The sequence below is a fragment of the Rhizobium sp. ERR 1071 genome, from assembly GCF_007828675.1.
Lineage (GTDB): Bacteria > Pseudomonadota > Alphaproteobacteria > Rhizobiales > Rhizobiaceae > Rhizobium > Rhizobium dioscoreae.
On the sequence record NZ_VITM01000001.1, the window covers coordinates 512960 to 741635 of the forward strand.

At 59.2% G+C, this 228676-nt stretch carries 219 protein-coding genes and 10 tRNA genes (2 of these 229 cut by a window edge); 73 read left to right on the forward strand and 156 right to left on the reverse strand.

Annotated elements, in window-relative coordinates; all coding sequences use genetic code 11:
* The 3 genes from FBZ99_RS02585 to yajC all read right to left on the reverse strand — a co-directional run.
* Positions 1 to 150 carry the 5' portion of an Mth938-like domain-containing protein gene (locus FBZ99_RS02585; RefSeq protein WP_113352620.1) on the reverse strand. It extends 237 nt beyond the left edge of the window, so 150 of the gene's 387 nt are visible here — the first part of the coding sequence; the start codon lies at positions 148 to 150; its stop codon lies beyond the left edge, outside the window.
* Between the two features lie 4 nt (positions 151 to 154).
* Entirely contained in the window at positions 155 to 2698 is a 2544-nt protein-coding gene (gene secDF, locus FBZ99_RS02590) for a protein translocase subunit SecDF (protein ID WP_113352621.1), read from the reverse strand.
* 159 nt (positions 2699 to 2857) lie between these two features.
* The gene (yajC, locus tag FBZ99_RS02595) at positions 2858 to 3205 is read right to left on the reverse strand and encodes a preprotein translocase subunit YajC (RefSeq protein ID WP_047634659.1); all 348 of its coding nucleotides are present in this window, start codon (positions 3203 to 3205) and stop codon (positions 2858 to 2860) included.
* A 206-nt stretch (positions 3206 to 3411) separates the two neighbouring features.
* Here yajC and FBZ99_RS02600 point away from each other — a divergent pair, with 206 nt between their 5' ends.
* The gene (locus tag FBZ99_RS02600) at positions 3412 to 4284 is read left to right on the forward strand and encodes an ATP-binding protein (RefSeq protein ID WP_069612289.1); all 873 of its coding nucleotides are present in this window, start codon (positions 3412 to 3414) and stop codon (positions 4282 to 4284) included.
* Between the two features lie 78 nt (positions 4285 to 4362).
* On the opposite strand, the gene FBZ99_RS02605 is transcribed toward FBZ99_RS02600, so the two are convergent.
* The 14 genes from FBZ99_RS02605 to FBZ99_RS02670 form a co-directional block, all read right to left on the reverse strand.
* A complete protein-coding gene (locus FBZ99_RS02605) occupies positions 4363 to 6051 on the reverse strand; it encodes a peptidoglycan DD-metalloendopeptidase family protein (protein ID WP_113352622.1) in 1689 nt (562 codons plus the stop codon).
* Between the two features lie 170 nt (positions 6052 to 6221).
* Positions 6222 to 6875, reverse strand: a complete 654-nt coding sequence (locus tag FBZ99_RS02610; RefSeq protein WP_069611978.1) for a protein-L-isoaspartate(D-aspartate) O-methyltransferase — start codon at positions 6873 to 6875, stop codon at positions 6222 to 6224.
* Between the two features lie 4 nt (positions 6876 to 6879).
* The gene (surE, locus tag FBZ99_RS02615; protein ID WP_069611977.1) at positions 6880 to 7644 is read right to left on the reverse strand and encodes a 5'/3'-nucleotidase SurE; all 765 of its coding nucleotides are present in this window, start codon (positions 7642 to 7644) and stop codon (positions 6880 to 6882) included.
* 15 nt (positions 7645 to 7659) lie between these two features.
* Complete coding sequence (gene serS / locus FBZ99_RS02620; protein ID WP_113333674.1) at positions 7660 to 8943, reverse strand: serine--tRNA ligase; 1284 nt, start codon at positions 8941 to 8943, stop codon at positions 7660 to 7662.
* Between the two features lie 107 nt (positions 8944 to 9050).
* Positions 9051 to 9872 carry a twin-arginine translocase subunit TatC gene (gene tatC, locus FBZ99_RS02625; protein WP_113333673.1) on the reverse strand — a complete coding sequence of 274 codons (822 nt, stop codon included), beginning with the start codon at positions 9870 to 9872 and terminating at the stop codon, positions 9051 to 9053.
* On the reverse strand, positions 9869 to 10594 hold the full coding sequence (gene tatB, locus FBZ99_RS02630; RefSeq protein WP_113352623.1) for a Sec-independent protein translocase protein TatB: 726 nt from the start codon (positions 10592 to 10594) through the stop codon (positions 9869 to 9871). Before tatB ends, tatC begins: the two co-directional genes overlap by 4 nt.
* A gap of 54 nt (positions 10595 to 10648) precedes the next feature.
* Positions 10649 to 10855: a twin-arginine translocase TatA/TatE family subunit gene (locus tag FBZ99_RS02635; RefSeq protein ID WP_069611973.1), complete on the reverse strand. Its 207-nt coding sequence runs from the start codon at positions 10853 to 10855 to the stop codon at positions 10649 to 10651.
* A 244-nt stretch (positions 10856 to 11099) separates the two neighbouring features.
* Positions 11100 to 11792: an SMC-Scp complex subunit ScpB gene (gene scpB / locus FBZ99_RS02640; RefSeq protein ID WP_246661078.1), complete on the reverse strand. Its 693-nt coding sequence runs from the start codon at positions 11790 to 11792 to the stop codon at positions 11100 to 11102.
* 46 nt (positions 11793 to 11838) lie between these two features.
* The gene (locus FBZ99_RS02645; protein WP_069612288.1) at positions 11839 to 12636 is read right to left on the reverse strand and encodes a segregation and condensation protein A; all 798 of its coding nucleotides are present in this window, start codon (positions 12634 to 12636) and stop codon (positions 11839 to 11841) included.
* 74 nt (positions 12637 to 12710) lie between these two features.
* The gene (gene nagZ / locus FBZ99_RS02650; RefSeq protein WP_113352625.1) at positions 12711 to 13724 is read right to left on the reverse strand and encodes a beta-N-acetylhexosaminidase; all 1014 of its coding nucleotides are present in this window, start codon (positions 13722 to 13724) and stop codon (positions 12711 to 12713) included.
* Positions 13725 to 13802: 78 nt separating this feature from the next.
* On the reverse strand, positions 13803 to 14306 hold the full coding sequence (locus FBZ99_RS02655; RefSeq protein WP_113389585.1) for a GNAT family N-acetyltransferase: 504 nt from the start codon (positions 14304 to 14306) through the stop codon (positions 13803 to 13805).
* Positions 14307 to 14417: 111 nt separating this feature from the next.
* Positions 14418 to 17183: an SPOR domain-containing protein gene (locus tag FBZ99_RS02660; RefSeq protein ID WP_113352627.1), complete on the reverse strand. Its 2766-nt coding sequence runs from the start codon at positions 17181 to 17183 to the stop codon at positions 14418 to 14420.
* Between the two features lie 61 nt (positions 17184 to 17244).
* Positions 17245 to 19005: an arginine--tRNA ligase gene (gene argS / locus FBZ99_RS02665; RefSeq protein WP_113352686.1), complete on the reverse strand. Its 1761-nt coding sequence runs from the start codon at positions 19003 to 19005 to the stop codon at positions 17245 to 17247.
* Positions 19006 to 19060: 55 nt separating this feature from the next.
* Positions 19061 to 20278 carry a deoxyguanosinetriphosphate triphosphohydrolase gene (locus FBZ99_RS02670; protein ID WP_113333491.1) on the reverse strand — a complete coding sequence of 406 codons (1218 nt, stop codon included), beginning with the start codon at positions 20276 to 20278 and terminating at the stop codon, positions 19061 to 19063.
* A 310-nt stretch (positions 20279 to 20588) separates the two neighbouring features.
* Between FBZ99_RS02670 and erpA the strand changes: the two genes are divergently transcribed.
* Together erpA and xth are read left to right on the forward strand one after the other, a co-directional pair.
* Complete coding sequence (gene erpA / locus FBZ99_RS02675) at positions 20589 to 20921, forward strand: iron-sulfur cluster insertion protein ErpA (RefSeq protein WP_113333492.1); 333 nt, start codon at positions 20589 to 20591, stop codon at positions 20919 to 20921.
* Between the two features lie 129 nt (positions 20922 to 21050).
* Complete coding sequence (gene xth, locus FBZ99_RS02680) at positions 21051 to 21842, forward strand: exodeoxyribonuclease III (RefSeq protein ID WP_113352628.1); 792 nt, start codon at positions 21051 to 21053, stop codon at positions 21840 to 21842.
* Between the two features lie 63 nt (positions 21843 to 21905).
* Here the strand turns inward: xth and exoR are convergent, their stop codons facing one another.
* From exoR to FBZ99_RS02705, 5 genes are all read right to left on the reverse strand, one after another.
* Positions 21906 to 22709 (reverse strand): exopolysaccharide production regulator ExoR, encoded by an 804-nt coding sequence (gene exoR, locus FBZ99_RS02685; protein WP_069611965.1) that lies wholly within the window; start codon positions 22707 to 22709, stop codon positions 21906 to 21908.
* A 682-nt stretch (positions 22710 to 23391) separates the two neighbouring features.
* The gene (locus FBZ99_RS02690) at positions 23392 to 24651 is read right to left on the reverse strand and encodes an OmpP1/FadL family transporter (RefSeq protein WP_113333494.1); all 1260 of its coding nucleotides are present in this window, start codon (positions 24649 to 24651) and stop codon (positions 23392 to 23394) included.
* Positions 24652 to 25122: 471 nt separating this feature from the next.
* Entirely contained in the window at positions 25123 to 27966 is a 2844-nt protein-coding gene (locus FBZ99_RS02695) for a valine--tRNA ligase (protein ID WP_145631288.1), read from the reverse strand.
* 122 nt (positions 27967 to 28088) lie between these two features.
* Positions 28089 to 28961 carry a DUF2497 domain-containing protein gene (locus FBZ99_RS02700; RefSeq protein ID WP_113352687.1) on the reverse strand — a complete coding sequence of 291 codons (873 nt, stop codon included), beginning with the start codon at positions 28959 to 28961 and terminating at the stop codon, positions 28089 to 28091.
* A gap of 258 nt (positions 28962 to 29219) precedes the next feature.
* Positions 29220 to 29870 (reverse strand): protein-L-isoaspartate O-methyltransferase family protein, encoded by a 651-nt coding sequence (locus FBZ99_RS02705; protein WP_113352630.1) that lies wholly within the window; start codon positions 29868 to 29870, stop codon positions 29220 to 29222.
* A gap of 450 nt (positions 29871 to 30320) precedes the next feature.
* Between FBZ99_RS02705 and FBZ99_RS02710 the strand changes: the two genes are divergently transcribed.
* Positions 30321 to 30761: a Rap1a/Tai family immunity protein gene (locus FBZ99_RS02710; RefSeq protein ID WP_113333497.1), complete on the forward strand. Its 441-nt coding sequence runs from the start codon at positions 30321 to 30323 to the stop codon at positions 30759 to 30761.
* Between the two features lie 887 nt (positions 30762 to 31648).
* Here the strand turns inward: FBZ99_RS02710 and FBZ99_RS02715 are convergent.
* A tRNA-Cys gene (locus tag FBZ99_RS02715) sits at positions 31649 to 31722 on the reverse strand.
* A gap of 181 nt (positions 31723 to 31903) precedes the next feature.
* On the opposite strand from FBZ99_RS02715, the gene FBZ99_RS02720 reads away from it, so the two are divergent.
* From FBZ99_RS02720 to FBZ99_RS33755, 3 genes are all read left to right on the forward strand, one after another.
* Positions 31904 to 32098: a hypothetical protein gene (locus tag FBZ99_RS02720; RefSeq protein ID WP_197044209.1), complete on the forward strand. Its 195-nt coding sequence runs from the start codon at positions 31904 to 31906 to the stop codon at positions 32096 to 32098.
* Positions 32099 to 32933: 835 nt separating this feature from the next.
* Complete coding sequence (locus FBZ99_RS02725) at positions 32934 to 34040, forward strand: porin (RefSeq protein WP_069611958.1); 1107 nt, start codon at positions 32934 to 32936, stop codon at positions 34038 to 34040.
* 370 nt (positions 34041 to 34410) lie between these two features.
* Positions 34411 to 34545 (forward strand): hypothetical protein, encoded by a 135-nt coding sequence (locus FBZ99_RS33755; protein ID WP_267904003.1) that lies wholly within the window; start codon positions 34411 to 34413, stop codon positions 34543 to 34545.
* A 198-nt stretch (positions 34546 to 34743) separates the two neighbouring features.
* Here the strand turns inward: FBZ99_RS33755 and FBZ99_RS02735 are convergent, their stop codons facing one another.
* From FBZ99_RS02735 to FBZ99_RS02745, 3 genes are all read right to left on the reverse strand, one after another.
* A complete protein-coding gene (locus FBZ99_RS02735) occupies positions 34744 to 34929 on the reverse strand; it encodes a hypothetical protein (RefSeq protein ID WP_069611956.1) in 186 nt (61 codons plus the stop codon).
* Positions 34930 to 35240: 311 nt separating this feature from the next.
* Complete coding sequence (locus FBZ99_RS02740) at positions 35241 to 35645, reverse strand: DoxX family protein (protein WP_113352632.1); 405 nt, start codon at positions 35643 to 35645, stop codon at positions 35241 to 35243.
* A 299-nt stretch (positions 35646 to 35944) separates the two neighbouring features.
* Positions 35945 to 36019: transfer RNA gene (locus FBZ99_RS02745), tRNA-Asn, on the reverse strand.
* Positions 36020 to 36135: 116 nt separating this feature from the next.
* Here FBZ99_RS02745 and FBZ99_RS02750 point away from each other — a divergent pair.
* On the forward strand, positions 36136 to 36447 hold the full coding sequence (locus FBZ99_RS02750; protein WP_113352688.1) for a hypothetical protein: 312 nt from the start codon (positions 36136 to 36138) through the stop codon (positions 36445 to 36447).
* 10 nt (positions 36448 to 36457) lie between these two features.
* Here the strand turns inward: FBZ99_RS02750 and FBZ99_RS02755 are convergent, their stop codons facing one another.
* A complete protein-coding gene (locus tag FBZ99_RS02755; RefSeq protein ID WP_113352633.1) occupies positions 36458 to 37015 on the reverse strand; it encodes a sugar O-acetyltransferase in 558 nt (185 codons plus the stop codon).
* Between the two features lie 326 nt (positions 37016 to 37341).
* On the opposite strand from FBZ99_RS02755, the gene FBZ99_RS02760 reads away from it, so the two are divergent.
* From FBZ99_RS02760 to FBZ99_RS02770, 3 genes are all read left to right on the forward strand, one after another.
* Positions 37342 to 38694 carry an extracellular solute-binding protein gene (locus FBZ99_RS02760; RefSeq protein WP_113352634.1) on the forward strand — a complete coding sequence of 451 codons (1353 nt, stop codon included), beginning with the start codon at positions 37342 to 37344 and terminating at the stop codon, positions 38692 to 38694.
* Between the two features lie 98 nt (positions 38695 to 38792).
* Positions 38793 to 39677 (forward strand): ABC transporter permease subunit, encoded by an 885-nt coding sequence (locus tag FBZ99_RS02765; protein ID WP_113352635.1) that lies wholly within the window; start codon positions 38793 to 38795, stop codon positions 39675 to 39677.
* Positions 39678 to 39684: 7 nt separating this feature from the next.
* Complete coding sequence (locus FBZ99_RS02770; RefSeq protein WP_113352636.1) at positions 39685 to 40599, forward strand: ABC transporter permease subunit; 915 nt, start codon at positions 39685 to 39687, stop codon at positions 40597 to 40599.
* A gap of 333 nt (positions 40600 to 40932) precedes the next feature.
* Here the strand turns inward: FBZ99_RS02770 and FBZ99_RS02775 are convergent, their stop codons facing one another.
* Positions 40933 to 42045 (reverse strand): sn-glycerol-3-phosphate import ATP-binding protein UgpC, encoded by a 1113-nt coding sequence (locus FBZ99_RS02775; protein ID WP_113352637.1) that lies wholly within the window; start codon positions 42043 to 42045, stop codon positions 40933 to 40935.
* Between the two features lie 248 nt (positions 42046 to 42293).
* On the opposite strand from FBZ99_RS02775, the gene FBZ99_RS02780 reads away from it, so the two are divergent.
* Positions 42294 to 43751, forward strand: coding sequence for a cryptochrome/photolyase family protein (locus tag FBZ99_RS02780; protein ID WP_113352638.1), 1458 nt, complete (start codon positions 42294 to 42296; stop codon positions 43749 to 43751).
* Between the two features lie 3 nt (positions 43752 to 43754).
* Here FBZ99_RS02780 and FBZ99_RS02785 read toward each other — a convergent pair whose 3' ends face one another.
* A complete protein-coding gene (locus FBZ99_RS02785) occupies positions 43755 to 44585 on the reverse strand; it encodes an SDR family NAD(P)-dependent oxidoreductase (protein ID WP_113352639.1) in 831 nt (276 codons plus the stop codon).
* Positions 44586 to 44880: 295 nt separating this feature from the next.
* On the opposite strand from FBZ99_RS02785, the gene FBZ99_RS02790 reads away from it, so the two are divergent.
* The 5 genes from FBZ99_RS02790 to FBZ99_RS02810 all read left to right on the forward strand — a co-directional run bounded on the left by FBZ99_RS02790 (position 44881) and on the right by FBZ99_RS02810 (position 48741).
* On the forward strand, positions 44881 to 45921 hold the full coding sequence (locus FBZ99_RS02790) for a cysteine synthase A (RefSeq protein ID WP_113333507.1): 1041 nt from the start codon (positions 44881 to 44883) through the stop codon (positions 45919 to 45921).
* Between the two features lie 4 nt (positions 45922 to 45925).
* Positions 45926 to 46663, forward strand: a complete 738-nt coding sequence (locus FBZ99_RS02795; protein ID WP_113352640.1) for an alanyl-tRNA editing protein — start codon at positions 45926 to 45928, stop codon at positions 46661 to 46663.
* A 60-nt stretch (positions 46664 to 46723) separates the two neighbouring features.
* Positions 46724 to 47581: a 3-mercaptopyruvate sulfurtransferase gene (gene sseA / locus FBZ99_RS02800; RefSeq protein ID WP_145631290.1), complete on the forward strand. Its 858-nt coding sequence runs from the start codon at positions 46724 to 46726 to the stop codon at positions 47579 to 47581.
* Positions 47536 to 48150 (forward strand): GNAT family N-acetyltransferase, encoded by a 615-nt coding sequence (locus FBZ99_RS02805; RefSeq protein WP_145631801.1) that lies wholly within the window; start codon positions 47536 to 47538, stop codon positions 48148 to 48150. Before sseA ends, FBZ99_RS02805 begins: the two co-directional genes overlap by 46 nt.
* 81 nt (positions 48151 to 48231) lie before the next feature.
* Positions 48232 to 48741 (forward strand): DUF1203 domain-containing protein, encoded by a 510-nt coding sequence (locus tag FBZ99_RS02810; RefSeq protein ID WP_145631292.1) that lies wholly within the window; start codon positions 48232 to 48234, stop codon positions 48739 to 48741.
* Between the two features lie 17 nt (positions 48742 to 48758).
* Here FBZ99_RS02810 and ald read toward each other — a convergent pair whose 3' ends face one another.
* Positions 48759 to 49877, reverse strand: a complete 1119-nt coding sequence (ald, locus tag FBZ99_RS02815) for an alanine dehydrogenase (protein ID WP_145631293.1) — start codon at positions 49875 to 49877, stop codon at positions 48759 to 48761.
* A gap of 152 nt (positions 49878 to 50029) precedes the next feature.
* On the opposite strand from ald, the gene FBZ99_RS02820 reads away from it, so the two are divergent.
* Entirely contained in the window at positions 50030 to 50491 is a 462-nt protein-coding gene (locus FBZ99_RS02820) for an Lrp/AsnC family transcriptional regulator (protein ID WP_075852386.1), read from the forward strand.
* Positions 50492 to 50497: 6 nt separating this feature from the next.
* Here FBZ99_RS02820 and FBZ99_RS02825 read toward each other — a convergent pair whose 3' ends face one another.
* Entirely contained in the window at positions 50498 to 51301 is an 804-nt protein-coding gene (locus tag FBZ99_RS02825) for an endonuclease/exonuclease/phosphatase family protein (protein ID WP_145631295.1), read from the reverse strand.
* 160 nt (positions 51302 to 51461) lie between these two features.
* On the opposite strand from FBZ99_RS02825, the gene FBZ99_RS02830 reads away from it, so the two are divergent.
* Positions 51462 to 51821 carry a PilZ domain-containing protein gene (locus FBZ99_RS02830; RefSeq protein ID WP_145631297.1) on the forward strand — a complete coding sequence of 120 codons (360 nt, stop codon included), beginning with the start codon at positions 51462 to 51464 and terminating at the stop codon, positions 51819 to 51821.
* A gap of 137 nt (positions 51822 to 51958) precedes the next feature.
* Complete coding sequence (locus FBZ99_RS02835; protein ID WP_145631299.1) at positions 51959 to 53947, forward strand: bifunctional 2',3'-cyclic-nucleotide 2'-phosphodiesterase/3'-nucleotidase; 1989 nt, start codon at positions 51959 to 51961, stop codon at positions 53945 to 53947.
* Between the two features lie 46 nt (positions 53948 to 53993).
* Here the strand turns inward: FBZ99_RS02835 and FBZ99_RS02840 are convergent, their stop codons facing one another.
* Complete coding sequence (locus FBZ99_RS02840) at positions 53994 to 54962, reverse strand: LysR family transcriptional regulator (RefSeq protein ID WP_113333513.1); 969 nt, start codon at positions 54960 to 54962, stop codon at positions 53994 to 53996.
* A 136-nt stretch (positions 54963 to 55098) separates the two neighbouring features.
* Here FBZ99_RS02840 and FBZ99_RS02845 point away from each other — a divergent pair, with 136 nt between their 5' ends.
* A complete protein-coding gene (locus tag FBZ99_RS02845) occupies positions 55099 to 55713 on the forward strand; it encodes an FMN-dependent NADH-azoreductase (RefSeq protein ID WP_113333514.1) in 615 nt (204 codons plus the stop codon).
* Between the two features lie 53 nt (positions 55714 to 55766).
* Here the strand turns inward: FBZ99_RS02845 and FBZ99_RS02850 are convergent, their stop codons facing one another.
* On the reverse strand, positions 55767 to 56348 hold the full coding sequence (locus tag FBZ99_RS02850; protein ID WP_145631302.1) for a TetR/AcrR family transcriptional regulator: 582 nt from the start codon (positions 56346 to 56348) through the stop codon (positions 55767 to 55769).
* Between the two features lie 105 nt (positions 56349 to 56453).
* On the opposite strand from FBZ99_RS02850, the gene FBZ99_RS02855 reads away from it, so the two are divergent.
* Positions 56454 to 57230, forward strand: coding sequence for an SDR family NAD(P)-dependent oxidoreductase (locus FBZ99_RS02855; protein ID WP_145631304.1), 777 nt, complete (start codon positions 56454 to 56456; stop codon positions 57228 to 57230).
* Positions 57231 to 57335: 105 nt separating this feature from the next.
* Here the strand turns inward: FBZ99_RS02855 and FBZ99_RS02860 are convergent, their stop codons facing one another.
* Positions 57336 to 57674 carry an HlyU family transcriptional regulator gene (locus FBZ99_RS02860; protein ID WP_015339645.1) on the reverse strand — a complete coding sequence of 113 codons (339 nt, stop codon included), beginning with the start codon at positions 57672 to 57674 and terminating at the stop codon, positions 57336 to 57338.
* A 37-nt stretch (positions 57675 to 57711) separates the two neighbouring features.
* Positions 57712 to 58926: a threonine ammonia-lyase gene (gene ilvA / locus FBZ99_RS02865; protein ID WP_233788715.1), complete on the reverse strand. Its 1215-nt coding sequence runs from the start codon at positions 58924 to 58926 to the stop codon at positions 57712 to 57714.
* 391 nt (positions 58927 to 59317) lie between these two features.
* On the opposite strand from ilvA, the gene FBZ99_RS02870 reads away from it, so the two are divergent.
* Together FBZ99_RS02870 and FBZ99_RS02875 are read left to right on the forward strand one after the other, a co-directional pair.
* Positions 59318 to 59659 carry a hypothetical protein gene (locus tag FBZ99_RS02870; RefSeq protein WP_069611935.1) on the forward strand — a complete coding sequence of 114 codons (342 nt, stop codon included), beginning with the start codon at positions 59318 to 59320 and terminating at the stop codon, positions 59657 to 59659.
* An 88-nt stretch (positions 59660 to 59747) separates the two neighbouring features.
* A tRNA-Leu gene (locus FBZ99_RS02875) sits at positions 59748 to 59833 on the forward strand.
* Between the two features lie 80 nt (positions 59834 to 59913).
* Here the strand turns inward: FBZ99_RS02875 and wrbA are convergent.
* Positions 59914 to 60513: an NAD(P)H:quinone oxidoreductase type IV gene (wrbA, locus tag FBZ99_RS02880; RefSeq protein ID WP_113333517.1), complete on the reverse strand. Its 600-nt coding sequence runs from the start codon at positions 60511 to 60513 to the stop codon at positions 59914 to 59916.
* Positions 60514 to 60753: 240 nt separating this feature from the next.
* On the opposite strand from wrbA, the gene FBZ99_RS02885 reads away from it, so the two are divergent.
* The 6 genes from FBZ99_RS02885 (at position 60754) to FBZ99_RS02910 (ending at position 70251) form a co-directional block, all read left to right on the forward strand.
* Positions 60754 to 61527, forward strand: a complete 774-nt coding sequence (locus FBZ99_RS02885) for a competence/damage-inducible protein A (RefSeq protein ID WP_113352648.1) — start codon at positions 60754 to 60756, stop codon at positions 61525 to 61527.
* 115 nt (positions 61528 to 61642) lie between these two features.
* Positions 61643 to 62488 (forward strand): universal stress protein, encoded by an 846-nt coding sequence (locus FBZ99_RS33015; RefSeq protein ID WP_113352649.1) that lies wholly within the window; start codon positions 61643 to 61645, stop codon positions 62486 to 62488.
* A gap of 314 nt (positions 62489 to 62802) precedes the next feature.
* Positions 62803 to 63300 carry a xanthine phosphoribosyltransferase gene (gene gpt / locus FBZ99_RS02895; RefSeq protein ID WP_145631308.1) on the forward strand — a complete coding sequence of 166 codons (498 nt, stop codon included), beginning with the start codon at positions 62803 to 62805 and terminating at the stop codon, positions 63298 to 63300.
* A gap of 772 nt (positions 63301 to 64072) precedes the next feature.
* Positions 64073 to 67873: a vitamin B12-dependent ribonucleotide reductase gene (locus tag FBZ99_RS02900; protein WP_145631310.1), complete on the forward strand. Its 3801-nt coding sequence runs from the start codon at positions 64073 to 64075 to the stop codon at positions 67871 to 67873.
* A gap of 378 nt (positions 67874 to 68251) precedes the next feature.
* Entirely contained in the window at positions 68252 to 68986 is a 735-nt protein-coding gene (locus FBZ99_RS02905; RefSeq protein WP_113352651.1) for a phosphotransferase enzyme family protein, read from the forward strand.
* 266 nt (positions 68987 to 69252) lie between these two features.
* Complete coding sequence (locus tag FBZ99_RS02910; protein WP_246661061.1) at positions 69253 to 70251, forward strand: acyltransferase family protein; 999 nt, start codon at positions 69253 to 69255, stop codon at positions 70249 to 70251.
* A 52-nt stretch (positions 70252 to 70303) separates the two neighbouring features.
* Here FBZ99_RS02910 and FBZ99_RS02915 read toward each other — a convergent pair whose 3' ends face one another.
* The 3 genes from FBZ99_RS02915 to FBZ99_RS02925 all read right to left on the reverse strand — a co-directional run bounded on the left by FBZ99_RS02915 (position 70304) and on the right by FBZ99_RS02925 (position 74434).
* Positions 70304 to 71242, reverse strand: a complete 939-nt coding sequence (locus tag FBZ99_RS02915) for an alpha/beta fold hydrolase (protein ID WP_246661062.1) — start codon at positions 71240 to 71242, stop codon at positions 70304 to 70306.
* A 433-nt stretch (positions 71243 to 71675) separates the two neighbouring features.
* Positions 71676 to 73454 (reverse strand): hypothetical protein, encoded by a 1779-nt coding sequence (locus FBZ99_RS02920; protein WP_145631806.1) that lies wholly within the window; start codon positions 73452 to 73454, stop codon positions 71676 to 71678.
* Positions 73455 to 73669: 215 nt separating this feature from the next.
* Positions 73670 to 74434: a class I SAM-dependent methyltransferase gene (locus FBZ99_RS02925; protein ID WP_145631314.1), complete on the reverse strand. Its 765-nt coding sequence runs from the start codon at positions 74432 to 74434 to the stop codon at positions 73670 to 73672.
* Between the two features lie 537 nt (positions 74435 to 74971).
* Between FBZ99_RS02925 and FBZ99_RS02930 the strand changes: the two genes are divergently transcribed.
* Positions 74972 to 76594 (forward strand): ABC-F family ATP-binding cassette domain-containing protein, encoded by a 1623-nt coding sequence (locus tag FBZ99_RS02930; protein WP_145631317.1) that lies wholly within the window; start codon positions 74972 to 74974, stop codon positions 76592 to 76594.
* A gap of 17 nt (positions 76595 to 76611) precedes the next feature.
* Here the strand turns inward: FBZ99_RS02930 and FBZ99_RS02935 are convergent, their stop codons facing one another.
* The 5 genes from FBZ99_RS02935 to FBZ99_RS02955 form a co-directional block, all read right to left on the reverse strand.
* Positions 76612 to 77625 (reverse strand): OmpA family protein, encoded by a 1014-nt coding sequence (locus FBZ99_RS02935; RefSeq protein WP_145631319.1) that lies wholly within the window; start codon positions 77623 to 77625, stop codon positions 76612 to 76614.
* A complete protein-coding gene (locus tag FBZ99_RS02940) occupies positions 77619 to 78551 on the reverse strand; it encodes a hypothetical protein (protein WP_145631321.1) in 933 nt (310 codons plus the stop codon). The genes FBZ99_RS02935 and FBZ99_RS02940 overlap by 7 nt, the downstream gene beginning before the upstream one ends.
* Positions 78551 to 79369 (reverse strand): hypothetical protein, encoded by an 819-nt coding sequence (locus FBZ99_RS02945; RefSeq protein ID WP_113333525.1) that lies wholly within the window; start codon positions 79367 to 79369, stop codon positions 78551 to 78553. The genes FBZ99_RS02940 and FBZ99_RS02945 overlap by 1 nt, the downstream gene beginning before the upstream one ends.
* Positions 79347 to 80795: an MFS transporter gene (locus tag FBZ99_RS02950; RefSeq protein WP_145631323.1), complete on the reverse strand. Its 1449-nt coding sequence runs from the start codon at positions 80793 to 80795 to the stop codon at positions 79347 to 79349. The genes FBZ99_RS02945 and FBZ99_RS02950 overlap by 23 nt, the downstream gene beginning before the upstream one ends.
* A 191-nt stretch (positions 80796 to 80986) precedes the next feature.
* Positions 80987 to 82900 carry a hypothetical protein gene (locus FBZ99_RS02955; protein WP_113395823.1) on the reverse strand — a complete coding sequence of 638 codons (1914 nt, stop codon included), beginning with the start codon at positions 82898 to 82900 and terminating at the stop codon, positions 80987 to 80989.
* Between the two features lie 230 nt (positions 82901 to 83130).
* Between FBZ99_RS02955 and FBZ99_RS02960 the strand changes: the two genes are divergently transcribed.
* The 6 genes from FBZ99_RS02960 to FBZ99_RS02985 all read left to right on the forward strand — a co-directional run bounded on the left by FBZ99_RS02960 (position 83131) and on the right by FBZ99_RS02985 (position 86554).
* Positions 83131 to 84147: a ketopantoate reductase family protein gene (locus tag FBZ99_RS02960; protein WP_113352693.1), complete on the forward strand. Its 1017-nt coding sequence runs from the start codon at positions 83131 to 83133 to the stop codon at positions 84145 to 84147.
* 135 nt (positions 84148 to 84282) lie between these two features.
* Positions 84283 to 84555, forward strand: a complete 273-nt coding sequence (locus FBZ99_RS02965; RefSeq protein WP_145631326.1) for a hypothetical protein — start codon at positions 84283 to 84285, stop codon at positions 84553 to 84555.
* 12 nt (positions 84556 to 84567) lie between these two features.
* Positions 84568 to 85509: a 4-hydroxy-tetrahydrodipicolinate synthase gene (gene dapA, locus FBZ99_RS02970; protein WP_113352662.1), complete on the forward strand. Its 942-nt coding sequence runs from the start codon at positions 84568 to 84570 to the stop codon at positions 85507 to 85509.
* A gap of 141 nt (positions 85510 to 85650) precedes the next feature.
* Positions 85651 to 85848, forward strand: coding sequence for a hypothetical protein (locus FBZ99_RS02975; protein WP_113389575.1), 198 nt, complete (start codon positions 85651 to 85653; stop codon positions 85846 to 85848).
* A gap of 32 nt (positions 85849 to 85880) precedes the next feature.
* Positions 85881 to 86150, forward strand: a complete 270-nt coding sequence (locus FBZ99_RS02980; protein WP_113352664.1) for a hypothetical protein — start codon at positions 85881 to 85883, stop codon at positions 86148 to 86150.
* 95 nt (positions 86151 to 86245) lie between these two features.
* Entirely contained in the window at positions 86246 to 86554 is a 309-nt protein-coding gene (locus FBZ99_RS02985; protein ID WP_113333532.1) for a DUF1883 domain-containing protein, read from the forward strand.
* Positions 86555 to 86586: 32 nt separating this feature from the next.
* Here the strand turns inward: FBZ99_RS02985 and FBZ99_RS02990 are convergent, their stop codons facing one another.
* Positions 86587 to 87903, reverse strand: coding sequence for a replication-associated recombination protein A (locus tag FBZ99_RS02990; protein ID WP_112341028.1), 1317 nt, complete (start codon positions 87901 to 87903; stop codon positions 86587 to 86589).
* Positions 87900 to 89303: a DegQ family serine endoprotease gene (locus tag FBZ99_RS02995; protein ID WP_113333533.1), complete on the reverse strand. Its 1404-nt coding sequence runs from the start codon at positions 89301 to 89303 to the stop codon at positions 87900 to 87902. Before FBZ99_RS02995 ends, FBZ99_RS02990 begins: the two co-directional genes overlap by 4 nt.
* A 174-nt stretch (positions 89304 to 89477) precedes the next feature.
* On the opposite strand from FBZ99_RS02995, the gene FBZ99_RS03000 reads away from it, so the two are divergent.
* Positions 89478 to 89825, forward strand: a complete 348-nt coding sequence (locus tag FBZ99_RS03000; protein ID WP_113352666.1) for a lysozyme inhibitor LprI family protein — start codon at positions 89478 to 89480, stop codon at positions 89823 to 89825.
* 211 nt (positions 89826 to 90036) lie between these two features.
* Here the strand turns inward: FBZ99_RS03000 and ilvD are convergent, their stop codons facing one another.
* On the reverse strand, positions 90037 to 91875 hold the full coding sequence (gene ilvD, locus FBZ99_RS03005) for a dihydroxy-acid dehydratase (protein ID WP_113352667.1): 1839 nt from the start codon (positions 91873 to 91875) through the stop codon (positions 90037 to 90039).
* Positions 91876 to 92213: 338 nt separating this feature from the next.
* Here ilvD and msrP point away from each other — a divergent pair, with 338 nt between their 5' ends.
* Positions 92214 to 93164: a protein-methionine-sulfoxide reductase catalytic subunit MsrP gene (gene msrP / locus FBZ99_RS03010; protein ID WP_113352668.1), complete on the forward strand. Its 951-nt coding sequence runs from the start codon at positions 92214 to 92216 to the stop codon at positions 93162 to 93164.
* Positions 93161 to 93817 carry a protein-methionine-sulfoxide reductase heme-binding subunit MsrQ gene (gene msrQ / locus FBZ99_RS03015; RefSeq protein WP_113333536.1) on the forward strand — a complete coding sequence of 219 codons (657 nt, stop codon included), beginning with the start codon at positions 93161 to 93163 and terminating at the stop codon, positions 93815 to 93817. The genes msrP and msrQ overlap by 4 nt, the downstream gene beginning before the upstream one ends.
* 27 nt (positions 93818 to 93844) lie before the next feature.
* On the opposite strand, the gene FBZ99_RS03020 is transcribed toward msrQ, so the two are convergent.
* From FBZ99_RS03020 to rpsL, 36 genes are all read right to left on the reverse strand, one after another.
* Entirely contained in the window at positions 93845 to 94735 is an 891-nt protein-coding gene (locus FBZ99_RS03020; protein WP_113333537.1) for an efflux RND transporter periplasmic adaptor subunit, read from the reverse strand.
* The gene (locus FBZ99_RS03025; protein ID WP_092715835.1) at positions 94732 to 94941 is read right to left on the reverse strand and encodes a DUF1656 domain-containing protein; all 210 of its coding nucleotides are present in this window, start codon (positions 94939 to 94941) and stop codon (positions 94732 to 94734) included. Before FBZ99_RS03025 ends, FBZ99_RS03020 begins: the two co-directional genes overlap by 4 nt.
* A 4-nt stretch (positions 94942 to 94945) precedes the next feature.
* Positions 94946 to 97018 (reverse strand): FUSC family protein, encoded by a 2073-nt coding sequence (locus tag FBZ99_RS03030; RefSeq protein ID WP_113352669.1) that lies wholly within the window; start codon positions 97016 to 97018, stop codon positions 94946 to 94948.
* Positions 97015 to 97485, reverse strand: coding sequence for a MarR family winged helix-turn-helix transcriptional regulator (locus FBZ99_RS03035; RefSeq protein ID WP_113352670.1), 471 nt, complete (start codon positions 97483 to 97485; stop codon positions 97015 to 97017). The genes FBZ99_RS03030 and FBZ99_RS03035 overlap by 4 nt, the downstream gene beginning before the upstream one ends.
* Positions 97486 to 97673: 188 nt before the next feature.
* Positions 97674 to 98084 (reverse strand): ribosomal maturation YjgA family protein, encoded by a 411-nt coding sequence (locus FBZ99_RS03040; protein WP_173004649.1) that lies wholly within the window; start codon positions 98082 to 98084, stop codon positions 97674 to 97676.
* A 171-nt stretch (positions 98085 to 98255) separates the two neighbouring features.
* Positions 98256 to 98678, reverse strand: a complete 423-nt coding sequence (gene rplQ, locus FBZ99_RS03045) for a 50S ribosomal protein L17 (RefSeq protein WP_069611907.1) — start codon at positions 98676 to 98678, stop codon at positions 98256 to 98258.
* Positions 98679 to 98726: 48 nt separating this feature from the next.
* Positions 98727 to 99737 (reverse strand): DNA-directed RNA polymerase subunit alpha, encoded by a 1011-nt coding sequence (locus FBZ99_RS03050; protein WP_047634789.1) that lies wholly within the window; start codon positions 99735 to 99737, stop codon positions 98727 to 98729.
* Between the two features lie 103 nt (positions 99738 to 99840).
* A complete protein-coding gene (rpsK, locus tag FBZ99_RS03055) occupies positions 99841 to 100230 on the reverse strand; it encodes a 30S ribosomal protein S11 (protein ID WP_004118426.1) in 390 nt (129 codons plus the stop codon).
* 131 nt (positions 100231 to 100361) lie between these two features.
* On the reverse strand, positions 100362 to 100730 hold the full coding sequence (gene rpsM, locus FBZ99_RS03060; protein ID WP_004118424.1) for a 30S ribosomal protein S13: 369 nt from the start codon (positions 100728 to 100730) through the stop codon (positions 100362 to 100364).
* Positions 100731 to 100947: 217 nt separating this feature from the next.
* Entirely contained in the window at positions 100948 to 101598 is a 651-nt protein-coding gene (locus FBZ99_RS03065; protein ID WP_113333541.1) for an adenylate kinase, read from the reverse strand.
* Positions 101595 to 102935 (reverse strand): preprotein translocase subunit SecY, encoded by a 1341-nt coding sequence (gene secY, locus FBZ99_RS03070; protein ID WP_069611905.1) that lies wholly within the window; start codon positions 102933 to 102935, stop codon positions 101595 to 101597. The genes FBZ99_RS03065 and secY overlap by 4 nt, the downstream gene beginning before the upstream one ends.
* Positions 102936 to 103161: 226 nt before the next feature.
* Positions 103162 to 103632: a 50S ribosomal protein L15 gene (gene rplO / locus FBZ99_RS03075; RefSeq protein WP_069611904.1), complete on the reverse strand. Its 471-nt coding sequence runs from the start codon at positions 103630 to 103632 to the stop codon at positions 103162 to 103164.
* A gap of 17 nt (positions 103633 to 103649) precedes the next feature.
* Positions 103650 to 103862 (reverse strand): 50S ribosomal protein L30, encoded by a 213-nt coding sequence (rpmD, locus tag FBZ99_RS03080; RefSeq protein ID WP_007690786.1) that lies wholly within the window; start codon positions 103860 to 103862, stop codon positions 103650 to 103652.
* A 13-nt stretch (positions 103863 to 103875) separates the two neighbouring features.
* Positions 103876 to 104445 (reverse strand): 30S ribosomal protein S5, encoded by a 570-nt coding sequence (gene rpsE, locus FBZ99_RS03085; RefSeq protein ID WP_004118414.1) that lies wholly within the window; start codon positions 104443 to 104445, stop codon positions 103876 to 103878.
* A gap of 130 nt (positions 104446 to 104575) precedes the next feature.
* The gene (gene rplR / locus FBZ99_RS03090) at positions 104576 to 104938 is read right to left on the reverse strand and encodes a 50S ribosomal protein L18 (protein ID WP_113352672.1); all 363 of its coding nucleotides are present in this window, start codon (positions 104936 to 104938) and stop codon (positions 104576 to 104578) included.
* A gap of 12 nt (positions 104939 to 104950) precedes the next feature.
* Positions 104951 to 105484 (reverse strand): 50S ribosomal protein L6, encoded by a 534-nt coding sequence (gene rplF, locus FBZ99_RS03095; RefSeq protein ID WP_069611902.1) that lies wholly within the window; start codon positions 105482 to 105484, stop codon positions 104951 to 104953.
* A 43-nt stretch (positions 105485 to 105527) separates the two neighbouring features.
* On the reverse strand, positions 105528 to 105926 hold the full coding sequence (rpsH, locus tag FBZ99_RS03100; RefSeq protein WP_015339607.1) for a 30S ribosomal protein S8: 399 nt from the start codon (positions 105924 to 105926) through the stop codon (positions 105528 to 105530).
* A 12-nt stretch (positions 105927 to 105938) separates the two neighbouring features.
* Complete coding sequence (rpsN, locus tag FBZ99_RS03105) at positions 105939 to 106244, reverse strand: 30S ribosomal protein S14 (RefSeq protein ID WP_004118406.1); 306 nt, start codon at positions 106242 to 106244, stop codon at positions 105939 to 105941.
* Between the two features lie 33 nt (positions 106245 to 106277).
* On the reverse strand, positions 106278 to 106835 hold the full coding sequence (rplE, locus tag FBZ99_RS03110; RefSeq protein WP_069611901.1) for a 50S ribosomal protein L5: 558 nt from the start codon (positions 106833 to 106835) through the stop codon (positions 106278 to 106280).
* A complete protein-coding gene (gene rplX / locus FBZ99_RS03115) occupies positions 106828 to 107136 on the reverse strand; it encodes a 50S ribosomal protein L24 (RefSeq protein WP_069611900.1) in 309 nt (102 codons plus the stop codon). The genes rplE and rplX overlap by 8 nt, the downstream gene beginning before the upstream one ends.
* Before the next feature lie 11 nt (positions 107137 to 107147).
* Positions 107148 to 107516: a 50S ribosomal protein L14 gene (rplN, locus tag FBZ99_RS03120; RefSeq protein ID WP_003573790.1), complete on the reverse strand. Its 369-nt coding sequence runs from the start codon at positions 107514 to 107516 to the stop codon at positions 107148 to 107150.
* Positions 107517 to 107743: 227 nt separating this feature from the next.
* Positions 107744 to 107983, reverse strand: a complete 240-nt coding sequence (rpsQ, locus tag FBZ99_RS03125) for a 30S ribosomal protein S17 (protein WP_069611899.1) — start codon at positions 107981 to 107983, stop codon at positions 107744 to 107746.
* Positions 107984 to 107995: 12 nt separating this feature from the next.
* Positions 107996 to 108196, reverse strand: a complete 201-nt coding sequence (gene rpmC / locus FBZ99_RS03130; RefSeq protein WP_007690763.1) for a 50S ribosomal protein L29 — start codon at positions 108194 to 108196, stop codon at positions 107996 to 107998.
* An 11-nt stretch (positions 108197 to 108207) separates the two neighbouring features.
* Complete coding sequence (gene rplP / locus FBZ99_RS03135) at positions 108208 to 108621, reverse strand: 50S ribosomal protein L16 (protein ID WP_004118395.1); 414 nt, start codon at positions 108619 to 108621, stop codon at positions 108208 to 108210.
* Positions 108622 to 108657: 36 nt separating this feature from the next.
* The gene (gene rpsC, locus FBZ99_RS03140) at positions 108658 to 109383 is read right to left on the reverse strand and encodes a 30S ribosomal protein S3 (RefSeq protein ID WP_004118393.1); all 726 of its coding nucleotides are present in this window, start codon (positions 109381 to 109383) and stop codon (positions 108658 to 108660) included.
* Positions 109383 to 109772 carry a 50S ribosomal protein L22 gene (gene rplV / locus FBZ99_RS03145; RefSeq protein WP_004118391.1) on the reverse strand — a complete coding sequence of 130 codons (390 nt, stop codon included), beginning with the start codon at positions 109770 to 109772 and terminating at the stop codon, positions 109383 to 109385. The genes rpsC and rplV overlap by 1 nt, the downstream gene beginning before the upstream one ends.
* Positions 109773 to 109774: 2 nt before the next feature.
* A complete protein-coding gene (gene rpsS / locus FBZ99_RS03150; protein WP_037199970.1) occupies positions 109775 to 110053 on the reverse strand; it encodes a 30S ribosomal protein S19 in 279 nt (92 codons plus the stop codon).
* A 15-nt stretch (positions 110054 to 110068) separates the two neighbouring features.
* On the reverse strand, positions 110069 to 110905 hold the full coding sequence (rplB, locus tag FBZ99_RS03155; RefSeq protein WP_069611898.1) for a 50S ribosomal protein L2: 837 nt from the start codon (positions 110903 to 110905) through the stop codon (positions 110069 to 110071).
* 11 nt (positions 110906 to 110916) lie between these two features.
* Positions 110917 to 111210: a 50S ribosomal protein L23 gene (locus tag FBZ99_RS03160; protein ID WP_015339600.1), complete on the reverse strand. Its 294-nt coding sequence runs from the start codon at positions 111208 to 111210 to the stop codon at positions 110917 to 110919.
* Positions 111207 to 111827, reverse strand: a complete 621-nt coding sequence (gene rplD / locus FBZ99_RS03165; protein WP_015339599.1) for a 50S ribosomal protein L4 — start codon at positions 111825 to 111827, stop codon at positions 111207 to 111209. The genes FBZ99_RS03160 and rplD overlap by 4 nt, the downstream gene beginning before the upstream one ends.
* Before the next feature lie 13 nt (positions 111828 to 111840).
* Positions 111841 to 112482: a 50S ribosomal protein L3 gene (rplC, locus tag FBZ99_RS03170; RefSeq protein ID WP_075852342.1), complete on the reverse strand. Its 642-nt coding sequence runs from the start codon at positions 112480 to 112482 to the stop codon at positions 111841 to 111843.
* Between the two features lie 39 nt (positions 112483 to 112521).
* On the reverse strand, positions 112522 to 112830 hold the full coding sequence (gene rpsJ / locus FBZ99_RS03175) for a 30S ribosomal protein S10 (RefSeq protein ID WP_003547547.1): 309 nt from the start codon (positions 112828 to 112830) through the stop codon (positions 112522 to 112524).
* A 308-nt stretch (positions 112831 to 113138) separates the two neighbouring features.
* Positions 113139 to 114314, reverse strand: a complete 1176-nt coding sequence (tuf, locus tag FBZ99_RS03180) for an elongation factor Tu (RefSeq protein WP_095434658.1) — start codon at positions 114312 to 114314, stop codon at positions 113139 to 113141.
* Between the two features lie 66 nt (positions 114315 to 114380).
* Entirely contained in the window at positions 114381 to 116480 is a 2100-nt protein-coding gene (fusA, locus tag FBZ99_RS03185; RefSeq protein WP_106997622.1) for an elongation factor G, read from the reverse strand.
* Between the two features lie 30 nt (positions 116481 to 116510).
* Positions 116511 to 116981 (reverse strand): 30S ribosomal protein S7, encoded by a 471-nt coding sequence (gene rpsG / locus FBZ99_RS03190; protein ID WP_069614847.1) that lies wholly within the window; start codon positions 116979 to 116981, stop codon positions 116511 to 116513.
* Between the two features lie 81 nt (positions 116982 to 117062).
* On the reverse strand, positions 117063 to 117434 hold the full coding sequence (gene rpsL / locus FBZ99_RS03195) for a 30S ribosomal protein S12 (protein WP_003507760.1): 372 nt from the start codon (positions 117432 to 117434) through the stop codon (positions 117063 to 117065).
* 508 nt (positions 117435 to 117942) lie between these two features.
* On the opposite strand from rpsL, the gene FBZ99_RS03200 reads away from it, so the two are divergent.
* On the forward strand, positions 117943 to 118236 hold the full coding sequence (locus tag FBZ99_RS03200; protein WP_113353737.1) for a transcriptional regulator: 294 nt from the start codon (positions 117943 to 117945) through the stop codon (positions 118234 to 118236).
* A gap of 114 nt (positions 118237 to 118350) precedes the next feature.
* Here FBZ99_RS03200 and rpoC read toward each other — a convergent pair whose 3' ends face one another.
* The 12 genes from rpoC to FBZ99_RS03260 all read right to left on the reverse strand — a co-directional run bounded on the left by rpoC (position 118351) and on the right by FBZ99_RS03260 (position 133805).
* Positions 118351 to 122559, reverse strand: a complete 4209-nt coding sequence (rpoC, locus tag FBZ99_RS03205; protein ID WP_113353738.1) for a DNA-directed RNA polymerase subunit beta' — start codon at positions 122557 to 122559, stop codon at positions 118351 to 118353.
* Positions 122560 to 122735: 176 nt separating this feature from the next.
* Positions 122736 to 126878, reverse strand: coding sequence for a DNA-directed RNA polymerase subunit beta (gene rpoB, locus FBZ99_RS03210; RefSeq protein ID WP_112435150.1), 4143 nt, complete (start codon positions 126876 to 126878; stop codon positions 122736 to 122738).
* 262 nt (positions 126879 to 127140) lie between these two features.
* Positions 127141 to 127524: a 50S ribosomal protein L7/L12 gene (gene rplL, locus FBZ99_RS03215; protein ID WP_069614844.1), complete on the reverse strand. Its 384-nt coding sequence runs from the start codon at positions 127522 to 127524 to the stop codon at positions 127141 to 127143.
* A gap of 58 nt (positions 127525 to 127582) precedes the next feature.
* Positions 127583 to 128101 carry a 50S ribosomal protein L10 gene (gene rplJ / locus FBZ99_RS03220; RefSeq protein WP_047637052.1) on the reverse strand — a complete coding sequence of 173 codons (519 nt, stop codon included), beginning with the start codon at positions 128099 to 128101 and terminating at the stop codon, positions 127583 to 127585.
* Positions 128102 to 128431: 330 nt separating this feature from the next.
* The gene (gene rplA, locus FBZ99_RS03225; RefSeq protein WP_069614843.1) at positions 128432 to 129130 is read right to left on the reverse strand and encodes a 50S ribosomal protein L1; all 699 of its coding nucleotides are present in this window, start codon (positions 129128 to 129130) and stop codon (positions 128432 to 128434) included.
* A 4-nt stretch (positions 129131 to 129134) separates the two neighbouring features.
* Positions 129135 to 129566, reverse strand: a complete 432-nt coding sequence (gene rplK, locus FBZ99_RS03230) for a 50S ribosomal protein L11 (RefSeq protein ID WP_069614842.1) — start codon at positions 129564 to 129566, stop codon at positions 129135 to 129137.
* A gap of 213 nt (positions 129567 to 129779) precedes the next feature.
* Positions 129780 to 130310, reverse strand: a complete 531-nt coding sequence (gene nusG, locus FBZ99_RS03235) for a transcription termination/antitermination protein NusG (RefSeq protein WP_004123460.1) — start codon at positions 130308 to 130310, stop codon at positions 129780 to 129782.
* A gap of 18 nt (positions 130311 to 130328) precedes the next feature.
* The gene (secE, locus tag FBZ99_RS03240; protein WP_069614841.1) at positions 130329 to 130529 is read right to left on the reverse strand and encodes a preprotein translocase subunit SecE; all 201 of its coding nucleotides are present in this window, start codon (positions 130527 to 130529) and stop codon (positions 130329 to 130331) included.
* Positions 130530 to 130724: 195 nt separating this feature from the next.
* Positions 130725 to 130800 (reverse strand) — tRNA-Trp (locus FBZ99_RS03245).
* 214 nt (positions 130801 to 131014) lie between these two features.
* Positions 131015 to 131890 carry a 3-deoxy-manno-octulosonate cytidylyltransferase gene (locus tag FBZ99_RS03250; RefSeq protein WP_173004648.1) on the reverse strand — a complete coding sequence of 292 codons (876 nt, stop codon included), beginning with the start codon at positions 131888 to 131890 and terminating at the stop codon, positions 131015 to 131017.
* A 5-nt stretch (positions 131891 to 131895) separates the two neighbouring features.
* Positions 131896 to 132582 carry a glycosyltransferase gene (locus FBZ99_RS03255; RefSeq protein ID WP_069614840.1) on the reverse strand — a complete coding sequence of 229 codons (687 nt, stop codon included), beginning with the start codon at positions 132580 to 132582 and terminating at the stop codon, positions 131896 to 131898.
* A 329-nt stretch (positions 132583 to 132911) separates the two neighbouring features.
* On the reverse strand, positions 132912 to 133805 hold the full coding sequence (locus tag FBZ99_RS03260) for an NAD-dependent epimerase/dehydratase family protein (protein WP_113353739.1): 894 nt from the start codon (positions 133803 to 133805) through the stop codon (positions 132912 to 132914).
* A 155-nt stretch (positions 133806 to 133960) separates the two neighbouring features.
* Between FBZ99_RS03260 and FBZ99_RS03265 the strand changes: the two genes are divergently transcribed.
* On the forward strand, positions 133961 to 134509 hold the full coding sequence (locus tag FBZ99_RS03265; RefSeq protein ID WP_113333946.1) for a GrpB family protein: 549 nt from the start codon (positions 133961 to 133963) through the stop codon (positions 134507 to 134509).
* Here the strand turns inward: FBZ99_RS03265 and FBZ99_RS03270 are convergent.
* The 5 genes from FBZ99_RS03270 to FBZ99_RS03290 form a co-directional block, all read right to left on the reverse strand.
* The gene (locus FBZ99_RS03270; RefSeq protein WP_113353740.1) at positions 134506 to 135015 is read right to left on the reverse strand and encodes an AAA family ATPase; all 510 of its coding nucleotides are present in this window, start codon (positions 135013 to 135015) and stop codon (positions 134506 to 134508) included. The genes FBZ99_RS03265 and FBZ99_RS03270 overlap by 4 nt on opposite strands.
* Positions 135016 to 135087: 72 nt before the next feature.
* Positions 135088 to 136263 carry an elongation factor Tu gene (gene tuf / locus FBZ99_RS03275; protein ID WP_095434658.1) on the reverse strand — a complete coding sequence of 392 codons (1176 nt, stop codon included), beginning with the start codon at positions 136261 to 136263 and terminating at the stop codon, positions 135088 to 135090.
* A gap of 400 nt (positions 136264 to 136663) precedes the next feature.
* Positions 136664 to 137092 carry a DUF3597 domain-containing protein gene (locus FBZ99_RS03280; protein WP_145631329.1) on the reverse strand — a complete coding sequence of 143 codons (429 nt, stop codon included), beginning with the start codon at positions 137090 to 137092 and terminating at the stop codon, positions 136664 to 136666.
* A gap of 202 nt (positions 137093 to 137294) precedes the next feature.
* Positions 137295 to 137368, reverse strand: a tRNA-Gly gene (locus FBZ99_RS03285).
* Between the two features lie 25 nt (positions 137369 to 137393).
* A tRNA-Tyr gene (locus FBZ99_RS03290) sits at positions 137394 to 137478 on the reverse strand.
* A 198-nt stretch (positions 137479 to 137676) separates the two neighbouring features.
* On the opposite strand from FBZ99_RS03290, the gene rlmB reads away from it, so the two are divergent.
* Both rlmB and FBZ99_RS03300 read left to right on the forward strand, forming a co-directional pair.
* Entirely contained in the window at positions 137677 to 138585 is a 909-nt protein-coding gene (gene rlmB, locus FBZ99_RS03295) for a 23S rRNA (guanosine(2251)-2'-O)-methyltransferase RlmB (RefSeq protein ID WP_113351537.1), read from the forward strand.
* A gap of 39 nt (positions 138586 to 138624) precedes the next feature.
* Positions 138625 to 139314, forward strand: a complete 690-nt coding sequence (locus FBZ99_RS03300; RefSeq protein WP_113351538.1) for an AprI/Inh family metalloprotease inhibitor — start codon at positions 138625 to 138627, stop codon at positions 139312 to 139314.
* 58 nt (positions 139315 to 139372) lie between these two features.
* Here the strand turns inward: FBZ99_RS03300 and FBZ99_RS03305 are convergent, their stop codons facing one another.
* From FBZ99_RS03305 to FBZ99_RS03315, 3 genes are all read right to left on the reverse strand, one after another.
* Positions 139373 to 139666, reverse strand: coding sequence for a hypothetical protein (locus FBZ99_RS03305; protein ID WP_113351539.1), 294 nt, complete (start codon positions 139664 to 139666; stop codon positions 139373 to 139375).
* Between the two features lie 146 nt (positions 139667 to 139812).
* Positions 139813 to 140082: a hypothetical protein gene (locus tag FBZ99_RS03310; protein WP_069614918.1), complete on the reverse strand. Its 270-nt coding sequence runs from the start codon at positions 140080 to 140082 to the stop codon at positions 139813 to 139815.
* 133 nt (positions 140083 to 140215) lie between these two features.
* Positions 140216 to 140291, reverse strand: a tRNA-Thr gene (locus FBZ99_RS03315).
* Between the two features lie 158 nt (positions 140292 to 140449).
* Between FBZ99_RS03315 and FBZ99_RS03320 the strand changes: the two genes are divergently transcribed.
* Positions 140450 to 141223: an NAD kinase gene (locus FBZ99_RS03320; protein WP_113351540.1), complete on the forward strand. Its 774-nt coding sequence runs from the start codon at positions 140450 to 140452 to the stop codon at positions 141221 to 141223.
* 106 nt (positions 141224 to 141329) lie between these two features.
* Here FBZ99_RS03320 and prfB read toward each other — a convergent pair.
* The 3 genes from prfB to FBZ99_RS03335 all read right to left on the reverse strand — a co-directional run bounded on the left by prfB (position 141330) and on the right by FBZ99_RS03335 (position 146558).
* Positions 141330 to 142461 (reverse strand): peptide chain release factor 2 gene (gene prfB / locus FBZ99_RS03325; protein WP_112723143.1). Its coding sequence is split into 2 segments (ribosomal slippage): positions 141330 to 142391 and positions 142393 to 142461, totalling 1131 coding nucleotides; the frame shifts between segments, so codons are not numbered across the junction.
* Between the two features lie 126 nt (positions 142462 to 142587).
* On the reverse strand, positions 142588 to 145050 hold the full coding sequence (locus tag FBZ99_RS03330) for a penicillin-binding protein 1A (protein ID WP_113328935.1): 2463 nt from the start codon (positions 145048 to 145050) through the stop codon (positions 142588 to 142590).
* A gap of 257 nt (positions 145051 to 145307) precedes the next feature.
* Positions 145308 to 146558, reverse strand: coding sequence for an N-acetylmuramoyl-L-alanine amidase (locus tag FBZ99_RS03335; RefSeq protein WP_442966438.1), 1251 nt, complete (start codon positions 146556 to 146558; stop codon positions 145308 to 145310).
* Between the two features lie 640 nt (positions 146559 to 147198).
* Between FBZ99_RS03335 and FBZ99_RS03340 the strand changes: the two genes are divergently transcribed.
* Positions 147199 to 150108, forward strand: a complete 2910-nt coding sequence (locus tag FBZ99_RS03340; RefSeq protein WP_145631332.1) for an Rne/Rng family ribonuclease — start codon at positions 147199 to 147201, stop codon at positions 150106 to 150108.
* A 170-nt stretch (positions 150109 to 150278) separates the two neighbouring features.
* Here the strand turns inward: FBZ99_RS03340 and FBZ99_RS03345 are convergent, their stop codons facing one another.
* On the reverse strand, positions 150279 to 151436 hold the full coding sequence (locus FBZ99_RS03345) for a pyridoxal phosphate-dependent aminotransferase (protein WP_113351591.1): 1158 nt from the start codon (positions 151434 to 151436) through the stop codon (positions 150279 to 150281).
* A 212-nt stretch (positions 151437 to 151648) separates the two neighbouring features.
* Here FBZ99_RS03345 and FBZ99_RS03350 point away from each other — a divergent pair, with 212 nt between their 5' ends.
* The 7 genes from FBZ99_RS03350 (at position 151649) to FBZ99_RS03380 (ending at position 157553) form a co-directional block, all read left to right on the forward strand.
* The gene (locus FBZ99_RS03350) at positions 151649 to 152416 is read left to right on the forward strand and encodes a DsbA family protein (protein ID WP_113351543.1); all 768 of its coding nucleotides are present in this window, start codon (positions 151649 to 151651) and stop codon (positions 152414 to 152416) included.
* Between the two features lie 208 nt (positions 152417 to 152624).
* Positions 152625 to 153062, forward strand: a complete 438-nt coding sequence (gene aroQ / locus FBZ99_RS03355) for a type II 3-dehydroquinate dehydratase (protein WP_113328938.1) — start codon at positions 152625 to 152627, stop codon at positions 153060 to 153062.
* 24 nt (positions 153063 to 153086) lie between these two features.
* The gene (gene accB / locus FBZ99_RS03360; protein ID WP_069614925.1) at positions 153087 to 153560 is read left to right on the forward strand and encodes an acetyl-CoA carboxylase biotin carboxyl carrier protein; all 474 of its coding nucleotides are present in this window, start codon (positions 153087 to 153089) and stop codon (positions 153558 to 153560) included.
* Positions 153561 to 153570: 10 nt separating this feature from the next.
* Positions 153571 to 154923, forward strand: a complete 1353-nt coding sequence (gene accC / locus FBZ99_RS03365; RefSeq protein WP_173002541.1) for an acetyl-CoA carboxylase biotin carboxylase subunit — start codon at positions 153571 to 153573, stop codon at positions 154921 to 154923.
* Between the two features lie 3 nt (positions 154924 to 154926).
* Positions 154927 to 155571 (forward strand): leucyl/phenylalanyl-tRNA--protein transferase, encoded by a 645-nt coding sequence (gene aat / locus FBZ99_RS03370; RefSeq protein WP_113351544.1) that lies wholly within the window; start codon positions 154927 to 154929, stop codon positions 155569 to 155571.
* 49 nt (positions 155572 to 155620) lie between these two features.
* Positions 155621 to 156580 (forward strand): DUF2167 domain-containing protein, encoded by a 960-nt coding sequence (locus FBZ99_RS03375; RefSeq protein ID WP_113351545.1) that lies wholly within the window; start codon positions 155621 to 155623, stop codon positions 156578 to 156580.
* A gap of 337 nt (positions 156581 to 156917) precedes the next feature.
* A complete protein-coding gene (locus tag FBZ99_RS03380) occupies positions 156918 to 157553 on the forward strand; it encodes a DUF1062 domain-containing protein (protein WP_145631334.1) in 636 nt (211 codons plus the stop codon).
* 66 nt (positions 157554 to 157619) lie between these two features.
* On the opposite strand, the gene FBZ99_RS03385 is transcribed toward FBZ99_RS03380, so the two are convergent.
* The 6 genes from FBZ99_RS03385 to FBZ99_RS03410 all read right to left on the reverse strand — a co-directional run bounded on the left by FBZ99_RS03385 (position 157620) and on the right by FBZ99_RS03410 (position 161766).
* Positions 157620 to 158060: a DUF2155 domain-containing protein gene (locus FBZ99_RS03385; protein WP_069614929.1), complete on the reverse strand. Its 441-nt coding sequence runs from the start codon at positions 158058 to 158060 to the stop codon at positions 157620 to 157622.
* Between the two features lie 103 nt (positions 158061 to 158163).
* A complete protein-coding gene (locus FBZ99_RS03390) occupies positions 158164 to 158562 on the reverse strand; it encodes an NADH:ubiquinone oxidoreductase subunit NDUFA12 (RefSeq protein WP_113328942.1) in 399 nt (132 codons plus the stop codon).
* Positions 158563 to 158668: 106 nt separating this feature from the next.
* Positions 158669 to 159136 carry a GNAT family N-acetyltransferase gene (locus FBZ99_RS03395; RefSeq protein WP_113351547.1) on the reverse strand — a complete coding sequence of 156 codons (468 nt, stop codon included), beginning with the start codon at positions 159134 to 159136 and terminating at the stop codon, positions 158669 to 158671.
* 20 nt (positions 159137 to 159156) lie between these two features.
* Positions 159157 to 159660: a GNAT family N-acetyltransferase gene (locus tag FBZ99_RS03400; RefSeq protein WP_113351548.1), complete on the reverse strand. Its 504-nt coding sequence runs from the start codon at positions 159658 to 159660 to the stop codon at positions 159157 to 159159.
* Positions 159661 to 159663: 3 nt separating this feature from the next.
* Positions 159664 to 161169, reverse strand: coding sequence for an Asp-tRNA(Asn)/Glu-tRNA(Gln) amidotransferase subunit GatB (gatB, locus tag FBZ99_RS03405; protein WP_145631337.1), 1506 nt, complete (start codon positions 161167 to 161169; stop codon positions 159664 to 159666).
* An 87-nt stretch (positions 161170 to 161256) separates the two neighbouring features.
* A complete protein-coding gene (locus FBZ99_RS03410) occupies positions 161257 to 161766 on the reverse strand; it encodes a GNAT family N-acetyltransferase (protein WP_113351550.1) in 510 nt (169 codons plus the stop codon).
* Positions 161767 to 162067: 301 nt separating this feature from the next.
* On the opposite strand from FBZ99_RS03410, the gene FBZ99_RS03415 reads away from it, so the two are divergent.
* Entirely contained in the window at positions 162068 to 162325 is a 258-nt protein-coding gene (locus tag FBZ99_RS03415; protein ID WP_069614935.1) for a YjhX family toxin, read from the forward strand.
* A gap of 73 nt (positions 162326 to 162398) precedes the next feature.
* Here the strand turns inward: FBZ99_RS03415 and FBZ99_RS03420 are convergent, their stop codons facing one another.
* From FBZ99_RS03420 to FBZ99_RS03435, 4 genes are all read right to left on the reverse strand, one after another.
* Positions 162399 to 164396 carry a DUF4139 domain-containing protein gene (locus FBZ99_RS03420; RefSeq protein WP_145631340.1) on the reverse strand — a complete coding sequence of 666 codons (1998 nt, stop codon included), beginning with the start codon at positions 164394 to 164396 and terminating at the stop codon, positions 162399 to 162401.
* A gap of 216 nt (positions 164397 to 164612) precedes the next feature.
* Positions 164613 to 166094 carry an Asp-tRNA(Asn)/Glu-tRNA(Gln) amidotransferase subunit GatA gene (gene gatA / locus FBZ99_RS03425; protein ID WP_145631343.1) on the reverse strand — a complete coding sequence of 494 codons (1482 nt, stop codon included), beginning with the start codon at positions 166092 to 166094 and terminating at the stop codon, positions 164613 to 164615.
* Positions 166095 to 166153: 59 nt separating this feature from the next.
* Positions 166154 to 166441, reverse strand: coding sequence for an Asp-tRNA(Asn)/Glu-tRNA(Gln) amidotransferase subunit GatC (gene gatC, locus FBZ99_RS03430; RefSeq protein WP_015339557.1), 288 nt, complete (start codon positions 166439 to 166441; stop codon positions 166154 to 166156).
* 87 nt (positions 166442 to 166528) lie between these two features.
* On the reverse strand, positions 166529 to 167239 hold the full coding sequence (locus FBZ99_RS03435) for a metal-dependent hydrolase (RefSeq protein WP_145631346.1): 711 nt from the start codon (positions 167237 to 167239) through the stop codon (positions 166529 to 166531).
* A gap of 117 nt (positions 167240 to 167356) precedes the next feature.
* On the opposite strand from FBZ99_RS03435, the gene ruvX reads away from it, so the two are divergent.
* A complete protein-coding gene (ruvX, locus tag FBZ99_RS03440; RefSeq protein WP_095434546.1) occupies positions 167357 to 167854 on the forward strand; it encodes a Holliday junction resolvase RuvX in 498 nt (165 codons plus the stop codon).
* Here the strand turns inward: ruvX and FBZ99_RS03445 are convergent.
* The 5 genes from FBZ99_RS03445 to FBZ99_RS03465 all read right to left on the reverse strand — a co-directional run bounded on the left by FBZ99_RS03445 (position 167788) and on the right by FBZ99_RS03465 (position 171510).
* Complete coding sequence (locus tag FBZ99_RS03445) at positions 167788 to 168123, reverse strand: DUF6105 family protein (RefSeq protein ID WP_145631349.1); 336 nt, start codon at positions 168121 to 168123, stop codon at positions 167788 to 167790. The two genes, ruvX and FBZ99_RS03445, sit on opposite strands and share 67 nt — an antisense overlap.
* A gap of 299 nt (positions 168124 to 168422) precedes the next feature.
* Positions 168423 to 169079, reverse strand: a complete 657-nt coding sequence (locus FBZ99_RS03450; protein ID WP_145631352.1) for a TetR/AcrR family transcriptional regulator — start codon at positions 169077 to 169079, stop codon at positions 168423 to 168425.
* Positions 169080 to 169233: 154 nt separating this feature from the next.
* A complete protein-coding gene (locus FBZ99_RS33405; RefSeq protein WP_281408380.1) occupies positions 169234 to 169428 on the reverse strand; it encodes a type II toxin-antitoxin system RelE/ParE family toxin in 195 nt (64 codons plus the stop codon).
* A gap of 94 nt (positions 169429 to 169522) precedes the next feature.
* A complete protein-coding gene (locus FBZ99_RS03460; RefSeq protein WP_145631355.1) occupies positions 169523 to 169768 on the reverse strand; it encodes a type II toxin-antitoxin system ParD family antitoxin in 246 nt (81 codons plus the stop codon).
* Positions 169769 to 169851: 83 nt separating this feature from the next.
* On the reverse strand, positions 169852 to 171510 hold the full coding sequence (locus tag FBZ99_RS03465) for an acyl-CoA dehydrogenase family protein (protein ID WP_145631358.1): 1659 nt from the start codon (positions 171508 to 171510) through the stop codon (positions 169852 to 169854).
* Positions 171511 to 171695: 185 nt separating this feature from the next.
* On the opposite strand from FBZ99_RS03465, the gene FBZ99_RS03470 reads away from it, so the two are divergent.
* The 10 genes from FBZ99_RS03470 to rpmG all read left to right on the forward strand — a co-directional run bounded on the left by FBZ99_RS03470 (position 171696) and on the right by rpmG (position 183308).
* Complete coding sequence (locus FBZ99_RS03470; RefSeq protein WP_069614943.1) at positions 171696 to 172652, forward strand: aspartate carbamoyltransferase catalytic subunit; 957 nt, start codon at positions 171696 to 171698, stop codon at positions 172650 to 172652.
* Complete coding sequence (locus tag FBZ99_RS03475; protein ID WP_145631361.1) at positions 172649 to 173938, forward strand: dihydroorotase; 1290 nt, start codon at positions 172649 to 172651, stop codon at positions 173936 to 173938. The genes FBZ99_RS03470 and FBZ99_RS03475 overlap by 4 nt, the downstream gene beginning before the upstream one ends.
* A gap of 34 nt (positions 173939 to 173972) precedes the next feature.
* Positions 173973 to 174590 (forward strand): glycerol-3-phosphate 1-O-acyltransferase PlsY, encoded by a 618-nt coding sequence (gene plsY, locus FBZ99_RS03480; RefSeq protein ID WP_145631364.1) that lies wholly within the window; start codon positions 173973 to 173975, stop codon positions 174588 to 174590.
* On the forward strand, positions 174590 to 175738 hold the full coding sequence (gene dprA / locus FBZ99_RS03485) for a DNA-processing protein DprA (RefSeq protein WP_145631367.1): 1149 nt from the start codon (positions 174590 to 174592) through the stop codon (positions 175736 to 175738). The genes plsY and dprA overlap by 1 nt, the downstream gene beginning before the upstream one ends.
* Positions 175739 to 176017: 279 nt before the next feature.
* The gene (gene topA / locus FBZ99_RS03490) at positions 176018 to 178690 is read left to right on the forward strand and encodes a type I DNA topoisomerase (protein ID WP_145631808.1); all 2673 of its coding nucleotides are present in this window, start codon (positions 176018 to 176020) and stop codon (positions 178688 to 178690) included.
* A 92-nt stretch (positions 178691 to 178782) separates the two neighbouring features.
* The gene (gene rnr / locus FBZ99_RS03495; protein WP_442966439.1) at positions 178783 to 181065 is read left to right on the forward strand and encodes a ribonuclease R family protein; all 2283 of its coding nucleotides are present in this window, start codon (positions 178783 to 178785) and stop codon (positions 181063 to 181065) included.
* Positions 181066 to 181097: 32 nt separating this feature from the next.
* The gene (locus FBZ99_RS03500; protein ID WP_113233023.1) at positions 181098 to 181553 is read left to right on the forward strand and encodes a DUF983 domain-containing protein; all 456 of its coding nucleotides are present in this window, start codon (positions 181098 to 181100) and stop codon (positions 181551 to 181553) included.
* 35 nt (positions 181554 to 181588) lie between these two features.
* Positions 181589 to 181867 (forward strand): hypothetical protein, encoded by a 279-nt coding sequence (locus tag FBZ99_RS03505; RefSeq protein WP_113328959.1) that lies wholly within the window; start codon positions 181589 to 181591, stop codon positions 181865 to 181867.
* A complete protein-coding gene (locus tag FBZ99_RS03510; RefSeq protein WP_069614950.1) occupies positions 181860 to 183044 on the forward strand; it encodes an MFS transporter in 1185 nt (394 codons plus the stop codon). The genes FBZ99_RS03505 and FBZ99_RS03510 overlap by 8 nt, the downstream gene beginning before the upstream one ends.
* A gap of 96 nt (positions 183045 to 183140) precedes the next feature.
* On the forward strand, positions 183141 to 183308 hold the full coding sequence (gene rpmG, locus FBZ99_RS03515) for a 50S ribosomal protein L33 (RefSeq protein ID WP_003587245.1): 168 nt from the start codon (positions 183141 to 183143) through the stop codon (positions 183306 to 183308).
* Positions 183309 to 184132: 824 nt separating this feature from the next.
* Here the strand turns inward: rpmG and FBZ99_RS03520 are convergent.
* Both FBZ99_RS03520 and FBZ99_RS03525 read right to left on the reverse strand, forming a co-directional pair.
* Positions 184133 to 185506: a PleD family two-component system response regulator gene (locus FBZ99_RS03520; RefSeq protein ID WP_113328961.1), complete on the reverse strand. Its 1374-nt coding sequence runs from the start codon at positions 185504 to 185506 to the stop codon at positions 184133 to 184135.
* A 16-nt stretch (positions 185507 to 185522) separates the two neighbouring features.
* Positions 185523 to 185894 (reverse strand): response regulator, encoded by a 372-nt coding sequence (locus tag FBZ99_RS03525; RefSeq protein WP_028754034.1) that lies wholly within the window; start codon positions 185892 to 185894, stop codon positions 185523 to 185525.
* A 131-nt stretch (positions 185895 to 186025) separates the two neighbouring features.
* On the opposite strand from FBZ99_RS03525, the gene FBZ99_RS03530 reads away from it, so the two are divergent.
* Both FBZ99_RS03530 and FBZ99_RS03535 read left to right on the forward strand, forming a co-directional pair.
* On the forward strand, positions 186026 to 186334 hold the full coding sequence (locus FBZ99_RS03530; protein WP_069614952.1) for a DUF3572 domain-containing protein: 309 nt from the start codon (positions 186026 to 186028) through the stop codon (positions 186332 to 186334).
* A gap of 2 nt (positions 186335 to 186336) precedes the next feature.
* Complete coding sequence (locus FBZ99_RS03535) at positions 186337 to 186984, forward strand: hypothetical protein (protein ID WP_145631371.1); 648 nt, start codon at positions 186337 to 186339, stop codon at positions 186982 to 186984.
* Positions 186985 to 187001: 17 nt separating this feature from the next.
* On the opposite strand, the gene FBZ99_RS03540 is transcribed toward FBZ99_RS03535, so the two are convergent.
* Positions 187002 to 187580, reverse strand: coding sequence for a GNAT family N-acetyltransferase (locus FBZ99_RS03540; RefSeq protein WP_069614954.1), 579 nt, complete (start codon positions 187578 to 187580; stop codon positions 187002 to 187004).
* A gap of 83 nt (positions 187581 to 187663) precedes the next feature.
* On the opposite strand from FBZ99_RS03540, the gene FBZ99_RS03545 reads away from it, so the two are divergent.
* The 3 genes from FBZ99_RS03545 to FBZ99_RS03555 all read left to right on the forward strand — a co-directional run bounded on the left by FBZ99_RS03545 (position 187664) and on the right by FBZ99_RS03555 (position 191653).
* Positions 187664 to 188953, forward strand: a complete 1290-nt coding sequence (locus tag FBZ99_RS03545) for a DNA polymerase IV (RefSeq protein WP_145631373.1) — start codon at positions 187664 to 187666, stop codon at positions 188951 to 188953.
* A gap of 190 nt (positions 188954 to 189143) precedes the next feature.
* Complete coding sequence (locus tag FBZ99_RS03550; protein WP_113328963.1) at positions 189144 to 190187, forward strand: glycoside hydrolase family 25 protein; 1044 nt, start codon at positions 189144 to 189146, stop codon at positions 190185 to 190187.
* 194 nt (positions 190188 to 190381) lie between these two features.
* Positions 190382 to 191653 (forward strand): L,D-transpeptidase family protein, encoded by a 1272-nt coding sequence (locus FBZ99_RS03555; RefSeq protein WP_145631376.1) that lies wholly within the window; start codon positions 190382 to 190384, stop codon positions 191651 to 191653.
* Positions 191654 to 191715: 62 nt separating this feature from the next.
* Here FBZ99_RS03555 and dnaE read toward each other — a convergent pair whose 3' ends face one another.
* Entirely contained in the window at positions 191716 to 195210 is a 3495-nt protein-coding gene (gene dnaE, locus FBZ99_RS03560; protein WP_113328965.1) for a DNA polymerase III subunit alpha, read from the reverse strand.
* A 356-nt stretch (positions 195211 to 195566) separates the two neighbouring features.
* Between dnaE and FBZ99_RS03565 the strand changes: the two genes are divergently transcribed.
* Both FBZ99_RS03565 and FBZ99_RS03570 read left to right on the forward strand, forming a co-directional pair.
* Positions 195567 to 196154, forward strand: a complete 588-nt coding sequence (locus tag FBZ99_RS03565; protein WP_145631379.1) for a hypothetical protein — start codon at positions 195567 to 195569, stop codon at positions 196152 to 196154.
* Between the two features lie 79 nt (positions 196155 to 196233).
* Complete coding sequence (locus tag FBZ99_RS03570) at positions 196234 to 196701, forward strand: DUF5680 domain-containing protein (RefSeq protein ID WP_145631382.1); 468 nt, start codon at positions 196234 to 196236, stop codon at positions 196699 to 196701.
* Positions 196702 to 196708: 7 nt separating this feature from the next.
* On the opposite strand, the gene FBZ99_RS03575 is transcribed toward FBZ99_RS03570, so the two are convergent.
* The 25 genes from FBZ99_RS03575 to FBZ99_RS03695 all read right to left on the reverse strand — a co-directional run bounded on the left by FBZ99_RS03575 (position 196709) and on the right by FBZ99_RS03695 (position 220800).
* On the reverse strand, positions 196709 to 197392 hold the full coding sequence (locus FBZ99_RS03575; protein WP_145631385.1) for an ABC transporter ATP-binding protein: 684 nt from the start codon (positions 197390 to 197392) through the stop codon (positions 196709 to 196711).
* Between the two features lie 14 nt (positions 197393 to 197406).
* Positions 197407 to 198717: a lipoprotein-releasing ABC transporter permease subunit gene (locus FBZ99_RS03580; protein ID WP_145631388.1), complete on the reverse strand. Its 1311-nt coding sequence runs from the start codon at positions 198715 to 198717 to the stop codon at positions 197407 to 197409.
* A 26-nt stretch (positions 198718 to 198743) separates the two neighbouring features.
* Positions 198744 to 200066 carry a proline--tRNA ligase gene (gene proS, locus FBZ99_RS03585; RefSeq protein ID WP_145631391.1) on the reverse strand — a complete coding sequence of 441 codons (1323 nt, stop codon included), beginning with the start codon at positions 200064 to 200066 and terminating at the stop codon, positions 198744 to 198746.
* 622 nt (positions 200067 to 200688) lie between these two features.
* Positions 200689 to 200964 carry a DUF1467 family protein gene (locus tag FBZ99_RS03590; RefSeq protein WP_069614963.1) on the reverse strand — a complete coding sequence of 92 codons (276 nt, stop codon included), beginning with the start codon at positions 200962 to 200964 and terminating at the stop codon, positions 200689 to 200691.
* Positions 200965 to 201113: 149 nt separating this feature from the next.
* A complete protein-coding gene (gene mce, locus FBZ99_RS03595) occupies positions 201114 to 201518 on the reverse strand; it encodes a methylmalonyl-CoA epimerase (RefSeq protein ID WP_069614964.1) in 405 nt (134 codons plus the stop codon).
* A 24-nt stretch (positions 201519 to 201542) separates the two neighbouring features.
* Positions 201543 to 203216: a ribonuclease J gene (locus FBZ99_RS03600; RefSeq protein ID WP_145631394.1), complete on the reverse strand. Its 1674-nt coding sequence runs from the start codon at positions 203214 to 203216 to the stop codon at positions 201543 to 201545.
* Between the two features lie 14 nt (positions 203217 to 203230).
* Positions 203231 to 203995 (reverse strand): biotin--[acetyl-CoA-carboxylase] ligase, encoded by a 765-nt coding sequence (locus FBZ99_RS03605; RefSeq protein ID WP_113328972.1) that lies wholly within the window; start codon positions 203993 to 203995, stop codon positions 203231 to 203233.
* Positions 203995 to 205437 carry an NADH-quinone oxidoreductase subunit NuoN gene (nuoN, locus tag FBZ99_RS03610; RefSeq protein ID WP_069614967.1) on the reverse strand — a complete coding sequence of 481 codons (1443 nt, stop codon included), beginning with the start codon at positions 205435 to 205437 and terminating at the stop codon, positions 203995 to 203997. The genes FBZ99_RS03605 and nuoN overlap by 1 nt, the downstream gene beginning before the upstream one ends.
* A gap of 18 nt (positions 205438 to 205455) precedes the next feature.
* A complete protein-coding gene (locus FBZ99_RS03615) occupies positions 205456 to 206967 on the reverse strand; it encodes an NADH-quinone oxidoreductase subunit M (RefSeq protein ID WP_069614968.1) in 1512 nt (503 codons plus the stop codon).
* Positions 206967 to 208961: an NADH-quinone oxidoreductase subunit L gene (gene nuoL / locus FBZ99_RS03620; protein WP_145631397.1), complete on the reverse strand. Its 1995-nt coding sequence runs from the start codon at positions 208959 to 208961 to the stop codon at positions 206967 to 206969. The genes FBZ99_RS03615 and nuoL overlap by 1 nt, the downstream gene beginning before the upstream one ends.
* Positions 208962 to 208968: 7 nt before the next feature.
* Positions 208969 to 209277 (reverse strand): NADH-quinone oxidoreductase subunit NuoK, encoded by a 309-nt coding sequence (nuoK, locus tag FBZ99_RS03625; RefSeq protein WP_007689961.1) that lies wholly within the window; start codon positions 209275 to 209277, stop codon positions 208969 to 208971.
* Positions 209278 to 209308: 31 nt separating this feature from the next.
* Positions 209309 to 209923, reverse strand: a complete 615-nt coding sequence (locus FBZ99_RS03630; protein WP_069614970.1) for an NADH-quinone oxidoreductase subunit J — start codon at positions 209921 to 209923, stop codon at positions 209309 to 209311.
* 149 nt (positions 209924 to 210072) lie between these two features.
* Positions 210073 to 210564: an NADH-quinone oxidoreductase subunit NuoI gene (nuoI, locus tag FBZ99_RS03635; RefSeq protein ID WP_112511122.1), complete on the reverse strand. Its 492-nt coding sequence runs from the start codon at positions 210562 to 210564 to the stop codon at positions 210073 to 210075.
* A 40-nt stretch (positions 210565 to 210604) separates the two neighbouring features.
* Entirely contained in the window at positions 210605 to 211648 is a 1044-nt protein-coding gene (nuoH, locus tag FBZ99_RS03640; protein WP_113328976.1) for an NADH-quinone oxidoreductase subunit NuoH, read from the reverse strand.
* Positions 211649 to 211660: 12 nt separating this feature from the next.
* Positions 211661 to 213742: an NADH-quinone oxidoreductase subunit NuoG gene (nuoG, locus tag FBZ99_RS03645; protein ID WP_145631399.1), complete on the reverse strand. Its 2082-nt coding sequence runs from the start codon at positions 213740 to 213742 to the stop codon at positions 211661 to 211663.
* A 242-nt stretch (positions 213743 to 213984) separates the two neighbouring features.
* Complete coding sequence (locus FBZ99_RS03650; RefSeq protein ID WP_113328978.1) at positions 213985 to 214743, reverse strand: 5' DNA nuclease; 759 nt, start codon at positions 214741 to 214743, stop codon at positions 213985 to 213987.
* Between the two features lie 9 nt (positions 214744 to 214752).
* Complete coding sequence (nuoF, locus tag FBZ99_RS03655; RefSeq protein WP_069614974.1) at positions 214753 to 216057, reverse strand: NADH-quinone oxidoreductase subunit NuoF; 1305 nt, start codon at positions 216055 to 216057, stop codon at positions 214753 to 214755.
* Positions 216058 to 216067: 10 nt separating this feature from the next.
* Positions 216068 to 217189, reverse strand: coding sequence for an NADH-quinone oxidoreductase subunit E (locus tag FBZ99_RS03660; protein ID WP_113328979.1), 1122 nt, complete (start codon positions 217187 to 217189; stop codon positions 216068 to 216070).
* Between the two features lie 15 nt (positions 217190 to 217204).
* On the reverse strand, positions 217205 to 217522 hold the full coding sequence (locus FBZ99_RS03665) for a hypothetical protein (RefSeq protein ID WP_113328980.1): 318 nt from the start codon (positions 217520 to 217522) through the stop codon (positions 217205 to 217207).
* Entirely contained in the window at positions 217522 to 218712 is a 1191-nt protein-coding gene (locus FBZ99_RS03670) for an NADH-quinone oxidoreductase subunit D (protein WP_113328981.1), read from the reverse strand. The genes FBZ99_RS03665 and FBZ99_RS03670 overlap by 1 nt, the downstream gene beginning before the upstream one ends.
* 69 nt (positions 218713 to 218781) lie before the next feature.
* Positions 218782 to 219384: an NADH-quinone oxidoreductase subunit C gene (locus FBZ99_RS03675; RefSeq protein ID WP_069614978.1), complete on the reverse strand. Its 603-nt coding sequence runs from the start codon at positions 219382 to 219384 to the stop codon at positions 218782 to 218784.
* A gap of 18 nt (positions 219385 to 219402) precedes the next feature.
* Positions 219403 to 219984, reverse strand: coding sequence for a NuoB/complex I 20 kDa subunit family protein (locus tag FBZ99_RS03680; protein WP_015339504.1), 582 nt, complete (start codon positions 219982 to 219984; stop codon positions 219403 to 219405).
* Complete coding sequence (locus tag FBZ99_RS03685; RefSeq protein ID WP_028754004.1) at positions 219975 to 220340, reverse strand: NADH-quinone oxidoreductase subunit A; 366 nt, start codon at positions 220338 to 220340, stop codon at positions 219975 to 219977. Before FBZ99_RS03685 ends, FBZ99_RS03680 begins: the two co-directional genes overlap by 10 nt.
* Before the next feature lie 258 nt (positions 220341 to 220598).
* Positions 220599 to 220675 (reverse strand) — tRNA-Asp (locus FBZ99_RS03690).
* 48 nt (positions 220676 to 220723) lie between these two features.
* Positions 220724 to 220800: transfer RNA gene (locus FBZ99_RS03695), tRNA-Asp, on the reverse strand.
* 391 nt (positions 220801 to 221191) lie between these two features.
* Between FBZ99_RS03695 and FBZ99_RS03700 the strand changes: the two genes are divergently transcribed.
* Positions 221192 to 221267: transfer RNA gene (locus tag FBZ99_RS03700), tRNA-Val, on the forward strand.
* Positions 221268 to 221629: 362 nt separating this feature from the next.
* On the opposite strand, the gene FBZ99_RS03705 is transcribed toward FBZ99_RS03700, so the two are convergent.
* The 5 genes from FBZ99_RS03705 to FBZ99_RS03725 all read right to left on the reverse strand — a co-directional run.
* On the reverse strand, positions 221630 to 222925 hold the full coding sequence (locus FBZ99_RS03705) for a capsule biosynthesis protein (RefSeq protein ID WP_145631402.1): 1296 nt from the start codon (positions 222923 to 222925) through the stop codon (positions 221630 to 221632).
* Positions 222922 to 224499: an LTA synthase family protein gene (locus FBZ99_RS03710; protein WP_145631406.1), complete on the reverse strand. Its 1578-nt coding sequence runs from the start codon at positions 224497 to 224499 to the stop codon at positions 222922 to 222924. The genes FBZ99_RS03705 and FBZ99_RS03710 overlap by 4 nt, the downstream gene beginning before the upstream one ends.
* 131 nt (positions 224500 to 224630) lie before the next feature.
* Complete coding sequence (locus FBZ99_RS03715; RefSeq protein ID WP_145631409.1) at positions 224631 to 225485, reverse strand: SDR family oxidoreductase; 855 nt, start codon at positions 225483 to 225485, stop codon at positions 224631 to 224633.
* 18 nt (positions 225486 to 225503) lie between these two features.
* Positions 225504 to 226862, reverse strand: a complete 1359-nt coding sequence (locus FBZ99_RS03720) for an aminotransferase class I/II-fold pyridoxal phosphate-dependent enzyme (protein ID WP_246661079.1) — start codon at positions 226860 to 226862, stop codon at positions 225504 to 225506.
* Positions 226863 to 226924: 62 nt separating this feature from the next.
* Positions 226925 to 228676, reverse strand: the 3' end of a protein-coding gene (locus tag FBZ99_RS03725; RefSeq protein WP_145631411.1) for a type I polyketide synthase. The gene runs 5712 nt beyond the window's last position; only the last 1752 of its 7464 coding nucleotides appear in the window; its start codon lies beyond the right edge, outside the window; its stop codon occupies positions 226925 to 226927.

Here is a 228676-nt window from a genome sequence, read left to right on the forward strand (position 1 = left end):
CAGCATGTCCCAGCCGTAGATGCCCGAAGGCAGGCACAACAGCGAACCGCGATGCGACATGTCGGCGAAGCGAAAGCCGCCATTGCCGTAAGCATCGATCGGTGCGCGTCCGGGGAAATGCGCGTTTCGGATTTCTATACCTTTAGCCACTGTATCACACCGCTGGTTTGCCTGACTGGATATCGCCGGCCGCGGGTCCATTGCTTTCGCCGCCGGTCTGAAACTTGTCCGGCCGCAGCTTGAACAGGATCAGCACGGGCGCCGCAATATAAATCGACGAAAAAGTGCCGACAGCGACGCCGAAAAGCAGAACGAAGGTGAAGGCACGGATCACCTCGCCGCCGAAGATGTAGAGGGCAAACAGCGCCAAAAGCGTCGTCGCCGATGTCAGAATGGTACGAGATAGTGTCTGATTGATGGAAGCATCGATCAAAATCGGCAGCGGCATCTGCGAATAGCGCTTCAGATTCTCGCGCATGCGATCATAGACAACAACCGTGTCGTTCAGCGAGTAGCCGACCATGGTGAGGATCGCGGCGATGCTCGTCATGTTGAATTCCATGCCTGATAGCACGAAGAGGCCGAGCGTCAGGATGACATCGTGTAGAGTCGCAATGATCGCGCCGACGGCAAATTGCCATTCGAACCGTACCCATATGTAGATCAGGATTGCCGCCAGGGCCGCAAGGACGGCAAGGGAAGCCGTAGTGGTGATCTCGCCCGATACGGCTGGACCGACCACTTCGACGCGGGCGAAATTGTAATCCTTGCTCAGCTCGTCCTGAACGAGCGAGACGGCGGATTGTTCGGCGTTTTCACCGCCCTCCTGAGCATGAACGCGAACCACTGCGCCAAGACGATCGGCGAGCCGTTCGACGCGCACGTCGCCCGGAATGACGGCGTCAAGACGGGTTTGAATGTCGACGGGATCTGCAACGCCCTGTTTGGCCCGGACCTCGATGATCGATCCGCCGGCAAAATCGATGCCGAGGTGCATGCCGACCGTCGCGAAGGCAATGAGAGTGACGACCGAAAGAGCCGCAGAGACCGTAAAAGTATAGCGGCGGATGCCCATGAAGCGGATATTGGCATTGTCGAAAATGCCGCTGCGCACACCAACAAGCAAAGTGCGCGGCTTGCGGCGCGAGATCCACATATTCACCAGCGACCGTGTGACGAAGCAGGAAGTGAAGAAGGTGGTGACGACACCCACCATCAACGTGGCGGCAAAGCCGCGCACCGCGCCGGTGCTTGCATAAAAGAGAATGGCCGCGACGATCAGAACCGTCAGATTGGCGTCGGCGACGGTCGCAGCTGCCCGGTTGAAGCCGTGGCGCAGCGCATCGACGAGAAGATGGGTCTTCCTCTCCTCTTCGCGCACGCGCTCGTAGATCAGCACCAGCGCATCGAGACCAATGCCGATAATGAGGACGATGGCAGCGACACCCGGCAGGGTGAGCGTAATGCCGAGCAGGCCCATGAGGGCCGCGACCATGATCATGTTGATGACGAGCGAGATGGTCGCGATGATGCCGAGCAAGCGGTAGAAGCCGATCATCAGGGCCGCAACGAAGACAGCGGCCGCAATGCAGGCAATCAGACCATAATGCGCCGTTTCGCCGCCAAGGCCCGGCTGAATGGTGCGCTCTTCGACCGTCGTCAGGGTTGCCGGCAGCGGACCGCTCTTGATCATGACGGTTAGATCCTGCGCGCCCTGGGCGGTGAAATCTCCGGGAACGTCGATCTCGCCTGTTGCGATGACCGTCTTCAGAGAGGCAGCGGAGATGACCTGATCGTCAAGCACGACGACGATGATCTTGCCGAGATTGCTGGCCGTCGATTGCGCGAAGCGGTGAGTTGCCTCCGGCGTCAGCTTGACGGAAACGGTGCCTTCGCCTTTCTGATTGTCAACGACCGCGATGGCATCGGAAAAATCGACGTTCGAGAGCAGTGGCTGCCGCTGTACGAGATAGCCAACGGGCGGATCATCTTCGGAAAATAGCACGTCGGATCCGGCCGGCGGCTGCTTGTCCATGGCGTCCTGAACCGACATCGACTGATCGATCAGGCGGAAGCTGAGCTTAGCTGGCTGGCCGAGAAGGTTTTTCAGCCGCTGCGCATCGGCAAGGTCGGGCACCTGAACGATGATACGATCGGATCCCTGCCGGCGGATCAGTGGTTCTCCAACACCGAGTTGCGCGATACGGGCATGAATGACCTTGATCGCGCGTGCGATCGCCGATGAGACATGGCTGTTGATATCCGCATCGGTGATATCGAGCGTCAGCGCACCATTGTCACCTTGGGACAGAACAACGGACGGCTGATCGGATCCCGCCGTCAGTGGCCGCAATGCCGTCAAAGCAGCCTGAACCTGCGAGGGATCGCCGATGCGAAGCTGGATTTTTCGGCCGGTGCCGGTGAGGCCCGAATAGGCGACATTGACGGTGCGCAACCGGGTGGCGATATCGCCGACAATGCTTTCCAGGCGATCCTTCTCGACGTCACCCCGTTCGATCTTAAGCAGCAGATGCGATCCGCCGCGAAGATCAAGGCCAAGCTCGATCTTTCGATGTGCCCACCATGCTGGAAACGATGAAAGCGAGCGCTCACCAAGCAGGTTGGGAGCGGCCAGAAGCACGCTCAAGAGAACGACGAACCAGATCAGGGCGGTCTTCCACCAGGAGACGTGCAGCATCGCTCTCTCGAATTAGGGCTTCCCTACCGCGCCCTCCCTTTCGACGGAAAATGCAAAGGGCGCAGTAACACCTTGAATTTGTGCACAGTCCTTCAAGAAAGTCGATCTCGAATTTCGAAGATGCGCAGCGGCGGCAGGCGCCGCCTCTCGGGAGGAGCCTTACGCGGCGTCCGCCTTGACGGGTTCGCCCTTGACGCGAACCTCGGAAATGGCGCTGCGGACAACGCGGATGCGCACGCCTTCAGCGATCTCGACTTCCAGTTCCTTTTCGTCGATGACCTTGGTGACCTTGCCGACGATGCCGCTGGTGACGATCTGATCGCCGCGGCGGATGTTCTTCAGGATCTCGTCACGCTTCTTCGCCTGCGCGCGCTGCGGACGGATGAGGAGGAAATACCAAACGACCATCAGCGGCACAAACAGGATGATCATTTCAAAGCCGGAACCGCCGAAGGCACTCGCGGCCGAATCTGTCGCGCTCTGCGCATATGCGTTGGTGATAAACATCGAGAACTCCCTTGAATTCCGAGCGGGAACGGGCCCCGCGTCAGGTGGCCGGAATATAGTTACGCGTATGGCGAATGCAACAAAAACAGCCGTCAACCGTACCGTTTTCCCGGTCTGTTAGCCTTTCAGCCCCTAAAGGAGCATGATACCCGGCAAGACAGCGCGCGCATTTTACGACTTTCTTGTTCAATATTCAGGAGGAAACGGTGACTGAAGACCAAAACGCCCTGATCCTTGCCGAAGTCCGTCGCCTTGCCGACGCTGTCGAACGTCTGGCCGGCCCGGCCCCTGCCGTCAATGACTGGAATGCCGCCGACTGCTTCGTCTGGGCCCCTGCCCGACTTCATCTGCAACCGGTGCCACGGCCGAACCGTGTGGCGCTGACCCTCATCCGCGGCGTCGATCACGTGCGCGACATTCTGCACGAGAACACGCTTCGTTTTGCCGAAGGTTTCGCCGCCAACAACGTGCTACTGTGGGGCGCGCGCGGCATGGGCAAATCCTCGCTGGTCAAGGCGGTGCATGAAGACGTGCGTCGGGCGACCGGCGTGTCGCTGAAGCTGATCGAAGTGCATCGCGAGGATATTTCCTCGCTGCCGGTGCTGCTCGATATATTGAAGGCAACGCCGCATCGCATCATCATCTTCTGCGACGACCTTTCCTTCGATCATGACGATACCGCCTACAAGTCGCTGAAGGCGGCATTGGACGGCGGCGTCGAAGGTCGGCCTGATAATGTGCTGTTCTATGCCACATCCAACCGTCGCCACCTGCTGCCGCGCCACATGATGGAAAACGAGCAATCGACCGCGATCAATCCCTCGGAAGCCGTTGAGGAAAAGGTATCGCTCTCCGATCGCTTCGGCCTCTGGCTCGGCTTCCACAAGTGCAGCCAGGAAGACTATCTGCAGATGATCGACGCCTATGCCGATCACTTCAAGCTTGATCTCGATCGCGCCCAGATGCATCACGAAGCCTTGGAATGGGCAACGACCCGCGGCGCCCGTTCCGGCCGTGTCGCCTGGCAATATATCCAGGATCTCGCCGGCCGGCTGCGCATCGTGCTGGAGCGTGATTGATCTTCGATCGACAACGCCATGAACGACAAAAAGCCCGGCTGTGACCGGGCTTTTTGCAGAGTCCTTGAGACGCACTACCTATTCAAGGAACGTCATTGGGTTGACCGGAGCCGAATTCTTGCGGACTTCGAAGTGCAGCTGCGGCTGGCTGACATTGCCGCTCATGCCCGACGTCGCGAGCGTCTGACCACGCTGGACCTTCTGGCCGCGAGTGACGCTGAGTGCGTCCGCATGACCGTAGACCGTGACGGTACCGTCGTCGTGGCGGACGAGAACCGTGTTGCCGAGTTCCTTCAGGCCATTGCCGGCATAGATGACGACGCCGTTTTCGGCCGCCTTGATCGGCGTGCCCTCGGGAACGGAGATGTCGATGCCGTCGTTGCGGCTGCCGTTGACGTTGGCGCCATAGCCGGCGACGACAGCGCCGCGAACCGGCCAGCGATATTTGCCAATACCGGTCGCCTCGGGCGCATCGGCCTGCGCATCCGACTTTGCGGCATCGTTAATGGACTGGCTCGGCGAAGCGGAGGCAACTTCCTTCGGCTTGGCAGGGGCATCAGCTGCCGCGTCGGCATGAGCAACCGCCTTGGGTGCCTGCTTGGCGATCGGGTCTGCGGCGGCCTGCTTCGGCTCCACAGGCAACGCGCCCGGCTTGGCGGATGCCTTCTGAGGCTCTATCGAGGCAGTCTTGACCGGGTCTGCAGCAGCGACGGAACCGTGTGGCAACGCGAGTGCCTGCCCGATGCGAATGCTATCGCCGGCCTGCATGTTGTTCGCACGCTTCAGTTCAGCGACGCTCACGCCGCTTTCCTTGGCGATTCTTGCCAGCGAGTCACCCGGCTTGACGACATAGGTGCCCTTCGGCGTCGGCCCCTTGCCATTACCGGCCGCGAGCTTATTGGGGTCAGCGAGGCCAGCTTGGGACTTGCCGCGCATCTGGTTGCCGGAGGGCAATGCGAGCGCTTCCTGCTGCGGCGCCTTGGCAGGACCAGGCATCTTGCCGCCCTTGGAAAGATCAGTCGCTTCAGCGGCCATCTTGGCCGGGCCTGAAACACCTGCCCCATTCATCGTCGGTATGACGATCTGCTGGCCAGGCTGCGCGGCAGCGCCATTGCGCAGGCCATTCGCACGCAGAATTTCCTTTTCCGGAACGCCATAGCGGCGCGACAACAGCGCAATATTTTCACCCTGATGCAGCGTCACGCTCGGAGCATTGACCGTGGTCCAGCCGGGAGACATCTGCTGCGCGGCGGCAGTCTTGATCGTGCCCGTCGACATGGTGTCGGGAGCAAGTGCCGGCGCGGCGCGCGAGCCGTTATTGCTGCGAGATGCGGGGAACGGCTGCGCCATTGCCTCAGATTCCGCCTGCGGCATCCGACGAGAATTGCTGGCGGAAGCACTCGGAGGAGCGAGATCGGTGCGCTGAATTGCGACGGGAGCGGTCGAAGCCCGTGCGCTGGAATAGGACGGGTTATAGCGAGCCGGCGAGTTGGGATAGGGTTGCGATACCGGCGCACTCTGCTGCGAATAATCCTGCTGGCCGTAACCGCCTGCTTGAGCAACGTCTGCGCGCGGTACGAGATCACCGTTCGGACCGTTCAGGCTGCGACGATTGATCGAGCCGGTCGTTACATTGTCCGTTTTATTGAAGAGACCACTGAAACGGGTCGTGTCCGAACTACAAGCTGTGGCCGTACTCGCCAGAAGAATGGCCACCAGGACCTTCCCTGCCGATTTGCTGACGTTTGAAGAAAGACTGAAACCCATGACTCGACCCACTTAAGACGCAACCGATTATGGGTCGATTAAAGCGCGTTAATCTTACCATGCGGTTAAAGCACTGGTGCGGCATGTGTTTTTTTGAGGAATTGCTAACCATAGAGAATGAAACGGCGCCAATGCGCCCGTTTCATAGGGGCATCAGCCCGAATTGAGCCTCAAAGATAGGAGGCGAGCATCGGCACGATGGGCTGATAGGGAACGTCGAACAATTCTTCGCGCTCGAATCGGCTTCCCGTCTTCGTCAGTCGCACCAAGCGACATGTGCGCTCATCAATAATAAGCGGGGCTATCATCGAACCGCCGGACACGAGCTGTTCGGCATAAAAGCGCGGCATTGTCGTGAAAGCTGCCGTCACCAGGATGCGATCGAAGGTGCCCTCGCCCGGCAGACCGGCGCTGCCATCAGCCTGACGGATGATGACATTGCGCAGCCCAAGCGTATCCATGCGCTGCTGCGCCGATGTCGTCAGCGTCTTGTAGCGATCGACCGTCAGCACGCGCTCGACGATTCGTCCCATAACAGCCGCAGTGAAACCACTTCCCGTGCCGATCTCGAGAACGCGATGGCCAGGCTTGATCTTCAAGCCATGGAGAATACGCACCACAAGATCGATGCCTTCCATGAAGGCACCGCAATCGATCGGAATCGTGCGGCTGGAATAGGCATCATCGGCAAATTGCGCCGGCACGAAAGGCAGGCGCGGCGTCTGCTCGACCGCCGTCATCAGATCGATGTCCAATATGCCTTCCGCCCGCAGCCGCAACACCACGGCCGCAAAGCCTTCCTTTTCCACCAAACGAGGTGTCAATCCGCTACTCCATACCGAGCGCCCGCGCCACGCGGTCTTGCGCCGAATAATCCGTCAGATCGAGTTTCAAAGGCGTTACCGAAATACGATTTTGTTTCAACGCCTGAATATCGGTCCCTGGACGGAAGATGCCGCTCCGCTCACCGAAGCGAAGCCAATAGTAAGGGAAGCCGCGGCCATCGGCCCGCTCCTCGACCTGCACGTTGAAGGCAAGATTGCCCTGTGCGGTCACTTCCGCTCCGTCGACCTCTTCGGGGCGGCAATTCGGAAAATTCAGATTGAGGAAGGTACCGTCAGACAGATCGACGTTCATGAGCTTGTTAAGCAAAGCCGGAGCATGTGCTTCTGCCACTTCCCAGGGCACGACGCGCGCGCCGTTTTCATAGAGATAGGCCTGGCTCAAAGCAAAGGAGCGCACGCCTTGCAGCGTGCCCTCGATGGCTCCGGCGATGGTGCCGGAATAGGTGACGTCGTCAGCGACATTCGATCCGGAATTGACGCCGGAGAGCACGAGATCCGGCTTGATATCCAGAACCTTGCGGATCGCCATGATGACGCAATCGGTCGGCGTTCCCCGCAACGCATAATGCCTGTCGGAAACCTTGCGCATGCGCAACGGCTCGGAAAGGCTTAATGAGTGAGCAAGGCCGCTCTGATCCGTCTCAGGCGCAACGACCCAGACATCATCAGACAGCGTGAGGGCGATGCGCTCTAATGCCGCCAGACCTTCGGCGTGAATGCCGTCATCATTGGTCAAAAGAATACGCATCGCCCCACCACCTGATTATGCTGCTTTTTCGATCCTCTTCAGACCACCCATATATGGCAGGAGTACGTCGGGGATAGTGACCGAGCCGTCAGCATTGAGATAATTCTCAAGCACGGCGATCAGGCAGCGGCCGACGGCCGTTCCCGAGCCGTTCAGCGTGTGAACGAACTTTGTGTTCTTGTCGTCCTTGCCGCGATAGCGCGCATTCATGCGCCGGGCCTGGAAATCACCACAGACGGAGCAGGAGGAAATCTCTCGATAAGTATCCTGTCCCGGCAGCCAGACTTCGAGATCATAGGTCTTGCGCGCGCCAAAGCCCATGTCTCCGGTCGAAAGCGTCATGACGCGGTAATGCAGGCCGAGGCGCTTCAGCACTTCTTCTGCGCAAGCCGTCATCCGCTCATGCTCGGCAATGGAGCTTTCGGCGTCGGTGATCGACACCAGCTCGCATTTCCAGAACTGATGCTGGCGCAGCATGCCGCGGGTATCGCGACCGGCCGAGCCTGCTTCCGATCGGAAGGACGGCGTGAGTGCGGTGAAGCGCAGTGGCAGCTTCTCCTGATCGAGAATTTCGCCGGAGACGAGATTGGTCAGCGATACCTCAGCCGTCGGGATCAGCCAGCGACCGTCCGTGGTCTTGAACGAATCTTCTGCAAATTTCGGCAGTTGACCTGTTCCGAACATCGTCTCGTCGCGTACCATCAAGGGCGCGCTAACTTCGGTATAGCCGTGCTCGCTTGTGTGCAGATCGAGCATGAACTGACCGAGTGCGCGTTCAAGGCGAGCAAGCTGCGAGGTCAGCACCGTGAAGCGCGAGCCGGACAGTTTTGCCGCGCGTTCGAAATCCATATAGCCGAGTTCTTCGCCAATCTCGAAATGCTCTTTCGGCTGATGGTTCCAGGTCGGCTTGGCGCCCCAGACATGCTTGACGACGTTGTCGTGCTCGTCCTTGCCGACGGGCACGTCTTCGAGCGGTATGTTCGGAATGCGTGACAGCGCGTCATTGAGCTCGGCCGTCAGCGTGCGCTCTTCTTCCTCCGCAGCCGGAAGCGACAGCTTAAGGTCGGCAACCTCGGCCTTCAGCTTCTCGGCAAGCTCGCTGTTCTTCTGCGCCATCGCCGCGCCAATTTCCTTGGAAGCGGCGTTGCGGCGCGATTGCATATCCTGGACGGACTGAATGACGGATCGGCGCTTCTCGTCGAGCGCTATGAGGCTTTGCGACAGAGGCTCCGCACCGCGCTTGGCAAGCGCTGCATCAAAAGCCTCGGCATTCTCACGAATCCATCTGATATCAAGCATCTTCGTTCCAGGTCGTTTGACATAAGTACAGCTCCGACCGAGGCTTCGGTCGGAGGTCGAACCGGCAAATACCTGAGAAACGAGGCGAAGGCCTCCCCGCCTGGACGTTAATCCGTCTTGGCGATATCGGAACTTCCGCCACTCTCTTCGAGCGCTTGCCGGGTACGCTGGCGTTCTACGAGTCGCGCCGCGTAGATGGAAATCTCGTAGAGAAGGATTGTCGGCAGTGCAAGGCCGATCTGGGACATCGGGTCCGGCGGCGTCAGCACAGCAGCGACGATGAAGGCGAAAACAATGGCAAACTTGCGCTTTTCTGCGAGCCAGGCCGACGTCAACAAGCCGACACGTGCCAGCAGCGTGGTGATGACGGGAAGCTGGAAGACGAGCCCGAAAGAGAAGACCAGCGTCATGATGAGGCTCAGATATTCCGAGACCTTCGGCATCAGCGCAATGCCGATCTGACCGTCGCCACCCGTCTGCTGCATCTTCAGGAAGAACCACATCACCATGGGCGTGAAGAAGAAATAGACGAGTGCTGCCCCCATGAGGAAAAGTACGGGCGAAGCGATCAAAAACGGCAGAAAGGCATTACGCTCGTTCTTATAGAGGCCGGGCGCGACGAACTTGTAGATCTGCGAAGCGATGATCGGGAAGGAAATTACCAAGGCGCCGAACATGGCGACCTTCACCTGGGTGAAGAAGAACTCCTGTGGCGCGGTGTAGATCAGCTCTGACTTCGCGAGATCGAGATGAGCCCATTCGACGGCCCATTTATAAGGATAGACCAGATAATTGAAGAGATGCTTCGCCACTGCGAAACAGCCAATGAAGGCAATGAAAAAAGCCACGAGCGACCAGATGAGCCGTGTGCGCAATTCCATAAGGTGTTCGATAAGCGGTTGCGGCTTATCGTCGATGTCACCCGTCATGCCTGGTCCTTCTTCTTGGGCGTTTTAGGCGTCGCCTTGCTGGCTGTAGCGGTCGGACGCTTCCTGGGAGCTGGGGGCGTCTTCTCTACGGCAGCAGCGACCGCGACCTTGCGCGGGGCTCGCTTTGGTTTTTCCGTGACGACGGGCGTCTGGACGGCGGCAGCCGCAACATCCTCGGTCTTCGCCGGGGCTTTAGCGCGAGGTTTACGAGCGGCCTTCGGCTTCTCTACTGCGTCATTCACAGCGGCCATCGGCTGAGGGACGACTGCTGCCACCGCCTCTGGAGCCGCCGCTGGCGACGGATTGCTCGAAACGGCAGGCATTGTGGATGTGGCCGCAAGTGCTTCCGGCAGGCCGGACGTCACACCCGAAACCGGCTCGGACGGCAATGGTGTCGCGGCCGGGGCTGCTTTGTCCGGTGTTGCCGCACGCTGCAGATCAGCCTTTATCTCATTGCCCATTTCTCGCAGCGGGTTCATGGCTTCCCGCAACGAATTGACCGGATTGAGCTTCTGCGCATCGGCGATCGTCTGGCGCACATCATCCAGATCCGCCTCGCGCATGGCTTCGTCGAACTGAGCGCGGAATTCGCCAGCGACCTTCCTGGCCCGCGCCGTCATCTTACCGATGGTCCGCAATGTCGACGGCAACTCCTTGGGGCCGATCACCACCAAGGCCACGACGCCAATAACCACCAGCTCGGACCAGCCTATATCGAACATGCAAAGGCTCCTGGGCTAACGGCAAGCCTTTCAGCTTGCGCCTGCCCGACATGATTACTTCGTTTCGTCAGCCTTATGCTCGACCGTACGGGACGCCGTCGACGCGGATGTCGACGTATCTTCGTCGTCGTTCATGCCCTTCTTGAAGCTCTTGATGCCCTTGGCGACATCACCCATCAGCTCCGGGATCTTTCCACGGCCGAACAACAACAGCGCGATGGCCAGGACGATGAGCCAGTGCCATATGCTTAGAGAACCCATTGCTTTAACTCCCAATTACAGTGTCTTTTCGATGTAAGACGTTTGCGGATGTTTTTCAAACACCAAAATGCAATGCATCCACGCATATCGGGATGACAAGCGCCGATGCGGGCGATCAAGCGTCTCCAAGCCGAGAGGATGATTGTTATATTCGCACCCGCTGATGGCGAAAGAGAGACTTTGCCGGCAGTTTCGCGAAAATCCGCAGATAGGGTTGCAACCCCTTGAACGAGCCGGCCAACGCTCAATCGCTGGAGCTTGCGCCGCTCGGCGGCAGGATGCCGAGTTCCTCCAGATCCATCTGCGTGATCGGATCTTCGTCTTCGGTCAACTCGTCGCTCATCAACGGCGAGGGAATGTTGAAATTGGCCGGAATCCGGCCTGACAACAACCCCGCCCCCTTCAACTCTTCGAGACCGGGCAGATCGCGCAGCTCTTCGAGACCGAAATGATCGAGGAAATCGCGCGTCGTGCCAAGGGTCACCGGTCGCCCCGGCGTGCGGCGACGGCCACGGAAGCGGACCCAACCAGACTCCATAAGAACGTCAAGCGTGCCCTTGGAGGTCTGCACGCCTCTGATATCCTCGATCTCGGCGCGTGTGACAGGCTGATGGTAAGCGATAATGGCCAGCACCTCCAGCGCCGCACGCGACAGCTTGCGCACCTCGCTCTCGTCACGCCGGATCACGAAGGAGAGATCCGCAGCCGTGCGAAAGGCCCAGGCGCCATCCACCTGGACGAGATTGACGCCGCGCATGGCGTAATCGGCCTTGAGTTTCTGCATGATGGCGGGAATTTCGACCCCACGCGCCACGCGCTCCGCAATGAAGGCCTCGGAAACCGGCTGCGCTGAGGCGAAGACCAGCGCTTCGGCAATCCGCTCGGCCTCGCTCAGCCGACGATCGTCTACATCGGGCGCTTCCGCCTCGTGCTCCACATGCTGCTGCTGCTCGTCGTCCGGTTCAGTCACGCGCTTTCCTGCCCTATTCCGCTGCTTCCAGTGACGAATGCTTCGGCCCGCGCCGCATGTAAAGCGGCTGAAACGCGCCTTCCTGGCGAATTTCCAGCTGCCCTTCGCGCACCAGCTCCAGCGATGCCGCAAAGGCGCTGGCAATCGCCGTCACCCGCTCGCTCGAAGTCGTCATGTAACTCAGCAGGTAATGTTCCAAGGCCGTCCAATCGGTGATTTCGCCGATCATCCGGTCCAGAATAACGCGGGCATCGGCCAGCGACCAGACACGGCGCTTCTCGATCGTCACCTGGGTCACGGCCTGACGCTGACGCAGGCTCGCATAGGCGGTGAGCAGATCATAGAGGCTGGCGTCGAAGGCGGATTGGCGTCGATCCGGAATATGTTCCGGCGCGCCGCGCGCGAAGATATCGCGGCCGAGGCGGTTGCGATTGACAAGATCGGTAGCAGCATCGCGCATGGCTTCCAGCCGCTTCAGGCGGAAGGCGAGCGTCGCCGCCATCTCCTCGCCGGTCGGTCCGTCTTCCTTGCTCTGCTGCGGGATCAGCAGCTTGGATTTCAGATAGGCGAGCCAAGCGGCCATGACGAGATAATCGGCCGCAAGCTCGATGCGGATACGCCGCGCACTCTCGATGAACTGAAGATACTGTTCGGCCAGCGCTAGAACGGAGATACGGGACAGATCGACCTTCTGGTTGCGTGCCAAATGCAGCAGCAGATCAAGCGGTCCTTCAAATCCGGCGAGGTCGACGACAAGCGACGGCTCATGCGAGCCGCGCTGTGTCTCACCCTCCTGCCAGAGCTTGTCCATCGGCGTTGCCGCCTGCTGAAGCTTGTCCGTGCTGCCGCTCACTCTGTCACCCGCCCGTTCCTCGAAGCCCGGCTTTACGCCACTGCGAACATCGCGTCGAATTCCGCCCGAATAGAGGCTTCATCGGCGCCATCATTTCTGCCGAATGCCGCCTCGACCGCCTTGGCCCGTTTCAGCGACGCCCCTGCCAAAGCAGGAACATTGCGAACCACCTGCTGCATTTCGTCCATGACGCCATTGCAATGCAGCACGATATCGCATCCGCCCGCAATAATATTTGCTGCACGTTCGCCGATCGTGCCCTTCAACGCATTCATGGAGGTATCGTCCGACAGGAGCAGTCCCTGGAAACCGATATGCCCGCGGATGATCTCCTCGATCACCTTGCGCGACGTCGTGGCCGGGTTCTCCGGATCGATATCGGTAAAGACGACATGGCAGGTCATCGCCATGAGTTCGTCCTTCATTGCAACGAAGGGAGCGAAATCATGCGCCTCCAGCTCCGCGCGTGGCACCGAGACGACAGGCAGCTCATGATGCGAATCGGCAAAGCCCCGGCCATGCCCCGGCATGTGCTTCATGACAGGCAGCATGCCGCCGGCCTTGAGCCCTTCCGCCGCCGCACGTCCCATTTCCGTCACCGTCACCGGATCGGAGCCATAGGCGCGATTGCCGATGACGTTGCTCGATCCCTCCACAGGCACGTCCAGCACCGGCAGGCAATCGGCATTGATGCCGAATTTCAGCAAATCGAAGGCATGGAGCCGCGACATCAGCCATGCAGCACGGAGGCCTCGTTCGCGATCCTGGCGATAGATATCGCCGAGTGCCTGCCCCGAGGGATAATGCGGCAGGATCGGCGGGCGAATGCGCTGCACCCTGCCGCCTTCCTGGTCGATGAAAACCGGAGCGTCGCGTCCGACGCTATCGCGCAGAGACGCAACGAGATCGGCGATCTGTGCCGGTTCGGAAATATTGCGTCCGAACAGGATAAAGCCCCATGGCTGCTCCCCCTTATAGAAGGATCGCTCTTCGGGCGTGATGGTGTGGCCGCTACAGCCGAGGATCATGGATTTCGATTCGGTCATACCCGAATCATAAGGCTTGCGCTGGGAAATGCGAGTGAGGTCAAGCTGGGATACACAGGAACAACCGTCTTCGGCAGGCTATTTGGGCGGTATACGATAGACGACTGAGCGGTATTTAGGATTTGACCTGCACTCCCTCACCTCGCCGCCATAGGCTTCAGCTATCCGTCTGCTGGCGATGTTCTCCTCTGCGACGGGGTATACGAAATATCGAATAGAAAAGCTCGCACTTGCCCATCCGATGATCGCGCCGATCAATTCGCGGCCGAATCCCAGACCTTGCGCTTCGCTGCGAAGCCAAATTCCAAGCTCCGGCGTGTCGGTCAGCGCGGCATGCATACCGATAACACCCAGAAAGCGATCGTCATTCCTGCAGCGGGCTGTGAAGTGCAATTCCGAGCCGTCTTCAATTGCCTTCAGCCAACCCCGCCAAACATCCGCAAAAGCCGCTTCAGTCTCAGGCGGATGCCAGGCCATGAAACGCGTGATGCCAGGCGATATGTTGGCGAAGATATCCGGGGCGTCCTCAGGAACAAACGGCCTGATGAACGTTCGACGCGTCGATAGCTGTAGATGCCGCATCGTTCGCCATGTCCCGCGCTTAGCGCATCAAAAATAAATCCGCCCGCAGATTGATCTCTGCGGGCGGATTTTTCAACTTTATCGAACACCCAGGCTGAAAGCCCAACTTGATTACTTCGAGATCAGGCAGGTGCCGCCGGCTGCGCGATAGCGGGTGCAGATGGCCGCGGCCTCATCCTTCGAGCCGGCGACGACGCGGACGCGATAGTAGGTGCCCTTGCCGGCGATGTCGGCCTTGCGGATTTCAAGCGGATGATTGCCGATGATGCTGGCGAACTTGACCTTGAGGTTCGCCTGCGACTTCTGCGCGTCGGCTTCGGTCGGCAGGGATGCGATCTGCACTCCGTAAGCGCCGCCGCCCGCGGCAGAGGTCGCAGCCGGGGCTGCCGCCGGGGGGCTAGCCGATGCGACCTGCTTCGGCTGAACCTTGGGCTGAGCTTGGGCTTCCTGGGCCGGGGCAGCCGTACTGGCCTTGGCGGCAGGTTCGGGGCGTGCCGTCGGCACCGGGTTCGTCTTGACGACGCGGATCGGCGTGCTTTCGGCGCTGGCAGCGTCGGCGCTATCCGGCTGGGCTGCTGCGGGAGTATTTGACTGAGACGGGCGCGAATTGGTCGATGCGACCTGACTGTTCGCCGGCTTGGCGGCTGCGGTCGTGGTATCGGCAACCGGCTCGTCACGCGGAACCAGCGAGCCATCCGGCTTGACGATCATCGTGCGCACCTTGCGCGGAGAGACTGATGGCACCTGATCGTCGTTGTTGGCGGCGACGTTGGTGTTTCCACCATTCTGGTTCGGCAGCAGGCGCGGATCTTCGGTTTCACCGACCGGCGTCGACGTCACCTGATCGCCATCGCTGTCGTCAGGCGATACCGCCTCGGGAATCAGCGTCTTCTGGACGACATCAACCGGCTGCTCGTTGGAGGAGACAAGCTCCTTCTGCTTCGGCGCCGCCGTACTATCGCCAGCGACGCGATCGTAGACGGCTTTGTCCTGATTCGGAACGACGGTGCCACCCGGATTTTCCGGAGCGACCTTGATCGGATCGCTATCGGCCGCAATCACGCGCGGCTCTCCGGAGAAGCTGGAGATCGGCGCGCCGTGACGAACCCAGCTGTAGGCGCCATAGGCACCGACGCCAAGAACAACGATGACGGCTGCAGTCGTGACCATGCCGCGCACAGAGCGGACCGGGCGACGGTTGGCGGCGGGGTTCAACGTCATCCTGGCGACGTTCTCGACAGGCGTAGCCGCCTCGCGATAGCTGCGGCGGAAGTCTTCTTCCAGCGCACGCTCGAACTCGTCGAACTCCTCGATCGGCTGCTTTGCGACGGGCGCAGCAGGCTGGGCTGCCGCATTCTTGGACCAGGAAGCGGCGGCGGCAGCACTGCCAAGTGCGGCAACGGCCGGCTTGATCGGCTCGGGTGCGGCTTCTTTGGCAGGCGTACCGAGCAGGCTCGCCATTTCCGAATCGAGATCGAAATCAAATTCCGGCGGAACAGCGATCGGCTCCTCCGGCTCGATCGCCGGCAGATGAGGAACATGCGAACCCTCGAAGGTCTCGACACGATCCTCCGTCTCGGAGATTTCCGTGGGATCGAACGGCAGAGGCTGGTCGGCCTCAAATACGGGCGCTGCCGTGGTTGCGGCATGAGCAACATTTGCGGCAGGTGCAGCCGGCGCCGGTGCGGGTCGCATTGGCTGCGGCGCTGCGGCGGCAATCACCGGAGCGGCGGGGCCCGGAGCGACCGGCGTTGCGCGGGAAAGGATCGGCTCTGCGATCGGAGCGGCCGGAGCCTGCTGATGAGCAGCGGGAGACTTTTCGGCTTCAGCGAAATCGAGGCCGGCAAGTTCCATTTCGATATCGGCCAAATCGAATTCAAAGTCCTGACCGGCAAAAGGATCCTCCGCACCGAAGGTAATCGGCTTCGGCTCTTCATGCCGTGCGGCTGCCACGGGAGCGGCGGACAACTCTGCAGGCTCGGAAAACGACGCACTGAAATTGCCGAAATCCGGCTCCTCCTTCGCTGCAGGCGCATTGGCTCTGGATGGAACCGGATAGCGATTCACATCGGCCAGCAGAGCGTCGATCTCGGCGGAAAGCGCAGCCGGATCGGCCTTCGCGACCTTAGGCGGCTCTGGTGCCTGGAAGACGGCCGCAGCTGGCTGGGATGCAGCAGGCTGCGAGACGGCTTCCGGAGCGCGCGGAGGCTCGACAGGATCAAACGCCTCGAAATCAAGGGCATCATCGAACAGCGCTTCGTCAGACGTGGCTTTCGGCGCCGGCTGAGCAACAGCAGGCGCGACCGGCGGCGTGAACTGCTCACGCGAGGCGACGGGCGTTGCCAGGGCAAAGTTGGCAAGCGGCAACCGTATGGTGGCGGCAGCGGATTGCGGCGTCGGCTTCAGCACTGGCGCAGCCGCCTGCGGCTCGACAGGTGCAGCCTTCGGCGCTGGCTGCAGAACCGGCGCGATCGACATTTCCAGCTCGTCGATCAGATCGCGAGCGCCGATCGTCGGCTTCACCGGAGCCACAGGCTGCGGCGCAAGTTCTTCGAACTTCGGCTCTTCAAACTTGGGCTCGGCCTGCACCGGCTCAGCGGAGAGCGTAACGTCTTCATGGCTCGGCGGTGACACCTGCTCGACCGGAGCGGCGATGTCATTTGCCGGACTCATTCGTGGCGTATCGTAGCGTTCGAATTCGCGAAGAAGCTCGTCTTCCAGGTTGAAGGCCGGCTCCTGCCGTTGAGCCGCAGGAGTTGCCTGAGCAGCGGGGCGCGGCTCAAAACCCACGATACGAGCGAGTTCTGCGAGCGGATCATCATCCGCAAAGAACTCGTCGTTTCCGCTTGCGCGATACGCCAACTGTTTTTCTGCCATCACCCGTTCCACTCGCAAACACTACAGTTAATGCCAGCGCAATGTGGGTAAATGGTGACGTTTATCGCATTTCGTCCGGTGCTGCGGTCCCAGTTATACCAAGACCCGACTTCAAAACCGACGCGACAGCGTACACCAGCCCAAGTCTGGCAATGCTCAATTCTCGGTTCTTATCGTTAACAAAACGTAATTCCGGTAAATCTTTACCTTTATTCCAGTGTCCATGGAAGGAACTGGCCAGATCGTAAAGATAAAAAGCGATGCGATGCGGCTCCTGCGACTGTGCTGCAGCTTCGATGATTCGCGGGAATTCCGCAATCTTCGCAACCAACTGCAATTCAGCTGGATCGGAGATCGCGCCAATGACAGCTTTCGACAGATCAAGCGAGGCGATGTCGAGGTCCGGGAAGGCTTCCTTGGCCTGACGGAAGACGGACATGCAGCGGGCATGCGCATACTGCACGTAGAAGACCGGATTGTCCTTCGACTGCTCTGTAACCTTGGCGAAATCGAAATCCAGAGGCTCGGAATTCTTCCGGTAAAGCATCATGAAGCGCACCGAATCGCGGCCAACTTCATCGACGACTTCGCGCAGCGTGACGAAATCGCCCGAGCGCTTCGACATCTTCACCGGCTCGCCATTGCGGTAGAGCTTGACGAGCTGGCACAGCAGCACAGTCAGCTTCGCAGCACCGTCGGAAACGCCGCGGGCTACCGCTTCCAGCCGCTTGACGTAGCCGCCATGGTCGGCGCCGAGGATATAGATCATCTCGTTGAAGCCGCGGTCGAACTTGTTCTTGAAGTAAGCAACGTCGGCAGCAAAATAAGTATAGGAGCCGTCCGACTTGATCAGCGGGCGGTCTATATCGTCGCCCACTTCCGTCGAGCGGAAGAGCGTCTGCTCGCGATCCTCCCAATCTTCCGGCAGCTGTCCCTTCGGCGGCGGCAGCGCGCCCTTGTAGACATAGCCCTTGAAGGTCAGGTCATTGATCGCGGTGCGGATCAGTGCCGCGCCATTGGCATGCAGGGTGCGTTCGGAGAAGAAGACGTCGTGATGGACGTTCAGCGCCTCCAGATCCTCCCTGATCATCGCCATCATCGCATCGATAGCACGATCCTTGACGATCGGAAGCCACTGCTCTTCCGGCATGCCGCGCAGCTTGGTGCCGAATTCCTTGGCCAGCGCCTCCCCGACCGGAACGAGGTAATCGCCGGGATAGAGGCCAGCCGGAATTTCGCCGACCTGCTCGCCGAGCGCCTCGCGATAGCGGATGAAGACGGAGCGCGCCAGCACATCGATCTGGGAGCCGGCATCGTTGATGTAATATTCCTTCGTCACCTCATAGCCGGAGAAGGCCAGCAGGTTTGCCAGCGCATCGCCGACCACGGCGCCGCGGCAGTGACCGACATGCATCGGTCCGGTCGGATTGGCCGAAACATATTCGACATTGACCTTCTGCCCCGCGCCGAGCTTGGAGCGGCCGAACTTCTCGCCCTCGGAGATCATGGTTGCCAGCAGCCGCTGCCAGTAGCCGACCGAAAGGCGGATATTGATGAAGCCTGGACCTGCGACCGAAACCTCGGCAACGTCGGCATCTTCCTTCAGCTTGGCGACGATGATTTCGGCAAGCGCACGCGGATTCGTGCCCAGCGGCTTGGAGAGAACCATGGCCGCATTGGTGGCGACATCACCGTGGCTGGCATCGCGCGGCGGCTCTACGCCGATACGTCCGAAGTCGAGCTCAGATCGCTTTTCTCGCACAATATCAATTTGTTCGAGAGCGTTATTAATTCTTACTTCGAAGTCGGTGAAAAGGTTCATCATATCGTCCACGCATGAGCTTCGCGAGCCGCTATCGGCCCGACGCCGCCGCTGCCTACCGCAAATCGGGAGTCTGGTCAAACAGGCGCTTGTGGGCGCTGATGGCGTAGGTGTCCGTCATGCCGGCGAGATAGTCGCCGACATGCCTTGCCTTGGGGGCGATCGCCAGGCCCGCAATATGATCGACCCAGTAATGGCTCTGCATCTCCCTGGGATTTTCCATATAGGCGCCGAAAAGGTCCGTGACGATCTGCGCCGCGCCGGCACGGATGCGCATGATGTCCGGATGACGGTAGATACGCTTGAACAGCATCTGTTTGATCAGCTTGTCGGTTTCGGCCATCTCGGGCGAGAAGGTTGCGATGATCCGTCCGGCAGCACGGATGTCAGCGACATTGCCCGGCTTGATTTCGGCGAGCGCCTGCTGCGAAACGGCGATCACGTCCTCGACCATGCGGGTGATCTGCCGGCGCATGATCTCGTTCGTGAAGCGGCTCGCCTCCAGATGCGGGTAGCGGGCCCTGACCTCGGCCATCAGCTTGGCGAGAAAGGGCACCTCCTCCAGCATATCGAAGGTCAGATAACCGGAGCGCAAGCCGTCATCGATGTCGTGCGTATTGTAAGCAATGTCATCCGCGATCGCGGCGACCTGCGCTTCAAGGCTGGCATAGGAAGCAATTTCGAGATCGTGGATCTCGCAATAATCGAGGATTGGCTGCGGCACCGGACCGCGGATGCCCTTACCATCAGGCGTCATTAATGGCCCATTGTGCTTGACGAGGCCCTCAAGCGTTTCCCAGGTAAGATTGAGTCCGTCAAAATCGGCATAACGGCGCTCGAGCTTGGTGACGATGCGCAGGGATTGGGCATTGTGATCAAAGCCGCCATAGGGCAGCAGCACTTCATGAAGCGCATCCTCGCCCGTATGGCCGAAGGGTGTGTGGCCGAAATCGTGAACAAGTGCCACACCCTCCGCCAGATCCTCGTCGAGTTTCAGGGCACGCGCCAAGGCGCGGGCAATCTGGGCAACTTCGATCGTATGCGTCAATCGAGTGCGGTAATGATCGCCATCCTGAGCAATGAAGACCTGCGTCTTGTGCTTCAACCGACGGAAGGCGGTCGCATGGACGATCCGGTCGCGGTCGCGCTGGAATTCAGAGCGTGTCGGGCTCGATCCTTCTTCGTAGAGCCTTCCACGCGATTCCCAGGGATTTGTCGCATAGGCTGCCTTTTCCCCATACCCGAAACCCAATGCATGCGTATCAATCGTCATTATCAATCCATTCCGGCATTTGGCTCCCGCACCGCTATCGGCGCGACAGTCGTTTCCCTGCAATCGGTCCCCGGCCCTGTCCGGCAGTACGGACATATGCCCGCTCTTCGTACATTCCGGCCCATTGACGCCGCTTTGCGGCCTTCATACCTATAGACAAGAAAACAGCAAAATGGTGTGTGGCTCAACCACGAAACCATAGCTGTCAACGGCCTGACTTTCATGATAAAGGCTACGGATATCAGCCGTTTGAAAGTTCGACGGCTTATTATTGGTTCTCTCCGGATCTTGACCCCGGCAGGAGGAAAATATGACTGAGGCAAGTGTTACCCTATCGGATGCTGCGGCCAAGCGAATCGCTGCTATCGTCGGCGCGGATGCCGGAAAGCGCGCTCTTCGCGTTGCCGTCGAAGGCGGCGGGTGTTCGGGTTTTTCCTATAAATTCGATCTCGTTGAAGGCCCTGAGGATGACGATATCGTCGTCGAAAAGGACAATGCGACCGTCCTGATCGATCAGCTGTCGCTGGTCTATATGGCGGGCTCGGAGATCGATTTCGTCGACAATCTTCTCGGCCAATCCTTTCAGATCAAGAATCCGAATGCAGTCGCAAGCTGCGGATGCGGCACCAGTTTCGCGATCTGATCCCTACCCTCTTTTTCCACAATTTGATGACCGGCCGGGAGCCTTCGCTCCGGGCCGGTTTTCATATGGGCTGTAGTCAAGCCGATCGGCTGCGGATACAACAAGGCGAAGCAAAGGAATGAGCCGCCCATGAAAATCGCCACCTGGAACATCAACGGCGTCAAAGCGCGTATCGAGAACCTCTGCCAATGGCTGAAGGACTCGAACCCGGACATCGTCTGCCTGCAGGAAATCAAAACGGTCGACGAAGGCTTTCCACGTCTGGAGATCGAAGCGCTCGGCTATCACGTCGAGACACATGGGCAGAAAGGCTTCAATGGCGTTGCGATTCTTTCGAAGACGAAACCGGATGAGGTGAGGCGCGGTTTACCCGGCGACGACAGCGACGAACAGGCCCGCTTCATCGAGGCTGTGTTCTCCGTTGAAGGACACGGCGCCCTGCGGGTCTGCTGCCTCTATCTGCCGAACGGCAATCCGGTCGATACCGAAAAATACCCCTACAAGCTCGCCTGGATGGAGCGCCTGCGCAAATTCGCCTTGGATCGCCTGGCCATGGAGGAGCCTCTGATACTCGCCGGCGACTACAACGTCATTCCGGAGCCACATGATTGTTTCGACCCGAAGGTCTGGGAGAGCGATGCCCTCTTCCTGCCACAGACGCGCCAGTCCTTCCGTCAGCTCGAACATCTCGGCTTTACCGATGCGGTGCGCGCGACGACGGATGCAATCAAGCTTTATTCATTCTGGGATTATCAGGCGGGCGCATGGCCGAAGAACAATGGCATTCGCATCGACCATCTGATGCTGTCGCCCGAGGCTGCCGATCGCCTCACCGCAACGGCAATCGAGAAACATGTGCGCGCCTGGGAAAAACCGTCGGACCACGTGCCCGTCATCGCGCATCTTGATTTCGGGAGCTAGTCCGTTCGGCTGCAAGCACACCGCGCGGCCCGAGCAACAACAACGTCAGTAAAGCCGGCGCGATCAATCGGAGCCGGCAACATCAAGCTGATGGGCCATGGAGACCGCTACGCGGCGGTCGTTCTCGTTGGCAACGGAGAATGCCTGCTCCTGCAGGTCTTCCATCCAGCTGCAGTCCTTCGGCTTGCACTTGTCCAGCGCCGCCGTCATGAAGGCGAGACCGCGGATGGATTGGCCTTCCTGGAACAGGATATTGCCGAAGACGGCCATGGCGCCCGGATGGCCGCTCTTGCGGGCCTGGTTCAGCCATTTCTTGGCCTGCTGAACATTGGTGGCGCCGCCCTCGCCGGACAGCATCATCTGCGCCAACTGGAACTGCGCTTCCGGAACGCCGAATGTCGATGCCACCTGGAAATAGAGCTGCCGGGCCTGGTTGAGGTCGATCTTCACCGGGCTGTTGGGAATGCCCGTCTTGTAGTAGCTCGCGAGCGCCAGCAGCGCATTGATGAAGAAGCCGGTGTCTTCCGAGCCCGGTTCCACACCCTGCTGGGCAATCTCGCTATAGATCTTGAAGGCTTCGAAATCGTTCTGCGCCACGCCGTCGCCATCGGCATACATATTGGCCAAGGCCCAGCGTGAGCCGGTATGGCCTTTTTCGGCGGCATAACGATAGGCTTCGACTGCCTCTTCCTTCTGTCCGTTCTTGTAGGCCTTAAAGCCGAACTTGAAGAGATCGAACGGACCTGATTCCTTGGTGACGCCGGCATTGATATCGAATGCCTTGGCTTGACCCGCCAGTACCACCGCGGTGGCAAGGGACAGGCTGAGCATCATGACTCTCGCTGATATGAACTCGGACTTAAACATAACAGTCGATTTCTTTCGCTCCATTCGGACCTGTCACGGCACTTGCATAATCGCCGCCAGCTTCACGAATGTTTTCCCTGATGGCGCACGAGACTGGATCGTCCTTCGAAAAGGCATTTCCTGTGGCATCCAACCGATGCTGTTTGCCACAATTGCGAGCATAGCTTGCAATTATGTCCAAACCAGCATTTGCGCGGCCGCTATCGCATCCCACCATCGAAGCAGCACCTTCGTTCGCCTTCCGATGATGGAGCCCAAAGATCGGCCGGCTGACGACTTCCCTTGGCAGACAACGCGTTTTCGGCTGCGTCGGAAGCATCGCAGCTCCGATCCCGAATTGTTGCTTATGCCAAAGTGGAAGTTCACCCATCGACCGCTTACGCACTTTCTACAAGCTTGCCCCTGTGCCCACGTAATCGCTGCTCCCCATTTGTGGCGGGAAATGGACAAATTGTAATCTGATCACGTGGCTGCAATGTCTTGAAATAGAGTGTTGCTAATTCGTCACAAAGATTTTATCGAACTTGAGATTTCTTTAACCATAAATCAGGCAAAAGGGGCGGTTTGCGTTCCGCCTTTTGCCGATCAGACAAAGAAACGTCGCGAGGCTCGGAAAAGCTCGCGACGTTGATGATAGAGTGAAGGATCAGTCAACTAGCTCCTTCAATTCAATGGCTTATCGTCAGAAGCTGACTTTCACCGATGTCTGAAGAGCGGCGACCAAGTCATTGCCGAAGCTATAGGTCGCATCATTGCCGTAGACGACACCGCCGCGCGTGACCGGTCCGGATTTGCCTGATGTCATGAGGCCGAGAGCGCCGCCGAAATTGAACTGAACATGCTCTGTCGCCTTATAGGCCACGCCCGCGCCGAGGGTCCATGTATCGGAGTTCATGCCATAGCCATCGCTTGTACCGCGATCCCAGGTCAGGCTGACGGCGCCGCTCCACTTGTCATTGAACTTGTGCCCGACACCGCCGGTGATCGTCCAGCCGTCCCTGTACAGCAGATCAAGCGAGGTAAGCTCTGTGGGGCCATTGGCTCTGCAGGATATGCTGCGCGTGGAGCTCGGGCAGAGCGCTATGCTCTGAAGGATACTCCAGTTGGTCCATTTAACCGATCCGAAGGCCAGCCAATCAGGCGCGATGCCGGTCTGTACCTTCCATTCCAGGGAGTCGGGAGCATCGGCCGAGCCGAAAACAGACGTTACCTTGCCACCGAAGCCGGGGACAACAGGTGGCGGTACTTCGGTCAGGTCGACGCTGCCCTTCAGGTTGTCGTATTTGACCCGGCTGTTGTAGACGAGGCTCGTGCGGAAGGCATATTCCGGAATTTCGTAGGCGATACCCGCGCGCCAGCCCCAGCCGTGACCGTCGATGTCAAGCGAACCCATGCCGTTGTAAATGGCTGAAATCGGAGCCGGAGTGGCGTAGACGAGGCGCGACTTGTAGCCGCTGACTTCCTGATAGAAACCGCCGCCGATCAGACGCAGCTGACCCGGACCCGCATCGAACTTGTACGAGCAGGTGGCCGAATAGTTGTTCGTGCGAACCTTGACTTCGGTTTCGTTATTGGCGCCGGCCCAATTTGAACCTTCGTTGAGATGGCCGCCGAAAGGCTGCGAATAGTCGGCCATGCAGTCGAGATCATCGGTGATGCCGATCTTGAAAGCGGCATAGGGAATGGCGTAATTTTCCGACGCATCCGTCGAACGGCTACGGTTGTTGAGGTTGCCGTCAGCCGGGTTGATGTCCTTGGCGTTCTTCAGTTTACGGTCGGGCATGACGTAAGTAACGCCTGACTCGAATACATAACGGCCTTTGTCGAAAAGCAAATCAATATCATAGCCGCCACGATCAAGGCCGCCCGCAAAAGCAGCGGTCGCGAAAGACGAGCTGATAACGAGTGTGACTGCGCTCCTCAACGCAACAGAAAATGCCATTGTATCTCCCCCACATGTGCATTCAGTGGTTTGATTGTTGCGACGATCGCGTGAATTGGCAATGTGGCCCACAAGAGCACTGGCCATGTAAGAGAGTGATTGATTTACGTAAGAAAACGAACGCCGCCTCTGAAAATCCATCGGTGTAGGTAATTTTTTCTTTCGAAATAGCATTTTTAGCCCCTAATAGAATCTCATTCTTCACGGCAACAATTCTGTTACAATATGACAACAGTTTTGCTTTTCGAGCGTGTCCAGCAACTTTAGGGGTAATCTGTTTCGCCTGTGCGAAACTGACGGCGGATCCAGGGTGTTAGATCCCGTCAATCCTATCGATTCGAGAGAAATAAACAAAAAGGCACGCGGCGAACACCGCGTGCCTTTTTCGATCCCAGATCTCTACTTCCTTAAGCGAATCGCGATTCCTCAGTTTCGCTTCTTGTGCTTTTCACCTTCGATCGCACGCGTGTCCTAGCCGGCCTCGCTGACGCGGGCCAGCGCCACCTTGAGGCTGGACTGCTGCCCCTCGAGCTCACCGAGGCGCTCGCGCTCGGCGGCCACGACGTCCGGATTGGCATTGGCAACGAACTTCTCGTTCGAAAGCTTGCCGGCAATGCGGGCAATTTCCTGATCGTTCTTGGCAATCGCCTTTTCGAGGCGCGCTTTCTCGGCGGAGAGATCGATGAGGCTGCCAAGCGGCAGGCAGATCGTCGCCTCGCCGACGACGATCTGAGCGGCACCCTTCGGTGCGGTATCGGCAAGCGAAACCGCTTCCACGCGCGCCAGCCGCTTGATGGCGGCATCGTGACGGAAGAGGCGCTCGCGCGTCAGGCTATTGGCATCGACAACAACCAATGGCGCCGTCGCGGCCGGCGGCACGTTCATTTCCGAACGAACGGAGCGAATGCCGGAAACGAGATCGATCAGCCAATTGATTTCATCGGCGGCGACATTGTCGGCATAGGACGGTGCCGGCCAATCCGCATGGCAGATCAGGCCCTCACGCTCCTGCCCCTCGCCTGCCGTGTGCGCCCAGAGCTCCTCGGTCATGAAGGGCATGAACGGGTGCAAAAGCTTGTAGGTCTCTTCGAGAACATAGGCAGCGCAGGACTGAGCCTCCGCCTTGGCATTCTCGTCTTCGCCATTGAAGATCGGCTTCAAGAGCTCAAGGTACCAGTCACAGAACTGATTCCAGATGAAACGATAGAGAGCGCCTGCGGCATCATTGAAGCGGAAGCTTTCCAGCGCTTCGGTAACGTCACGCTCCGCACGCGCCAGCTCTGTCAGGATCCAGCGGTTTACGGTGAGCTCGGCCGCTTCGGGCACGAAATGCGGATCGCTCTTTGCACCGTTCATTTCGGCAAAGCGCGTGGCGTTCCAGAGCTTGGTGCCGAAGTTGCGGTAACCGGCGATGCGGGCCGGATCGAGCTTCACGTCTCGACCCTGCGCGGCCATGATCGCCAGCGTGAAACGCAGCGAATCGGCACCGTACTGATCGATCAGTTCCAGCGGATCGATGACGTTGCCCTTGGACTTCGACATCTTCTGCCCGTTCTTGTCGCGAACGAGAGCATGAATATAGACCGTGCTGAACGGCTCGACGGGATTGCCGTTCTCATCCTTCATGAAATGCAGGCCCATCTGCATCATGCGAACGACCCAGAACGGAATGATGTCGAAGCCGGTCACAAGGAGGTTCGTTGGATAGTAGCGCGCCAGTTCCGGCGTCTCGTCCGGCCAGCCGAGCGTGGAGAACGGCCAGAGTGCGGACGAGAACCAGGTGTCGAGCACATCTTCATCGCGCGTCAGAATTTCGTCGGGCTTGAAATTCTCCAGCAGGTCCTCGACATAAGCCTTCATCGGCCCTTCATGCGAGAGATAGTGCTGGATCGCGGCCTGCAGCGCTTCTTCCTCGGATTTTTCGACAAAGACCTGCCCGTCCGGGCCATACCATGCCGGAATCTGGTGACCCCACCAGAGTTGACGGGAAATGCACCACGGCTCGATATTTTCGAGCCAGTTGAAATAGGTATTCTCCCAATTCCTGGGCACGAACTTGGTTCTGCCCTCGCGAACGGATTCCAGCGCGGGCTGCCCCAACGTCTTGTTGTCGACGAACCACTGTTCCGTCAGGCGCGGCTCGATCGGCACCCCGCCACGATCGCCATGCGGCACGGCATGCGTATGCGGCTCGATCTTGTCGAGCAGGCCCGCCTCTTCGAAGATACGAACGATGATCTTGCGAGCCTCGAAGCGGTCCTTGCCTTCCAGCTCGTCCCAGGCGCCATGCAGCGCTGCCGGATGATCGAGATCCTGGAGGAAGTCCTCGTTATCCTTGATGGTGATCGAGGCATCGACGTCCATGACGTTGATGGCACGCAGTCCGGCGCGCTTGCCGACTTCGAAGTCGTTGAAATCATGCGCCGGCGTGATCTTTACCGCGCCAGTGCCGGCAGTCGGATCGGCATAGGAATCGGCGACGATCGGGACCCTGCGGCCAACGATCGGCAGGATGACATGCTTGCCGACAATACTCCGATAACGCTCGTCTTCCGGATTGACCGCGATGCCAGTATCGCCGAGCATCGTTTCCGGACGCGTCGTCGCAACGACGATATAATCGCGCGTTTCGAATTCGGTCGGCTTGCCTTCCTCGTCGAAGGCGATCGGATATTGATAGGTAACGCCGGGCTCCAGCGGATAGCGCAAGTGCCAGAGATTGCCCTTCACCTCATGCTGCTCGACCTCCATATCGGAGATCGCCGTCAAGAGCTTCGGGTCCCAGTTGACGAGGCGCTTGTCCTTGTAGATCAGGCCTTCCTTGTAGAGCGTGACGAAGACTTCGAGAACGGCCTTGGACAGGCCCTCGTCCATGGTGAAGCGTTCGCGCGACCAGTCGCAGGACGCGCCGAGGCGCTTCAGCTGGTTGAAGATCAAACCGCCCGATTCGGCCTTCCATTCCCAGATCTTCTCGATGAAGGCTTCGCGGCCCATCTTGCGGCGATCCGGCTGCTGGCGCTCGGCGAGACGACGCTCGACGACCATCTGCGTGGCGATGCCTGCATGGTCCATGCCCGGCTGCCAGAGAACATCCTTGCCGCGCATGCGCTCGAACCGCACCATGATGTCCTGCAGCGTGTTGTTCAGCGCATGACCCATGTGCAGCGAACCGGTCACGTTCGGCGGCGGGATAACAATGGTGAAGGTTTCCGCGCCCGGCTTGGCGTTCGCACCGGCGCGAAAGGCGTCGGCCTCATCCCATTTTTGGGCGATCTTCGGTTCGACGGTGGCGGAATCATATGTTTTGTCGAGCATTTTATGACCGGATCTAGAGGACTGGGTGATGCGGGTTGTAAATAGGATGGCCGTGGGCAAGTCAATAAAAAAGCCGCCCCGGAGCCCGGAGCGGCGGATCAGCTACCCGAAGCTCAGGCTTGTCAGCGGCGCGGACCGCGGGCCACTCGTTCGATTTCTTCACGCACGAGACGTTCCACAAGGGTCGGCAAGTTGTCGTCGAGCCATTCCTGAAGCATGGGTCGGAGCATCTCTTGCGCCAGTTCATCGAGAGAACGGCGCGGGCCGCCATCGACGATGGCAGCCAGCTCTTCAAACGAGCGGGAAACCTGTGCGCCGGCGGCTTCCGACATCAGCGGCGATGCGGATACGGCCTGGGCCGATGGCGAGGATGCAGCCTCCGCTTGCACCGCAATGGTTAGTTCTGACGCCTCAAAAATCGGTGTCTCGGCGGATGCTGCGACCTGAGGCACCGCAGAGGCAGCCGTCGGCCTCTGCGCTTCCATCTCAGGTTCAACCTCGGCCACCGCCGGCATAACAGGCGGAGCGACCGGCGCGGCAACATCCGCAATGGCCTGTCTCAGGGGGGTGTCGGCGATCGGCTCGACGTGCACCTCGGCAAGGCGCGCAGCCATGGCGGGCGGCAGCTCGCGCGGCTGTGGCGGCTCACGCCCCGCATTCAGCAATGCGGCGGTATTACGCTCGGAAGCAGCACGCACACGCGCGGCAACATCGGCCAGCGACAGACCGCGGCCGCCAGCTTCCGGCTCTGCAACCGGCACCTGGGAGTTTGCCGCAACGAAACGAGGATCCTGTTCCGCTGCGCGCGCCCGATCGGCGGCAGCGAACTCTTCATCCACAGTCAATTGAATATCGTCATCACGCATGCCGGTGCCGGCGAAATGCGTTGAGGGAACCGGCTTGGCGCCTACGGGTTCGTTGCTTTCGATGATCCTGCGGATCGACGCCAGAATCTCTTCCATGGACGGTTCACGCACTACATTTGGCTGAGCCATATTCATCCCCGTTTTCCCATATTCAGCGACCGGAAACCCGCACCACAAACTCGCCAGGCGGCACCCGAATCAGGGCCACCCTAGATGACTGCCTTCGGGAAAAAAATCACCTGAAAAGCACTAAACCCGGTGATGCACAGTTTTGTTACGATCACGACGAATCGCTTTGCTAAGCACGATTCTGCCACAGGCGGCGACAATAAAAAACAGGCGCCAAAAGGCGCCCGTCGCAAGCTCAAAAATAGCTCGTCCAGAAAATCAGAAGACGAATTCCTTGGCCTTGGCAAAGCCCGGAAGCGGCTTGATCGAGGCGTTGAAGAAGACGTTTTCCGAGAAGGCACCGCGCTCGCGCATGAAAACGGTGGCTCGGGCGGCATGACCATAGCCGATGACCGTGATCAGGCGGCCGTCTTCGCCGAGCTGGTCAAGCAGGCCCTGCGGCAACTGCTCGATCGAGCCGTTGAGGAAAATCACATCGTAGGGTGCATCGGCGGCATGCCCCTTTTCAAGGTCACCGCCAACAACGGTTACATTGTCATAGCCAAGCGCGGCAAGATTGGTCTTCGCCTGAGCTGCGAGCTCCTCGTTGGATTCAAGCGCGATAACCTTGCCGGCGAGAAGCGAGAGGACGGCCGACACGTAACCCGTGCCACAGCCGACATCGAGAACCTTGTCGTCCTTGGTGATCGCGCCGAGCTGCAGCAGCTTTGCAAGTGGCGAGGCTTCCATGAGGAAGCGCCCGGGAGCGACCTCGATATCGCAATCGACATACGCCAGGAGCTTCGACTTCTCCGGTACGAAGTTTTCGCGCGGTACGGCGAAAAATGCATTCAACACGGAATGGGAGGTGACATCCGTCGTCCGGATCTGGTTCTCGACCATCTTCACGCGCGCTGCTTCGAAATCCATCTTATCCTCTTGCGCCCTTGGTGCCCGAACGGGCTGGCTCTACTTTCTGTTACGCGTGTCTTAATCGCCTGACGCTGCGCTTTCAAGGCATTGCCGCAACAGGCGCCGAGATTCATGGTGAGGCGTCGCCGACGAACAACAATCGACCCCTTAAATTCGAGCCAGCGCCTTTTGATACTCGGGATTCTGCAAGGATTGCTAATCCGCCATGTCCCAGACCGGAACGCCCGTTAGCAAAATGTTAACTTCACACGACCACGCTTCAGGACATTGGACCCGCCCGGGTGGGTGACCAATCGACCTTCCGGCCCGAAGCTATTCGGCCCAAACATTAAATTTGAATAGAAGGTGGCTGGGATGCCTGTTTCTCTCGTTCTTTTCGTCGTAACGTCGCTGCCGCTGGTGGTTTTTCTGGCCGCGAGCCTTTCCTCGATGATGTAGGTTTTCCGAATGAGGCTTTCGCTCTTCGCTGCCGCGCTTCTCCTTCTCTTACCCCAGGTCGCGTTGAGCGAGGAAACGTCAAGCGAGGATGAGCCGAAAGAGACAGCCCCGATCATCGGACATGTCGTTACCGGAAAACAGCTCGACGAATGGTGCGAAGAGGACCGAACGCTTGCGTCTGTCTATATCCAGGGCATTCTCGACGAGGCCCAGCGGACGAAGAGCCTGACAATCCGAGCCACGAAGCAGACTCCGAAAAACTCATCGCGCTATGAGCGCTACCTTCAACAGTTCGTCGGCGCTTTCTGTCTGCCGCCCGAGCTCAGCAATACAAAGGCGACGACAATAGCCTGCAAATGGATGGCGGAGCACTCCTGGCAGCTCGAGCGACCTGCAAGCTCGTTGATCGCACGCGCCTACAAATTCGCCTTTCCTTGCCTTGAGGAATAGTCGTTCTTCCGCAATGGTGGCTAAGAACCGACACGAGACAGCTAAAACTTTCGCTGAGGATTGAGAATCATCCGAAGCGACCACGCCCCTGCCCGTCCGCGGACCAAATACGCAACGGAACCGGTAGCTCAAGCGAAGATCTCAGTCAGGCCGCAGATCGCGAGGCTTGATGCGCGAAGACGTCACATCGCATTTGCGTTGACAATTACTAAGTACGACTTATAATTAGGACGCTGAATTTGATTGACCTCTAGTCCAGCGAAAGGCGGCCCAGTTTTTTCCCTAGACTGGACCGCTTTTGCTTTTGTGGAAGCACGAATTCTCTATTCATTTGCTTCGCACTTTCAGCACCGAACCGGATCGGCGTTCGATTGCATTTGTCACTTGGGCGATGCCCGAAGCTGAAACGCCGACACCCGCCATCCTCAACTCCCGCAACTCCTCAGTACCTTAAGCGTCATTTCAGTTTCGAATGCGACGCTGTGACGGGGATAGGGAGTATCAATGTCGTTACCGAAGTCGCAGTGGCTTGCGCTGACACCGGTCGAGCGCAGGAAGCTTGCTCGCCTAATTATGATTCGACTGCTGCCAATCTTCGGTGCTTTGGCACTGCTCGGTATCGTGTCGCTTATGATGTTTGCTCAATAGAGAATTTCGAAAGATCGAACGCGCCACCGCCGTCCTGCACACTGGGCAGGCAGATGCCGGACTACCCGTGATCGGAGCAAATGGAATAGGCACCAGATCATTGCTGGCAGCCAATGAGACAGAAAACCGAACATAGAACGGATTGCCACATTTAACTTCGGTATAGCTGAATGCTTCAGGCCCAAATCGCGCTGAAATTCCGCAGAAAAATCAATTGCTTATTGTTGATTAAGGGAAATTGGAGGCCTCGCCCGGAATCGAACCGGGGTGCAAGGATTTGCAGTCCTCTGCGTAACCACTCCGCCACGAGGCCATCCGAAAGCAATTTGCGTTGTGGTGGCGCGGATTTAGAATGATCCAAAGAAAACCGCAAGAGGCTTATTCTGAATTCTGTCCTTTTTTCACTCTGAAGAGAGAATTGCCCGCTGCTCGTGTGTAAGCCTTCAATGCGGGTGATGAAATGCATTGCGCCCAAGACGGCAGGAGCGTCGCAGATGTGCCAATATCGGCCGAACGGCTTTCATGCTGGAAAAGATGTCGTCACCGTCGACGTAAACGAGCAGAATGCGGGCGCTGTCGGCTTTTACGAGCGGCTCGGATTCAAGGGGACGGGGCGCGCCGATGTCGACGATCAGGGCCGCCCCTACCCGATCCTTCATTTGCGATGGCAAAGACCGACCGCGCCATGAGGCGCTGCTGCCGATGACGCTTCATTTCAGATGCTGTGGCGACCATCTTGGATTTTGGCGAACCGATGGAAACTGAGGGCGAAAATTCATTGCTGGATCGCGACGCAGCCATCCTATCGGGCGCCTGGAGCTGCCAGCCCATTCAGGTAGGTTATGGAAACCTGTGGTGGCTGTTAGCATTCGTACTACCGGTTTGTAAGCCACCCACGGACCGGACAGTGCCGCGTCCGACGAGACTACGCCCCCAGTAATGTCGTCGGACGCACCATGGCCAAGCGCCCATCAACCGCATCGCAACCAAGCGCGATTCCAGACGGTCTCTCACCTTCTCTTTTATAGAGTGATGCGCGTGCGCCACCACGGGTTTCGTTGCCGGGAATCGTTTCAATAGTTGCGACTCAGAAGAACCGCGACTCGGGCGGCCATCCGGATTGAGGGGCAATCGGCTGCGCCCGGTCTCAGGAGTGCCCATAATCATATGGCGGCGGCTTCCTGCCCTCGCCCGCCCCAAATCAGCGCGCGTATCGCCTTAACAGCCGGAGACGTAAACGCTTTCTGGACTTATAGAAGACAAGCCATCCAAACGAGATGGCAAACAGGCTGGGATCAGACGCCCCGTGAATTGCGTCATTTTTGCAACAACGCCGGTTTTCGAGTAGTGCACATATAGTTCCGTCCCCTTAGTATCTTGCCAAATCACTGAAGCAGGTTCAGGAAATAGTTCGCGAAGCTTATTACTTCGCACCTACTGATAGGGAACATGAACGGGATGGGGTTGGGCACGTCGTTTCTCGGCGCGATATCTCATGCCCAATCAAGAAAGATTGGAGTTATTATGAACATCAAGAGCCTTCTTCTCGGCTCCGCTGCTGCTTTGGCAGCAGTATCCGGTGCTCACGCTGCTGACGCTATCGTAGCAGCTGAGCCCGAGCCGCTGGAATACGTCCGTATCTGCGACGCATACGGCGCTGGCTACTTCTTCATCCCGGGCACCGAAACCTGCCTCAAGATCGGCGGCAAGGTTCGTACGGAAGGTGAATGGTACAACGCTTACAACCGCGACAGCCATCAGGGCACACTCTGGCACACCCGTGCTGAGTTGAACGTCGACACCGCGACCGACACCGAGTACGGTCCGCTGAAGACCGAAACCATCGTTCGTTGGGACTGGAACGACGGCGGCTCCACATCCACCAACCTGCTGTGGTCCTACATCAGCCTCGGCGGCTTCACCGTTGGTAAGAAGGACTCGCAGTACAACCTGTACATCGGTTACGCCGGCGACGTCATCAACGACGACGTGATCTATGACGGTCCGTACGAACTCAACCAGCTGACCTATGAATATGATGCCGGCAACGGCTTCTCGGCTGTGATCTCGCTCGAAGATTCCAACTCCGCCACGACCGGCTCGGCATCCTACGGTGCAAGCTGGTGGACGGACGACAAGACGAACCACTACGCTCCTGACGTCGTCGCCGGTGCCGGCTTCAAGTCTGGCGCATGGGGCTTCAAGGTCGTCGGCGGTTACGACTCGATCGTCGAAGAAGGCGCCATCAAGGCTCGTGTTGACGCTGACTTCGGCGCATTCACGGCCTTCTTGATGGGCGGTTGGAACACCGACGGCGACAAGCTCAACAAGTACGCAGGCACCAACCAGGACGTCTCCGCTTGCACGGCACCGAACGGTACCGTCAATGCATCGAAGTGCGGCTGGGGTGACTGGGCTGTCTGGGGCGGCGTTGGCGTTCCGTTCAACGACAAGCTGAAGTGGAACCTCCAGCTCGCCTATAGCGACTCGAAGATCTTCGAAGCAACCACGAACCTGAAGTTCAACCCGGTCAAGAACCTCCTGGTCGAGCCGGAACTGACCTACGTTCACTATGACTATGCCCACGACGACACCGTTTCGGGCATCCTGCGCTTCGAACGCAACTTCTAACCTGATCAGACTTGACCTCCGATCAGAGAAGGAAGGGGGCCGGCTTTCCCTGCCGGCCCCCTTTTTGTTGTAACACCCGCAATCAGCGGCTCCTCCTGCGATCAATACGCGTGTCATAAGGATCTCCAGTCAACGAAAAGGGGAACCTAGTCGCTGCCCTGGCGTTTAGCGATGAAAGGGACATGGCTGAATACAGGAGTTAGAATCTTGAAACACCACCTTGCCTCACTCGCCTTGAGCGTGACGCTGGCCATAGGCTCGGCGCTACCCGCCGCCCTGCCCGCAATGGCCGCGCCGCCGAGCAATCCATCCATATCGCGCGCGTCTGATATTATCCTTGTGCAAGAGCGTGGATCGCGCCGATGGGGCGATGACGACCGTCCCCGCTGGCGCGATCGCGATCGCCGTCACTGGCATGGTGACCGCGGCTGGGATCGCCGCCGTCATTGGGATGACAGATGGCGGGACGACCGTCGCTATCATCATCGCCGCCATGGCGGCGTAATATTCGAGATTCGGCCCTAGCGTACCGGCGCTGCGGGCAGTTGGCACATCGCAGCTGATGTGCCGGCTGCCAAACTGCCGCCACACGCAGGCAACCGGTCACTTCGAGGTATAACGCAAACGATACGGCCGCCACCGGAACTCCGGCAGCGGCCGTATGGGTTTAAGAGGAACCTGCGCCGGCCCTTAAGTCTTCCGATCAGCGGCAGACGCGCACGTGGCGCACAACCCAGCGCCCATGAATCTTGCGCTTTACCTTCTTCACATGGCAGTGATGATGATAGTGGTGATGACGATGATGATGCATCGGAGCGGCCTCGGACGGCACGCTGAAGGCAAAGACCGACGCCACAGCTACTGCAGAAGCAAGAATCAGATTTTTCATGTCGAACCTCTAAAGCATTGGGGGACTATGCTGCGCGGATCGCGCATTACGTTCATGCGCCGCATGGCATTAACGACACATGAACATGCTCTCACATTCGCGAGAGCAACCATACCTTGAACTAATTTTTTCAGAAAGACCACATATATCCACCCGAGAGATCCCTTGGCGGGCTCTCGACAATCACGAATGCATCATTTTGGCACGATCTCATTAGCCCGCTACCATTCACCATCCCGTGGGAAGAAAAGTGCAGCGCAAGATATTGTTATTGCACCGCAAAAATCCTGAATGAGTCATGCGCTCGATTTTCAGTCGTCCACCGAACGAAGGGGCAGCAGGCGCCGAATACGTTCGTCGCGAAGATAAAGACCACCCCACGCCATGACGCCGAGTAATAAACTTATAAGTTGTGGAGGCGACCCGATTTCTCCGAGACGCAGATGGGCGCAAATTGCACCGCCGAAGAACCCGGTCGTCAGGATCGCTCCAAGGACTGCCGTGCGCGGAATTGCGTAAAGAATGACGCAGACGAAGATGATCAAACCCACCACCGTAGCCAGATTGGCGGGAAAGCCCGTCTCCTCCATCTGCGCGCTGATCAAGGCTGGCGCAAACAGATCAACCGCCCCATCGGCCACCAATGCAAGAATCACAATTACGCTAAGAACCCATCCCACCGCCACTCCACCACGAAAGCTCGCATTCTCGGCCATCTTATCCCCCAAATGTGCCAGATTTGGCCCACATCCCCGATTGCCCCACCGGCATTGACGCCTGGCTGACAGGTGGCGGCAATCTGGCATGAATGGGAAAGACCGGTCAACGAAGATACCGCTGTCGAACCAGGCGAGCCTCGGCCGAAGTCAGTGCTGCGGGGCATGCACAATAAAACTGTAAAAATGTGCTGCTATAAGCCTGGCCGCACTCATCAGCTTTGATGAATTACGAACACAGGATTAAGTCAATCGGGCACGCTTGCTCCGATATCAGCTTCAATTCTGTAGAAGAAGAGTGGCTCCCCGGGCCGGATTCGAACCGGCGACCTGTCGATTAACAGTCGAATGCTCTACCGCTGAGCTACCAGGGAATGCGCTTGGCGCGGTGTGAGCGGGGTAATACAAATGCTTTCCCGATTTGCCAAGCGGTTTTTTCAAAAAAAATGCATTCTCTTGCATTATTTCCTCGCGCCACCATTTCCTGTGGATGACCGATCAAAGCGAAACGACAGCAAATGCCGATCGGAATGGCCGGAAAACCCGCCATTTTGGCATTGATCCCTCGACCCGCGAGCTGGTTTTCGGCTCCGTGAGAATTCCCCTACCTCGATCGCGTCTTGCCCGCGTCGGCGTGGGGATAGCCCTCATTTTCGGCGGACTGCTCGGCTTCCTGCCGGTGCTCGGCTTCTGGATGCTGCCGCTGGGCTTCATCGTGCTCTCGCACGATATGCCTATGGTGCGCCGTTGGCGCCGCCGCTTTGCCGTATGGTGGACGCGAAAACGCCGCCCGGCAAACTAACTCTTTTATCTTATCCCGCACGAACAGGACGAGCCGGATTGCCGACCACAGTCGCGCCAGCGGCAACATCCCTGGTGACGACCGCGCCGGCGCCGATGATCGCGCCGTCCCCCACCGACACGCCGCCGACTAGGATCGCGCCGCCGCCGATCCAGACGCTTCTACCGATCTTCACCGGCCGGGCGACTTCCAGACCCGCCCCGCGCAATTCGGCATCCCTATGATGTTCGGCGCAATAGATATGGACGCCCGGTCCCAGCATGCTGCCGTCACCGATGCGGACGCTGGCGCTATCGAGGATCGTGCAGCCGGCATTCATATAGACCCGACGGCCGAGCGAGATATTGATGCCATAGGAGCAATGAAACGGCGCCTCGATGAAGACGCTCTCGCCGATCTCGGCAAAGAGCGCAGACAAAGCCGGCGCAAGATTGCCCCGCTGGGCGGGCGGCATCGTGTTATGTGCATGCACTGCCTCGCGCGCCTGCCAGCGCAAGGCATCGAGCTCCGGATCGAAACAGCAGTACCACTCCCCCGCTGCCATTTTCTGCCGCTCGCTGAGACCCATATTCTCATTCCTCCAATGCCATCCGAACGTCCTGCCGGTGATCTTGCAACACGGCTCGGGGCACAGGCAAGGAGGACCATCGCGTCTTTCCAACCGACCAGCAATCTGTGGGCGAACAGGCGCAGCCCACACCTTTTGATCAGCAGAACCTCAAATGCACGATCCTGCGATAAGCGCTGCTCCGCAAAGCCGCTGCGCGTGTGAAAAAGCCCGTCAATGCGGGATTCTTGCCCACAACAAACTGTCACACAGCTTGTCTATAACGCCGCTACCGCGGACTTGCGCAAGGCCACCGGTTCCGAGCTTTCAAAAAGGAAATAGGGATTATGTCGAAACTTAAAAACTTCATTTCGGCTGCTACTGCCGGCGTCATGAGCGTCGCTTTGGCGATGCCGGCCGCTGCTGCTCCGACCAAGTTCGATTTCTGGTTTGGCCTTTCGGGCGACCTGGAACGCGTCGTCCAGACGCTCTGCAAGAACTTCAACGATTCCCAGAAGGATTATGAAGTTTCCTGCATCAGCCAAGGCAATTACGACGCCGCGCTGCAGAACACCATTGCCGCCTTCCGCGCCAACAAGCAGCCGACGATCGTCCAGGTCTATGACGTCGGCACCGCCACCATGATGCTTTCGGGCGCCTACTACCCGGTCAGCAAGCTGATGTCCGAAAACGGCTACAAGGTTAAGTGGGACGACTATTTCCCGGGTATCGCCCGCTACTACGCCACCTCCAAGGGCGAACTGCTTTCCTTCCCGTTCAATTCTTCGACCGCCCTGCTCTACTGGAACAAGGACGCCTTCGCCAAGATCGGCAAGACCGCCGCTCCGAAGACCTGGGAAGAAGCTGCCGAAGATATGAAGGCGCTCAAGGGCGCCGGCTATGATTGCCCGATGGCGATCAACATCTCCGGCAATGAAAGCTGGCAGCTGATGGAACAGTTCTCTGCCATCCACGACCAGCCGGTTGCCACCAAGAACAACGGCTATGACGGCCTCGACGCCCGCCTGACCGTCAACAAGACGAAGTTCGTCAAATACGTAACGGACCTCAAGAGCTGGTACGACCAGGGCCTCATCAAGATCAAGTCCAAGGACCTCGGCCAGGACATGGTTCAGGCCTTCGCCGCCGGCGATTGCCAGATGATCATGACCTCGGTCGGCGACCACGGTACGGTCGGCAAGACGCAGAAGGCCGGCATGAACTGGGATGTCGCCGAGCTCCCGGTTTACGCCGGCACCGAGCGCAAGAACTCGCTCGTCGGCGGCGCGTCGCTCTGGGTCCTCTCCGGCAAGTCGGCTGACGAGTACAAGGGTGCCGCAGCGTTCCTCGACTTCATCGGCAAGCCCGAAACCGCTTTGTTCTGGTCCACCAACACCGGCTACATCCCGGTCAAGAAGTCCGGCTTCGACTTCATGAAGTCCTCCGGTTTCTATGACAAGGCTCCATACAAGGGCCGCGAAGTCGCTATCGCCAGCCTGACCGCTTCCGAGCCGACCCCGATCACCCGCGGCGTCCGCCTCGGCAACTTCACGCAGATCCGCGCCGAATTCGGCAACCAGATGCAGGCCATCTTCGCCAATAAGGTCAGCGTCCAAGAAGGCATCGACAACCTGGTCAAGAACGGCAACGCCGTCCTCGACCGCTTCGAAGCCACCTACAAGGGCAAGCAGCTGCCGTAAGCAGCGCAAGCTCGCGACAGACAGCGTCCGCCGGGAACCCCGGCGGACGTTCGTTATGAGAGCAAGCGTGGCATCGGGATACCAAGCCGGAAGAGACAATGGAAAAGCGTATAACTTTCAGCAAATGGAGCGTCGGCATTCTATTCGCGGTGCCGCAGCTGCTCCTCATCTTCACCTTTTTCTATTGGCCGGCCGGTCAGGCGGTCTTCTGGTCACTGACGCTGCAGCAACCCTGGGGCGGCGGCAACATCTGGGTCGGTCTCGACAATTTCAAGTCCATTCTTGCCAATGCCGACTATTGGAACTCAGTCACGATCAGCATCATTTTCGCGGCCATCAGTACCACTATTTCCATGGGGGCCGCGCTGATACTCGCGGCTCTGACCGACCGGCAGCTGAGAGGCTCAAAATTCTATCGCGTGGTGCTGATCTGGCCCTACGGCATCGCAGCTCCCGCGTCGGCAATGGCCTTCCGCTTCATCCTGGCGCCCGAAGCAGGCTTCATGTCCGTCGTCAATCACTATTGGCCAGGCTTCTGGGACCCGGGCCTCGATGGCACGGCCGCGATGGCATCGATCATCGCCGCTTTCTCCTGGAAATATATCGGCTACAGCTTCATCTTCTTCCTCGCAGCCTTCCAGAGCATTCCCCGCTCTCAGATCGAGGCGGCTGCTATGGACGGCTCGGGCGTGCTTCGTCGCTTCTGGGATATCCAGCTCCCATTGATCACACCGACGATCTTCTTCTTGCTGGTCATCAACATCACCGAGAGCTTCCAGGATTCCTACGGCGTGGTCGACATTATGACCTCCGGTGGCCCGCACAACTCAACCAATCTCATGGTCTACAAAATCGTTTTCGACGGCTTCAAAGGCCTCGATTACTCAGGTGCGGCGGCGCAGAGCATTGTCCTGATGTTGCTGATCATCGTGCTTACCGTCTTCCAGTTCCGCTTCATCGAGAAGCGCGTGCATTACCGTTGAGGCCGACATGATCGAGCGCACACCCATTCTTAATTTCTTCACGCACCTGATCCTGTTCATCGGCTTCGTAGTCGCGGTGGGGCCCTTGGCCATCGTTGCCATCGCCGCGTCCCACAATCTCGCCGACGTCAACAAAGTGCCGATGTCACTGGTCCCCGGCTCAGACTTCTGGGCCAACATGCAAACAGCCTGGACGACTGCCAATCTCGGCCCCAAGCTGCTGAACAGTTTCATTTTCGCTGGGGGTGTCGCGATAGGAAAGGTGTTCATTTCGGCGATCACCGCCTTTTCGCTGGTCTATTTTCGCTATCCGGGCCGCCATTTCATTTTCTGGCTGATCTTCATAACGCTAATGCTGCCGCTCGAAGTGCGTATCGTGCCGACCTACGCAGTCGCGGCGAACGTCCTATCGCCCTTTCAAGGGCTTCTCGACATCACCGGCGTCACCTGGCTCATTCAAAAACTCACAGGCATCGAGGTCTCGCTGAATCTCGGCCTGCTCAACTCCTACCCTGGTCTGATCTTGCCATCGATCGCGACGGCGACGGGCACGTTCCTGTATCGCCAGTTCTTCCTGACGATACCGGATGAGCTGACGGAGGCCGCTCGCATGGACGGCGCTGGAGCGCTGCGTTTCTTCATCGACGTCCTCATACCGTTGTCGCGCACAAACATGGCCGCGCTCGGCACTATCATGTTCCTATGGGCCTGGAACCAGTATCTGTGGCCGTTGCTGGTCACAACAGATCCGGCATATATGACTGCTGTGATCGAGCTCAAATCGCTCATCCCGAACGTCGGTGGCCTTCCGGAGTGGCATATCGCCATGGCCGGTACGCTGATCGTCATGATCCCACCGCTTGCCATCGTCGTGCTGATGCAGCGTTGGGTGGTTCGCGGCGTGATCGCCACCGAGAAGTGACCTTGCTAACCTGCCGCGCGGCATTTGTGAGCGCGGCAGTTTTTTAACGAGAGCATATCGATCTGCATCGTGCAGTAACATCCCGAGCTAGACCGAGCCTTCTCTCCTCTTTGTAACAGATCAAAACCCATGATGCATCGACTTGGCTCCCGTCCGATGCCTTGCAATGCCTGCTTTCGTGTCATTGCCCGCAATCGCCGCCGGCTGACATTCCACGGGATATCCGCTCGTGAGCGGTCTCTGCCATCGGCAAGCTCCGTCGACCTACACAAATAAAAAGCCCGGAAGTCGGGAAAACTTCCGGGCTCAACTACTGAAAATTTATGTTTGAAATCAGCTCGCCAGCACCTTGAGCGGCGTGACGGAGGCAACGGCGTCTAGCCGCAGCCCGGTATCCTGGGCAAATAGATGCGTGTGCTGCTGCGGCAGTTCCAGCGCTACCGACTGACCGGTCTGGCCCGTCGTATGATCGGCAACGGCGACGGCAAAGCTTGAACCGTTGATATCGCAATGGATGACGCGGCCGGCACCGAGTTCTTCGACGAAATCGACCGTTGCCGGGATAGCACCGAGCGTGCCGGCAGGAACGAGGCGTGCATGTTCCGGCCGGATGCCGAGGGCGACCGGCTGGCCGGCATGGCGCTTGCCGATGTTGGCGTCGATGGCGATCGGAATGCCGTCGAAGATGAATTGCTCGCCATTGGCCGCGAAGGTGCCTTCCAGGAAATTCATGGCCGGAGAGCCGATGAAGGAACCGACGAAACGGGTGCGCGGCGTGTTGTAGACCTCGAGCGGCGTGCCGACCTGCTCGACATTGCCCTTGTACATGACGACGAGCTTGTCGGCGAGCGTCATGGCTTCGACCTGATCATGCGTCACGAAGACCGATGTTGCCGACAGGCGCTTGTGCAGCCGGCGGATTTCGACGCGCATCTGCACGCGCAGCTTGGCATCGAGATTGGAAAGCGGTTCGTCGAAGAGAAAGACCTTCGGCTCGCGGATGATGGCACGGCCCATGGCGACGCGCTGGCGCTGACCGCCGGAGAGTTCGGCCGGCTTGCGAGCGAGGAAATCCTCGAGGCCGACGATCTTGGCGGTTTCCTTGATGCGGCGATCACGCTCTGCGCGCGGCACGCCGGCAACCTTGAGCGCATAGCCCATGTTGGCGGCGACATCCATGTGCGGATACAGCGCGTAATTCTGGAAGACCATGGCGCAGCCGCGCTCACGCGGCTCGAGCTTGTTGACAACCTTGCCGTCAATAATGATCTCGCCCGAGGTGATGTCCTCAAGGCCGGCGATCATGCGCAGCAGCGTGGACTTGCCACAGCCGGAAGGTCCGAGGATGACGACAAATTCGCCCGATCGGAAATTCAGGTCGACGCCATGAACGACCGGGTTGCGTCCATAGGCCTTGCGAACTTGTTCGATGCGGATTTCCGCCATTTTAATCTTCCCCGCCTGTCCATTCTCGGCACGTCAATCGGGTGGACTGCTAGCGAATTTGCATTACAGAACAGTGACAAGCATTCCTATATCATAAGCGGCATCCAGTTTTCCTTACGAGAGTTGCGTGTGGCATCCGCTTATGTAACGCGCGGTAGTGGAACCATTTGACGGCTGGCACCGTATAAGGGTTTTCGCCTTTATAAGACATGCGAGACACAACAGAGGATGGGCGATCGGCCAGGACCATGACGACACCGACAAAAGAGCCGAGCCCCGTTCTCCTATGGTTTCGCAAGGATCTCCGCCTCGACGACAACCACGCGTTACAGGCGGCGGCAACTTCAGGCCGCGCGGTAATTCCCGTCTATATTCGCGAGCCGGGCGTGACGGAGCGCGGGCCGCTTGGCGGAGCGCAGGAATGGTGGCTACATCATTCGCTCGCCGCCCTGCAAACCGCCCTCGATGGCCTCGGGAGCAGGCTTATCCTCCGCCAGGGCAATGCGCTGACGGTGCTCGAAAAACTTATTGAGGAAACCAAGGCTGAGGCCGTCGTCTGGAACCGTCGATACGACCCGGCCGGGATCGACGTGGACACCCAAATCAAGAAGGCGTTGCGGAGCAAGGGTATCGAGGCCAACAGCTTTGCCGGCCAGCTGCTGCATGAACCGACACGCCTGCGCACGGGCGCAGGCGACCATTACAAGACTTACACGCCCTTCTGGCGCGCATTCGAGCAATCCGGCGAACCGCCGTTTCCGATAGAAGCGCCGGCAAAGCTCCTCGCACCCGGCCGCTGGCCGCAATCGGACACGCTCGCCTCTTGGTCAATGCTGCCCACCAAGCCGAACTGGGCATCAGAATTTACGGACATGTGGAAGCCGGGCGAAGCCGCGGCGCAAGAGAAGGTGAAGGACTTCATCGATGGCGCCATCGATGATTATGCGGTCGGCCGCGATTTTCCGGACAGACCGGCAACCTCCCTGCTCTCGCCGCATCTGGCGCTCGGAGAGATTTCGCCTGCCCGTATCTGGCATGCGACGCGCCGACTGGCCGACAATATCGCCAAGGATAACGTCGTCCGCTTCCGCAAGGAGCTGGTCTGGCGCGAATTCTGCTATCATCAGCTCTTTCATTTCCCGAAGCTCAGGACAGAAAACTGGAACGATCGCTACGATGATTTTCCCTGGCTATCCGATACCAAGCTGCTCACAAGCTGGCAGCGCGGGCAAACCGGTTATCCGATCGTCGATGCCGGCATGCGGCAGCTTTGGCGCCATGGCTGGATGCATAATCGTGTCCGCATGATCACCGCTTCCTTCCTGATCAAGGATCTGCTGATCGACTGGCGTGACGGGGAAGCCTGGTTTCGCGATACGCTCGTTGATGCCGATCCGGCCGCCAATACGGCAAACTGGCAGTGGGTTGCGGGCTCCGGCGCCGATGCCTCGCCGTTCTTCCGCATCTTCAACCCGGTGCTGCAGGGCGAGAAATTCGATCCGGAGGGCGGCTATGTCAGGACCTTCGTGCCGGAGCTAGCCACCCTCCACCGCAAATATATCCATCGGCCGTTCGAGGCGCCTGATGACGTGCTCAAGCGTGCGGGCATAGAACTCGGCAAGCACTATCCTCGGCCGATCGTCGATCATGCCATGGCGCGGCAGCGCGCACTCGCCGCCCATGCATCGCTCAAAGATGGCGGATAGGCGCTATTCGGCCGGATGCGCGGTTATGCGCGGCCCTACCGATCTGCGCTTGCTGCCGCTCCCGAGAAAATACCTGAGCGCCTTGAAATAGAGGCCGTAGGGCAGCAACTTCAACAGTTTTGCCCGATAGACCAGGCTCTTCGGGAAACTGATGTCGAAGGATGGGGATTTCAATCCGGCGGCGATCGCATCAGCCGCCTGCTGTGCCGACACGATATCAGGCATCACGACCTTGTTCTGTGCCGTCAATGGCGTGTCGACATAGCCTGGAGTTATGAGCTGGATGTGGATGCCCATGCGGTCGAGCTCGAAGTTCAGGCTTTCGGCCATGTTGATCAGTGCGGCCTTGCTGGCCCCATAGGCCGCACCGCCGGGAAGTCCGCCATATCCGGCAACGGAAGATACAAGGGCAACCTGGCCATATCCCCGAGCCCGCATATGCCGCACCGCCGGAACGAGACAATTGACGACACCGTGAAGATTGACGGCAAAGCTGCGCTCGAAGACTTCGTGATTGAGGTCTTCTCCCCGGGCTGGCAGATAAATCCCGGCATTCAAAACTGCCAGAGCAACAGGGCCATGCTGGTATTCGATCGCGGCGACAGTGTGCTCCATATCCTCCGTGTCGGATACATCGCCATCGAGCACGACGATGCTGCCGGCAAGCGCGCTGGCCTCTGCCTGCAGCGCCAGAAGCTTATCGTGGCTGCGAGCCGTAACGGCAACCTTATATCCCTCTTCAGCCAGTTTCAGCGCAAGCGCGCGGCCGATACCGGAACTGGCGCCGGTGATCCAGACCACTCCATGTTCAGGACGTGCGATGAACGGGCTCATGGCTCTTCTCCTTGGCTGGCGGCCGCCTACATCAAACGCTTTCAACAGCGACCGTCGTGGCATTTTAGAAATAGCGTATCATTGTGGCCGCTTTCGGCCAGACTGACGGCTTCATCGGGAAAACAATGTCACCAATTGGAGACTGCGGGCTTGGATGAAAGAGAGAGGCCAAGAGACCCGCCAAGTCGAATTTTGCGAGGCAAAGGAGTAGCAAGGAACAGAATTTCTTGCCTATGCCGCCTTGTGAAGGGAAAAGACCGTTCTTACAGTAGTTGCGAACAGAAGGCAGATTCCGATGACCGTCCATCCCTCCGTCCTAGAAGCAATTGGCAATACGCCGTTGATCAAGCTCAAGGGCGCCTCAGAGGCGACGGGCTCGACCATTCTCGGCAAGGCCGAATTCCTGAATCCCGGTCAATCGGTGAAGGATCGCGCCGCGCTCTACATTATTCGCGATGCCGAGAAAAAGGGGCTACTGAGGCCGGGCGGCGTCATCGTCGAGGGTACGGCCGGCAATACCGGTATCGGCCTGACGCTGGTTGCCAAGGCACTCGGCTACCGTACCGTCATCGTTATTCCTGAGACACAGAGCCAGGAAAAGAAGGATGCGCTGAAGCTGCTCGGCGCCGAATTGGTTGAGGTTCCCGCCGTTCCCTACAAGAACCCGAACAACTATGTGAAGGTTTCGGGCCGGCTGGCCGAACAGCTCGCAAAGACCGAGCCGAACGGCGCGATCTGGGCCAACCAGTTCGACAATGTCGCCAACCGTCAGGCCCACATCGAGACGACCGCCAAGGAGATCTGGGCCGACACCAACGGCAAGATCGACGGCTTTATCTGCTCGGTTGGCTCCGGCGGCACGCTGGCGGGCGTCGCCATGGGGCTGCATGCCTTCAACAAGGACATCAAGATCGGCATTGCCGACCCGGAAGGTGCCGCGCTCTATGAATTCTACAAGAATGGCGAGCTGAAATCCTCCGGCTCCTCGATCACCGAAGGCATCGGCCAGGGCCGCATTACGGCGAACCTGGAAGGTTTCACGCCCGATTTCGCCTATCAGGTCACCGATGCCGAGGCACTTCCTTACGTCTTCGATCTGGTTGAACACGAGGGCCTGTGCCTCGGTGGCTCTACGGCCATCAATATTGCCGGCGCGGTTCGTCTCGCCAAGGATCTCGGTCCCGGGCATACGATCGTGACCATCCTGTGCGATTACGGCAATCGCTATCAGTCCAAGCTCTTCAATCCCGACTTCCTGAAGTCGAAGGGTTTGCCGCTGCCAAGCTATTTGGAAAAACGGGCTGAAATCGCCGTCCCATACGAAACAACAGCGTGATCATATGACCGTCCATGCCCTTTATCGTGACGATTTCTATCTCTCGACTGCGGAAGCCGTCGTCACCGCGATCCACGAAGATGGGGGCATCGAGCTCGATCAGACCTGCTTTTACGCAACCTCAGGCGGCCAGCCGGGTGATACAGGTTTCCTGGAGCGCGGCGACGGCTCTAGGATCATGCTCGGTCAAACGAAGCATGGGCCGATCAAGGACATCATCATCCATGTTCCACTCGAGGGCCAGCCATTGCCCATCGTGGGCGAGAAGCTGGTGCTGCACATCGACTGGGCGCGGCGCTACAAGCTGATGCGCATGCATACGGCCTGCCATCTTCTTTCGGTGGTCTGCCCCTATCCGATCACGGGCGCGGCAGTCGGCGAAGATGAAAGCCGCGTCGATTTCGACATGAGCGAGACGATCGACAAGGATGAAGTAACGGCGAAATTGATGGCGCTCGTCAACGAGAACCATCCCGTCTTCGTCCGGTGGATCACGGATGAAGAACTGATTGCCAATCCCGGTATCGTCAAATCCAAGAATGTGCGCCCGCCAATGGGCCTCGGTCGTGTCAGCCTTGTCTGTATCGGCGAGGATTCGGCCATCGACAGCCAGCCTTGCGGCGGCACACATGTGTCGGAAACGCAGGAGGTCGGCGCGATCCACATCGCCAAGATCGAGAAGAAGGGCAAGGAAAACCGCCGCTTCCGCATTCGCTTCGGCGCGCCGACCGACGAGAATTGACCGGGCAAGCGCCTATATCTCGATATCAAGACCAATAAACCATAGCAGGGAGTGATCATCATGGCAGCGGACAAGAGCCGTTTCGTCGTATCCGCCGACTGGCTGCAGGGCGAGCTGGGTGCCAAGGACCTGCGCATCCTCGACGCATCCTTCTATCTGCCGGCACAGAAGCGCGATGCCGATGCCGAATATGCCAGTGGCCATATTCCCGGCGCCATCCGCTTCGATCAGGACAAGATCGCGGATCATTCGACCAACTTGCCGCATATGGTCCCCTCGCCCGAATTCTTCGCGTCCGAAGTCGGCAAGCTCGGCATCAGCGAGAGCGATCGGATCGTGATCTATGACGGTCCGGGCCTGTTTGCTTCGCCGCGCGTCTGGTGGCTGTTCCACATCGTCATGGGTGCGCCGAATGTCTTTGTACTCGACGGCGGCCTGGACGGCTGGAAGGCCGAAGGGCGGCCGCTGGAGACGACGACGCCCAGCTTGGCGCCGGCAACGTTCAAGCCTAAGTTCAACGGCAGCCGCGTCGTCTCGTTTGAAGAGATGCGAGAAATCGTCGACAGCCATTCCGTGCAAATCGCAGATGCCCGCAGTGGCGGCCGTTTCGCAGCGACCGAGCCAGAGCCGCGCGAAGGCATGCGCTCGGGCCATATGCCGGGCGCGAGAAGTCTGCCATCCGACGTCTTTGCTACGAATGGCAAGTTCAAGTCGCTACCGGAATTGAGGGAAACCATCTTGAAGGCCGGCATCGATCTCGACAAGCCTGTGGTGACGACCTGCGGGTCCGGCATTACCGCCGCCATCATCACGCTGGCCCTCGAATCCCTCGGCCACGGTAACAATAAGCTCTATGACGGCTCATGGTCGGAATGGGGCAGCCGGGCGGATACGCCCATCGTCACCGGTCAAGATTGAGCATCATAGCCGTGAAGACGCCCTCCTCCATCAAGGTTCATATCACGCGCCTGGAAATGACCGCGCCGCCCAAGACAAGTTTGCCGGTGCCGGTCAATATCCAGACTGCGATCATGCGGGCGCCCGGCATTCCGCTGCCCTTCTATCGCTATCTCTACCGACAGGTGGGTGCGCGCTGGCACTGGGTAGAGCGTCTGCGCCTCTCCGACGAGCAATTGGCCGCTATTCTTCACGACCCGCGCAACGATATCAGCGTGCTTTACGTCAATGGCGCGCCGGGTGGATTCTTCGAATATTTCCGCCAGGACGAGGAAACGATCGAGCTCAGCCATTTCGGCCTCATCGAACACGCACTCGGCCTCGGTATCGGCAAATGGTTCCTGCTGCAATCGCTCTACGCCATATGGACGCTGAACCCGCAACGGATCATCACGACGACAAACAATCTCGATCATCCCAGGGCATTACAGCTCTATCAGATGTTCGGCTTTTCGCCGATTTCGACGGGCGAAGGCATCGTCCGGCCGTTGAGTGACAAGGAACTGCTTGAGCTCGCCAAGAAGAGCTAAGGGTTCGCTTTCGGCAGGAATCGGGTGGCTTCGGTTCTTGTTCGGGCGCATCACATGGCAAGTCTCGAAAGGAGCTTTGCCATGCCTTCCATCGCTTTTGCAGCCATGCCCACCTCCGATGCCGAAGTTCTGTGGAACGGCGGCGTCGATGCCTATGGTCACCGGCCAGAGACCGTGATTTCCGATGGCCCCGGCCATCCCTGCCGCCACTGCCTGCGCAATATCGATGCCGGCGAGGAGCTGTTCGTCTTCGCCTATCGCCCCTTCCCGGAATTGCAGCCCTATGCGGAGACGGGACCTATCTTCCTGCACAAGACGCCATGTCAGCGCTACGAAGCAGAAGAAATCCTGCCGCCGGTGCTGACGACCAGCAAGGATTTCATCGTGCGTGGTTATGGCAAGAACGACCGCATCGTCTATGGGAGCGGTGCTGTGACGCCGACCGGCGATATCCCAACCTATGCAGCTTCGCTGCTTGAGCGTCCCGACATAGCCTATGTCCATGTCCGCTCGGCCCGCAACAATTGCTACCAATGCCGGATCGATAAAATAGGAGCGCCGGCATACGCGGATGCCGGCGCCTCCATCTGACGTGCGCGCGATGGGCTTTACGCGACGTTCAGAATGCTTTCGGGTGCAACGGCTTCATAGCCGAGCGCCTCGGCGACTGGCCGGTTGGTGATGCGGCCCTTGTGGACATTGAGGCCATTGCGGAGGTGCTTGTCTTCCGCGATGGCGCGCAGGCCACGATCGGCCAAGGCGAGACCGTGATAGATCGTGGCGTTGTTGAGCGCATGCGCCGAGGTGACGGGAACCGCGCCCGGCATGTTGGCGACGCAGTAGTGCACGACACCTTCCACCACAAAGGTCGGATCGGAATGGGTCGTTGCATGCGAGGTTTCGAAACAGCCGCCCTGGTCGATGGCAACATCGACGATAACAGAACCCTTCTTCATGCCCGACAGCATTTCGCGCGTCACCAGCTTCGGCGCGGCGGCGCCGGGGATCAGCACGGCACCGATGACGAGATCGGCGGAAAAGACCTCTTCCTCCAGAGCCTGGATGCTGGAATAGCGCGTGTGAACGCGGCCGTTGAAGATATCGTCCAACTGGCGCAGGCGCGGCAGCGAGCGATCGAGGATGCTGACGTCGGCACCGAGGCCGGCCGCCATCTTGGCCGCATGCAGGCCGACGACGCCGCCGCCGATGATCGCCACCTTCGCCGGCAGCACGCCGGGCACGCCGCCGAGCAGGATACCGAGACCGCCATTGGCCTTCTGCAGAGCGGTTGCACCCGCCTGGATCGACAGGCGGCCGGCGACTTCGGACATCGGCGCCAGCAGCGGCAGGCCGCCGCGCTCGTCGGTCACGGTCTCGTAAGCAACAGCGGTCACGCCCGAGGCGAGCAAGCCCTTGGTCTGTTCCGGATCAGGGGCCAGATGCAGATAGGTGTAAAGAAGCTGGCCTTCGCGGAGCTGTGCCCATTCCGAGGGCTGCGGCTCCTTGACCTTCACGATCATGTCGCACTTCTCGAAAATATCCTTGGCGCTTGCGGCGATCTTGGCGCCGGCAGCCGCATAGGCGTGGTCATCGGCACCGATGCCGGCACCGGCCTTTGTCTCGACCCAGACTTCGTGGCCATGGGCGACATATTCGCGAACGGACGCCGGCGTCAGCCCGACGCGGTACTCGTGGTTCTTGATTTCCTTGGGGCAGCCAACGCGCATTTCATTCCTCCTCGAATGCTTTTGCGTCTTTCATTTTGTCCAAGGGAAATCAGACCACCTCCGCCCCGCAATGTCCTTGCAAAGACGATTTGCGCTGCAGTCATTTTTCGTGATTTATTGCGCAAATAGGAATTTCTTCGAAAGATCTTCGAATGTCCGACCTCGATGCCATCGATCATTCGATTCTGCGGATGCTGCAGCAGAATGCCAGGATCACCAATGCGGAACTGGCCGAGAAGGTCGGTCTTTCCCCCTCCGCCTGTTCACGCCGGCTCGACATCCTGGAAAAGAGCGGCGTCATCGACGGCTATCACGCGCATCTCTCGCACAAGGCGCTTGATTACAAGATGATCGCCTTCGTGCACATCTCGCTATCCGGTCAGTTCGCTAAGACGCTTTCGGAATTCGAAACGGCGGTGAAGCGCTGCCCCAACGTGCTCTCCTGCTACCTCATGTCGGGGGAATACGACTACATACTCCGGGTCGCCGCGCGGGACCTCGAAGACTATGAGCGCATCCATCGCGACTGGCTCTCCGCCCTGCCCCATGTCGTGAAGATCAATTCCAGCTTTGCACTGCGCGAGATCATCGACCGGCCGAATGTCGGCTTGTGATCTTCGTCAGCACATATCCAGCAGCAATGCGCGATGATCGGACACCTCTGGCTCCGCGACAGGATCGAAACGGATGACCTCGACATTCGATGTCACGAGCATGTAGTCGGCAAAACGCGGCTGCTTCTTATAATGCGAGGTGCGCGTGTCGTCATGTCCCCGTGAAGTGACGAGATCGACAAGCCCCAGGCTGCCGAGGATCTCGAAGGTCTCGCTATCCGGCAGCACGTTGAAGTCACCGCAAACCACCAGCCGATCGCCCTCTTGCCGAACCTGGCGAATGATCTCAACCAGCGCTTGCGCCTGATGGCGCCGGGCCGGCGTATCGCCCTTGCCTTCCAGATCCCGAAGGCCATGCATATGAGCAATGGTGACGGGATAGCCGCGCTCATAGTGGAAAAGGCGGATGCAATGGGCATTGCGGGAGCGCGGATGCGGTCCATAGCCATCAGCAGAAAATTCGCCGTGAACGAAACCGGCTCCCTGGCCGATGATCGGATAGGTTCTGCGCACGAAGGTTGCCATTCCGAATTCAGAGTCCAATCGCGTGTCACCGTCGAAGAGATCGCCTCGCGCGACGGGGAGGAAGAAGGCATCATAAGCCGGCAAAGCAGCTTTCAGCTCCTCGAAAAGATTGGCACGCTGCGGAAGCTCGATTCCGTGATCGCGATAAACCAGCCATTCGGATTGTGCGTTGTGTGTGCGGACCACTTCCTGCAGGCACAGAACATCCGCCTCGACATCGACGAGATAGGGTATCAATGGCTCATGCAGCCGCCCGCCCCATGCATTCAAAGAAACGATACGCATATCCCGCACCTCTCATAGTCACATGGCCGATCGCAGCGGCCATCTCGATACGGTACCGATTCGGGACGCCCGGCTACAATTTTAGCGATTATGCTAAACATCCCGCAAGGCACATCTGATATCCAAATCGAGAAAAAGACGGATGAGCCGGGATAACATCATGCAGTTCTCTTCGAAATCTCCCGTTCAGGGCAATCTGAAAATAAAGACACGCGGCTCGCCGCGCCATCACGCGCGGCTCATGGGGCAGGTTCGCTACTTCACCAAGCTTGTCGCCGGCCGCGTCGTCGATATTTCGACAAGCGGCATCGCGCTCGATCTGCAGGCGCCGCTCTATGCAGCGGCGGGCAGCAAGGTTCGCGTCGAGTGCGACGATATCGGCCTACTGGATGGTTTCGTGCGCTGGGCTCACAACGGCCGCATCGGCATCGAGTTCGATCGCTCGTCCAATGCCTCGGCTAAGGTCGCCTCCTATTTCCGCTTTTTCCACAAGGACATAAAGCCGGTTCTCAAGCGCTGATCGAATGTCGGCGCAAGCCGGCTACGATCCACAATAAGCCTGTCACATTCCTGGTGCACACCTTCAAAAATCGTCCTAATCTCGCTCGCCCGAGAGATGATCGACGGACCATAGCCCCATCGTTGAAGGAGTGCCTTATGTCTTCCATTCTGGATTTGCCCAGCATGTCGCGCCGTTCCCTGCTGCAAGGCCTCAGCGCCACGGCGGCGCTGATCGTGCTGCATCCTTTCGCAGCCCGCGCTGCGAGCAATCAGGCGCATCTGCGCCTCATGGAAACGACCGACATTCACGTCAACGTCTTCCCCTATGACTACTATGCCGACAAGCCGAACGACACGATGGGCCTGACGCGTACCGCAACGATCATCGACAATATCCGCGCCGAGGCCACAAACTCGCTCCTGATAGACAATGGTGACGTGCTGCAAGGCAATCCGATGGGCGATTACATGGCCTATCAGCACGGCATGAAGGATGGCGACGTCCATCCGGTCATCAAGGCGATGAACACGCTCGGCTACTCTGTGGGCACGCTCGGCAACCACGAATTCAACTATGGCCTCGATTTCATGTTCAAGGTGCTGGCCGGCGCGAATTTCCCGTTCGTCTGCGCCAACCTGACCAAGGGCAAGCTCGCCTCCGATCCCACCAAGGACGACCTGTTCTTCAAGCCCTATCTGATCCTTGAAAAGAAGATCAAAGACGGCGCCGGCAATGAAAGCCCGATCAAGATCGGCTTCATCGGCTTCGTGCCGCCGCAGATCATGCTTTGGGACATCAAGAATCTCGAAGGCAGGGCGCAGACGCGCGATATCGTCGAAGCCGCCAAGGCCTGGGTTCCGGTCATGAAGGCCGAAGGCGCCGATATCATCATCGCCCTCTCCCATTCCGGCATCGACGGCAGCGGCCCGAGCGAGAAGATGGAAAACGCTTCGCTTTACGTCGCTGCGGTCGACGGCATCGATGCCGTCTTCACTGGCCACCAGCATCTTGTCTTCCCCGGCCCAAAGACCTGGGATGGCATCAAGGACGCCGATCCGGTCAAGGGAACGCTGCACGGCAAGCCTGCCGTCATGGCCGGCTTCTGGGGCTCGCATCTCGGCCTCATCGACCTGCTGCTCGAAAAGGATGGCAAGAGCTGGAGGATCGTCGACTTCACCTCCGAAGCACGCCCGATCTACCATCGCGACGACAAGAAGAAGGTCATCGCTGACGTCACCGACAAGAAGGAAGTCGTCGAAGCCGCCAAGGCCGAGCATGAGGCGACGCTGACCTATGTCCGCACGCCCGTCGGCAAGACCTCTGCGCCGCTCTATTCCTACTTCGCGCTGGTCGCCGACGATCCCTCTGTGCAGATCGTCAGCCAGGCGCAGATCTGGTACATCAAGAACATACTGAAGGAGACGCAGTACAAGGACCTTCCGGTTCTGTCGGCTGCAGCGCCCTTCAAATGCGGCGGGCGCAACGGCGCCGACTATTATACGGACGTTCCCGCGGGCAATATCGCCATCAAGAACGTCGCCGATCTCTACCTTTATCCGAACACCGTCCAGGCCGTTGTCATCAATGGCGCGCAGGTCAAGAATTGGCTGGAAATGTCGGCCGCGATGTTCAACCAGGTTCAGCCGGGTGCCAAGGATGCGGACCTGATCAACAGCAGCTTCCCGTCCTACAACTTCGACGTCATCGACGGCGTGACCTACCAGATCGATGTCTCGCAGCCGCGCCGCTTCGGCGATGACGGCAAGGTTCTGAATGCCGATGCAAACCGCATCCAGAACCTGCAGTTCGATGGAAAGCCGATCGACCCCGCACAGAAGTTCTTGGTCGTCACCAACAACTACCGCGCCGGCGGCGGGGGCAACTTCCCGGAAATCGCGGCGGACAAGGTCGTCTACCAGGCGCCGGACACCAACCGTGACGTCATCGTGCGCTATGTCCACGAGCAGGGCACGATCAACCCGACCGCCGACGGCAACTGGACCTTCAAGCCGCTGGCGGACACGACCGTGCGGTTCCAGAGCTCGCCGAAGGCAAAGGATTTTCTCGATCAGGTCAAGAGCGTCAAGATCGAAGACGCCGGCGAAGGTGCCGACGGCTTCCGCAACTACCGGCTAGTGCTGTAAGCACGAATGCTATCGTCCTCTCCTCTCATTTGGGGAGAGGACTTTTTCACTCCGCCGCCAGACGCTTGTCTCCCGGATGGAACATCTCGACAGCAGACTTGAAGTCCTCCTGATTCGGGCATCGCGACAGACGATCACGGAAAGCTTCGATCATCCAGGCAGCCGCAGGGCCAGGGGGATTGTCCACCTTACGGATGGCATAGAGCGGATATTCACTCTGGTCGTAGGCATCGAGAGCCAAAGGCACCAGCCGTCCCTTCTGCAGGTCCTCCATGATGAACGAGGCCGGCAGGCCGCCCCATCCCAAACCACCGCGGATCAGCTGATGCTTCGTGGCGATATCGCTGAGATGCCAGATCTTGTAGGACAGGACGTTGAAATCCTTGCCATTGGTGAGATTTGACGCGTCGGTGACAACCAGTTGCACTTCTTCGCGCACGTCGGCAAGCGTCAGCGGCCGTCCCAGCAAAGCGAGCGGATGCGTCGGAGCGGCAACCGGCATCATGAAGGAATGTCCGATGCGCTCGATAACCAGGGCATCATCCTGCTTCAACACCGAGCCGCCGATACCGATCGTAGACTTGCCGCTGGCAACCAGCTCCAGCATCGAACCAAGTTCGCCGGTGTCGAGGCGCAGGGAAACATAAGGGAAGCGATCGCGAAATTCCCGCAGCACATCGACCGTGGCATGCACCGGCACCATGACGCTGATGGCAACAGCCACCTCCGCCTCAAGGCCGCTCTTCAGGCCCTTCACGCGTGCGCGCATCACCTGCAGATCGGAAAGAATGCGGCGCGCATCCTCCAGCATTACTCTGCCCGCATCCGTGAGCTTCGGCTGGCGCGAGCCGGAGCGCTCGAACAGCGGCATTTCGAGCTGAGCCTCCAGATTGGCAATCGTGTAGCTGATGACCGACTGTGCGCGGTTCAGCATTCGTGAAGCGGCCGAGAAGCTGCCTGACTCGGCGACGGTCAGAAAGACCTGCAATTGGTCGAGGGTGGGATTGGGGAGCATCTGCCATCCATTCTATCGATAATTCCGATCCATATTATCACAGTTTTTCTCGATAGCACTGACGACTTATTTATGGAGGCGAACGTGATCGGACTCTCCCAGCCGATTTAGCAACTCATTGAAAAGGAAAACGGATATGTCCTCCATTCTGCTTCTGACCTCCAGCCCGCGTCCGGACTCGCTCTCCACGAAGATCGCCACCGAACTGGCCGAGAAGATCAAGGCCAACAATCCGGGCAAGACGCTCGTCAAGCGCGACCTCGCTGCCGACAACCTGCCGCATATCGATGGCCCCTTCACCGCCGCCATCCGCACGCCGGCCGACGCCCGCACGCCCGAGCAGCAGGAACTGGTCAAGGTTTCCGACGCACTCGTCGACGAGCTGCTGGCAGCCGACACGCTTGTTATCGGCACCGGCCTCATCAACTTCAATATCTATTCCTCGCTGAAGACCTGGATCGACAACATCGCTCGCGCCGGCCGCACCTTCACCTACACGGAAACCGGCCCGAAGGGTCTGGCGACCGGTAAGAAGGCCTATATCGTGCTCGCTTCCGGCGGCGTCTACTCCGAAGGCCCGGCTGCCCCGCTGAACCATGCCGTTCCCTACCTGAAGTCGGTTCTCGGCTTCATTGGCATCACCGATGTCGAGACCGTTTACATCGAAGGCGTTGCTTTTGGTCCGGAAGCTGCCGAAAAGGCCGTCGGTGCCGCCCAGGCCCGCGCGTCGGAGCTGGCTCTCGCCGCTTAAGCGACTGCATTTTTTTGATGATGACAGGCGGCCGGCTTCAACCGGCCGCTTTGCTATTCCGCCTGCGGCAGCGCCTTTACGAACCGCTTTACGGTCTCCAGAATTTCGGTCGAAAGAGCCTCGTCATCCGCCACGCGCGCAAGGCCGAGCGCGCCGGTCATCATGCAGGAGGCGATGATCGCTTTGCGTCTTGCTTCGGCTGTCTCCGGTTTCGGCATGCGCGCCGTCATCGCATCGAAATTCCGTCGCAGGCCTTCCGTCGCAACGGCCCGGACCATATCGCTGCTGCGCGCCATATCCGCCGTCAGCGCCGCATAGGCACAGCCCTCGCCGCAATGATCGCGGTGACGTTCGCTGAGATAGGTATCGACATACTCGTTGAGCGAGATGCTTGCGGGATCGATCCCCTTTTCCTCCTGCTGTCGCCGCCACGACCCGATCGCCGATTCCACGGCTTCCGCGACCAATTCGTCGCGAGAGGCGAAATGCTTATAGAAGCCGCCGACTGTAAGCCCCGCCTCCTTCATGAGGTCGGCAACGCCGATCCCTTCCAATCCCTTCTCACGCAAACGCTTGGCAGCGAGCGTCACGATGCGTTCGTGCGTCTTCTGCTTTTCCAATTGTGAGCGGCCCATCGAAAATCCTTTCGTGCCCGGCTTGACAAAATGGATTACGATCATAATCCTTATAGAGAACGATCATAATCCAGATCGTGACAAAAGCCAACAGGAGCTACGAACATGCGTCTCAAGAACAAGGTTGCCGTCATCACCGGTGGAAATAGCGGTATTGGCCTTGCCACCGCCCGCCTCTTCCTCGCCGAAGGCGCCAAGGTCGCCATAACGGGCCGCAACGCCAAGACACTGGCTGCGGCGGCCGAGCAACTCGGCGGCGATGTGCTGGCGTTGCAGGCCGACACCACCGATATCCCGGCCATGGAAAAGGCTTTTGCCGAGGCTGCGGAGAAACTTGGGAAATTTGATGTGGTCTTTGCCAATGCCGGCATTGCCGGGGATACGCCGCTCGGCAAAACCACGCTTGAGCAGTTTGAAACCATCGTTCGCGTCAATTTTACCGGCGTCTTCTTTACCGTGCAGGCCGCCTTGCCATATCTGAACGACGGCGGCTCCGTCATCCTGAACGGCTCCGTCCATGCCGTTCTCGGCATTCCCGGCGCTTCGGCCTATGCCGGCACCAAGGGCGCCGTTCGCGCCATGACACGCAATCTTGCTTCCGAGCTTGCGCCCCGCGGCATCCGCGTCAATCAGGTGACGCCCGGCGCCACCAAGACGCCGATCTGGGAACCGCGCGCCAGCACGCCGGAGGCGCTGGATGCGCTGCAGGCCCGATTTGGCAGCCTCAGCCCGCTCGGCCGCATGAGTGAAGCCGACGAAATCGCGAAAGCTGCACTCTATTTCGCCTCCGACGATTCCGCCAACGTGACGGCCATCGAGATCACGGTCGACGGCGGCGCGATCAACGCCCCGTCCGGCGCGAAGCTCTTCCGCACGGCTTGAAGCCTGCGAATTATCAGCCATCAATTTTCAATGAGTGTTATGGGCCGCCAAAGCAGATGCAGAGGCGGCCTTGCGTCTGATGCATGTTAAAGGAGTTTGGCTGCTTCAGACCTGGCGAACCTTTTCGCCGTCGCCGAAGAGGCCGGCGCCATTCTGGTCGATGATCTGCTGGCCCTTGCGGAAGGTCGATTCCACGGCATCATCAGACGAGGTGAAGACATCGGCGCGGATGAAATTGCGCACCAGGATCTCACCATTTACATCCTTCTCAATCCGGCCCATGAGGCGGAACTGATTGCCCTCGCGCTGCGGCGTCGCATAGATCGTGCAGCCGGCATGTACCTGAGGTTCGACGCTAACAGTCGAGCCGCCGGATTTTTCAGTGCCAGCCTGCGATGCGCCACCGGTGAAAATCGAAAGGATATTTGAAAAGAACGAAGCCATGGATCGCCTTTAGCATGAAGGTTGCAAGGTCGCAAAGTCAAATGATCAGGTTTGCCAGGATCTCGTTTTCGGTGATGTCCTCGTAGCCCATGCCGGAACTTTCAAAATTGGCGATAAGCTGCTTGAAATTATCCGGATTTTTCGTCTCGATGCCGATCAGGATGGAGCCGAAATTGCGGGCGCTCTTCTTCAGATATTCGAAGCGGGCGATGTCGTCTTCCGGGCCGAGCATGTTGAGGAAATCGCGAAGCGCGCCGGGACGCTGCGCCAGACGCAGGATGAAGTATTTCTTCAAGCCCGCATAGCGCATGGCACGCTCCTTGACATCAGGCAGGCGCTCGAAATCGAAGTTGCCGCCGGAGACGACGGCAACGATGGTCTTGCCGCGGATGCTGTCGCGATCGAGCTTTTCCAGCGCCGTGATCGCCAGGGCGCCGGCTGGCTCCAGCACCACGCCTTCCACATTCAGCATATCGGTGATGGTGACGCAGATGGCGTTCTCCTCGATGAGCTTCACCTGCTCGGCCGCAAAGTCCTTCAGGGCCGCGAAATTCAGCTCGCCGATACGACCGACGGCAGCGCCATCGACGAAATTGTCGACCTTGGCGAGCGTGACCACTTGCCCCGCCTCGATGCTGCGGCGCAGGCTCGGCGCTCCGGCCGGCTCGGCGAAGGTGAATGCATCACGCGGGAGCTTATCGGCAAAATAGCCGGTAATCCCGGCAGCTAGGCCACCACCGCCGACGGGAAGAAGGACGTGATCGGGGATAACGCCATCAGGCAGCTGCTCGGCGATCTCGGCAGCGACCGTCGCCTGTCCCTCGATGATATCGGCATGATCGAAGGGAGGCACCATGACGCCGTCGATGCTCTCGACGTGATCGCGCGCGGCCTGATAGCATTGATCGAAGAAATCGCCGAAGAGCTTGATGGTGATGAACTCACCGCCGAAGATACGGGTCTTGTCGATCTTCTGCTGCGGTGTCGTCACGGGCATGTAGACCACGCCGGGCACACCGAAATGGCGGCAGACGAAGGCGAAGCCCTGGGCGTGATTGCCGGCGGATGCGCAGACGAAGGTCTTTCCCGTACCACCCTCGGCAATCACCTTGCGAAAGAAATTGAAGGCGCCGCGGATCTTATAAGAGCGAACCGGTGTGAGATCCTCACGCTTCAGCCAGATGTCGGCGCCATAGCGCGCGGAAAGATGCTCGTTCAGCTGCAGCGGCGTTGCGGGAAAGAGGCCACGCATGGCCTCTGTGGCTTCGAGAACAGTCTGGTTGTCCACGGCTTGTCCGTCCTTCTTCAATCACCCCCGCTATGACACAGGAAAGATGAGCAAAGAAAGCCTCTTTATCGCGCTTTCGGTCCTGCAATGGCAAGATTGGCCGCACCGAACAAGTCATTAACCATTTATGCCCCTGACTGTCGAAACCCCTAAATCTGTGAATTGACAGCCAAGCTCCCCCTGCGTCCAATATGACACAGCCATCATGATGATGGTTAGAGGCCCGCCTTAAATCCGATCGTCGGCTACGGCGGGCTTCGCTTATCCATGCTGGCATTAACTTATACTTGCACATAAGATTGAGAATCGCGCAAAAGATGTTTATCCCAGTTTTGTTCAAGGGGAGAACATCGTCATGCGCCTTATGCGCCCAGCTATAATCGCTTTCACTCTTGCGGTGCTTGCTTCCTGCGCCTCGCAGGAAAAAAGCTTCGAGAAGAACATCCCCATTATGAAGGAAAGCCCGACGGCACGAGCGCAGGTCATCGACAAGTGCATGTCGCAGCGCCTGCCACCGGAAACGCTGGATGAAATCGCTTTCTACGTCAAATCTCAAAGAAGCGACGCAAAGCGGCTCTTTTGTCAGCGACTGATGAACGGTGTGGTATCGGGAAAGATCAGCTATGCCGATTTTAAGGCCATGTTCCAACAGAAGAAGGTGACACCGGCGCTTGTCAGCGTTCTCAAGGGTCGCTGAGCCGAGCATGTCAGGCTGACGCCGATCGGCTCCCTCCTGCAAAACAATCCTTGACTGAATCGCTCAAGTGCTTGATGGGGAAAGGCACGCGGACGTGGCGAAACTGGTAGACGCAAGGGACTTAAAATCCCTCGGCCTTTGGCTGTACGGGTTCGACCCCCGTCGTCCGCACCAAAAATCAAATTTCATCAAAATCCCAATGAAAAGAGGCGCAGCCTTCGCCGCGCCTCTCTCAATCGATATGCAGATTCAAATCAAGCCGTGAGCTTGGCAGCGATCTTGGCGACGTGCGCGCCTTGATATTTTGCCGCTTCCAGCTCGATTTCGGAAGGCTGGCGGGAGCCATCGCCATTGGTGATCGTCGAAGCGCCGTAGGGCGAGCCACCCTTGACTTCTTCCGTGCCCATCTGGCCCTGGAAAGCATAAGGGAGGCCGACAACGGCCATGCCGTGGTGGAGAAGCGTCGGAATGAAGCCGAGGATGGTGGATTCCTGGCCGCCGTGCTGGGTTGCGGATGAGGTGAAGACCGAGCCGACCTTGCCGACGAGCTTGCCGCCGAACCACAGGCCGCCGGTCTGATCCCAGAAATTGCGCATCTGCGAGGCGACCGTGCCGAAGCGCGTACCGGCGCCGACGATGATAGCGTCATAGTCTGCCAGTTCGTCCGGGGTTGCGATCGGGGCTTCCTGATCGAGCTTGAAGTAGGATGCCTTGGCGACTTCTTCCGGAACGAGTTCCGGTACGCGCTTAACGGTGACGTCGGCGCCGGTGGACTTTGCACCTTCTGCGACGGCATAGGCCATCTTCTCGATGTGACCGTAGGAAGAATAATAGAGAACCAGAACCTTAGCCATAAGAACGTCTCCCGTTTGTTGGACGCGTTGAATGTCGGGGAATCTTGTATCAGCGATGCGACAAGGGCGCAGCCCCCACGCTCAGAACGCACTGTTCATCCTGCGTAGACGCAATTTCATTTGCAATATTTGCCGGGACCTGCGGTCGAGTGAAAACGAGCGTTTGCAATCGCTGCAAACAGCGCTACCTATCTCGAACACTTTTGAACGCGCCGACTGCGCATTGTCCTGGATATCTTCATGTCGAACGAAATCATTGTCACAGCCGCCATGCTGGCCATCGGCGACGAACTGCTCTCCGGCCGGACCAAGGACAAGAATATCGGCCATCTTGCCGATGTGCTGCTGCTGGCCGGCATCGACCTGAAGGAAGTCCGCATCGTGGCCGACGATGAAGATGCCATCGTCTCGGCGCTGAATGCCTTGCGCGGCCAGTATGATTACGTCTTCACGTCCGGTGGCATCGGCCCGACCCATGACGATATCACCGCCGATGCCGTCGCCAAGGCCTTTGGCGTGCCCTGCGAGCACGATGCCGAAGCCATGCGGATCATGGGCGAAATGTACGCACGGCGCGAGATGGAATTCACCGAGGCTCGCCAGCGCATGGCCCGGATGCCTGTGGGATCGAAGCATATCGCCAATCCGGTCTCGACTGCGCCCGGCTTCAACATCGGCAACGTCTACGTCATGGCCGGAGTGCCGCAGGTTTTCCAGGCGATGCTCGACAATGTCATACCGACGCTAAGGACCGGCGCAAAGGTGCTATCAACAGCGATTTCCTGCCCCTATGGCGAAGGCGAGATCGGCACGCCGCTCGGCCTCATCCAGAAGGCGCATCCTGAAACCAGCATCGGCTCCTACCCGCGCTATGTCGGCCAATTCTTCTCGACCGAGATCGTCGTCAGGGGCCGCTCGGCGGAATTGGTCGAAAGTGTCGCAGCGGAAGTACGCGCAATGATCGAAGCCATCCGACAGTCGAAAGCCAAGGAAAATCAGTCGGCTGAGGCCTGACCTTTAACGAAGGTGTGTACGTTCCAGGGAACTCTGAGACCATTCGGAGCATTATCTTGTAGCGGAATGCTGATATCATGATCCGATCCAACCCTTCCGCATGGGAGATCTCTTCATGTCCTACAAAACGATAGTGACCGTTCTCGACAATCCCGACAATACGCGCATCGCTGCCGCGTTTTCGGCGGCGCTCGCAAAGGAGCACGGCGCCCATGTCGTCGGGCTTCATGCGGAAATCGTCTCGACCGTGCCGCTGGTGGCGCCGATGGAGATTCCGGACCCCGTTGCGGTTCAGGCACTTCAGGATGTCGCCCATAATCAGGCGGTCGAAATCGAACGGGTGTTCCGCTCAAGAATGGAAGCCGCTGGTATCGACTATGAATGGCACAGCTTTGCCAGCACGGTCGGCTACGGCACCGAACCGCTGATCGAAAGTGCCCGCAGTGCCGATCTGCTGGTGGCCGTGCAGCCGGACCCGTCGAAATATGCCGATACCCAGGTCGATGTCGAAACCTTCCTGTTCGACAGCGGCCGGCCGGTCCTGTTGATCCCCTATATTCTCAAGGAGCCTAAGCCCGTCCGCCGCGTGCTGATCGCCTGGAACGGCTCCAAGGAAGTGGCCCGCGCCACCTTCGACGCCCTGCCTTTCCTCAAGGCTGCGGATTCGGTCGAGATCCTTTCCGTCAGCACGTCGGAAAAGGACCCTCATCCGTCCAAGGAGACCGGCGTCCGGATAGCCGCGGCGCTGACGCGCCACGGCGTGCGCGCCAAGTTCGAAACGGCAGCCTGCAGCGGCAAGTCGACGCCGTCGCAGGTCATCGAAAACCGCCTGGCGGACGACAGCATCGACCTGCTTGTTATGGGCGCCTATACGCATTCCTGGCTGTGGCAGATGATCTTCGGCGGTACGACGCGCACCCTGCTGCAATCGATGACAGCAATGACGTTGCTGGCTCGCTGAGCGGCTGAAAGCTCAAATCCTATATCAACCGGTGCAAATGTGCATCGGTTGGCTGCTTCGCGGCTATTGCCTTTTGCCCGTAAATCCAGCAGAAAGCAGCGACCGATGACAGAATTCCCGCCAGGGAACCGTTCGCGCGGTCGAAGGGGCATGATCCCGAAAAGCCCAGGCTTTCCCGGATAAGATCCCGTTCAGGCAGATAGCAAGCGAATCGCGTTCCGGATTTGGTTCTTGGTCCGCGCCCGCCGCGGGGTCTGCTCAGGGTCACCGGCGCTGCCGGTGCGTCGTTATTCCATGCCCCGGAGCTTTCTGCCATGTCCCTGCCCGATAAAGCCTTTCCCGTATCCTGGGATCAGTTCCATCGCGATGCGCGCGCGCTTGCCTGGCGGCTTGCCGGCCTGAACCGTGAATTCAACGCAATCGTCTGCATTACCCGCGGCGGCCTCGTGCCGGCTGCCATCATCTCTCGCGAGCTCAATATCCGGCTGATCGAGACGGTGTGTGTCGCTTCCTATCACGATTATTCCAGCCAGGGCGAAATGAACCTGCTCAAGGGCATCGCACCGGAACTATCGGTCAATGGCGGCGAAGGCGTCCTTGTCATCGACGATCTCACCGATACCGGCAAGACGGCTCTCGAAGTCCGCGCCATGCTGCCCAAGGCGCATTTCGCCTGCGTCTACGCCAAGCCGACCGGCGTTCCCACGATCGACACCTTCATCACCGAGGTTAGCCAGGACACCTGGATCTACTTCCCCTGGGACATGGGCTTCACCTATCAGGAGCCAATCGCCAAGGGCCATCGCGGCTGATCTCCCGCTGCCGGCACGCGAATCAGTCACGATTCACGCGCCGTCGCGAAATGCGATTCGAATAGTGGTAATAGAGGTGGGCGCTACGGCGCCCACTAGATTTAGTGGGCATCACAAAGGCGAGAAAGCGTGAGATTCAAGGCTTTCCGCGCGAATCATGATGCGTCACGGCATGAATTTGCGGCGCTGCCAATGGCATCGAGGTCACGGTCACAATTTTGTCGCTTTCGACACCGCCGGTGATGATACTTGCTGCACCAACGGTCGCGCGAAGGGCGAGCATCCCTCCTCAAGCTCTTGAATCTCTTAGCCTACTGGCATTTCCCCAGTTTCCACAGGCGAGCCCACAAGATATTGTGGTTAGCAATCCATTACAAACCACCCCTTGACGGAATCGGGTCTTTCAAAGTTAATGGACGACGTTGCGGCGGCGACTGGACCAGGCGGGGTTACGAGGACTGGTTCTCAATTCGAAATCGGATTTGGATTCAACGCGATTCACCTGTGCAGGTGGCCCGCCGTGAGGGTTTTTGTGTCGATCTCGAGCTGCCGAAAAAATACATGCGGGGACTGGCGGCAATAAGCTGTTAATACTATATTTAGTGTTTGCAGCCACCATCACCACAAGATACAGGAAAGACATCTCCGGGTGACACCTCCTGTCAAAGAGCGGATCGAAAGCTGGCTGCGCGTTGAATTCGCAATGCCGGAATGAGAATTTTTGCGCCCTGTTTTCATGCAGGCGCATACCAACGAATGAAGGATTGGGACCATGCGCATCGAACGTCGTTTTACGAAGGCCGGCCAGTCACCCTATGCGGACATCGAATTCCGCAAGGCGACGAGCGAGATCAAGAATCCTGACGGTTCGATCGTGTTCCGCCTCGAAAACATCGACGTACCCGCGCAGTTTTCGCAGGTCGCGGCCGACATTCTGGCGCAGAAATATTTCCGCAAGGCGGGCGTGCCTGCCAAGCTGAAGAAGGTCGAGGAAAACGACGTTCCTTCCTTCCTGTGGCGTTCCGTGCCCGACGATGCGGCCATGAAGGACGTGCCGAAGGATCAGCAGAGCGGTTCCGAAACCGATGCGCGCCAGGTATTCGACCGCCTCGCCGGCACGTGGACCTACTGGGGCTGGAAAGGCGGCTATTTCTCGTCCGAAGAAGACGCCTCCGCTTTCCGTGACGAGCTTGCCTATATGCTCGCCACCCAGCGCGTCGCGCCGAACTCCCCGCAATGGTTCAACACCGGCATGCACTGGGCCTACGGCATCGACGGCCCCGGCCAGGGCCACTATTATGTCGACCCCTTCACCGGCAAGCTCACCAAGTCCAAGTCGGCTTATGAGCATCCGCAGCCACATGCCTGCTTCATTCAGTCCGTCGAAGACGATCTCGTCAACGAAGGCGGCATCATGGATCTGTGGGTTCGCGAAGCCCGCCTCTTCAAGTATGGCTCCGGCACCGGCTCGAACTTCTCGATGTTGCGCGCCGAAGGTGAAAAGCTTTCCGGCGGCGGCCGATCTTCCGGCCTCATGAGCTTCCTCAAGATCGGCGACCGTGCTGCCGGCGCCATCAAGTCGGGCGGCACGACCCGCCGCGCCGCCAAGATGGTGGTCGTCGACATCGACCATCCGGATATCGAGGACTACATCAACTGGAAGGTCAAGGAGGAGCAGAAGGTTGCCGCCCTTGTGACCGGCTCGAAGATCGTCGCCAAGCACCTGAAGGCGATCATGAAGGCGACGGTCAATTGCGAAGGCGACAACGACGATTGCTTCGACCCGGCCAAGAACCCTGCCCTGAAGCGCGAGATCCGTGCTGCCAAGAAGGATCAGGTTCCGGAGAACTACGTCCAGCGCGTCATCCAGTTCGCTCGCCAGGGCTACAAGGATCTGGAATTCAAGACCTACGACACGGACTGGGACTCGGAAGCCTATCTGACCGTATCCGGCCAGAACTCCAACAACTCCGTCTCCATCAAGGACGACTTCCTGCGTGCCGTCGAGAATGATGGCGACTGGAACCTGACCGCCCGCAAGGATGGCAAGGTCGTCAAGACGCTGAAGGCTCGCGACCTCTGGGAGTCCATCTCCTACGCCGCCTGGGCATCGGCCGATCCGGGTCTGCACTTCAACACGACGATGAACGACTGGCACACCAGCCCGGCTGCCGGCCCGATCCGCGCATCCAACCCGTGCTCGGAATACATGTTCCTCGACGACACGGCCTGCAATCTCGCTTCGCTGAACCTGATGACCTTCAAGGACGCAGCGACGAAGCGCATCAACATCGCCGACTACGAACATGCCGTCCGCCTCTGGACCGTCGTTCTCGAAATCTCTGTCATGATGGCGCAGTTCCCCTCGCGCCGCATCGCAGAACTTTCCTACGAATACCGCACGCTCGGCCTCGGCTACGCCAATATCGGCGGCCTGCTGATGTCGTCGGGCATTCCCTACGACTCGGACGAAGCCCGCGCCATCGCCGGCTCGCTGACGGCGATCATGACCGGCATCGCCTATGCGACCTCGGCCGAAATGGCGTCCGAACTCGGGACCTTCCCGATGTTCAAGCCGAACCGCGAAAACATGCTGCGCGTCATCCGTAACCATCGCCGCGCCGCTTACGGCGAGACTTCGGGCTATGAGAGCCTGTCGGTCAATCCGGTGGCGCTGATCCATTCCGACAATCCGGACCAGGATCTCGTCGCCCATGCCAAGGCGGCCTGGGACAAGGCGCTGGAACTCGGCGAAAAGCACGGCTACCGCAACGCACAGGCAACCGTGATCGCGCCGACCGGCACGATCGGCCTCGTCATGGATTGCGACACGACCGGCATCGAGCCGGACTTCGCCCTGGTGAAGTTCAAGAAGCTCGCCGGCGGCGGCTACTTTAAGATCATCAACCGCACCGTTCCGGAAGCCCTGCGCACGCTCGGCTATTCCGAAAGCCAGATCGCCGAAATCGAGGCCTATGCCGTCGGTCACGGCAACCTGAACCAGGCTCCGGCCATCAACCCATCGACGCTGAAGGCCAAGGGCTTCACCGCTGAAAAGGTCGATGCCGTCAATGCCGCGCTGAAGAGCGCCTTCGACATCAAGTTCGTCTTCAACCAGTGGACGCTCGGCGCCGACTTCCTGAAGGGCACGCTGAAGGTGTCCGACGAGCAGATGGCCGATATGAGCTTCAACCTGCTTGAGCACCTTGGTTTCTCCAAGAAGGATATCGAAGCCGCCAACATCCACGTCTGCGGTGCGATGACGCTGGAAGGCGCTCCGTTCCTCAAGAACGAGCATCTGGCGGTCTTCGATTGCGCCAACCCCTGTGGCAAAATCGGCAAGCGTTATCTCTCGGTCGAGAGCCATATCCGCATGATGGCGGCAGCCCAGCCGTTCATCTCGGGCGCTATCTCCAAGACGATCAACATGCCGAACGAGGCGACCGTCGAGGATTGCAAGAATGCCTACATGCTGTCCTGGAAGCTCGGCTTGAAGGCCAACGCGCTCTATCGCGACGGCTCCAAGCTCAGCCAGCCGCTGAACGCTTCGCTGATCGAGGATGACAGCGACGAGGATGCGCTGGAGGAATTCCTGCAGGCTCCGGCAGCCGCGCAGGCCGTGACCATCACGGAAAAGATCGTCGAGCGCGTGATCGAAAAGGTCGTGCGCACGCAGGAAAAGCTGCCGAGCCGCCGCAAGGGCTATACTCAGAAGGCCAAGATCGGCGGTCACACCATCTTCCTGCGTACCGGCGAATATGACGACGGCCGTCTCGGCGAAATCTTCCTTGATATGAACAAGGAAGGCTCGGCTCTGCGCGCCTTCATCAACAACTTCGCGATCTCCGTCTCGCTCGGCCTGCAGTATGGCGTGCCGCTCGAGGAATATGTCGACGCCTTCACCTTCACCAAGTTCGAGCCGGCGGGCATCGTCACTGGCAATGACGCCATCAAGAATGCGACGTCGATCCTCGACTACGTGTTCCGCGAACTGGCGATCTCCTATCTCGGCCGCCACGATCTTGCCCATGTCGACACGTCTGACTTCAACAACACGGCGCTTGGCCGCGGTGTTTCCGAAGGCAAGGCCGATGTCGTCTCCAAGGGCCTGACCCGCGGCTACAAGCCGACGCTGGTTCCGACCGGCGGCGAGCGTCCGGCAGCCGAAGCCAAGGGCGCCGCATCAGCCGCCCCGGCCCGCGCCGCCTCGCTGGGCACAGTGACGGCTTTTGCCGGCAACACGGTCCGCAAGCTGGAACCGGCAAGCTCGGTCTCGACCTCCGAAGTCGTCGCCTTCAAGCGCGATTATGAGGAGCGTGCGAAGGAACTGGCCGAAGAGATCGCAGAGGAAGTCATCTCCGAATCCGCGACGGGCCTCTTCACCGATAATGCAGCAAGCGAAGCTGCCAATGCCAAGACGGAAGCCAAGAAGCTGGAATCCGAACGCCGCGCCCGCTCCATCATGCAGGGCTACACCGGCAACATGTGCACGGAATGCCAGAACTTCACGATGGTCCGCAACGGCACCTGCGAGAAGTGCGACACCTGCGGCGCGACGAGCGGCTGCAGCTGAGTGTTCAACAGATCGTCTAGGATGACGTGAACGTTGGCGTATCGGCGTTACGTTTATCGCAAAGTCAGTGGCATCATCCAAAAGCTCACCGGGTCCGCAATGGCCCGGTGAATTCGTTTCGGAGCTATCATCGCGAGCGTCGCTACAGTGCTTCCTGATGGAGCGAGACGCTGACTGCGCGCAACCGCACCCTGTCAGGAAATATTCGATCCGATAGCGAGGAATCGCGGCTTTGAGGGGCACTACAAACGCCTGGATGTCCCTGGAGTAGACGTAACAACACAACTTGCCGAGTTTGCCAAACTCGCGTTAATTGGTGATGTCCGCGCCTGCGGCCGAGGCCAAATCAGCACCAATAACGCGCCAAGGGTATCGCCAATGGGATGGGAAGCACTCGGGCAATGGGGTGAGGACGCAGTTCGCATCGAACCACTGACTGGCGGAGTTGCCAACGACGTATGGAGTATTCGCGTCGACGGGCAGATTGCGGTCGGACGTCTCGGCTTCAGAACCGACGCTGATCTCGCCTGGGAAACGGAGCTACTCCAATACCTCGACCGCGAAGGCATGACCGTTCCGACGCCGATCCCGACGACGGATGGCCGACTCTTCGTGGATGGTCTGATGGTAATGAAATACATGGAGGGCGGGCCGCCCGAAACGGGGGCCGATTGGCGTCGCGTTGCCGAGACGCTCCGCAAGCTGCACCGATTGACGCGAGGCTGGCCGCAGCGTCCCGGTTGGAGATCGTCAACCGACCTTCTGCATGTCGAAACCGGAACGAGGGTCAACCTTGCCGCAATGCCATCCGAGGGCGTCACCCGATGCCGAGCAGCTTGGGCGCGGCTCGTCGGGCGTCAGACATGCGTCGTCCATGGAAATCCCAACAACCCTGGCAATATCCGCATGACTGCAGATCGCGTCGCTTTGATCGACTGGGATGAGTCACATGTCGACGTTCCAGACCTCGACCTCGTGTTGCCCGACAACGCTGCCGACCTTGACGATGGTGCATATGATATCGCCGCACAGGCATCAGCCGCATGGGAAGCTGCTGTCTGTTGGCAGGACGAATACTCGGTCAAGCGGCTTGCCGAAGTTCGAGCGGTCTAAGCGGTTTCGGCGGATTGCGAAGCTCCTGCACAAGCGTTCGGCTTTATGAGCACTCGTCCCTACATCCAATTGCCCGATTTCGGCCACGAAACCGGCGGGAAATGATCCATTTTCATTGAAATTGTTGCTGCAGCAACATGCAGCAATATTCGGTCTGCCGAGCCTCAAACCCGTCATGCACGGTGCCCGGCCTTTCGACGCATTTTATCGCTGAATCTGGCCCTCGGGGCATCGGAGATAGCAGTTCAATCGTGTGAGGCACCGCTTTGAAAATCGGCAGCGATATCGCGAGCATTCAATATCTGCGGGCCATCGCCGCGATTTCCGTTCTTTGCTTCCATGTCTGCGAAACATATGGCCTGGAGTTCAAGAGCGGAGCAGCTGGGGTCGATATATTCTTCGTCATCAGCGGCTTCATCATGTGGGTCACGACCGACGGAAGATCGCTCGGTCCGCAGGAATTCATGTGGCGCCGGCTCATCAGGATCGTGCCGCTTTACTGGATCGCGACGGCGGCAACCTTCATCGTTGCCGTGCTGAAGCCGCAATTCTTCTTCGACACGAATTCGAGCATCGAGAACTTGATTGGCTCGCTGTTTTTCGTGCCCTTCATGAAGGACGAAGCCCTGCACCCTGTCGTCGAGCAGGGATGGACGCTGTCCTACGAGATGTTCTTCTATCTCATTTTTTCAATTTCGCTGCTTGTGCCGGAATTCAGGCGGCTATGGTTCCTGATGGTGGCCCTGGTGACCATTGTGATTGCGCATTACCTGCTGCCTCCCGGCTACCTCAGTGTTTTCACACAGCCGGTCATTCTGGAATTTGCCGCCGGCATCATCATCGGGCGCCTGTGGAAACAGGGTTTTCGACTGCCTTTTCCCGCCGCCGTCGGCTTGATGATCGTCGGCGTTGTGCTGCTTGTGGCGAGCGACCCGCTGATCCATTTGGAGCGGGCGGTACGCTGGGGCATACCGGCAGTGTTGCTGCTGTCAGGCGCTGTTTTTGCCGAGCGGGAACGAGGCGTGCCACAGCTGGCGTTCCTGCATTTCCTGGGGGATGCCTCCTATTCCATCTATGTTTGGCACGTCCTGACCGGCATCCTGGTCACTGCACTGCTTTTGCGCATCGGAGTGCCGCACGATATGCAGCCCATACCTATCGCATTGGGTTCGCTGGCCTTTGCCATCGTTTGCTACCTGGGCATCGAGCGCCCGATACAGCGAAAAATCCGATTATCGCGCCCGCAGCCGGCCTATCGCAGCTGACGCATGAAAGTAGACGGCGGGATCACGATGGGGATCGACCACTCGAGAAAACTTACGGCACCGCTCCGGATAGTTTTGCAGTCCCATCGATAACCGGGCAGGACGGCGGCACCGGTCGATCGAACAGAACGGCAATGCCGCAATCCGAGGCGAACATCCCTTCATCATCATGCCCCACGCCGGGTACCTCGACGACCTTCTGATCGAGATCGGAAGGATGCCGCTTCTTCATATAGTCGAAATAGGTGAGCCCGCGTGCAAGCCGATACGGCCCTTGCGCCATCGCCCCGCAGGAGCGGTCGATGAAATGGGTATAGGGATTCGTGTCCGCCTGCCCCAGCAGATAGACCACGTTGCGCGCGGCATATCTCGTTTCGAGAAGCTTCGGGTCCTGTGACGATACGTATGGTGGTGCGCCGGCGAGTCCGTATCGCCATTGCGCCGCCTTCGGGCAGGAAGCCAGCCCTGCCTGCTGATCCGGTAAGGCCGGCCGCTCGTTGTCGAAATAAAGATAGCTCGAGGGATTGGCCACGAGATAGCGGACGGAGATGCCGGCGCTCGTCAGATTTTCCGCCTCCCGTCCGGCGACGGCATAGCGCTGGACCAATTGTGCCCCGGCCGAGTGCCCCATCACGACAATGGTCTTCAGCGAAGGGTACAGGCGACGGTCGGCGAAATGCTGCAGCAGGGCATCGAGCGCGGCGAAGGAACTGATCGGCGCCGGCTGGCGGGCGGGTTCTCCGCCTTTCCAGCCATTCTGCGTCCAGGCCAGCGTCTGCGCAGACAGCGAGAAAGCGTTCACATCCGGTCTTATCAGGAATTGCGGCGCAACCACCATCGTACCGTCAGCGAGATCGCCTGCCTTTGCGAGCACCTCCTGCCCGGTCGCATAATAGGCATCGGCGTTTCGGAGTGTGCCGTGGACGATGATCAGGACCTTGGTGACATCCGGCGCGGCGGCGTCGATCGCATGATCGGCATAGACGGGCAATTCCCCTTTCCCATCCTGGGTGTCGATCGGCAGGCGTTGATCCGCTATCCGCTTGACCGGTTCACGGAGCTTTGCGTGTTGAGAGACCGAATTTGCAGACCATACCTCGGATAATCCGCCGGCGGCGACCAGCGCCGCGCTCAGCAACGGAATTCGGGCACAATTCCCGATGCGACGCAAGACGCCCCTGAATAAGGCCGGCTGGATGCAGATGGAGATGGATGACATCTTTGACTACCTAAGCTTTCGATCGAGGCGTCGGTGTTTGCCTGCGATCAGGCCTCGCTCGTTTTAATGACGCTGACTGCATAAACGTTGAAGCAAGCCGGAATCCGTCGCACTGCCGGTAGATTTTGCAACGATGAGCCAAGTGCGCGCCGATTCTGATTTCAGGTTGCTTGCGGATAAGACGGGCTACTTGGCAAAAGCCTGATCAATTGACGGTGACGCTCTTCCAGCCACCGTCATAGATCCAGAATTTATGGTTGATCCTATCGTATTGCATGGGCACCATGCCTGTTACAGCCTCAGGCACACCCGTCGGAGCGCCTGCTGTCGCGGGGATATAGGGAAAGCCGCTGGAGGCATTGCTAGGCAATGATTGCTGCCCGATCTGGACGCTGCCACCCGAAGGGTTAAGCGCTAACGGTTTTGGTAGGACGCCTGCCTGGATGCTCTGAAAAACAAAAAGATCATTCACGGGATCGTAGCCCATGCCGAGACGTTTTCCAGGAGACGCAAAGTCCGCAATATACACATTGCCGCCGTTGGGGCAGATATTATCGCCATACGGACAATTTTTCCACGATGCATTGCCCGTAGAGGCCTGAGCTCGGAACGCGCCTAAGAAATCCCAGGGGTAGCTCGCAGCTGGACTTCCAAAGCCTACTCCCTTGCTGGACTGACTGACGATTTGCAGGCCGGAGATTGAGCTGGGGATACTGTACGCAGCTCTAACACCGGACATAGGGCCACCTGTAACCAAACCAGTGATATTGTTTGCGCCTGTTGCTTGAACTGCAAAGCTATGGTTTTGCCCAGAGACGGTATAGTTGTTCACCATCAAGCTTTGCGGCCAAGCTCCTCCGGAGGTATCAATGAGCAAGGCAGGGTACAATCCTGATCCTGCCATACTCGAATCAGCACATTGCAAACCATTGAACGTTGCTGGCCCCTTGAAATATACGCAGTACGTTTGGGATCCTTTTATCACCACGTTCGACCACAGGGAGCCGAAAGCATAGAAATCGTTCCAAATCCCGTAGCTTCCAGGATCGAAAATGGAAACGTTGCTAAAGGTCGAAAATGGAGAAAAGTTGTAAAATCCGATTCCTGAGCCATGCAGGGCAACGTTCTGCGGATCAGCTTTTGCATTGAACGATATGATGTTACTCCATGTGCCAAACGCTCCTCCGCCGAGATCATTTTCGAAACCGCTATAAGATTGAATATCGATAGCGTTGGAAATTATCGCGCCGCCGCCACTCCCATTGTCTATTCCCGCTCCGCTGTGCCCTGGGATTGGACCAACCGTTTCGTTGCCGGAGCCGCATTGCGAGGTATGAATATTGTCAAGGATTACGAACCTCGGACTCCCAGTTATAGCTATGTCGTTATTGTCCATAGCTCCTATGCCGATACAGTTATTGTATCCTTCGGTAGCCCACAGGTTGTAACCACGAAATCCGTCGCCTTCGATGACAAGCGCAACGCCGCCCCAGGGATTGGTGCCAAAATATGTGGGCGTGGTGTAAGAGGATCCAGCCGGAAGGGCATCCACACTAAGATCATGAATGATAGTATCTTTTGCCGACGCGAGCACGTCGATCACAGGCGCCGCCGGCGATCCATTCGGCGCATTCCATTGAATAATCGTCGAAGCGCCCTGTCCTTGAATCTCCGTCGTCGCAGCTATTTTCAGAGTACTTGCTGCCGTATTCAAGCAAAAAGTCCCCGACGGCAAAACGAGTTTTCTGCCGGCTGCCGCAGCAATCGCGGCATTTAACGAAGCTGTAGCGTCAATCGAACAAGACGGGTCATTTACAAGACCATAATCTAACGCGTTTACGGCACCCAGCGGAACGGGAGCAATGACTGATGACGGCGCCACTCCGCCTGTCTTTGCTTTACTGAGCTCCTGAGAAAAGCTATCGGATAGCCCACATATGCACAGTAATATCCATGCATAAGCGAAATCACCGCCCAAACCCATGCTTCTCACGAAATTGGCTCCTTTTCGATACGCATTCGTGGAAAGTCACCACCGTGCAACTTTCAGGAGGCGAATTGGTTCATCTCGATCAAATGCACGCGCTCGAAATCAGACGCTGCAAGATATTGCTGGCGGCGTTAAGCTTCTAAGCGGCGGAAATCTTCACCACGTTGCTATGTGGCCGACATAGCCTCCTTCAATGACGCACCTTGCACCTATGCGAACGACAGAACTGTGTGCTCGCCCACGGTTGTGTAGCGCCAACGTCCCGAATGTATCTCAATCGGCAAGGTTTGATCCAGAAAAGCACGCAGCTTCGTCAGCGTCGCAGGTTGCTCCGAGAAAGTCGTCAGGAACAACTTGTTCTGGAAAATCAGGAACGGAGCAAGCCGCCGGTTGGCAATCTGCATGTATCGATAGAAGCCCTCAGTCACCGTGGGCCAATGTACCCCCAGAAAATCATCGAGAAGGACGACGCCTCCTGGGACAAGGAGTTCTTGGGCGATGTTCATGTCGTTGATGACGTGGGCGATCGTGTGCCCTCCGTCGACGGACATCAATCGCACCCCTGTCACACCAAGCCGCTCCCGCGCCATCGCCGGCGTCAAGGACATGCTATCGGCGGAGATCGCGGTGACCCTCGACGCATATTCAGGAAAGAGGTTCTCTAGATGCTGACTGAAGATACTCAGCGACCCCTTGCCGCTATGATCCAAATTCTTCTGCTGGTCCTCGAACAGATCGACAGCCACGCAATGTTCGTTGTCTCTTGATGCTGCAGCCAGCAGAAAGAACAACTTGCCATGATGAACGCCAATTTCCAAAATATCGCCGTTGACCTTATCGGCATCATGCAATTCGCGAACAAATTTGAGGATATGAGGGATTCTGTCTCCAACCCATCCGTGAACATCGACCCACACTCTTCTAAGAGTTGCATCTAGGATATCGATATCGCTCGGCACCGCTGCCATTTGCATTTTCGCCCCCTATTTACAATCGAGTTAAAGAATGAGCGGAACCCGTTTGACATGGGCTTCGATCGCCATAAGCTTTGGTATCTCGTCAAGATCGCCATCCATTGCCAACTCACCCCTTAGTAACTCAGCCCGCATTTCTGAGAGATCCAGGGGTGATCAAATTGGCCTAGTGTCGACCACGTCCGTAAGTTAGGAGGTAATATTACCCTGCTGCCAGCCGGAAACCGTCTGGCTTGTACGCATTCGGGCGCATCGGCAATATTTTCAAGAAATTCGGCTATTGTGACAGAATAACCAGCCAGAACAGACTTTCTTGCGTTTCCGGAACCTATACTTTGCAAAAACGCCACAGTTGCTGTGGTCGCTGCGTAATTCTGCGATCGGGATTCAGGGAGATTCCGATCGAAAGGCGCCGACAGGATCCGCCATCAAGCCGTTGCGCTTTTTTCCTCCCGATCACGCCTCAAAAACTTGCGACAGAGCCCATAACCCGTGGCATAAGGCCCGCGAAAAACTTTCTTCGGGCCTCGCGTAATCATGATTCGTATCGAAAATATCAGCAAGCAGAATAGCCATCGCATCCTCTTCATCGAGGCATCCGCTGCCCTCAACAGGGGCGAGAGCGTCGGGCTGGTCGGTCCGAACGGTGCCGGCAAAACGACGCTTTTCCGAATGATCACCGGGCAGGAGCAGCCAGACGAGGGACAGGTTTCCGTCGATAAGGGCGTCACCATCGGCTACTTCAATCAGGATGTCGGCGAGATGGAGGGGCGCAGTGCGGTTGCGGAAGTGATGGAAGGCGCCGGCCCTGTGAGCGCCGTCGCCGCCGAACTGCGCGAACTGGAAGCTGCGATGAGCGATCCGGACCAGGCCGACAGGATGGATGAGATCATCGAGCGCTATGGCGAGGTGCAGGCGCGCTATGAAGAACTTGACGGTTATGCGCTTGAAGGCCGCGCCCGTGAAGTGCTCGCGGGTCTGAGCTTCACCCAGCAGATGATGGACGGTGATGTCGGCGCGCTGTCTGGCGGCTGGAAGATGCGCGTGGCGCTCGCCCGCATCCTCTTGATGCGTCCCGATGTCATGCTGCTCGACGAGCCAAGCAACCATCTGGATATCGAAAGCCTGATCTGGCTCGAATCCTTCCTGAAGGGCTACGAAGGCGCGTTGCTGATGACCTCGCACGACCGCGAGTTCATGAACCGCATCGTCACCAAGATCATCGAAATCGATGCCGGCAATCTCACCAGCTATTCCGGCGATTATGAATTCTACGAGCAGCAGCGCGCGCAGAACGAGAAGCAGCAGCAGGCGCAGTTCGAGCGCCAGCAGGCCATGCTAGCCAAGGAAATCAAGTTCATCGAACGCTTCAAGGCGCGCGCCTCGCATGCCTCGCAGGTGCAAAGCCGCGTGAAGAAGCTGGAAAAGATCGATCGCGTCGAGCCGCCGAAGCGTCGACAGACCGTCGCCTTCGAATTTCAGCCGGCGCCGCGCTCGGGCGAAGACGTAGCCGTGCTGAAGAACGTCCACAAGAAGTATGGCAGCCGGACCATCTATGAAGGGCTGGATTTCATGGTACGCCGCCGAGAGCGCTGGTGCATCATGGGCATCAATGGCGCCGGCAAATCCACCCTGCTCAAGCTGGTGGCAGGCGCAGCAGAGCCGGATGAAGGCAGTGTCAATCTCGGCGCCAGCGTCAAGATGGGCTATTTCGCCCAGCACGCCATGGATCTGCTGGATGGAGAGCGCACCGTATTCCAGCAACTCGAACATGACTTTCCGCAGGCAGGCCAAGGCTCTCTCCGAGCGCTTGCCGGCTGCTTCGGCTTCTCTGGCGACGATATCGAAAAGAAATGCCGGGTGCTATCGGGCGGCGAGAAGGCGCGGCTCGTGATGGCGATCATGCTCTTCGATCCGCCGAACCTGCTGGTGCTCGACGAGCCGACCAACCACCTCGATCTCGACACGAAGGAGATGCTCATCCAGGCGCTGTCGCAATATGAGGGCACGATGTTGTTCGTCTCGCACGACCGGCATTTTCTGGCCGCGCTCTCCAATCGTGTTCTGGAACTGACGCCCGACGGCATCCATCAATATCCCGGCGGCTACACTGAGTATGTTGAGCGCACCGGCTATGAGGCACCAGGCCTCAGCAGCTGATGCTCGCCAAATCGGCGCTATTGCGTATTCACCGATGGGGCGGCCCTGGCGTTGATGACCGCAACGGGCGCCGTCCTGCCCCGCACGCGGATTTCGATGCGGCGTCGTGCCTCGACGGCGCCGCTTTGGCCAGACGTGACAGTATCGCCGGGCAAGATCAGCTGCGCGGCAGACATTGGCAGGATGGTCGCATCCTTCAGCTTCGGATTGGCCTTGAGCACATTGGCGACGGCAATGGCGCGGGCAAGGCCAAGCCCGGCATTGTCGGCCGGCAGCAGGGCGGAGACCGGCAGCTTGCCGTCCATTGCGCCGATGATCGTATCATCGAGATTGGATTTTTCGCGCGCCACCGGCTGCTCGTCGGTGTGGCCGATCACCTCGACGATATTGGCACCATAGAGGCTCAGATTGCTGGCGATTTCATCCGTGATGGTCGTGCTGAGCAGCTGGGCGAAGGTGCCTGTCAGTTCGGCGCTGCCCGATTGGAAATAGTTCTTCTTGGCATCGTCGAGATTGATGATGGGCGGCCAGTCGTGTGCGCCCTTGCCGCCCGCGTTGCCGGCCAAGAGCTTGTTGACCTCATCGGGTGCTGCCGCCAGCGAAACACCATGCTCCTTCAGAACGGCGGCAACCTTGGAAAGCGATTGCAGATCGGCCGTTGTCCCGCCCTGATCCGCCATGCTGTCAAGTGTTTCTTTCGCCAGCACCAGTTCCCGCCATTGCTTATCCACCACCGCCTTGTCGGCAGCGGAGAGATCGCCGGAGACGACCTTGGACTGGAGAAGCACGATCTCAGCCGCCTGCTCCGCTCGCTTCTTCTCCAGCACCGCGACTTGCTGCTCGGCCTTCTCAAGCTTCCGCTCGACCTCATAGCGCTTATTTCTCTCAGCGGAAATCATGGCGGCAGCCACCAGCAACAGGCAGAAAACCAGAAGCAGCATGGATTCGGCCATCGTCAGGCCAAGGATGAGGCCACGATTATAGCCCTTGTGCTCCAGTTTCGGCTTGTTGTCCGGGCCTCCAGCTACCATAGATGCCACCAGCGTTTTCGCGGCACGACTTGGGGCTCAGCAGCGATATCACCATCGGGCTTCGGCAGCGGCGTTTGCCCCATCGCTTCGGCCACACGACCGAGAGCCACCTCGATATTGCGCAGGGGTTGCAATTGCGCCTCCGACATCTCCTTGATGGCGGCGATCGCCGGCGCCAGTTCGGCGCGCACCACATCCTCCGGCGAACGGATCTCTTCCAGCTTCTTGCCGACATTCTCGACGGTGGCACCGAATGTGCCGATGATCTCCGAAAGCTGCGATGTCGTCGTCGTCAACTGGGCGGCTGCGTCGTTGATCGGGGTTACCGCCTGCTTCGCCAGCAATTCCAGGATCTTGTTGATCTCCTGGCCATTGCGCTCGGCCTGCCGCGCGATCTCCTCGAACCCTTCCGACAGCATCTGGTTGCTGACGCGGCGGTAATGGGAGAATTCGCGCGAGGAGGAATCGAGTTCGGTGCGGACACGCCGCGTCATCTCGGCAAGCTCATGGCGTACGCTGCGTTCGATGTCGATCGGATCGCGCCGCATCTGGTTGAAGAGGATGCGCAGCGTCACGCCGGCAATGGTCGAGGTAACCGCGATGCCGAAATTGCGGACGATGGTCTCGATCGATGTTTCGCCGGCAAAGAGATAGAGCGATATGCCGAGGCTCGATAGGGTGAAGAGGAAACCCATGTAATAGAGGTTGTCGCCCGCCTGTTCGTTGTGCAGCCGGAACCCGGCGACGGCCAGCGATACGATGAAGTAGATCGCCATCAGCACCAGCGGCACACCGGTTACGATGGGCAGCGACCAGCCCATGAGCTTCGACGACCAGATGAAAATCATGCCGCCAATGGTGATGGAGGCGAATAGCACCATCGGCCCATAATCCCGGACGAGATATCTGGCGTCAGTATTGGCCATCAGCGTATCCCCTCCAGCCGCACGAAGCCGCCAAAATCACCTTTGTTGTTCTTGATCCATTGCGCCCAAAAATTCGCAAGATCCTCCATGCTGAACTTCATGTTGGGCCTTTGAAAGGCAAGGATCTTGACCGTGACACCGTCCAGTGACGTGCGGAAACGGTCATTTGCCGGGCTTTGCTGGTATTTCTGATAGGAGACGCCATCCCGATAGTTGGAGAAGGCGGTGGTATGCTCGATCATGTCGGAGGCAATGTAGAGCCGCTTCGGGATGTCGCCTGACGCATTGGCGAAAACCTCCAGATTGATCTTCTGGATGGCGGCCATGATCGGCGACAACCTGCCGGACTCGCCCGCCGTCAGCTTGCCGGCGATATCGGCGAGCGGCTTCTGGAAACCCTTTTCCCAGCGCGCCTGCGCCAGCCGCGGATTGCTGGTCCATTCGTCGACGTTCGCGCCACTTCCGGGATTGCAGCCATGGAAGGTCTGGATCAGCTCACCTTCCTTTTCGGTGAGCGCATAGATATCGATGGCGCCGCCGATCGGCACGTCCGCGACGATCTTCTGGAACTGGTTGCGCAGATCGAGTGCTGTCGTGTCTGATATCGGATCGGTGACATCGAGCAGGATGGCCGTTTCCGCCTTCGGGCCATCCACGGGGCAGAGCGAGGCCTGGTCGACGGCGACATTGCCGCTTGCCTTGTAGCGCAGCCAACCATAGGCGCCGACGATCCCGAGGGACAGGACGGCGAGACAAACCGTTGCGATGATGAGACCGGCGGATCCGCCGCGCCGGCTACGCCGCTTGCGTCGCGCCAAGGATGCTCTCCGGGAAAAGATTATCGAGCTGATGGTATTTTTCGATGGCGCGCTCGAATTCGTCACCGATCCGCTTGATCTGCTCCGAAAGCTCCGCTTGGGCGCCCTGGATACGCGAGCCCAGCACCTTGTCGTCCCATTCCTCTTCCGTGCGAATAACGGGCGTCAGGCGCTCCATCTTGTAGGCAGCCTTGAAATAGGATGGTTCCGGCTCGGTGCGCACGGCCCGGTTCGCATCGCGATAAGAGGTAAGCAGCACATTGGCGGCACGTTCGAGATGGTTCTGGTGTTCGGCAAAGAGGCCCGCAGTTCTGGCTCGATGCGCGATAATGGCAGCCGTTTCCTGCCGGCGCAGCGAGAGGTCGCGGATGATCTCCTCGATCTTGCTGTTGTGATCGTCGCGGATCTCGCGGAGATCTTCGATCAGATCAAGCTTGCGGTCGATGTAGTTGTCTCTGGCCGCATCTAGACGCTTCTGGACGCCGGCAAAGCCGGGATAAGGATCGGTCAGATAGCAGCCGTCGATGAAGGCGACGAGCGAGAACATCAGACCAATGGCAAAGAGCATCCAGGAGTTCAGCTCCTGCAACCCGAGCGGTGCGGTCTTGAGCCGCTGGATCACCTCGGCACCGGCTCCGCTCAGGATCGTCGCGGAGACCTCGCGATAATGTGCCAGCGCGATATTGATGCCCAAAGCCACGGCGACATAGGCGACAAGCCCCAGCAGGCCGATCAGCTTCAGCGCAAAGGAGCGATGTACCAGAAAACGGACGCAGAAGAAAGAAAAAATCAGCGTCATGCCGATGTTCAGGAAGGCGAAGGCGGCCGCCTCGGTTACACCACCGACGAGACCCTGCTCGCTTCCTTTGGCGAGAAAACTGCCGTTCATCACCATTTCGATGAGCACGAGGAAGACGATCAGCGAGACCTTGAAGCCCCAGGCTGCCCTGCTTGAAACCTTGGCGGCCCGCTGCAGCTTATGTCTGGCCTTGAAGCCCACCATTTCATCCTCGGCCGTCTTCAGCTTGCGGCGCAGGCCATGAAGCTCGTCCACGCCGCTTGCCACTTCCGCCTTGAAATCCGAAACGCTTGATGCGTTCGCCTGGCGGATCAGTCCGAACTGGCCCTCGAAATCGAGGTTGCGCAAGCGGCTGTCAAAAGTCTGGAACTGATCTTCGAGGATTTGGTAGGAGCTTTTCTTTTCCGCCTCGACCCAGGCGATGATGCGCTGCTCCGTCTCGTCATGCGATTGCGCATCCGGCGGCGGCCGGTTCTGACGCCCGGCAGCGGCACCCTTTTCCTTCAGGTCGAGAGTCGTGCCCAGCTTTTCGATATCGACGACGGGAAACACATCCGTCGAGGCACGGAAATCATGGCTGGTCTCCCGAACGCTATCCCAGAGACGGTTGAGGGCTTCGAAACGCAACGATCTTCCCCGGCGAATTCATCAACTTAGAAAGGACAATTGAGAAATCGATACCGCACTGGTTGTCCACGGTCCAGAGCGATATGGCAGAGGTTAGGATGCGATTGTGGTAAAGACTAGCCCGACCCTGTGTCGATCGGAAAACACTGACGTGAGTAAGGACGACGCTTACACCCGATGGCGGACTGCTGCTATGCCATGGTCACGTTCGGGATTGCCTTCCAGAAACCTGCCCGGCGCAGCCCTTCCCGATAGATGTCACGCTGCCATTGCTCCTTGAACGGCACGACGGAAAGCCATCGATCAACATCGAAATCCGGGTTGGTTCTTTGGACGCGCCGAACGAAAAAGCCTGCCTTTTCCTCATGCCCGAGCATCGCCCAGCTGGCCGCGGAAATCCTGTCCGCCAGGCATGCATTCGCCATTCGGCCGATATAATCGAGGGCAGCTTCGAAGCGACCGAGCGTATAGCTCGCCACGGAAGCAGTCCAAAGATAGGTATCGGGGCTTACCGGATTGAGCGCCATGGCGCTTTCAATCTTCGTCAGCGCCAGATCCGGCCGGGACGCATGAAGCAAAGCCTCTGCATGGTCGGCAATGATGCCGGCATGGCCCGGATTAAGGGCTTCAGCCAGTTTCAAGGCCTCGATGCTCTCCTCACTCGCCTTCCGGAAGACCTTCGTCATGCCAAGCTCGCGATAGCCGTCGGCGATATCGCGCCGCGCTGCGATGGCCTGCATCGCATAGCTTTCCGCCTCGTCCAGCAAGGCCGCATCGCCACCGAAGGTCAGTACCCATTCTTTGGAGTAGGTGCGGGCCATTGAGCTCAAGGCAGGCGCGAAGTGGCCGCCGATGCGCAGCGCCATCTCAAGCTCCCCACGCGCCCTCTGCAGATCGGGTACGGAGAGGCGCTCGATGTAACGCTTGCCGGCGAGATAGCGCTGATAGGCCGCTGGATTTTCCTCGAAATGCGACCTCATCATCTCCCGCCTTTCGATCTGCCCTGCAAGCGACAGCACGATATGACGTGCGACCGCCTGTCTCCGCTCTTCGGGCGAGGATTGTCCGAGGCTGGTGCGCTCGGCCCAGATGATTTCATCGCTTGCGGCGTCGACCAGTTGCGAAAACAGCAGCGGTCCGTTGTCGCGAAGGCTAAGCCGCATCTCGAGAAGGTAGGAGCGATCCCATTGGTCGAAAGTTGCAACGGCACGTTCCCCAGCCCTGCCAACCCGGACCGCCGTGTAACGATCCGCAATCTGAAGACTGTCCAGCGCGCAGAAACCGATTGTGATATCGTTCACGAGGGATGAGGCATCATAATCTTTCCCTTGACCCTCCGTGGAAGGCAGGAGCAGGAGGGGTATCTTCACCCTCGCTCGCGCAGCTGAAATCCGTTCATGGTGGGCATCCCCGGCTCGAATTTCCGAAGCATATTCCCGCTGCGCCGACCATGAGGCCAGCAGCGCGGCACGCTGCGCGAAAATCTGCCTGAAGTGCTCCACCTCACCTTCCGCATCGAATATCCGCAACAGGATGCGATGAATATCGCGATCTTCGGGATCTATACCAAAGACCAGGAGTGCCGCCTCTCTCACCAGAGCGACGTCCGCCATACCATTGGCTTCGGCGGCAGCGGCATTCAGCGCCGCCTTCAGTGCCGACAGATGCCTGCCGCTTTGCGCCTCCCGCCAATGAAAGAAAACCGCGCTCTGGCAATCTGTACCCTGCAGGAACTCCGCCGCGAGCGTCCTCACCAGCGATTGCAATCTTACAAAGATCGGTCTGCCATCATCCGTGCGCGCGAACCAGAGATCGGAGGTGGTTGGAGGCGCGTCGAGTTCGACGGCTGTCTCGCTGAAACGCAGAAATGATCTCCCGAGTGCTTCCTGACGAACCCTGACACGCGAAACCAGCTTGCGCAGATTGACCTGCGCACTGCCATTGTCGTCTCCCCACAAAAACCGGGCGATCGCGCTGCGCGACGCGCGCGACGTTGGTTCCAGCATCAGATAGACCAGGATCAACAGACCCTTTTCGGGAAAGGCGACCTCGTGACCATCGCCGTCCAAAAGCTTCAAACCGCCAAATGTATGGAGTGAAAACATAATCTGTTCACAAAATCCGGGTGAAGCAGCGACGGCTGAGAAGGTATTTCCTTTACCTGTTAACCCCATTCGCGCTTGGACGAGTATGGTGAAATTTCGATAAGGCTGTAGTGTGTCGGAAGGTCTGGCGATTTTCAATTCCAATTGCCGACAATCTGATAAACCACTCGCTGAATCACGGGCTCGCCATATCTTGGCAGAGCATGCGACTTCTTTCGGAGCATCAAATCATGACGCCCTCTCCCTTCAAGAACATCTGTGTCTACGGCGCCGGCGCACTCGGCGGGGCGATCGCGGCCAAGCTCGCCTCCGCCAAAGAAGCGCAGACCAGGATTTCCGTCGTAGCGCGCGGAGCCCATCTGGAGGCCATTCGCGCAGGCGGCATAAGCCTGTGGGAGGCGGATGCGGATAGTCCCCTCGTCGCGCAGATGACCGCAACGGCCGATGCTGGCGAACTTCCGCCGCAGGATCTTGTCATCACCGGCCTCAAAGGCCATCAGCTTGCGGCAGCTGTCCCCGGCATTGCGAAACTGCTGCATTCGGGCACCCGCGTCGTCATGATCCTCAACGGCGTTCCATGGTGGTATTTCCACCGGGACCGTCAAAGCGGCCATGCCGAGTACCAGATGGAAGAGCTCGATCCGAACGGCGATCTCTGGCGCCTGATCGGGCCGGAGCGCGTCATCGGCTGCGTTGCCTATCAGGGAGCGGAAGTCGTCGCACCCGGCGAGGTCAAGCTCGCCAACAACGGACATTTTATTCTTGGCGAACCTTCCGGCGAGACGACGGGCGATATCGAAGCCATCGCAGCACTGCTGCAGCGGGCCGGCGTCAATGTCTCGATTTCCTCGCGCATACGCGACGATATCTGGAGCAAGCTCATGGGCAACGCCGCCTTCAATCCAATCAGTGCGCTGACCCGCGGTTTGATGTCCGATATCATGGACGATCCTGCGCTTGCGACCATGGTCGGCCAAGTGATGAGCGAGGTAAAAGCCGTTGCCGAGGCTTTGGGATCGAACATCGCCATGTCCGTGGCGGAACGTCTTGAGCGTTCCCGTCAGATCGGACCCGTACGCACCTCGATGCTGCAGGATCTGCTTGCCGGCAAGGCGCTGGAAATCACGCCTCTCGTTGGTGTGGTCGTTTCGCTCGGAAAGCTCGTAAATGTGCCGACACCGGTCTCGGCGACGATCCTAGCGCTGGTGACGCAGCTCGACCGCAAGAACCGGCAAGGCGCCGAGTAAGCGGCGGCAGACTACACCAGATAATTTTTCGATGCTCCGGCAGCGGTCCGCAGACCAGTCTCCGGAGGAACTCCGGGCATGTCGGTTCTTTATATTTCACTTACGCCTTCGTCCTTGGCCCCGAATGGATTTCCTATGGGAGCCAGCGTTACGCTTACGGTGGAATATGGAGACAATCCCATGCTCGACATGCACGCCCCCAATCTTACGGAATCCATCCGCGTCCTCGTTCACAACAGCGACGAGAAGCATCATCGTGTTGCGGCATCAGCAGCAACAACGAAAAGATCACGCAAGCGCCCGCTTCATTCGCGCCAGGTCCGGGAAAAGCGCACCTTTCAGGCGATGTTCGCCTTCGGGCTGCTGCTCGGCGCCCTCGAGCTGTACATCGTGCTGCATTACCTCTGAGATCTCACAGAAATGACTAGACCGACTTTTCAAAGGCGCATCGGCGGTGCGATCACCGCGCTTGTGACGCCTTTCCGCGACGGCGTTTTCGATGGCGTCGACATGATGGCCCATATCGAGTGGCAGCTGCTAAGCGGGATCGATGGGCTTCTCGTCTGTTCGCTGATTGGCGAAGGCCCGACGTTGACTGAGGCCGAGCGCATTCGTGCCATCGAAATCTGCATCGAACTTTCGGAAGACAAGGTGCCCGTCATCGTCGCGACCGGAACCAACGACACGAAGACGACCCTGGAGGAAACGATACAGGCACAGCGCCTTGGCGCCGATGCGGCCTTCGTGACGGTCCCCTATTATTCCAAGCCGACGCAGAAGGGAATCATCCACCATTTCGAGCAGCTGGCGGCGCAGACCGAACTGCCGATCATCGTGCATAACCAGCCATCGCATACCGCAGTCGATCTCGCTCCCGCAACCGTCGCGCGGCTCGCCGAAATTCGAGGGATTATCGGGATCGCCGATAGCAGTAGCGACATCTCGCGCGTCGACCTCTGGCGCCCCCTTCTGCCGGAGCGGTTCGGCCTGTTTACCTCGAATGACGCCAGCGCATTCGGCTTTACGGCCGCAGGCGGTCATGGCTGCTTCTCGGGTGCGGCCAATATCGTTCCGCGGCTCTTTCAATCGATGCAGCATTCGGCTGCCTGCGGCAATGTCGGCGCGGCACAATCCATCGACGAGCGGTTGCAGCCATTGTTCAGCGCGCTCGCCCGCGAAAGCGAGCCGGCGACGGTCAAGCACGCCCTGTCACTGGTGAGAGATATCGAGGCGGAAGTTCGCCTGCCATTGGTCCGCGTCGGCACAGAGACGGCTGCGGCCATCCAGGCGGCAATCACCCCGTTTCAACTCGACGGCAGCGGCCGGTTCGCCTCGCGTCATGGCTATCGCCTGGGATTGTGAAATCGCCGCATCCCTATGAGATTTTTATATTTTTGCCGCTTCAGGCAAATGGAAAACCTAGCAACTCCCCCATAGATTCAACAGCGTAGCACCGGAAATGGTCTTATCGGACCCATGGTGCTGGTGGCACTGAAAGGAACTATGATGTCACGCTACAGGCATGTCGGCCTATCCGCCGACCCTCTCCAACGCCCTCGTGCCGCCGTGTTTGCGCGCAACGAGCGGCTCTTCTCTTCGGACGCATTGCTGGACGGAATTCGCTCCGTCGCTCCGCGCCTCGGACTTGTCCTTCTGATCGCTGCCGCTCTGCAAATGGCGCTGTATCTGACCGGACACTGAGTAAAATCGAAGAGATCCAAGAGGAAATAACAATGGCAAACGCACAGCATATTCAGCGGCGCTCGGCTCACAGCACGATTTCCCCGGCTCCGGCCCGCTTCATCATCGGCCGCGACCGCCGCGGCAGCTGGATCGTTCAGGACCGGCAAGGCCTTGTCGGCGGCCTGTTCCGCAATGAAGCAGCCGCCCTGCACTTCGCAGCTGAAGAATGCAACCACAATCCGGCTGATATCTGCCTGGCGCCCGAAGGTGCTGTCCTCGATCTGGACAGCTTCGTCCAAGCCGCTTCCAATCTGCACTGAATTGACCCTTGGCAGGCTTCGACAGCATCTCGCCGAACGCTTCCTTAACCGCCCTTAGGTAAGCTTTCGGCCAGATATCCAAAGAACAGAAAGCCATGTCGAAGCCTGCCTTCCGCTACAGCCACTACGATCTCGGGGAACAGCGCGCCGGAACGGTGATCGAAATCACGCTCTCGGCCGTTGCCAATGTCAGGCTGATGAACGGCTCGAATTTCGAGCGCTTCACCGAAACGCTGAAGCATCAGTTTCTCGGCGGTGTCGCCAAGAAATCGCCGATACGGCTGGTCATTCCGGAGGCCGGCCATTGGCATCTGGTGGTCGATATGGAAGGTCATAAGAGCCTGGCGGAATCGAGCGTCAAAATGGTGGACAGGGTAACCGTTCCACGCATGCAAAAAGCATAGCGGCAATCCGTCACCGTCAGGTGATATATGGACTAGCGTTCACCGCGTTCCTTGCGCAGCTTCGACCACCAGTCCAGCCGCTTGCGGATCTCACGCTCGAAACCCCGCTCCGGCGGATCGTAGAAGGTCTGGCGACCCATCTTCTCCGGAAAGTAATTCTGGCCTGAAAAGGCATCTGGCTCGTCGTGATCGTAGCGATAACCATCGCCATAGCCTTCGGTACGCATCAGCTTGGTCGGTGCATTCAGAATGTGCTTGGGCGGTAGAAGCGAGCCGTTCTGCTTGGCGGCCTGGGTCGCGGCCTTGAAGGCCGTGTAGACGGCATTGGATTTCGGGGCGGTAGCGAGATAGACGCAGGCCTGGGCCAGCGCCAGCTCACCTTCCGGCGACCCCAGATAATCATAGGCGTCCTTAGCAGCATTACAGATGACAAGCGCCTGCGGATCGGCAAGACCGATATCCTCCACCGCCATGCGCACCAGTCGGCGTCCAAGATAGAGCGGATCCTCGCCGGCATCGAACATACGGGCGAGATAGTAGAGAGCGGCATCGGGGTCGGAACCGCGGACAGATTTATGCAACGCCGATATCAGATTGTAGTGACCGTCCTGCGCCTTGTCATAGACGGGCGCGCGGCGCTGGACAATTTTGACCAGCATGTCGGGATCGAAAAGCTCGTCCTTGCGGGCAGCACGCCAGACTTCTTCCGCCAGCGTCAGCACCGAGCGGCCATCGCCGTCGGCCATGCGGATCAGGCTGGCGCGAGCATCCTCCGTCAGCGGCAGCGGCTTGCCTTCCACCGTTTCGGCGCGGCGCAGCAGTTCTTCCAGGCTTTCCTCATCATGCGAACGGAATGTCAGAACGCGGGCCCGGGAAAGAAGAGCGGCGTTGAGTTCGAAGGATGGATTTTCCGTGGTTGCGCCAACGAGAATGACGGTGCCGTCTTCCATAACGGGCAAGAAGCTATCCTGTTGGGCGCGATTGAAGCGATGGATCTCGTCAACAAACAGCAGGGTCTGGCGGCCATCCATTCGCCGCAACCTTGCCGCCTCGAACACCTTCTTCAGATCGGCGACACCGGAGAAAATTGCCGAGATTTGCTCGAAGGCGAGACCCGCCTCGCCCGAAAGCAGTCTTGCAACGGTCGTCTTGCCGGTGCCTGGCGGCCCCCAGAAGATCATCGATCCCAGCGAGCCCGCCTCGATCATCCGGCGCAATACGCCGTCCTCGCCCGTCAGATGTGCCTGACCGGTGACTTCGGCCAATGTTTGCGGCCGCAGACGGTCGGCGAGAGGCCGCTTATTGGCGACCTCCTCCGGTATCCGCGGTGCAAACAGGTCATCGCTCATCGGAAGAACTGCCTGATACGCTGGCCGTCGCGCTCGATCTCGACGCGCCAGAAGCTGGGGTTTGACGTGACGGTCTTCTGAAGGATTTCCGTCGTGTTGATCGCCACCCCATTTATGGAAATGACGATATCGCGGGCGGCAAATCCAAGCCGGTCGGCCGGCGAATTCGGCTTCAGGCTTTCGATGACGACACCCGTGGAATCCGGCGGCATATGCAGGTCATCGGCAACGCGCGGTGAAAGATTGGCAACGGTCGCGCCGGAGAAAGGATTGTTACCCTCGATCACCCGCTCGTCGCGCGGCGTGGATTCGGGGGCGGCGGCGAGCGTCATCGTGGCCTGATGCTCCTTCCCATTGTCGAGCACCGTCAATGCCACTGTCGCACCAAGGCCAGCCGTCGTCAGGCGATAGCCTAGCGCATCGGGATGCTCGATTGAAATGTTATTCAGCGCCGTGATCACCTCACCGGGCTTCAGGCCCGCCTTGGCCGCCGGACCGCCATCGACGACCTTGGTCACCAGCGCACCGCGCACCTTGTCAAGGCCGAGTGCTTCGGCAACATCGGATGTCACCGGCTCGAAGGAGGCGCCGATATAGGGCCGCTCGAAAGACTTGTCGCCACGATCGGCGGCGGCGAGGAAGACCTTGACCAGATTGGCGGGGATGGCGAAGCCGATACCATTGGAGCCGCCGCCCTGGGAGAAGATCGCCGTATTCAGCCCGATCAGCTCGCCGGTCATGTTGACGAGCGCGCCGCCCGAATTGCCGGGGTTGATCGAAGCGTCGGTCTGAATGAAGAAGCCGACCTCGTTCTTGACCTGATTGCGGGCAAGGGCCGAAACGATGCCGCTCGTTACCGTCTGTCCCACGCCGAAGGGATTGCCGATGGCGAGCACGAGATCGCCGACCTCGATGCCATCGGAATTGCCGAGCGGCAGAACCGGGAAAGTCTCATTCTTCGACTGGATCTTCAGGACGGCGAGGTCCACACGATCGTCCTTCAGCACGACCTTGCAGGGAAATTCGCGGCCGTCCGAAAGCGCGATCTTGATGTCGTCAGCGCCGTCGACAACGTGGTTATTGGTGATGACGGTGCCATTTGCCTCCACGATGACGCCGGAGCCCAGCGACGACTGCTTCTCGGTGCGATTCGGCATGCGCTGTCCGAAGAATTGCTCGAAGAAGGGATCGCCGGCAAAGGGGGACTGACGCTGCACGACACGCTCGGCATAGACGTTCACGACAGCGCCCGCCGTCTGTTTGACCAGCGGGGCGAAGGAAAGCTGCATCTGAGTCTGGCTTTGCGGCAGCGTCTTCGCTGTCTGAGCCTCAGCGGAAAGCGGCATCGCCATGACGAGGGCAATCATCGAAACGGCAGTGCGCTTTAGGAGGAGGTGCATGAAATTTCCCTTTTTAATTCTCTTTAAACAACGTTGTAGCGCCCGAAGCTAGAAAGAAAAGGGGGCGGAACCATGAAGCATAAATGGAGTTTTGCAGCGATAAAAAACAGGCTCGCTGAACAAAAACATGCTGTCATGCATTTCGCGTTGGGAATCGTTAAAAGGGAACCAGACATGCGATTGATCCATCTTGCCGCCGCCACTTTTCTCGTCTCTCTGGGTATGGCCGGCACTTCCCGTGCCGCCAGCTTCGATTGCGAGGCGCAGAATCTGAAGCCGGACGAGAAGACGATATGCGACGTTCGCGCTCTCAACGATGCCGATGTGAAAATGGTGACGACCTTCGACCTGCTCTCGGGCCTCCTCGCCATGGGTGCACGGGGCACGATGCAGGACCAGCAGACGGAGTGGCTGAAGAAGCGGCAGGCTTGCGAGGCGGATGTCGCCTGCTTGAAGACGTCCTACGAGGAGCGCCTGAAGGTGCTGAACGACACCTACAAGCAGATCAATCGGCCGCTGTAAGAGTTTGGTTTGAATGGCTTAAAGGTTTTCGCTGGGATGTCCCCTCGCCCCGCCTGCGGGGAGAGGGCTAGGGTGAGGGCCAAGCACAGCGACAGCCAAATTCCGCCGCTGCGATAAAGCTCGAAGGCCCCTCATCCGTCCTCTCGCGGCCGAGCCATGCTCGACCGTTCGAGTCCACCTTCTCCCCGCTGTGCGGGGAGAAGGGGTCTAGTTACTTCCCACCCAGATCGCGAACTGCGCCGCGATCCGCGCTGGTCGCGAATGCAGCATAGGCCTTCAACGCCGTGGTGACGTTGCGCTTGCGCACTTCCGCCGGATGCCAACCCCTAGCATTCTGGGCTTCGCGGCGAGCGGCAAGCTCCTTGTCGTCGACGCGCAGGCTGATGATGCGGTTCGGGATGTCGATGTCGATCATGTCGCCTTCGCGCACCAGACCGATCGTGCCGCCATTGGCCGCTTCCGGAGAAACGTGACCGATCGACAGACCCGAGGTGCCGCCGGAGAAGCGGCCGTCGGTGATCAGCGCGCAGGCCTTGCCAAGGCCTTTCGACTTCAGATAGCTCGTCGGATAGAGCATTTCCTGCATGCCGGGACCGCCCTTCGGGCCTTCGTAGCGGATGACGACGACGTCGCCGGCCTTGATCTCATTGCTGAGAATGCCCTTGACGGCAGCATCCTGGCTTTCGAAGACCTTGGCCGGGCCGGAGAACTTCAGGATCGATTCATCGACACCGGCTGTCTTCACGATGCAGCCATCGAGCGCCAAGTTGCCCTTGAGGACAGCCAAACCGCCATCCTTGGAGAAGGGATGCTCGACGGAGCGGATGACGCCCTTCTCGCGATCGGTATCGAGCTCCTCCCAGCGGGCGTTCTGGCTGAAGGCAACCTGGGTCGGAATGCCGCCCGGAGCCGCGCGGAAGAATTCGCGCACCGTCTCGCTGTTGGTGCGGGTGATGTCCCAGCGATCGATGGCGTCGCCGATGGTCTCGGAATGCACGGTCGGGCAATCGCGGTTGATGAGACCGCCCTTATCGAGCTCGCCGAGGATCGACATGATACCGCCGGCGCGGTGCACGTCTTCCATGTGGACGTCGTTCTTTGCCGGTGCAACCTTGGAGAGGCATGGTACGCGGCGCGACAGCGCATCGATGTCGGCCATGGTGAAATCGACTTCGCCCTCATGCGCGGCCGCCAAGATGTGCAGAACCGTGTTGGTCGAGCCACCCATGGCAATATCGAGCGCCATGGCATTCTCGAAGGCCTGCTTGGAGGCAACGGAACGCGGCAGGATCGATGCATCGTCCTGCTCGTAATAACGGCGGGCGAGATCGACGACCAGATGGCCGGCTTCGACGAAGAGGCGCTTGCGGTCGGCGTGGGTGGCGAGCGTCGAGCCGTTGCCAGGCAGCGATAGGCCGAGCGCTTCGGTCAGGCAGTTCATCGAATTGGCCGTGAACATGCCCGAGCACGAGCCACAGGTCGGACAGGCGGAGCGCTCGATGACCTGAACATCTTCATCGCTGATCTTGTCGTCAGCGGCGGCAACCATGGCGTCGACGAGATCGAGCGCATGCTTCTTGCCGTGCAGGACGACCTTGCCGGCCTCCATCGGGCCGCCGGACACGAAGACCGTCGGAATATTCAGGCGCAGCGAGGCCATCAGCATGCCGGGGGTGATCTTGTCGCAGTTGGAGATGCAGACCATGGCGTCGGCGCAATGCGCATTGACCATATATTCGACGCTGTCGGCGATCAGCTCGCGCGACGGCAGCGAATAGAGCATGCCGTCATGGCCCATGGCGATACCGTCGTCGACGGCGATGGTGTTGAATTCCTTGGCAACACCGCCGGCGGCCTCGATTTCGCGCGCGACCAGCTGGCCGAGATCCTTAAGGTGAACGTGGCCGGGCACGAACTGAGTGAAGGAGTTGACCACCGCAATAATGGGCTTGCCGAAATCGCTGTCCTTCATACCCGTTGCGCGCCAAAGGCCGCGCGCACCGGCCATGTTGCGGCCGTGGGTGGTTGTTCTGGAACGATAAGCTGGCATGGTGTCTTCCTCGTCATCTTGGAAATTGTGCGGCGCCGGGCATCGGCCAAGGGTTTCAGGCCGAAGAGCGCCGGCAACTCCGCTTTTTGGAATTGTCGTAATCCAATCGTGCAGTACTGTCACTATCAACTCAAGCGAATCCGGTACGCCGCCGGGCAAGGGCCACGTCCGGGCAAACAAGTCGCTCGACCAAAGTTGGGAACGAAACAGCCCGATCACAAGCGCACACAAAAAGTTGCTTTCACTTCCAAAGAAATGCCGGCCTAAGAGTGTAACAAAACCTGTGTCCGTTGCGTATCGCTCATATCGAAGCTGCTATCGCATAAAGGAATTGTTCCATGGCCGCCTATCGCCCGCCGAAAATCGCATCCTCCGAGATCACACCCCGCTCGATCTATCTGAAGCGGCGCGAGTTCCTGACGGCGGCCGCGGCCGGTATCGGCGTGGCGGCTATCGGCGGCAAGACGGCGCTGGCCGAAGCCCTGACGGCGACCAAGAGCAATTACACGGTCGATGAGAAGCTGACGCCGCTCAAGGACGTCACCACCTACAACAATTTCTACGAATTCGGCCTCGACAAGTCCGATCCGGCCAGCCTCTCAGGCAAGTTCAAGCCGCGTCCCTGGACGGTCAAGGTCGACGGCATGGTCAACAAGCCCGGCACGTTCGATATCGATGCGCTGATCAAGGAGTTCCCGCCGGAAGAGCGGGTCTATCGCATGCGCTGCGTCGAAGCCTGGTCGATGGTGATCCCATGGGACGGCTTCCAGCTTTCCGCCCTGCTCGACAAGGTGGAGCCGCAGGGCAGCGCCAAATATGTGGCCTTCGAGACTGTCGTGCGGCCGGAAGAAATGCCGGGGCAATCGGGCCTCCTGCAATCTCTCAACTGGCCCTATGTCGAGGGGCTGCGCCTGGACGAGGCGCGCAATCCGCTGACGCTGCTTGCCGTCGGCCTCTATGGCGAGACCCTGCCGAACCAGAACGGCGCGCCGATCCGGCTCGTCGTGCCGTGGAAATATGGCTTCAAGGGCATCAAGTCGATCGTGCGCATCACGCTCACCGACAAGCAGCCGCTGAATACATGGCAGGCGACCAACAGCCAGGAATATGGCTTCTACGCCAACGTCAATCCGGCTGTCGATCATCCGCGCTGGAGCCAGGCGACGGAACGGCGCATCGGCGAAGGCGGCTTCTTCGGCTCCAATCGTCACCCCACCCTGCCCTTCAACGGCTATGCCGATCAGGTTGCCAGCCTCTATAGCGGCATGGATCTCAGGGTGAATTTCTGATGGCCCTCTCCTTCGCTCTCCCAAAACGCTGGCAACCCGCCTCCGTCTGGGCGCTCTACTTTGTCGGACTTTTACCGGCCGCCTGGGAGTTCTATCTCGGGGCGACGGATCAGCTCGGCGCCGACGCGGTGAAGACGTTCGAGCTCTTCCTGGGACTATGGGCGATCCGCTTTCTGCTGCTGACACTTGCTGTCACGCCGCTTCGCGATCTCTTCGGCTGGAACTATCTGCGCTATCGCCGCGCACTCGGTCTGCTCTGCTTCTACTACGCGCTGATGCACCTGACCGTCTATATGGTTCTCGATCAGGCGTTGGACGTGCAGGCCGTCATCGATGACGTATTGAAGCGGCCCTTCATCATGTTCGGCATGGCAGGGCTTGTCATGCTGCTGGCCTTGGCCGTGACGTCGAACAATTTCTCGATCAAGCGTCTCGGCAAGAAATGGATCTGGCTGCATCGCCTCGTCTATATCATCGCCGCCTGCGGTGCTCTGCACTTTGCGCTATCAACTAAGGTCCTCTCGGTGGAGCAGTTCATCTATATCGGCCTGCTGATCGCCATGATCCTATACAGATCCTACCGGCCGATCATGATGGAGAGGCGGCGGGCAGCACGTAGGCCAGCTGCGGCCTCTAGCTCCAGAGCGGCCTGAGGGAGGCCGCTCTCCCTTCAAGCGAAGTCATTCCGCAGCGCTGGCGATCTTTGCTTGGCCCTGTTCCTGCACTTCGACGGTCGCCGTGAGGCCGGCGATGAGCTTCGTGCCATCGGGTACCTTGTCGAGCGCGATGCGCACCGGCACACGCTGCGCCAGGCGTACCCAGCTGAAGGTTGGCGTGATATTGGCAAGCAGGCTGCCGGAGGTGCGCTCGCGGTCCTCGATGCCGTAAGCGATGCTCTCGACATGACCGGTCAGCTTCTCGGCCTGCCCCATCAAGTGGATATGAACTTCGTCGCCGATCTGGATGCGCGGCAGCTTGGTTTCTTCGAAATAGCCTTCGACGCGCAGGGAATCGCTGTCGATGAGCGCGACCTTTGCGGTCCCGGCGGAAACATAGTCGCCCGGACGCAGGCTGAGGTTCGAGATCGTGCCGTTGACGGTGGCGCGAACCTCGGAGCGGTCGAGATTGAGCTGGGCGAGTTCGCGATTGGCAGTCGCCTGACGAACGGCAGCCTCATCCTGCTGCACGGTGGTCAGCGCCTGCTCCTTCTGCTGCAGGGAAGCGGCATCACCAAGGCGAGCCTGCCGCGCGCTTTCGCGCTGAGCTTGCTCAAGAGCCGCCTTGCTGCTTGCAAGGGCTGCATCCGCCTGTTCAAGCGCGATGGCGAAACGATCGCGATCGACGCGGAAGAGGATATCGCCCTTCTTGACGGTCTGGTTGTCCTTGACGAGGACCTCGCTCACGAGACCGGAGACATCGGGGGCGATGCCGACGACATCGGCCCTGAGACGCGCATCGCGCGTCCATGGTTCATCCATGTAATGGCCCCAGAGCTGGCGGCCGACATAGACGGCGGCAATAACGAAGATGAGAGTGACGGCCACACGGCCGATGAGTTTGAACGCGTTCATGTGAAATACCAACGGGAGACTGAGGAGACGGCGCCGAGCAGCAGGACGTAAAGCGCGAGATCGAAAAGACCGCGATGCCAGACCAGAGTGTAGACTCCGATCCATGCCAGCAGGCGTCGAACGACAATGACGACAAACAGCGTCAGGAGCATGAGAACGAGAAGGCGCGGGATATAAACGCCATAAAGATCGAATTCTGCGGGCATGATATTACTCGGCGGCAATGGGAAGAGGTTGAGTTGTATCGGATAGCGGTGGCCGCCAGCTCGCCGGCGGCTCGGCATGGGGGAAGAGCGCCCGGCGAAGGCCGACGAGCGCATCAAGGCTCGCCCGACCGGATTGCCGCTTTTCCTGTGCGACGGCTTCGAGGCTATGGTCGATCGACACACGCAGTTCCTCGGCCGGATCCACAGCCCGTTTTGCCTTCAGCCGCGAACGATAGAAATCCGATACGCCGATCAGGACTTCGCTGACCGATGCAGCGGCAGCCGGCTTCAGCTGGCCACGCTCTTTCTGAAGCATCAGCACGTTGAAGCCGAGACGGACATCGGCGTAACCGTCGACCTTTTTCAGTTCGCGGTCCTCGATGCCTGCAAGACGGGGGACGAGCTGGCCCAGGCGGTCGAGGATGCGGCCTGAGAGGCGTTCATGATCGGCACGGCGGATGCCGGCGGCAGTTTCGGCCAGATCTCTCCAGCCGGCCCGCACCAGCCGCCAGGCGGCAAGCTCGGATCCGAATGGGCGGGTAAGCAAAGTCCAGACCAAGGCGAAGCCAACACCGGCCAGAGCGGCGATCGCACTGTTGGTGAAGCTGGCGAAATCGGCGGTGTAACGATCCTGCAGCGCGATGAAACTTGCACCGTTCACCGCCAGCAGCATGCCGAGCATGTTGGTCTGCGGGCGGGTAATCAGGATACCCATCACCAGGAAGGGCGGCGCAAAGACCAGCACCAGCATTTCAAAGCCGGAAATCGACGGCAACACGCCAAAAATATAGACGCAGGCGATGACCAGGCTCACCGCAGTCCAGATGAACATGGTGGTGATGAAGGGCGCGGGACGATCGAGCGCGGCGAAAAACGAGCAGGCAACGGCCACCATGGCGATGAAGCCGGCGCCATCCGCCCAGCCGGAATAGATCCAGAAGAAGCAGGCGACGGCAATTCCGGCGATGACGCTACCGGCCGAGAAGGCAAGCAGGGCGTAATCATAATGCCTGCTGCGACCGACGACATTGCGATAGCGGAAGGCGGGGCGCCAGGTGCCGACCTGCTGTCCCGAGACGATCTGGGCGCGCAGCGTCAGGCAATCCTGCCACAAGTCGACGATTTCCTTGAGGCGAGCGAGAGCGCTCGACCGGACGAGATCGTCCCAGCCGATATCGAGGTCGTTCTCCTGCAACTCCTCGATCTTCCGCGACAAGGTCTCAGCGGTCTCGTCGGCCTTGCCGCGACCACCCTGCCCCAGCCAATCGGCCACCTCATTCAATACAACGACCAATTCCTGCGGTAGCGGCTTGCCACCAGCCTTCAAGGCGTGCAGGCGATCGGCAAGGGAGGAGAAGAGCGGCAGCAGCATCAGCAGGCGGCCGCGCAGCTCGCGCGAATGCCTGACGATGTCGCGGCTGCCGGCATCATAGCGCAACTGGCTGATGACGAGATCCAGGCCGGAAACGTCGGCGGCAAGCTTCTGCCGCTTCAAGGGCGTTGCCGGCGAAGCGCCCTCGCCGCGCAGGATCTCGTCGGCCCAGGTGCCGGCGTCGTCCAGCCAGGAACCTATACGCTGGCCGAGGACGGTGCCGACGCTGCTCGGAAAGACGACGGCGCTAACCACGCTCGCACAGACGATGCCGATGAGAATTTCCTCAGAGCGGGCAAGCGCGACATCGAAAATGGTTTCGGGCGAGCCGACGGTCGGCAGCGCGATCAGCGGCAACGTATAGCCGGCCAGCATGAAGACATAGCTGCGCGACGTGCGGTCGAGCATCGAGATGAACAGCAAGGTGCCGGTCCATAGCGCGACAACGATCGAAAGCAGTTCCGGCGCGTTGACGAAGAGCGGGATGAAGATCACCGATGCGGTGGCACCGATAAGCGTGCCGAGCGCGCGGTAAAGCCCCTTGGAGCTGGTCGCGCCGGCAAGAGGATTGGCGACCACATAGACGGCGGCCATCGCCCAATAGGGACGCGGCAGATCGAGCGACAGGGCGATGAACAGCGCCATAATCGCAGCGATGAAGGCTTTGACGGAAAATAACCACTCGCGCCAGGATGGAATGCTCATGAGACCTTCTCCGGCTCCGGTTCGACGGCTTTGGATGCCTCAAACTCCTCGAAAGCCTTCAGGACGCGAACCGCAGCTTCGATATCCGCGGGGTCGACATTGGCGAGGATCTTGCCACGCAGCTCATCAAGTACGTCTTCCATACGGGAGGCCAGCTTTTCGCCTTCCGGCGTCAGCCACAGGCCTTTCGCGCGTCGATCCGTCGGATCATCCTTGCGGATGACAAGATCCATGCTTTCGAGCTGATCGATCAGCCGAACCAGAGACGGGCCTTCGATGCCGACATAAGTGGCGAGCACCACCTGCCGCACGCCGCCTCCCAGGCGACCGATCCAAAGCAGCGGCGCGGCCACCGCCTCAGATATGCCATGGGAGCTCAGCGCGAGATCGACCGCCCGTCGCCATTGGCGGCCGGTCGTCAGCAGGTTTGCGGTGAATACGCGTTGCAGGGCATTGGACGAGTTCATGAGAACCTATTAGCACTAAACTAATTAGGATTCAAATTATTATTATCGAAAGCGCTATATGGAATGCGAAATGCAGCTATGCAGATATCGAGAGAGCCGTGGTAACCGGCCCGGATCGCAAGCGACCGATAGTCTAATAAATCACTTAGTAATGATCGACGTCGCCGAGATAAAAGTGGGCAAGAACATCATGCTGAGCGCTTCGGCCCGAATAGGATGCGATGAAGCGCCAACGCCAGCGCGATGCCGGCGGCATAGGCGACGATATTCCAGAGCGAGAATACCCTGCCCAGCAACAGGGCTCCGGCGGCAGTCAATCGAAAGGCGTCAAGATCAGGCGTGTGCCAAAGCCTGAAAAACTCTACGGCGATCGCGACGAGCAACGCCGCCACGGCAATCCTGACACGTCCCGAAGACACGAATATTGTCGCCAGGAGCCAATAGACCATCGCTCCCCACAATAACGAGCCGCCATATTTGACGATCGCGAAAGGCAGATCGAGCGCATAACCATAGCGCCGCAATGCAAGACCGGCGGCGATGGTCACCAGGAGCGCGAGGAACAGAAGCAGTCTCTCACGCGTCAATTTTCGCTGCATGTCCCACGATGCTCCCTGCTCTAACGCCACCTGAGCCGAATGCGACTCAGCAAGGCTGATTGCGATACTCCAAAGCAATCAGGGAGATTGAAAGACCGCTCCAGTCGCGGAAACGACAAAAGGCCGGATGATCGCTCATCCGGCCTTCAATTTCTGATCCGAAGCTTAGCCTTAAGCGGCTGCGGCTTCTTCTTCAGCGGCAACGCGAGCCTTGTCGGCTGCGCCCTTGGCATTGACGTCGCGATCGACGAACTCGACGACTGCGAGAGCGGCATTGTCGCCCTGGCGGAAGCCGGCCTTCATGATACGCAGGTAGCCGCCATTGCGGGTGGCGTAGCGGGTTGCGATCGCGTCGAACAGCTTCGAAACGACGGCGACGTCGCGGATCTGCGAGATGGCCTGACGACGAGCGTGCAGGTCGCCGCGCTTGCCGAGGGTTACCAGCTTCTCGACGATCGGGCGAATTTCCTTCGCCTTCGGGAGCGTGGTGACAATCTGCTCATGGGTGATGAGCGAAGCCGCCATGTTGGCGAACATCGCCTTACGATGGCTAGCGGTTCTATTCAGCTTGCGGCCGGCTTTACCGTGGCGCATGGCTATTCTCCTTCACTTGCAGGCATCGTTCGCCCGCAGTTTGATTGGTTAGTATTGGTCTTCGTATCGCTTGGCGAGATCTTCGATGTTCTCAGGCGGCCATGCCGGCACTTCCATGCCGAGGTGCAGGCCCATGGAAGCGAGAACTTCCTTGATTTCGTTCAGCGACTTGCGACCAAAATTCGGCGTGCGGAGCATTTCTGCTTCGGTCTTCTGAATGAGGTCGCCGATGTAGACGATGTTGTCGTTCTTCAGGCAATTTGCCGAGCGAACGGACAGTTCCAGCTCGTCCACCTTCTTGAGGAGCGCCGGGTTGAAAGCGAGTTCGGTGACTGCTTCTTCTTCGGCTTCCTTCTGCGGCTCGTCGAAGTTGACGAACACGCCAAGCTGATCCTGGAGGATGCGAGCCGCGAAAGCGACGGCATCTTCACCGCTGATCGAACCGTCGGTTTCGATCGACATGCTCAGCTTGTCGTAGTCGAGAACCTGTCCTTCGCGGGTATTTTCAACCTTGTAGGACACCTTCTTGACCGGCGAATAGAGGCTGTCGACCGGGATGAGGCCGATCGGAGCGTCTTCCGCACGATTGCGCTCGGCGGGCACATAGCCCTTGCCGTTGTTGACGGTGAATTCCATGCGGATTTCGGCGCCCTCGTCGAGCGTGCAGATGACATGCTCGGGGTTGAGGATTTCGATATCGCCGACCGTCTGGATGTCGCCAGCCGTTACAACGCCTGGGCCTTGCTTGCGGACGACCATGCGCTTGCTGTCATCGCCGTCCATCTTGATGGCGATTTCCTTGATGTTCAGCACGATATCCGTCACGTCTTCCCGGACGCCCGGGATAGAGGAGAACTCATGCAATACGCCGTCGATCTGCACGGCCGTCACAGCGGCACCGCGCAGAGAGGACAGCAGAACGCGACGCAGCGCGTTGCCGAGGGTGAGACCAAAGCCACGCTCCAGCGGTTCCGCCACGAGCGTTGCCTTGGTGCGGCCGCTCGAGGTGAACTCGACCTTGTTGGGCTTGATCAGTTCCTGCCAGTTTTTCTGAATCATGTTTTTGCCTTCCGTTCGTTGCCACCATCCAATCGTGGCAACCGAGCTTGAGTAACACCAAGCCGGGCGCATCTACCCCGGCCGGTGTCGTGAGTGGCGATGATCAGACGCGACGCTTCTTGCGCGGGCGGCAACCATTGTGCGGGATCGGGGTCACGTCGCGGATGGACGTGATCATGAAACCAGCAGCCTGGAGCGCGCGCAGAGCGGATTCACGACCGGAGCCCGGACCGCAAACTTCAACTTCGAGCGACTTCATGCCGTGTTCCTGAGCCTTCTTGGCGCAATCTTCGGCAGCGATCTGGGCTGCGAACGGGGTCGACTTGCGCGAACCCTTGAAGCCCTTGGCACCAGCGGACGACCAGGCAATCGCGTTGCCCTGTGCGTCGGTGATGGTGATCATCGTGTTGTTGAAGGTCGAGTTGACGTGTGCGACGCCCGACGTGATATTCTTGCGCTCGCGACGACGAACGCGGACGGCTTCCTTGGCCATGTTAGTCCTTTCTTGGATCTCTGCACCGCCGTAATCCCAGCGGCTACACCGAAGCGACACCCATGGAGCACCGCTTCAAACTCAAAAGAGGCCGGCGGACCGCCAGCCTCCCAAATCCGGCTGCCCGGAAATTACTTCTTCTTACCGGCGATCGCCTTTGCCGGACCCTTGCGGGTGCGGGCATTGGTGTGCGTGCGCTGACCACGAACCGGCAGGCCGCGGCGATGACGCAGACCGCGGTAAGAACCCAAGTCCATAAGACGCTTGATGTTCATCGCGGTTTCGCGACGCAGATCACCTTCGACCTGATAGTCACGGTCGATGGTTTCGCGGATCTGCAGAACCTCAGCATCGGTCAACTGGTTGACGCGACGCTCGGCCGGAATACCGACCTTCTCGCAGATTTCCTGTGCAAACTTCGGTCCGATCCCGTGAATGTAACGAAGCGCAATAACTACGCGCTTTGCAGTCGGGATGTTGACGCCAGCGATACGAGCCACGCCTGTTCTCCTTGCATTCCTTTTGCCTTGGCAAAGGGTCTTGTTATGCAGCCCGGGAGCTGCTTGTTCAATGTGTGTCCGCAACATGTCAAAACGACCGTACCCGGACTTCCCGTTGGAAATCCGCGCCGATCGCATGGCATGTCGCGAGTTGGCGCGGTGTTTAGCGGAATCAGCGCAAAAAAGCAACCGCTCCGGCAAGTTTATTTTAGGCTATCTAAAGCTTAGCCAGGATAGCCTCTATGCTTTCGGTCACATGTTCGATATCGGCCATGCCGTCGATGCTCTGCAACTTGCCCTTGGCATAGTAGTAACCGATCAGCGGCGAGGTCTCCTTGTAGTAGACCTGAAGACGGGTCGCCATGGTTTCGGCATTGTCATCCGGGCGGCGCTTGAAATGCGTCGAGCCGCATTTGTCGCAGACACCGGCATTTGCCGGAACCTTGTCAGTGTCGTGATAGACACTGCCGCAATTCGAGCAGGAATAGCGGCCAGAGACGCGGCGAATCAGTTCGGCGTCGTCCACTTTGAGCTCAATCACGACGGAGAGCTCGAGGCCCTTCGCGCTAAGCATCTTCTCCGTTGCATCAGCCTGTACAAGAGTGCGCGGGAAACCATCGAGAATGAAACCCTTGGCACAATCCGGCTGATCGATGCGTTCGGAAACGATCGCGTTGACGATCTCATCCGAAACAAGCTTGCCGGCGTCCATGACAGCCTTGGCGCGCTTGCCAACTTCCGTGCCGGCCTGAACGGCCGCACGCAGCATATCGCCAGTGGAAAGCTGCGGAATGCCATGCTTTTCCACGATGCGCTGGGCCTGGGTCCCCTTACCTGCTCCCGGCGGCCCTAAAAGTATGAGTCTCATCGCCCCCTCTTTCCTCCACGCAACTTCGATTTCTTGATCAGGCCTTCATATTGCTGTGCGATCAGGTGACCCTGAATCTGCGCCACCGTATCCAGCGTTACGCTAACCACGATCAGAAGCGAAGTGCCACCCAGAGACAAGGGAATACCTGTCTGGGATACGAGAATTTCGGGCAGGATGCAGACGAAGACAAGATAGATCGCGCCGATGACCGTGATGCGGGTCAGTACGTAATCGATATATTCGGCGGTGCGCTCACCCGGACGGATACCGGGAATGAAACCGCCGTGCTTCTTCAGATTGTCGGCCGTGTCCTTCGGATTGAAGACGAGAGCCGTGTAGAAGAAGGCGAAGAAGGCGATCAGAGCGGCGTAGAGCACCATATAGACGGGCTGTCCGTGGCCGAGCGCTGCAACGATGGACGTTACCCAGGCCGGAAGCGCGGTGTTGTTGCCGAGACCGGCGACGGTTGCCGGCAGCAGAAGCAGCGACGACGCGAAGATCGCCGGGATGACGCCCGAAGTGTTCAGCTTCAGCGGCAGGTGCGACGTATCGCCCTGGAACATGCGCGTGCCAACCTGGCGCTTCGGATATTGGATCAGCAGGCGACGCTGCGCGCGCTCGACGAAGACGATGAGCGCGATGACCAGAATAGCGACGACCAGCACGGCGAGAATAAGAGGCGTGGAAAGCGCGCCCGTGCGGCCAAGCTCAAGGGTACCGGCGAGCGCAGTCGGAAGACCGGCGGCGATACCCGCGAAGATGATCAGCGAGATGCCGTTGCCGATACCGCGCGACGTCACCTGTTCGCCAAGCCACATCAGGAACATGGTGCCGCCAAGCAGCGTTATGACGGTGGAAATACGGAAGAACCAGCCGGGATCGACGACGACGCCGTTGCCATGCTCCAGGCCGATCGCAATGCCATAGGCCTGCAATGCGCCGAGCAGCACCGTGCCGTAGCGGGTGTACTGGTTGATGATCTTGCGGCCCTGCTCGCCTTCCTTCTTCAGGTTCTCGAGCGAGGGAACAACCGACGTCATCAGCTGAACGATGATCGAGGCGGAAATATAGGGCATGATGCCGAGCGCAAAGATCGCCATGCGCTGCACGGCGCCGCCCGAGAACATGTTGAAGAGGCCGAGAATGCCGCCCGACTGATTCTGGAAAGCCTGGGCGTAGGCGGCAGGATTGAGGCCAGGAAGCGGAATGTGGGTGCCGAGCCGGTAGACGAGGAGAGCGCCGAGGGTAAACCACAGGCGCTTCTTGAGATCCTCGGCTTTGGCAAAGGTCGAAAAATTGAGGTTGGACGCCAATTGTTCCGCTGCAGAAGCCATGCAAATCTCCGCATCACCAATTCCGGCATAGTCGGCCGAGTCCGGAATCAGTCTGTAAATTGTTCAAAAGCCGGGCTTCGGACGGATTGCGCTGCAATCGGGCGCCTCACCCTTGGTTCCCGTTATCGATCGGAAAGACACTTGCCGCATCGATCAGATTCGTGAGGCTCACATATGGGAGCAAAATCGCCCGAAGTGAAGTCACTTCGGGCGATTATTGATAATATTATTCTGCGGCAGCAGCGAGCAGCTTGACGGAACCGCCAGCCTTTTCGATCTTCTCGACTGCGGACTTGGAAGCGCCTGCAACTTCAAGAGCAAGCTTCGCCTTCAGTTCGCCGTCCGAGAGAACCCGAACGCCATCCTTGACGCGGCGAATAACGCCGGCAGCCTTGAGAGCTGCTGCATCAACAGTGCTCTTGGCATCGAGCTTGCCGGCATCGACGGCAGCCTGGATGCGTGCCAGCGATACGACAACGTAGTCGGATGCGAAGATGTTGTTGAAGCCGCGCTTCGGCAGACGACGGTAGATGGGCATCTGACCGCCTTCGAAGCCGTTGATCGCAACGCCCGAACGGGACTTCTGACCCTTCACACCACGGCCACCGGTCTTGCCGGAGCCGGAGCCGATGCCGCGGCCGAGGCGCTTGCGGCTGTGGGTCGAGCCTTCGTTATCCTTGATTTCATTCAGTTTCATAGCGAATTACCTCCGGCTCACTTCTCGTCGACAACGCGAACGAGATGCTGGACAGCACGGATCATGCCACGAACAGCCGGAGTATCTTCCAGCGTGCGGCGACGGTGCATTTTGTTCAGTCCGAGACCGATCAGCGTCTTCTGCTGAACATCCGGACGGCGGATCGGGCTGCCAATCTGCTCGACCGTAACGGTCGCCTTAGCTTCAGCCTTCTTGGTCGTCTTGGCCATAGGTCAAACTCCCTTATTCTTCGGAGGCGTTGCCCGAAGCGGCGCGGCGAGCCTGCAGGGTGGCATACTTGATGCCGCGCTGAGCTGCGATGTCCTTCGGGTGAACCTGGTGCTTCAGGGCGTCGAACGTGGCGCGAACCATGTTGTACGGGTTCGACGAACCGGTCGACTTGGCAACGACGTCATGAACGCCGAGCGTTTCGAAAACGGCGCGCATCGGGCCGCCGGCGATGATACCGGTACCGACCTTGGCCGAGCGCAGCAGAACCTTGCCGGCGCCATGACGGCCATGAACGTCGTGATGCAGCGTACGGCCGTCGCGCAGCGGTACGAAGATCATGTCGCGCTTGGCGCTTTCGGTTGCCTTGCGGATGGCTTCCGGCACTTCGCGTGCCTTGCCATGGCCGAAGCCTACGCGGCCCTTCTGGTCGCCAACGACGACGAGAGCGGCGAAGCCGAAGCGACGGCCACCCTTAACAACCTTGGCGACGCGGTTGATCGCGACCAGCTTGTCGACGAATTCGCTATCGCGCTCTTCACGGCTCTGACGGTCTTCCCGCGGAGCCCTCTTTTCCTGTGCCATTGTCCTCTTCCTTTTTCTTTTCCGGGTGCAACGGGCAAACAAAACGAAGACCGCATGAACCTCCCCACGGAGATTTGCGGTCCGGTGAATATCCGGCCGGCATCCTTGAGATCACCGGCCGGAAATCTGATTAGAAGGTCAGGCCGCCTTCGCGGGCTGCTTCAGCCAGGGCCTTGATACGGCCGTGATAGATGAAAGCGCCGCGATCGAACACGACTTCCTTCACGCCGGCCTTGGAGGCGCGCTCGGCAACGAGCTTGCCAACGAGGGCTGCGGCTGCGGTATCGGCACCGGTCTTCAGAGAACCGCGCAGATCCTTGTCGAGGGTGGAGGCAGCCGCGATGGTCTTGCCAGCCACATCATCGATGATCTGAGCGTAGATGTTCTTCGACGAGCGATGAACCGACAGGCGCGGACGGCCATTGGCCACCGCCTTGATTTGACGGCGCACGCGGTTGGCGCGACGCGCAAGTGCTTCTTTCCTGCTAGCCATTTCGCGTGTTCCTTACTTCTTCTTGCCTTCTTTGCGGACGATCCGCTCTTCGGCATACTTAACGCCCTTGCCCTTGTAGGGCTCAGGACCGCGATATTCGCGGATTTCAGCGGCAACCTGACCAACCTGCTGCTTGTTGATGCCGGTGACGACGATTTCCGTCGGCTTCGGCACAGCAATGGTGATGCCCTGCGGCGGCTGATAAATCACGTCGTGGCTGAAGCCGAGCGCCAGCTGCAGGTTCTTGCCCTGCATGGAGGCACGGTAGCCGACGCCGTTGATTTCGAGCTTGCGCTCGTAGCCGTCCTTAACACCCTTGAAGATGTTCTCGATCATGGTGCGGGACATGCCCCACTTTGCGCGAGCATCCTTGGAGTCGTTGAGCGGCGTCACGACGATTGCATTGTTTTCCAGCTTGAGACCGATTTCGTCGTTAGCGACGAAAAACAGCTCGCCCTTGGGGCCCTTGGCAGTCACTTTCTGGCCATCAACCGTGGCCGTGATCCCTGCAGGTACCTGAACGGGCTTCTTACCGATACGAGACATTTTTCAAACCTGTCTGTTTCGAAGGAGATATCTCTGTTCGATCTTAGAAGACCGAGCAGAGAACCTCGCCACCAACATTCTGTTCGCGAGCCTGGTGATCGGCCATCACACCCTTCGGAGTCGAAAGGATGGTGATGCCGAGACCGTTCGCGACCTGCGGAATGGACTTGACCGAGACATAAACCCGGCGGCCCGGCTTAGACACACGGCCGATCTCGCGGATCACCGAAGCGCCTTCGTAGTACTTGAGTTCGATGTTGAGCTCAGACTTGCCGTTGCCGAAATCGACGACGGAATAGCCACGGATGTAGCCTTCAGCTTGGAGCACATCGAGAACGCGTGCACGGAGCTTGGACGCAGGCGTCGAAACCGACGACTTGCGGCGCGAAGCGCCATTGCGGATGCGGGTGAGCATATCGCCCAAAGGATCAGTCATAGACATCTAATCTGCTCCTTACCAGCTGGACTTGACGATGCCCGGCACCTTGCCGAGATTGCCGAGTTCACGCAGCGCGATACGCGACATGCGCAGTTTGCGGTAGTAGGCGCGCGGACGGCCAGACACTTCGCAACGGTTGCGAATACGGGTCTTCGATCCATCGCGCGGGAGCGATGCCAACTTCAGAGTGGCCTTGAACCGGTCTTCGATCGAGAGAGACTGGTTCATGATGATTGCCTTGAGAGCAGCCCGCTTCGCGGCCTGGTTGGCAACCGTATTGCGGCGGCGCTTGTTCTTTTCAACTGCGCTTGTCTTCGCCATATCAGGGTTCCTTTTCTACGCTCGTCGTTACGGTTATTGACGGAACGGGAAGTTGAACTCTTTCAGAAGAGCCCGTGCTTCGTCGTCGGTCGTCGCCGTCGTGCAAACGATGATGTCCATGCCCCACATCTGATCAACCTTGTCGTAGTTGATCTCAGGGAACACAATGTGCTCCTTGATGCCCATGGCAAAATTGCCACGACCGTCAAAGCTCTTCGGGTTCAGGCCGCGGAAGTCGCGAACGCGCGGAAGCGCGATGTTGACCAGACGATCCAGGAACTCATACATGCGGGCGCCGCGCAGCGTCACCTTGGCGCCGATCGGCATGTTTTCGCGGACCTTGAAGCCAGCGATGGAGTTGCGCGCGCGGGTAATGACCGGCTTCTGGCCAGCGATGGCCGCCAGGTCGGCAGCAGCAACGGTCGGCTTCTTCGAATCAGCCGTCGCTTCGCCAACGCCCATGTTGATCACGATCTTGTCCAGCTTCGGGATCTGCATCTCGTTAGCGTAGGAGAACTGCTCCTGCATGGCTGCACGGATGCGAGCAACATATTCCTTCTTGAGCCGCGGCTCGTACTTTGCCTCAGCCATCGATCACTTCTCCCGAGGTCTTGGCCACACGGACCTTCTTGCCATCCACAACCTTGAAACCGACGCGGGTCGGCTTGCCGTCCTTGTCGACGATCGCAATGTTGGACAGGTGAAGCGGGGCTTCCTTGCTGATGATGCCGGCTTCCTGGTTCTGCGTCTGGCGCTGATGGCGCTTGATGACGTTGACGCCACGAACGACCGCACGGTCTTCCTTCGGCAGCACTTGAATGACTTCGCCGGTACGGCCCTTGTCCTTACCGGTCAATACGACAACCTTGTCGCCTTTACGGATCTTCTGCATCGCTCCGCTCCTTACAGTACTTCTGGAGCCAGCGAGATGATCTTCATGTGGTTCTTGGCGCGAAGTTCGCGCGGAACCGGTCCGAAGATACGGGTGCCGATCGGCTCTTTCTTGTTGTCGATGAGGACTGCTGCGTTGGTATCGAAGCGGATGACGCTGCCATCCGGACGACGGATGTCCTTGGCGGTACGAACAACAACCGCCTTCATCACGTCACCCTTCTTCACACGGCCGCGCGGGATAGCTTCCTTGATCGAAACGACGATAACGTCGCCGATCGAGGCATACTTGCGCTTCGAGCCGCCCAGCACCTTGATGCACATGACACGACGTGCGCCGGAATTATCCGCCACGTCGAGGTTTGTTTGCATCTGAATCATGTCAGGTCGCCTTCTTGTTGTTACCGGAATGGTTGGGCCAATCGACCCCCTACCCCGGCTTATGGACTAGTGTCTTGTCTGATTATGCCTGGGCTTCGGAACCGCAACGGGTCGCCTCTGCCGGCCATCAATAAAGCAAAAGAACGCCCGTTCGCGAGCGTCCTGCTTCCAAGCTCGTGCTTCATACAGATATTTCGCCCAAGCGCAAGGGCCTGAGCGAAATTCTGTTACTTGGACTGGGCGGAAACGACCGTCCAGGTCTTATCCTTGGAGATCGGCGCGCATTCCTCGATGGAAACGACGTCGCCGGTCTTGTACTGATTGTTTTCGTCGTGAGCCTTGTACTTCTTGGAACGACGAACGGTCTTCTGGAGCAGCGGGTGAGCGAAACGACGCTCAACGCGGACAACTACCGTCTTCTCGTTCTTGTCGCTGACCACGACGCCCTGCAGAATGCGCTTCGGCATGTTATTCTTCCTTTAGGCCTTTGCTTCTGCCGCCTTCTGGCGGGCAATGGTTTTTACGCGAGCGATGTCCTTGCGGACTTCGTTGATGCGCGAGGACTTCTCGAGCTGGCCGGTCGCCTTCTGAAAGCGCAGGTTGAACTGCTCCTTCTTCAGCTTGGCAAGCTCGTCCTTGAGTTGGTCGGCGCTCAGGGCGCGAACATCTGCGGCTTTCATGAGCTTCTTCCTTACTCTGCAATGCGCTGAACGAAGCGCGTCTTGACCGAGAGCTTGGCAGCGCCGAGGCGCAGGGCCTCACGAGCGATTTCTTCGCTCACACCGTCGATCTCGAACATCATACGGCCGGGCTTGACCTTGCATGCCCAGTATTCGACAGAGCCCTTACCTTTACCCATACGGACTTCGGTCGGCTTTGCGGTTACCGGAACATCCGGGAACACGCGGATCCATACACGGCCGGCGCGCTTCATATAGCGCGTGATCGCCCGGCGGGCCGCTTCGATCTCGCGAGCGTTGACGCGGTTAGGCTCCTGCGACTTCAGGCCGAATTCGCCGAACGCCAGATCAGAACCACCCTTGGCAACGCCCTTGATGCGGCCCTTGAATTGCTTGCGGTACTTCGTACGCTTTGGCTGCAACATTTTCTTATTCTCCGAACTTATCTGCCACGTACGCTATCAAGCGTTGTCGCGGCGACGGTCTCTATCGCGATCGCGGCTAGCCGGACCCTGGGCGTCGCCTTCGAGCGCGCGGCGTTCGGAGGCCATCGGATCGTGCTCAAGGATTTCGCCCTTGAAGATCCAGACCTTGATGCCGCAGATACCGAAAGCGGTTTCTGCTTCAGCCGTACCGTAGTCGATGTCGGCGCGCAGCGTATGCAGCGGCACGCGACCTTCGCGGTACCATTCCGTACGAGCGATTTCAGCACCGCCGAGACGGCCGGCGCAGGTGATCTTGATGCCTTCGGCGCCAAGACGCATCGCGGACTGAACGGCGCGCTTCATGGCGCGACGGAAAGCAACACGGCGTTCCAGCTGCTGAGCGATCGACTGGGCAACCAGCGTCGCGTCGATTTCCGGCTTGCGAACTTCAACGATGTTGAGGTGCGTTTCGGAATTCGTCATGTCCGACAGCTTCTTGCGGAGCTTGTCGATGTCAGCGCCCTTCTTGCCGATGATCAGGCCCGGACGAGCCGAGTGGATCGTGACGCGGCACTTCTTGTGCGGACGCTCGATGACCACCTTGGAGATACCAGCCTGCTTCAGTTCGTTCATGACGAACTTGCGCATCTTCAGGTCTTCGTGGAGGAGTTGGCCGTACTCGGCATTATCCGCGAACCAGCGGCTATCCCAGGTACGGTTGATGCCAAGACGAAAGCCGATCGGATTGATTTTCTGACCCATTATGCGGCCTCCCCTTGAGCTTCCACTTCACGAACGACGATCGTCAGGTGCGCAAACGGACGCTCGATGCGAGATGCGCGGCCGCGGCCACGAGCGTGGAAACGCTTCATGACGATCGACTTGCCGACGTAAGCTTCTGCAACGACCAGCGAGTCAACGTCGAGATCGTGATTGTTTTCTGCATTGGCGATCGCAGATTCGAGCGTCTTCTTCACGGCGCCAGCGATACGCTTGCGCGAGAATTCCAGCTCTGCGAGCGCGCGGTCAACCTTCTTGCCGCGGATCGAAGCCGCGACCAGGTTGAGCTTCTGCGGGCTGACGCGGAGCGTGCGCGCAACTGCCTGCGCCTCGTTGTCCTTCAGCCGGCGTTCGGTTTTTGCCTTGCCCATTGTTACTTCCTCTTCGCCTTCTTGTCCGCACCGTGACCATAATAGGTACGGGTCGGGGCGAACTCGCCGAACTTGTGTCCGACCATGTCTTCATTGACGCTGACCGGAATGTGCTTGCTGCCGTTGTAGACGCCGAAGGTGAGACCAACGAACTGCGGCATGATGGTGGAGCGACGGCTCCACATTTTGATTACTTCGTTACGTCCGCCTTCACGCACCTTCTCAGCCTTCTTGAGAAGATAGCCGTCAACAAACGGACCTTTCCATACTGAACGAGCCACTTGAGACTTCCTCTCTTACTTCTTGCGCTGATGGCGCGAGCGCATAATCATCTTGTCGGTCGACTTGTTCGACCGCGTACGCTTGCCCTTGGTCGGCTTGCCCCACGGGGTCACCGGATGGCGACCACCGGAGGTGCGGCCTTCACCACCGCCGTGCGGATGGTCGACCGGGTTCATGACAACGCCGCGGTTATGCGGCTTCTTGCCACGCCAACGCGAACGACCGGCCTTACCGTCGTTGATGTTGCCGTGATCCGGGTTCGAAACCGCACCGATCGTGGCAAGGCAGGTGCCGTGCACAAGGCGCTGTTCACCCGAGTTCAGGCGAAGGATCGCCATGCCCTGGTCACGGCCGACGAGCTGAGCGTAGGAGCCGGCGGAGCGAGCGATCTGACCGCCCTTGCCAGGCTTCATTTCCACATTGTGGATGATGGAGCCGACCGGGATGAACTGAAGCGGCATGGTGTTGCCAGGCTTCACGTCCACTGCCTTTTCCGAAGCGATGACCTTGTCGCCCGAAGCGAGACGCTGCGGAGCGAGGATGTAGGCCAGTTCGCCGTCCGTGTACTTCACCAGAGCGATGTAAGCGGTACGGTTCGGATCGTATTCGATACGCTCGACGGTTGCTTCGACGTCGAACTTGCGACGCTTGAAGTCGACCAGACGATAGCTGCGCTTGTGACCACCGCCCTGGAAACGGACGGTGATGCGGCCGGTGTTGTTACGGCCACCCTTGGAGGTGAGGCCTTCGGTCAACGACTTGACCGGCTTGCCCTTGTAGAGCGAGGAGCGATCGACAATGACCAGCTGACGCTGGCTCGGGGTCGTCGGATTGAATGTTTTCAATGCCATTTTCTTATTCCTCAGAGACCGGTGGAGACGTCGATCGACTGGCCTTCGGCGAGCGTCACAACAGCCTTCTTCACGTCCTTCTGCTTGCCGACGAGACCCTTGAACCGCTTGGTCTTGCCGAGGCGCAGCAGAGTGTTAACGGCCGTCACCTTGACGCCGAAGAGCGCTTCGACGGCAGCCTTGATTTCCGGCTTCGTCGCGGTCTTCGCAACGTTGAAAACAACCTGGTTATTGTCCGACAGCAGCGTGGACTTTTCGGTGATCGCCGGAGAAACGATCACATCATAATGGCGAAGATCCGTCACTTGAATCGCTCCTCTAGAGCTTCAACTGCAGCCTTGGACAGCACGAGCTTGCCGCGGCGCAGGATGTCGTAAACGTTGATGCCCTGAACCGGCAGAACATCGATGTTCGGGATGTTCTGGGCTGCGAGCTTGAAGTTGCTGTCGAGCTCAGCACCGCCGATGAACAGAGCGTTCGTCAGGCCGAGCGTCTCGAAAGCGCCAGCGAGTGCCTTGGTCTTGGCTTCGGTAGCGACGAGATTGTCGATGACAATCACGTCTTCAGCCTTGAACTTGGCAGAGAGAGCGTGACGCAGGCCGAGGGCGCGAACCTTCTTCGGCAGATCATGCTCGTGGCTGCGAGCGACCGGGCCGTGAGCCTTACCACCGCCGCGGAACTGCGGAGCGCGAGCCGAATGGTGACGAGCGCGGCCCGTACCCTTCTGCTTGTACATCTTGGCACCGGTGCGCGCTACGTCTGCGCGGCCCTTGGCCTGATGCGTGCCCTGCTGCTTCTTGGCAAGCTGCCAGCGAACGACGCGAGCGAGAATGTCTTCACGCGGCTCGAGGCCGAAAATCGCATCAGAAAGGGAAACCTTCCCGGCGTCTTTGCCCTCAAGGGTCTTGACGTTGAATTCCATTGGTTTGGCTCCCTTACTTCGCTGCCGACTTGACGGCGTCGCGCACGATGATCCAGGCGCCCTTGGAGCCGGGAACCGCACCCTTGACGAGGATTAGACCGCGATCTTCATCGGTCGATACCACTTCAAGGTTCTGCGTCGTGACGCGGGTCTGGCCCATGTGACCAGCCATCTTCTTGTTCTTGAACACCTTGCCCGGGTCCTGGCGCGAGCCGGTCGAACCGTGCGAGCGGTGCGAAACCGACACACCGTGCGTGGCGCGCAAACCGCCGAAGCCGTGGCGCTTGATGGCGCCGGCAAAGCCCTTACCGATCGTCGTGCCGGTCACGTCGACGAGCTGACCCGCCGTGAAGTGACCTGCGTTGAGCTCGGTGCCAACTGCGAGCAGATTGTCTTCCGTGACACGGAATTCTGCGAGCTTGGCCTTCGGCTCTACGCTTGCGACGGCGAAATGGCCGCGAAGAGCCTTCGTCGTGTTCTTAACTTTAGCCTGGCCGGCACCGAGCTGAACTGCGGTGTAGCCATTCTTTTCAACTGTGCGCTGGGCTACGACCTGGCAGCCTTCCATACGCAATACGGTAACCGGGACATGCTCGCCGGCGTCGTTGTAGACGCGGGTCATTCCCACCTTCTGTGCAATCACACCTGAACGCATCGGTTCAATCCTTCTCACTCAGCTCGAGGACCGGAGGCCTTAGAGCTTGATCTCAACATCGACACCGGCGGCGAGATCGAGCTTCATCAGCGCGTCTACCGTCTGCGGGGTCGGGTCAACGATGTCGAGGAGGCGCTTATGCGTGCGCATCTCGAACTGCTCGCGGCTCTTCTTGTCGATGTGCGGGGACCGGTTTACCGTAAACTTCTCGATACGAGTCGGAAGCGGAACGGGGCCCCGGACGCTTGCACCGGTGCGCTTCGCCGTCGACACGATCTCGCGCGTGGAAGCATCGAGAATCCGGTGATCGAACGCCTTCAGGCGAATGCGGATATTTTGGCCGTTCATTCGACGTTATCCTTGTGTTTGTTATCTCGCGTGCCTTTCGAAAAGGCACGGTTTGTTCTGTTTCCTAAGGCGGACCACCGGTTTCAAAGATCGAGAGGGACGCCGGCTACGGCATCCCCATCCACTCTTTAGGCCTTTCGGCCCACCTTATTGTTAATTTCATTGGCCGCTTCGTCATCCGAAGCAGCGCGCAAATCGCGCTCGCGCGCCATTTGCAACATTTCTATGTCATAAGCAAGCGGCTAGAGCCGCTTACATCATAATATTGTCATCGAATCGGCCACTCGAATGGAGTGGCCGTCTTCGAATTACTCGACGATGGAGGCGACGATGCCAGCGCCGACGGTACGGCCGCCTTCGCGGATCGCGAAGCGAAGCTTTTCTTCCATCGCGATCGGAACGATCAGCTCGACGTCAACCGTGACGTTGTCGCCTGGCATAACCATTTCCGTGCCTTCCGGAAGCGTCACGATGCCCGTCACGTCCGTCGTACGGAAGTAGAACTGCGGACGGTAGTTCGTGAAGAACGGCGTATGACGGCCGCCTTCTTCCTTCGTCAGGATGTAGGCTTCGGCCTTGAACTTCTTGTGCGGCTTGACAGAACCCGGCTTGCACAGGATCTGACCACGCTCGACGCCGTCACGGTTCACACCGCGGATCAGCGCGCCGATGTTGTCGCCGGCCTGGCCCTGGTCGAGCAGCTTGCGGAACATTTCAACGCCGGTAACCGTCGTCTTCGACGTCGGACGGATGCCGACGATCTCGACTTCTTCACCAACCTTGATCACGCCACGCTCGACGCGGCCCGTCACAACCGTACCACGGCCAGAGATCGAGAACACGTCTTCGATCGGCATCAGGAACGGCTGGTCGATCGGACGCTCAGGCGTCGGGATGTAGGCGTCAACCTGAGCCATCAGCTCGCGGATCGCGTCTTCGCCGATCTTCTTGTCCGAATCTTCAAGAGCAGCAAGCGCCGAACCCTTGACGACCGGGATGTCGTCGCCCGGGAAGTCGTAGGACGACAGAAGTTCGCGAACTTCAAGCTCGACGAGCTCGAGAAGCTCAGCGTCGTCAACCTGGTCGACCTTGTTCAGGAATACGACGATTGCCGGAACGCCAACCTGGCGGGCGAGCAGGATGTGCTCGCGCGTCTGCGGCATCGGGCCGTCAGCAGCAGAGCAAACCAGGATCGCGCCGTCCATCTGGGCGGCACCCGTGATCATGTTCTTCACGTAGTCGGCGTGGCCGGGGCAGTCAACGTGCGCATAGTGACGGTTCGGCGTCTCGTATTCAACGTGGGCCGTCGAGATCGTGATGCCACGAGCCTTCTCTTCCGGAGCCGCGTCGATTTGGTCATACGCCTTGAACTCGCCGAAGTACTTCGTGATCGCTGCCGTCAACGACGTCTTGCCGTGGTCAACGTGACCGATCGTCCCGATGTTAACGTGCGGCTTATTGCGCTCAAACTTACTCTTTGCCATTTTCGGCTCTCCGTTTTCCTGTCCCCTGAGGGATCAATTCTTGTTATCGGTCAATTGGTATTCCGGTCACTTCTGACCGGAATACTTTGCCTGGATTTCCTGTGCGACGTTCGACGGAACCGGCGCATAATGATCGAAGGTCATCGTGTACTGTGCACGGCCCTGAGACATCGAGCGCAGGTTATCGACGTACTTGAACATGTTCGCCAGCGGGACGTTCGCGCTGATGACGACGGCGATACCGCGGCTCTCCTGGCCCTGGATCTGACCACGGCGAGAGTTCAGGTCGCCGATAACGTCACCGACGTAGTCTTCCGGCGTTACGACTTCGACCTTCATCATCGGCTCGAGGAGCTGAGCACCGGCTTCGCGAGCTGCTTCACGGAAGCAAGCGCGAGCGGCAATTTCGAAGGCCAGAACCGACGAGTCGACGTCGTGGAAGGCACCGTCGATGAGCGTCGCCTTGACGCCGAGCATCGGGAAGCCAGCCAGCGGGCCCGAAGACAGAACGCTTTCGATACCCTTCTGAACGCCCGGAATGTATTCCTTCGGAACAGCACCACCGACGATCTTGGATTCGAACTTGAAGTCTTCGCCTTCCGGGTTCGGCTCGAATACGAGCTTGACGCGTGCGAACTGACCGGTACCACCGGTCTGCTTCTTGTGCGTGTAGTCCTTTTCCGTCAGGCGCGTGATGGTTTCGCGGTAAGCAACCTGCGGCGCGCCTACGTTTGCTTCAACCTTGAACTCACGACGCATGCGGTCGACGATGATGTCGAGGTGCAGTTCGCCCATGCCGGCGATGATCGTCTGACCGGATTCCTGGTCGGTCTTAACGCGGAAGGACGGGTCTTCTGCAGCCAGGCGGTTGAGCGCGAGGCCCATCTTTTCCTGGTCGCCCTTGGACTTCGGCTCGATCGCGATCTGGATGACCGGCTCCGGGAATTCCATGCGCTCGAGGATAACCGGCTTCAGCGGGTCGCAGAGCGTGTCACCCGTCGTGGTTTCCTTGAGGCCGGCGAGAGCAACGATGTCGCCAGCATAGGCTTCTTCGATGTCTTCACGCGAGTTGGAGTGCATCTGCAGCATGCGGCCGACGCGCTCGCGCTTGTCCTTGACCGTGTTCATGACCGAAACGCCCTTCTCCAGCTTGCCGGAGTAGATACGGGCAAAGGTGAGCGAGCCGACGAACGGGTCGTTCATGATCTTGAACGCGAGCATGGAAAGCGGCTCGTTGTCGTCAGCGTGACGCTCGATCTCGGCTTCCGTCTTGGCATCGATGCCCTTGATCGCCGGAATGTCGAGCGGCGACGGCAGGTAATCGACAACGGCGTCGAGGAGCGGCTGAACACCCTTGTTCTTGAATGCGGTGCCGCAGAACATCGGATGGAACTTGACGTCGATCGTGCCGCGACGAACGAGTTCGCGGATCTTGTCGTTGTCAGGCAGATTGCCTTCGAGGTAGGCTTCCATCGCGGCTTCATCGATCTCGACAACGGTCTCGATCAGCTTTTCGCGATATTCTTCAGCCTTGGCCTTCATGTCTTCCGGGATTTCGACGACGTCCCACTGGGCGCCGAGCGACTCGTCGCGCCAGATCAGAGCGTTCATCTCGACCAGGTCGATAACGCCCTTGAAGTCGCTTTCAGCGCCGATCGGCAGCTGCATGACAACTGCGGTCGCACCGAGGCGCGTCTTGATCATCTCAACCGAGCGGTAGAAGTCGGCCCCGGTCTTGTCCATCTTGTTGCAGAAGATCATGCGCGGAACATGATACTTCTCAGCCTGACGCCAAACGGTTTCCGTCTGCGGCTCAACGCCGGCGTTGGCGTCGAGCAGCGCGATGGCACCATCGAGAACACGCAGCGAGCGCTCGACTTCGATGGTGAAGTCAACGTGGCCGGGGGTGTCGATGATGTTGAAGCGGCGGGTCTTGCCGTCACGGCCCTTCCAGAAGGTCGTGGTAGCAGCAGAGGTGATCGTGATGCCACGCTCCTGCTCCTGCTCCATCCAGTCCATCGTGGCAGCGCCATCATGAACTTCGCCGATCTTGTGCGACTTACCGGTGTAGTAAAGAATACGCTCGGTCGTCGTGGTCTTGCCGGCGTCGATATGCGCCATGATACCGAAATTGCGGTAGTCTTCGATTTTATATGCGCGAGCCATTGTGGACTGCCTTTCCGAAACCGTTCGGGATTACCAGCGATAATGCGAGAACGCACGGTTGGCATCAGCCATCTTGTGCGTGTCTTCGCGCTTCTTGACGGCAGCGCCGCGGTTGTTGGAGGCATCGAGAAGTTCGCCGCACAGACGGTCGATCATCGTCGTCTCGTTACGCTTGCGAGCAGCGGTGATCAGCCAGCGGATGGCCAGAGCCTGGCGACGCTCAGGACGCACATCGACCGGAACCTGGTACGTAGCACCACCAACGCGGCGCGAGCGGACTTCAACGTGCGGAGCGATGTTATCCAAAGCCTGATGGAACACGCCGAGCGGTTCCTGCTTTGCCTTGCCCTGCACGGCGTCAAACGCGCCATATACGATGTTTTCCGCTACGGACTTCTTGCCGTCCAGCATGATGGCATTCATGAACTTGGTAACAACCAGATCGCCGAACTTCGGGTCCGGATTGATCTCGCGCTTTTCTGCTCTATGACGTCGGGACATGTAACTTCTCGTCTCTCAACTGTTGCGACGCTTAACCACGCGGAGAACCTCGCGCAGCGCCGGATTATCTAAAAATCCGAATTACTTCGGACGCTTTGCACCGTACTTCGAACGGCGCTGCTTGCGGTTCTTGACACCCTGGGTATCGAGAACGCCACGGATGATGTGGTAGCGAACACCCGGAAGGTCCTTAACGCGGCCGCCACGGATCATGACAACAGAGTGTTCCTGAAGGTTGTGACCTTCACCGGGGATGTAACCAATGACTTCGAAGCCGTTGGTCAGGCGGATCTTTGCGACCTTACGCAGAGCCGAGTTCGGCTTCTTCGGCGTCGTGGTGTAGACGCGGGTGCAAACGCCGCGCTTCTGCGGGTTCTCCTGAAGAGCGGGAACCTTGTTACGCTTTACCTGCGCCTGGCGAGGCTTGCGGATCAGCTGGTTTACGGTAGGCATTCAACCATCCCTTGTAAATCTATCTCGACACCCTTGCGGGCATGACTTTCGCCGTCACCGGCACGACACACGTTCGTCTCAATGCGCAAAACGTGGCCCGATCCGCTCTCGCAGATGGACCACAGAAAAGCAGAGGACACCGAAGGTGGCGTCGTGCGAGCAGCATTCGTGTCTTCAACGTGCGTTTAGAACCTTGTTTGAGGTGAACTCCAGGGCGCGTCGCCCCGAATAGCCATGCCTCACATGGGTTCCGATGGCGGCGGTACTACTGGTTTCCCACCGGTTCGTCAAGGCCGGTTAAGAAATTATCTTTGTCATAAAGCCCGGAAACCCCGGCCAAACCAGCCATTTGGCGCATTGGATAGGGAAATGCCGCCCCTTCGGCAAGATGGACTTTGGTATTTCGGCAAAATCCCTATAAGGAATCACGGAAGAACATTTCCATCTGACGGACCCACGCGGCGAAAAGGAATCGCCGGGTCGATTCGATACTCCCGAAGGAAGATCCATGATTACTGCGCCAGACAATGACAACAAATCCGACGGCCCCATGGTCTTCATCATCATCGGCAAGGGTTATGAGACCGATGGCGGCGAAGGCATCGACCTGCACGTCATGCTGAAAGCGCCCGACGATGATACCGCCGTGCGCGAGGCACTGAACGCTCTTGCCGAAGAGGGCTTCATCGAGGCCGACCTCGACCAGATCGGACTCCTGACGGATATTCCGGACGAGGAGCCGCATGCCTCCGCCTATCAAGGCGCACTCGAAGGCGAAGTCGCAATCATCCGCTTCCGCTGATCGGACAACCGTCTGAGGAAGGCGGCCCCCCTCACCTTGCCGATTTCATTATGCACAAAAAGAAACCGCCCGGATCGCTCCGGGCGGTTTTGATTTTTGTCAATTCAGACCAGCTTATTCAGCCGGGCTGTTCTCGCTGGCGAGATCCTGCAGCATCGGCGTTGCAACGCCGGCGCCCGTGCCCTTGCGACGCTCTTCGAGGATGAGCTCGTCGCGGGCCGTAGCGATACGGCGGATCTGCGTCATGGTACCGCCGGTACCGGCCGGGATCAGGCGGCCGACGATGACGTTTTCCTTCAGGCCCTGCAGACCGTCGGTCTTGCCGGCGATTGCAGCTTCGGTCAGCACCTTCGTCGTTTCCTGGAAGGATGCAGCCGAGATGAAGGACGGCGTCTGCAGCGATGCCTTGGTGATGCCGAGCAGAACCGGATCGCCATAAGCAGGCTTCTTGCCTTCTTCGATCAGGCGGTCGTTGGCGTCTTCCAGCTCGATACGGTCGACGTTGTCGCCGACGATGTACTGGCTGTCGCCCGCATCGGTGATTTCCACCTTCTGCAGCATCTGACGGACAATCACTTCGATGTGCTTGTCGTTGATGACAACGCCCTGCAAGCGGTAGACTTCCTGGATTTCGTTGACCAGGTAAGAAGCCAGAGCCTCCACGCCCTTGATCGCCAGAATGTCGTGCGGAGCCGGGTTACCGTCGAGGATGTAATCACCCTTTTCGATATAGTCGCCTTCCTGAAGGTGGAAGGGCTTGCCCTTCGGGATCAGGTATTCGACCGGCTCGACACCGTCTTCCGCCGGCTCGATGATGACGCGGCGCTTGTTCTTGTAATCGCGGCCGAGGCGGATCGTACCATCGATCTCTGCGATGATGGCGTGGTCCTTCGGACGACGAGCTTCGAACAGTTCGGCAACACGCGGCAGACCACCGGTGATGTCCTTGGTCTTGGCGCTTTCCAGCGGCGAACGGGCGAGAACGTCACCCTGAGACACCTTCTGCCCCGGCTCGACCGACAGGATCGCGTCGACCGAAAGCAGGAAGCGTGCTTCACCACCGCGCGAGAGCTTGGCGACATTGCCGCTGGCGTCCTTGATGACGATCGCCGGCTTCAGATCCGAGCCGCGCGGCGTCGAGCGCCAGTCGATAACCTGACGCTTGGTGATGCCGGTGGATTCGTCCGTCGCTTCGAGGACCGAGAGACCGTCGACGACATCTTCGAAGTGAACCGTACCGGCCACTTCCGTCATCATCGGACGGGTATAGGGGTCCCACTCTGCGAGACGCTGACCGCGCTTTACCTTGTCGCCATCGTCGACATAAAGCTTCGAGCCGTAGGCAACGCGCTGCGAGGAGCGTTCAACGCCACGTTCGTCCAGGATCTGCACCGTCATGTTGCGGCCCATGGCAACGAGGTTGCCTTCGGAGTTGCGCAGCATATTCCGGTTCTTGATCTGAACCGTGCCCTCGTAAGAGGCTTCCAGGAACGACTGGTCGACCACGGTCGCCGTGCCGCCCAGGTGGAAGGTACGCATGGTCAGCTGCGTGCCCGGCTCACCGATCGACTGTGCGGCGATGACGCCGACAGCTTCACCGATGTTGACAGGCGTACCGCGAGCAAGGTCGCGACCGTAGCAGACCGAGCATACGCCCGTCTGGATTTCGCAGGTCAGAGCCGAACGGATGCGGATGGACTGGATACCAGCCTTCTCGATCTCGATGACATCGGGCTCGAGGATCATCTTGCCGGCATCGACGATGCGCTCACCCGTGACCGGATGATCGATGTCGTCCAGGGCCGTACGGCCGAGGATGCGGGCGCCGAGCGAGGCAACGACCTGACCGGCATCGACGATGGCGGTCATGGTGAGGCCGTTTTCGGTACCGCAATCGATCTGCGTGACGATGCAATCCTGCGCGACGTCGACCAGACGGCGGGTCAGGTAGCCCGAGTTCGCGGTCTTCAAGGCGGTGTCGGCCAGACCCTTACGGGCACCGTGCGTCGAGTTGAAGTACTCGTTAACGGTGAGGCCTTCCTTGAAGTTCGAAATGATCGGCGTCTCGATGATTTCGCCCGACGGCTTGGCCATGAGGCCGCGCATGCCGCCCAGCTGGCGCATCTGGTTCGGAGAACCACGAGCACCCGAGTGGCTCATCATGTAGATCGAGTTCATCGGCTTCTGACGACCGGTCTTTTCGTCGAATTCGACGGCCTTAATGCGGGCCATCATTTCTTCGGCGACCTTTTCGGTGGCCTTACCCCAAGCGTCGACAACCTTGTTGTACTTTTCGCCCTGGGTGATCAGACCGTCGTTATACTGCTGCTCGTATTCCTTCACGAGCGCTTCGGTATCGCCGACGATCTTGGCCTTGGTGTTCGGGATGACCATGTCGTCCTTGCCGAACGAAATGCCGGCGCGGCAGGCATGGGCAAAGCCGAGCTGCATGATGCGGTCGCAGAAAATGACCGTGTCCTTCTGGCCGCAATGACGGTAGACCGTGTCGATCATCTTGGAGATGTTCTTCTTGGTCATTTCCTGGTTGCAGATGTCGAAGGTGACCTTTGCATGCTTCGGCAGAAGTTCGCCGATCAGCAGACGGCCGGGGGTCGTTTCATAGATCTTCGAATATGGCTTGCCATCTTCGCCGACCGACTTGAAGCGGCCGCGGATCTTCGAATGCAGCGTCACGACCTTGTTCTCAAGTGCGTGATGCAGCTCGCCGAGATCAGAGAAGGCCATGCCTTCGCCCGGCTCGTTCTGGTTCAGGATCGACAGATAGTACAGGCCGAGAACCATGTCCTGCGAGGGAACGATGATCGGCGCGCCGTTTGCCGGGTGCAGAATGTTGTTGGTCGACATCATCAGCACGCGGGCTTCAAGCTGGGCTTCCAGCGAGAGCGGCACGTGAACGGCCATCTGGTCACCATCGAAGTCGGCGTTGAAGGCCGTGCAGACGAGCGGATGCAGCTGGATGGCCTTGCCTTCGACCAGCGTGGGTTCGAAGGCCTGGATGCCCAGGCGGTGCAGCGTCGGTGCGCGGTTCAAGAGAACCGGATGCTCGCGGATGACCTCGTCGAGGATATCCCAGACTTCCGGCTTTTCCTTTTCGACCAGCTTCTTGGCCTGCTTGACGGTCGAGGAGTAACCCTTCGCATCGAGACGGGCATAGATGAACGGCTTGAACAGCTCGAGCGCCATCTTCTTCGGCAGGCCGCACTGGTGCAGCTTGAGCTCCGGACCGGTCACGATGACCGAACGGCCGGAATAGTCGACGCGCTTGCCGAGCAGGTTCTGACGGAAGCGGCCCTGCTTGCCCTTGAGCATGTCGGACAGCGACTTCAGCGGACGCTTGTTGGCGCCGGTGATGACGCGGCCGCGACGGCCGTTATCGAACAACGCATCGACAGATTCCTGCAGCATGCGCTTTTCGTTGCGGATGATGATGCCCGGAGCGCGCAGTTCGATGAGACGCTTCAGACGGTTGTTACGGTTGATGACGCGACGGTACAGATCGTTCAGATCCGAGGTCGCGAAACGGCCGCCATCGAGCGGAACCAGCGGACGCAGGTCCGGCGGGATGACCGGGACGACCTTCATGATCATCCATTCCGGGCGATTGCCGGATTCCATGAAGTTCTCAACGATCTTCAGGCGCTTCATCAGCTTCTTCTGCTTGAGATCCGACGTCGTGTCGGCAAGCTCGGAGCGCAGGTCGCCGGCGATCTTTTCGAGATTCATGCTGGCCAGCATCTCGTAGATCGCTTCAGCGCCGATCATGGCGGTGAACTGGTCCTCGCCATATTCGTCGACGGCGAGCATGTACTCTTCTTCCGTCAGGAGCTGATGCTCCTTGAGCGCGGTGAGACCCGGCTCGGTGACGATGTAGTTTTCGAAGTAGAGAACGCGCTCTACATCCTTCAGCGTCATGTCGAGCAGCGTCGAAATGCGCGAAGGCAGCGACTTCAGGAACCAGATGTGGGCAACGGGAGCGGCGAGCTCGATATGGCCCATGCGCTCACGGCGAACGCGCGACAGCGTGACTTCGACGCCGCACTTTTCGCAGATGATGCCCTTGTACTTCATGCGCTTGTACTTGCCGCACAAGCATTCGTAGTCCTTGATCGGTCCGAAGATTCGCGCGCAGAAAAGACCATCGCGTTCCGGCTTGAACGTACGATAGTTGATCGTTTCCGGCTTCTTGATCTCGCCATAAGACCAGGAAAGAATCTTCTCCGGCGACGCAATCGAAATCCGGATGGAATCGAAATTCTGCGCAGGCACCTGCGGATTGAAAAGATTCATGACCTCTTGGTTCATGCCTATCTCCTTTAGGGGCGAAACGCCCTCGAATTGCGTGCAGTGCCGGCAAATCCCGGGAACCGGACTGACGCTTTAAAACCGCCTTGCGGCGCCATGCATCCAAAGGGACGCCAACGGCGCTGCAATATTCCAAGCGGTGCGCGCTGACCGACAGCGCGCACCCTGACAGGCTATTACTCGGCTGCGTCCGGAAGCTGGCTTGCCGTCTGCAGATCGTCGACCTTGGAATTTTCCAATTCGACGCTGAGACCCAGCGAGCGCATTTCCTTGACGAGAACGTTGAAGCTTTCCGGAATGCCCGCCTCGAAGGTGTCGTCGCCACGAACGATGGCTTCGTAGACCTTGGTACGGCCGGCCACGTCGTCCGACTTGACCGTGAGCATTTCCTGCAGCGTATAAGCTGCACCGTAAGCTTCGAGCGCCCAGACTTCCATTTCGCCGAAGCGCTGGCCGCCGAACTGCGCCTTACCGCCCAGCGGCTGCTGGGTGACGAGCGAGTACGGACCGATCGAACGGGCGTGGATCTTGTCGTCGACAAGGTGGTTCAGCTTCAGCATGTAGATGTAGCCAACCGTAACCTGGCGGTCGAACTGCTCGCCGGTACGTCCGTCGTACAGCGTCGACTGGCCGGTTTCCTTGAGACCTGCCATTGCCAGCATCTTGTTGACGTCAGCTTCGCCAGCACCGTCGAAGACCGGGGTCGCGATGGACACGCCACGCTTCCACTGGTCGGCCAGACGCAGAACCGATGCATCGTCGTACTCGTGAACGTCGTCGCTCTTCGGGCCATCGCCAACGACCAGGTCGATCGTCTTGCGCAGAGGCTCGATGTTGCCGCTTGCCTTGTAGGCTTCGATCAGTTCGCCGATCTGACGCCCCATGCCGGCGCAAGCCCAGCCCAGGTGCGTTTCGAGAATCTGACCAACGTTCATGCGCGAGGGCACGCCGAGCGGGTTCAGCACGATATCGACATGCGTACCGTCTTCCAGGAACGGCATGTCCTCGACCGGAACAATGCGTGAGACCACGCCCTTGTTCCCGTGACGGCCTGCCATCTTGTCACCCGGCTGGATCTTGCGCTTCACGGCAACGAAGACCTTGACCATCTTCATGACGCCCGGAGGCATTTCGTCGCCACGCTGGACCTTCTCGACCTTGTCCATGAAGCGCTGTTCGAGGCGCGACTTGGATTCGTCGTACTGGCCACGCAGGGCTTCGAGCTCGCTCTGGACCTTTTCGTCCTCGACGGCGAACATCCACCACTGCGAACGCGGATACTCGGAAACGACGGCGTTCGATAGTTCCGTGCCCTTCTTGAAGCCCTTCGGACCAGCAAGAGCAACCTGACCACGCAGCATCTCGACCAGACGGCCGTAAACGTTACGATCGAGGATCGCCTGTTCGTCGTCACGGTCCTTGGCAAGGCGTTCGATCTCTTCGCGCTCGATCGCCATGGCACGTTCGTCCTTTTCGACGCCGTGACGGTTGAAAACGCGAACTTCGACGACCGTACCGTAGGTGCCGGGCGGCATGCGCATGGAGGTATCGCGAACGTCCGATGCCTTTTCGCCGAAGATGGCGCGCAGGAGCTTTTCTTCTGGCGTCATCGGGCTTTCGCCCTTCGGCGTGATCTTGCCGACGAGGATATCGCCCGGCTGAACTTCGGCGCCGATGTAAACGATGCCGGCTTCGTCCAGGTTCTTCAGCGCTTCTTCCGAAACGTTCGGAATATCACGGGTGATTTCTTCCGGACCGAGCTTGGTGTCGCGCGCCATCACTTCGAACTCTTCGATGTGAATGGAGGTGAACACGTCGTCGGCAACGATACGCTCGGAGAGCAGGATCGAGTCTTCGTAGTTGTAACCGTTCCACGGCATGAACGCGACGAGCACGTTGCGGCCGAGGGCCAGATCACCGAGGTCGGTCGACGGACCGTCTGCCAGGATGTCGCCCTTGTTGACCACGTCACCGACTGTCACCAGCGGGCGCTGGTTGACGCAGGTGTTCTGGTTCGAACGCTGGAACTTCATCAGGCGGTAGATATCGACGCCGGACTTCGACGGATCGAGGTCTTCGGTGGCACGGATAACGATACGCGTTGCGTCGACCTGGTCGACCACGCCGCCGCGGCGGGCGCCGATAGCAGCACCGGAGTCACGCGCGACGACCGGCTCCATGCCGGTACCGACGAACGGGGCTTCGGCACGCAGAAGCGGCACGGCCTGACGCTGCATGTTCGAGCCCATGAGAGCGCGGTTGGCGTCGTCGTTTTCCAGGAACGGGATCAGAGCGGCGGCGACCGAAACCAGCTGCTTCGGCGAGACGTCCATCAGGTTGATGTTGTCGCGCGGAGCAAGCATGACTTCGCCGGCATGACGGCAAACGACGAATTCCTCGATGAAGGAGCCGTCGGCGTCGAGCTCGGCGTTGGCCTGAGCAACGTAGTACTTCGCCTCTTCCATAGCGGAGAGGTAGAGCACGTCGTTGGTCACCTTACCGTCGATGATGCGGCGATAAGGGCTTTCGATGAAGCCGTACTTGTTGACGCGGGCAAAGGTCGCCAGCGAGTTGATGAGGCCGATGTTCGGACCTTCCGGCGTTTCGATCGGGCAAATACGACCGTAGTGCGTCGGATGAACGTCGCGGACTTCGAAGCCGGCACGCTCGCGGGTCAGACCGCCCGGGCCAAGAGCCGAAAGACGGCGCTTGTGGGTGATTTCCGAAAGCGGGTTCACCTGGTCCATGAACTGCGACAGCTGCGAGGAGCCGAAGAATTCGCGGACAGCGGCGGCAGCCGGCTTTGCGTTGATCAGATCCTGCGGCATGACCGTGTCGATTTCGATCGAGGACATGCGTTCCTTGATCGCACGCTCCATGCGCAGCAGACCCAGACGGTACTGGTTTTCCATCAGCTCGCCGACCGAACGGACGCGGCGGTTGCCGAGGTTGTCGATATCGTCGATCTCGCCCTTGCCGTCGCGCAGCTCGACGAGCATCTTGACCACGGCCAGGATGTCGTCCTTGCGCAGGATGCGGACGGTGTCTTCGACGTCGAGGTCGAGGCGCATGTTCATCTTGACGCGGCCGACGGCGGAGAGATCGTAGCGCTCCGCATCGAAGAACAGCGAGTTGAACATGGCTTCGGCCGATTCCATGGTCGGCGGCTCACCCGGACGCATGACGCGATAGATGTCGAACAGAGCGTCCTGGCGGTTCTCGTTCTTGTCTGCTGCGAGCGTGTTGCGGATGTAGGCGCCGACATTGATGTGGTCGATGCCGAGAACCGGGATCTCGTCGAAGCCGGCGTTCAGGATAACAGGCAGTGTCTTCTCGTCGATTTCGTCGCCGGCTTCGAGATAGATCTCACCGGTCTGGAAGTTGACGATGTCTTCCGCCAGGAAGAGGCCATATAGCTCTTCGTCGGTCGCCTTCAGGGCCTTCAGGCCCTTGTCCTGCAGCTGACGCAGCAGGCGCGGCGTGAGCTTCTTGCCGCCTTCGACAACGACTTCGCCGGTGTCGGCGTCGATCATGTCGGCAACGGTCTTGGCGCCCTTCAGAGTTTCCGGCTTGAAGGGAATGCGCCAGCCATCGCCGTCGCGCTGATAGAGCGACTTCGTGTAGAAGGTCGACAGGATGTCTTCGCCATCCATGCCGAGCGCCATCAGCAGCGACGTCACCGGAATCTTGCGGCGGCGGTCGATACGGGCGTAGACGATGTCCTTGGCGTCGAATTCGATATCGAGCCAGGAGCCGCGATACGGGATGACGCGAGCGGCGAAGAGCAGCTTGCCGGAAGAATGGCTCTTGCCCTTGTCGTGATCGAAGAAGACGCCCGGCGAACGGTGCATCTGCGACACGATCACGCGCTCGGTGCCGTTCACGATGAACGTACCGTTGTTCGTCATGAGCGGCATGTCGCCCATGTAGACGCTCTGTTCCTTGATGTCCTTGATGGACTTCGCGCCCGTATCCTCGTCGATATCGAACACGATCAGACGGAGGGTCACCTTCAGCGGCGCGGCGTAGGTCAGGTCGCGCTGGCGGCACTCATCGACGTCGAACTTCGGCGGTTCGAACTCATAGGAAACGAACTCCAGCATGGAAGCGCCGGAGAAATCGGTGATCGGGAAAACCGACTTGAAGACAGCCTGAAGACCTTCGTCCGGGCGGCCGCCCTTCGGTTCTTCGACCATGAGAAACTGATCGTAGGATGCCTTTTGAACCTCGATGAGGTTCGGCATCTCTGCGACTTCGGGAATCTTACCAAAAAACTTGCGTACGCGCCTGCGACCGTTGAACGAAAGGGTCTGAGCCATCGTCGCTCCTTTAAAATCCTGCACCCGGGCCTGCAACGGATGGGAACCGCTGGCCAGGCGACCCCATCAATCAATGAGTAGTTCAATCTCGTCTATCTAACCGAAAACCGCTCAGCCGGATTGCGTCGCGGTTCGGTTTGAGACCATCCTCTTGAAGAACCCATTACCCAAAAGCCGTTTTGCCCGCGGCTTTTGGGTAATTCGTTCAGAAAAACGGCAAATGGGAGGTAGCAAAAAGCCACCTCCCAAAGCAGTTTCAAGCTTACTTAACGTCGACCTTAGCGCCGGCGTCTTCGAGCTTCTTCTTGATGTCAGCGGCTTCAGCCTTGGAAACGCCTTCCTTGACAGCCTTCGGAGCGGCTTCAACGAGGTCCTTGGCTTCCTTGAGGCCGAGGCCGGTGATGCCGCGGACTTCCTTGATGACGTTGATCTTGTTCGCGCCGGCATCAGCGAGGATGACGTCGAACTCGGTCTTTTCTTCTTCAGCAGCTGCAGCAGCGCCGCCAGCACCACCAGCAACGGCAGCAACAGCTACCGGAGCAGCGGCGGAAACGCCCCACTTTTCTTCGAGAAGCTTCGACAGTTCTGCGGCTTCGAGAACGGTCAGCGAGGAGAGGTCTTCAACGATCTTTGCGAGATCAGCCATTTTAGTAGTTCCTTTTGTTCGGTTCGAACTGGTTGGTTATGAACAGCGAAAAACCGCCTTACGCGGCTTCGTCCTTCTTGGCGTAGGCCGAGAACACGCGAGCAAGCTGGCTTGCCGGCGCTGCAACAACACCTGCGATGCGGGTAGCCGGAGTCTGGATCATGCCCAGCAGCTTCGCGCGCAGCTCGTCCAGCGAAGGCAGGGTCGCGAGCGACTTGACACCTTCGGCGTTGAGCGTTGTTGTTCCCATGGCGCCGCCCAGAACAACGATCTTATCGTTGGTCTTGGCGAAATCCACGACGACCTTCGGAGCGGTAATCGGGTCATTGCTGTATGCGATCAGCGTCTGACCGGTGAAGAGATTGGAAATCCCTTCCGCATCCGTGCCCTGAAGAGCAATTTTGGCCAGGCGGTTCTTCGCGACTTTGACGGTGCCGCCAGCAGCGCGCATCTTGGAACGAAAATCGTTCATCTGAGCGACTGTAGCACCAGCATAGTGGGCCACGACAACCGAGCCCGAAGCCTTGAAGACTTCGTTCAGTTCCGTGACGAATTCGCGTTTTTCCGCTCTTTCCACTGCTTTTCTCCAGTTGACAGGACCGGGTTAGCGGGCCTGCCGGGTTGCCTTTTGCCTCCTGGGATCAATGAGATCCCAAGCGACGCTTGAGGATCCTGTCCCCTCGCGCTCGAGCCTGACGGCTCCAAGGCACAAGGCATCCAAGGCTCGAACCGAGTTCATCGAAGCGAAGCTTCTTCAAAATTCGGGTCTTACCCGTCTCATGCAGGCTTGAGTGATTAAGGGATAACCACCTGCAATCTCGGACAGGAATTCCGGATTTCTCCGGAAATCCCGGCCCCGAAAGGCCGGGAATTCTTAAATGCCGGGCGTCTAGCCCGACAGAACCAATCAGGCGCTCGGCGCCGTAACCGTCGACGGCTCGATCTTGACGCCCGGACCCATGGTCGAGGAGATCGCTACGCGCTTGACGTAGTTGCCCTTGGCGCCAGCCGGCTTCGCCTTGATGACGGCGTCGGCGAAAGCGCGGATGTTTTCTTCCAGAGCCTTGGCGTCGAAGGAAGCCTTGCCGATACCGGCATGGACGATACCAGCCTTCTCGACGCGGAACTCGACAGCGCCGCCCTTGGAAGCTTCAACAGCACCCTTGACGTCCATCGTAACCGTACCAACCTTCGGGTTCGGCATCATGCCGCGCGGGCCGAGAACCTTACCGAGACGGCCGACGAGCGGCATCATGTCCGGGGTGGCGATGCAGCGATCGAAATCGATCTTGCCGCCCTGAACGATTTCGACCAGGTCTTCCGCACCGACGACGTCAGCGCCGGCAGCCTTGGCTTCGTCAGCCTTGGCGCCACGAGCGAAGACGGCAACGCGAACCGTACGGCCGGTGCCGTTCGGCAGGTTGACGACGCCGCGAACCATCTGGTCGGCGTGACGCGGATCAACACCGAGGTTCATCGAGATTTCGACGGTTTCGTCGAACTTGGCGACGGCACGTTCCTTGACCATGTTGATGGCCAGATCCAGAGCATAGAGCTTGGTCGGATCAACGCCTTCACGAATCTTCTGAATACGCTTTGCTACCATGGTCTTAACCTACCACTTCCAGGCCCATGGCGCGGGCAGAGCCCTCGATCATGGCCATTGCGCCTTCGATATCGGCGGCGTTCAGATCCTTCATCTTGGCTTCGGCGATCGCCTTGACCTGTGCCTTGGTCAGGGTGCCAGCCTTGGCGCCCTTGCCCGGGGTCTTCGAGCCGGACTGGATCTTCGCTTCCTTCTTCAGGAAGTAGCTGACCGGCGGCTGCTTCATGACGAAGGTGAAGGACTTGTCCTGGTAGTAGGTGATGACGACCGGGATCGGCATACCCTTTTCCATTTCCTGCGTGGCGGCATTGAACGCCTTGCAGAATTCCATGATGTTAATGCCACGCTGACCAAGCGCAGGACCGATCGGCGGCGACGGATTCGCCGAGCCGGCCTTGACCTGCAGCTTGAGCTGGCCTGCAACTTTCTTAGCCATTTCTCTCTGCCTTTCTACATGACCGGTTGCCCGGCCTACTATGCCGGATCGCTCCGGCGGCTGCGGTTGCGTGGTGCGGATCGCCAGGCCCGGCTAAGACCCTACCCTTCCACGCGGATTGCGGCTTGGCCGCGAGATATAAGCAAGCATTTGCTTATATCCAAACTCGAACAAAAGGCCAGCCGCCAGGCCAACCTTTCGTAGAAATCACAATCAGACCTTCTCGACCTGGCTGTATTCCAGCTCGACCGGCGTAGCGCGGCCGAAAATCGACACTTCCACCTTCAGGCGCGAACGCTCTTCGTCCACATCCTGAACCGTGCCGTTGAACGATGCGAACGGACCGTCGGATACGCGGACCTGCTCGCCAATCTCGAAGGATACAGAAGCCTTCGGCCGCTCGACGCCTTCCTGGACCTGACCGAGAATGCGCTCGGCTTCATAATCCGGAATCGGAACGGGCTTATTGTCGGAGCCGAGGAAGCCAGTGACCTTCGGCGTATTCTTGATCAGGTGGTAAGCTTCATCCGTCAGGTTGGCGCGCACGAGCACGTAACCCGGGAAGAACTTGCGCTCGCTGTCGACCTTGCGGCCGCGACGAACCTCAACAACCTTTTCGGTCGGCACAAGGATCTTCTCGAACAGATGCTCGAGACCCTTCTGCCTGGCCTTCTCCTCGATGGATTCAGCCACTTTCTTTTCGAAATTAGAATAAGCGTGGACGATGTACCAACGTGCCGCCATGTTCATCTCCACCCGATATCAGTTGCCGGTATTCAGCACGTAGCTGAGAATCCAGCCAATGAGCTGGTCGGCAGCAAAGAAAAACAGCGAGGCGAAAACGACCATGACGAGCACCATCACCGTCGAGATCATCGTCTCGCGACGCGAGGGCCAAGTGATTTTCGACGTCTCGGAGCGCACCTGCCGCAGAAACGCTAGTGGATTCGTTTTGGATGCCATTGACTGCCCACGCAATTACGGCGCGTAAAGCTGAACATATCAGCCCCACGCACCGCGTGTCTGTTAAACCCTACATAAACACCGATTCCCGATTTAACAAGAGGCAATACGGTGTTTTCTAAAATTTGCCGACAAACCGGCATGACCCTCAACCCAAGAAGCTGCGAAACGACGCGCCAGTCAAATCAAGGAAAATGGCAGGGGCAGCAGGGCTCGAACCTACGACCTGCGGTTTTGGAGACCGCCGCTCTACCAACTGAGCTATACCCCTTCTTCCTTCGAATATTCGCTCCAGGCGGTGGACCGCCCGAGCAGTTCGAAGACATGGCGCTCCCTTTAAGGCGGGACGAAACGATTGGCAAGAGCGTTTTTTGCTTTTTCCCAATAGAGCCCGCAACTTCACATGAGACATGTCCGAGCGGACGAATCTGCCAGACGGTCAAATCGGCCGCGAATCCTGCGGAAAGGATGCCCCCTCGCCCTCATTACTCTCCGGGAGAACCTTTCGGCTTGCGCTTGAGAAATTTCGGCCTGAGGCGACGCATAAAATTGTCAGCGGAGCGAATCACATTGGTCAGGGAGATCAGCTTGTCTATTTCGGCGTCGGTATTTCCGAGCCGCTCAGACAAAACCTCGGCTGCAGCCAAGGCAATCTCGGCCGGAGGCACTTCCGTGAAGCGCTGGGCAAGGCTGATATAAGGGTTCAGTGCGATCCCACCATGGATGGTGATCTTTCCCAGCCGCGTAAACAAGCGCAGAAAGGTCTGCTCGAAACTCCAATCGTGGGCGGAAACCACCCTCCACTTCTGACTGCGCCGGGCCGAGAAGCCGGCAAGTACGATCTTGCCGGGCAATTTCAGATCGCTGAGCCACAGAGCCATGGCAAAGCCGCTCGTCGGCGTCTTGCTCTCCGTATAGAAATCGGAGCAGAAGCCGACGAGATCGAGATGGCCAGTCGGCGCCCCCTGAAAATCGGCGGCGGGATTGAGCTTCTCTTCCGCACCGAGGCGGATATTCATGATGCCGAGGAAATATTCCTTCGGAAAGAACTTGACCACCTCGCCCACTTCGCCGCGATAGACGATGTTGGCGCCACGCGGCTGGCCACGAGAGATCAGCAGTGAATGCCCATGGAACGGACGATCCAGAACCTTGTAGACCTTGTTGAAGAAGACGAAGAGCGCAGTCTCGGGAAACTGCGCCTGCAGGCTTGAGATATCGACCGCATCGCTATTGGCGACCAGGACGATATGGGAAAACCCCATCAATATGGTCCGCCATTCGTCGGTGCTGCTCAAACCAGCCGCGGAACCCGCGGCCGGTATGCCGACCTCAATATTTCCGGTCGTCTTATGATCCAAATCGCTCACTTCTGCTGGACGTGCAGCATGCGGTCGCGCATGGCGAACCATTCTTCAGCGTAGTCGTCGTTGCGGTATTCGTCAAAATACGGGCCGCCATCGGTGAAATGCACGAGCTTCGCATCTTCGCGATAGTCGTATTCGTTGACGAGATAGTTCCAGACGACCGGCACCTCACCGATCTGATCGTCGTTCTCCAGCCACTTGAACTGATGAAGCTGAAGGCCCGTCGCCGTATTGACGAAATCCTTCGTCAAGGCCGTGCACTTGGCGTTGTTGAACAGGATCATGCTGGACCAGTTCTTCTTTTCATACTTCGTCTGCGTCTGGCCGAGGAACTTGGTTTCGATCTTTGGCTGGTAGTCGTGCTTGACGCACATGGCGGCATAACGATCGTCACGCAGCGCCCAAAGCTCGGCGATATCGGCGCGGGCGAGCATGTCGCAGTCCATGAAGATGCTCCAGCCCTGGTAATCGCTGAGGTAAGGCACGAGAAAGCGCGAGAAGGAAAATTCTGTCGACTGCAGCGGATTGCGCTCGCGGGTGAAGATGCCCTCGAGATTGTTGAGCACGATCGGCGAGAAGACCACCGGAATAGACGAGCGCTCGATGATGCTCTGGGTCAGGACGTGATAGGCCACGACCTCCTTGGAATCGAACCCGACGAAAATACGTGCAACATTATCCTTCATGATACCTCCGAAACGGCTAAGCGCCTGCAGGCCAGCCGGCTATTATCTTTCGTCGCGACGCAAATCGCACGCTGCTCACCCCTGAGGCCCATCAGCCGGAGGGCGCTGGTTCGAAACAGGCGCGCGGATATACCGAACCATGCGCTGCAATCTCTAGGAGATGCTTCGCGAACGCAACCCTACTTAAATAAACGGCTGTATTTGTCGAGTGTTTGGGGAAGCATTTTTGGTTTTGTTGCGTAACAAATGGAGAGGCACCCTACTCTGGATCGATGCCTTTGCCAGGCGCCAACACAAAGCGCCCGGCCGATCGCATGAGCTGCGCGCCCTCAAACCTTCACATATTTCCGCCAGTCGTGCTCTTCCTTGAAGCCCAGAACCTCGCGGATCTTGCGATTGGACAGCAAGCCCTCATATTCGCCGATCTCGCGGGTGAAAGGCACATTCGGAAAATGCTTGGCGGCAAGTTCGCGCGAGGGCGTATTGGCCGAAACCGTGTCGTTGGCGGCGTTGAACACCTGGAAGCCGAGGCCGTTCTTCTCGATGCAGAGATGAACGATCTGGCCGAGATCGCGGGCGTCGATATAGCTCCAGGCAATGCGCTTGCGGATTTCGCTGTTTGCGAAAAACTCGGGGAACCGCTCATATTCATGCGGCTCGATGACATTGCCGATACGCAGCGCGTAGATATCGATGCCGAAACGCTCGGCAAAGGCGCGGGCGGTCTTCTCGTTTACGACCTTGGACAGGCCATAGGAATCCATCGGATTGACGTCATAATCCTCCTCCAGCGGGAACTGATGGAAGTCGCGATGGCCTTCGGCGAAACAGACGCCATAGGTCGTCTCGCTGGAGGCGATAATGATCTTCTTCACGCCGAGCTTTGCCGCCGCTTCGATGACGTTATAAGTGCTCATCGTGTTGATGCGAAAGGTCTCATTGTCCGGCTTGATCAGAATGCGCGGAATGGCGGCGAAATGCACGACGGCATCGAAAGGCTGCACACCCTTGCCTTCATCGAGATCGGGAAAATCACGATGCATGGTCAGGACATTATAAACCTGTCCCGCATCGGTGACATCGGCCTGCAGGTTGGTGACGCCAGGGCTATTCAGCGGCACGAGATCGACATTGTGGACCTCATAGCCGGCATTGACCAGCCAAGGAACCGTGTGACGTCCAGCCTTGCCGCTGCCGCCCGTGAACAAAATACGTTTCTTCATGAAATCTCCTCCAGATAAAATCGAGCGATAAATAGGCCCTTGCCTCCGTTTCGCAAGACACGGCTTGGTGAGCTGACGCTTTCCTCGCAAAATAAACGGGACGACTCGGTAAAGCATATGCCGCGTGGCGAAAACGACGAAAGGAGATGAGTGGGATGCGGCCGATCACGCTTGTCGAATATGATCCGCAATGGCCCTTTCTCTTCGAAGACAAAAGCAGGGCAATTGGCCTGCTGCTTGGCCATCCCGCCACGTTCCATCATATCGGCAGTACTGCCATCGCCGGACTATGCGCCAAACCGAAACTCGATATCGATGCGGTCCTTTTCTCGGAAGAGGACAGACTCGACGCGACGGAGCGTTTGAAAGAAGACGGATATCGCTTTCATGGCGATCTTCTCAGAGCCGGCCGATGGGCTTTCACTAGGGATGAGATGCCTTACGGCACGCGACTTTATCTTTGTCTGCCTGATAACGAGGCCCATCGGGAGCGCCTTCTGTTTCGCGATTATTTGCGCACCCATCCCGAACGTGCGGCCGATTATGCGACTTTGAAACGGCGTCTGGCTGACGAGGCCAATGACGACTGGGACCACTACACCGGCGGCAAAAGCGATTTCGTTGCCGATATCGTGCGCCGCGCGAAGGCCGAATTTCGGATCAACGAAAAATATCGCCGGCGGGTGACAATATCCTCCGACTAATCGAGCAGGTGCCTCAGCACATTATCCACACTCTGCCTGAGCGAAAGATGGCTCGTATCGAGAATCTCAAGACCGGATGCTTGGGCCTCGCGGCGCAGATAAGCGGCCCAATTCATCATGTTCGCATCGGCAAGTTCCGGCTGGCCTCTCTCAGCGGACAAGCGATGTGTCCTCGTTGCATCATCGCAATCGATCAATATGAGGCGATAGTCATCGGCCCTGGCAGCCGCTGCAGCTTCGATAACGAAGGATGGGCGCATCTGCCCCTCGAAAAGAACGCCCCTGCCCTTCTGCGCTTGCGGCACAAGCCGTTCCAGCCATTCGATGGTCTTGTCGCGCTGCCAGGCCTCGGGCGAACCATGATCCCTGACCATAGCATCAAGCGACGGTACGCCGATGCTGTCGAAATGATAGACGGCTAACCTTCGCGCGTGGTCCCTGGCTATTGCCTGCGCGATAGCAGTCTTTCCCGAACCGGAGGCGCCGGTCAGAATGATCAGGCTCATGCACCATCTCCCAATGCAAAAAGGCCCCGCTGTTTCCAGCGGGGCCTTCTTAATAAAGGAATAATCCTGGGATTACTCGACGATGGAGGCGACGATGCCTGCGCCGACGGTACGGCCGCCTTCGCGGATCGCGAAGCGAAGCTTTTCTTCCATCGCGATCGGAACGATCAGCTCGACGTCAACCGTGACGTTGTCGCCCGGCATAACCATTTCCGTGCCTTCCGGAAGCGTCACGATGCCGGTCACGTCAGTCGTACGGAAGTAGAACTGCGGACGGTAGTTCGTGAAGAACGGCGTATGACGGCCGCCTTCTTCCTTCGTCAGGATGTAGGCTTCGGCCTTGAACTTCTTGTGCGGCTTGACAGAACCCGGCTTGCACAGGATCTGACCACGCTCGACGCCGTCACGGTTCACACCACGGATCAGCGCACCGATGTTGTCGCCGGCCTGACCCTGGTCGAGCAGCTTGCGGAACATTTCAACGCCGGTAACCGTCGTCTTCGACGTCGGACGAATGCCAACGATCTCGACTTCTTCGCCAACCTTGATCACGCCACGCTCGACGCGGCCCGTCACAACCGTACCACGGCCCGAGATCGAGAACACGTCTTCGATCGGCATCAGGAATGGCTGGTCGATCGGACGCTCAGGCGTCGGGATGTAGGCGTCAACCTGAGCCATCAGCTCGCGGATCGCGTCTTCGCCGATCTTCTTGTCCGAATCTTCAAGAGCAGCAAGCGCCGAACCCTTGACAACCGGGATGTCGTCGCCCGGGAAGTCGTAGGACGACAGAAGTTCGCGAACTTCGAGCTCGACGAGCTCAAGAAGTTCGGCGTCGTCAACCTGGTCGACCTTGTTCAGGAACACGACGATCGCCGGAACGCCAACCTGGCGGGCGAGCAGGATGTGCTCGCGCGTCTGCGGCATCGGGCCGTCAGCAGCAGAGCAAACCAGGATCGCGCCGTCCATCTGGGCGGCACCCGTGATCATGTTCTTCACGTAGTCGGCGTGGCCGGGGCAGTCAACGTGCGCATAGTGACGGTTCGGCGTCTCGTATTCAACGTGGGCCGTCGAGATCGTGATGCCACGAGCCTTCTCTTCCGGAGCCGCGTCGATTTGGTCATACGCCTTGAACTCGCCGAAGTACTTCGTGATCGCTGCCGTCAACGACGTCTTGCCGTGGTCAACGTGACCGATCGTCCCGATGTTAACGTGCGGCTTATTGCGCTCAAACTTACTCTTTGCCATTTGAATGCTTCCTGTGAACGTAATGAGTGACCCCGGCGAACCGGTTTAGTGCCGCCGTTTAAGGCTTTCGTTGCGTTTGCGCAAGACTTAATTGCAGGCCCTATTCCCGGCAAAGTCCGGCCGATGGCGGATGATCCGCAGCGCTCGGCATTCCTTCGCCGCGCAAGGTTCGCCGGCCGATCCGGAAAGATGTAAAAGCATTTGCCGGTTCAAGCGCTTAGATAGGAACGCTGGGGAGGAATTCCAGATGTTCCGCCTTAGAGCCTCGGAGATCTGGCCACTGCACAGCAAAACGCGCCCTCGCCCATCGGCGGGAGCGCGCAACTATCGGACGCAATCATGGTTGATTTGGCATGCTATCCGGCGGCGAGCGCATTGCCAACCGCCGGACTAAAGACAATCAATCGAGAAGATCGGCCGGTACCTTGCCGCCATTGTCCGCGAGCTTCTTCAGAAGAGCCTTGTGGAGGAACATGTTCATCTTGGCGGAATCACCCGTATCGCCGGTATAGCCAAGCTCCTGCGCCAATTCCTTGCGCTCGGAAAGGCTCGCATCCATGCCGAGTGCCTTCATCAGGTCGACGATGGAATGTTTCCAGTCCAGCTTCTGTCCGCTCTTCTTGACGGCGGCATCGAGGATCGAGGCGATATCCACTGGAGCGGCCGGAGCACTGGTCGCCGGCGACGTTGCTGCCGTCGTCGCTGAAGGAGCCGGCGTCGGCGCAGGCGCCGGATTGTCAGTTGCAGTTGTCGTCGTCGGTGCAGGAGCAGCCTCTGCAGCCTCCGCCTCACCCCAGATTGCACCCTTGATCTTGTCGAAGATACCCATTTTCGCTCTCCCGTTTCGGTTGCCCGAGCAATATGTATCGCTCGCGCGAATATAAGCAACCCTTCATGTCAAATATGCAAAGACTGCACCAGAGCGAGTATGGAAATGAAAGGCGCGTTTGCACGAGGGGTAACCGGGAGGCAAACAACAGGCTCGCTCAACCTCGAGGGGAGACAATCAGCAAGCAACGATTTGAAAATCTTGGAGCGGGTAGCGGGAATCGAACCCGCGTATTCAGCTTGGAAGGCTGCTGCTCTACCATTGAGCTATACCCGCGGGATGGCCAAGATCCGGCTCGGAATGGTGGAGGGAGTTGGATTTGAACCAACGTAGGCTGAGCCAACGGATTTACAGTCCGTCCCCTTTAACCACTCGGGCATCCCTCCAGTTTTCCGACTGGATCTTGCGACCAAGCTTGCTAGACGTTGGCGTCGCCGCCGTCATCTGCGCCGCGTATATGACCGGACGATTTCCGTCTGTCAACACAAGGAATTGCCAAAAATGACGAAAAAATTTCAGCCTGTGGGAAAAGCCCGGCACTGAAAGAGGCTAGGCGCTCAGGAAGGCGCTGGTTATAAAGCCGCATGAGCAAAGACAAATCATCCGGCCGTCAGGGCCAAGACAGCACCGCCGGCGATCGCTCGGCCAAGGACACTCATTATGCAACGCTGCGCCGCGCGCATCGCGATGCTAAGCGCGAGCGTGGCGAGATACCGACGCCGACGCCGCAGAAGCGCAAGAAGGCCGGCGCTGACGATTGGAAGCCGCCGGCGCTCGCGCCCGACCAGGTCTTTCTCTATGGCCTGCATACGGTTCGCGCGGCGCTGACCAACCCACAGCGCAAGAACGTCAAGCTGTCGGCCACCCAGAATGCGCTGGTACGGCTGGAAGTCGGCCCGGCCGATCAACTCGGCATCCCGGTCGAGATCGTCTCGCCGCAGGATATCGACAAGGTGCTTGGTCCGGAGGCGATCCATCAGGGCGTCATGCTGGAAACGCGCCCCCTGCCCGTGCGCCGCCTCGAGGCATTGAAAGACAGTCCGCTGCTGCTCGTTCTCGATCAGGTGACGGATCCGCACAATGTCGGCGCCATCATGCGTTCGGCCGTCGCTTTCGATGCAGGTGCGGTCATTACCACGCAGCGCCACAGCCCGACCGAATCAGGCGTAATGGCAAAATCGGCCTCGGGCGCGCTCGAGCTCATACCTTATATACAAATCACCAATCTTGCCGATGCGCTCGAAGAACTGCATCGTCTCGGCTTCACGACCATCGGGCTCGATTCGGAAGGTCCGGCTCCGTTGGAAGGCACCTTTAGCGGCGACAAGATCGCCCTCGTGCTCGGCTCCGAGGGCAAGGGCCTGCGCCAGAAAACGCGGGAAACGGTGAATGCGCTCGCTCGGCTCGATATGCCAGGCGCCATCAAGTCGCTGAATGTCTCGAATGCAGCCGCGATCGCGCTATATGCGACGCGGTCCTATCTCAAATCATAGTGGCGCCTTTGGCGGCCGCAGCACGTTGGGAGAATTGCTTTGATCCGTCTTTTTGGTCCTGCGGCGATTGCCGCCGCCCTTGCCTTGACAATGATCCAGCCGGCACGCGCCGCCGATGACGAAATGATCCAGGCGCAAGCCGGCGTCTGGCTGGTTGCGCCGGAAAACGGCGCCAAGGGCTGCCGCCTTACCTTCGGCACGAATACCGTGTCTGGCGGCTACGAGGTTACGGGGGCGGACGCCTGCGCGACGCCACTTCCCACGCTCGCCGCAGCCAAGATCTGGAATTTCACCGATGACGGGTCGCTGGCGATCGCGGATGGTGGAGGCAGGTCCCTCATGCGCTTCCAGCAGGAGGAAGGCTCGCCATGGGAAAGCGAAGGCGGCGATCGGATGTGGCTGCTGCCGGCGCTCGGCGATGTCGATCACGTGCCGACCACCGAAAGCCTTGCCGGCGCCTGGCGCATCCAGACGCCGGACGGCAAGCCCGTCTGCGATATCACGCTCACCACCGAAAAGGATCAGGACGGCACGGCCAAGATGTCATCGAACGGCAACTGCGCCGGCGAAGTCGGCGACCTCAAGCTTTCCCTTTGGGCGACAGAAGGGTTCGGACTTGTCATGCTGGGCAGCGATGGCTCCTCGCTCTCTTTTGATATGAAGCCCGACGGCAGTTTTCAGAAGTCCGAGGAAGAGGAAGGCGAGCCGCTGCTGCTGGTCCGCAAATAAGCCGGCTGAAGCATATCTAAGCACGCTCACCGCGAGCGCCAAATCAAGCGCGTAATGCTCATCGTACGATCATCGGCGCCGGGTGCCAGACCGATTGGCGCCAAAGCACCCTCTCGGTAACGGGGCAGCCATCCTGCAGCTTCGCCCAGGAGGTGACATTGAGGTTCATCTCGCATTGCGCGAGGTAGCTCCGCCCTCCGACGGTCATACAGGCGACCTCGCCGACTGCATGCTGCTTTCCATCCGCATTTTTACAGTAGCAGTTTTCACCAGCCAACGCTGATGCGCCTGTGAACGCCGTGATCATGACAAGCGGCAATCCCAAGACGACATGCCGCGATATCTCGCGCATAAACGTATCCTCCCCACCACAGATGGATGAAGTGTATGCCGATTTCCGACGTTGTAAATGCGTCTACAATCCCGAGCAGGCAGGCGAATGGATGCATGAAGAATCGGGGGACGATTTGATGCGCTCGCCAGGACCTATCGGTAGGTTCAGTGAACCATAGGGTCCGCTTCGTCGAAGAACGACCGGATACCGTCGCGCGCAATCGTCGCCAGGAACTCGTCGAATGCCTCGCGGTCGGTCGCGAAGGGCTCTTCCCATTCGATCAGGTCTTCCTCCGGCGTGATGACCTCCATCCGCCAGTCGGCATTGGTGCCGGCCGGGCGAAAGATATCGACCAGGACAGTCACGCCATCGTCGGTGAATTCACCCGAAAGCTCGGAGTGTTCGAGTTTAGGCTTCTTGGGCTTGCTCGGCATATGGTTCCAGGCACACGAATATGGGATGGATGACTGTGACGAGCGTTCGGAGCCCGTTAGCAAAGAGATATTATGTCGTTGCCGCCGGTTTTCCATACCGGAGATGAAACGATCGACGATATTCAGGAAAAAATGGTGCCCCCGGCAGGGTTCGAACCCGCGACCCCCTGATTACAAATCAGGTGCTCTACCAACTGAGCTACAAGGGCGTATGGGCATGCCAAATAACAGACTTTGAAATCCTGTAAAGGGAAAATCGGCCGATCCACGTTAAAGCTGGGGATCGACCGATTCACCAGTTCGAGCGAAACGTCTTGTCGCGGCAGGGGAATAACATTACGAAGAATCGCTATTCAGAGGACATTGCATGCCGCGCAATCTTCAATCCGTTTGTTTTCTCGCCTCCACCGCGCCAGAGGCCCAAGCGGCGCAGGAGGAGCTTATTCGCCTCTACGGCCAGGCACCGCAGGAAAATGCGGATATTGTCGTGGCTCTCGGCGGCGATGGCTTCATGCTGCAGACGCTGCATAAGACGATGAACACCGGCAAACGCGTCTATGGCATGAATCGCGGCTCCATCGGCTTCCTGATGAACGACTACCGCACGGATGGCTTGGCCGAGCGCATCGAAGCAGCTGTCGAAAACGCATTTCACCCCCTGCAGATGACGACGCGCAATGCAGATGGCAGCTCCTGTGTCGCGCTCGCCATCAATGAAGTCTCACTGTTTCGTCAGTCCTATCAGACGGCAAAGCTAAAGGTGGAGATCGATGGGCGGGTCCGCCTGCCGGAACTGATCTGCGACGGGCTGATGGTGACGACGCCGGCTGGCTCCACCGCTTACAATCTTTCCGCGCACGGCCCCATCTTGCCGCTGGAAGCGCCGCTGCTTGCCATGACGCCCGTCAGCGCTTTCCGTCCCCGCCGCTGGCGCGGCGCGCTGCTTCCGAACAAGGTGACGGTCGACATCACCGTGCTCGAAGCGGAGAAGCGTCCGGTCAACGCCGCCGCTGACAATACCGAAGTCAAGTCGGTCCTCGGCATTCAGATCCGCCAGAGCGAAGATACGACGGCCCGCATTCTGTCCGATCCGGACAGGTCTTGGTCCGATAGGATCCTGGCGGAACAATTCTCGGACTGAGCGAGACATCTGCGCCAAGCCCAGGAGGGCAGAGGCAGCCAGGCAGGATGTACCATGAAAAAAGCCCCGGAGACGGGGCTTTTTTCATGCGTGAACGAATGCGACCTTATTCGACGTCGTCGATGACGGCATCGGCAGCACCGCTGATGCGATGCGCAAGGGCTGCTTCCATGAACTCGTTGAGATCACCGTCCAGAACGTCGCTCGGCGCCGTGCTGGAAACGCCGGTGCGCAGATCCTTCACCAACTGGTAAGGCTGCAGGACATAGGAGCGGATCTGGTGACCCCAGCCAATGTCCGTCTTGGAGGCGGCTTCGGCATTGGCGGCCTCTTCCCGCTTCATTAATTCGGCCTCGTACATACGGGCGCGCAGCATGTCCCACGCCTTGGCGCGGTTCTTGTGCTGCGAACGCTCCTGCTGGCACTGCACGACGATCCCCGTCGGGATATGCGTGATGCGGACGGCCGAATCGGTCGTGTTGACGTGCTGGCCGCCGGCGCCTGACGAGCGATAGGTATCGATACGGCAATCGCTTTCGTTGATCTCGATCTGGATCGAATCGTCGACGACCGGGTAGACCCAGATCGACGAGAATGAGGTGTGACGACGCGCATTGCTGTCGTAGGGCGAAATGCGCACGAGACGATGCACGCCCGATTCGGTCTTCAGCCAGCCATAGGCATTGTGGCCCTTGACGAGCAGAGTTGCGGACTTGATGCCGGCTTCTTCGCCGTCATGGACTTCCAGCAGCTCCACCTTAAAGCGCTGGCGCTCGGCCCAGCGGGTGTACATGCGCAGAAGCATGTTCGCCCAGTCCTGGCTCTCGGTGCCGCCGGCGCCGGAGTGGACTTCGAGGTAGGTATCGTTGCCGTCGGCCTCGCCCGAAAGCATGGCTTCCACCTGCCGGCGTGCGGCCTCCGCCTTCAAGCCCTTGAGCGCTTCTTCAGCCTCGCGAACGACATCAGCGTCACCTTCTTCTTCGCCAAGCTCGATCAGCTCGACATTGTCGGCAAGCTGCTGTTCCAGCGCGCGCACGCCGCTGATGCCATCGTCAAGCTGCTGGCGCTCGCGCATCAGCTTCTGCGCCTCGGCAGCATCGTTCCAGAGGGTCGGATCCTCTGACTTATTATTCAACCAGTCCAGTCGTCTTATCGCCTGGTCCCAGTCAAAGATGCCTCCTCAGCAGGGTGATAGCCTGCTTGGTTTCATCAACTACTTTCTCGATTTCGGCTCGCATAATCCCACTTCTTCAGTTCACCGCTCAAGACAAGCGGTCATCCAATTCAAAGAGTGCTGGTGACATAGATATACATGCCGCTGGTGTAAAGCCCCGCGGCATGTCGATCAGACAAATAGGATCGGATCAGAAGAGACCGCCGGATCCGGAGGTGACCGCCTGGTTCGCCTGCGGCGAGGTCCTGAGGATTTCCTCGGGCGCCACCTGAGCCGCCGCATCGCCGCCGCCAATGACCTGCAGGCTGGTGGCTGGGCCGGTGCCGGGCTTGAAGGCTTCCATGATGGCATTCGGCTCGCCGGGCTGCGCGGCCATGCCGGTCGCGCGGTTGACCGCAACCATCGTCATGCCGGCCGGAACCTGGAACTTCTCCGGCGCCTCATCCTTCGTGGCGGCCTGCATGAATTCGTTGAAGATCGGAGCGGCAAGCGCCCCACCCGTGCCGCCGCGGCCGAGCGTGGCCGGCGTGTCGTAGCCGATATAAAGGCCGGCGACGAGGCTCGGCGTGTAGCCGACGAACCAGGCATCCTTCTCATCGTTGGTGGTGCCGGTCTTGCCGGCGACGTCAGTGTTGAGCTTGATCTTGCCGGCGGCCGTACCACGGATGATGACGCCTTGCATCATCGACGTGACCTGATAGGCCGTCATCGGATCCAGCACCTGTTCGCGATTGTCGGCGATAACGGGCTCGTCCTGATTCTGCCAGGCGCTGACGTTGCAATTGTCGCAGACGCGTTCCTCATGCCTGAAGATGGTCTTGCCGTAGCGGTCCTGAATACGGTCGATGAGCGTCGGCTTGATCTGCTTGCCGCCGTTGGCGATGACCGAATAGGCCGAAACCATGCGCAGCACCGTCGTCTCGCCGGCACCGAGCGACATGGCCAGTACCGGGTTCATATGATCGTAGATGCCGAAGCGCTCCGCATATTCGGCAACCAGCGGCATGCCCATGTCGGAAGCAAGACGCACCGTCATCAGGTTGCGCGAATGTTCGATCGCGAAACGAAGCGTATGGACGCCACCGCCCTCGCCTTCGTAATTCGTCGGCTTCCAGACATCGCCATTGCTGAGCGTGATCTGCAGCGGATCGTCCAGAATGACGGAGGCCGGCGTATAGCCGTTATCCATGGCGGCCGCGTAGACGAAGGGCTTGAAGGACGAACCCGGCTGGCGCTTAGCCTGCGTGGCGCGATTGAATTCCGATTGCGCATAGGAGAAGCCGCCGACCATGGCGAGCACGCGGCCGGTATGCGGGTCCATGGCAACAAGACCGCCCTGCACCTTCGGCGGCTGACGCAGGCGATAGCTGCTCGAATCGGCATTGCCGCTCTTCTGCACGTAAATCACGTCGCCGGGGCTCAAAACGCCGCTTGGCGATTTGACCGATTTGCCGCCGGCCGAGCGATAGGCCCAGCGCATGTCGGCGGGAGCGATCGTACCGCGCGTCCGCTCCGTCGATACCTTGCCTGCGGCATCGACGCGCGGCTGCAGTCCGATATCGACACCCTGATCCGATACGGAAAGAACGACGGCGACCTGCCATTCCGGCACATCGCTCAGGCTTGGAACCTTGGCGAGCTCGGCACCCCAATCCTGCGAAGTGGCAATCTGCTTGATCGGACCGCGATAGCCGCGGCGCTCGTCATAATCGACCAGACCATCCTGCAGCGCCTTGCGGGCTTCGAGCTGCATCTGCGGGTCGAGGGACGTGCGAACGGAAAGGCCACCTTCGTATAGGGTCTTTTCGCCATATTGGTCGATCAGCTGGCGGCGAACTTCCTCGGCAAAATAGTCGGATGCAAACAGCGAAGGGCCGCTCTTTGGTGGCACGACGCCGAGCGGCTGCTTCTTCGCTTCTTCGCCGTCGCTCTGGCTGACATAGCCATTCTCGACCATGCGGTCGATCACCCAGTTGCGGCGGGTGAGCGCTGCTTCGGCACGGCGGAACGGATTGTAGTTTGACGGGCCTTTCGGAAGCGAGGCCAGATAGGCCGATTCAGCGATGGTCAGCTCGTTGACCGATTTGTCGAAATAGGTGAGCGCAGCACCAGCGATACCGTAGGAATTGAGGCCGAAATAGATCTCGTTCAGGTAGAGCTCGAGGATCTTGTCCTTGCTGTAGGCCTGCTCGATGCGGAAGGAGAGAATCGCTTCCTTGATCTTACGGTCAAACGTCTGGTCGGCGGACAGCAGGAAGTTCTTGGCAACCTGCTGCGTGATGGTGGACGCACCGACGAAGCGGCGGCCGGACCCAATATTCTGCAGGTTCACGGCCACGGCGCGGATAAGGCCGCCGACATCGACGCCGGGATGGTTGTAGAAATTCTTGTCTTCGGCCGAAAGGAAGGCCGCCTTGACGCGATCGGGAATGGCCTGGATCGGCACGAAAAGCCGGTTCTCGCGCGAATATTCCTTCATCAGCGCGCCGTTGCCGGCGTGAATGCGGGTCGTTACCGGCGGCGCGTATTTGGCAAGCACCTCATAATCGGGCAGTTCCTTCGAGACCACGCTCAGATAGATGGCCGCCGCAGCCGCAGCACCCAGAAACAGGAGGCAGCCCAGGCCAAAGAAATATCCAATCAGTCTGATCATCTGATACTACCGGTGCTTGTTCTTCATGCTGCACGTGCGCGAGATCATCGCATAATCACGGGCGTTTTGCACGCTCGCGGCGGGAATGCAAGACGGCAATGGGACAAAGCCGTGCTTCATACGCGAGCAAACGATACTTCGCTGTAACGGCGGGAATGTGAGCAAAATAGGGCCCGACGCCAGCATTCCAATTTCATCCAGTTCTAAAGTACATCGCTGTTACATGGAAGCCACGGCGGATCGCCCCTTCGGAGCCGTCAGCCGCCATTTGCGATAATCGATACGCGATACTGCTTCACCGCTTCCGTCAGTCGGTCGGCGACCTTTTGCCGCCAGTCGGCATCGAGCAACAGCTTTTCGTCCTCCTTGTTGGAGAGAAAGCCGAGTTCAAGCAGGATCGAGGGCACGTCCGGCGCCGTGAGGACCTGGAAACCCGCATGGCGATGCGGATTGTTGATCATGGCGATCTGACCGTTGAACGAGGACAATACGTCCTGCGCCAGCGAAATGGAGAAGGCTTGGGTCTCGCGGCGCGTCAGATCCATCAGAATGTCGTTGACGGCGGCCGGCTGCGTCTGAGCCTCGGCGCCGGCGATCTGATCGGAATTGTTTTCACGATCGGCCACTTCGCTGGCGAGCCGGTCCGACGCCTTGTCCGAGATGGTATAGACGGTCGCACCGCGAATATCCTTCTGCTTCAGCGTATCGGCATGCAGCGAGATGAAGAGCGAGGCGCGATTCTGGCGGGCGATCGTCACGCGTTCGGACAGGGATAGATACTGATCCTTGTCGCGCGTCAGGAAGGCCTTGATCCCAGGCTGCGCATTCAGCTTGTCAGCAAACATTTTCGCAAATGCGAGCGTGATATCCTTTTCCTGCGTGACGCCGTCCGTACCGGTTGCGCCCGCGTCGATACCACCATGACCGGCATCGACTGCAACGAGGAACACATTCGGATCGGCCTTCTGCGCCGGCTCGACCGGGCCGACATCCTTGGCGGTATCGTCGCTCGTCCAGTTCTGCTTCTTCACCAGTTCGGCGAATTGTTCCGCCGGCAGCATCTCGGCATCCAGCACGAGGCGCTGCCCCTTGCCGCTTTCATCGGCCTGAACCCTGGCCGTGACCAGCTTTACCGGTTTCTTTGCCGTCAGCACGATGCGGGCGCTGTCCGCATCCATCGTGCCGTAGCGAATATCCTTGAAGAGGCCGGTCGGCTTGAGATTGGCGGTCGGAAAGCCGAATGCGGTCGCCGGAAGATCGACGACGATGCGAACGGGATTGTCAAGATAATGAACCGTGAAGGTGGGAGCGCGGTCCATGTCGATGACGATACGTGTGCGGGCATCATCACCGGCAATGCGGGCACCATAGGCGAGCACGGAATCATCCGCCGCCGCGGCGGGCGCAAATGTCGAAACCGAACCCAGAATCACCAGAGCGAAGGCCGCTGCCGCAAATCGCAAAGCCCTCACGCCACTCTCCGCCACATGCCGCAATCCCTTTACCAAGTGACCAACGCGCCCCATATTGGTTTCGCCGTTGTTTTTGAAGTCCCAATAACGGGAACCAGGTTTGACCTGATGGCCGCATCGATGATGCGCCGGGAGACGAATCGACCAGACACCCTCCCGCGTCCTCATCATCCGACGAATCCATCAATATTATGGCATACTTGGCTTTTCCCTTGCTATTGTGACAGATAAAACATACAACGCATATTAGGGTAGAAGTGTTGACGGGATAGAGTCGTCGCAAAGGCAGCCGCCTCGAGTACCAGGCGCCAATAAGCGGCATTCATCCGCCGTCTGCAGTACTTCTGCTCAAAACAGTGGATATCTGAATTTCCGGCTTCAAACGGGAAATTCATCGGTGGAGAGCCACCAAACGCTCTTTAGAGAGCACATTCATCGGACCCATTTGGGTCTAAGGCATAGTCGATCTCGCTTGGTTACGGATGTTACCGCAGCAGCTTTTTCAGAAAGTCAACAGACCCCAGGGAACTGACGCCCCGGCTGCCGTCTGGATGCTGTCATCGCCGAACCAATCGCGACTTTCATTATCCGGTGCAACAATTGCGGATCATATCCGGCCTGTCCCAGCGACAGGCAGGCCCCCGTCCGGTTGTCTGCGCCGAGGAGCACAGCTTTCATGGCAGACAAAATGCTTATCGATGCGTCTCACGAGGAAGAGACGCGCGTCGTTGTCGTTCGCGGGAACCGCATAGAAGAGTTTGACTTCGAGTCACAGCACAAGAAGCAAATTCGCGGCAACATCTATCTTGCAAAAGTAACGCGGGTAGAACCTTCGCTTCAGGCCGCCTTCGTTGACTACGGCGGCAACCGACACGGCTTTCTGGCCTTTGCCGAAATCCATCCCGATTACTACCAGATCCCGCTCGCCGATCGTCAGGCGCTGCTGAAGGCCGAGGCCGAGGAGCATCGCCGCGACGATGATGTCGAGCATGTCGAGACAGCGCTCGATCTTTCGCAGCAGGAACAGCCCGATATCGGCATCGTGGCGAAGGAAGGCGAAGAAGCCGAGGTGCCGGCTGCGATCGGCGAAGAGGCCCCTGCCGCAGCGGCAGCCGCGGCCGCCGAAGAAGCAGCTCCGGCCAAGAAGGCAAAGCCGCGCCGCAGCCGCAAGAAGGCAGTAGCGGACGCGCCCGCCGAAGAGACGCCAACTCCCGAAGCTACGGCTGCCGTCGATGCGCCGAGCGAGGAAGAGGAAGGACCGTCCGGCGAAATGGCTGCAATGGTCGAAACCGATTCGATCTCAGAAGACGTCACGACCTCCAAGCGCCGCCACGATGACGACGATGATGATGACGATCATGACCACGAAGAGGAAGTGATCGAATCCGTCGGCGCCGAAGACGCGATGGAAGAGGTTCCCGATCGCGCCCAGCGCAAGCCGCGCAAGCAATACCGCATCCAGGAAGTCATCAAGCGCCGCCAGATCCTGCTGGTGCAGGTGGCCAAGGAAGAGCGCGGCAACAAGGGTGCGGCGCTGACCACCTATCTCTCGCTCGCAGGCCGTTATTCGGTTCTTATGCCGAACACGGCACGCGGCGGCGGTATCTCCCGCAAGATCACCAATCCGCAGGACCGCAAGCGCCTGAAGGAAATCGCCAAGATGCTCGAAGTGCCGCAGGGCATGGGCGTCATCCTGCGTACCGCCGGTGCCAACCGCACCAAGGTCGAGGTCAAGCGCGATTTCGAATATCTGATGCGCCTTTGGGAAAACGTCCGCACGCTGACGCTGGCTTCGACCGCGCCATGCCTCGTCTACGAAGAAGGCAGCCTGATCAAGCGCTCGATCCGCGACCTCTACAACAAGGATATCGGCGAGATCATCGTTGCCGGCGAAGAAGGCTATCGTGAAGCAAAGGACTTCATGAAGATGCTGATGCCGAGCCACGCCAAGGTGGTTCAGCCCTATCGCGACATCCATCCGATCTTCTCACGCTCCGGCATCGAGGCGCAGCTAGACCGCATGCTGCAGCCGCAGGTGACGCTGCGTTCCGGTGGCTACCTAATCATGAACCAGACGGAGGCGCTGGTCTCGATCGACGTCAACTCCGGCCGTTCGACCAGGGAACATTCGATCGAGGACACCGCGCTCCAGACGAACCTGGAAGCCGCCGAGGAAATCGCGCGCCAACTACGCCTGCGCGACCTTGCTGGCCTGATCGTCATCGACTTCATCGACATGGAAGAGAAGCGCAACAACCGCGCGGTCGAGAAGAAGCTGAAGGAATGCCTGAAGAACGACCGTGCCCGCATTCAGGTCGGCCGCATCTCGCATTTCGGTCTTCTGGAAATGTCGCGCCAGCGCATCCGCGCCTCGGTTCTGGAAAGCACGACGCAGATCTGCTCGCATTGCGGCGGCACCGGTCACGTGCGCTCGCAGTCTTCCGTTGCCCTGCATGTCCTGCGCGGCATCGAGGAATATCTGCTCAAGAACACGACGCACGACATCACCGTGCGCACGACGCCGGACATTGCGCTCTATCTGCTCAACCACAAGCGGCAGACGATCATCGACTATGAAAGCCGCTTCGGCGTCGCGATCGTCATCGATGCCGACAATGCCGTCGGCACACAGCATTTCGCGATCGACCGCGGTGAGCCGGTCGCCAATCCGGTGAAGATCGAAAGCCTGTTCAACTTCGCAGCCATCCCGGACGACGATGACGACGATATCGTCATCGAAACGGACGAGGAGGAAGACGAAGAGCTGGAAGAAAAGGCTGCGAGCACCGAGCAGCAGCCATCGGCTCGCTCCGAAGGCAATGACGGCAACCGCAAGCGCAAGCGTCGCCGCCGGCGCCGCGGCCGTGGCAACGATACCCAAGCCGCTCCGGCTTCCGAGGCAGGCTCAGCGGCCAGTGTCGCTGAGGATGCGGACGGCGAAGAAGGTGACGACGACGAAGCTGATGTTGGTGCGGAAAACACCGCATCCACCGGCAGTGACGATGACACACAGCAGAAGCGCAAGCGCCGTCGTCGCGGCAAGCGTGGTGGCCGACGCAATCGTGAAAACGAAGGCAACGAACAGACTGCAGCAGGCGAGGAAGCCGGTTCCGGCGAAGTTGATGAGAACGATGCAGAAGACGGCGACGACGCAACCGTAACGGTGGCCGAGATCGCGGTTGCCGAAGGCGAAGCCGCCGTCGAGGCGCAGCCCGCCATGGCAGCGGTTGAAACGGCAGCCGTCGTTACCGAAGACGTCAAGCCCGCCAAGGGCCGCGGTCGCCGCAAGGCGAAGGCAGTCGAGGCATCGCCGGTCGAAACGCCCGCTGTCGAGGAAGCGCCCACAGCGGATGTCGAAATCGAGGCAGTTGCCGAGATCGCCGAAGTTTTGGACAATTCGGCAGACACGGCGACACCCGAAGCGTCTGAGGATGCAGCCAAACCGGCCCGCGCCAACCGCGAATCCAACGTTTCCTCCTCTGCTCCGGTGGTGAAATCCACCCGCGCTAACGAAGGTAGCGAGAGCGACGGAGAGCCGACCAAGCCGAAGAAAGCTGGCTGGTGGCAACGCCGCGGCTTCTTCTAAGAAGATCAATTCGTGATGAACTTAAAATCCGGCTGTGGCAACGCGGCCGGATTTTTCGTTTCCGTTGCGCGATTTATTCGTCATTCACGCTGCATAAGAAGCCAAAGCGCAGCGGTTCCACGCTTGCGAAAATGCTTCCGCAAGCTCGCGCAAACCATTGATTGTAGATTCTATTTCAGCCAAGCGGCCATACGTTCGATGGCTTCCTCGATCTCGGCATTCGAGCCGGCATAGGAGAAACGCATCGCGCGATGTCCTTCCACAGGATCGAAATCGAGGCCGGGCGTGGCGGCGACGTTGATTTCGGCCAGCATCTTTTGCGCAAAGACCATGCTGTCGTTCGTGAAGCCGCTGACATCGACATAGGCGTAGAAAGCGCCATCCATCGGCGAGGCAATACGGAAGCCGATTTCCGGCAGCCGACGCGTGAGGAAATCGCGGTTGCGGCCGTAGCTCTCGCGATAGACATCCAGTTCCGCGCCTGCGTCGAGTGCCGCTTCGGCGGCAATCTGCGACAGTTCCGGCGCGGAAATGTAAAGGCTCTGGGCCACGCGCTCGACGGGACGAACGAGCCGTTCCGGTAAGACCATCCAGCCAATACGCCAGCCGGTCATGCAGTAATATTTCGAGAAGGAATTGATGACAATCGCCTCGTCCGTCAGCTCCAGCGCACTCGTCTCCTCACCGACGAAAGTCAGCCCGTGGTAGATCTCGTCGGAGATGAAGGCGATGGAACGATCCGCGCAATAATCAGCCAGCGCCTTCAAGGCCGCCCTGCCCGTCACCGTGCCTGTGGGATTGGCGGGGCTTGCTAGCAGCACGCCCTTCAGGCGCTTGCCGCTTGCCGCCTGCACTGCCTCGAGGCTCTCGGGCGTTAACGTAAACTCCGTCTCCTCTGTGACCGGCACCTCGACGACATCGAGACCGAGTGCGGCGAGGATATTGCGATAGGCCGGATAGCCCGGCCGTGCGATGGCAACGCTATCGCCGGCATCGAACAGAGTCAGAAAGGCAAGATTAAAGCCCGCCGACGATCCGGTCGTGATCGCAATGCGCTTCGGATCGATGCTGAGGTCGTGGCGTACCTGGTAATGGGCGGAAAGCGCCTGCCGCAGGGCCAGAGTACCGAGCGCGTCCGTATAACCGATCCGGCCATGGCCAAGAGCTACGCGCGCCGCCTCCAACGCCGCTTGGGGCGCGGGATGCGAGGGCTGTCCAACCGCCATGGAAATGACGGAATGCCCTGCCTGGCGACGCCGTGTCGCTTCCGCCAGCACATCCATGGCATGAAAGGGTTCAACATCGCTGCGCTTGGATAGGGAAAACAAGGTCAATTCTCTCTCGGATCGGATTGGCAAGCGACATTTGCCGCAATATCGGCGCGTTCACAATCCTGCGATTGCGGCTTTGTCGTGAAAATTCCTGTTTCTGGAAGTAAGGACGCACCGTAAATTGTCGATGCTTATTTGCGGATGTTAACCCGACGATGTTATTGCGCATCCGAGAATGACGTCTCCGCCCAGATCCAAACGAGGACCCCATGATCTTTTCTCTCAAAAGCCTGCTGACGGTTTCGGCGATTGCCCTGACAGCGTCCTTCGCCACGATCCAGCCGGCCGCCGCGCTGGACGACCAGCAGAAGAAGGAAATCGGGGATTTCATCAAGGAATATCTCGTCGAGCACCCGGAGGTACTGCTGGATGCACAGGCCGCGCTTGAAAAGAAACAGGATGAAGCCCGCATTGCGCAGTCGGCCCAGGTGATCACCCAGAACAAGGATGCGATCTTCAACTCCAAGGATGACGTGGCCATCGGCAATCCGAAGGGCGATATCACCGTCGTCGAGTTCTTCGACTATAATTGCACCTATTGCCGCCATGCGCTTGGCGATATGGACAAGCTTCTGCAGCAGGACAAAAATGTTCGTTTCGTGCTGAAGGAATTCCCGATCCTCGGTCAGGATTCAGTTGCCGCTTCCCGGGTCTCCAGCGCGTTCCGCCTGCTCGCGCCGGAAAAATATGCCGAGTTCCATCACAAGCTGCTGGGCAGCGACGGCCGCGCCTCCGAAGACACCGCCATCGATGTCGCCACCTCGCTCGGTGTCAGCGAAGCGGCCATCCGCGCCGAAATGGCAAAAGCGCCGAACACTGACATGATCAAGGCGACCTATCAGCTTGCCTCCGATCTCAACGTGACGGGCACGCCGGCCTATGTCATCGGCAACGAGATGGTTTCGGGCGCAATCGGCCTCGATGCTATCAAGGAAAAGATTGCCAACGTTCGCAGCTGCGGCAAGACGAGCTGCTGAACGGCGCAAAAGCCCACTCTCAAAAGCGGGTAAGCAAGTGGCCTATTCGCTTTTTTACGAGCTTCGGAACGGCGCCGCGACACAGCATGGCGCAAAAATGCCAAAATCGCGGCGTTTCCACACCTAGAGGCACGCAACCTTCGTGCCAGGGCTTTCCTACAGAGCCTTGGGAGTCTATAGGTTGCGCTGCACTTTGACGGAACCTCTAATGGCGCAAACTATTTTCGTCCTGAACGGACCCAATTTGAATGCTCTCGGCAAGCGCGAGCCGGGCATCTATGGCGGCAAGACGCTCAAGGATATCGAAGCCGACTGCAAGGTCGCAGGTGAAAGCCTGGGCTTCATCGTCGATTTCCGCCAGAGCAATCACGAAGGCGTGCTGGTCGACTGGATGCACGAAGCCGGCGACAAGGCCGCCGGTGTCGCGATCAATCCCGGTGCCTACGGTCATACGTCCATCGCGCTGCATGACGCGATCCGCGCCATTTCCATTCCCGTCGTGGAGGTACATATCTCCAATATCCACGCACGCGAAGAATTCCGGCACAAATCGATGATCGCGCCCGCAGCAAAGGGCATGATCTGCGGTTTCGGACCTCATAGCTACATCCTGGCGCTTCAAGCGCTGAAATCCATCACCCAATAACAAAAATACAGGGCAAGAAATCCAATGGCTGAAAAGAAATCGGGTATCGACCAGGCGCTGATTCGCGATCTCGCCAATATTCTCAACGACACGGATCTCACCGAGATCGAAGTCGAGCAGGAAGATTTGCGCATCCGCGTGTCGCGCGCCGGCACGACGCAGTATGTTCAGGCGCCGATTGCCGCCCCGGCCGCTTACGCCGCTCCTGCTGCCGCGGCAGCAGCGCCGGCCGCCGCCGCTCCCGCCGGCAAGACCCGCAACCCCGACAATGTCGTCAGCGCGCCGATGGTCGGCACAGCCTATCTGGCGCCGGCTCCGGGCTCGGCTGCCTTCATCCAGGTCGGCGCATCCGTCAAGGAAGGTCAGACGCTGCTGATCATCGAAGCAATGAAGACGATGAACCAGATCCCCGCTCCGAAATCCGGCACGGTGACTGAAATTCTCGTTCAGGACGGCCGTCCGGTCGAGTACGGCGAAGCCCTGGTCGTCATCGAGTAAGGTCGGCCCGATGCCCATGATTTCGAAGATTCTCATAGCCAATCGCGGAGAGATCGCTCTGCGCGTGCTGCGCGCCTGCAAGGAGCTCGGCATTGCGAGCGTTGCGGTGCACTCCACGGCCGATGCCGATGCCATGCATGTACGGCTTGCGGATGAGAGCGTTTGCATCGGCCCACCGCCGTCGCGCGAAAGCTATCTCAATATCCATCAGATCGTCGCCGCCTGCGAGATCACCGGCGCGGACGCCGTGCATCCCGGCTATGGGTTCCTGTCGGAAAATGCCAAGTTCGCCGATATTCTCGAGGCGCACGGCATTACCTTCATCGGTCCGACGGCGGAACATATCCGCATCATGGGCGACAAGATCACCGCCAAGACCACGGCGCAGCAGCTCGGCATTCCGGTCGTTCCCGGTTCCGATGGCGAAGTGAAGACCGAGGCGGATGCGCTGAAGACAGCGCGCGAGATCGGCTATCCGGTGCTCATCAAGGCAACTGCCGGCGGCGGCGGCCGCGGCATGAAGGTCGCCCGCACGGAAGAAGACCTGATCGAGGCCTGGTCGACGGCACGCACGGAAGCGGCAGCCGCCTTCGGCAACGAATCCGTCTATATGGAAAAGTACCTCGGCAAGCCGCGCCACATCGAAATCCAGGTTTTCGGTGACGGCGAAGGCAATGCGATCCATCTCGGCGAACGTGACTGCTCGCTGCAGCGCCGCCACCAGAAGGTCTGGGAAGAGGCCAACTCCCCAGCCCTCAACGTCGAGCAGCGCATGAAGATCGGCCAGATCTGCGCCGACGCGATGAAGAAGCTGAAGTATCGCGGCGCCGGCACCATCGAATTCCTCTATGAGAACGGCGAGTTCTACTTCATCGAAATGAACACCCGTCTGCAAGTGGAGCATCCGGTCACGGAAGCCATCACCGGCATCGACCTCGTGCACGAGCAGATTCGCGTCGCTTCCGGCGGCGGTCTTTCGGTCACGCAGGACGAGGTGCATTTCCAAGGCCATGCCATCGAATGCCGTATCAATGCCGAAGATGCCCGCACCTTCGTCCCCTCGCCCGGCACGATCACGCATTTCCATGCGCCCGGCGGCCTTGGCGTTCGGATCGATTCCGGTGCCTATCAGGGCTACAGGATCCCTCCCTACTACGACAGTCTGATCGGCAAACTCATCGTGCACGGGCGCACCCGCGTCGAATGCATGATGCGCCTGCGCCGTGCGCTTGACGAATTCGTTGTGGACGGCATCAAGACCACCCTGCCGCTCTTCCAGGATCTGGTTTCCAATCAGGATATCGCCAACGGCGATTACGATATCCATTGGCTGGAAAACTACCTGGCAAAAACATCGGCCTAGCCTGTGCCCGGAGCGCGCGGCAAACGTCCCGGCATTACCCCGGAGATTTTGCTGCGCGCCTATTCCATCGGGCTTTTTCCGATGGCTGAATCGGCAGACGATCCGGAGATCTTCTGGGTCGAGCCGGAATTGCGAGGCATCATCCCTCTGGATACGTTTCACGTCTCCAAGAGCCTCGCCAAGAAGATCCGTCAACATCCCTTCGATATTCGCTTCGACACGGATTTCGAAGCGGTCATCGCCGCCTGCGCTGAAGAGACGAGCGATCGCCCCAGCACCTGGATCAACGACACGATCCGCACGCTTTATGCCACCCTGCATCATATCGGCCACGCCCATTCCGTGGAGGCCTGGGACGGCGACCGGCTGGTTGGCGGGCTCTATGGCGTTTCGCTAGGGTCGGCGTTCTTTGGCGAAAGCATGTTTTCCCGTCGCACGGACGCCTCCAAGATCTGTCTCGTCTATCTGGTGGAGCGCCTGCGCGAACGCGGCTTCACCCTGCTCGACACGCAATTCACCACCGAGCACCTGAAGACATTCGGCGCCATCGACGTGCCTAAGGATGCCTATGCCAAGATGCTGGAGAAAGCGATGGAATCGCCCAATCTCAGCTTCTCCGATGGTGGAAATCTGCCCGAAATGAATTGATTACGAAACGGACTGCCCTAAGTTCGGCACAACAGCCGAGGGTAGAATCGTGAAGAATCATATTGCAATTGCATTTCTCGCCGCGCTGACCATCGCGACGCAGACCAACGCCAAATCATTCCACGACATGTTCGGAGTCGAGCCGCCGGTAGGCGACGAAGGCGCCGTGCTTAAAACGCTGGATTTCCAGCAGGGCGCGATCAAGATCCCCACCGCCAATGCCACACTGACTGTCTCTGACCAGTTCTACTATCTCAATCCGCAGGATTCGAAGAAGGTGCTGGTTGAGCTCTGGGGCAATCCGGAAAGTTCGGTGGGTAATCCGCTCGGCATGATCTTCCCGGCCAAATATCCGCCAACCGACCCACATTCCTGGGGTTCCGTCATCGACTATGACGGCAGCGGCTATGTCTCCGATGAGGATGCAGCATCGACCGATTACGACGATCTTTTGAAGAAGATCCAGGACGCGATCAAGGAAGCGAATCCCGAACGTGAACAGCAGGGCTTCGACCCGATCACACTGGTCGGCTGGGCAGAACCGCCACATTACGATAAGGCGACCCATGCCCTCCACTGGGCGCGCGATCTGATTTTCGGCAAGGATCCCAATGCCGGTCACACGCTGAACTATTCCGTGCGCGTGCTGGGACGCGAAGGCGTCACCGAGCTCGATTTCGTCGCCGGACTGGATCAGCTGCAGGAAATCAACGCCGCTATCCCCAACGTCATCAACACCGTGCAATATGATAGCGGCAAGCGCTATGCCGATTTCACCAATGGCGACAAGATCGCCGCCTATAGTATGGCGGGCATGATCGCTGCCGGTGCGGGCGTAAAGGTTGCGGCAAAGCTTGGCCTGCTTGCAGTCGTTCTTGGCTTCTTCAAAAGTTTTGGCGTCGCCCTTCTGGCATTGAAGAAGGGCCTCATCGTAGTGCTGGCGGGTGTCGTGGCGGCCGGCCGCAAGATCCTGAGTCTGTTCCGCCGCAAAGGAAATAGTGACGCCTGAAGCAATCCACGCCTGAAGTTTTTTACCACTTCAAATCTTGATTGTGGCCTGCTATCCCTGCAAGCGAAGAGCGTTGGTGCATAGAGGTTCCACTTTGCCGTCGTAAATACCGGTCTCATCCAAATCACCCAGTGCATCGGGACGGTTCCATGCCGTCCGACGCATATTCATGTCCATCGGGTGATGGCCTGAGACCGGTTTGGCATTGTCAAAACGCGCCTAATACAGCCACCGCTGTCTCAGCTCTTCAGCCGTCCCGCAATATCGCCATACCGCGCCCTGACGGGCTTGTCTCACCGCCAGCTTGGTGGACTTCCAGACGGAAGACCAAGACGGTATGTGCAATATTCTTCAGGTCCGTTGGACCCTTACGCCTAAAACATCGCCTCAACCATGGATCGCCTGCAGCGGCTGCGGATCTCTAAAACCCTTCAGATCGAGCGGCAAGATCAGGCTCAACGCCAATGGCAAGCGGCTCGATGCCTGGCTTGTCTATAAGTGCATCGATTGCGACAAGACATGGAACCGAACGCTCTTCGAGCGCCGGACCGTTCACGACCTCGCCCCTTCCACGCTCGATGCACTGCAGCGCAGCGATCCGGACTGGGTACGCGCGCAGGAATTCGATCTCGACGGGTTGAGGCGGAAAGCCAAACGTATTGAGGAGCCGCCCGATATCTCCATCCTGAAAGAGGCTATAGGTGTGGCAAGCGGCTGGACTTTGCTTGATATCGGGATATCAGCCCAATTCCCGACAAACCTGCGCCTTGATCGGCTGCTTGCATCGGAGTTGGCAATCTCCCGCTCGCGGCTTCAGGGCCTTCGTGATCGAGGCAAATTGAAAGCCTGTCCGGACCGCAACGACTTGCTGCGGCACAAGATCAAAGACGGCGTGCGGATCGTACTCGACTTGTCGGAGGTGGCCGATCGTCTGGCGATAGGTGAAGCGGCGGCAAATACCGAGCGAGAATGAAACTATGCCCGCAGGAGAAAGGCTTCTGCGGGCTACATAATCCTGCTGTGAATGTCTCGAAACCGATTACTTCGCGCCGGCAGTATCCGGCGCCGGAACGTCCGATTTCTGCTTGCACTCTTTCAGCCAGACGTCATAGATCGGATGCTCGACGGCGTTGAGGCCGGGGCTGTCGGCGAACATCCAGCCGGTGAAGATGCGGCGGATACGGCGATCGAGAGTGATCTCGTCCACCTCGACGAAACCGTCCACCTTCTGTTGCTCTGTATCGTCTCGCGAATAGCAGGCGCGCGGCGTCACCTGCAATGCACCGAACTGCACGGTTTCGTTGACATAAACATCGAAAGTGGTGATGCGGCCGGTGATCTTGTCGAGGCCCGAGAAGACCGCAACTGGATTCGATATGCGGGCAGCCTCGGCAGTAGGGGCTGCCATGATGCCGGCGAAGAGGGTGATTCCCGCTGCAGCCACCGCACGCAAAGAAGCGCTCCGCGTGAAAAACATCATATCCGCCAGTCTCCGCTTGGTCTCGGTCAAGGCGCCGAGCTCGCGCCGGCATATGTCGCGCCTAAAGCCCAATTGTGGCCAAAGGACGAGCCGGCTGTCGCGCTCAGTTGCCCGGGGTCCAGGCGTCGTAGTCGCCGGTCACGCGCGGACGCTCGCCGGCAACGGCGAGAGAGCCCGGCGGGCGGTAAGCCTGCGGCGAGCCTGTGGGATTGGCGCGATGCTCCTTCTGCCAGTCCTTGGCGACATAGTTTTCCTTGGTCGGCGGAACGTCGGTGCGATGATGCATCCAGCCGTGCCAGCCCGGAGGAATGGCGGAGGCTTCGGCATAGCCCTTGTAGATCACCCAGCGCTTTGGAAGGCCGTAAGAGGACGTGCCGCCTTCGTAATAGACATTGCCGAACTCATCCTCGCCGACACGCTTGCCAAACCGCCAAGTCGCGAAGCGCGTCCCCATGGTCTGACTGTTCCACCAGGTGAAGGTCTGTACGATGAAATTCCACATGTCTTTTCCTCGATACCCGCTAAGCGGCGAGCGATACCAGAATTCGATAGTTTGCTTATGCCGCCCCTGATCCTGCTTGTCCAGTGATTCCAGCAGGCAAACGGCTTCATTTCAATGTCATCTTGAAGCCCAGATGTGTCGGCTTGAAACCGAGTCTTGCATAGAAGCGATGTGCATCCTTGCGAATCGCATTCGAGGTCAGCTGTACCATCCGCATGCCGCGGCGTTTCGCCTCCTCGATGCAGAAGTTGACCATCGCCGCCCCGATCCCCTGCCCGCGCATGTCGCCACGCGTCTGGACGGACTCGATGATCATCACGGACGATCCCCGACCGTGCAGCGAGGTGACGACAATTGTCTGAAAGGTGCCGACGACCTCGCCGGCAAACTCAGCGGCGTAAAGCGTCTGGTTCGACGATGCGGCAATCACGCGAAAAGCATTGGCATAGTCGTCATAGGCCGAAGGCTCGGCGGTATCGCCATGACCGCCCATGGTGTCGGCGGCGAAGAGCGCGATCAGCGCATGAAGGTCGGACTCTTTCGCTTCGCGGATTAGCAGGCGGCCGGCTTCCATGAATGATCTCGCCTATTCTTTCAGTGGCCCGCCAGCGGCTTCTCGAATATCAGCGCCGGAATGCCCGACTGCCCATTGCCGCAGTTTTCCGTGCGGCCAACCTCGACAAAGCCGTGGGCCTGGTAAAAGGCGATCGCAGGCGCGTTCTGCGGATCGACCTCAAGGCGCATGATCTCCGCATCCGGGAAGCAGGTCTCCAGCTCAGCGAAAATATCGCGGCCGATACCCTCGCGCTGATGCTCCGGACTGACATAGAGCATGTGAAGCATGACGGTTTTCGTCATCTCTTTGGACATGGCGGCATAGCCCATGCCGCCGATCGTCTTGCCGTCGTCGGCCACCAGGAATTCGGAATTCTTATTCGCCAACCGCGCCTTCAGCGAGGCAAGCGAATGCCAGGAGGCGTGCAGCTCGCCGACCTTTTCCGGCCCGTAGATCCGGTCATAGGTCGCATGCCAGGTTTCGCCGAGCAGAGCGCGGACCTTTTCCAGGTCCTGCTCGCTGGCGGTGCGGACGAAGAACACCGCTTATTCCTCTTCGATGCCGAGCTTGGCCTTGACCAGCGCCTGCACCGCCTGCGGGTTGGCCTTGCCGCCAGTCGACTTCATCACCTGGCCGACGAACCAGCCTGCAAGCGTCGGCTTGGCCTTGACCTTGGCGACCTGATCCGGATTGGCGGCGATGATCTCGTCGACGGCCTTTTCGATCGCGCCGGTGTCGGTGACCTGCTTCATGCCGCGCGCCTCGACAATCTCCGCGGGATCGCCGCCCTCATTGAGCACGATTTCGAACAGATCCTTGGCGATCTTGCCGGAGATGGTTTCGGCCTTGATGAGGTCGATGATCGCGCCGAGCTGGGCGGGCGAAACCGGAGTCTCTTCAATGTCTTTGCCGGTTCTGTTCAGAGCGCCCAGCAAGTCGTTGATGACCCAGTTGGCAGCCATCTTGCCATCGCGACCAGCGGCAACCGCTTCGAAATAATCGGCGATCGCCTTTTCCGACACGAGCACGGACGCGTCATAGATTGAGAGGCCAAGCTCGCGGACGAAACGCTCCTTCTTATCGTCGGGCAGCTCCGGCAGGCGCTCGGCAAGCTCCGCAACGAAAGCATCGTCGAATTCGAGCGGCAGCAGATCCGGATCAGGGAAATAGCGGTAATCATGCGCATCTTCCTTCGTGCGCAGCGACCGCGTCTCGCCCTTATTCGGATCGAACAGGCGGGTTTCCTGATCGATCGTGCCGCCATCCTCCAGAATGCCGATCTGGCGGCGCGCTTCATATTCGATCGCCTGACCGATGAAGCGGATAGAGTTGACGTTCTTGATTTCGCAGCGCGTACCGAATTCACCGCCCGGACGACGGACCGAGACGTTGACGTCGGCGCGCATGGAGCCTTCGTCCATATTGCCGTCACAGGTGCCGAGATAGCGCACGATCGAGCGCAACTTCGTCATATAGGCCTTCGCCTCGTCGGCGGAGCGGATATCCGGCTTGGAGACGATTTCCATCAGCGCGACGCCGGAGCGGTTCAGATCGACATAGGACATGGTGGCGTGCTGGTCGTGCATCGACTTGCCGGCATCCTGTTCCAGATGCAGGCGCTCGATGCCGATCTCGATATCCTCGAACTGGCCCTGACGGTCCGGACCGAGCGAGATGACGATCTTGCCCTCGCCGACGATCGGATCCTTGAACTGCGAGATCTGATAGCCCTGCGGCAGGTCCGGATAGAAATAGTTCTTGCGGTCGAAGATCGAACGCTTGTTGATCTTGGCCTTCAGACCGAGACCGGTGCGCACGGCCTGCTTGACGCATTCCTCGTTGATGACGGGCAGCATGCCGGGCATGGCAGCATCGACGAGCGACACGTTGGAATTCTGAGGATTGCCGAACTCCGTCGAGGCGCCGGAGAAGAGCTTGGACTTGCTCAGTACCTGGGCGTGGACTTCCATCCCGATAACGACTTCCCAATCACCCGTGGTACCGGGAATGAGGCGTTTCGGATCTGGCGTACGGACGTCGACAATGGTCATGGGAAGCTCTTGTATAACGCTGTTTTCTGCTTTGGTGAGGTAGAGCAATTGGCGAGGCGGCGCAAGGCTTTCGGCATCGGCTGCGTGCTATATGCCCGGGGCATAGGCGCCGTCGCTTTCATCGACCAGCGATTTCGAAAGCCCGACTGTGGGAACATCGCTGTCGAGCTTGGGGGAATAGACGATCGACAGCCAGCGGATCTCATAGCCGCGCGCCCTGAAGAAGGCGATGGCATCGGTATTGCCCGCATGGCTCTGCAGCGAAACCTTCTCCAGCCCCTGCCCGCGCACATCCGCTTCGATCCGCGCCAGAAGCGCCGAGCCGAGACCGCGTCTGACGAAATCCGGATCGATCCAGAAATCGGAAATCGCTTCGTCCAGCGCCTCGCGCGCCGCCCATCCCACAGCCTCGCCGTTCAGCTCGATGACCGTGATCGTCAGCCAGAGATTGCGGGTGAAATTGGTAAAGGCTTCGCTTGCACTTTCCAGCAGCTCGCCCGTGCCACCGATCGCGCCCATCGCCCTTTGCCAGGAGCGCAAGCCAATGCTCGCCAATACCGCAGTTTCGCCTTCATGGGCATTGCGAATGTGGATCATCGGGCCCCCGCCATTTGGAGACAGTAAAGCACCCGCGAAAGGCTTTTGCCAGCGGAGAGACTCAATCATTTTAGCTAGTGGTAAAAGGTAAAGACGGGTTGAAGCTTGACTGTGGAGCGCAACCTGTTTTAGAGAGGCGCACCAATGGAGTTTTGATGTCCACCTTTTGTCAGTGCCGGTAAAGGCCTCGCTCGCAGGTTCTCTTGCGTGCCGGGCCTGAAAAACGAAGCCCCGACTTCCCTTGAGGGAAGCTTCGGATCGTTTTGTTGCGCCCTATGGCGCATTACGGATTCTGACTCCAATGGATATTTCACGCGCGGAACAGCGCATTCTCCACCTGCTCGCTCAGGGCGGGCGCATTGAACTCGAACGCACCGAAAAGAAGAAGATCGACACCGTCTACTGCTTCACGCGGGACGGCTGGGTCTATCCCGATTTCGGTATTGAGCTCTTTCGCAGGCTCAGGCGTCTGAAGGCCATCCGGTCTACGGACGGCCAACCCTACCGGATCACGGAAAAGGGGCTGAAGCTGGTAAGGGCACAGCTGGATAACAGATAGCGAAAGCATGAGAGCCGCCCGGTGGGTGGCTCTCATCTGCCGATGCGGCTCGGGCAAGACGCTCCGATAGCGATCAAAATGTCCTGATGATGTCAGTCACATGGTCGCCGCGGCGATCGCTTTCCTGCTGCACCGCATCGCGCCTTTCGTTCATTGCGGCGATTTGATCCTCGCTATCCGCTAAGGCCTTCAAATAGCGCTTCTTCAGATCGCTGTTGTCAGGCACGGCGCCGAGATTGCGCCTTATCCGCTCCTGCTCATTGACGGTTTTCTCGATTTCGCTATCGAGGCTCGCCAGTTCGTTCTGGATCGCGACCTGCCTTTTACGGGCGTCGGCGAGATTTGTAAGCTTATCCGTCAGTTCCTTGTCATGGGTCGAGGCCGACCAGCCGAGCAGCATGTCCGGATCGGTATCGACCAAGGCGTAGCTGTTGCTCTGAAGCTGCTCGTCGACTGCCGTCAGTACTTTTTCCGCCCCAGCTGGCACCACCGCCTTGAGCCGCTGGTGCGTTGCCGTCTTGCCGAAGCTTTCGGCCGAAGAAAATGACCAGCCGTCCCGGATCGGGTGCTCGATGACAACAGTCCGTTCGCCGTCCAGCGCGCCTGATACGGTGTATGTCGTCGTCTGGCGATATTTGACGGTAGCGTTCATCACGCCGTCGGAAACCTTCAGCGAGGCGACCTCCTCCGTCGGCGTTTGCTGCTCGCTGATCGTTACCTTGCGGTCGGTCGCGAAACTGGCGAGGCGCGTATCGTCCTTGGGTAATGCCGATAGTTGGGAATCGCCGATATAGCCGGTCTTGCCGTCGTAAAGCGTCAGGATTCCCTCCGGCATGCTGACGCCGGTGGTATTCTTCAGCATCACCGCGGCGATGGGATTGCGCAGGCTGCTGCCGGCCCGATACATATCCACCATGTCGGCCTCCACTTCTGCATCCATGATCGGCACCGACAAGGTATCGCCATTGGCCAGATCGTAGGTCCCCGGAAGCTCGAAAGTGGCCGAGATATCGCTCTCGGTCGCGCTGGCGGGATTGGACGCGGCAATCTGCATCGGCGCGACCGAACCTTCCAGCTCGTCAGCCGCGTATGCCTTTCTGCTGACGCCACCCATCATCGCCTTGGCAGGTGCGGGCGCGGCTCGTTCCTCGGCATTCGAAGCGAGACGCTGCCTGTTGGACAGATCGCCGCTATCGGGATCAGGGCCATTGTTGGACGCCGTGTTGACAGGCACTTCCTGCCGCTCTCTCCAATAGAGCTGGTGCAGACCCTGTTTCAGCGTCACCGGCTCGGCCGAGGTCAGCGTCAGCTTGATGCCCTTCCAGTCCTCGCCGCTGGCATTTTCCAGCACCGTCCATGCCTGCAGGCGCGCCTTGTTCTTTTCGTCGATCACGACCTTGTAAGCCGTTTTCCAGATCGGCGACGGGACGACATAGGTGAGGCCGATATCGCCGCTGTCCTTTACACCATTCACCTTGATATCGATGGTCCGGGTGCGGTCGTTCTTGCCGCGGGCGATGGCTGCGGCCGCCTTGGCGAGTTCTGCCCGCATGTCGGGATCGTCAAGCCGCAAGGACGCATCCTCGCCGAGCGCCAACGTCTCCACCGCGCCATCCCTATCGATGACGGTCAGCAGATAAACCGTCGTCTTCTCCTCCGCCTTCCTCTGCTCGATTCCCAGAATGCTTCCTTCGATCGTCTTGCCGCCGCTGGTGACCGCGACCTTGGCGCCCTGCATCGATGTCAGAAGCGACGGCACCGAGGAGAGCGCTTCCAGACTGAACGGCAGGCCCTTGAACGTCTCCTGCAATGGCTGCGGCCCCGCCAGCGTCATGCCTGCCACTGAACCTGCGGACCCGTTGACCACAAGGCTCTTCAGGATGTCATCGACCTGATCAAGGGGAACCTCGATCCGGATCACGCCGTCGCTGCTGATATCGGCCGATCGAGACACCTGCGCCAGGCCGCCCGAAGATAGGGTGATGGATCGAATGGCCCCATTATCGGCCGCCAGCAGGATCGCTGGGCATGACACGCTGAGGAGCAGGATCGCCGTGACTTGCTTGAGCATGAAGAGACCTTCCGATTCGGTTGCAGAGGACGAGACCAAGCGGCCCGCTGCAATTTATGATCGTATTTCGGTCCAAAATGTGATGGCGTTCGGGCGGAATATTGGCATGTGCAAAAGGGCCGCCCGGATTTTCCGGACGGCCCTTCCGATAAGTGGCTTCTGATGTCACGAAGCTTGACGAGATTGGTCATCAAGCCGTTCGTCTCCTTGTGGTGCTTACCACCACTTCGCCGGCGTGAACTTGCCGGCGGCCTGTTCGATGACGTGGGCGGTTTTGAAGAGGGTTTCCTCTTCGAACGGCTTACCGATGAGCTGCAGGCCGAGCGGCAGGCCCTTCGGGTCGAGGCCGGCAGGGACGGCGATACCGGGCAAGCCAGCCATGTTGACCGTCACTGTGAAGATGTCGTTCAGGTACATCTTTACCGGATCGGAAGCGAGGTCTTCGTCGGCAATACCGAAGGCCGAGGACGGGGTGGCGGGCGTCAGGATGGCGTCCACGCCGGCGTTGAAGGCCAGTTCGAAGTCGCGCTTGATCAGCGTGCGAACCTTCTGGGCGCGCAGGTAATAGGCGTCGTAGTAGCCGGCCGAGAGAACATAGGTGCCGATCATGATGCGGCGCTTCACTTCCTGGCCGAATCCGGCGGCGCGCGTCTTTTCGTACATGTCGACGATATCCTTGCCGTCGACGCGCAGGCCGTAGCGGACGCCGTCATAGCGGGCGAGGTTCGAGGAGGCTTCGGCGGGCGCCACGATGTAATAGGCCGGCAGCGCGTATTTCGTGTGCGGCAGTGAGATGTTGACGATCTCTGCGCCGGCATCCTTCAGCCAGGCGATGCCCTGCTGCCAGAGCGCTTCGATCTCGTCCGGCATGCCATCAACGCGATATTCGTTGGGGATGCCGATCTTCATGCCCTTCAGCGACTGGCCGAGCGAGGCTTCGTAATCCGGCACCGGCAGGTCGACCGAGGTGGTGTCCTTAGGGTCGACGCTTGCCATCGACTTCAGGAGGATAGCGGCATCGCGCACGTCGCGAGCGATCGGGCCGGCCTGGTCGAGCGACGACGCGAAGGCGACGATGCCCCAGCGCGAGCAGCGGCCATAGGTCGGCTTGATGCCGACGGTGCCGGTGAAGGCGGCAGGCTGGCGGATGGAGCCGCCGGTATCGGTAGCGGTCGCGCCGGCGCAGAGATGAGCAGCAACGGCAGCGGCCGAACCGCCGGACGAGCCGCCCGGAACGAGCTGTTGGTTCGACCCTTCGGCGCGCCAGGGGTTGATCACCGGGCCGTAATAGGACGTCTCGTTCGAGGAGCCCATGGCGAACTCATCCATGTTGAGCTTGCCCAGCATGACGGCGCCGTCGTTCCAGAGGTTCTGCGTGACGGTCGATTCATAGTGCGGCTCGAAACCGTCCAGGATGTGGCTGCAGGCCTGCGTGTGAATGCCTTCGGTGCCGAACAGGTCCTTGATGCCAAGCGGGATGCCTTCGAGCGCGCCGGCCTTGCCTTCCGCAAGGCGGACGTCCGACACCTTGGCCATTGCCAGCGCCTTTTGCGGCGTCACCTTCACATAGGCATTGAGCTGAGCATTGGCCGCCTCGATCGCCGAGATATAGGCTTCGGTCAGCTCGGTGGCGGTAATTTCCTTGGCGCGCAGCTTGTCGCGGGCTTCGGCAATGGTCAGGCTGGTCAGTTCGCTCATTTTGTTTCGCTTCAGATCTGGAATTGGGCAACGGGTCGGAAAAGGCTCGACAGGAGCGGTTATTCGACGACTTTAGGCACCAGGAAGAAATTCTGATCGGTATTCGGCGCATTGGCGACGATGTCGGCGGCCTTGTTGCCGTCGGTCACTTCGTCCGTGCGCTTCTTCATTGCCATGGGCGTGACGGAGGTCATGGCCTCGACGCCATCGACGTTGACTTCGGAGAGCTGTTCGACGAAGCCCAGAATGCCGTTCAGCTCGCCCATCATCCGCTGCGCTTCGTCTTCATTGACGGCGATGCGGGCAAGATGGGCGACGCGTTTGACAGTGGCGAGATCGACGGACATGGCATTCTCCGGATAGCAAGATTATCCACCGAAAGTGGATTTGCTTCACGCTATAAAGGCCATGCCCGCCATACGCAACGGGTATCATCAGGCAGAAATGCTCTCACCCGCCTTCGGTGCGGCAACCGCAGTCTTCGAGCCTTCCATGCCGGCGATGAACTTTTCCGGGGTCTGGTCGATGATCGGGAACGTGCCGTAATGGCAGGGAATGGCAGTCTTGAAGTTGAAGAAGCGCTGGCAGGCAAGTGCCGCCACCGCGCCGCCCATCGTAAAACGGTCGCCGATCGGCAGGATGCCGATATCGGGCTGATGCAGTTCATTGATCAGCGCCATATCCGAGAAGATATCCGTATCACCCATATGGAACAGCGTCGGCTCGTCATCGAAATGCAGCATCAGGCCGTTCGGATTGCCGAGCGCATGGGAAACGCCGTCTTCGGTGATCTGGGCGGAGGAGTGCAGCGCATTGGTAAAGGTGGCCGAGAAGCCGCCGAGGCCGACCGTGCCGCCGGTATTGCCCATTTCCAGCTTCTCGACGCCCTTGGTGCCGAGCCAGGAGGCGAGATCGGCATTGGCGAGAACGACGGCGCCAGTATCCTTGGCGATCTGAACCGTGTCACCGACATGATCTGCATGGCCATGCGTCAGCAGGATATGAGTCACCCCCTGCGCAACGTCCTTGATGTTGAGACCGGCGGCCGCAAAGGAGGAATTGTAAGACAGAAATGGATCGATCAGTATTTTTGCCGTCGCCGTTTCAATGCGAAAAGCGGAGTGGCCGAGCCAGGTGATCTTCATTGGATTTCTCCTTATGACTTGATTTGAAATGTGAGGCTGGTGTCTAGGAGATATCTCAAACCGCAACAAAGAAAAGCGGTTAGGACTTCAATTTGTTTTGACAGGAGCAGTACCCTGATGACGACGCTGACCATCGAAGATCTAGCCGTGATGCTCCTGCCCGGTCAGCCGATTGCCGGTCTCGACCTCGGCACGAAGACGATTGGATTGGCTATGTCGGATCTCGGGCGGCGTTTCGCCACGCCTCGCCCTGTCATCAAGCGCGTGAAATTCACCCAGGATGCCGAAACATTGCTCGCCTTCGCCGAGAAGGAAAAGGTCGCAGCTTTCGTCATAGGGCTCCCGATGAACATGGATGGCTCCGCCGGGCCGCGCGTGCAGGCGACACGCGCCTTCGTGCGTAGCATGTCGGAAAAGACCGCCCTTCCCTTCGTCTTCTGGGACGAGCGGCTTTCGACCGTTGCGGCCGAACGGGCGCTGCTGGAAATGGACGTCTCGCGGGCCAAGCGCGCCGAGCGCATCGACTCGGCGGCGGCAAGCTTCATTCTTCAGGGAGCCTTGGACAGGCTATCGGCACTCGGCAGGGCCGCCTTGCCCGATTCGGACGCCTCCTGACGGCGCTTCCACCATCCGATGATGGCTGCCCGTCGGCGAAAGCCGTAGATCGCGAAGACCAGAAAGCTGTCGAAAGCGATGGCGCGCGCCACCAGCGGCGGAATGGTCTCGGGTGGAATGCCGAGGATCTTGCCGTAGACATCGAAGACCAGGTCATGCATCTGCCGCGTCAGCATGAAGATGCCGAAACTCATGTCGTAATACGACAGGTAATACCATGCCCCGAGAAACGAGACCGGTCCGGCCCAGCAAATCAACAACCACTTCATGCGGTACCCCTTCGACGCTGAAATTGCGTCGTGCCAGCCGAAAGGACAAGCCAGTTCGACAGCGCCATGGCGCTCAACACCATCGCGGGCAGCGTTATATCTAGTGCAAGGACGGCGAAGAACATCGCCGCCGTGACGAGAAATGCTAATTTAGCGGGTTTCAACCCCATGGCCGCACGCTTGATGGTTAACTAATCGTTCTCCGACAGTGACGAGTTAACCGCTGCGGCGCAATGTAAACCATTTGTTAAGGTTAATGGCGAAGCGAGCCTGTGGATATCCCTGCCCGACGGCTGGCATCAGCCGTAAACGCCGCGCACGATCCGCTTCAAGGCCGTCGCCGCCTTCTCCCAATCCTTGCCGTTCTTCAAGACAAGGCCGGCGCATTGTTCGCTGACGGCCGCAGCCAGGACGATATGCTGGATGGCCGCAAAGATCATGGCATTGACGGCCTGAGCATCGACGCCCTTGGGAGGCACGAGAGAGCCGCGCATGCGCTCGATCCAGCCGGCGAGCGCCTTGGATCGAGCCTCGGACAGGCGGCGCACCTGCTCGCTATTCTCGGAGACTTCCCAGGCGACGATGCGGCGCATGAGGGGATCGGCGCGCAAAGCATCGAGAAACAGCATCGAAAGCCGCTCCATCAGATCGCCATAGGTCAAAAGGAACATGCCGCCGGTATCGTCCGGAATGCGATCGGTGACCCAGCTGCCGAGATCGGTGCCGATGGCCTCCACAAGGCCATTCAAGCCGCCATAATAGCGGTAGATCAGCTGCTTGTCGCAGCCGGCACCGCGGGCCACCGCATTGATACCGAAATTCTGGAATCCCTCCTCCGCCAGCAGCCGCTTGGCGGCATCGAGAATTGCCTGTTCCGTCGCGGCACGATTACGCACACGCTTTTCCACGACAGGCATTTCCACCGGGATTTTAACGGCAGTATTTGCGACGGCCATCGACTCGACTCCAATCTGTCACCGAGCGGTGAATAGCAAGCCGGATCGCCTCGAACAATGAAGTCATCAGGGCTCTTGTCCGTCAAATCGCGCGAATCCACAGATTAGAAATGTTGACCAAACCACACTGCCGTTCCGGATGCCAGACATCTCTTCAAAGATGCCGACCGATATCCATTCGCCGGTGCAATATGCGAATGATCGCGACCTCGCCATCCCGTAAAAGATAGTAGATCACGTGAGAGCCTACGGCATATTTGAAATAGCCGTCACGGATGTCAGTCGCGCGACCAATTTTCTCCCCGGACGCTAACCCCTCGAAAGCTGCAACGATTTCAGCATGGTAGATCTCGGCTTGCCTTACAGATCAGTTCTCGACCGTATATCGCCAGATACCTTCAAGATCCGCCACCGCAAGAGGCGAAAGACCGTACTTGCGAGGCCTATTCACCATAGGTCGCGCGCATTCGCATGAGGAATGCAGCGTTATCAAAGGAAGCGACCTCCCCGGACTCTTCCCCGGCGATCAACGCATCCTGCAGAGCCTTGACCTTTACCTCGTGCTCTTCAAGCAGGCGCAAACCTGCGCGAACAACATCACTGGCAGAGCCATACCGGCCTGTCTTTATCTGCGCTTCGATGAAGGCGCTGAAATGATCTCCCAGCGAAACGGATGTATTGCGAGCCATGAAGCCCTCCTACCGATACCAATAGATAATAAATATTGGTATCGCGTCATCAAGGATACAGTTACGCAGCCGGCAGCATGGTTTTATGTCGCCGGCGGATACAGCAGATCGACGATGTAGCTGGCATCGAAGCGTGAATCGAGCATTCCATAGGTGGCGCGCCAGCCGCCGGCGAGACGGGTTTCTATGAAGGCGTCAGCAATCTTGCCGGCTCCGAGGCGATAGAGCTCGGCGGCACCGGCGGCGAGCGCCATTTGCTCGACCAGCAGGCGGGCAGCACCCTCATCCTGCTCGCAAAGTGCCATGGCAGCGCGCAGGACGTCGATAGTCTTCTTGCCGGCCGGGCCGAGATCGCGGGCAAGGCCGGCAAAGACTGTTTCGAACAGGTCCCTGCCCCGGTTGAGTACGCGCAGTACGTCGAGCGCCATGACATTACCGGAGCCTTCCCAGATCGCGTTAACAGGGGCTTCGCGGTAATGGCGGGCGATCGGGCGCTCCTCGATGTAGCCGCTACCGCCGATGCACTCCATGGCTTCGTAGATCAGCGCCGGCGCGATCTTGCAGCACCAGTATTTGGCAACCGGCGTCATGACGCGCGCATAGGCGGCATCTTCGCTGCTGCCGCTGGCCTTGTCGAAGGCCTCGGCCAGGCGGAAGGCGAGCGCGGTTGCGGCGGCGACATCGAGCGCCATATCGGCAAGCACGCGCGTCATGATCGGCTGGTTGACCAGCATCTTACCGAAGACGCTGCGGCCGCGCGCATGATGCACAGCTTCGGCGAGCGAGGCGCGCATGATGCCGGCGGAGGCCAGCGCGCAGTCGAGCCGCGTCAGCGTCACCATATCCAGGATCGTGCGGATGCCAGCATCGGGTGCGCCGAGCAGGAAGCCGAACGTGTCGGTGAACTCGACTTCGGAGGAGGCATTTGAGCGATTGCCGAGCTTGTCCTTCAGGCGCTGGAAGTGCAGGCCGTTGGCCGAGCCATCCTCAAGCAGCCGCGGTACCAGGAAGCAGCCCATGCCGTCCTTGGTCTGGGCAAGCATGATAAAGGCATCGCTCATCGGTGCCGACATGAACCACTTATGGCCCGAGAGCCTGTAGATGCCTTCGCTGACCTTGTCGGCACTCGTCTTGTTGGCGCGCACATCCGTGCCGCCCTGCTTTTCCGTCATGCCCATGCCGATGGTGACGGCACTCTTCTGCATGGCGGGCTTGTTGGACGAATCGTATTTGCGCGACAGAATCTTCGGCGCCCAATCCTTCTGCACCGCCGGGGAAGCCATCATGGCGGCAACCGAGGCGCTGGTCATCGTCAGGGGGCAGAGGTGGCCGCATTCGAGCTGAGCCGTCAGATAGAAGCGAGCGGCGCGCACCTTGTGCGAGTGACCCTTCGCCTCCGGATCGGCTTGCGCATCCCAGATCGAGGAATGCAGGCCCATCGCCATGGAGCGGCGCATCAGCGCATGCCAGGCCGGATGGAATTCCACGACATCCAGACGCTCGCCGCGCGGCCCATGGGTGCGCAGCTGCGGCGTGCCCTGGTTCGCCATGCGCGCCAGTTCCTGCGCCTCGTGCGAGGTGACGAAACGACCATGCTGCTCCAGCTCTTCCCGGATCGAACGCGGCAGGCCGGAGGTGAGATCGACGATCAGCGGATCGGAACGATAGGCATTGATGCCGGTCCAGAGGCTCGGCTGGTTCAGGTCGGCAAAGGGGTCGTCAGTCCGGATCGGTTGGGTCATGAATCGCTTGTAGAGCAAGTAGGTTGCAAAGGGAAACTGGAAGTTACGTCTCCCACCGGCATAGCTCCTGTAGCGGGATTCGGGCGAAATTGCATGGGGAACACGCAGCCTCGGCGCACGCCGCCGCTTGCCCCATCGGCGCTCCCTCTTTATAGACCGCCTGACGAAATCCAGAGGGCAGGTTCATGGTCTTCTTTCCCCACCGCCACCTCATCGGCATCAAGGGCCTCACCGAGCAGGATATTACCTATCTTCTCGACAAGGCTGACGAGGCGGTCAAGATCAGCCGCCAGCGCGAGAAAAAGACGTCGACGCTTCGCGGGTTGACGCAGATCAATCTCTTCTTCGAAGCATCGACGCGTACGCAATCCTCCTTCGAGCTTGCCGGCAAACGGCTCGGCGCCGATGTGATGAACATGTCAGTCGGCAATTCCTCGGTCAAAAAAGGCGAGACGCTGATCGATACGGCGATGACGCTGAATGCGATGCGACCCGATGTGCTTGTCATCCGCCATTCGAGCGCGGGTGCCGCAGCACTTCTGGCGCAGAAAGTCTCCTGCTCCGTCGTCAACGCCGGCGACGGCCAGCATGAGCATCCGACCCAGGCCCTGCTCGACGCGCTGACGATCCGCCGCGCCAAAGGCAAGCTTTCGCGCATCATCGTGGCGATCTGCGGCGACGTGCTGCATTCGCGCGTGGCCCGCTCCAATATCCTGCTTCTCAACGCCATGGGGGCACGCGTCCGCGTCGTTGCCCCCGCCACGCTGCTGCCGGCAGGCATCGCCGACATGGGCGTCGAGGTCTTCCATTCGATGAAGGAAGGGCTGAAGGATGCCGACGTCGTGATGATGCTCCGGCTGCAGCGCGAGCGCATGTCAGGCGCCTTCGTGCCTTCGGTGCGCGAATATTATCACTTCTACGGCCTCGACGCCGAGACGCTCAAGGCCGCCAAGGAGGATGCGCTCGTGATGCATCCAGGCCCGATGAACCGCGGGGTGGAAATCGCCTCCGAAGTGGCCGACGGCCCGCAAAGCGTCATTGCCGAACAGGTGGAGATGGGCGTCGCCGTCCGCATGGCCGTGATGGAGACCCTGCTCGTTTCGCAGAACCAGGGACCCCGCACTGAGGGAGTGGGCGCATGAGCAACTCGATCGTCCTCCAGAACGTCCGGACCATCGACCCCTCGCGCGATCTCGATGAGGTCGGTACGATCGTCGTCGAAGACGGCGTGATCGTTGCCTCCGGCAAGGATGCGAAGAGCCACGGCATTCCCAAAGGCGCGACGGTTCGCGATTGCAATGGGCTTGTCGCCATCCCCGGCCTCGTCGATGCGCGTGTGCATGTCGGCGAACCCGGCGGCGAGCATCGCGAAACCATTGCCTCCGCCAGCCGTGCGGCAGCAGCGGGCGGCGTCACCTCCTTCATCATGATGCCGGACACGGATCCGGTCATCGACGATATCGCGCTGGTCGAGTTCGTTAGGAAGACGGCGCGCGATACCGCCGCCGTCAATGTCTATCCGGCAGCCGCCCTCACCAAGGGGCTTGCCGGCGAGGAGATGACGGAAATCGGCCTGCTGCGGGAAGCCGGAGCCGTCGTGTTCACCGATGCCCATTCGGGCGTCCACGACAGCCAGGTCCTACGCCGCATCATGACCTATGCGCGCGAATTTGGCGCCGTGATTTCCTGCGAAACACGCGACAAATATCTCGGCGCAAACGGCGTCATGCACGAAGGGCTTCTGGCAAGCTGGCTAGGGCTTTCTGGCATTCCGAAGGAAGCTGAACTGATCCCGCTGGAGCGCGACCTTCGCATCGCGACGCTGACGCGCAGCCATTACCACGCTGCTATGATCTCCGTGCCTGAATCGGCAGAGGCGATCCGTCTCGCCCGCTCGCGCGGCGCCAAGGTCACCTGCGGCATCTCGATCAACAATCTCGCCCTCAACGAGAATGACATCGGCGAGTACCGGACCTTCTTCAAGCTCTATCCGCCGCTGCGCTCCGAGGATGACCGCACGGGCATGATCGAGGCGTTGGCGGATGGCACGATCGACATCATCGTCTCCTCGCACGATCCGCAGGATGTCGATACGAAACGTCTGCCGTTCGGCGAGGCTGAAGACGGTGCCGTCGGGCTCGAAACGCTGCTTCCGGCAGCACTCCGGCTCTATCACAGCGGCCAAGTCGGCCTGATGCGCCTTGTCGACGCGCTCTCGACGCGGCCGGCGCAGATCTTCGGGCTTCCCGCCGGCACACTGAAGCCCGGTGCCAAAGCGGATATCGCTCTCGTCGATCTCGACGAGCCTTGGCTTGTCGCAAAAGACATGCTTTTGTCGCGCTCGAAGAATACGCCCTTCGAGGATGCGAGAATGAGCGGCCGGGCGGTTGCAACCTATGTCGCCGGTAAGCTGGTTCACAGTCTCTGAGGCAAGCGCCAGGGTTTACGGAGAATAAGACGCGATGGCTGATTTCTGGACTTGGCAGCTTACCTTGCAGACCGCGCTTGCCGCCCTCATCATCGGCTATCTGCTCGGCTCCATCCCCTTCGGCCTGTTGCTGACCCGTATGGCCGGTCTTGGCGATGTGCGCAATATTGGTTCGGGAAACATCGGCGCAACCAATGTGCTGCGCACCGGCAATAAGGGGCTTGCGGCCGCAACCCTGCTACTCGATGCCTTCAAAGGTACGGCCGCCGTCCTGATCGCCGTGCACTTCTTCGGCGAGGATGCCGGCGTGCTGGCCGGCTTCGCCGCCTTCATCGGCCACATCTTCCCGGTCTGGATCGGCTTCAAGGGCGGCAAGGGTGTCGCCACCTATCTCGGCATCTTGCTCGGCCTCGCGCCGCTGATGGCTTTGATTTTCGCTATCGTCTGGCTGGCGATCGCCTTTACCACGCGCTATTCCTCACTTTCCGCATTGGTTGCAACTCTTGTCATCCCGGTTGTATTGTGGATATTGGGCGTCGACAAGATCGCCGCTGTCATGGCGCTGATGACCGTCATCTCCTGGTATAAGCATAGGGCAAATATTGCCCGGCTGACTGCGGGAACGGAAGGCAAGATCGGAGCAAAGGGATAATGGACACAGGCAGCGCAAGACGGACGGGAGTTGCGCTGACCGAAAAACAGAGGATCGCCTGGCTCAGGCTCATCCGCTCCGACAATGTCGGTCCCTCCACCTTCCGCGATCTCATCAATCACTATGGTTCGGCCGAAGCGGCTCTGGCCGCTCTGCCGGAGCTTTCGCAGCGTGGCGGCTCGACGCGCGCGATCCGCATCGCCGACGAGCGGGATGCATTGCGAGAACTGGAAGCAGCGCATCGTTTCGGAGCGCGCTTCGTTGGCATCGGTGAACCGGACTATCCCCCTGCCCTTCGCGAGATCGATGGCGCTCCACCGCTGCTGGCCGTCAAAGGCAATGTGCCGACAGCGACGCGCCCGGCCATCGGCATGGTCGGCTCGCGAAATGCATCGATCAGCGGTGTCAAATTCACGGCCATGATCGCACGCATCTGTGGCGAGGCCGGCTATGCCGTGGTCTCGGGCCTGGCGCGCGGCATCGATACGGCAGCCCATCGCGCAAGCCTCCCAACCGGCACGATCGCCGCTATGGCAGGCGGGCTGGACCAGCCTTATCCACCCGAGAATATCGGCCTGCTCAACGATATCTGGGATGGTAACGGGCTTGCCGTGAGCGAGATGCCGTTCGGCTGGGAACCTCGGGCGCGCGATTTCCCGCGCCGCAACCGCCTGATATCAGGCATATCGCTCGGTGTCGTAGTCGTCGAGGCGGCAACGCGATCCGGCTCGCTGATAACCGCACGCCTGGCCGGAGAATTCGGCAGGCTTGTCTTTGCCGTTCCCGGCTCGCCGCTCGATCCACGCTGCGAAGGGACGAACGGCCTGCTGAAAGACGGCGCGATGATCGTCACGTCACCGGACGATATCGTTGAGGCGTTGCGACCGCTCGCCGAGCCGGACCTCTTTCGCCCGCGCCCCGCCGCGCCGCCCGTTGAAAGAAGCGGACCGCTCTCCGCGCCGCCCGATGACGCCGAGCGCGACCATATCGTCGAAGCACTCGGGCCGACGCCGGTCGAAATCGACGATATCGTCCGCCACACCGGCTTATCGATATCTGCCGTTCACTCCGTTCTTCTCGAACTCGACATGGCTGGTCGGCTGCATCGGCACCCCGGCGGACTGGTGTCGATCTCCATGCTGGATTGAAAACTGTGACACGCGTACCGATTCTAAGCATCGCATCGTCGCGCCAAGCGCAAAAATCGCATTACAGTGCCACGCGTCACATATGACGAGCAAAGGTCGCTGTAACACGTTAAAGGTGCTGCACAATTTTATCCTTCAATCGATTCCGATTTAAGGAATTATGCAGTAGCCTCTTGACCGCGACGATTTCCCTGTCCATGTCGGAAGGCCGGGAAGACGGAAAAACCCGGTATCTCCCGCGTCTTATACCGGCGCGACCTCGTATTCAGAGACTTGATGATGAACGTTGTAGTGGTGGAATCGCCTGCCAAGGCCAAGACAATCAATAAATATCTGGGACCCGGATATAAGGTTCTTGCATCCTTCGGCCATGTGCGTGACCTGCCCGCCAAAGACGGTTCGGTGCTGCCGGACCAGGATTTCGAAATGCTGTGGGAAGTCGATGGTGCCTCGCAAAAGCGCATCAAGGACATCGCCGATGCGCTGAAAACCTCCGACGGCCTGATTCTCGCGACCGACCCGGATCGCGAGGGCGAAGCCATTTCCTGGCATGTGCTCGACGTGCTGAACAAGAAGCGCGTCATCAACGGCAAGCCGGTGAAGCGCGTCGTCTTCAATGCCATCACCAAGAAGGCCGTTCTCGACGCCATGGCCGAGCCACGCGACATCGACGTGCCGCTGGTAGATGCCTATCTCGCCCGTCGTGCCCTCGACTATCTCGTCGGCTTTAACCTGTCGCCGGTTCTCTGGCGCAAGCTGCCTGGCGCCCGTTCGGCTGGTCGCGTACAGTCCGTTGCCCTTCGTCTCGTCTGCGATCGCGAGTCGGAGATCGAACGCTTCATCTCGGAAGAATACTGGAACCTCTCAGCGATCCTGAAGACGCCGCGCGGCGACGAGTTCGAAGCGCGTCTGGTCTCCGCTGACGGCAAGCGCCTGCAGCCGCGCGCGATCGGCAACGGCGAAGAGGCCGGCAAGCTAAAGGCCCTGCTCGAAGGCGCCTCCTATATCGTCGACACCGTCGAAGCGAAGCCGGTCAAGCGCAACCCCAGCCCGCCATTCACCACTTCGACGCTGCAGCAGGCCGCCTCCTCGAAGCTCGGCTTCTCGGCCTCGCGCACCATGCAGGTGGCACAGAAGCTCTATGAAGGCGTCGATATCGGCGGTGAGACCGTCGGCCTTATCACCTATATGCGTACCGACGGCGTGCAGATGGCGCCGGAAGCAATCGATGCGGCACGCCGCGCCATCGCCAACCAGTTCGGTGACCGTTACCTGCCGGAAAAGGCGCGTTTCTATTCCACCAAAGCAAAGAATGCCCAGGAAGCGCACGAAGCGATCCGCCCGACCGATTTCGACCGCGTGCCGGATCGCATCCGCAAATTCCTCGATGACGACCAGCTGAAGCTCTATGACCTGATCTGGAAGCGCGGCATCGCCAGCCAGATGGCATCGGCCGAAATCGAGCGCACGACCGTCGAGATCCTGGCCGATAACGCCGGCAAGAAGGCCGGCCTGCGCGCCGTCGGCTCCGTCATTCGTTTCGACGGCTTCATCGCCGCCTATACCGATCAGAAGGAAGATGGCGAGCAGAGCGACGACAGCGAAGAAGGCGGTCGTCTGCCGGAAATCAATGCCCGCGAAAACCTCGCCAAGCAGAAGATCAACTCGACCCAGCATTTCACCGAACCGCCGCCGCGCTATTCGGAAGCATCGCTGATCAAGAAGATGGAAGAGCTCGGCATCGGCCGCCCCTCCACCTATGCGGCAACGCTCGCAACGCTGCGTGACCGCGATTATGTGACCATCGACAAGCGCAAGCTGGTGCCGCAGGCCAAGGGACGGCTGGTGACGGCTTTCCTCGAAAGCTTCTTCACCAAGTATGTGGAGTATGATTTCACGGCCGATCTCGAAGAGAAGCTCGACCGCATCTCCGCTGGCGAGCTGAATTGGAAGGACGTGCTGCGCGACTTCTGGCGTGATTTCTTTGCCCAGATCGAGGACACCAAGGAACTCCGCGTCACCAATGTGCTCGATGCGCTGAACGATGCGCTGGCACCGCTCGTCTTCCCGAAGCGGGAGGATGGCAGCGATCCGCGCATTTGCCAGGTGTGTGGCACGGGCAACCTGTCACTGAAGCTTGGCAAATACGGCGCCTTCGTCGGCTGCTCGAACTATCCGGAATGCAATTATACCCGCCAGCTTTCGTCGGAAGGCGGCGCGGAAGCCGAATCCAACGGACTAAACGAGCCGAAGGCGCTCGGCGCCGATCCGGTAACGGGCGAAGAGCTGACGCTGCGTTCGGGCCGCTTCGGTCCCTATATCCAGCGCGGCGACGGCAAGGACGCCAAGCGCGCCTCCCTGCCGCGCGGCTGGAAGCCCGAGGATATCGATTATGAGAAGGCGATGGCGCTGATCTCGCTGCCACGCGATATCGGCAAGCATCCGGAAACCGGCAAGATGATCTCTTCCGGCATCGGCCGCTACGGGCCTTTCCTTCTGCATGACGGCAGCTATGCCAACCTCGAAAGCGTCGAGGACGTCTTCACCGTCGGTCTCAACCGCGCGGTGACGCTGATTGCCGAAAAGCAGAGCAAGGCAGCTGGCGGCAAGGCACGCGGCGGCACACCGGCAGCACTGAAGGAACTGGGCGAGCATCCGGATGGCGGCGGCGCGATCACCGTTCGCGACGGCAAGTACGGCCCCTATGTCAACTGGGGCAAGGTCAATGCGACGCTGCCGAAAGGCACGGATCCGCAGGCGATCACGGTCGAGGAAGCTCTGGCTCTGATTGCTGCCAAGGCGGGCAAGAGCGGCGGCACCACCAAGAAGGCGCCCGCCAAGGCAAAGACCGCGGCAGCCAGCGCAAAAGCGACGAAAACGACCGCCAAGCCGAAGGCTGCTGCAAAGAAGCCTGCGGCCAAGACGGCAGCGAAAAAGAAGAGTGCAGAGTGAGCAGAGAACCGCGCGGCAAGATTTCATCGTCGGAGCGACGCCCCGGCAAGTCTGGTCGCGCGATCAAGCGGGGCGAGAGTGCAGAGCCGATGATGGCCATCATGCACGGCGTTCTGCCGCCGCGCGAGGTCATCCTGCGCTTTATCGCTGATCATCCGCAGCAGGCGTCCAAGCGCGAGCTTGCCAAAGCCTTCGGCCTGAAGGGTGAGAGCCGCGTCGCGCTGAAGGACCTTTTGCGCGAGCTCGAAGAAGAAGGCATGGTGCAGAAGAGCCGCAAGTCGCTCATCCGCCCCGGCGCGCTGCCACCGATCGCCGTGCTCGACATCACAACGCGCGACAAGGATGGCATGCTGATCGGCCGTCCCGCCGAATGGGCTGAGGAAAATGGCGTCGCGCCTGCCGTGTTGATCAAGCAGTCTTCCTCGCCGGCCGGCCGCAACGGCAAGGGCAAGGCGCCGGTCGCCGGCATGGGCGACCGCATTCTTGCGAAGATCTTCTCAGCCGTCGATCGCGGCGGCCCAGCCTATACGGCTCGCATCATCAAGGTCATCGACAAGCGGCAGGGCGCCTCCATGGGCGTCTTCCGCGAAACGCCTGGCGGCGGCGGCCGCCTGATGCCGATCGAACGGCGCGGCGAGGAGATGGTGATCGACCCGGATTATACCGGCGGCGCCAAAGACGGCGACCTGGTCGAAGTCGAAGTGGCGCGTCTCGGCCGCTTCGGCCTGCAGCGCGCCAAGGTTCTGTCGGTCATCGGCTCCGTCGCCTCGGAAAAGGCGATCTCGATGATCGCCATTCATGCGCACGGAATTCCACATGTCTTCCCCCCCGCCGTGATCACGGAGGCCGATGCCGCAAAGCCGGCCACCATGTCCCATCGCGAGGATTGGCGCAGCCTGCCGCTGATAACAATCGACCCGGCCGACGCCAAGGACCATGACGACGCTGTCTACGCCGAAATGGATCCCTCGCCCGACAATCCGGACGGCGTGATCGTCACCGTCGCCATCGCCGACGTCTCCTGGTATGTGCGTCCGAACTCGCCGCTCGACCGCGAGGCGCTGAAGCGGGGCAATTCGGTCTACTTCCCCGATCGCGTCGTGCCGATGCTGCCCGAGCGCATCTCCAATGATCTTTGCTCGCTTAAGGAAGGCGTCGACCGCCCTGCCCTCGCGGTTCGAATGATCTTCTCCAAGGAAGGCCGCAAGGCCGGGCATACGTTCCATCGCATCATGATGAAGAGCGCGGCCAAGCTTTCCTATCAGCAGGCGCAGGCGGCGATCGATGGCAAGCCCGACGACAAGACCGGTCCGATGCTGGAACCGATCCTGAAGCCGCTCTGGCACGCCTACAACATTCTTAAAAAGGGCCGTGACCGGCGCCAGCCGCTCGAGCTCGACATGCCCGAGCGCAAGATCCTGTTGAAGCCGGACGGCACCGTCGATCGCGTCTTCGTGCCGCCGCGCCTCGATGCGCACAAGCTCATCGAAGAGATGATGATCCAGGCGAACGTTGCCGCTGCCGAGACGCTGGAAAAGCGGAAGCAGGTACTGATCTATCGTATCCACGATGGCCCGACGCTCGCCAAGCAGGAGGTGTTGCGCGAATTCCTCGCCACCCTCGGCATATCGCTTGCCAAGGGCGGCAACGTGCGCGCCAACAGTTTCAACGGCATCTTGGCGAAAGCCGAGGGTACGGCGCATCAGACCATGGTCAACGAGATGGTGCTGCGCTCGCAGAGCCAGGCGATCTACAGCCCCGACAATATCGGGCATTTCGGCCTGAACCTGATGAAATACGCCCACTTCACCTCACCCATCCGTCGCTATGCCGACTTGATCGTGCATCGTGCGCTCGTCGGCTCGCTCGGCCTCGGCGAAGGTGCGATCACACCGGACGAAGAGGCGTCGCTCGACGATATCGCAGCTGAGATCTCGACCTTCGAGCGCCGCGCCATGGCCGCAGAGCGTGAGACGGTCGACCGGCTGATCGCCCATCACCTCGCCGGTCAGGTCGGCGCGGAATTTGAGGCCCGGGTCGGCGGCGTCACCAAGTCGGGACTTTTTGTCACCCTGCCGGAGTATGGCGCCGACGGTTTCATCCCTATATCTACGCTCGGCACCGATTACTTCATTTATGACGAGGCGCATCAGGCGCTGACGGGTGAAAGAACGGGGCTCGGCTATCGTCTCGGCGACGATGTGACGGTGAGACTGGCGGAAGCCGTGCCGCTTGCCGGAGCCCTGCGCTTCGAAATGCTGAGCGACGGCAAGCCTATGCCGACGGCGGTGCGCTCCTTCCACAAGGCGACCCGCCGCAACAAGAGCCTGGCCCGCAAGGCGCCGGGCACGAGACCGCCGCGCGGCCGCAGGTAAAGAACGGCTGCCGGCACGGAGGAAGCGTATTCATGACGGGCAGCCCATCCGACTCTCCCATCCGCTTCGGCGGTTCAGACGAGAGCGAACGTCCGCTCGGACGGTCGATTTCCCGCGGCATGCTGAACCGCTGCCCGCGCTGCGGCACCGGCAAGCTCTTTCGCGCTTTCCTGAAGCCTGTCGACCGTTGCGCGGTCTGCGACGAAGATATTTCCCACCAGCGCGCCGATGACCTGCCGCCCTATCTGGTGATCCTCGTTCTCGGCCACCTCATCGTCGGCGGCTACATGCTGACTGATATGACCTTCAAGCTGCCGCTCTGGGCGCATCTCGCCATCTGGGCACCGATCACCATTATCGCGGCACTTGCCATCATCCAGCCGATTAAGGGTGGCGTCATCGGCCTGCAATGGGCGCTGCGCATGCATGGCTTCGGCGGCCATGATGACAGCCCGGAGGAATGGGATCAGGGGAACGATCGTTCGTGACGATAGGTGCCCGCCCCCGCAGCCGGCCAGCGCCCATGGCCGAAGTTGTCTTGCCACATCGCACTCTTCTATCGGGAATCGTCGTCGATTCGACTAATATTCGCCATTCGCGCGAGCTCGTTAATCAGCAACGGCTTGACATCGGCAACATTTCTTGTCTGAACATGCCCCGCGTCAAGGGGACCATTCCGGAGGGTTTGACCGATCTCATGAAAGCCGACCCGTCACCTGAATTTGGCCGAGCCGTGCCTTTCTATGTTCCGCGTCCGGATCGATTCGACCGTCTCATGCTCCAGGAATCAGTTTATGCTTGAACCGACGAACGACAAGGCCGGCCATGTCGAAGAAATTCACTGGCCTTCGCTCGTCGCAGCCATAGCGTCCGTATCCGCCGTCGGCATCGCCATCGGCCTTGGCCTGCCGCTTCTGAGTATCATTCTTGAAAAACGCGGCGTTCCCTCAAGTCTGATCGGGCTCAATACTGCGATGATGGGCGTCGCTTCGATGCTGGCAGCGGTCGTCACGACCAAGCTCGCGCACCGCTTCGGCGTCGTGCAAACGATGATCTGGGCCGTCTTCCTGTCGGCACTGAGCTCGCTCGGCTTCTATTATGCGGAAAATCTGCTGCTGTGGTTTCCGCTGCGCATCGTCTTTCATGGGGCGACGACGACGCTGTTCATCCTGTCGGAGTTCTGGATCAATGCCGCTTCGCCGCCTTCGAAGCGCGGCTTCGTGCTCGGGCTTTACTCCACCGTGTTCTCGCTCGGTTTTGCGGCCGGCCCCCTGCTCTTTTCCGTTGTCGGCAGCGAAGGCTTGATGCCCTTCATCATCGGCGCCTGCATCATTCTGGCTGCTGCCATCCCGATCTTCATCGCCCGCAACGAGAGCCCGATCGTCGACGAGAAGCCGGAGCTGCATTTCGTCCGCTACATCTTCCTGGTGCCAACGGCGACAGCCGCAGTCTTCGTGTTCGGCGCGGTCACCGTCGGCGGCGGCTCGCTCTTCACCAGCTATGCGACACGTCTCGGCTTCAACGAATCACAGGCCGCACTGCTGCTGACCGTCATGGGCGTCGGCAATTTCGTCTTCCAGATTCCACTCGGCCTGCTTGCTGACCGCATGCGCGACAAGCGGCCGTTGCTGTCGATCATGGCCACGATCGGGCTTGTCGGAGCGCTTCTGCTGCCCTCCCTAGCATCGAACTGGATCATTCTCGCGATCATCCTGCTCTTCTGGGGAGGCTGCGTTTCCGGCATGTATACGGTCGGGCTCAGCCATCTGGGCACGCGGCTGACCGGCGTCGATCTGGTGGCGGCCAACGCGGCCTTCGTCTTCTGTTACGCCGTCGGCATGGTTCTAGGGCCGCCGACGATCGGTACCGCCATGGATCTCGCCAATCCGAGCGGCTTTGCCTGGGCTGTGGCCTTTTTCTTCGGCCTTTATGTCCTGCTTTCGGGAATACGCCTGCTTTTCATGGGCAACAGAGGTTGACTTTTCGGGCGCGATTTGTATTTTCGCGCCAGAATTCGCCGTGGACCTCCGCACTGGCCGTCCACGGCGTTCATTTTTATTAAAGGCAGGACGACCATGGCCAAGGCTACCACCATCAAGATCAAGCTGCTGTCGACGGCCGACACCGGTTTCTTCTACGTCACGACGAAGAACAGCCGTACGATGACGGACAAGATGACGAAGACGAAGTACGACCCGATTGCTAAGAAGCATGTCGAGTTCAAGGAAACGAAGATCAAGTAAGTTTCCTAAACTTTAGGTTACAAAAAGGTGCTAAACCCTCGGGTTGGCGCCTTTTTTGTTTTGGCGGTATCGTCTCGATCGTTGTCCGATTTTGCGACGTCAGTTAGAAAACTCCCGCGTGGAGCAATGGCCTGCCGTGTCGGTAGAAAAGAAAAACGCCGCCTTCGACGAACGAAGAGCGGCGTTTTAAAATTGGGGGCCGGCTAGCCTGCAAAACGGCACGAGGAACCGTTATCTTTCTGCCTGCCAGCCGACCGACCCCACGACCCAGGAGATGCGGCGGACCTGAGCATCATGGGGTATCCCGGAACCCTTGCGGGTTGTCCATGTACGAGACTAAATTCGCGCGAAACCGAAAGAAAATCAACAAATTCTTAATGATAAAAAATGCCTGTCTGCTCGGATGGTTAAAATTCATGACTTTGGTGGAAAGGAATGTCCGATAGTCTTAGTGAAATTAACTCAAGAAACTATCAAGAATAAAGTGATAATGCCTCCTTTGTTAGAAAAGATCGAATACAGATATTCAAGAGCATTTGAATATACAAATTACATTCAGTTAATCGGTCAACTTTCAACGGACATCTCATCAACACGCCGCCAACAAAACAAAACTATATGCCGATAAGACAAGAATATTTCGAAATTACCCGAAAAGCGAAGGTATCTGGCGAATTCAAAAGTATAAGTATGCAGCGTTTCTTTAAAACAAGGCTATGTGACGATGCCCGCAGGATAAAGAACAAAAAATTTTGAACTGTTGTTCAAAACCTGAAAAATACCCTCAATATTCACGGGCGGCCGCATTTCTCCGCCATTCATCCCTAGGCCGCTGAAGCTACAACCCTATTGCGTCCTGCTCTTTTGGCCTCGTAAAGCGCAAGGTCCGCCTGCTTCATCAACTGCTCCGGCGTCTCGATCGTCTCCAAACGGCACGAAATTCCGAAGGAAGCGGTGATGTTAAGCGCAACACCGTTTTCGCGTAATTTCACCGGCATATTTTCTACCGCAGCGCGTAGTCGTTCCGCGACCGCGGCGGCCGTATCGGCAGGCGTATCCGGCATAACCACAACGAACTCCTCGCCCCCATAACGGCATGCGAGATCTGCGCCGCGTACCGTGGAACGGATTCTCGCGGCGAATTCCTTGAGAACTTCATCGCCGGCATCGTGGCCATGGGTGTCGTTGACGGTCTTGAAGCGATCGATATCGGTAATCAATATCGAGAGCGGCCGGCCCCGCGCCAGGGAACGGTCGAAAAGCACCTTGAGGTGATTGTCGAGATAGCGCCTGTTATGCAGGCCAGTGAGCGCATCGGTGACGGCAAGCTCGATCGTCTGCTGTACGCTGGCGCGCAGGCGATCATTATAGCGTTTGCGGCGTATCTGCGTGAGGCAGCGCGCGACGAGTTCGTTCGGATCGATCGGCCGGACGATATAGTCGTTGACACCGAGATCCAGCGCGCGGACGATCATGTCGTCTGCGCCCTGCTCCGTCACCAGCAGCACGGGCAGAAAACGCGTGCGCTCCAGCGAACGAAGCTGCGAGCAAAGCCGCAGCGGGTCGTAGTCGTCGAAATTCGAATTGACGATGACCAGTTCGAACGCCCGTTCAGCAGCCTCGAACAGAGCGGCCTGCGGATCGGACATTGCGACGACCTGGGCGATCGGCTTGAGCGTGCGGATGATACGCTCCTGCGAATTGGCGCGGCCATCGACCAGCAGTACCTGGCCGGCTTCCTCGGTGCGGCCGTCGCCAGCCCGCATCAGATCGTCAATACCGAAATTGCGCGCAGTCTCGTTGCGCATATGCAGCTCGTCGCTCAATGTCTTCAAGCGAAGCAGGCTCTTGACGCGCGAAATGAGCTGCAGGTCGTTGACGGGCTTGGTCAGGAAATCGTCGGCACCGGCCTTCAGGCCGCGCACACGGTCGGCAGGCTGATCGAGCGCCGTGACCATTACGACGGGTATATGGGCGGTGCGGGGATCGGATTTCAGGCGTTCGCACACCTCAAAACCATCCATGCCGGGCATCATAATATCGAGGAGGATGAGATCGACCTGCGTGCCCGCGCAAATGGCGAGCGCCTTCAGGCCGTCTTCGGCTGTCAGCACTTCGAAATATTCGGCAAGCAGCCGCGCTTCCAGAAGCTTCACATTGGCCGGAATATCGTCGACTACCAGGATGCGTGCGGTCATCAGCTCTTCCCCATCATCAGGCGTCGCCCAGATAGGTCTTTATGGTCTCAATGAATTTCGGTACCGAAATCGGCTTCGAGACATAGGCCTCGCAGCCACCTTGGCGAATGCGCTCCTCATCGCCCTTCATGGCGAAGGCCGTGACCGCGATCACAGGGATCACGTGAAGATCGTCGTCTTCCTTCAGCCATTTGGTGACCTCCAGACCGGAAACTTCCGGCAGCTGGATATCCATGAGGATCAGATCGGGACGGTGCTTGCGCGCGAGATCGAGCGCTTCCATGCCGTTGCGGGTCTGGATCGTCGTGTAGCCGGACGCTTCGATCAGATCGCGAAAGAGCTTCATATTGAGCTCGTTGTCTTCTACAATCATTACCTGCTTAGGCATGGAAAGCTGTCCCTGCATCCGGTATTGCATCCATTCTCTCGAAATATAGGGTCGCGAGGAACCGATTCCAGAAATACTTGAATCGCAAACTACCGGCATTTGGTTGAAAAATAGGTAACTCACCCGTCAAAATGCAAAGTAACTTCAAGAACCCGAAGAAGAGCGCGGCCGACCCGCAAGAGACTGCCATTGCCGTACTCGGCTGGCTGGCCAATGAACCGGATATGTTCGGCCGCTTCTTGGCGCTGACCGGCATAGAGCCGGCACAGGTGCGCAACGCCATCAACGAGCCGGCCTTTCTTGCCGGTATGCTCGATTTTCTCATGAACCACGAACCGACATTGCTGGCCTTCTGCGAGGCCAGCGGCATTGCGCCGGAGGCCGTCGCCGCTGCATCGGCGCATTTTTCGCCGCCAGGCCTTGCCTCTGGAGAATACTGATCATGGATGCCCCGATCGAATTCGACGTATCGCATATCCAGCTGCAGGAGCGGCCGCTGATCGTTTGCGATGTCGACGACGTCGTCTTGCACTTCTTTGCGCCCTTCCTGACCTTCATCGAGGCAGAAGGCCATGAATTCCTGCCGCGTTCCTTCCGGCTGACGGGCAACATCGTCTCCAAGGCCAACGGCTCTGCGCTGGAAGAAAAGGATGTTCATCGGCTGATCGGAGCCTTCTTCGAGGTACAGGAAAAATGGCAGACACCACTCGATCGCGTGGTCGATACGCTCGGCGAATTCTCGAAAGACGCTGACATCGTTTTCCTCACCGCCATGCCGCCGCAGTTCTGGGAACAGAGGCGGCGACTGCTGGACAGACTCGAGCTTACCTATCCACTGCTCGCGTCGCTGCAGCCGAAGGGGCCGATCGTGCGCTCGCTGCATCGGCGGCGCGAGATGCCCCTCGCCTTCGTCGATGACATGGCCCACAATCTGCATTCGGTCAGCGAGCATGTTCCGGAGTGCCTCCTCATCAATCTGAAACCGGATTCCATCGTCCACCGCATGGCACCGGCAGCGGCCGCGGGTATTCCAGAAGCCAACGAATGGAGCCAGGCAGCGCCGCTGATCCAGGCCCATATCGCGCGCTGACGCCGCCCAAGCTGCCCTCAGAGCACGAGGCGCATCAGAGGCCTGCCATCCTTGCGCTTTGCAACTTCCAAAAATCCGGCGGCCTCGAAGATGCGCTGCGAACCGACATAGAGACCGACGGATTTCGACTGCTTGGTACGCTCGATCGGACAGCCTTCGAGCAACCGCGCGCCTGACGCACGGGCAAAATTCACGGCCTCCGACAACATGCGGTGGCTGTGTCCCTTGCCGCGATCCTTCGAATTCATGAAGAAGCAGCTCACCGCCCAGACGGAACTGTCTTCCGCATCGGCGGGATCGAGCGGACGCGACACCGTTTTCGGCGAGTTCCATTGCGGCAGCTCTGCACGCGGACCGACCTGCACCCAGGCGATCGGTTGTCCATCATTATAGCCTAGAAGGCCGGGCGGCGGCCCAGCCGAGATTCGCTCGCGGATCAACTGCTTCTTTGCTGCTGCATCCATCGTCTTGCGCTGCGATGTCGGGACGCGGAAATAGGTGCACCAACAGCCATAACAGGCGCCGCTTGGCCCAAACAACGTCTCGAAATCGTCCCATCGGTCTGGCGTCAACGGCTGCACGATTAAATTCTGCACTCCCGCCTCCCCGGCAGTTTTCCAGCTTGAGACTCGCAAGCTTAGAACATAAAGTGGCGATGTTCAATTTTTGTTCTCGTTCCATGACCCATGCGCCCGACAAGATCTCCGGCTTCTGTCGCGATTGCTTGAGCGAGCAATCGGGCATGCGCACGCGCTGTCGGAGCTGCGGCAGCCCCCGCCTCGTTTACCACCGGGAGCTCTACGCACTGACGCTGGCGCATATCGATTGCGATGCCTTCTATGCCTCCATCGAAAAACGCGACAATCCGGAGCTCGCCGATAAGCCTGTCATCATCGGCGGCGGCAAGCGCGGCGTCGTCTCCACCGCCTGCTATATCGCCCGCATCCATGGGGTGCGCTCCGCCATGCCGATGTTCAAGGCGCTGGAAGCCTGCCCACAGGCTATCGTCATCCGTCCAAACATGGAGAAATACGTCCGCGTCGGCCGCGAGGTTCGAGGCATGATGCAGGACCTGACGCCGCTGGTTCAGCCGCTTTCGATCGACGAAGCGTTTCTTGAACTCGACGGCACGCAGCGGCTCCATCACGATCCGCCGGCTCGCATTCTCGCCAAGTTCGCCAAGCGGGTGGAGCAGGAAATCGGCATTACCATCTCCGTTGGGCTGTCGTACTGCAAGTTCCTCGCCAAGGTGGCCTCCGACCTGCAGAAGCCGCGAGGCTTCTCCGTCATCGGCAAGGAAGAGGCCCTCTCCTTTCTGGAGCCACGGCCAGTCACGACGATATGGGGTGTCGGCAAGGCCTTTGCCGCGACGCTCGAAAGTGATGGCATCCGCACTATCGGCCAATTGCAGGCCATGGAGGAAGGCGATCTCATGCGCCGTTACGGCGTTATCGGGCAGCGGCTTTTCCGCCTCTCTCGCGGGATCGACGACCGGACCGTGCATCCAAACGAAGCCGCGAAAAGCGTGTCTTCCGAAACCACCTTCTTCGAAGACATCGGGCGTCATGAGGATCTCGTGCCGATCCTGCGCGATCTCTCCGAGAAGGTTTCCCGGCGTCTGAAACGCAGCGGCATTGCCGGCCAGACCGTCGTGCTGAAGCTCAAGACCTCGGATTTCAAGATCCGCACGCGTAACCGCCGTCTGGAGGACCCGACCCAACTTGCAGACCGGATTTTCCGCACCGGTCTGAGGCTGCTCGAACCCGAAACGGGTGGGACGAAGTTTCGCCTCATCGGCATCGGCGTCACCGATCTTGGCGATGCTGGACGCGCAGATCCGCCCGATCTTATCGACGTTCAGGCCACGCGACGGGCCGCGGCGGAAGCAGCCATGGACAAGCTGCGAGAGAAATTTGGTAATAAGACAGTCGAAACCGGTTACACGTTCGGCGACAAAAACCACAAATAACAATTACTTAGCACAAGTCACCATATGGTGATTTTTGGCTGTGTCGCAAATAATCGCACCACGCGCGCGATTCTTTCGCGCGCAAAAGCTCGGATTCAAACTTTTTTGGTAAATTTCCATTAGGACTTGGGTTCTGTAACTTTCCGGCGGCGTGAACTCGTCGCCGAGTGTGTTTTGCGTACGGGTTCCTATGCGTCTATCGGCTGTATCGACCATTTTTCTCGCCTGCCTGACGATTTCAGGCTGCGCCGCCCGAGGTGAGCGCGAAGCCGCGCAAGCCGCACCGCCTTCGAAAGAATTGACGAGTTCCATTGCAAAGACCAGCAGGCCGGTGCCGTCGGTCGAAATCGGCGAAACGGTTTCGCGCGTCGAGCGACAGCAGGCTCTCGCAGTCGCCATGCCGACGAACCTCCGTCCGGAGGGGATCATGCCTTCCGATCAGAGCGACGACGGTGACGCACCCGTGCCGCTGCAGCGGCCGCTCGCCATGCTCTCTCCATCAAACCCGATGCCCCGCGCCCTGAGGCAGCAGCCGATGCAGATCTACAGCCATCGCTTCCGCGATGCCAAGCCGATCAACTTCGGTACGTCTACCTCGCCCCGGAAGCTCGCCGTCCATGGCGTCGACGTCTCGCGCTGGCAGGGCGAGATCGACTGGGATACGCTGCGCACACAGGGTGCGAACTTCGTCTACATCAAGGCAACGGATGGCGGCGATCATCTCGATCCCATGTTCAAGAAGAACTGGCGTGCCGCCCAGCAGGCCGGCCTGAAGCACGGCGCCTATCACTTCTTCTATTGGTGCCGGACTGCGGGAGAGCAGGCCGACTGGTTCATCCGCAACGTGCCCAAGGAGGCCGGAGCGCTGCCGCCTGTCATCGACGTCGAATGGAATGGCGAGTCGAGCTGCAAGCGGCGTCCTTCGCGCGAGCAGGTTCTCGCCAAGATGCAGGTCTTCATGGACAAGCTGGAAAAGCATTACGGCCAGCGCCCGATCGTCTACACCGCACCGGATTTCTATCGCGACAATCTCAGCGGCGAGCTGCTCGACTACCCCTTCTGGCTGCGCGCCGTGGCTCAACATCCATCCAAGGTCTATCCGGGCCGCAAATGGCTGTTCTGGCAATATTCCGGCTCCGGCGTATCCCATGGCGTCGAAGGCAGGATCGACCTCAACGCCTTCCACGGCAGCGAGCAGGACTGGCACAACTGGGTGGCCTCCAACGTCCACTGATCGCACATAAGCCGCAGATTTCATTCATCGCCGAAGCAGAGTGTGGCCGCCCCGCTTCGGCGATGCTGTATTGGGCTGGCATTCGGCGAACTCACGTTTTCATGGACGCGGAAAGGCATGAGTTTTCGGCAAGTCTTCCTTAAACTTCGAAGTCTAACCTTGGGCGCAACGAGTATTGCGTTCTGGTTGTGTCTATGAAGCCATTTTTGTTGCTGGGGCTCGCGCTGTTGTCAGCCACCGCCCTTTCTCATCCCGTCTTTGCTGCGCCGGATGCCCGCACCCTGCAGATCGTGGTGTCGAAGGACAGGCAGTCGCTTGCGGTCTATGACGGCGACAAGGTGATCGCGACTTCGAAGGTTTCCACCGGCAAGCGCGGGCACACGACCCCGAGCGGCATCTTCTCCATTCTGGAAAAGAAGGTCTATCACGAGTCCAACCTCTACTCGGCCTCGCCTATGCCCTTCATGCAGAGGCTGACCTGGTCGGGAATTGCGCTGCACGAGTCCAACTCGGTGCCGAATTATCCGGCGTCCCATGGCTGCGTGCGCATGCCGAAGGCCTTTGCCAAGATGCTCTATCAAATGACCGAGCGCGGCGTCCATGTCGTCATCGCCGATCAGCCGCTCGTGCCGCAGCCATTCGAAAACGCGACGCTGTTCCAGCCGCTGCCAGCACCACCGCCGGCGCTGTTTTCCGGCATCGAACTGCGTCCCATGACCGCGAGCTTCCTGCCGCAGGCACAGCCGTTGCAGGTCGCGACGAATGACGTAACCTCGATCAAGATACCGAAGGCACAGGAGACTCTAGCGCCACCGGCCGATCCAGCGCCGCTCAGCATCCTCATCACCCGGCGCGGGCTGCGCGAAAACGTGCGCGACCTACAGGGCATCCTGAACGGAATGGGCTTTATCACCGGAACACCCGACGGGATGCTCGGGCCGGCGACGGTGCAGGCGATCGAAGACTTCAAGAAGGCACATAATATCAAGACGACGGGCGGCCTTGTCAGCCCCGCGCTGATGAAGGCGGTCTATGCCGCCGCCGGCAAGGGCGAACCGCCGAACGGTGCGATCATGGTCCGCCAGAACTTCAAGCCGCTCTTCGAAGGCCCCGCAATTATCGCCGAGCCGCAAGAAGCGCTCGGCGTGCATTTCTTCACCGCCAACGCCATCGACCGGATCAGCGGAAAGGCCGACTGGTTCGGCATGACGCTCGAAGAAGATTTGAGCAAGCAGACGAAGAAGCGCTACGGCATCACCAGCGAGGAGCAATCGCAATCGTTCGACGCAGCCGGACAGGCGCTCAATCGCATCACCATTCCCGACGATATCCGTCACCGCATCGAGGATTTGCTGACAGCCGGATCGTCATTGACGATTTCCGATACCGGTGTCGGACCGGAAACCGGCAACGAGACCGATTTCATCACCATTACCAACAATGGCGCGCTGGGTAAGAAGGGCTAGAGCCTTTTTGTTTTTACGCAATTCCGGACGGAAAACCGCTATCCACTTTTCCTGGAATTGCTTCAGACCAGCTCCACGTCGATCACGCCGGGTGCCGTGCGCAAGGCAGCAGCGATTTCGGGCGTGATGCGATATTTCTCCGGCAGTGCCACCTCGACCTCGCGCATTCCTTCCTCCTTGATGACGATGAAGGAAACCAGGCCATCGCCCTTGGCGTTCAGATGCGCGGCAACGGCTTTCAGCGGGCCGGAATCGCGGACATAGACGCGTAGTGCCTTCTGCATCTGCAACGACTTCTCCTCTAGCGACTGCGCCGTCTGCAGGCGCAGGCTGATGCCTTCCGGGCGCTCATCTGCCTGGGCGGTAATGACGAAGGATTTGCCGACTTCGAGCACGTCACGATACTGGTTGAGCGTTTCCGAGAAAAGCACGGCTTCGAACTGGCCCGAGGCATCAGAGAAGACGAAGATGCCCATCTTGTTGCCGGTGCGCGTCTTGCGCTCCTGCTTGGAGATAACCGTGCCGGCGAGACGGCCGTTGCTGGCGCCCTGCTTTACGGCGGCGGAGAACTCGGCAAACGGCTGCACCCGCATCTTGTCGAGCACACTCTTATAAGTATCGAGCGGATGTGCCGTCAGATAGAAGCCGAGCACCTGGAATTCGCGCAGCAAACGCTCCGAGGCGAGCCATGGCGTATAGGGCGGAAACACGATCTTTTCCGGACCGGAGGCTGCACTTCCGAACATGTCATGCTGGCCGCTGCGCTTGTTTTCCTGCGCCACCTGGGCATAGCCCATGATGCGATCGAGGCCGGCGATCAGCTGGGCGCGGTCGATTTCGAAGCAATCGAAAGCGCCGGCGCAGATCAGGCTTTCCAGAACGCGGCGGTTGATCTGCTTGGGATCGATGCGCAGGCAGAAATCTTCGATGCCGGCAAAGGGTTTGTCGCCGCGCACCTCGACGATATGGTCGACGGCGGATTCACCGACGCCCTTGATGGCCGCCAGAGCATAATAGATGCGGTTATCACCCGTCTCGAAATGGCGGAACGAGGTCTGCACGGAAGGTGCGATGACCTCGATGCCAAGCCGCTTGGCATCCTGACGGAAGTCGTTGACCTTTTCGGTGTTGGACATATCGAGCGTCATCGACGCTGCCAGGAACTCCACCGGATAGTGCGCCTTCATATAGGCGGTCTGGTAGGAGACGATGGCGTAGGCGGCGGCATGCGACTTGTTGAAGCCGTAATTGGCGAATTTCGCGAGCAGATCGAAGATGACGTCGGCCTGGCCCTTCGAAACGCCGTTCTTGATGGCTCCGTCGACGAAGCGCTCGCGCTGCTGGTCCATCTCCGCCTTGATCTTCTTACCCATGGCGCGGCGCAGAAGATCCGCTTCGCCGAGCGAATAGCCGGAAAGCACCTGGGCGACCTGCATCACCTGTTCCTGGTAGACGATAACGCCCTGGGTTTCCTTAAGAAGATAGTCGATCTTCGGATGGATCGATTCGATCTCTTCCTCGCCATGCTTGCGGGCATTATAGACCGGGATATTCTCCATCGGGCCGGGACGATAGAGCGCTACGAGCGCGATGATATCCTCGATGCAGTCGGGACGCATGCCGATCAGCGCCTTGCGCATGCCCGCACTTTCCACCTGGAACACGCCGACCGTCTCGCCGCGCGAGAGCATCTCATAGCTCGGTTTGTCGTCGAGCGGTATGCTGGCAAGATCGATCGAGATGCCGCGCTTGGCAACGAAATCGACGGCCGTCTTGAGGACAGTCAGCGTCTTCAAGCCGAGGAAGTCGAACTTCACCAGACCGGCCTGCTCCACCCATTTCATGTTGAACTGGGTGACCGGCATGTCGGAGCGCGGATCGCGATACATCGGCACGAGCTTCGACAGCGGACGGTCGCCGATCACGATACCGGCGGCGTGCGTCGAGGCGTGGCGATAGAGGCCTTCGATCTTCTGGGCGATGTCGAGCAGACGAGCGACGACCGGCTCCTTGTCCGCCTCCTCCTGCAGGCGCGGCTCCTCCTCGATCGCCTTGCTGAGCGGGGTCGGATTGGCGGGATTGTTCGGCACCAGCTTGCAGATCTTGTCCACTTGGCCATAGGGCATTTCGAGCACGCGACCGACGTCGCGCAAGGCTGCGCGCGCCTGCAGCGAACCGAAGGTGATGATCTGCGCCACCTGCTCGCGGCCGTATTTGGCCTGCACGTAACGGATCACCTCTTCGCGCCGGTCCTGGCAGAAGTCGATATCGAAGTCCGGCATGGAGACGCGTTCCGGATTGAGGAAGCGCTCGAACAGCAGCGAGAAGCGCAGCGGATCGACGTCGGTGATGGTCAGAGCGTAGGCGACCAGCGAGCCCGCACCGGAACCGCGGCCCGGGCCGACGGGGATATCGTGGCGCTTGGCCCACTTGATGAAGTCCGCGACGATCAGGAAGTAGCCGGGAAACTTCATGCGCTCGATAACGCTGAGTTCGAATTCCAGCCGCTCGCGATAATCCTTTTCCGCATAGCCGGGTGCCATGCCGAGCGAGGCGAGACGCTGGTCGAGACCCTCAATCGCCTGAGCGCGCAGCTCGGCGGCCTCGGCGCGTTCCGCCTCCTCCGCATCGTCCGTGGCGCCGGTGAAGCGCGGCAGGATCGGCTTGCGGGTCTTCAGGATGAAGGAGCAGCGGCGAGCGATCTCGACCGTATTCTCCAGCGCTTCGGGCAGATTGGCGAAGAGTTTCGCCATGTCGGCACGGCTCTTGAGATAATGATCCGGCGTCAGGCGGAACCGCGTATCGTCCGAGACAATGGCATTGTGGGCCACCGCCATCAAAGCGTCATGCGCATCATAATCATCCCGCGTCGGGAAAAATGCTTCGTTGGTGGCAACGAGCGGGATGTCATGCTCATAAGCAAGCTTGATCATCTTCTGCTCGTGACGACGATCATAGGTGCCATGGCGCTGCAATTCGACATAAAGCCTGTCGCCGAACAGCTGCTTCAGCCTCAACAACCGAGAGAGCGCCTGGGCGGCGTGCCCTTCTTTCAACGCCATATCGACGGGACCGGTGAGCGAACCGGTGAGTGCAATCATTCCTTCCGTGCCGATTTCATCCAGCCATGATGCTGCAATGTGAACGGCGCTGTTGCCCTCGCCGCCGAGATAAGCGCGGCTGACGAGATCAACGAGGCGCTCATATCCCCGCTCGGTTGCGGCAAGCAGAACGATGGATGGCAGCTTCGCCAGAGCCTGCTGCGGCCCGCGCTTCTCGCCCTCGCCGCCATCCTCCATATCGATCGACAGCTGACAGCCGATGATCGGCTGCAGCCCCTCATCCATCGCCTTTTGCGAGAATTCCAGGGCAACGAACAGATTGTTGGTATCGGTAATGGCAATAGCCGGCTGACTGTCCCCGGCAGCCTTGGCCAATATCTTCTTGAGCGGCAATGCGCCCTCTAGCAGAGAATAGGCGGAATGAACCCTGAGGTGCACGAATTCCGGCATTTCGCCGACCGGCGCTGCCGCGCCGCTGCCACCTGCATCCGCCATTTCATACCCTTCCGCACACCTGAATGAATCAGCGGCATTTTCGGCATTGCGGACCGTAAAGTCCAGAAGTTTGCTCCCATCAAATATGGGAACAGCATGTGCAAATGGGGGACAAAACTTACATCGCCATCATGATGAGGGAAAAGCTGGCAACGAACATGACGATGGAAGTGAATGCTGCAACGTCTCGAATAATGTCGGTCATTTAGGCGCTCCTTACTCGTTATGTTTCTTTTTTGTTCCATTTTTGTTCGAGAGTCAATAGACACATCAGGAAATTTCATTGGACGGTTTTCTGCCCTCAGATGGACGCCGGCACAACCGAGCGTTATGCAAGGGCAAACAGGGAGATCACGATGAAATCACTTGCCTGCGCTCTCGCCATTCTTTTGACCGCAACTGCGGCTCAAGCAGAAAATACATCTGCACCCGAGCGCATCGTCGACGCTGCAATCGGCGACTGGAACAAGGACGGGAAACCGGACCTTGCCATTCTGGTAGCTCCCCCGGCGGACAAGCAGGCCGAAACCTCCATCGGCATCTACATCTATCTGCGTGACAACGAGCATTCCCTATTGCAATTGGCAGCAAGCGCTCCTGACAAGATCTGGGGTAGAGCCAGCGGTGTTTACGGCCAGGAACCTTCGATCGCCGCGCTGCCGAACGGTTCGATCGCAATCACCTCGCAGAACGATGCAATCGGCCGCGATCGTTGGCATCAAACGCTAACACTTGCCTATCGCAACAACGGTTTCGTGGTGGCCGGCTACACTTACGATGCCCGCGATACGCTCGAACCGGATAATAGCCAGACCTGCGACTACAATGTATTGACCGGTAAGGTGACGAAAGGCAGCAAGACGCTGAAGACCGACGCCAAGACCATCAACATTCAGGATTGGCAGGATGAGATCGGGGAGAAGGCCTGCGGGCTCGGCCATTAACAACGCATGTTCACTTTTTGTTCTTTACACTTCTTCGGATCCATGGCATCTTGGCCGCTCACCAAAATTGGAGAGGGTCATGCCGGATCTTGCCGAGCTGAACGATTTTATTGTCGCCGCCAAAGCCGAGACCTATGTTGGTGACGGCGAGCGGCTGCCGTCCTGCCGAAGCGGCTCGCATGACATCGGTTATGCGAGCGGCCGCTGGCGCTATCTCGACAGCTATTTCGGCGGCACGGATTTCGCGGGACAGGAACTCGTCTGGCATGACGACAAGCCGGTATGGGCCATGAACTATTTCGGCCATATCGTCGAGCCCGATCTGATCGACGGAACGCGAGCCGGCATGGTTATCAAGGCGGCACTTCTGCGCCTCTATCAGGATGAAAAACGTTTTCTAGGCGGCTTCGAATTCGAACATGTCTATGGCCGCTATATCGACCGCAGCACCGGATCGTGCGACCACTTTATCGGGCACGAAGCCATCATGGTGAAAGAGCGCAAGGCCTATGAGCTGGATTATCGCGGTGGCCTGATCGTCCCGTAACGGCCAATCAGACTTCGACCACCTTGCCTTCACTCAGCGTGACACGGCGATCCATCCGGGCCGCAAGCTCGTGATTGTGGGTGGCGATCAGAGCAGCGAGGCCTGACTGGCGTACCAGAGCCTCAAGTGCATCGAAAACGTAATGCGCCGTTGCCGGGTCGAGGTTGCCGGTGGGCTCATCCGCCAGCAGCACCAGCGGCGCATTGGCGACAGCACGGGCGATCGCGACACGCTGCTGCTCGCCACCGGAGAGCTCGGCGGGGCGGTGATCGCCACGATGGCCAATGCGCATGTAGTCGAGAAGCTGAGAAGCACGCTCGCTCGCATCTTTACGCGAGAGCCCGGAAATAAGCTGCGGCATCATGATATTCTCAAGTGCCGAGAACTCGGGCAGCAGGTGATGGAACTGATAGACGAAGCCTATTTCGCTGCGGCGCACGGCGGTCCGCCTATCGTCGGACAAGCCTTCGCAGGCCTGACCATTGACGAGCACCTCGCCGCCATCCGGATGCTCAAGCAGCCCGGCCACATGCAGAAGCGTCGACTTGCCCGTGCCTGATGGCGCGACAAGCGCGACGATCTCACCGCTATGCAAAGTGAAATCAGCGCCTTTCAGGATCGACAGCCGCGTCTCGCCCTGCCCGTAGTGACGCTCCACGCCAGAGAGCTGGAGAACGACGTTGCGTTTCATCAAATGGAATATCCTTATTCGTAGCGCAGCGCTTGCACCGGATCGAGCCGCGATGCGCGCCAAGCCGGAAAGATGGTGGCAAGGAAGGACAGAGTGAGCGCCATCACGATGACGGAGATGGTCTCGCCGAGGTTCATCTCGGCCGGCAATTTGCTGAGGAAATAGACCTCCGGATTGAAGATCACTGTGCCTGAAATCCAGGAGAAGAACTGGCGGATGGATTCGATGTTGAGGCAGACCAGGACCCCGAGTATGACGCCGGCGAACGTTCCGACGACGCCGATCGCCGCACCCGTCATGAAGAAGATGCGCATGATCGCGCCCGATGTCGCCCCCATGGTGCGCAGGATGGCGATGTCGCTGCCCTTGTCCTTCACCAGCATGATCAAGCCGGAGATGATATTCAGCGCGGCGACCAGAACGATCAGCGTCAGGATCATGAACATCGTGTTGCGCTCGACCTGCAGGGCCGAGAAGAAGGTAGCGTTGACCTGCCGCCAGTCCGTCAGGAAGATCTGCCGCCCGGCCGCCTCTTCGATTTTCGGCCGCAGCTGATCGACGTCATCGGGATTGGTGATGAAGAGCTCTATCTTCTCGACAATGCCCTCGGCATTGAAGAAGACCTGCGCTTCTTCGAGCGGCATGAAGACGACGGAGGAATCATACTCCGACATGCCGACCTCGAAGATGCCGGAGATCGTATAGGCTTTGACGCGCGGGTTAACACCAAAAGGCGTCACATCGCCATCCGGAGCCGTAAGGGTGATCTGATCGCCGACCGTCAGGCCCAATTGCCGGGCCAATCGGCTGCCGACCAGAACGCCCTGTCCGGAGGCGAAACCAACCATGTCGCCGGACACTATGTGATCGGAGACTGATTTGAGCTTGGTCAGATCTTCCGGGCGGATGCCGCGCACCAGCGCGCCGGTGCCGGAGCCGCCGCGGCCGGAGGCGAGCGTTTCGCCCTCGACGAGCGGCAGGGCCATGGTGACGCCCGGAACGGCAGAAAACTTCTTGGCCAGATCGGCATAGTCGTTTAGCGGCGAATCAATCGGCTGAACGACGACATGACCGTTGAAGCCAAGAATCTGTTTGAATAACTCGGCACGGAAACCGTTCATTACGGCCATGACGATGATCAGCGCCGCGACGCCGAGCATGATGCCGACCAGAGAGAAGCCGGCGATGACCGAAATCGAGGCTTCCTTGCGCCGGGAGCGCAGATAGCGCCAGGCCACAAGCCGTTCGAAACCGGAAAACGGGCGAGACGATAGGCCGGCCTTGAACGAATTTTCCTGCTGTTCCACTGCCGCGCTCACCGCCATTCGCCTTTCATCCCTTGTATCGTCAATCAGCCTGCCAGCCGATTGATCGCTGCCTCGACCGTCATCGTTTCGCGAGCGCCGGTCTTGCGGTCCTTCACTTCAACTTCGCCGTTCGCGATCGAACGCGGTCCGACGATGATCTGCACGGGCACGCCGATCAGATCGGCGGTCGCGAACTTCGTTCCGGCGCGATCGTCGCGATCGTCGTACAGCACATCCTTGCCGGCCTTCGACAGCGCGGCGTAGACAGTTTCGCAGGCGTCATCACAGGCCTGATCGCCGGCCTTCATGTTGATCACCACCACATCGAACGGCGCGACCGATTCCGGCCAGATGATTCCGTTCTCGTCATGCGAAGCTTCGATGATGGCGGGAACAAGGCGTGTCGGGCCGATACCGTAAGATCCCATGTGGACAGCATGTTCCTTGCCGTCGGGACCCTGCACCTTCGCGCCCATCGGCTCGGAATATTTCGTGCCGAAATAGAAGATGTGGCCGACCTCAATGCCGCGCGCCGACAGGCGATCGCCTTCGGGAATGGCATTGAAGGCGGCTTCGTCATGCATTTCCGAGGTGGCGGCATAGACCGAGGTCCACTTGTCGAAAATCCCCTTCAGGCCAGCAACATCATCAAAATTGGTGTCTTCGCCGGGAATGTCGAAATTGACGAAATCCTTGTGGCAGAAAACTTCCGACTCGCCGGTGTCGGCGAGAATGATGAATTCGTGGCTAAGATTGCCGCCGATCGGGCCGGTATCTGCCCGCATCGGGATGGCTCTCAGGCCGAGACGATTGAAGGTGCGCAGATAGGCGGCGAACATCTTGTTATAAGAATGCACTGCTCCTTCCTGCGTCAGATCGAAGGAATAGGCATCCTTCATCATGAATTCGCGCGAGCGCATCGTGCCGAAACGCGGACGGATTTCGTCACGGAATTTCAGCTGGATATGATAGAGGTTCAGCGGCAAGTCCTTGTAAGACTTGATGTAGGACCGGAAGATATCGGTGACCATTTCCTCATTGGTCGGGCCATAGAGCATAGGCCGATCCTGCCGGTCCTTGATGCGCAGCATCTCCTTGCCGTAGGCGTCATAACGGCCGCTTTCCTGCCAGAGCTCAGCCGACTGCAGCGTCGGCATCGACAGCTCGATGGCGCCGGAGCGGTTCTGCTCCTCGCGGATGATCTTGTTGACCTTGTCCAGCACGCGTTTGCCCAATGGCAGCCACGAATAGATACCCTGCGACTGCTGCCGGATCATGCCGGTGCGCAGCATGAGCCGATGGGAAACGATTTCAGCCTCCTTGGGGTTTTCCTTCAGGATGGGCATGAAGTAACGAGACAGACGCATGACGCTTGTTCCAGATGGTTTGACGTTCCGCTGGCGGCGGAATCGTTAGCAAATTATGTACTGGAGGCAGTTCATAACTGCTTCGGCGCAGGAAGGAAACCCGCATTCTTCAATAGAAGAATTTGACGAAAGCCTGAGAATACAGGGGATAGAGCCCATTTTCGATGTTTCGAAAAAGCGCACGTTTATAAGGATTTACGACGGAAATTCGTCAACAGAAAAATTCTGCGCGGCTGTAGCAAAAAAGCAAAAAAAAGGATGACAAAGCTCAATGTTTGAGCTAATTTTAGCTCACAAAAGAGGCAGGAAGGCTAAATTCTTGCCGTTTCGCGGTCAAGTCTTGGGAGGATCAGATCTTAGGCGCGCTCGTTCGCTGCCCCGGTAACGGATAAGGATCACGCGATACTTTAAAACAAGGCTTTTAGCCTTGTTTTTTTTTGCTTTCTCAGCTCAGCCTCGACGGTCCACGGATTTGCCCGAAATACTCGGCTCGTGCTTCTGCTGAAATAATATACATAGGCTGTAAATTCTTTGCTCCACGCTCATGACAAGCGTGTGACGAATTGATGGCGATCGCAAGGCACCCGCATTCCGGGCACCTTTAATCTACAGCTGTCACAGATCACTTGTAGCTTGGAACGATCTGCGGAATGGAATCTATACTCAGCCCGAAATAACGCGAGGCGATATACCACGCGCCATAAATAAGGGCCGATACCAGCGTTGTAGCAAGCACGACCCGCCAAGCACGAAATTTCGTCGGCGCACTTTCGACCGTACCCAGGATGACATGCTCATCCTCGGCCTGAGTACGCAAGCCAAAGGGCAGGACGGCGAAAAGCGTAATCCACCAGATGACGAAATAGACGGCGAAACCGGCGGCAATCTGCTGTGCCATTGTGCTCCCTTCGAGACGAGCCTGCTCGCCTCATCCTCTTCCAAACTGCTTATAGGGGCAAAGCAGTTGTCTTTCAAAGCGCCGATCAGCGCACTTAAAGCAGATTCAGATTTTACGCCAGTTCCGCCAAAAATCATCCGGCTCTGATGTCACACCTGCTCAAGCTCGATGAGCGTGCCGAAGAAATCCTTCGGATGCAGGAAGAGTACAGGCTTGCCATGCGCACCGATCTTCGGCTCGCCATTACCAAGCACGCGTGCACCGCTGGAAACCAGCTGATCGCGTGCCGCCAGGATATCCGCAACTTCGTAACAGATATGGTGCATGCCGCCATCCGGGTTCTTGGCGAGGAAGGAGGCGATGGGCGAAGCCTCGCCCAGGGGCTCGAGCAGCTCGACCTTGCTGTTCGGCAGCTCGACGAAAACGACGGTTACGCCATGCTCCGGCAAGGATTGTGGCGCGGATACAGTGGCGCCGAGCGTCTCGCGATAGGCTCGGGAAGCCATGGCGATATCGGGAACGGCGATCGCAATGTGATTGATGCGTCCCAACATGCCCCTCTCCTCCCCGCTCAGACCTCAGCCGCCAGTGCGCGTGACGAATACGGTCACGACCGGCTTCTTGCCCCAGCCCTGATTGGCGGCGGCACGCACCGCGCGGCGTACAGCCTCCTGCAGCATGTCCAGATCCTTGCGGCGCGCGCGCGGAATGCTCTCGATGGCACTGACAATGGCGTCGAAGAGCGTATCCTCCATCTCCTCGCCCTCGTCGTCATAGGCCGGCAGGCCGATCGGTACGAGGTCGGGATCACCGACGATGTCATAACGGGCATCGAGCACGACATTGACGGCGACGTGGCCGACATAGGAGAGCTTCTTGCGCTCGCCGATGCCCATCTCGTCAAAATCGCCGATCAGAATGCCATCCTTGAAGATGCGCCCATGCGGCGCCTCGCCGATGACCTCGACGGGACCGGGCGCAAGGCGCACGACATCGCCGTTGCGCACCCGCGGCACGGTGGCAATGCCGCTCTGTTCGGCCAGTTCCTTATGGGCGGTCAGATGCGTCGCCTCGCCATGTACGGGGATAACAACCTTCGGGCGCGTCCACTCGTACATCTTCTGCAGTTCGTTGCGCCGGGGATGGCCGGAAACGTGCACGAGCGCTTCGGCATCCGTCACCACATGCACCCCCTGCTCGATCAGGCCGTTCTTGATGTCCTGAATCGCCTTTTCATTGCCCGGAATGGCGCGCGAAGAAAAGACGACGATATCGCCAGCGGCCAGTGCGACATTGCGCATCTCATCCCGGGAGAGCTTGGCAAGCGCTGCGCGCGGCTCGCCCTGGCTGCCGGTCAGGATGACCACGACCTTGTCGCGCGGGATATAGCCATATTCGTCTTCAGCGATGAAGGGCTTGATACCTTCCATGAGGCCGATATCGCGGGCAACATCGACGACGCGCTTCAGCGAGCTGCCGAGCAGCAGCACTTCGCGGCCGGCGGCTTCGGCAGCCTCGGCAATGGTACGGATGCGGCCGACATTCGAGGAGAAAGTGGTGATCGCTACCCTGCCCTCTGCATCCTCGATAATCTTGCGCAGGCTTTCCGAGACGTCCTTTTCCGAAGGCGAAACGCCATCGCGCAAGGCGTTGGTGGAATCGCACATCAATGCCAGCACGCCTTCGTCGCCAAGCTGCCGGAAGCGGGTCTCATCGGTCAGCGGCCCAAGCGAGGGTTCGTGATCGATCTTCCAGTCGCCTGTATGGACGACATTACCGAGCGACGTGCGGATCATCAGCGACATCGGCTCGGGGATAGAGTGATTGACGGCCACGCCCTCGATCTCGAAAGGGCCGACATTGATGCGATCACCAGCCTTGAAAAGCGTCACCGGGATTTCGCCCATCGACTTCTCGTAATCGCGCTTGGCTTCAAGAAGGCCGGCGGTAAAGGCAGAGGCATAGATTGGAACATTCAGGCCCGGCCAAAGATCGTTCAATGCGCCATAGTGATCCTCATGGGCATGGGTGATGATGATACCCTTGAGGTTCTTGCGCTCCTTGGCAAGGAAACGGATATCCGGCAAGACGAGATCGACGCCAGGCAGATCCGGCCCCGGGAAGGTGACGCCGCAATCGACCATGATCCATTGGCGCTGTTCCGCCGGGCCGTAGCCGTAGAGCGCGAGATTCATGCCGATTTCGCCGACGCCGCCGAGGGGCAGAAACACCAGTTCGTCTTGCTTCGCCATGTGATCCCCAACCATTATCTAAAGAAAACGTCGCCCGCCGCGATCGGCATGATCCTGCCGTCCTCGGTTTCGAGCATCAACAAGCCATTATCATCGATTCCCGAGAAATGGCCCGAAATCGAGCGATCCGGCAAATTTACCGTGATCTTTTCCCCGATGCCGCACGCAAATTCGCGCCAACGCGCGGTGATCTCGCGAACACCCTTGCCGCGGTTCCAGACACCGAGCGCCTCGGCCATATCGGCGTAAAGATGGGCAAACAGCTCGTCCGGCGACACCATCGAGCCCTGCTGCCTGAGGCAGGTGACTGGATACATCGGATTGTCAGGCATGACTGCAATGTTGATGCCGATGCCGATGACCAGCGCATAACGCCCATCCGGCAAAGCCTCGCCTTCGATCAAAATACCGCAGGTCTTCTTGCGGCCGATCAGGATATCGTTCGGCCATTTGATCTCTGCAGGTTCTGCTGCCAGCGGGAGCACGCCGCGCACCGCCTGATGCACCGCGACCGCGACCGCGAGCGGCAGCGAGCCGAGGCGGTCCATCGGAGCGGGATCGATCAAAAGGAGAGATGCATAGAGATTGCCGGCTTCCGAAACCCAAGGGCGACCGCGGCGACCGCGTCCACCCGTCTGACGCTCGGCGGTCACCCAAAGGTTCCCGGGATCGCCGGCACGTGCACGCTCGAGGCACACGCTATTCGTAGAGGACGTCTCTTGAAGGGCATCGTGCCGGAAGTCGGCGAGCGACTTCCGGCTGTTCATGTCAGACGCCATCAAAACAGTGTCGCAGCAGCGAGATCGGCCGCTCCGCCGATTGCACCGCCGAAGAAGACATAGGTGATGACGAACAGGCCGGAGAGACCGAAGACGAGGCGCAGCGAACCGGCCGTGCGCGTGAATTCGTCCTTGGCTTCATCGAACCACATTACCTTGATGACGCGCAGATAGTAGTAAGCGCCGACGACCGAGGCCAGAACGCCGATGATGGCGAGCGCATAGAGATGCGCCTGGATGGCGGCGACGAAGACGAAATACTTTCCGAAGAAGCCTGCGAGCGGCGGAATACCAGCCAGCGAGAACATCAGCGCCGTCAGAACGACCGCCATGAAGGGGTTGGTCGTCGAAAGGCCGGCGAGATCATCGATGTTTTCAACCTGACGGCCGTCCTTGCGGCGCATCGCCATGATGATGGCGAAGGAGCCGAGCGTCATGACCATATAGATGACCATATAGAGCATGACGCCGGATACGCCGGTTTTGGTGCCGGCGGCGAGGCCGACGAGCGCATAGCCCATGTGGCCGATCGACGAATAGGCCATCAGTCGCTTGAAATTGCGCTGACCGATCGCAGCGAAGGAGCCGAGCAGCATCGAGGCGATCGAGATGAACACGATGATCTGCTGCCAGTCGGCGAGCACCGGATGGAAGGCGGTGACGACGATGCGGGTCAGGATCGCCATGGCGGCAACCTTCGGGGCAGCCGCAAAGAAAGCGGTAACCGGCGTCGGCGCACCTTCGTAAACGTCCGGCGTCCACATGTGAAACGGCACGGCGGAGATCTTGAAGGCGAGGCCCGCAAGCACGAAGACCAGACCGAAGACGAGGCCGAGCGAACGGGTCTCGGCGCTGAGTGCAGTCGCGATCGCATCGAAGGTCGTGTGGCCGGTGAAGCCGTAAACCAGCGACATGCCATAGAGCAGCATACCGGAGGACAACGCGCCGAGCACGAAGTACTTCAGGCCAGCTTCGGTCGACTTGATGCTGTCGCGGTTGATGGCGGCCACGACGTAAAGGGCCAGCGACTGCAGTTCCAGCGACAGGTAGAGCGAGATCAGATCGTGTGCGGAGATCATCAGCAGAATGCCGAGGGTCGCGAGCACGAGCAGAACCGGGAACTCGAAGCGATCGAGCTGCTGCTCGCGCGCCTGGCCCATGCTGAGGAACATGGCGACGATCGAGCCGACCAGCGCGACGATCTTCATGAAGCGGGAGAAGCCATCGGCGAGATAGGCACCGCCATAGGCAAGCCCCTCGCCCGGCACGAAGATGATCCAGAGACCTGCCACCGCGAGGACCGCGATGGCAAGACCGGTGACCGTGGGTCCCGACCGCTCGCCCGAGAAGACGCCGATCATGAGCAACGCAAGCGCACCGACCGCGAGGATGAGCTCCGGAATGGAAAGATGCAGGCTTGCAAGAATTGTGTCAGCAGTCATGTCGAATAGGTCCCGTCATCAATTCATCGACAGCGCAACATTCTGCGCAGCGTGCAGGGCAGCGGTATAATTGTTCACCAGCAGATCCACCGATGCCGCCGTGGCATCGAAAATCGGAGCCGGATAGACGCCGAAGAGGATCGTCAAAGCGATCAGCGGATAGAGGATCAGCTGTTCACGCGGCGACAGATCCAGAAGCTTCTTCAGGTTTTCCTTCTCCAGCGCGCCGAAAATCACGCGGCGGTAGAGCCAGAGCGCGTAAGCTGCCGACAGGATCACGCCGGTCGCGGCAAAGAGCGCAACCCACGTATTGGCGCGGAAGACGCCGATCAGGGTCAGGAATTCGCCGATGAAGCCGGAGGTGCCGGGCAGACCGACATTGGCCATGGTGAAGACCATCATGGCGACGGCATATTTCGGCATGTTGTTGACCAAGCCGCCGTAAGCCGCGATCTCGCGGGTGTGGGTGCGGTCATAGATCACGCCGACGCAGAGGAAGAGCGCCCCCGAGACGATGCCGTGCGACAGCATCTGGAAGATCGCACCCTGGACGCCCTGCTGGTTGGCCGCGAAGATACCCATCGTCACGTAGCCCATGTGGGCGACCGACGAATAGGCGATCAGCTTCTTGATGTCGTCCTGCATCATCGCCACGAGCGAGGTGTAGATGATGGCGATGACCGAGAGTGCGAAGACGAGCGGAGCGAAATATTCCGAGGCGTTCGGGAACATGCCGAGCGAGAAGCGGATGAGGCCGTAGCCGCCGAGCTTCAGGAGAACGCCTGCCAGGATGACCGAGCCTGCCGTCGGCGCCTGAACGTGTGCATCCGGAAGCCAGGTGTGAACCGGCCACATCGGCATCTTCACGGCGAAGGAGGCGAAGAAGGCGAGCCATAGCCAGGTCTGCAGCTGCGGCGGGAACTTGTAAGCGAGCAGCGTCGGGATGTCGGTCGTACCAGCCTGCCAGTACATCGCCATGATGGCGAGCAGCATCAGCACGGAGCCGAGCAGCGTGTAGAGGAAGAACTTGTAGCTGGCGTAGACGCGGTCCTTGCCGCCCCAGACGCCGATGATCAGGAACATCGGGATGAGGCCGGCTTCGAAGAAGACGTAGAACAGCACGATGTCAAGCGACACGAACACGCCGATCATCATCGTCTCAAGGACGAGGAAGGCGATCATGTAGTCCTTCAGGCGCTTTTCGACCGAGAGCCAGCTTGCCAGCACGCAGAAGGGCATCAGGAAGGTCGACAGAATGACGAACAGCATGGAAATGCCATCAACGCCCATGTGATAGCTGATGCCACTCGTCAGCCATTCATGCTTTTCGACGAGCTGGAAGCCCGGATTGGCGTTGTCGAACCAAATCCAGACGAAGAGCGACACGATGAAAGTGACGATAGTCGTCGCCAGCGAAATGTTCAGGACGTTCCGGCGGCCGTTGGCGCCGTTCTCCTGCGTGAACAGCAGAAGGAGAACGCCGACCAGCGGCAGGAAGGTGACCGTTGAAAGAATGGGCCAATCGGTCATCAGAGGGAACTCCCGAGCATCATCCAGGTAACGAGGGCTGCGATACCGAGGAGCATCGCGAAGGCATAGTGATAAAGGTAGCCGGTCTGCAGGCGCACGACGCGGTTGGTGACATCGACGACGCGGGCGGCGATGCCGTTCGGGCCGATGGTGTCGATGACCCCGATGTCGCCCTTCTTCCAGAGGAAGCGGCCAAGCGCCTTGGCGGAGCGGACGAAGAGGAAGTCATAGAGTTCGTCGAAGTACCACTTGTTCAGCAGGAACTCGTAGAGGACGCGCTGCTGCTGAGCGAGGCGGCGCGGCGTTTCCGGCGACCTGATGTAGAAGTACCAGGCGGTGACGAGACCGAGGAGCATGGCGATGAAGGGGCTGAGCTCAACCCAGACAGGCGCATGTTCCATTTCCTCGAGGATCTTGTTGTCCGGGAGCGTGAACAGCGCATGCTTCCAGAATTCCTCGTAGGCGTGGCCGACGAAATCGGCGTTGAAATACATGCCCGCAGCAACGGCGCCGATCGCCAGCAGGTAAAGCGGGATCAGCATGACATTCGGCGATTCATGCACGTGGTGCATCACCTCGTGCGAAGCGCGCGGCTTGCCGAAGAAGGTCATGAAGATCAGGCGCCAGGAATAGAAGCTGGTAAACATCGCGGCGATGACCAGCAGCGTGAAGGCGAAGCCGGCGGCTGCGTTGTGCGAGGCGAAGGCTGCCAGGATGATCGCATCCTTCGACAGGAAGCCGGCGAAACCGATATGGGTCAGCGGAATGCCGACGCCGGTGATCGCCAGCGTGCCGATGATCATCATCCAGAAGGTCTTCTGAATATGCGGGCGCAGGCCACCCATGTGGCGCATGTCCTGCTCGCCGTCGACGGCGTGGATGACCGAGCCGGCGCAGAGGAAGAGCAGAGCCTTGAAGAAGGCGTGGGTGAAGAGATGGAAGATCGCAGCACCGTAAGCGCCGACGCCAAGGGCTACGAACATGTAGCCGAGCTGCGAACAGGTCGAGTAAGCAATGACGCGCTTGATGTCGTTCTGCACGAGGCCGACGGTCGCGGCGAAGAAGGCCGTGATCGCGCCGATGACGGTAACGAAGGTCAGCGCATCCGGCGACAGTTCGAAGATCGGCGACATGCGGGCGACGAGGAAGACGCCTGCGGTGACCATGGTTGCCGCATGGATGAGCGCCGAAACCGGCGTCGGGCCTTCCATGGCGTCCGGCAGCCAGGTGTGCAGCAGGAACTGCGCCGATTTACCCATTGCGCCCATGAAGAGCAGCAGGCAGACGGCTGTCAGTGCGTGGCCGCGATCGAGATGCATGCCGAGAAAATTGAGCACGATATCGGTCGGCTGGCCGCCCTGCCCGGAAGCGAAGCTCTGGGCATTGCCGAAAATCACATCGAAATTGATCGAGCCGAAGAGGACGAAGACGCCTGCGATGCCGAGAACGAAGCCGAAGTCGCCAACGCGGTTGACGATGAAGGCCTTCATCGCAGCGGCCGAAGCGGACGGCTTCTTGAACCAGAAGCCGATCAGCAGATAGGAGGCGAGACCGACGCCTTCCCAGCCGAAGAACATCTGGGCGAGGTTGTCGGATGTCACCAGCATCAGCATGGCGAAGGTGAAGAGCGAGAGATAGGCGAAGAAGCGCGGACGATGCGGATCGTGATGCATGTATCCGATCGAATAGACGTGAACCAGGGTCGAAACCGAGTTCACGACGATCAACATCACAGAGGTCAATGTGTCGACGCGCAGCGCCCAGGAAACGTCGATGCCGCCGGACTGGATCCAGCGCAGGACTTCGACCTTGATCGGGCCATCAGTATGGCCAAGCGCCACCGTAAAGAAGACGATCCATGAAAGGACGGCCGCGATGATCATCAGGCCGGTGGTAACATATTCCGAAGCCTTGGCGCCGATCGCGCGGCCGAAAAGGCCGGCGATAACAGCACCAATCAGGGGAAGAAAGACGATAGCCTTATATAAGAACATAGCTTTATCAGCCCTTCATCACGTTGACGTCTTCGACAGCGATCGAGCCGCGGTTACGGTAGAAGACGACGAGAATTGCAAGACCGATTGCAGCTTCAGCCGCAGCGACGGTCAAAATGAATAGAGCGAAAACCTGGCCGACGATGTCGTTGAGGAACGACGAGAAGGCGACCATGTTGATGTTGACGGCGAGCAATATGAGTTCGACCGACATCAGGATGATGATGACATTCTTGCGGTTCAGAAAGATACCGAAGACGCCGAGCACGAAGAGGATGGCGCTGACCGTGAGGTAATGGGAAAGTCCGATGACCATGTTCTTGTTCCTTTGATCCTCGTGCCTCGCCTCAGACGCCCTGCCCCGGCTTGACCTTGACCACCTCGACGGCGGTCGCGGGCGTGCGGGCGACCTGTTGGGAAATGTTCTGGCGCTTGATGTGCGTGCGATGCTTCAGCGTCAGCACGATTGCGCCGATCATCGCGACCAGCAGAACGAGGCCAGCGATCTCGAAGAAATAAACGTAATTGGTATAGAGCACGTCGCCGAGGGCGGCGGTGTTCGTCCGCTGCGTCAGGGCCGGGATCGGCATGGCGACGGTCTTGGCAACGGTCGGCGAGATGACGCTGCCGCCGATGACGACGATCAGCTCTGCCGCCAGGATAACGCCGATCAGCGCGCCGATCGGTGCGTATTCCAGAATGCCGGCCCTGAGCTCGGAGAAGTCGATATCGAGCATCATGACGACGAAGAGGAAGAGAACCGCCACGGCGCCGACATAAACGACCAGCAGGATCATCGCCAGGAACTCAGCCCCCATCAAGAGGAAGAGGCCGGCCGCGTTGAAGAAAACCAGGATGAGGAACAGGACCGAATGGACCGGATTCCGCGCCGAGATGACCATGAACGCCGACGCCACAGCGACAAAGGCGAAGATATAGAAAAAAAGAGCCTGCAGACCCATGTTGGTGCCTTTTTCGTCTTCCCCCGGGCAGCCGGGAGTTTCCCTGCCCGATGGAGCTCGGCCGGACGACAGGTCCGACAAAACTCCGGTCTAGATTCAACCGCGACGGCGACAATCGGCCGCCCGTCGCGACATATTCAGAATTCCGCTCAGCGGTATGGCGAATCCATCGCGATGTTGCGCGCGATTTCGCGTTCCCAGCGGTCGCCATTGTCCAAAAGCCGCGCCTTGTCGAAATAGAGCTCTTCGCGGGTCTCGGTGGCGAATTCGAAGTTCGGCCCTTCGACGATGGCGTCGACCGGGCAGGCTTCCTGGCAGAAGCCGCAATAGATGCACTTCACCATGTCGATGTCGTAACGCACCGTGCGGCGGGTGCCGTCGTTGCGGCGCGGCCCGGCCTCGATGGTGATGGCCTGGGCAGGACAGATGGCTTCGCAGAGCTTGCAGGCGATGCAGCGCTCTTCGCCGTTGGGATAGCGGCGCAGCGCATGTTCGCCGCGGAAGCGCGGGCTGACCGGCCCCTTTTCGAAGGGGTAGTTGATCGTTGCCTTCTGCTTGAAGAAGTAACGCATCGACAAAAAGAATGCGCCGACAAATTCCTTGAGGAACAGCGAGCTGACGGCGTTGGAAATTCCGGCCATCTTCAACCTCCAAATCTGCTTGAAGCGAGGATCGACATCATCATGCCCATCCCGTCAGCTTCAGCACGAATGCAACGATAACGACCATGGCGAGCGACAGCGGCAGGAAAACCTTCCAGCCAAGGCGCATGAGCTGGTCATAGCGGTAGCGCGGCACGAAGGCCTTCACCATCGCGAACATGAAGAACACAAAGCACGACTTCAGCAGGAACCAGACGATGCCCGGAACCCAGTTCAGGATCCAGATATCGACCGGGGGCAGCCAACCGCCGAGGAATAGGATCGTCGTCAGCGAGCACATCAGGACGACGGCGGCATATTCGCCGAGCATGAACATCATGTAAGGCGAAGAGCCGTATTCGACCATGAAGCCGGCAACCAGCTCCGATTCCGCTTCCGGAAGGTCGAAAGGCGGACGGTTCGTTTCAGCGAGCGCCGAAATGAAGAACACGATGAACATCGGGAAGAGCGACAGCCAGTGCCAGTCGAGGAACGAGGCCGGCAGGCCGAGCTTGGTGCCGAGGCCGGTCTGCTGCGACAGCACGATATCCGTCAGGTTCAGCGAACCGACGCAGAGCAGAACGGTGACGATGACGAGGCCGATCGAAACTTCGTAGGACACCATCTGCGCCGCCGAACGGAGCGCGCCGAGGAACGGATACTTCGAGTTCGAAGCCCAGCCGCCCATGATGATGCCGTAAACTTCGAGCGACGAGATCGCCAGAATGTAGAGGATGCCGACGTTGATATCGGCGACGACCCAGTTCTGCGCAACAGGCACGACGGCCCAGGTCGACAGCGCCAGCACCACGGAAACCAGCGGCGCCAGCAGGAACACGGTCTTGTTGGCGCCGGCGGGGATGATCGGCTCCTTGAACATGAACTTCAGCAAGTCAGCGAAGGACTGGAACAGACCGAAGGGGCCGACGACGTTCGGGCCGCGGCGCAGCTGGACGGCTGCCCAGATCTTGCGGTCGGCAAGCAGAATGTAGGCGATGAAGATCAGCAGGCAGACCAGGAGCAGCAGGGACTGGCCGATCATGATCAGCGCCGGCCAGAGATAGGTCGAAACGAATGAATCCATAGTCCTCTGCCCTTACTCTGCCGCAACGCGGAAATTGTTGCGGGCCAATGCCGAGCATTCGGCCATGACAGCCGACGCGCGCGTTATCGGGTTCGTCAAATAGAAGTCTTTGATCGGCGAAGCAAATGCCGATTTGCCCATCGTGCCGGCTTTTTTCGCAAGTGCGGCAATTTGGGCGCTATCGCCTTCCGCAATCTCGTCGATCCCGGCGAAATGCGGGAAGGCTGCATAGAGCTTGGCCCGCAATTCTCTCAGCGAATCAAAGGGAAGCTTCTTGCCGAGCACGTCGGAAAGAGCACGGATGATCGCCCAGTCCTCGCGGGCGTCGCCCGGTGCGAAACCGGCACGGTTGCCCATCTGGACGCGGCCTTCGGTATTGACCCAGGTACCCGACTTTTCGGTATAGGCGGCCGCCGGAAGGATGACATCGGCGTTCTGAGCGCCGTTATCACCATGCGAGCCGATATAGACCGTGAACTTCGCGCCCTTGCGGCTGAAGTCGAGTTCATCGGCGCCCAGCAGGAAGAGGACGTCCATCGACGACAGCATGGTGGCGGCATTGACGCCCTTTGCGCCCGGCACGAAGCCGAGATCAAGGCCGCCGACGCGCGCAGCTGCCGTGTGCAGCACGGCAAAACCGTTCCAGTCTTCCTTGACGACGCCAACGGCGGCAGCGAGTTTGGCGGCATTTGCCAGAACCTCGGCACCATCTTCACGGGTGAGAGCGCCCTGGCCGATGATGATCATCGGCTTCTGAGCGTTCTTCAGGACGTCGGCGAAGCTGTGCGAGCCACTGACGAGATCGGCCAGCGTGTCCGGGCCTGCGCCGAGATAATCATAGGAGTAGCGAAGATCTGCAGCTTCACCGATCACGCCGATCGGGAACTTGCCGCGGCGCCAGCGCTTGCGGATGCGCGAATTCATGACGGCCGCTTCGAAGCGCGGATTAGCACCAACGATCAGCAGCGCGTCAGCGGCTTCGATACCCTGGATGCTCGGGTTGAAGATGTAGCTTGCACGGCCAAGCGACGGATCAAGCGCCGTCCCGTCCTGGCGACAGTCGAGATTTTCCGATCCCAACGACTTCAGCAGCTCGCCGAGGGCGTACATTTCCTCGACCGAAGCGAGATCGCCGGCGACCGCGCCGATCTTGTCGCCGCTGGTGGCGGAAACGGCAGACTTGATGGCGGCGAAAGCGTCGCTCCAGGTCGCCGGCTGCAAGCGGCCGTCCTTGCGGACATAGGGCTTGTCGAGGCGCTGCGTCTTCAGGCCGTCCCAGATGAAGCGGGTCTTGTCGGAGATCCACTCCTCGTTGATCTGCTCGTTGACCCTCGGCAGAACGCGCATGACTTCACGGCCGCGGGTATCGACGCGGATCGCCGAGCCGAGAGCGTCCATGACGTCGATCGATTCGGTCTTGTTCAGTTCCCACGGACGAGCCGTGAATGCGAAAGGCTTGGAGGTCAGAGCGCCGACCGGGCAAAGGTCAACGACGTTGCCCTGCAGCTCGGAGGTCATCGCCTGCTCGAGATAGGTGGTGATTTCAGCATCCTCGCCGCGGCCGATGAGGCCGAGTTCGGAGATGCCGGCAACTTCCGTCGTGAAGCGGACGCAGCGCGTGCAGTGAATGCAGCGGTTCATCACGGTCTTGACGAGCGGGCCGATATACTTGTCTTCGACCGCGCGCTTATCTTCCTGATAACGAGAGGAGTCGATACCGAAGGCCATGGCCTGGTCCTGCAGGTCGCATTCGCCGCCCTGGTCGCAGATCGGGCAATCCAGCGGGTGGTTAATCAGCAGGAATTCCATCACGCCTTCGCGGGCCTTCTTGACCATCGGCGTGTTGGTAAAGACTTCCGGAAGCTCGCCGTTCGGGCCGCCGCGAATATCGCGCACGCCCATGGCGCAGGATGCCTGCGGCTTCGGTGGGCCACCCTTCACCTCGACGAGGCACATGCGGCAATTGCCGGCCACCGACAGTCGTTCATGGAAGCAGAAGCGCGGGACTTCGGCACCGGCTTCCTCGCACGCCTGGATAAGCGTGTAGTGATCCGGAACTTCGATCTCTTTACCGTCAATCTTCAGTTTAGCCATCGTCCACTCAGTCCTATGTCACGTCTCCAGCCCAACCTGGCCGCAGACAATTTCATGATCGCAAACCGGGTTGCCATCGGGGCGGCTGAAACGCCTGATAGCACCGGCTTGCTCACAATAAGCTTTGCTGAATCTTGTCCCCGCAAGACCAGCTTTGCGACCGAAACACTGCGGACATCTCCACAATGATCTCACCCGCATTCATTCACCCTCCCCGGCAGCAATCTAGCCGAGGAAAAATCTCAGCTCCGGCCCTTCGGCAGCAGCGCCTTCGCCTGGCCAACCCAGTCGTCGCGCCGGATGCGGCCGTCGAAGCCAAGCTCCGTGTCGATCCGCTCGATATCGGCATCGCTCCAGGCGGCAATATCGGCAAATCGCTTGATGCCCCGTCCGTTCAGCACCTGCTCAAGCTTCGGACCTATGCCGGAAATCCGCTTCAGGTCGTCAGCCTTCTCAGCCGCCTTGCGGCCGCGCGCAGGAGCCGCCTTTGGGGCAACCGGTGAAGCGGCTTCAGCCTTCGCCGTCTTCTTTGCAGTTGTCGTCGCGGCCTTGGGCGCGGCAACTACGGGCTTCGGCTCAGCCTTCTTTAAGCCAACCGCCTTCTGCTTGGCAGCAGCCGGCTCCGATGCGACTGGCTTCGGCGCAGCTGTCTTGACAACGGGCGCTGGCTTTACAGGCTTTGCGTCCCCTGCCCCGCCATTCGCAGCAGTCGGCTTCGCAACGGCTTCAGCCTGATGCTTTTCGTCTTCCAGGGCTTCGGCCAATTTGGTGGTCGCTTCAACGGCACCCTGGAAAGCGCCAAGAAATGCGCCGGCCAGTTGCGAGGTAAAGCCGAAACCGATTGCGGTCGCAGCGGCTATGGCCGCGGCCGGATGGGCCATCAGCGGATGGATCGGCATGATCGGCGCATTCCCAAATATATCGGCAGCGGCGCGGCCGAGATCGGCCGATGCACGATCGGTCGCTCCGCTGTCCTGCCTGATATCGTTGGTCTTCGCCATCTTCGATCCTTATTCGGCTGCTTCCAGAACCGCGCCGTGGCTCGTCGCGTTGGCGGTGTACTGGTCGATGCGCTTTTCGATCTCGGGACGGAAATTGCGGATCAGGCCCTGAACCGGCCATGCGGCTGCGTCACCGAGCGCACAGATGGTATGACCTTCGATCTGCTTCGTCACCTGGAACAGCATGTCGATTTCGCGCTTCTGGGCGTTGCCGCGAGCCATACGCTCAAGAACGCGCCACATCCAGCCCGTACCTTCGCGGCACGGCGTGCACTGGCCGCAGCTTTCATGCTTGAAGAAGGCCGAGATGCGGGCAATCGCCTTGATGATGTCGGTCGACTTGTCCATGACGATCGCCGCAGCCGTGCCGAAGGATGACTTGACTTCGCGCAGGCCGTCGAAATCCATCGGGCAGTCGATGATATCGGCCGCCGGAACGACCGGACACGATGCGCCGCCGGGGATGACGGCAAGCAGGTTGTCCCAGCCGCCGCGGACGCCGCCTGCATGCTTGTCTACCAGCTCGCGGAAGGTGATGCCCATGGTTTCTTCGACCGTGCAGGGACGGTTGACGTGGCCCGAGATCATGAAAAGCTTCGTGCCGACATTGTTGGGGCGGCCGAAGGAGGAGAACCAGCCGGCGCCGCGGCGCAGGATCGTCGGTGCTACGGCGATCGACTCGACATTGTTGACCGTCGTGGGGCAACCGTAGAGACCCATATTGGCCGGGAATGGCGGCTTCAGGCGCGGTTGGCCCTTCTTGCCTTCCAGGCTTTCCAGCAGCGCGGTTTCCTCGCCACAGATGTAAGCGCCGGCGCCGTGATGAACGAAAACATCAAAATCCCAGCCGAGCTTGTTGTTTTTGCCCAGCAATCCGGCATCGTAGCACTCGTCGATGGCAGCCTGCAGAGCTTCGCGCTCGCGCATGTATTCGCCGCGCACATAGATATAGGCAGTATTCGCGCCCATAGCGAAGCCGGCGATGACGCAGCCTTCGATCAGCGTATGCGGATCGTGACGCATGATGTCGCGGTCCTTGCAGGTGCCAGGTTCGGACTCGTCGGCGTTAACGACGAGATAATGCGGGCGCCCGTCGCTTTCCTTCGGCATGAAGGACCACTTGAGACCGGTCGGGAAGCCTGCACCCCCGCGGCCGCGAAGGCCGGAAGCCTTCATCTCGTTGATGATCCAGTCACGGCCTTTTTCGAGGATTTGCTTCGTGCCGTCCCAATGGCCGCGCGACATCGCGCCCTTCAGGGATTTGTCCTTAAGGCCGTAGATATTGGTAAAGATGCGATCCTGATCCTGTAACATGCTTCACCTCTTACCGCGGCTTCTTGCCGAAGACCTTGATATATTCCGCTTCGCCACCCTTAGCGAGTGCCTCAGCCTGCCTGACCCAGTCGTCGCGCTCGATCCGGCCCTTGAAATTCAGATAGCCGTCGACCCAATGACGCTCGGCCTCATTCCAACTGGCAATCTGCGTGAAGGTGAAGATACCGAGCTCATGCAAGGTCCCTTCGATCTTCGGGCCAACGCCTGAAATGAGCTGCAGATTGTCCGGCTGCGCGGGTCTTTCGACACCGGCGGGACGATTTTTGTCGTCGAGCGACGGCTTTCCGGCAGCGGGTTCCGCGGCTGCAGTGCCCGAAAGCGGCTGCGTTTCGGCCGCTTTGGCATTCTTGGCTGCTTCCTTCGGCGCCGTCGCCGGCGTCTTCAGGCTGGGATTGGTTTCGGCATCCGTGCTTTTTGCGCGGCCGGCTTCCGACGGCGGGATCGATACGGCGTCGGCAGTGGCCTTGGCCGTCTTGCTTGCGACACTCTTTGCCTTCGCCTCATCCGAAAGCAGCGACGTCAAGCCGCCTTCCGGAGCGGAGAAAACGCGATCGATCTGCGGGCCGGTCTGAATCTCATGGCCCTTGCCTGCGGCGAATGCATCGATGATTTCTTCGAGACGTGCCGGCGTCAGATCCTCATAGGTATCTTTGCCGATCACCACCATCGGTGCGTTGACGCAGGCGCCCTGACATTCGACTTCTTCCCAGGAGAGCGTACCGTCGGCATTGCGCTCGAAAGCGTGATCGTTGATCCGGCTCTTGCAGACCTTGATCAGCCCCTCGGCGCCGCGCAGCATGCAGGGCGTGGTGCCGCAGACCTGAACGTGGGCGCGCGTACCGACCGGGTGCAGCTGGAACTGCGTATAGAAAGTCGCGACTTCGAGCGCGCGGATATAGGCCATGTCGAGCATGTCGGCGATCGTTTCGATAGCCGCCTTGGTGACCCAGCCTTCCTGCTCCTGCGCACGCATCATCAGCGGGATGATCGCGGATTGCTGACGACCATCAGGATATTTCTGAATCGTCTTTTCAGCCCAGACCGCATTCTCCGCATTGAAAGCGAAGGCGGCAGGCTGGAATTGATCTTCGGCTAGTCGACGAACGGACATCTTTCACGCCTTATCTCAGTTTAAGGACCCACACCGCGTATTCGTCAGAGACGAGAATTCGCAGGCATAGGCCGACTGGTCTTTCTGCATAAACACAACAAACTTACCGCCATTCGGCACAGCGGCCTTGATCTCGTAACCGCGGGAAAGGAGGTCACCCATGGTCGAATCTCCGCCCGACGTAACCTCGCTTCCACTTTTCGCAGAATTCGAATTGATCGAATTCGAATTCTGCAGGTTGATGCTCGGCAGGCCCTGCGTCTTGCCGGTCTGCTGTGCCGAAGCACCGCAGGCGACGAGAAGCGCTGGAATGAAGACCTGCCAGGCTCGCATCAACGATCCACCTCACCGAATACGATATCGAGCGAGCCGAGCACGGCCGCGACGTCGGCGAGCTGGTGGCCGCGGCACATGAAGTCCATGGCCTGCAGATGCGCATAGCCCGGCGCACGGATCTTGCAGCGATACGGCTTGTTGGAACCGTCCGAGACGAGATAGACGCCGAATTCGCCCTTCGGCGCTTCGACAGCCGCATAAACCTCGCCGGCGGGCACGTGATAGCCTTCGGTGTAAAGCTTGAAGTGGTGGATCAGCGCTTCCATCGAGCGCTTCATCTCGCCGCGCTTCGGCGGAACGACCTTACCATCGAGCGACGAAACCGGTCCGGTCTTGGCATCACCCAGCAGGCGATTGACACACTGCTTCATGATGCGGACGGCTTCGCGCATTTCGATCATGCGGATGAGGTAACGGTCGTAGCAGTCGCCGTTCTTGCCGATCGGAATGTCGAATTCGAGATCGGCGTAGCATTCGTAAGGCTGTGCCTTGCGCAAGTCCCAAGCAGCACCCGAGCCGCGGACCATGACGCCGGAGAAGCCCCAGGCCCAACAGTCTTCCAGCGAGACTACGCCGATATCGACGTTACGCTGCTTGAAGATACGGTTACCGGTCAGGAGATCGTCGATATCGTCGAGCGCCTTCAGGAAGGGATCGCACCAGTCGCCAATATCCTGCACGAGCTTTTCGGGAAGATCCTGGTGAACGCCACCCGGACGGACGTACGCTGCGTGCATGCGCGAGCCGGAGGCACGCTCATAGAACACCATCAGCTTTTCGCGCTCTTCGAAGCCCCAGAGCGGCGGCGTCAGCGCGCCGACGTCCATGGCTTGCGTCGTGACGTTGAGGAGATGCGACAGGATACGGCCGATTTCCGAATAGAGCACGCGGATCAGCTGACCGCGGATCGGAATATCGATGCCGAGCAGCTTTTCGACGGCCAGCGCATAGGCGTGTTCCTGGTTCATCGGCGCCACGTAGTCGAGGCGGTCGAAATAAGGAACAGCCTGAAGATAGGTCTTCGATTCGATCAGCTTTTCAGTGCCGCGATGCAGCAGGCCGATATGCGGATCGACGCGTTCCACAATTTCGCCGTCCAGTTCGAGGACAAGACGCAAAACGCCGTGCGCAGCCGGGTGCTGCGGGCCGAAATTGATGTTGAAGTTGCGAACGTTATGTTCTGTCATGGCGGCGATGCTCGCGTTTTCAGAATGTCAGAGGATGGCAGGCTGGAAAGCCCGCCACACGCCATCAAATTATGCCTTCGCCTTCTCGTCGCCGGGCAGCACATAATCGGTGCCCTCCCATGGAGACAAAAAGTCGAAGTTGCGGAATTCCTGCTTCAGCTCTACCGGCTCGTAGACAACGCGCTTGGCGGCGTCGTCATAACGAACCTCGACGAAACCGGTCGTCGGGAAGTCCTTGCGCAGCGGATGGCCTTCGAAACCATAATCCGTCAGCAGGCGGCGCAGATCCGGGTGGCCGGTGAAGAGAACGCCGTACATGTCCCAGGTTTCACGCTCGAACCAATCGGCACCGGGATAGACGCCGCAAGCGGAGGGAACGGGCTGATCTTCGCCGACGGGAACCTTGACGCGAATGCGCAGGTTCTTCTTGGGCGACAGCAGATGGTATACCACGTCAAAACGCTCGGCGCGCTGCGGCCAGTCGACGCCGCAAATATCCGTCATGTTGACGAAACCGCACTTGGCGTCGTCACGCAGAAAGGTCAGCAGGGCGATAACGTTTTCGGTCGTCGTCGTCACGTTCAGCTCGCCGTACTTGATCTCGCTCGAGGAAATCAGGGCGCTGCGAACTTCCGTGAGGTAGGCGGCGAGTTCGTTCAGGGCTTCACTCATAGTACCTTGTCCCCTGCCTTACCGTTCGATCGTGCCAGTGCGCCGGATCTTCTTCTGCAGCAGAAGCACGCCGTAAAGCAGTGCCTCCGCCGTGGGAGGACAGCCCGGAATATAGATGTCGATCGGAACGACACGGTCGCATCCGCGAACGACGGAATAGGAATAGTGATAGTAGCCGCCGCCGTTGGCGCAGGAACCCATCGAAATGACGTAACGCGGCTCAGGCATCTGGTCATAAACCTTGCGAAGCGCGGGCGCCATCTTGTTGGTGAGCGTGCCGGCGACGATCATGACGTCGGACTGGCGCGGCGACGCGCGCGGCGCAAAACCGAAGCGCTCCACGTCATAACGCGGCATGGAAACCTGCATCATCTCGACAGCGCAGCAGGCAAGTCCGAAAGTCATCCACATCAAGGAACCGGTACGGGCCCAGTTGATCAGCTCATCGGTGGAGGTGACCAGAAAACCCTTGTCGGCGAGCTCGTTGTTGATTTCGCCGAAGAACGGATCGTTGCTGCCGACCGGCCGGCCGGTTGCGGGATCGATGATCCCCTTCGGCTGTGGCGCCACGAGCGTCGTGTTGCTTGGGGCTACTCCCATTCCAGGGCTCCCTTCTTCCATTCATAGATAAAGCCGATGGTCAGCACCGCGAGGAACACCATCATCGACCAGAACCCGAACCAGCCGATGGCGCCGAAGGATACGGCCCACGGGAAAAGGAAGGCGACTTCCAGATCGAAGATGATGAAGAGAATCGATACGAGATAGAAGCGGATATCGAACTTCATGCGGGCGTCATCGAATGCATTGAAGCCGCATTCGTAAGCCGACAGCTTTTCCGAGTCGGGCGCCTTGAAGGCGACGGCGAACGGCGTGATCAACAGCGCCAGGCCGATTACCACGGCAATACCAATGAAAATCGCTATCGGAATATAGGAACTGAGCAGTCCAGTCATCATGTCCATCCCTGCTTGCGATCAGCGCCGGGGCGGCGCATCTGAGCAAATGCCCAGCAAGCGAAAGAGCGTTGCAACAGAGCCGTGGTTAGCGCAGGCGGAGCGCGCGCGCAAGCCTTTTGAATCTGTCTGTTAGGGTACTATCGAGCGGTAGATATCAATGTGTTGCGACGGCAACGCGACAAATCAGCGCTGGCGCGAAAAGGCTCCTTCGCAATCGCAATAAATTGATGTTTGATTGTAATGGCTTGGAGAGAATGGCGCGAGTGACGGGGCTCGAACCCGCGACCTCCGGCGTGACAGGCCGGCACTCTAACCGACTGAGCTACACCCGCGCATTGTTTGGCCTTTCAGCCGGTGCAGATCCGAAATTTGCCTTGAAATGGCGCGAGTGACGGGGCTCGAACCCGCGACCTCCGGCGTGACAGGCCGGCACTCTAACCGACTGAGCTACACCCGCATTTCATTTCAAGCATTCCAGATGCTTCCGCACCCATCAAAGCGGCCCTCGCCGTTCGATGAGCGGCTAACTACGGGGTTCGTGTTTGGGTGTCAAGCAGGTTTGAATACAAATCGATGACAGAGTGCGAATTGTTTTGGACAAGCTCGCCCGCAACTTTCCGTTCCGGCGATTTAACATGGCAGGTTCCCGCTCCACGCATTTCATTGGCGCCTGATATGCACAGGAGCAATCCAGCAAGCCTCACATCTGCTCATGTGGATGACGACGGCCGGAGAGGTGTAAAATTCAAAAAAATCAAAAAATCTTCACAAACACTCTTGCGGTTTGTCGTCGTTCCGCATAGATCACGGCCACCGAACGCGGCGGGCCAACGACCCGCTTCGCAGAAGGGCGATTAGCTCAGTTGGTAGAGCGCCTCGTTTACACCGAGGATGTCGGGAGTTCGAGTCTCTCATCGCCCACCATTATTCACATATTTGATTGTCAGTTTGAATGATCTGCGGCTGTAGGCAGCAATCACGATGAGCGCCTTTGTGTGCCCGACATCTGTGGCTCAGTAGTTGCCGAGAATGATGACGGCCAGAAGCACCACGGAAACAAGCACGAGGGCTGCTATGATAACAAGCAGCTCCTTCAACATGAATCGTTCCATCTTGCTGTCATCCATGGCGTTTGCTCCCGGCAAACCGTTATCCACATTCATTCCCAGTGTCGAATCGCTGCGCTGAGTTCTGTATCAGTCCACATGTAAGTGGCCTCGTTGTCAATTTCAGCCTGAAGACCCTCGCAGGGGCAACTATTCCTCTTCCATCCCATTGCACCTTCATTACGGCACATGAAATTTTATCGGCCGCTGCCTTGGCGGCGGCTCGATGTAGGCATCCGGCAGGTTGACCGTCCGCGACAGCAGTCTCCCCGCGATCTGCGCGGCGGCGGCGCGCGCGCCCTCGCGCGAGCAAAAGTTGCCGCGTACCTGTACCGTCGCGGCCAGCAGGCGAAAAAATGCGCTGCATAGCTCCGGCGACGGCGGGATCGGCTCCCACCAGAATCGATCCAGGCTACCTTGATCGCTCAAACCATCGATATCGTAGATCGCCGCTCCCAGCGCTTTGACCGGCTTCCCAACCTGCAGCGCGGAAAGCGCCGCCGTCGAGTTGACCGTCACCATGCCCTGGCTGGCGGCAATCAACCGATCGAGATTGCCACCATCGATCAGATGAATGCGCGCCGACAATCCGCATGAGGCGCCGATGCGGTCGACATAGGCGCGCCAATCCACCAGCCCGTGATCGAGCGGATGCAGCTTGAGGACGAGATGCGCGTCGGATGCCGCATTCTTCGCGAAGGAACGAAGAATCAACCGGATAGCATCCTGCTGCTGATGGAAGGGCGAGTGCGCTCGCAACTGAAAATCGGTCTGAAGCTGCAGCGGATAGACGAAGAAGCGCTTGCCGGCGGCAAGCAGATCCTTGATCACACCCTCTGCCTCTCGCGCCCTCCTGCCCCTGAAAGAAAGTTTCCTCAGCCAGCCGGCGTATTCCATTAGAGGATGGTAGAGCCCGTGCCGCCGATAGCCTGGATAGAGGAACCACAGAAAGACGGTCGGGAGATAATAGGCGAGATCATAAAGGGCTTCCGCCAGGAAAGTCTGGTTGTAGCGGCGTTTCCAATCCGGTTCCGGCAGCTTGGACGCTGCTTTCAATATATGGGCAGGATCGGCCGGAAAGTGCGAATTGGAGGAGAGGCCATCTCGCTCGAGCGTTACCCAGTCAGGCCGCAAATATCCCATCTCGACGACATTGACGGTGACGCCGGCACGCCGCGCCTCCTCGATGGCAACCTTATGGTAGGGGCGCTCCTCGCCGTGCAGGATCAGGTCGGTGACGTTCTCGGCCTCGATTCGCTGCCTGACATAGGCGCGCCATCCGGCAAAACCGCCGCGATAATTGGAGGCGCCGCGGCAGCGCCAAGAAATCCAATCCCCGGCATTCAAGTTGATGCGGATGCAGCGGCCGCCAGCCTTTTCCAATATCCTGGCAGTCTCAACGAACAAAGGCGAGGATGGGCCCTGCAGGAAGAGGAAGACGCGCGGGCGCGTGACCCCTTCCCCACTGGGCATCATTCCGCGACCTCGGTGGCAAGCCCGGCATAGTGCAGCAATGTGCCGATCAGATTCCAGGGCGCCTCTTCCTGCGGTGGCTGCGGCTTTTGGGAATGGGCGCGCGCGCGGCCTAACGGAACGATGACGTAATCGGTGCGCGGATCTGGGAAAGGATCGGCAAAGGCTTTCAGCAAGGGCGCATGATCACCATAGAAGAGCAGCCAGACCGGGCGATCCAGCCTGTCGAGGTGATGGGCGAGATTGCCGAGTGCATGATCGGCGCGCATCAGGAGCTCGCCATAGATATCCACCGGATTGACGAGGTCGCCGCAGCGGCCCGGCTCCCAGGGGCCATGGTTCGCCATGGATGCGACAAAGAGGAAATTCTTGCCCACGCCATCGTCGTCGATCGTCCGAATCACACTCTTGGTCAGCGAGAGATCGCTGACATAGGGTCCATCGCGTTCCGGATTGTGATCAAACTCGTCCAGCATCATCATCCGGTCGAAGCCGAGCTGCGGCAATGCCTTGTGGCGAAGGAAGAATGTCTTGTCGTAGGGATGGATGAACTGCGTCTTCCAGCCCGCCTTCTTCAGCCGCGCCGGCCAGACCACATCCTTATAGTGGCTGGCGCGCAGATAGGGGTAGCTGGCATCGATATGCACATTTTCGGGCAGTAGCCCGCTCAGGACGGCAAATTCGGTTCGCAGCGTATAACCACCCTCGAAGACGCTGGTCATGCGGCCCCATTGCGCGGCCTGCTCACGCAGGCGGTCGAGATTGGGAAACTTGATATTGTCGACGCCGAAATGTCTGAGGTCGATGAAGGATTCGGATTGCCAGACGACGATGAGCGGTTCGTCTTCACCATGGTCCCAAAGCTCCTGAAGCGCTGACATGAAGCGCCCGGACAATTCCGAGACGATCGCCTCGCGCCGGACACCAACCCAGATGACGAAATGAAAGACGACGGAAGCGAATGTGCCAAACCGCACTGTATCGATCTTCACATCAACCCTGCCGAGAAACTTCTGTGTGAAACGGCAGACCGGTTCGCTGACGACCCTGCTGAACAGCGCGAGCCATGGCGCGAAGGCAACCACCAACATCAACAGTACCCACAGCAATTGGTTCAACGAAGGCAAAACCGACGGCTCGAGATACATGTAGAGGCCGCTGAGGCCGAAAACATAAGCAAAGGCGATGATCCAGAAGACGATGTTCAGCGAGGTCGCGTAGAAGATCTCCTTGTATTTGAAGACATCTACGACGAGCGCGATGTCCGAAAAAACCAGAGGCTCACGGATAAACTCGAACTTCGCCCTCGATATGCCCGTGAAGATGACGAAGAAGCTGATGACAGCCTGCGTGCTGTAGAGCGGGCGCCACGAAATGGCGAAGAAGGCGACATAGATCAATATGATAACCGGAATCCTCGCCGCCCAGTCGCAGGCTACCCGCCGCCAGCTTCTTTTCGGGCGATTCTCGGCGGTGACGGCAGCCGGCATTGCGAAAGGATCAGTCAGCAGGACGATGACGCAGGAAAACGCGAAGCAGGCGAGCGTCAAAAGAACTGGAAAATCATGAAGCTTCAAGATTGCGCCATCCAAATGCCCGCTGCCTCTATGACATTTCTCATATCCGCGAGGAACGGGCCGCCAATTCCCTGACTTACCTTCTCTTGCACGTGTTTCACCGACAGCGCAACACCGGTAGTTGTTTCGTATTACTTATCACTATCAAAGCGTTGCTCGGCCGTATCGGCAAGACCGCGCGCCCCCTCCCCACCAAATATTTTTCGCGTCGTGCGCGAAAACCACCATAGCAGCGGCGGTTTTATCAATGGTCCGAAAAATGCAAGCGCCGTCAGCGAAAATCCGAAATGGATTCTCCGCTTGCCGCGATCCAGTCCGTGGACGATTTTTGCCGCGACCGCCTCCGCGCTCCACGGTTTGACGGCCCCCATCACCACCTCCGCCTCGCGAGGCCTGAGCGAGATTTCCCGGCGATATTGCGGCGTCATCGTATCGGGCGGAAAACAGATCGAAATCTTTACGCCCGAAGCACCAGCCTCGGCGCTCAAAGCTTCGGCAAAACCCTCCAACGCAGATTTGGATGCGCAATAGGCGGTGTAGCCGAAGATACCGATCAAGGCAGCGCCCGAAGAGATCATCATGATCCGGCCGCCGCGCCGGCTCTTCATGCCTTTATAAACAGCGCGAACCGCATTGGCCGTCCCGACGACATTGATGGATATCTGCTCATCGAAAACCGATGCCGGCATTGCATCGAAGGCGCGAGGCTCGACGATGCCCGCAGAAGTTATGAGGATATCACACGGACCAAGGGACGCCTCGCAAAGCTTTACCGCCTCCGCAGTCTGTTCGGCCGAGGCCACATCAGCGGAAGCCGCCCGGATGAAGGCGCCGTCGACGCCGGGAAGCGCTGCGATTTCGGCGCGCGCCGCTTCGAGCCGCCCCACATCGCGGGCAAGAAGCGAAACTCGAGCGCCCCTGGCCGCATAAAGCTTCGCTACCGCCAGACCAATTCCGCTTGAACCTCCCGTGACGATAACGTGCATGAGACGACCGCCCCGAACTTATGAGCCGCCTGGAGCCTGAGCCAGGGGCAGCAGCTGCATCATCTTGTCCATATCCAGCGAGGCAAGACCGAAATTGCGGTCCTCCAAACTCTTGAGTTTTTCGGCCGTGAGCGCGACCGCCCGCCGGATCTGTTCCTCGGTGTGATTGCAGGTGATAAAGAAGCGCAGCCGCGCCATGCCTTCCGGCACCGCCGGATGGATGATAGGCAGCACATTGATGCCTTCGGCGAGCAGGTCGTTCGAAAGCTGCGCCGCACGAAGCGAATCGCCGACGATCACGGGCACCACCGAATGGCCCATGCTGAGGCCGGTATCGAGACCCGCCGCCTCTGCTTCTTCGAGAAAAAGATGGCCGTTACGCCTGAGGCGTTCGGTTCGCTCCGGTTCGGATTTGAGGATATCGAGGCCAGCAATGGCGGCGGCGGCGAGAACCGGTGATAGACCGACGCTATAGACGAAACCGCCGGCTTCCGCTTTTAGAATATCGGCAAGTGCGCTGCTGCCGGCAATATAGCCGCCACAGCTGGAGGTCGTCTTCGACAGCGTGCCCATCCAGATATCGACATCACGCGGATCGAGATCGAAATGCTCGAACGTGCCGCGGCCCGTCTTGCCCAAAATGCCAAGCGCATGCGCTTCGTCGACCATCAGCCAAAAACCGTAGCGCGCCCTCAATTCCAGCAGGGCCGGCAGATCGGCAATATCGCCATCCATGGAATAGATGCCTTCGACAATGACGAGGACACGCCGAAAATCCGATGAGATCGTCTTCAGGATATTTTCGAGGCTGTCGACATCATTATGCTGAAACAGCCGGCGAGCAGCGCCGGAAAGCTTGATGCCGGCAAGCGCACTGTTATGAATGAATTCGTCGTGGATCACGAGATCCTGCGGCCCCATCAGGCAGCCGATCGCGGCAACATTGGTCAGGTAGCCGCTGACAAAGCAGACGGCGGCATCGACGCCATAGACTGCGGCGAGCCTGCGCTCGAGCTCGACGTGACCAGGCCGCTCTCCTGCCACGAGGCGACTTGCCGACGCCGAAATTCCGAAGCGATCGATCGCTTCTTTCGCGCGTGCGGCGACATGCGGATCGGTATTGGTCGCCAGATAGTCATAAGAAGCAAAATTGACGAACTCGCGCCCGCCGATGCGCGTCGTCGCGCCCGCAGCGGCATCATGCGATCGGTAGAAGGGATTGGCAACGCCAAGCAACTCCCCCGCAATGCGCTGCGTTGCGACGCGCTTGTATTCCGGCAGATCCTCGAAGCGCGTCACCTGGCGCGGCTGTGCCTGCGGTTGCCGGTTCAGCCGTTCGGTCCGATTGCGGCCGGAGGATTCGCCAACTCGGCGCATCTGTTCGAGCAGCTTGCTCTTCTTCCGCTCCGCCGGATTGCCATCATCGGCATCATACGTGGTCACTGGACGGCCCTTTTTTCCTGGTCTGAGGCATGGCTGCGCGCCAGACGCTCGACCACGCGGTCATCACCCGCTGCGTCGCCATTACCATCATCACCATTGCGATTCATGACACGATCACGCAAGCGGCTGACGACATCGCCCACGGTGGTACCCTCGCCTACGCCGCTCAGAGGAATATCGAAGCCGGTCTTCTGCTGGAAACTCATGCCGAGCTCCATGGCCATCAGGCTATCGAGCCCGATATCCTTCAACACCTTGTCAGGCGTGACCGTGTCTTCCGTCACGCGCAAGATGGCGGCAATCTCCGCAGCGATGAGCGCATGCAGTGCGGCCTGAGCCTCCCCTTCCGACTTCCCCCTGATCAGCTCCCTGAGATCGACGTTGTCTCCCTCGTTGAAGACCTGATGACTGCCTGCATGGCGCATCAGCGGCTCGAACAGCGACCGGCCTGAGATCGGCAGCAGGCGCACGGCATTCCAATCGATCTCGGCGATCATGACCGCCGCTGCATCGATCGCGCCTCTATCCGCCAGCATATAACGCTCCACCTGCTCCAGAGCATCGCGTGCCTTCAGCGCAGCCTTGCCGATGCGCTTGGAAAGGAGATCATTGACCTCGATATTGCGGGCAAGGAAGCCCTTGTCGGCGATGGCGCCGAAACCGACGGCGAGCGCGGGCTTGCCGGCAGCGCGGCGCGCACGCGCCAGGCCCTCCAAGTAGCCGTTTGCCATCACATAATTCGCCTGGCCGGGATTGCCGAGCATGGTTGTTGCCGAGGAGAACAGCAGGAAAAGCTCCAGCTTGTCGTCTCGCGTCGAGCGATCCAGGTTTTCGGCGCCACGGATCTTGACCTCGAGAACGGGACGATTGCGCTCCGGCGTCAGGTTGGCGAGCAGCGCGTCGTCCAGAACCATGGCGGCATGAACGACACCCTTCAGCGGTCCTTCGGAACGAAGCGAGGCAAGCAGCGTCTCAACCGCGGCAGCATCGGTGATATCGCAGGCATGTAGCGTCGTCACCACACCCCGCCTGGCCCAATCGGCTATCGCCTTTTTCGTTTCCGTATCGGCAATGCCTCGGCGCGAGCACAGAGCTATGCGGCGCGCACCCCTGGAAACAAGCCAATCGGCGGCGGATAGGCCGAAGCCGCCAATGCCGCCCGCAACGAGAAAAACGCCTCCAGCATCGAAGCGCAGAGATTTCGCAGGCGCTCGCAAGACGCTGTCGACACGCGCAACAGGCGGGCGCACCACGATCTTGCCGATATGGCCGGCATTCTGCATCAACCGGAAAGCGTTGCCGATCTCGTCATAAGCGAAGGCGCGATACGGCAGCGGCGTCAGCTTTTCTTCGGCGAAAAGCTGACCGATCTCCCTGAATATGCGCCGTGTCAGGTCGGGTACATCGACCAGAAGCTGATCGGCATCGATACCGAAATAGCTGACATTGCGCCGGAATGGACGCAGGCCGATCTTGCGGTCGGCGTAATAATCACGCTTGCCAAGCTCCAGGAAACGGCCAAAAGGCTTGACCAGCTCGATGCTCCGTTCCATCGCTTCCGAAAAGAGCGAATTCAGAACGAGATCGACACCCTCGCCGCCCGTAAGCCGCCGCACGCCGGAAACGAAATCCAGAGAGCGGGAATCAAGCACGTGATCGGCACCGAGCATTTCGAGGAAGCCGCGCTTCTCGACTGTGCCGGCCGTGGCGATCACCTTCGCTCCCCTGTGCTTGGCGATCTGGAGTGC

Bases quoted from the DNA above. Each gene is read 5' to 3' on its own strand.
- nuoI (WP_112511122.1), bottom strand. From the start codon at position 210,564: ATGGCCGGAATTTCCAACGCCGTCAGCTCGCTGTTCCTCAAGGAATTT.
- FBZ99_RS03420 (WP_145631340.1), bottom strand. From the start codon at position 164,396: ATGCTCAAGCAAGTCACGGCGATCCTGCTCCTCAGCGTGTCATGCCCA.
- FBZ99_RS03025 (WP_092715835.1), bottom strand. From the start codon at position 94,941: ATGCCCGCAGAATTCGATCTTTATGGCGTTTATATCCCGCGCCTTCTC.
- FBZ99_RS03415 (WP_069614935.1), top strand. From the start codon at position 162,068: ATGGATATTTCACGCGCGGAACAGCGCATTCTCCACCTGCTCGCTCAG.
- nagZ (WP_113352625.1), bottom strand. From the start codon at position 13,724: ATGACCGAATCGAAATCCATGATCCTCGGCTGTAGCGGCCACACCATC.
- FBZ99_RS03380 (WP_145631334.1), top strand. From the start codon at position 156,918: ATGTGCAATATTCTTCAGGTCCGTTGGACCCTTACGCCTAAAACATCG.
- rplP (WP_004118395.1), bottom strand. From the start codon at position 108,621: ATGTTGCAGCCAAAGCGTACGAAGTACCGCAAGCAATTCAAGGGCCGC.
- FBZ99_RS03555 (WP_145631376.1), top strand. From the start codon at position 190,382: ATGAAGCCATTTTTGTTGCTGGGGCTCGCGCTGTTGTCAGCCACCGCC.
- FBZ99_RS02840 (WP_113333513.1), bottom strand. From the start codon at position 54,962: ATGCTCCCCAATCCCACCCTCGACCAATTGCAGGTCTTTCTGACCGTC.
- rplD (WP_015339599.1), bottom strand. From the start codon at position 111,827: ATGGAATTCAACGTCAAGACCCTTGAGGGCAAAGACGCCGGGAAGGTT.
- FBZ99_RS02975 (WP_113389575.1), top strand. From the start codon at position 85,651: ATGATGTCACGCTACAGGCATGTCGGCCTATCCGCCGACCCTCTCCAA.
- FBZ99_RS02790 (WP_113333507.1), top strand. From the start codon at position 44,881: ATGACCGTCCATCCCTCCGTCCTAGAAGCAATTGGCAATACGCCGTTG.
- rpmD (WP_007690786.1), bottom strand. From the start codon at position 103,862: ATGGCCAAGACGACCAAGAAGGCTGAAGCTAAGGCGACCGTTACGGTC.
- FBZ99_RS02760 (WP_113352634.1), top strand. From the start codon at position 37,342: ATGTCGAAACTTAAAAACTTCATTTCGGCTGCTACTGCCGGCGTCATG.
- FBZ99_RS02700 (WP_113352687.1), bottom strand. From the start codon at position 28,961: ATGGCTCAGCCAAATGTAGTGCGTGAACCGTCCATGGAAGAGATTCTG.
- FBZ99_RS03390 (WP_113328942.1), bottom strand. From the start codon at position 158,562: ATGTGGAATTTCATCGTACAGACCTTCACCTGGTGGAACAGTCAGACC.
- rplB (WP_069611898.1), bottom strand. From the start codon at position 110,905: ATGGCATTGAAAACATTCAATCCGACGACCCCGAGCCAGCGTCAGCTG.
- FBZ99_RS03385 (WP_069614929.1), bottom strand. From the start codon at position 158,060: ATGATGTTTTTCACGCGGAGCGCTTCTTTGCGTGCGGTGGCTGCAGCG.
- FBZ99_RS03270 (WP_113353740.1), bottom strand. From the start codon at position 135,015: ATGAGCCTGATCATTCTGACCGGCGCCTCCGGTTCGGGAAAGACTGCT.
- FBZ99_RS03305 (WP_113351539.1), bottom strand. From the start codon at position 139,666: ATGCGCGAGATATCGCGGCATGTCGTCTTGGGATTGCCGCTTGTCATG.
- secY (WP_069611905.1), bottom strand. From the start codon at position 102,935: ATGGCTTCTGCAGCGGAACAATTGGCGTCCAACCTCAATTTTTCGACC.
- FBZ99_RS02660 (WP_113352627.1), bottom strand. From the start codon at position 17,183: ATGGCAGAAAAACAGTTGGCGTATCGCGCAAGCGGAAACGACGAGTTC.
- FBZ99_RS03575 (WP_145631385.1), bottom strand. From the start codon at position 197,392: ATGAAACGCAACGTCGTTCTCCAGCTCTCTGGCGTGGAGCGTCACTAC.
- FBZ99_RS02810 (WP_145631292.1), top strand. From the start codon at position 48,232: ATGCCTTCCATCGCTTTTGCAGCCATGCCCACCTCCGATGCCGAAGTT.
- rpsH (WP_015339607.1), bottom strand. From the start codon at position 105,926: ATGTCTATGACTGATCCTTTGGGCGATATGCTCACCCGCATCCGCAAT.
- FBZ99_RS03535 (WP_145631371.1), top strand. From the start codon at position 186,337: ATGGATGCCCCGATCGAATTCGACGTATCGCATATCCAGCTGCAGGAG.
- nuoH (WP_113328976.1), bottom strand. From the start codon at position 211,648: ATGGATTCATTCGTTTCGACCTATCTCTGGCCGGCGCTGATCATGATC.
- nuoG (WP_145631399.1), bottom strand. From the start codon at position 213,742: ATGGCTAAACTGAAGATTGACGGTAAAGAGATCGAAGTTCCGGATCAC.
- FBZ99_RS02955 (WP_113395823.1), bottom strand. From the start codon at position 82,900: ATGTTTTCACTCCATACATTTGGCGGTTTGAAGCTTTTGGACGGCGAT.
- FBZ99_RS02870 (WP_069611935.1), top strand. From the start codon at position 59,318: ATGCGCCTTATGCGCCCAGCTATAATCGCTTTCACTCTTGCGGTGCTT.
- FBZ99_RS02670 (WP_113333491.1), bottom strand. From the start codon at position 20,278: ATGACGATTGATACGCATGCATTGGGTTTCGGGTATGGGGAAAAGGCA.
- FBZ99_RS02725 (WP_069611958.1), top strand. From the start codon at position 32,934: ATGAACATCAAGAGCCTTCTTCTCGGCTCCGCTGCTGCTTTGGCAGCA.
- FBZ99_RS03505 (WP_113328959.1), top strand. From the start codon at position 181,589: ATGGCCGAAGTTGTCTTGCCACATCGCACTCTTCTATCGGGAATCGTC.
- FBZ99_RS03650 (WP_113328978.1), bottom strand. From the start codon at position 214,743: ATGGCGAAGACCAACGATATCAGGCAGGACAGCGGAGCGACCGATCGT.
- dnaE (WP_113328965.1), bottom strand. From the start codon at position 195,210: ATGGCGGATGCAGGTGGCAGCGGCGCGGCAGCGCCGGTCGGCGAAATG.
- FBZ99_RS02720 (WP_197044209.1), top strand. From the start codon at position 31,904: ATGTGCCAATATCGGCCGAACGGCTTTCATGCTGGAAAAGATGTCGTC.
- FBZ99_RS03510 (WP_069614950.1), top strand. From the start codon at position 181,860: ATGCTTGAACCGACGAACGACAAGGCCGGCCATGTCGAAGAAATTCAC.
- rplE (WP_069611901.1), bottom strand. From the start codon at position 106,835: ATGGCTGAGGCAAAGTACGAGCCGCGGCTCAAGAAGGAATATGTTGCT.
- FBZ99_RS03670 (WP_113328981.1), bottom strand. From the start codon at position 218,712: ATGACAGAACATAACGTTCGCAACTTCAACATCAATTTCGGCCCGCAG.
- FBZ99_RS03675 (WP_069614978.1), bottom strand. From the start codon at position 219,384: ATGAGTGAAGCCCTGAACGAACTCGCCGCCTACCTCACGGAAGTTCGC.
- rpoC (WP_113353738.1), bottom strand. From the start codon at position 122,559: ATGAACCAAGAGGTCATGAATCTTTTCAATCCGCAGGTGCCTGCGCAG.
- FBZ99_RS03410 (WP_113351550.1), bottom strand. From the start codon at position 161,766: ATGATCCACATTCGCAATGCCCATGAAGGCGAAACTGCGGTATTGGCG.
- FBZ99_RS02655 (WP_113389585.1), bottom strand. From the start codon at position 14,306: ATGCGGCATCTACAGCTATCGACGCGTCGAACGTTCATCAGGCCGTTT.
- FBZ99_RS03720 (WP_246661079.1), bottom strand. From the start codon at position 226,862: ATGCGCCGAGTTGGCGAATCCTCCGGCCGCAATCGGACCGAACGGCTG.
- tatB (WP_113352623.1), bottom strand. From the start codon at position 10,594: ATGTTCGATATAGGCTGGTCCGAGCTGGTGGTTATTGGCGTCGTGGCC.
- rpsL (WP_003507760.1), bottom strand. From the start codon at position 117,434: ATGCCTACCGTAAACCAGCTGATCCGCAAGCCTCGCCAGGCGCAGGTA.
- FBZ99_RS02695 (WP_145631288.1), bottom strand. From the start codon at position 27,966: ATGCTCGACAAAACATATGATTCCGCCACCGTCGAACCGAAGATCGCC.
- FBZ99_RS03580 (WP_145631388.1), bottom strand. From the start codon at position 198,717: ATGGCGGTGAGCGCGGCAGTGGAACAGCAGGAAAATTCGTTCAAGGCC.
- FBZ99_RS03065 (WP_113333541.1), bottom strand. From the start codon at position 101,598: ATGAGACTCATACTTTTAGGGCCGCCGGGAGCAGGTAAGGGGACCCAG.
- FBZ99_RS02940 (WP_145631321.1), bottom strand. From the start codon at position 78,551: ATGGCCAATACTGACGCCAGATATCTCGTCCGGGATTATGGGCCGATG.
- FBZ99_RS02775 (WP_113352637.1), bottom strand. From the start codon at position 42,045: ATGGCGGAAATCCGCATCGAACAAGTTCGCAAGGCCTATGGACGCAAC.
- rplX (WP_069611900.1), bottom strand. From the start codon at position 107,136: ATGCAGAAGATCCGTAAAGGCGACAAGGTTGTCGTATTGACCGGTAAG.
- FBZ99_RS03665 (WP_113328980.1), bottom strand. From the start codon at position 217,522: ATGCGAGCCTGGCAGGTCTTCATTCCAGCGCTTCTCGTCGCCTGCGGT.
- gatA (WP_145631343.1), bottom strand. From the start codon at position 166,094: ATGAGCGAACTGACCAGCCTGACCATTGCCGAAGCCCGCGACAAGCTG.
- mce (WP_069614964.1), bottom strand. From the start codon at position 201,518: ATGTTGGGACGCATCAATCACATTGCGATCGCCGTTCCCGATATCGCC.
- FBZ99_RS03200 (WP_113353737.1), top strand. From the start codon at position 117,943: ATGATTACTGCGCCAGACAATGACAACAAATCCGACGGCCCCATGGTC.
- FBZ99_RS02740 (WP_113352632.1), bottom strand. From the start codon at position 35,645: ATGGCCGAGAATGCGAGCTTTCGTGGTGGAGTGGCGGTGGGATGGGTT.
- rpsE (WP_004118414.1), bottom strand. From the start codon at position 104,445: ATGGCACAGGAAAAGAGGGCTCCGCGGGAAGACCGTCAGAGCCGTGAA.
- sseA (WP_145631290.1), top strand. From the start codon at position 46,724: ATGGCAGCGGACAAGAGCCGTTTCGTCGTATCCGCCGACTGGCTGCAG.
- FBZ99_RS02850 (WP_145631302.1), bottom strand. From the start codon at position 56,348: ATGGGCCGCTCACAATTGGAAAAGCAGAAGACGCACGAACGCATCGTG.
- nuoK (WP_007689961.1), bottom strand. From the start codon at position 209,277: ATGGTCATCGGACTTTCCCATTACCTCACGGTCAGCGCCATCCTCTTC.
- FBZ99_RS03590 (WP_069614963.1), bottom strand. From the start codon at position 200,964: ATGGCACAGCAGATTGCCGCCGGTTTCGCCGTCTATTTCGTCATCTGG.
- rpsK (WP_004118426.1), bottom strand. From the start codon at position 100,230: ATGGCCAAGGAAGCCGTCCGCGTTCGTCGTCGCGAGCGCAAGAATATC.
- dapA (WP_113352662.1), top strand. From the start codon at position 84,568: ATGACTAGACCGACTTTTCAAAGGCGCATCGGCGGTGCGATCACCGCG.
- rplQ (WP_069611907.1), bottom strand. From the start codon at position 98,678: ATGCGCCACGGTAAAGCCGGCCGCAAGCTGAATAGAACCGCTAGCCAT.
- erpA (WP_113333492.1), top strand. From the start codon at position 20,589: ATGACTGAGGCAAGTGTTACCCTATCGGATGCTGCGGCCAAGCGAATC.
- rplC (WP_075852342.1), bottom strand. From the start codon at position 112,482: ATGCGTTCAGGTGTGATTGCACAGAAGGTGGGAATGACCCGCGTCTAC.
- FBZ99_RS03530 (WP_069614952.1), top strand. From the start codon at position 186,026: ATGCAAAGTAACTTCAAGAACCCGAAGAAGAGCGCGGCCGACCCGCAA.
- FBZ99_RS02710 (WP_113333497.1), top strand. From the start codon at position 30,321: ATGAGGCTTTCGCTCTTCGCTGCCGCGCTTCTCCTTCTCTTACCCCAG.
- nuoF (WP_069614974.1), bottom strand. From the start codon at position 216,057: ATGTTACAGGATCAGGATCGCATCTTTACCAATATCTACGGCCTTAAG.
- FBZ99_RS03600 (WP_145631394.1), bottom strand. From the start codon at position 203,216: ATGGCGAAGCAAGACGAACTGGTGTTTCTGCCCCTCGGCGGCGTCGGC.
- FBZ99_RS02960 (WP_113352693.1), top strand. From the start codon at position 83,131: ATGACGCCCTCTCCCTTCAAGAACATCTGTGTCTACGGCGCCGGCGCA.
- FBZ99_RS02935 (WP_145631319.1), bottom strand. From the start codon at position 77,625: ATGGTAGCTGGAGGCCCGGACAACAAGCCGAAACTGGAGCACAAGGGC.
- secDF (WP_113352621.1), bottom strand. From the start codon at position 2,698: ATGCTGCACGTCTCCTGGTGGAAGACCGCCCTGATCTGGTTCGTCGTT.
- rplR (WP_113352672.1), bottom strand. From the start codon at position 104,938: ATGGCTAGCAGGAAAGAAGCACTTGCGCGTCGCGCCAACCGCGTGCGC.
- rplA (WP_069614843.1), bottom strand. From the start codon at position 129,130: ATGGTAGCAAAGCGTATTCAGAAGATTCGTGAAGGCGTTGATCCGACC.
- tatC (WP_113333673.1), bottom strand. From the start codon at position 9,872: ATGACGGGTGACATCGACGATAAGCCGCAACCGCTTATCGAACACCTT.
- FBZ99_RS03520 (WP_113328961.1), bottom strand. From the start codon at position 185,506: ATGACCGCACGCATCCTGGTAGTCGACGATATTCCGGCCAATGTGAAG.
- FBZ99_RS03630 (WP_069614970.1), bottom strand. From the start codon at position 209,923: ATGGGTCTGCAGGCTCTTTTTTTCTATATCTTCGCCTTTGTCGCTGTG.
- gpt (WP_145631308.1), top strand. From the start codon at position 62,803: ATGTCCCTGCCCGATAAAGCCTTTCCCGTATCCTGGGATCAGTTCCAT.
- FBZ99_RS03545 (WP_145631373.1), top strand. From the start codon at position 187,664: ATGACCCATGCGCCCGACAAGATCTCCGGCTTCTGTCGCGATTGCTTG.
- dprA (WP_145631367.1), top strand. From the start codon at position 174,590: ATGGACACAGGCAGCGCAAGACGGACGGGAGTTGCGCTGACCGAAAAA.
- rpsC (WP_004118393.1), bottom strand. From the start codon at position 109,383: ATGGGTCAGAAAATCAATCCGATCGGCTTTCGTCTTGGCATCAACCGT.
- rlmB (WP_113351537.1), top strand. From the start codon at position 137,677: ATGAGCAAAGACAAATCATCCGGCCGTCAGGGCCAAGACAGCACCGCC.
- FBZ99_RS03050 (WP_047634789.1), bottom strand. From the start codon at position 99,737: ATGATTCAGAAAAACTGGCAGGAACTGATCAAGCCCAACAAGGTCGAG.
- accC (WP_173002541.1), top strand. From the start codon at position 153,571: ATGCCCATGATTTCGAAGATTCTCATAGCCAATCGCGGAGAGATCGCT.
- FBZ99_RS02995 (WP_113333533.1), bottom strand. From the start codon at position 89,303: ATGCACCTCCTCCTAAAGCGCACTGCCGTTTCGATGATTGCCCTCGTC.
- FBZ99_RS02830 (WP_145631297.1), top strand. From the start codon at position 51,462: ATGCAGTTCTCTTCGAAATCTCCCGTTCAGGGCAATCTGAAAATAAAG.
- xth (WP_113352628.1), top strand. From the start codon at position 21,051: ATGAAAATCGCCACCTGGAACATCAACGGCGTCAAAGCGCGTATCGAG.
- wrbA (WP_113333517.1), bottom strand. From the start codon at position 60,513: ATGGCTAAGGTTCTGGTTCTCTATTATTCTTCCTACGGTCACATCGAG.
- rplF (WP_069611902.1), bottom strand. From the start codon at position 105,484: ATGTCTCGTATCGGTAAGAAGCCCGTTCAGGTACCTGCAGGGATCACG.
- nuoL (WP_145631397.1), bottom strand. From the start codon at position 208,961: ATGTTCTTATATAAGGCTATCGTCTTTCTTCCCCTGATTGGTGCTGTT.
- topA (WP_145631808.1), top strand. From the start codon at position 176,018: ATGAACGTTGTAGTGGTGGAATCGCCTGCCAAGGCCAAGACAATCAAT.
- nusG (WP_004123460.1), bottom strand. From the start codon at position 130,310: ATGGCGGCACGTTGGTACATCGTCCACGCTTATTCTAATTTCGAAAAG.
- FBZ99_RS03445 (WP_145631349.1), bottom strand. From the start codon at position 168,123: ATGAAGTGGTTGTTGATTTGCTGGGCCGGACCGGTCTCGTTTCTCGGG.
- FBZ99_RS03660 (WP_113328979.1), bottom strand. From the start codon at position 217,189: ATGTCCGTTCGTCGACTAGCCGAAGATCAATTCCAGCCTGCCGCCTTC.
- rplK (WP_069614842.1), bottom strand. From the start codon at position 129,566: ATGGCTAAGAAAGTTGCAGGCCAGCTCAAGCTGCAGGTCAAGGCCGGC.
- ilvD (WP_113352667.1), bottom strand. From the start codon at position 91,875: ATGCCAGCTTATCGTTCCAGAACAACCACCCACGGCCGCAACATGGCC.
- serS (WP_113333674.1), bottom strand. From the start codon at position 8,943: ATGCTTGATATCAGATGGATTCGTGAGAATGCCGAGGCTTTTGATGCA.
- accB (WP_069614925.1), top strand. From the start codon at position 153,087: ATGGCTGAAAAGAAATCGGGTATCGACCAGGCGCTGATTCGCGATCTC.
- nuoN (WP_069614967.1), bottom strand. From the start codon at position 205,437: ATGACTGCTGACACAATTCTTGCAAGCCTGCATCTTTCCATTCCGGAG.
- yajC (WP_047634659.1), bottom strand. From the start codon at position 3,205: ATGTTTATCACCAACGCATATGCGCAGAGCGCGACAGATTCGGCCGCG.
- FBZ99_RS02820 (WP_075852386.1), top strand. From the start codon at position 50,030: ATGTCCGACCTCGATGCCATCGATCATTCGATTCTGCGGATGCTGCAG.
- FBZ99_RS02965 (WP_145631326.1), top strand. From the start codon at position 84,283: ATGGGAGCCAGCGTTACGCTTACGGTGGAATATGGAGACAATCCCATG.
- rpsG (WP_069614847.1), bottom strand. From the start codon at position 116,981: ATGTCCCGACGTCATAGAGCAGAAAAGCGCGAGATCAATCCGGACCCG.
- FBZ99_RS02780 (WP_113352638.1), top strand. From the start codon at position 42,294: ATGACGACACCGACAAAAGAGCCGAGCCCCGTTCTCCTATGGTTTCGC.
- fusA (WP_106997622.1), bottom strand. From the start codon at position 116,480: ATGGCTCGCGCATATAAAATCGAAGACTACCGCAATTTCGGTATCATG.
- FBZ99_RS03570 (WP_145631382.1), top strand. From the start codon at position 196,234: ATGCCGGATCTTGCCGAGCTGAACGATTTTATTGTCGCCGCCAAAGCC.
- FBZ99_RS02855 (WP_145631304.1), top strand. From the start codon at position 56,454: ATGCGTCTCAAGAACAAGGTTGCCGTCATCACCGGTGGAAATAGCGGT.
- ruvX (WP_095434546.1), top strand. From the start codon at position 167,357: ATGACGACGCTGACCATCGAAGATCTAGCCGTGATGCTCCTGCCCGGT.
- FBZ99_RS02990 (WP_112341028.1), bottom strand. From the start codon at position 87,903: ATGAGCGATGACCTGTTTGCACCGCGGATACCGGAGGAGGTCGCCAAT.
- FBZ99_RS02750 (WP_113352688.1), top strand. From the start codon at position 36,136: ATGACCGATCAAAGCGAAACGACAGCAAATGCCGATCGGAATGGCCGG.
- tuf (WP_095434658.1), bottom strand. From the start codon at position 114,314: ATGGCAAAGAGTAAGTTTGAGCGCAATAAGCCGCACGTTAACATCGGG.
- FBZ99_RS02755 (WP_113352633.1), bottom strand. From the start codon at position 37,015: ATGGGTCTCAGCGAGCGGCAGAAAATGGCAGCGGGGGAGTGGTACTGC.
- rpmC (WP_007690763.1), bottom strand. From the start codon at position 108,196: ATGAAAGCCGCAGATGTTCGCGCCCTGAGCGCCGACCAACTCAAGGAC.
- FBZ99_RS02900 (WP_145631310.1), top strand. From the start codon at position 64,073: ATGCGCATCGAACGTCGTTTTACGAAGGCCGGCCAGTCACCCTATGCG.
- rnr (WP_442966439.1), top strand. From the start codon at position 178,783: ATGGCCATCATGCACGGCGTTCTGCCGCCGCGCGAGGTCATCCTGCGC.
- ilvA (WP_233788715.1), bottom strand. From the start codon at position 58,926: ATGCGTGGCCTCTTTCCCGCAACGCCGCTGCAGCTGAACGAGCATCTT.
- FBZ99_RS02690 (WP_113333494.1), bottom strand. From the start codon at position 24,651: ATGGCATTTTCTGTTGCGTTGAGGAGCGCAGTCACACTCGTTATCAGC.
- FBZ99_RS03035 (WP_113352670.1), bottom strand. From the start codon at position 97,485: ATGAACTCGTCCAATGCCCTGCAACGCGTATTCACCGCAAACCTGCTG.
- FBZ99_RS03000 (WP_113352666.1), top strand. From the start codon at position 89,478: ATGCGATTGATCCATCTTGCCGCCGCCACTTTTCTCGTCTCTCTGGGT.
- FBZ99_RS03340 (WP_145631332.1), top strand. From the start codon at position 147,199: ATGGCAGACAAAATGCTTATCGATGCGTCTCACGAGGAAGAGACGCGC.
- FBZ99_RS02985 (WP_113333532.1), top strand. From the start codon at position 86,246: ATGTCGAAGCCTGCCTTCCGCTACAGCCACTACGATCTCGGGGAACAG.
- rpmG (WP_003587245.1), top strand. From the start codon at position 183,141: ATGGCCAAGGCTACCACCATCAAGATCAAGCTGCTGTCGACGGCCGAC.
- FBZ99_RS03465 (WP_145631358.1), bottom strand. From the start codon at position 171,510: ATGACCCAACCGATCCGGACTGACGACCCCTTTGCCGACCTGAACCAG.
- FBZ99_RS03680 (WP_015339504.1), bottom strand. From the start codon at position 219,984: ATGGGAGTAGCCCCAAGCAACACGACGCTCGTGGCGCCACAGCCGAAG.
- msrP (WP_113352668.1), top strand. From the start codon at position 92,214: ATGGCCGCCTATCGCCCGCCGAAAATCGCATCCTCCGAGATCACACCC.
- FBZ99_RS03615 (WP_069614968.1), bottom strand. From the start codon at position 206,967: ATGACCGATTGGCCCATTCTTTCAACGGTCACCTTCCTGCCGCTGGTC.
- aroQ (WP_113328938.1), top strand. From the start codon at position 152,625: ATGGCGCAAACTATTTTCGTCCTGAACGGACCCAATTTGAATGCTCTC.
- rpsQ (WP_069611899.1), bottom strand. From the start codon at position 107,983: ATGCCGAAGCGCATTCTGCAGGGCGTCGTGGTCAGCGACAAGAACGAG.
- FBZ99_RS03565 (WP_145631379.1), top strand. From the start codon at position 195,567: ATGAAATCACTTGCCTGCGCTCTCGCCATTCTTTTGACCGCAACTGCG.
- FBZ99_RS02930 (WP_145631317.1), top strand. From the start codon at position 74,972: ATGATTCGTATCGAAAATATCAGCAAGCAGAATAGCCATCGCATCCTC.
- tuf (WP_095434658.1), bottom strand. From the start codon at position 136,263: ATGGCAAAGAGTAAGTTTGAGCGCAATAAGCCGCACGTTAACATCGGG.
- FBZ99_RS02645 (WP_069612288.1), bottom strand. From the start codon at position 12,636: ATGGACAAGCTCTGGCAGGAGGGTGAGACACAGCGCGGCTCGCATGAG.
- FBZ99_RS03030 (WP_113352669.1), bottom strand. From the start codon at position 97,018: ATGAGCATTCCATCCTGGCGCGAGTGGTTATTTTCCGTCAAAGCCTTC.
- rpsJ (WP_003547547.1), bottom strand. From the start codon at position 112,830: ATGAACGGCCAAAATATCCGCATTCGCCTGAAGGCGTTCGATCACCGG.
- FBZ99_RS03475 (WP_145631361.1), top strand. From the start codon at position 172,649: ATGAGCAACTCGATCGTCCTCCAGAACGTCCGGACCATCGACCCCTCG.
- FBZ99_RS02920 (WP_145631806.1), bottom strand. From the start codon at position 73,454: ATGGGTTTGGGCGGTGATTTCGCTTATGCATGGATATTACTGTGCATA.
- FBZ99_RS02795 (WP_113352640.1), top strand. From the start codon at position 45,926: ATGACCGTCCATGCCCTTTATCGTGACGATTTCTATCTCTCGACTGCG.
- FBZ99_RS02980 (WP_113352664.1), top strand. From the start codon at position 85,881: ATGGCAAACGCACAGCATATTCAGCGGCGCTCGGCTCACAGCACGATT.
- exoR (WP_069611965.1), bottom strand. From the start codon at position 22,709: ATGTTTAAGTCCGAGTTCATATCAGCGAGAGTCATGATGCTCAGCCTG.
- FBZ99_RS03330 (WP_113328935.1), bottom strand. From the start codon at position 145,050: ATGATCAGACTGATTGGATATTTCTTTGGCCTGGGCTGCCTCCTGTTT.
- rplV (WP_004118391.1), bottom strand. From the start codon at position 109,772: ATGGGCAAGGCAAAAACCGAACGCCGGCTGAAGGACAACGAGGCGCAG.
- ald (WP_145631293.1), bottom strand. From the start codon at position 49,877: ATGCGCGTTGGCTGCCCCAAGGAAATCAAGAACCACGAGTACCGCGTC.
- FBZ99_RS03320 (WP_113351540.1), top strand. From the start codon at position 140,450: ATGCCGCGCAATCTTCAATCCGTTTGTTTTCTCGCCTCCACCGCGCCA.
- argS (WP_113352686.1), bottom strand. From the start codon at position 19,005: ATGAACCTTTTCACCGACTTCGAAGTAAGAATTAATAACGCTCTCGAA.
- rplN (WP_003573790.1), bottom strand. From the start codon at position 107,516: ATGATTCAGATGCAAACAAACCTCGACGTGGCGGATAATTCCGGCGCA.
- rplO (WP_069611904.1), bottom strand. From the start codon at position 103,632: ATGAAACTGAATGAAATCAAGGATAACGAAGGCTCGACCCACAGCCGC.
- FBZ99_RS03525 (WP_028754034.1), bottom strand. From the start codon at position 185,894: ATGCCTAAGCAGGTAATGATTGTAGAAGACAACGAGCTCAATATGAAG.
- FBZ99_RS02635 (WP_069611973.1), bottom strand. From the start codon at position 10,855: ATGGGTTCTCTAAGCATATGGCACTGGCTCATCGTCCTGGCCATCGCG.
- FBZ99_RS03040 (WP_173004649.1), bottom strand. From the start codon at position 98,084: ATGCAGCGAAAATTGACGCGTGAGAGACTGCTTCTGTTCCTCGCGCTC.
- FBZ99_RS03255 (WP_069614840.1), bottom strand. From the start codon at position 132,582: ATGAAGGATAATGTTGCACGTATTTTCGTCGGGTTCGATTCCAAGGAG.
- FBZ99_RS02805 (WP_145631801.1), top strand. From the start codon at position 47,536: ATGGGGCAGCCGGGCGGATACGCCCATCGTCACCGGTCAAGATTGAGC.
- FBZ99_RS03715 (WP_145631409.1), bottom strand. From the start codon at position 225,485: ATGCACGTTATCGTCACGGGAGGTTCAAGCGGAATTGGTCTGGCGGTA.
- FBZ99_RS02860 (WP_015339645.1), bottom strand. From the start codon at position 57,674: ATGGCTTCGTTCTTTTCAAATATCCTTTCGATTTTCACCGGTGGCGCA.
- rpsN (WP_004118406.1), bottom strand. From the start codon at position 106,244: ATGGCGAAGACAAGCGCAGTTGAAAAGAACAAGCGCCGCCGCAATACG.
- FBZ99_RS02885 (WP_113352648.1), top strand. From the start codon at position 60,754: ATGTCGAACGAAATCATTGTCACAGCCGCCATGCTGGCCATCGGCGAC.
- FBZ99_RS03260 (WP_113353739.1), bottom strand. From the start codon at position 133,805: ATGAAGAAACGTATTTTGTTCACGGGCGGCAGCGGCAAGGCTGGACGT.
- FBZ99_RS02785 (WP_113352639.1), bottom strand. From the start codon at position 44,585: ATGAGCCCGTTCATCGCACGTCCTGAACATGGAGTGGTCTGGATCACC.
- FBZ99_RS02770 (WP_113352636.1), top strand. From the start codon at position 39,685: ATGATCGAGCGCACACCCATTCTTAATTTCTTCACGCACCTGATCCTG.
- FBZ99_RS02705 (WP_113352630.1), bottom strand. From the start codon at position 29,870: ATGGATTTCGAAGCAGCGCGCGTGAAGATGGTCGAGAACCAGATCCGG.
- FBZ99_RS03020 (WP_113333537.1), bottom strand. From the start codon at position 94,735: ATGAACGCGTTCAAACTCATCGGCCGTGTGGCCGTCACTCTCATCTTC.
- FBZ99_RS03435 (WP_145631346.1), bottom strand. From the start codon at position 167,239: ATGAAGATCACCTGGCTCGGCCACTCCGCTTTTCGCATTGAAACGGCG.
- FBZ99_RS33015 (WP_113352649.1), top strand. From the start codon at position 61,643: ATGTCCTACAAAACGATAGTGACCGTTCTCGACAATCCCGACAATACG.
- FBZ99_RS03395 (WP_113351547.1), bottom strand. From the start codon at position 159,136: ATGGAAGCCGGCCGCCTGCTAATCCGCGAAGCGAAAGAGTCCGACCTT.
- FBZ99_RS33755 (WP_267904003.1), top strand. From the start codon at position 34,411: ATGACGACCGTCCCCGCTGGCGCGATCGCGATCGCCGTCACTGGCATG.
- FBZ99_RS02735 (WP_069611956.1), bottom strand. From the start codon at position 34,929: ATGAAAAATCTGATTCTTGCTTCTGCAGTAGCTGTGGCGTCGGTCTTT.
- plsY (WP_145631364.1), top strand. From the start codon at position 173,973: ATGGCTGATTTCTGGACTTGGCAGCTTACCTTGCAGACCGCGCTTGCC.
- FBZ99_RS02905 (WP_113352651.1), top strand. From the start codon at position 68,252: ATGGGATGGGAAGCACTCGGGCAATGGGGTGAGGACGCAGTTCGCATC.
- FBZ99_RS03460 (WP_145631355.1), bottom strand. From the start codon at position 169,768: ATGGCTCGCAATACATCCGTTTCGCTGGGAGATCATTTCAGCGCCTTC.
- FBZ99_RS02605 (WP_113352622.1), bottom strand. From the start codon at position 6,051: ATGGGTTTCAGTCTTTCTTCAAACGTCAGCAAATCGGCAGGGAAGGTC.
- surE (WP_069611977.1), bottom strand. From the start codon at position 7,644: ATGCGTATTCTTTTGACCAATGATGACGGCATTCACGCCGAAGGTCTG.
- FBZ99_RS02845 (WP_113333514.1), top strand. From the start codon at position 55,099: ATGTCCTCCATTCTGCTTCTGACCTCCAGCCCGCGTCCGGACTCGCTC.
- FBZ99_RS03265 (WP_113333946.1), top strand. From the start codon at position 133,961: ATGCGGCCGATCACGCTTGTCGAATATGATCCGCAATGGCCCTTTCTC.
- FBZ99_RS02825 (WP_145631295.1), bottom strand. From the start codon at position 51,301: ATGCGTATCGTTTCTTTGAATGCATGGGGCGGGCGGCTGCATGAGCCA.
- proS (WP_145631391.1), bottom strand. From the start codon at position 200,066: ATGCGTCTGTCTCGTTACTTCATGCCCATCCTGAAGGAAAACCCCAAG.
- FBZ99_RS03705 (WP_145631402.1), bottom strand. From the start codon at position 222,925: ATGATGCCCAGTGGGGAAGGGGTCACGCGCCCGCGCGTCTTCCTCTTC.
- gatB (WP_145631337.1), bottom strand. From the start codon at position 161,169: ATGACCATTGTCGACGTCCGTACGCCAGATCCGAAACGCCTCATTCCC.
- FBZ99_RS03310 (WP_069614918.1), bottom strand. From the start codon at position 140,082: ATGCCGAGCAAGCCCAAGAAGCCTAAACTCGAACACTCCGAGCTTTCG.
- gatC (WP_015339557.1), bottom strand. From the start codon at position 166,441: ATGTCCGTCGATCTCGCCACTGTCAAACGCGTCGCCCATCTTGCCCGC.
- FBZ99_RS03500 (WP_113233023.1), top strand. From the start codon at position 181,098: ATGACGGGCAGCCCATCCGACTCTCCCATCCGCTTCGGCGGTTCAGAC.
- FBZ99_RS03280 (WP_145631329.1), bottom strand. From the start codon at position 137,092: ATGGGTATCTTCGACAAGATCAAGGGTGCAATCTGGGGTGAGGCGGAG.
- FBZ99_RS02925 (WP_145631314.1), bottom strand. From the start codon at position 74,434: ATGCAAATGGCAGCGGTGCCGAGCGATATCGATATCCTAGATGCAACT.
- FBZ99_RS03550 (WP_113328963.1), top strand. From the start codon at position 189,144: ATGCGTCTATCGGCTGTATCGACCATTTTTCTCGCCTGCCTGACGATT.
- FBZ99_RS03450 (WP_145631352.1), bottom strand. From the start codon at position 169,079: ATGGCCGTCGCAAATACTGCCGTTAAAATCCCGGTGGAAATGCCTGTC.
- rplL (WP_069614844.1), bottom strand. From the start codon at position 127,524: ATGGCTGATCTCGCAAAGATCGTTGAAGACCTCTCCTCGCTGACCGTT.
- FBZ99_RS03605 (WP_113328972.1), bottom strand. From the start codon at position 203,995: ATGGCGTCTGACATGAACAGCCGGAAGTCGCTCGCCGACTTCCGGCAC.
- secE (WP_069614841.1), bottom strand. From the start codon at position 130,529: ATGGCATCCAAAACGAATCCACTAGCGTTTCTGCGGCAGGTGCGCTCC.
- FBZ99_RS03470 (WP_069614943.1), top strand. From the start codon at position 171,696: ATGGTCTTCTTTCCCCACCGCCACCTCATCGGCATCAAGGGCCTCACC.
- FBZ99_RS03685 (WP_028754004.1), bottom strand. From the start codon at position 220,340: ATGACTGGACTGCTCAGTTCCTATATTCCGATAGCGATTTTCATTGGT.
- FBZ99_RS02765 (WP_113352635.1), top strand. From the start codon at position 38,793: ATGGAAAAGCGTATAACTTTCAGCAAATGGAGCGTCGGCATTCTATTC.
- FBZ99_RS03350 (WP_113351543.1), top strand. From the start codon at position 151,649: ATGATCTTTTCTCTCAAAAGCCTGCTGACGGTTTCGGCGATTGCCCTG.
- rpoB (WP_112435150.1), bottom strand. From the start codon at position 126,878: ATGGCTCAGACCCTTTCGTTCAACGGTCGCAGGCGCGTACGCAAGTTT.
- FBZ99_RS02835 (WP_145631299.1), top strand. From the start codon at position 51,959: ATGTCTTCCATTCTGGATTTGCCCAGCATGTCGCGCCGTTCCCTGCTG.